The organism is Sulfitobacter sp. PS-8MA, assembly GCF_040933935.1.
In the GTDB taxonomy this organism is placed as follows: domain Bacteria; phylum Pseudomonadota; class Alphaproteobacteria; order Rhodobacterales; family Rhodobacteraceae; genus Sulfitobacter.
The window spans coordinates 976,003-1,201,677 of sequence record NZ_JBFQYJ010000006.1 but is presented as its reverse complement, the minus strand read 5'-3'; the positions used below and the strand labels follow the sequence as shown (position 1 = coordinate 1,201,677).

The 225,675-nt window shown below is 62.7% G+C and carries 208 protein-coding genes, 3 tRNA genes, 1 other RNA gene and 5 pseudogenes (2 of these 217 cut by a window edge); 107 read left to right on the top strand and 110 right to left on the bottom strand.

Annotated elements, in window-relative coordinates:
• The 9 genes from AB4M76_RS09815 to AB4M76_RS09775 form a co-directional block, all read right to left on the bottom strand.
• Nucleotides 1-931, bottom strand: partial view of a class I SAM-dependent methyltransferase gene (locus tag AB4M76_RS09815; RefSeq protein WP_368441648.1) — the 5' portion only. The gene continues 281 nt to the left of window position 1, outside the view; the window shows 931 of its 1,212 coding nt (coding positions 1-931); the start codon lies at nt 929-931; the stop codon falls past the left edge of the window.
• Between the two features lie 72 nt (nt 932-1,003).
• Nucleotides 1,004-2,422, bottom strand: a complete 1,419-nt coding sequence (locus tag AB4M76_RS09810; RefSeq protein WP_368441647.1) for a deoxyribodipyrimidine photo-lyase — start codon at nt 2,420-2,422, stop codon at nt 1,004-1,006.
• 60 nt (nt 2,423-2,482) lie between these two features.
• A complete protein-coding gene (locus AB4M76_RS09805; protein ID WP_368441646.1) occupies nt 2,483-3,706 on the bottom strand; it encodes an aminotransferase class V-fold PLP-dependent enzyme in 1,224 nt (407 codons plus the stop codon).
• A 98-nt stretch (nt 3,707-3,804) separates the two neighbouring features.
• Entirely contained in the window at nt 3,805-5,442 is a 1,638-nt protein-coding gene (locus AB4M76_RS09800; protein ID WP_368441645.1) for a BCCT family transporter, read from the bottom strand.
• 188 nt (nt 5,443-5,630) lie between these two features.
• Nucleotides 5,631-6,056 carry an HIT family protein gene (locus AB4M76_RS09795; RefSeq protein WP_368441644.1) on the bottom strand — a complete coding sequence of 142 codons (426 nt, stop codon included), beginning with the start codon at nt 6,054-6,056 and terminating at the stop codon, nt 5,631-5,633.
• A 66-nt stretch (nt 6,057-6,122) separates the two neighbouring features.
• Nucleotides 6,123-7,109 (bottom strand): acryloyl-CoA reductase, encoded by a 987-nt coding sequence (gene acuI / locus AB4M76_RS09790; protein ID WP_368441643.1) that lies wholly within the window; start codon nt 7,107-7,109, stop codon nt 6,123-6,125.
• 34 nt (nt 7,110-7,143) lie between these two features.
• The gene (locus tag AB4M76_RS09785) at nt 7,144-8,247 is read right to left on the bottom strand and encodes a dimethylsulfoniopropionate demethylase (RefSeq protein ID WP_368441642.1); all 1,104 of its coding nucleotides are present in this window, start codon (nt 8,245-8,247) and stop codon (nt 7,144-7,146) included.
• Nucleotides 8,248-8,417: 170 nt separating this feature from the next.
• Entirely contained in the window at nt 8,418-9,053 is a 636-nt protein-coding gene (locus AB4M76_RS09780) for a DUF1326 domain-containing protein (RefSeq protein WP_368441641.1), read from the bottom strand.
• 1 nt (nt 9,054) lies between these two features.
• The gene (locus AB4M76_RS09775) at nt 9,055-9,843 is read right to left on the bottom strand and encodes a DUF2182 domain-containing protein (protein ID WP_368441640.1); all 789 of its coding nucleotides are present in this window, start codon (nt 9,841-9,843) and stop codon (nt 9,055-9,057) included.
• Between the two features lie 76 nt (nt 9,844-9,919).
• On the opposite strand from AB4M76_RS09775, the gene AB4M76_RS09770 reads away from it, so the two are divergent.
• Nucleotides 9,920-10,648 (top strand): FadR/GntR family transcriptional regulator, encoded by a 729-nt coding sequence (locus AB4M76_RS09770; RefSeq protein WP_368441639.1) that lies wholly within the window; start codon nt 9,920-9,922, stop codon nt 10,646-10,648.
• Between the two features lie 117 nt (nt 10,649-10,765).
• On the opposite strand, the gene ssrA is transcribed toward AB4M76_RS09770, so the two are convergent.
• The 4 genes from ssrA to AB4M76_RS09750 form a co-directional block, all read right to left on the bottom strand.
• Nucleotides 10,766-11,117, bottom strand: a transfer-messenger RNA (tmRNA) gene (gene ssrA / locus AB4M76_RS09765).
• 149 nt (nt 11,118-11,266) lie between these two features.
• Nucleotides 11,267-12,580 (bottom strand): HlyD family type I secretion periplasmic adaptor subunit, encoded by a 1,314-nt coding sequence (locus AB4M76_RS09760; RefSeq protein ID WP_368441638.1) that lies wholly within the window; start codon nt 12,578-12,580, stop codon nt 11,267-11,269.
• On the bottom strand, nt 12,580-14,121 hold the full coding sequence (locus AB4M76_RS09755) for an ATP-binding cassette domain-containing protein (protein ID WP_368441637.1): 1,542 nt from the start codon (nt 14,119-14,121) through the stop codon (nt 12,580-12,582). Before AB4M76_RS09755 ends, AB4M76_RS09760 begins: the two co-directional genes overlap by 1 nt.
• Nucleotides 14,122-14,459: 338 nt before the next feature.
• Nucleotides 14,460-15,113: a TIGR02466 family protein gene (locus AB4M76_RS09750; protein ID WP_368441636.1), complete on the bottom strand. Its 654-nt coding sequence runs from the start codon at nt 15,111-15,113 to the stop codon at nt 14,460-14,462.
• A gap of 523 nt (nt 15,114-15,636) precedes the next feature.
• Here AB4M76_RS09750 and AB4M76_RS09745 point away from each other — a divergent pair.
• Both AB4M76_RS09745 and AB4M76_RS09740 read left to right on the top strand, forming a co-directional pair.
• Nucleotides 15,637-16,464, top strand: a complete 828-nt coding sequence (locus AB4M76_RS09745; RefSeq protein ID WP_368441634.1) for a hypothetical protein — start codon at nt 15,637-15,639, stop codon at nt 16,462-16,464.
• A gap of 13 nt (nt 16,465-16,477) precedes the next feature.
• The gene (locus AB4M76_RS09740; RefSeq protein WP_368441633.1) at nt 16,478-17,185 is read left to right on the top strand and encodes a hypothetical protein; all 708 of its coding nucleotides are present in this window, start codon (nt 16,478-16,480) and stop codon (nt 17,183-17,185) included.
• Between the two features lie 86 nt (nt 17,186-17,271).
• Here AB4M76_RS09740 and AB4M76_RS09735 read toward each other — a convergent pair whose 3' ends face one another.
• Nucleotides 17,272-18,666: a hypothetical protein gene (locus AB4M76_RS09735; protein WP_368441632.1), complete on the bottom strand. Its 1,395-nt coding sequence runs from the start codon at nt 18,664-18,666 to the stop codon at nt 17,272-17,274.
• Nucleotides 18,667-19,476: 810 nt separating this feature from the next.
• On the opposite strand from AB4M76_RS09735, the gene chrA reads away from it, so the two are divergent.
• From chrA to AB4M76_RS09705, 6 genes are all read left to right on the top strand, one after another.
• Nucleotides 19,477-20,727 (top strand): chromate efflux transporter, encoded by a 1,251-nt coding sequence (chrA, locus tag AB4M76_RS09730; protein WP_368441631.1) that lies wholly within the window; start codon nt 19,477-19,479, stop codon nt 20,725-20,727.
• Nucleotides 20,728-20,798: 71 nt separating this feature from the next.
• The gene (locus AB4M76_RS09725) at nt 20,799-21,278 is read left to right on the top strand and encodes an SspB family protein (RefSeq protein ID WP_368441629.1); all 480 of its coding nucleotides are present in this window, start codon (nt 20,799-20,801) and stop codon (nt 21,276-21,278) included.
• A 92-nt stretch (nt 21,279-21,370) separates the two neighbouring features.
• A complete protein-coding gene (gene fumC, locus AB4M76_RS09720) occupies nt 21,371-22,762 on the top strand; it encodes a class II fumarate hydratase (RefSeq protein ID WP_368441628.1) in 1,392 nt (463 codons plus the stop codon).
• Complete coding sequence (locus AB4M76_RS09715; protein WP_368441626.1) at nt 22,759-22,935, top strand: DUF4169 family protein; 177 nt, start codon at nt 22,759-22,761, stop codon at nt 22,933-22,935. Before fumC ends, AB4M76_RS09715 begins: the two co-directional genes overlap by 4 nt.
• A complete protein-coding gene (locus tag AB4M76_RS09710; protein ID WP_368441625.1) occupies nt 22,932-23,159 on the top strand; it encodes a ribbon-helix-helix domain-containing protein in 228 nt (75 codons plus the stop codon). Before AB4M76_RS09715 ends, AB4M76_RS09710 begins: the two co-directional genes overlap by 4 nt.
• Nucleotides 23,160-23,174: 15 nt before the next feature.
• Complete coding sequence (locus tag AB4M76_RS09705; protein ID WP_174858446.1) at nt 23,175-23,402, top strand: N-(5'-phosphoribosyl)anthranilate isomerase; 228 nt, start codon at nt 23,175-23,177, stop codon at nt 23,400-23,402.
• 48 nt (nt 23,403-23,450) lie between these two features.
• Here the strand turns inward: AB4M76_RS09705 and AB4M76_RS09700 are convergent, their stop codons facing one another.
• The 4 genes and pseudogenes from AB4M76_RS09700 to AB4M76_RS09685 all read right to left on the bottom strand — a co-directional run bounded on the left by AB4M76_RS09700 (nt 23,451) and on the right by AB4M76_RS09685 (nt 27,810).
• A complete protein-coding gene (locus AB4M76_RS09700) occupies nt 23,451-24,344 on the bottom strand; it encodes a fructose bisphosphate aldolase (protein ID WP_368441624.1) in 894 nt (297 codons plus the stop codon).
• Between the two features lie 69 nt (nt 24,345-24,413).
• A pseudogene (locus tag AB4M76_RS09695) lies at nt 24,414-25,765 on the bottom strand (cytochrome P450).
• The gene (locus AB4M76_RS09690; protein ID WP_368441623.1) at nt 25,762-26,997 is read right to left on the bottom strand and encodes a hypothetical protein; all 1,236 of its coding nucleotides are present in this window, start codon (nt 26,995-26,997) and stop codon (nt 25,762-25,764) included. Before AB4M76_RS09690 ends, AB4M76_RS09695 begins: the two are co-directional and overlap by 4 nt.
• A 60-nt stretch (nt 26,998-27,057) precedes the next feature.
• Complete coding sequence (locus AB4M76_RS09685) at nt 27,058-27,810, bottom strand: cytochrome c biogenesis CcdA family protein (protein WP_368441622.1); 753 nt, start codon at nt 27,808-27,810, stop codon at nt 27,058-27,060.
• Between the two features lie 91 nt (nt 27,811-27,901).
• Here AB4M76_RS09685 and AB4M76_RS09680 point away from each other — a divergent pair, with 91 nt between their 5' ends.
• Nucleotides 27,902-28,129 (top strand): sulfurtransferase TusA family protein, encoded by a 228-nt coding sequence (locus AB4M76_RS09680; protein WP_368441621.1) that lies wholly within the window; start codon nt 27,902-27,904, stop codon nt 28,127-28,129.
• A 95-nt stretch (nt 28,130-28,224) separates the two neighbouring features.
• On the opposite strand, the gene AB4M76_RS09675 is transcribed toward AB4M76_RS09680, so the two are convergent.
• Complete coding sequence (locus tag AB4M76_RS09675; RefSeq protein ID WP_368441620.1) at nt 28,225-31,302, bottom strand: Rne/Rng family ribonuclease; 3,078 nt, start codon at nt 31,300-31,302, stop codon at nt 28,225-28,227.
• Nucleotides 31,303-31,850: 548 nt separating this feature from the next.
• Between AB4M76_RS09675 and AB4M76_RS09670 the strand changes: the two genes are divergently transcribed.
• Nucleotides 31,851-32,141, top strand: a complete 291-nt coding sequence (locus tag AB4M76_RS09670) for a hypothetical protein (RefSeq protein ID WP_368441619.1) — start codon at nt 31,851-31,853, stop codon at nt 32,139-32,141.
• A 21-nt stretch (nt 32,142-32,162) separates the two neighbouring features.
• On the opposite strand, the gene AB4M76_RS09665 is transcribed toward AB4M76_RS09670, so the two are convergent.
• Genes AB4M76_RS09665 through purC form a run of 5 tightly spaced genes read right to left on the bottom strand, consistent with a single transcriptional unit; the run spans nt 32,163 to nt 37,007 of the window.
• A complete protein-coding gene (locus tag AB4M76_RS09665; protein WP_368441617.1) occupies nt 32,163-33,497 on the bottom strand; it encodes a sigma-54-dependent transcriptional regulator in 1,335 nt (444 codons plus the stop codon).
• Nucleotides 33,498-33,501: 4 nt separating this feature from the next.
• On the bottom strand, nt 33,502-35,262 hold the full coding sequence (locus AB4M76_RS09660; protein WP_368441616.1) for an ATP-binding protein: 1,761 nt from the start codon (nt 35,260-35,262) through the stop codon (nt 33,502-33,504).
• Between the two features lie 36 nt (nt 35,263-35,298).
• Entirely contained in the window at nt 35,299-35,967 is a 669-nt protein-coding gene (gene purQ, locus AB4M76_RS09655) for a phosphoribosylformylglycinamidine synthase subunit PurQ (protein ID WP_368441615.1), read from the bottom strand.
• Nucleotides 35,967-36,197 (bottom strand): phosphoribosylformylglycinamidine synthase subunit PurS, encoded by a 231-nt coding sequence (purS, locus tag AB4M76_RS09650; RefSeq protein ID WP_368441614.1) that lies wholly within the window; start codon nt 36,195-36,197, stop codon nt 35,967-35,969. The genes purQ and purS overlap by 1 nt, the downstream gene beginning before the upstream one ends.
• A gap of 48 nt (nt 36,198-36,245) precedes the next feature.
• Nucleotides 36,246-37,007 carry a phosphoribosylaminoimidazolesuccinocarboxamide synthase gene (purC, locus tag AB4M76_RS09645; RefSeq protein ID WP_368441613.1) on the bottom strand — a complete coding sequence of 254 codons (762 nt, stop codon included), beginning with the start codon at nt 37,005-37,007 and terminating at the stop codon, nt 36,246-36,248.
• 165 nt (nt 37,008-37,172) lie between these two features.
• On the opposite strand from purC, the gene AB4M76_RS09640 reads away from it, so the two are divergent.
• Both AB4M76_RS09640 and bmt read left to right on the top strand, forming a co-directional pair.
• Entirely contained in the window at nt 37,173-37,490 is a 318-nt protein-coding gene (locus AB4M76_RS09640; protein ID WP_368441612.1) for a DUF1476 domain-containing protein, read from the top strand.
• A 289-nt stretch (nt 37,491-37,779) separates the two neighbouring features.
• Complete coding sequence (gene bmt, locus AB4M76_RS09635) at nt 37,780-38,793, top strand: betaine--homocysteine S-methyltransferase (RefSeq protein ID WP_368441611.1); 1,014 nt, start codon at nt 37,780-37,782, stop codon at nt 38,791-38,793.
• Nucleotide 38,794: 1 nt separating this feature from the next.
• Here bmt and AB4M76_RS09630 read toward each other — a convergent pair whose 3' ends face one another.
• Entirely contained in the window at nt 38,795-39,871 is a 1,077-nt protein-coding gene (locus tag AB4M76_RS09630) for a PA0069 family radical SAM protein (RefSeq protein ID WP_368441610.1), read from the bottom strand.
• A 201-nt stretch (nt 39,872-40,072) separates the two neighbouring features.
• On the opposite strand from AB4M76_RS09630, the gene AB4M76_RS09625 reads away from it, so the two are divergent.
• Complete coding sequence (locus AB4M76_RS09625) at nt 40,073-40,774, top strand: corrinoid protein (protein ID WP_368441609.1); 702 nt, start codon at nt 40,073-40,075, stop codon at nt 40,772-40,774.
• A 77-nt stretch (nt 40,775-40,851) separates the two neighbouring features.
• A complete protein-coding gene (locus AB4M76_RS09620) occupies nt 40,852-41,496 on the top strand; it encodes a DUF1638 domain-containing protein (RefSeq protein WP_368441608.1) in 645 nt (214 codons plus the stop codon).
• 4 nt (nt 41,497-41,500) lie between these two features.
• On the opposite strand, the gene AB4M76_RS09615 is transcribed toward AB4M76_RS09620, so the two are convergent.
• A complete protein-coding gene (locus AB4M76_RS09615) occupies nt 41,501-41,911 on the bottom strand; it encodes a SufE family protein (RefSeq protein WP_368441607.1) in 411 nt (136 codons plus the stop codon).
• Between the two features lie 125 nt (nt 41,912-42,036).
• Between AB4M76_RS09615 and AB4M76_RS09610 the strand changes: the two genes are divergently transcribed.
• A complete protein-coding gene (locus tag AB4M76_RS09610; protein ID WP_368441606.1) occupies nt 42,037-42,552 on the top strand; it encodes a hypothetical protein in 516 nt (171 codons plus the stop codon).
• A 57-nt stretch (nt 42,553-42,609) separates the two neighbouring features.
• On the opposite strand, the gene rnd is transcribed toward AB4M76_RS09610, so the two are convergent.
• The 3 genes from rnd to purM form a co-directional block, all read right to left on the bottom strand.
• Nucleotides 42,610-43,767, bottom strand: coding sequence for a ribonuclease D (gene rnd, locus AB4M76_RS09605; protein WP_368441605.1), 1,158 nt, complete (start codon nt 43,765-43,767; stop codon nt 42,610-42,612).
• 81 nt (nt 43,768-43,848) lie between these two features.
• Nucleotides 43,849-44,445 carry a phosphoribosylglycinamide formyltransferase gene (gene purN / locus AB4M76_RS09600; protein ID WP_368441604.1) on the bottom strand — a complete coding sequence of 199 codons (597 nt, stop codon included), beginning with the start codon at nt 44,443-44,445 and terminating at the stop codon, nt 43,849-43,851.
• The gene (gene purM, locus AB4M76_RS09595; RefSeq protein WP_368441603.1) at nt 44,442-45,488 is read right to left on the bottom strand and encodes a phosphoribosylformylglycinamidine cyclo-ligase; all 1,047 of its coding nucleotides are present in this window, start codon (nt 45,486-45,488) and stop codon (nt 44,442-44,444) included. Before purM ends, purN begins: the two co-directional genes overlap by 4 nt.
• 127 nt (nt 45,489-45,615) lie before the next feature.
• Here purM and AB4M76_RS09590 point away from each other — a divergent pair.
• Nucleotides 45,616-45,692, top strand: a tRNA-Ile gene (locus tag AB4M76_RS09590).
• 90 nt (nt 45,693-45,782) lie between these two features.
• Here AB4M76_RS09590 and AB4M76_RS09585 read toward each other — a convergent pair.
• The 3 genes from AB4M76_RS09585 to AB4M76_RS09575 form a co-directional block, all read right to left on the bottom strand.
• The gene (locus AB4M76_RS09585) at nt 45,783-47,195 is read right to left on the bottom strand and encodes a mechanosensitive ion channel domain-containing protein (RefSeq protein ID WP_368441602.1); all 1,413 of its coding nucleotides are present in this window, start codon (nt 47,193-47,195) and stop codon (nt 45,783-45,785) included.
• Nucleotides 47,196-47,288: 93 nt separating this feature from the next.
• Nucleotides 47,289-48,131 (bottom strand): extensin family protein, encoded by an 843-nt coding sequence (locus AB4M76_RS09580; protein WP_368441601.1) that lies wholly within the window; start codon nt 48,129-48,131, stop codon nt 47,289-47,291.
• Nucleotides 48,128-49,099: a L,D-transpeptidase family protein gene (locus AB4M76_RS09575; protein ID WP_368441600.1), complete on the bottom strand. Its 972-nt coding sequence runs from the start codon at nt 49,097-49,099 to the stop codon at nt 48,128-48,130. Before AB4M76_RS09575 ends, AB4M76_RS09580 begins: the two co-directional genes overlap by 4 nt.
• A gap of 154 nt (nt 49,100-49,253) precedes the next feature.
• Between AB4M76_RS09575 and AB4M76_RS09570 the strand changes: the two genes are divergently transcribed.
• The 10 genes from AB4M76_RS09570 to eda all read left to right on the top strand — a co-directional run bounded on the left by AB4M76_RS09570 (nt 49,254) and on the right by eda (nt 61,153).
• Nucleotides 49,254-50,285: a LacI family DNA-binding transcriptional regulator gene (locus AB4M76_RS09570; protein WP_368441599.1), complete on the top strand. Its 1,032-nt coding sequence runs from the start codon at nt 49,254-49,256 to the stop codon at nt 50,283-50,285.
• A 114-nt stretch (nt 50,286-50,399) separates the two neighbouring features.
• Nucleotides 50,400-51,710, top strand: a complete 1,311-nt coding sequence (locus tag AB4M76_RS09565; protein WP_368441598.1) for a sugar ABC transporter substrate-binding protein — start codon at nt 50,400-50,402, stop codon at nt 51,708-51,710.
• A gap of 115 nt (nt 51,711-51,825) precedes the next feature.
• Entirely contained in the window at nt 51,826-52,692 is an 867-nt protein-coding gene (locus tag AB4M76_RS09560) for a carbohydrate ABC transporter permease (RefSeq protein WP_368441597.1), read from the top strand.
• 10 nt (nt 52,693-52,702) lie between these two features.
• Complete coding sequence (locus AB4M76_RS09555) at nt 52,703-53,533, top strand: carbohydrate ABC transporter permease (RefSeq protein WP_368441596.1); 831 nt, start codon at nt 52,703-52,705, stop codon at nt 53,531-53,533.
• 13 nt (nt 53,534-53,546) lie between these two features.
• Nucleotides 53,547-54,551 carry an ABC transporter ATP-binding protein gene (locus AB4M76_RS09550; protein ID WP_368441595.1) on the top strand — a complete coding sequence of 335 codons (1,005 nt, stop codon included), beginning with the start codon at nt 53,547-53,549 and terminating at the stop codon, nt 54,549-54,551.
• A gap of 38 nt (nt 54,552-54,589) precedes the next feature.
• A complete protein-coding gene (locus AB4M76_RS09545; protein ID WP_368441594.1) occupies nt 54,590-56,050 on the top strand; it encodes a mannitol dehydrogenase family protein in 1,461 nt (486 codons plus the stop codon).
• Nucleotide 56,051: 1 nt separating this feature from the next.
• Nucleotides 56,052-56,978 carry a carbohydrate kinase gene (locus AB4M76_RS09540; protein ID WP_368441593.1) on the top strand — a complete coding sequence of 309 codons (927 nt, stop codon included), beginning with the start codon at nt 56,052-56,054 and terminating at the stop codon, nt 56,976-56,978.
• Nucleotides 56,979-57,140: 162 nt separating this feature from the next.
• Nucleotides 57,141-58,592 carry a glucose-6-phosphate dehydrogenase gene (zwf, locus tag AB4M76_RS09535; protein WP_368441592.1) on the top strand — a complete coding sequence of 484 codons (1,452 nt, stop codon included), beginning with the start codon at nt 57,141-57,143 and terminating at the stop codon, nt 58,590-58,592.
• 79 nt (nt 58,593-58,671) lie between these two features.
• Nucleotides 58,672-60,483 carry a phosphogluconate dehydratase gene (edd, locus tag AB4M76_RS09530; protein WP_368441591.1) on the top strand — a complete coding sequence of 604 codons (1,812 nt, stop codon included), beginning with the start codon at nt 58,672-58,674 and terminating at the stop codon, nt 60,481-60,483.
• A 4-nt stretch (nt 60,484-60,487) separates the two neighbouring features.
• Nucleotides 60,488-61,153 (top strand): bifunctional 4-hydroxy-2-oxoglutarate aldolase/2-dehydro-3-deoxy-phosphogluconate aldolase, encoded by a 666-nt coding sequence (gene eda / locus AB4M76_RS09525; RefSeq protein WP_368441590.1) that lies wholly within the window; start codon nt 60,488-60,490, stop codon nt 61,151-61,153.
• A gap of 108 nt (nt 61,154-61,261) precedes the next feature.
• Here the strand turns inward: eda and AB4M76_RS09520 are convergent, their stop codons facing one another.
• Entirely contained in the window at nt 61,262-61,711 is a 450-nt protein-coding gene (locus AB4M76_RS09520; protein WP_368441589.1) for a DUF4442 domain-containing protein, read from the bottom strand.
• A 69-nt stretch (nt 61,712-61,780) separates the two neighbouring features.
• Nucleotides 61,781-63,103, bottom strand: a complete 1,323-nt coding sequence (locus AB4M76_RS09515; RefSeq protein WP_368441588.1) for an ATP-binding protein — start codon at nt 63,101-63,103, stop codon at nt 61,781-61,783.
• Nucleotides 63,104-63,147: 44 nt separating this feature from the next.
• On the opposite strand from AB4M76_RS09515, the gene AB4M76_RS09510 reads away from it, so the two are divergent.
• Nucleotides 63,148-64,062, top strand: a complete 915-nt coding sequence (locus AB4M76_RS09510) for an MBL fold metallo-hydrolase (protein ID WP_368441587.1) — start codon at nt 63,148-63,150, stop codon at nt 64,060-64,062.
• A 355-nt stretch (nt 64,063-64,417) separates the two neighbouring features.
• On the top strand, nt 64,418-64,840 hold the full coding sequence (locus AB4M76_RS09505; RefSeq protein ID WP_368441586.1) for a DUF4112 domain-containing protein: 423 nt from the start codon (nt 64,418-64,420) through the stop codon (nt 64,838-64,840).
• A 68-nt stretch (nt 64,841-64,908) separates the two neighbouring features.
• Here AB4M76_RS09505 and ndk read toward each other — a convergent pair whose 3' ends face one another.
• Nucleotides 64,909-65,331 carry a nucleoside-diphosphate kinase gene (gene ndk / locus AB4M76_RS09500; RefSeq protein ID WP_067266630.1) on the bottom strand — a complete coding sequence of 141 codons (423 nt, stop codon included), beginning with the start codon at nt 65,329-65,331 and terminating at the stop codon, nt 64,909-64,911.
• A gap of 106 nt (nt 65,332-65,437) precedes the next feature.
• Between ndk and AB4M76_RS09495 the strand changes: the two genes are divergently transcribed.
• The 4 genes from AB4M76_RS09495 (at nt 65,438) to AB4M76_RS09480 (ending at nt 69,259) form a co-directional block, all read left to right on the top strand.
• Nucleotides 65,438-67,300, top strand: coding sequence for an ABC-F family ATP-binding cassette domain-containing protein (locus tag AB4M76_RS09495; protein ID WP_368441585.1), 1,863 nt, complete (start codon nt 65,438-65,440; stop codon nt 67,298-67,300).
• A 94-nt stretch (nt 67,301-67,394) separates the two neighbouring features.
• Complete coding sequence (locus AB4M76_RS09490) at nt 67,395-68,033, top strand: MarC family protein (protein ID WP_368441584.1); 639 nt, start codon at nt 67,395-67,397, stop codon at nt 68,031-68,033.
• Nucleotides 68,034-68,081: 48 nt separating this feature from the next.
• Nucleotides 68,082-68,663: a TIGR02281 family clan AA aspartic protease gene (locus AB4M76_RS09485; protein WP_368441583.1), complete on the top strand. Its 582-nt coding sequence runs from the start codon at nt 68,082-68,084 to the stop codon at nt 68,661-68,663.
• A gap of 125 nt (nt 68,664-68,788) precedes the next feature.
• Nucleotides 68,789-69,259, top strand: coding sequence for a hypothetical protein (locus AB4M76_RS09480; protein ID WP_368441581.1), 471 nt, complete (start codon nt 68,789-68,791; stop codon nt 69,257-69,259).
• Nucleotides 69,260-69,305: 46 nt separating this feature from the next.
• Here AB4M76_RS09480 and AB4M76_RS09475 read toward each other — a convergent pair whose 3' ends face one another.
• Entirely contained in the window at nt 69,306-69,764 is a 459-nt protein-coding gene (locus tag AB4M76_RS09475) for a DNA polymerase III subunit chi (RefSeq protein ID WP_368442415.1), read from the bottom strand.
• Nucleotides 69,765-69,771: 7 nt separating this feature from the next.
• The gene (locus AB4M76_RS09470) at nt 69,772-71,244 is read right to left on the bottom strand and encodes a leucyl aminopeptidase (protein WP_368441579.1); all 1,473 of its coding nucleotides are present in this window, start codon (nt 71,242-71,244) and stop codon (nt 69,772-69,774) included.
• Nucleotides 71,245-71,395: 151 nt separating this feature from the next.
• Between AB4M76_RS09470 and lptF the strand changes: the two genes are divergently transcribed.
• Genes lptF through AB4M76_RS09435 form a run of 7 tightly spaced genes read left to right on the top strand, consistent with a single transcriptional unit; the run spans nt 71,396 to nt 79,374 of the window.
• Nucleotides 71,396-72,505, top strand: a complete 1,110-nt coding sequence (gene lptF, locus AB4M76_RS09465) for an LPS export ABC transporter permease LptF (RefSeq protein ID WP_368441578.1) — start codon at nt 71,396-71,398, stop codon at nt 72,503-72,505.
• Entirely contained in the window at nt 72,502-73,599 is a 1,098-nt protein-coding gene (gene lptG, locus AB4M76_RS09460; RefSeq protein WP_368441577.1) for an LPS export ABC transporter permease LptG, read from the top strand. The genes lptF and lptG overlap by 4 nt, the downstream gene beginning before the upstream one ends.
• Before the next feature lies 1 nt (nt 73,600).
• Nucleotides 73,601-75,754, top strand: coding sequence for an LPS-assembly protein LptD (locus AB4M76_RS09455; RefSeq protein WP_368441576.1), 2,154 nt, complete (start codon nt 73,601-73,603; stop codon nt 75,752-75,754).
• Nucleotides 75,742-76,980: a peptidyl-prolyl cis-trans isomerase gene (locus tag AB4M76_RS09450; RefSeq protein WP_368441575.1), complete on the top strand. Its 1,239-nt coding sequence runs from the start codon at nt 75,742-75,744 to the stop codon at nt 76,978-76,980. Before AB4M76_RS09455 ends, AB4M76_RS09450 begins: the two co-directional genes overlap by 13 nt.
• Nucleotides 76,977-77,951, top strand: coding sequence for a 4-hydroxythreonine-4-phosphate dehydrogenase PdxA (pdxA, locus tag AB4M76_RS09445; protein WP_368441574.1), 975 nt, complete (start codon nt 76,977-76,979; stop codon nt 77,949-77,951). Before AB4M76_RS09450 ends, pdxA begins: the two co-directional genes overlap by 4 nt.
• The gene (gene rsmA / locus AB4M76_RS09440; RefSeq protein ID WP_368441573.1) at nt 77,948-78,790 is read left to right on the top strand and encodes a 16S rRNA (adenine(1518)-N(6)/adenine(1519)-N(6))-dimethyltransferase RsmA; all 843 of its coding nucleotides are present in this window, start codon (nt 77,948-77,950) and stop codon (nt 78,788-78,790) included. Before pdxA ends, rsmA begins: the two co-directional genes overlap by 4 nt.
• A 2-nt stretch (nt 78,791-78,792) precedes the next feature.
• Entirely contained in the window at nt 78,793-79,374 is a 582-nt protein-coding gene (locus tag AB4M76_RS09435) for a hypothetical protein (RefSeq protein ID WP_368441572.1), read from the top strand.
• A gap of 58 nt (nt 79,375-79,432) precedes the next feature.
• Here AB4M76_RS09435 and AB4M76_RS09430 read toward each other — a convergent pair whose 3' ends face one another.
• From AB4M76_RS09430 to prfA, 3 genes are all read right to left on the bottom strand, one after another.
• Nucleotides 79,433-80,026: a DUF4167 domain-containing protein gene (locus AB4M76_RS09430; RefSeq protein WP_368441571.1), complete on the bottom strand. Its 594-nt coding sequence runs from the start codon at nt 80,024-80,026 to the stop codon at nt 79,433-79,435.
• 209 nt (nt 80,027-80,235) lie between these two features.
• The gene (prmC, locus tag AB4M76_RS09425) at nt 80,236-81,078 is read right to left on the bottom strand and encodes a peptide chain release factor N(5)-glutamine methyltransferase (protein WP_368441570.1); all 843 of its coding nucleotides are present in this window, start codon (nt 81,076-81,078) and stop codon (nt 80,236-80,238) included.
• Nucleotides 81,075-82,130, bottom strand: a complete 1,056-nt coding sequence (prfA, locus tag AB4M76_RS09420) for a peptide chain release factor 1 (protein ID WP_368441569.1) — start codon at nt 82,128-82,130, stop codon at nt 81,075-81,077. The genes prmC and prfA overlap by 4 nt, the downstream gene beginning before the upstream one ends.
• Nucleotides 82,131-82,190: 60 nt before the next feature.
• Between prfA and AB4M76_RS09415 the strand changes: the two genes are divergently transcribed.
• Complete coding sequence (locus tag AB4M76_RS09415; RefSeq protein WP_368442414.1) at nt 82,191-82,490, top strand: hypothetical protein; 300 nt, start codon at nt 82,191-82,193, stop codon at nt 82,488-82,490.
• Here AB4M76_RS09415 and AB4M76_RS09410 read toward each other — a convergent pair.
• From AB4M76_RS09410 to AB4M76_RS09395, 4 genes are read right to left on the bottom strand one after another with little or no spacing between them, the layout of a single operon-like run.
• A complete protein-coding gene (locus tag AB4M76_RS09410; RefSeq protein ID WP_368441568.1) occupies nt 82,425-82,844 on the bottom strand; it encodes a DUF1499 domain-containing protein in 420 nt (139 codons plus the stop codon). The genes AB4M76_RS09415 and AB4M76_RS09410 overlap by 66 nt on opposite strands.
• Nucleotides 82,845-82,863: 19 nt before the next feature.
• Nucleotides 82,864-83,811, bottom strand: a complete 948-nt coding sequence (speB, locus tag AB4M76_RS09405; RefSeq protein ID WP_368441567.1) for an agmatinase — start codon at nt 83,809-83,811, stop codon at nt 82,864-82,866.
• Nucleotides 83,808-84,773 carry an agmatinase gene (speB, locus tag AB4M76_RS09400; protein WP_368441566.1) on the bottom strand — a complete coding sequence of 322 codons (966 nt, stop codon included), beginning with the start codon at nt 84,771-84,773 and terminating at the stop codon, nt 83,808-83,810. Before speB (AB4M76_RS09400) ends, speB (AB4M76_RS09405) begins: the two co-directional genes overlap by 4 nt.
• A complete protein-coding gene (locus AB4M76_RS09395; protein ID WP_368441565.1) occupies nt 84,773-85,942 on the bottom strand; it encodes a M20 aminoacylase family protein in 1,170 nt (389 codons plus the stop codon). Before AB4M76_RS09395 ends, speB (AB4M76_RS09400) begins: the two co-directional genes overlap by 1 nt.
• Nucleotides 85,943-86,006: 64 nt before the next feature.
• Here AB4M76_RS09395 and mazG point away from each other — a divergent pair, with 64 nt between their 5' ends.
• From mazG to AB4M76_RS09375, 4 genes are all read left to right on the top strand, one after another.
• Entirely contained in the window at nt 86,007-86,831 is an 825-nt protein-coding gene (gene mazG, locus AB4M76_RS09390; RefSeq protein WP_368441564.1) for a nucleoside triphosphate pyrophosphohydrolase, read from the top strand.
• A gap of 78 nt (nt 86,832-86,909) precedes the next feature.
• A complete protein-coding gene (locus AB4M76_RS09385; protein ID WP_368441563.1) occupies nt 86,910-87,851 on the top strand; it encodes a nucleoside hydrolase in 942 nt (313 codons plus the stop codon).
• Complete coding sequence (locus AB4M76_RS09380; protein ID WP_368441562.1) at nt 87,848-88,297, top strand: GNAT family N-acetyltransferase; 450 nt, start codon at nt 87,848-87,850, stop codon at nt 88,295-88,297. Before AB4M76_RS09385 ends, AB4M76_RS09380 begins: the two co-directional genes overlap by 4 nt.
• Nucleotides 88,291-89,706, top strand: a complete 1,416-nt coding sequence (locus AB4M76_RS09375; protein ID WP_368442413.1) for a YdiU family protein — start codon at nt 88,291-88,293, stop codon at nt 89,704-89,706. Before AB4M76_RS09380 ends, AB4M76_RS09375 begins: the two co-directional genes overlap by 7 nt.
• On the opposite strand, the gene AB4M76_RS09370 is transcribed toward AB4M76_RS09375, so the two are convergent.
• Nucleotides 89,707-90,597, bottom strand: a complete 891-nt coding sequence (locus AB4M76_RS09370; RefSeq protein ID WP_368441561.1) for a DMT family transporter — start codon at nt 90,595-90,597, stop codon at nt 89,707-89,709. It lies immediately after the preceding gene.
• 94 nt (nt 90,598-90,691) lie between these two features.
• Nucleotides 90,692-91,996 (bottom strand): DEAD/DEAH box helicase, encoded by a 1,305-nt coding sequence (locus AB4M76_RS09365; protein ID WP_368441560.1) that lies wholly within the window; start codon nt 91,994-91,996, stop codon nt 90,692-90,694.
• Between the two features lie 344 nt (nt 91,997-92,340).
• Between AB4M76_RS09365 and AB4M76_RS09360 the strand changes: the two genes are divergently transcribed.
• Complete coding sequence (locus tag AB4M76_RS09360; RefSeq protein ID WP_368441559.1) at nt 92,341-92,760, top strand: Fur family transcriptional regulator; 420 nt, start codon at nt 92,341-92,343, stop codon at nt 92,758-92,760.
• Between the two features lie 8 nt (nt 92,761-92,768).
• Nucleotides 92,769-93,467, top strand: a complete 699-nt coding sequence (locus tag AB4M76_RS09355) for an NYN domain-containing protein (RefSeq protein WP_368442412.1) — start codon at nt 92,769-92,771, stop codon at nt 93,465-93,467.
• Between the two features lie 8 nt (nt 93,468-93,475).
• Here the strand turns inward: AB4M76_RS09355 and AB4M76_RS09350 are convergent, their stop codons facing one another.
• On the bottom strand, nt 93,476-94,537 hold the full coding sequence (locus AB4M76_RS09350; protein ID WP_368441558.1) for an AbrB family transcriptional regulator: 1,062 nt from the start codon (nt 94,535-94,537) through the stop codon (nt 93,476-93,478).
• 129 nt (nt 94,538-94,666) lie between these two features.
• Here AB4M76_RS09350 and AB4M76_RS09345 point away from each other — a divergent pair, with 129 nt between their 5' ends.
• From AB4M76_RS09345 to AB4M76_RS09335, 3 genes are read left to right on the top strand one after another with little or no spacing between them, the layout of a single operon-like run.
• The gene (locus tag AB4M76_RS09345) at nt 94,667-95,569 is read left to right on the top strand and encodes a DMT family transporter (RefSeq protein WP_368441557.1); all 903 of its coding nucleotides are present in this window, start codon (nt 94,667-94,669) and stop codon (nt 95,567-95,569) included.
• A 33-nt stretch (nt 95,570-95,602) separates the two neighbouring features.
• A complete protein-coding gene (eno, locus tag AB4M76_RS09340) occupies nt 95,603-96,880 on the top strand; it encodes a phosphopyruvate hydratase (RefSeq protein WP_368441556.1) in 1,278 nt (425 codons plus the stop codon).
• Nucleotides 96,880-97,419: a GNAT family N-acetyltransferase gene (locus AB4M76_RS09335; protein WP_368441555.1), complete on the top strand. Its 540-nt coding sequence runs from the start codon at nt 96,880-96,882 to the stop codon at nt 97,417-97,419. Before eno ends, AB4M76_RS09335 begins: the two co-directional genes overlap by 1 nt.
• A 50-nt stretch (nt 97,420-97,469) precedes the next feature.
• Here the strand turns inward: AB4M76_RS09335 and AB4M76_RS09330 are convergent, their stop codons facing one another.
• A complete protein-coding gene (locus AB4M76_RS09330; RefSeq protein WP_368441553.1) occupies nt 97,470-97,709 on the bottom strand; it encodes a hypothetical protein in 240 nt (79 codons plus the stop codon).
• A gap of 156 nt (nt 97,710-97,865) precedes the next feature.
• Between AB4M76_RS09330 and AB4M76_RS09325 the strand changes: the two genes are divergently transcribed.
• On the top strand, nt 97,866-98,225 hold the full coding sequence (locus tag AB4M76_RS09325) for a hypothetical protein (RefSeq protein ID WP_368441551.1): 360 nt from the start codon (nt 97,866-97,868) through the stop codon (nt 98,223-98,225).
• A gap of 309 nt (nt 98,226-98,534) precedes the next feature.
• Here AB4M76_RS09325 and AB4M76_RS09320 read toward each other — a convergent pair whose 3' ends face one another.
• The gene (locus tag AB4M76_RS09320; protein ID WP_368441550.1) at nt 98,535-99,662 is read right to left on the bottom strand and encodes an anhydro-N-acetylmuramic acid kinase; all 1,128 of its coding nucleotides are present in this window, start codon (nt 99,660-99,662) and stop codon (nt 98,535-98,537) included.
• A 66-nt stretch (nt 99,663-99,728) separates the two neighbouring features.
• On the opposite strand from AB4M76_RS09320, the gene tyrS reads away from it, so the two are divergent.
• The 4 genes from tyrS to AB4M76_RS09300 all read left to right on the top strand — a co-directional run bounded on the left by tyrS (nt 99,729) and on the right by AB4M76_RS09300 (nt 103,311).
• Entirely contained in the window at nt 99,729-100,979 is a 1,251-nt protein-coding gene (gene tyrS / locus AB4M76_RS09315; protein WP_368441549.1) for a tyrosine--tRNA ligase, read from the top strand.
• A gap of 78 nt (nt 100,980-101,057) precedes the next feature.
• Entirely contained in the window at nt 101,058-101,876 is an 819-nt protein-coding gene (locus AB4M76_RS09310) for a GNAT family N-acetyltransferase (RefSeq protein WP_368441548.1), read from the top strand.
• 68 nt (nt 101,877-101,944) lie between these two features.
• The gene (locus AB4M76_RS09305; protein WP_368441547.1) at nt 101,945-102,700 is read left to right on the top strand and encodes a 3-hydroxyacyl-CoA dehydrogenase; all 756 of its coding nucleotides are present in this window, start codon (nt 101,945-101,947) and stop codon (nt 102,698-102,700) included.
• Complete coding sequence (locus AB4M76_RS09300; RefSeq protein WP_368441546.1) at nt 102,700-103,311, top strand: hypothetical protein; 612 nt, start codon at nt 102,700-102,702, stop codon at nt 103,309-103,311. Before AB4M76_RS09305 ends, AB4M76_RS09300 begins: the two co-directional genes overlap by 1 nt.
• Here AB4M76_RS09300 and AB4M76_RS09295 read toward each other — a convergent pair.
• The 3 genes from AB4M76_RS09295 to AB4M76_RS09285 are packed head-to-tail and all read right to left on the bottom strand — an operon-like array spanning nt 103,308 to nt 106,400.
• Nucleotides 103,308-105,119, bottom strand: a complete 1,812-nt coding sequence (locus AB4M76_RS09295) for an ABC-F family ATP-binding cassette domain-containing protein (protein ID WP_368441545.1) — start codon at nt 105,117-105,119, stop codon at nt 103,308-103,310. The two genes, AB4M76_RS09300 and AB4M76_RS09295, sit on opposite strands and share 4 nt — an antisense overlap.
• Before the next feature lie 31 nt (nt 105,120-105,150).
• Nucleotides 105,151-105,894 carry a GNAT family N-acetyltransferase gene (locus AB4M76_RS09290; protein WP_368441544.1) on the bottom strand — a complete coding sequence of 248 codons (744 nt, stop codon included), beginning with the start codon at nt 105,892-105,894 and terminating at the stop codon, nt 105,151-105,153.
• 41 nt (nt 105,895-105,935) lie between these two features.
• Complete coding sequence (locus tag AB4M76_RS09285; protein WP_368441543.1) at nt 105,936-106,400, bottom strand: outer membrane protein assembly factor BamE; 465 nt, start codon at nt 106,398-106,400, stop codon at nt 105,936-105,938.
• Between the two features lie 90 nt (nt 106,401-106,490).
• Between AB4M76_RS09285 and AB4M76_RS09280 the strand changes: the two genes are divergently transcribed.
• The 8 genes from AB4M76_RS09280 to AB4M76_RS09245 all read left to right on the top strand — a co-directional run bounded on the left by AB4M76_RS09280 (nt 106,491) and on the right by AB4M76_RS09245 (nt 112,306).
• Nucleotides 106,491-107,042, top strand: coding sequence for a DUF177 domain-containing protein (locus AB4M76_RS09280; protein WP_368441542.1), 552 nt, complete (start codon nt 106,491-106,493; stop codon nt 107,040-107,042).
• Between the two features lie 201 nt (nt 107,043-107,243).
• Entirely contained in the window at nt 107,244-107,450 is a 207-nt protein-coding gene (rpmF, locus tag AB4M76_RS09275; protein ID WP_174858529.1) for a 50S ribosomal protein L32, read from the top strand.
• Nucleotides 107,451-107,500: 50 nt separating this feature from the next.
• A complete protein-coding gene (plsX, locus tag AB4M76_RS09270; protein WP_368441541.1) occupies nt 107,501-108,577 on the top strand; it encodes a phosphate acyltransferase PlsX in 1,077 nt (358 codons plus the stop codon).
• Complete coding sequence (locus AB4M76_RS09265) at nt 108,574-109,545, top strand: beta-ketoacyl-ACP synthase III (RefSeq protein WP_368441540.1); 972 nt, start codon at nt 108,574-108,576, stop codon at nt 109,543-109,545. The genes plsX and AB4M76_RS09265 overlap by 4 nt, the downstream gene beginning before the upstream one ends.
• Nucleotides 109,546-109,654: 109 nt before the next feature.
• On the top strand, nt 109,655-109,957 hold the full coding sequence (ihfA, locus tag AB4M76_RS09260) for an integration host factor subunit alpha (RefSeq protein ID WP_368441539.1): 303 nt from the start codon (nt 109,655-109,657) through the stop codon (nt 109,955-109,957).
• A gap of 3 nt (nt 109,958-109,960) precedes the next feature.
• Nucleotides 109,961-111,010, top strand: a complete 1,050-nt coding sequence (locus AB4M76_RS09255) for a MerR family transcriptional regulator (protein ID WP_368441538.1) — start codon at nt 109,961-109,963, stop codon at nt 111,008-111,010.
• Nucleotides 111,011-111,077: 67 nt separating this feature from the next.
• Nucleotides 111,078-111,154: transfer RNA gene (locus tag AB4M76_RS09250), tRNA-Pro, on the top strand.
• Between the two features lie 75 nt (nt 111,155-111,229).
• Nucleotides 111,230-112,306, top strand: coding sequence for a 2'-deoxycytidine 5'-triphosphate deaminase (locus AB4M76_RS09245; protein ID WP_368442411.1), 1,077 nt, complete (start codon nt 111,230-111,232; stop codon nt 112,304-112,306).
• Between the two features lie 163 nt (nt 112,307-112,469).
• Here the strand turns inward: AB4M76_RS09245 and scpB are convergent, their stop codons facing one another.
• From scpB to AB4M76_RS09210, 7 genes are all read right to left on the bottom strand, one after another.
• Nucleotides 112,470-113,126 (bottom strand): SMC-Scp complex subunit ScpB, encoded by a 657-nt coding sequence (gene scpB / locus AB4M76_RS09240; RefSeq protein ID WP_368441537.1) that lies wholly within the window; start codon nt 113,124-113,126, stop codon nt 112,470-112,472.
• Nucleotides 113,127-113,129: 3 nt separating this feature from the next.
• Complete coding sequence (locus AB4M76_RS09235) at nt 113,130-113,927, bottom strand: ScpA family protein (RefSeq protein ID WP_368441536.1); 798 nt, start codon at nt 113,925-113,927, stop codon at nt 113,130-113,132.
• On the bottom strand, nt 113,920-114,927 hold the full coding sequence (locus AB4M76_RS09230; protein WP_368441534.1) for a glycoside hydrolase family 3 N-terminal domain-containing protein: 1,008 nt from the start codon (nt 114,925-114,927) through the stop codon (nt 113,920-113,922). Before AB4M76_RS09230 ends, AB4M76_RS09235 begins: the two co-directional genes overlap by 8 nt.
• Nucleotides 114,927-115,925, bottom strand: coding sequence for an SPOR domain-containing protein (locus AB4M76_RS09225; RefSeq protein ID WP_368441533.1), 999 nt, complete (start codon nt 115,923-115,925; stop codon nt 114,927-114,929). The genes AB4M76_RS09230 and AB4M76_RS09225 overlap by 1 nt, the downstream gene beginning before the upstream one ends.
• A gap of 78 nt (nt 115,926-116,003) precedes the next feature.
• Nucleotides 116,004-117,749 (bottom strand): arginine--tRNA ligase, encoded by a 1,746-nt coding sequence (gene argS, locus AB4M76_RS09220; protein WP_368441532.1) that lies wholly within the window; start codon nt 117,747-117,749, stop codon nt 116,004-116,006.
• Between the two features lie 105 nt (nt 117,750-117,854).
• The gene (locus tag AB4M76_RS09215) at nt 117,855-118,478 is read right to left on the bottom strand and encodes a hypothetical protein (RefSeq protein WP_368441531.1); all 624 of its coding nucleotides are present in this window, start codon (nt 118,476-118,478) and stop codon (nt 117,855-117,857) included.
• 60 nt (nt 118,479-118,538) lie between these two features.
• The gene (locus tag AB4M76_RS09210) at nt 118,539-119,696 is read right to left on the bottom strand and encodes a deoxyguanosinetriphosphate triphosphohydrolase (protein ID WP_368441529.1); all 1,158 of its coding nucleotides are present in this window, start codon (nt 119,694-119,696) and stop codon (nt 118,539-118,541) included.
• 96 nt (nt 119,697-119,792) lie between these two features.
• Between AB4M76_RS09210 and AB4M76_RS09205 the strand changes: the two genes are divergently transcribed.
• A complete protein-coding gene (locus AB4M76_RS09205; protein WP_368441528.1) occupies nt 119,793-120,116 on the top strand; it encodes a HesB/IscA family protein in 324 nt (107 codons plus the stop codon).
• Nucleotides 120,117-120,130: 14 nt separating this feature from the next.
• On the opposite strand, the gene AB4M76_RS09200 is transcribed toward AB4M76_RS09205, so the two are convergent.
• Nucleotides 120,131-121,189 carry a hypothetical protein gene (locus tag AB4M76_RS09200; protein ID WP_368441527.1) on the bottom strand — a complete coding sequence of 353 codons (1,059 nt, stop codon included), beginning with the start codon at nt 121,187-121,189 and terminating at the stop codon, nt 120,131-120,133.
• Between the two features lie 57 nt (nt 121,190-121,246).
• Complete coding sequence (locus AB4M76_RS09195; protein ID WP_368441526.1) at nt 121,247-121,477, bottom strand: hypothetical protein; 231 nt, start codon at nt 121,475-121,477, stop codon at nt 121,247-121,249.
• A 350-nt stretch (nt 121,478-121,827) separates the two neighbouring features.
• Here AB4M76_RS09195 and xth point away from each other — a divergent pair, with 350 nt between their 5' ends.
• Nucleotides 121,828-122,610, top strand: a complete 783-nt coding sequence (xth, locus tag AB4M76_RS09190) for an exodeoxyribonuclease III (protein ID WP_368441525.1) — start codon at nt 121,828-121,830, stop codon at nt 122,608-122,610.
• A gap of 59 nt (nt 122,611-122,669) precedes the next feature.
• On the opposite strand, the gene AB4M76_RS09185 is transcribed toward xth, so the two are convergent.
• Nucleotides 122,670-123,254: an HNH endonuclease gene (locus tag AB4M76_RS09185; RefSeq protein WP_368441524.1), complete on the bottom strand. Its 585-nt coding sequence runs from the start codon at nt 123,252-123,254 to the stop codon at nt 122,670-122,672.
• A gap of 146 nt (nt 123,255-123,400) precedes the next feature.
• On the opposite strand from AB4M76_RS09185, the gene AB4M76_RS09180 reads away from it, so the two are divergent.
• A complete protein-coding gene (locus AB4M76_RS09180; protein ID WP_368441523.1) occupies nt 123,401-123,844 on the top strand; it encodes a VOC family protein in 444 nt (147 codons plus the stop codon).
• On the opposite strand, the gene AB4M76_RS09175 is transcribed toward AB4M76_RS09180, so the two are convergent.
• Genes AB4M76_RS09175 through AB4M76_RS09165 form a run of 3 tightly spaced genes read right to left on the bottom strand, consistent with a single transcriptional unit; the run spans nt 123,841 to nt 125,878 of the window.
• The gene (locus AB4M76_RS09175; protein ID WP_368441522.1) at nt 123,841-124,506 is read right to left on the bottom strand and encodes an alpha/beta hydrolase; all 666 of its coding nucleotides are present in this window, start codon (nt 124,504-124,506) and stop codon (nt 123,841-123,843) included. The two genes, AB4M76_RS09180 and AB4M76_RS09175, sit on opposite strands and share 4 nt — an antisense overlap.
• Nucleotides 124,503-125,135: a DNA-3-methyladenine glycosylase gene (locus AB4M76_RS09170; protein ID WP_368441521.1), complete on the bottom strand. Its 633-nt coding sequence runs from the start codon at nt 125,133-125,135 to the stop codon at nt 124,503-124,505. Before AB4M76_RS09170 ends, AB4M76_RS09175 begins: the two co-directional genes overlap by 4 nt.
• The gene (locus AB4M76_RS09165; protein WP_368441520.1) at nt 125,132-125,878 is read right to left on the bottom strand and encodes a precorrin-6A/cobalt-precorrin-6A reductase; all 747 of its coding nucleotides are present in this window, start codon (nt 125,876-125,878) and stop codon (nt 125,132-125,134) included. Before AB4M76_RS09165 ends, AB4M76_RS09170 begins: the two co-directional genes overlap by 4 nt.
• A gap of 150 nt (nt 125,879-126,028) precedes the next feature.
• Between AB4M76_RS09165 and AB4M76_RS09160 the strand changes: the two genes are divergently transcribed.
• Nucleotides 126,029-127,240, top strand: a complete 1,212-nt coding sequence (locus AB4M76_RS09160; RefSeq protein ID WP_368441519.1) for an MFS transporter — start codon at nt 126,029-126,031, stop codon at nt 127,238-127,240.
• 26 nt (nt 127,241-127,266) lie between these two features.
• Here the strand turns inward: AB4M76_RS09160 and AB4M76_RS09155 are convergent, their stop codons facing one another.
• The 5 genes from AB4M76_RS09155 to AB4M76_RS09135 all read right to left on the bottom strand — a co-directional run bounded on the left by AB4M76_RS09155 (nt 127,267) and on the right by AB4M76_RS09135 (nt 132,609).
• On the bottom strand, nt 127,267-128,031 hold the full coding sequence (locus tag AB4M76_RS09155) for a squalene/phytoene synthase family protein (protein ID WP_368441518.1): 765 nt from the start codon (nt 128,029-128,031) through the stop codon (nt 127,267-127,269).
• On the bottom strand, nt 128,028-128,750 hold the full coding sequence (locus tag AB4M76_RS09150) for a methyltransferase domain-containing protein (RefSeq protein WP_368441517.1): 723 nt from the start codon (nt 128,748-128,750) through the stop codon (nt 128,028-128,030). The genes AB4M76_RS09155 and AB4M76_RS09150 overlap by 4 nt, the downstream gene beginning before the upstream one ends.
• Nucleotides 128,747-130,363: a citramalate synthase gene (gene cimA, locus AB4M76_RS09145; RefSeq protein ID WP_368441516.1), complete on the bottom strand. Its 1,617-nt coding sequence runs from the start codon at nt 130,361-130,363 to the stop codon at nt 128,747-128,749. The genes AB4M76_RS09150 and cimA overlap by 4 nt, the downstream gene beginning before the upstream one ends.
• Nucleotides 130,360-131,730 carry a cysteine--tRNA ligase gene (gene cysS, locus AB4M76_RS09140; protein ID WP_368441515.1) on the bottom strand — a complete coding sequence of 457 codons (1,371 nt, stop codon included), beginning with the start codon at nt 131,728-131,730 and terminating at the stop codon, nt 130,360-130,362. Before cysS ends, cimA begins: the two co-directional genes overlap by 4 nt.
• Before the next feature lie 279 nt (nt 131,731-132,009).
• On the bottom strand, nt 132,010-132,609 hold the full coding sequence (locus AB4M76_RS09135; protein WP_368441514.1) for an outer membrane protein: 600 nt from the start codon (nt 132,607-132,609) through the stop codon (nt 132,010-132,012).
• 392 nt (nt 132,610-133,001) lie between these two features.
• Between AB4M76_RS09135 and AB4M76_RS09130 the strand changes: the two genes are divergently transcribed.
• Both AB4M76_RS09130 and AB4M76_RS09125 read left to right on the top strand, forming a co-directional pair.
• On the top strand, nt 133,002-134,372 hold the full coding sequence (locus AB4M76_RS09130; protein ID WP_368441513.1) for a phospholipase D-like domain-containing protein: 1,371 nt from the start codon (nt 133,002-133,004) through the stop codon (nt 134,370-134,372).
• Nucleotides 134,369-135,079 carry an endonuclease/exonuclease/phosphatase family protein gene (locus AB4M76_RS09125; RefSeq protein ID WP_368441512.1) on the top strand — a complete coding sequence of 237 codons (711 nt, stop codon included), beginning with the start codon at nt 134,369-134,371 and terminating at the stop codon, nt 135,077-135,079. The genes AB4M76_RS09130 and AB4M76_RS09125 overlap by 4 nt, the downstream gene beginning before the upstream one ends.
• A 19-nt stretch (nt 135,080-135,098) precedes the next feature.
• Here AB4M76_RS09125 and AB4M76_RS09120 read toward each other — a convergent pair whose 3' ends face one another.
• The 9 genes from AB4M76_RS09120 to AB4M76_RS09080 form a co-directional block, all read right to left on the bottom strand.
• Nucleotides 135,099-135,353: a hypothetical protein gene (locus AB4M76_RS09120; protein WP_368441511.1), complete on the bottom strand. Its 255-nt coding sequence runs from the start codon at nt 135,351-135,353 to the stop codon at nt 135,099-135,101.
• A gap of 157 nt (nt 135,354-135,510) precedes the next feature.
• Nucleotides 135,511-136,668 carry an MFS transporter gene (locus AB4M76_RS09115; protein ID WP_368441510.1) on the bottom strand — a complete coding sequence of 386 codons (1,158 nt, stop codon included), beginning with the start codon at nt 136,666-136,668 and terminating at the stop codon, nt 135,511-135,513.
• Nucleotides 136,669-136,755: 87 nt separating this feature from the next.
• The gene (gene purU / locus AB4M76_RS09110) at nt 136,756-137,658 is read right to left on the bottom strand and encodes a formyltetrahydrofolate deformylase (protein WP_368442409.1); all 903 of its coding nucleotides are present in this window, start codon (nt 137,656-137,658) and stop codon (nt 136,756-136,758) included.
• On the bottom strand, nt 137,633-139,054 hold the full coding sequence (locus tag AB4M76_RS09105; protein WP_368441509.1) for an L-serine ammonia-lyase: 1,422 nt from the start codon (nt 139,052-139,054) through the stop codon (nt 137,633-137,635). The genes purU and AB4M76_RS09105 overlap by 26 nt, the downstream gene beginning before the upstream one ends.
• A 4-nt stretch (nt 139,055-139,058) precedes the next feature.
• A complete protein-coding gene (gene glyA / locus AB4M76_RS09100) occupies nt 139,059-140,333 on the bottom strand; it encodes a serine hydroxymethyltransferase (RefSeq protein WP_368441508.1) in 1,275 nt (424 codons plus the stop codon).
• A gap of 79 nt (nt 140,334-140,412) precedes the next feature.
• A complete protein-coding gene (locus AB4M76_RS09095) occupies nt 140,413-140,943 on the bottom strand; it encodes a sarcosine oxidase subunit gamma (RefSeq protein WP_368441507.1) in 531 nt (176 codons plus the stop codon).
• A gap of 13 nt (nt 140,944-140,956) precedes the next feature.
• Nucleotides 140,957-143,959 (bottom strand): sarcosine oxidase subunit alpha, encoded by a 3,003-nt coding sequence (locus tag AB4M76_RS09090; RefSeq protein ID WP_368441506.1) that lies wholly within the window; start codon nt 143,957-143,959, stop codon nt 140,957-140,959.
• Complete coding sequence (locus AB4M76_RS09085; protein ID WP_368441505.1) at nt 143,956-144,255, bottom strand: sarcosine oxidase subunit delta; 300 nt, start codon at nt 144,253-144,255, stop codon at nt 143,956-143,958. Before AB4M76_RS09085 ends, AB4M76_RS09090 begins: the two co-directional genes overlap by 4 nt.
• A gap of 12 nt (nt 144,256-144,267) precedes the next feature.
• Nucleotides 144,268-145,521: a sarcosine oxidase subunit beta family protein gene (locus AB4M76_RS09080; RefSeq protein ID WP_368441504.1), complete on the bottom strand. Its 1,254-nt coding sequence runs from the start codon at nt 145,519-145,521 to the stop codon at nt 144,268-144,270.
• 129 nt (nt 145,522-145,650) lie between these two features.
• Here AB4M76_RS09080 and AB4M76_RS09075 point away from each other — a divergent pair, with 129 nt between their 5' ends.
• Entirely contained in the window at nt 145,651-146,637 is a 987-nt protein-coding gene (locus AB4M76_RS09075; RefSeq protein WP_368441503.1) for a GlxA family transcriptional regulator, read from the top strand.
• 37 nt (nt 146,638-146,674) lie between these two features.
• Here the strand turns inward: AB4M76_RS09075 and AB4M76_RS09070 are convergent, their stop codons facing one another.
• The 6 genes from AB4M76_RS09070 to AB4M76_RS09045 all read right to left on the bottom strand — a co-directional run bounded on the left by AB4M76_RS09070 (nt 146,675) and on the right by AB4M76_RS09045 (nt 153,119).
• Entirely contained in the window at nt 146,675-148,249 is a 1,575-nt protein-coding gene (locus AB4M76_RS09070; protein ID WP_368441502.1) for a BCCT family transporter, read from the bottom strand.
• A 71-nt stretch (nt 148,250-148,320) separates the two neighbouring features.
• Nucleotides 148,321-149,442 carry an ABC transporter ATP-binding protein gene (locus tag AB4M76_RS09065; protein WP_368441501.1) on the bottom strand — a complete coding sequence of 374 codons (1,122 nt, stop codon included), beginning with the start codon at nt 149,440-149,442 and terminating at the stop codon, nt 148,321-148,323.
• Entirely contained in the window at nt 149,439-150,236 is a 798-nt protein-coding gene (locus AB4M76_RS09060) for an ABC transporter permease (protein WP_368441500.1), read from the bottom strand. Before AB4M76_RS09060 ends, AB4M76_RS09065 begins: the two co-directional genes overlap by 4 nt.
• Before the next feature lies 1 nt (nt 150,237).
• Entirely contained in the window at nt 150,238-151,083 is an 846-nt protein-coding gene (locus AB4M76_RS09055) for an ABC transporter permease (RefSeq protein ID WP_368441499.1), read from the bottom strand.
• 72 nt (nt 151,084-151,155) lie between these two features.
• A complete protein-coding gene (locus AB4M76_RS09050) occupies nt 151,156-152,274 on the bottom strand; it encodes a spermidine/putrescine ABC transporter substrate-binding protein (RefSeq protein ID WP_368441498.1) in 1,119 nt (372 codons plus the stop codon).
• 68 nt (nt 152,275-152,342) lie between these two features.
• Entirely contained in the window at nt 152,343-153,119 is a 777-nt protein-coding gene (locus AB4M76_RS09045; protein WP_368441497.1) for a creatininase, read from the bottom strand.
• 91 nt (nt 153,120-153,210) lie between these two features.
• Here AB4M76_RS09045 and AB4M76_RS09040 point away from each other — a divergent pair, with 91 nt between their 5' ends.
• The 3 genes and pseudogenes from AB4M76_RS09040 (at nt 153,211) to AB4M76_RS09030 (ending at nt 156,255) form a co-directional block, all read left to right on the top strand.
• Nucleotides 153,211-154,125: a LysR substrate-binding domain-containing protein gene (locus tag AB4M76_RS09040; RefSeq protein ID WP_368441496.1), complete on the top strand. Its 915-nt coding sequence runs from the start codon at nt 153,211-153,213 to the stop codon at nt 154,123-154,125.
• A 94-nt stretch (nt 154,126-154,219) separates the two neighbouring features.
• The gene (locus AB4M76_RS09035) at nt 154,220-155,434 is read left to right on the top strand and encodes a M24 family metallopeptidase (RefSeq protein WP_368441495.1); all 1,215 of its coding nucleotides are present in this window, start codon (nt 154,220-154,222) and stop codon (nt 155,432-155,434) included.
• Nucleotides 155,435-155,658: 224 nt separating this feature from the next.
• A pseudogene (locus AB4M76_RS09030) lies at nt 155,659-156,255 on the top strand (dimethylsulfonioproprionate lyase family protein).
• 123 nt (nt 156,256-156,378) lie between these two features.
• Here AB4M76_RS09030 and AB4M76_RS09025 read toward each other — a convergent pair.
• The 5 genes from AB4M76_RS09025 to pdxH form a co-directional block, all read right to left on the bottom strand.
• Nucleotides 156,379-160,035, bottom strand: coding sequence for a vitamin B12-dependent ribonucleotide reductase (locus tag AB4M76_RS09025; RefSeq protein ID WP_368441494.1), 3,657 nt, complete (start codon nt 160,033-160,035; stop codon nt 156,379-156,381).
• 686 nt (nt 160,036-160,721) lie between these two features.
• Nucleotides 160,722-160,798: transfer RNA gene (locus AB4M76_RS09020), tRNA-Pro, on the bottom strand.
• 91 nt (nt 160,799-160,889) lie between these two features.
• On the bottom strand, nt 160,890-161,321 hold the full coding sequence (locus tag AB4M76_RS09015) for a DUF192 domain-containing protein (RefSeq protein ID WP_368441493.1): 432 nt from the start codon (nt 161,319-161,321) through the stop codon (nt 160,890-160,892).
• 38 nt (nt 161,322-161,359) lie between these two features.
• Nucleotides 161,360-161,902 carry a cold shock domain-containing protein gene (locus AB4M76_RS09010; protein ID WP_368441491.1) on the bottom strand — a complete coding sequence of 181 codons (543 nt, stop codon included), beginning with the start codon at nt 161,900-161,902 and terminating at the stop codon, nt 161,360-161,362.
• Nucleotides 161,903-161,927: 25 nt separating this feature from the next.
• Entirely contained in the window at nt 161,928-162,533 is a 606-nt protein-coding gene (gene pdxH / locus AB4M76_RS09005; RefSeq protein WP_368441490.1) for a pyridoxamine 5'-phosphate oxidase, read from the bottom strand.
• A gap of 273 nt (nt 162,534-162,806) precedes the next feature.
• Here pdxH and fabI point away from each other — a divergent pair, with 273 nt between their 5' ends.
• From fabI to AB4M76_RS08975, 6 genes are read left to right on the top strand one after another with little or no spacing between them, the layout of a single operon-like run.
• On the top strand, nt 162,807-163,613 hold the full coding sequence (fabI, locus tag AB4M76_RS09000) for an enoyl-ACP reductase FabI (protein WP_368441489.1): 807 nt from the start codon (nt 162,807-162,809) through the stop codon (nt 163,611-163,613).
• A 56-nt stretch (nt 163,614-163,669) separates the two neighbouring features.
• Nucleotides 163,670-164,203, top strand: coding sequence for a xanthine phosphoribosyltransferase (gpt, locus tag AB4M76_RS08995; RefSeq protein WP_368441488.1), 534 nt, complete (start codon nt 163,670-163,672; stop codon nt 164,201-164,203).
• Nucleotides 164,204-164,251: 48 nt separating this feature from the next.
• Nucleotides 164,252-165,433 carry an aminotransferase gene (locus AB4M76_RS08990; RefSeq protein WP_368441487.1) on the top strand — a complete coding sequence of 394 codons (1,182 nt, stop codon included), beginning with the start codon at nt 164,252-164,254 and terminating at the stop codon, nt 165,431-165,433.
• A gap of 30 nt (nt 165,434-165,463) precedes the next feature.
• Nucleotides 165,464-167,308 (top strand): peptidyl-prolyl cis-trans isomerase, encoded by a 1,845-nt coding sequence (locus tag AB4M76_RS08985; protein ID WP_368441486.1) that lies wholly within the window; start codon nt 165,464-165,466, stop codon nt 167,306-167,308.
• Nucleotides 167,309-167,319: 11 nt separating this feature from the next.
• A complete protein-coding gene (gene trpE, locus AB4M76_RS08980) occupies nt 167,320-168,831 on the top strand; it encodes an anthranilate synthase component I (RefSeq protein WP_368441485.1) in 1,512 nt (503 codons plus the stop codon).
• 2 nt (nt 168,832-168,833) lie between these two features.
• Complete coding sequence (locus tag AB4M76_RS08975; RefSeq protein WP_368441484.1) at nt 168,834-169,874, top strand: succinylglutamate desuccinylase/aspartoacylase family protein; 1,041 nt, start codon at nt 168,834-168,836, stop codon at nt 169,872-169,874.
• Nucleotides 169,875-169,881: 7 nt separating this feature from the next.
• Here the strand turns inward: AB4M76_RS08975 and AB4M76_RS08970 are convergent, their stop codons facing one another.
• The gene (locus tag AB4M76_RS08970) at nt 169,882-171,543 is read right to left on the bottom strand and encodes a divergent polysaccharide deacetylase family protein (protein ID WP_368441483.1); all 1,662 of its coding nucleotides are present in this window, start codon (nt 171,541-171,543) and stop codon (nt 169,882-169,884) included.
• Between the two features lie 166 nt (nt 171,544-171,709).
• Between AB4M76_RS08970 and AB4M76_RS08965 the strand changes: the two genes are divergently transcribed.
• The 7 genes from AB4M76_RS08965 to lexA all read left to right on the top strand — a co-directional run bounded on the left by AB4M76_RS08965 (nt 171,710) and on the right by lexA (nt 177,185).
• A complete protein-coding gene (locus AB4M76_RS08965) occupies nt 171,710-172,291 on the top strand; it encodes an aminodeoxychorismate/anthranilate synthase component II (RefSeq protein ID WP_368441482.1) in 582 nt (193 codons plus the stop codon).
• Nucleotides 172,288-173,304 carry an anthranilate phosphoribosyltransferase gene (gene trpD, locus AB4M76_RS08960; protein ID WP_368441481.1) on the top strand — a complete coding sequence of 339 codons (1,017 nt, stop codon included), beginning with the start codon at nt 172,288-172,290 and terminating at the stop codon, nt 173,302-173,304. Before AB4M76_RS08965 ends, trpD begins: the two co-directional genes overlap by 4 nt.
• Entirely contained in the window at nt 173,301-173,960 is a 660-nt protein-coding gene (locus AB4M76_RS08955; protein WP_368441480.1) for a uracil-DNA glycosylase, read from the top strand. The genes trpD and AB4M76_RS08955 overlap by 4 nt, the downstream gene beginning before the upstream one ends.
• A 7-nt stretch (nt 173,961-173,967) precedes the next feature.
• Nucleotides 173,968-174,780 (top strand): indole-3-glycerol phosphate synthase TrpC, encoded by an 813-nt coding sequence (gene trpC, locus AB4M76_RS08950; protein WP_368441479.1) that lies wholly within the window; start codon nt 173,968-173,970, stop codon nt 174,778-174,780.
• Complete coding sequence (gene moaC / locus AB4M76_RS08945; protein ID WP_368441478.1) at nt 174,780-175,253, top strand: cyclic pyranopterin monophosphate synthase MoaC; 474 nt, start codon at nt 174,780-174,782, stop codon at nt 175,251-175,253. The genes trpC and moaC overlap by 1 nt, the downstream gene beginning before the upstream one ends.
• The gene (gene glp / locus AB4M76_RS08940; protein WP_368441477.1) at nt 175,250-176,422 is read left to right on the top strand and encodes a gephyrin-like molybdotransferase Glp; all 1,173 of its coding nucleotides are present in this window, start codon (nt 175,250-175,252) and stop codon (nt 176,420-176,422) included. The genes moaC and glp overlap by 4 nt, the downstream gene beginning before the upstream one ends.
• A 67-nt stretch (nt 176,423-176,489) precedes the next feature.
• On the top strand, nt 176,490-177,185 hold the full coding sequence (gene lexA, locus AB4M76_RS08935; RefSeq protein ID WP_368441476.1) for a transcriptional repressor LexA: 696 nt from the start codon (nt 176,490-176,492) through the stop codon (nt 177,183-177,185).
• Here the strand turns inward: lexA and AB4M76_RS08930 are convergent.
• Nucleotides 177,179-179,221, bottom strand: coding sequence for a ComEC/Rec2 family competence protein (locus AB4M76_RS08930; RefSeq protein WP_368441475.1), 2,043 nt, complete (start codon nt 179,219-179,221; stop codon nt 177,179-177,181). The genes lexA and AB4M76_RS08930 overlap by 7 nt on opposite strands.
• Before the next feature lie 114 nt (nt 179,222-179,335).
• On the opposite strand from AB4M76_RS08930, the gene gltX reads away from it, so the two are divergent.
• The 3 genes from gltX (at nt 179,336) to AB4M76_RS08915 (ending at nt 182,911) form a co-directional block, all read left to right on the top strand.
• Nucleotides 179,336-180,736, top strand: a complete 1,401-nt coding sequence (gene gltX / locus AB4M76_RS08925) for a glutamate--tRNA ligase (RefSeq protein ID WP_368441474.1) — start codon at nt 179,336-179,338, stop codon at nt 180,734-180,736.
• 117 nt (nt 180,737-180,853) lie between these two features.
• Nucleotides 180,854-182,149: a citrate synthase gene (locus AB4M76_RS08920; protein WP_368441473.1), complete on the top strand. Its 1,296-nt coding sequence runs from the start codon at nt 180,854-180,856 to the stop codon at nt 182,147-182,149.
• A gap of 462 nt (nt 182,150-182,611) precedes the next feature.
• Nucleotides 182,612-182,911 (top strand): hypothetical protein, encoded by a 300-nt coding sequence (locus AB4M76_RS08915; RefSeq protein WP_368441472.1) that lies wholly within the window; start codon nt 182,612-182,614, stop codon nt 182,909-182,911.
• A gap of 3 nt (nt 182,912-182,914) precedes the next feature.
• Here AB4M76_RS08915 and AB4M76_RS08910 read toward each other — a convergent pair whose 3' ends face one another.
• The 9 genes and pseudogenes from AB4M76_RS08910 to AB4M76_RS08870 all read right to left on the bottom strand — a co-directional run bounded on the left by AB4M76_RS08910 (nt 182,915) and on the right by AB4M76_RS08870 (nt 193,484).
• A complete protein-coding gene (locus AB4M76_RS08910) occupies nt 182,915-183,691 on the bottom strand; it encodes an enoyl-CoA hydratase-related protein (protein WP_368441471.1) in 777 nt (258 codons plus the stop codon).
• A 69-nt stretch (nt 183,692-183,760) separates the two neighbouring features.
• Nucleotides 183,761-184,213 (bottom strand): cytochrome c-type biogenesis protein CcmH, encoded by a 453-nt coding sequence (locus tag AB4M76_RS08905; RefSeq protein WP_368441470.1) that lies wholly within the window; start codon nt 184,211-184,213, stop codon nt 183,761-183,763.
• Entirely contained in the window at nt 184,210-186,174 is a 1,965-nt protein-coding gene (locus AB4M76_RS08900) for a heme lyase CcmF/NrfE family subunit (protein ID WP_368441469.1), read from the bottom strand. Before AB4M76_RS08900 ends, AB4M76_RS08905 begins: the two co-directional genes overlap by 4 nt.
• Nucleotides 186,175-186,234: 60 nt before the next feature.
• On the bottom strand, nt 186,235-186,825 hold the full coding sequence (locus AB4M76_RS08895; protein ID WP_368441468.1) for a holin family protein: 591 nt from the start codon (nt 186,823-186,825) through the stop codon (nt 186,235-186,237).
• On the bottom strand, nt 186,816-187,427 hold the full coding sequence (locus AB4M76_RS08890; protein ID WP_368441467.1) for a holin-associated N-acetylmuramidase: 612 nt from the start codon (nt 187,425-187,427) through the stop codon (nt 186,816-186,818). The genes AB4M76_RS08895 and AB4M76_RS08890 overlap by 10 nt, the downstream gene beginning before the upstream one ends.
• An 82-nt stretch (nt 187,428-187,509) precedes the next feature.
• Nucleotides 187,510-187,953, bottom strand: a complete 444-nt coding sequence (gene ccmE, locus AB4M76_RS08885; RefSeq protein WP_368441466.1) for a cytochrome c maturation protein CcmE — start codon at nt 187,951-187,953, stop codon at nt 187,510-187,512.
• Nucleotides 187,954-187,960: 7 nt separating this feature from the next.
• Nucleotides 187,961-188,989: an N-acetyl-gamma-glutamyl-phosphate reductase gene (gene argC / locus AB4M76_RS08880; protein WP_368441465.1), complete on the bottom strand. Its 1,029-nt coding sequence runs from the start codon at nt 188,987-188,989 to the stop codon at nt 187,961-187,963.
• A 36-nt stretch (nt 188,990-189,025) separates the two neighbouring features.
• Nucleotides 189,026-189,835, bottom strand: coding sequence for a glutamate racemase (gene murI, locus AB4M76_RS08875; RefSeq protein ID WP_368441463.1), 810 nt, complete (start codon nt 189,833-189,835; stop codon nt 189,026-189,028).
• 234 nt (nt 189,836-190,069) lie between these two features.
• Nucleotides 190,070-193,484: pseudogene (locus AB4M76_RS08870) on the bottom strand (indolepyruvate ferredoxin oxidoreductase family protein).
• Between the two features lie 168 nt (nt 193,485-193,652).
• Between AB4M76_RS08870 and AB4M76_RS08865 the strand changes: the two are divergent.
• Together AB4M76_RS08865 and purL are read left to right on the top strand one after the other, a co-directional pair.
• Nucleotides 193,653-194,566, top strand: a pseudogene (locus AB4M76_RS08865) (LysR family transcriptional regulator).
• Between the two features lie 286 nt (nt 194,567-194,852).
• Nucleotides 194,853-197,012, top strand: a complete 2,160-nt coding sequence (purL, locus tag AB4M76_RS08860; protein ID WP_368441462.1) for a phosphoribosylformylglycinamidine synthase subunit PurL — start codon at nt 194,853-194,855, stop codon at nt 197,010-197,012.
• Nucleotides 197,013-197,206: 194 nt separating this feature from the next.
• Here purL and AB4M76_RS08855 read toward each other — a convergent pair whose 3' ends face one another.
• Both AB4M76_RS08855 and AB4M76_RS08850 read right to left on the bottom strand, forming a co-directional pair.
• Nucleotides 197,207-198,466 (bottom strand): VWA domain-containing protein, encoded by a 1,260-nt coding sequence (locus AB4M76_RS08855; RefSeq protein WP_368441461.1) that lies wholly within the window; start codon nt 198,464-198,466, stop codon nt 197,207-197,209.
• Between the two features lie 60 nt (nt 198,467-198,526).
• Entirely contained in the window at nt 198,527-199,435 is a 909-nt protein-coding gene (locus AB4M76_RS08850; RefSeq protein WP_368441460.1) for an AAA family ATPase, read from the bottom strand.
• A gap of 183 nt (nt 199,436-199,618) precedes the next feature.
• Here AB4M76_RS08850 and AB4M76_RS08845 point away from each other — a divergent pair.
• The 10 genes and pseudogenes from AB4M76_RS08845 to AB4M76_RS08800 all read left to right on the top strand — a co-directional run bounded on the left by AB4M76_RS08845 (nt 199,619) and on the right by AB4M76_RS08800 (nt 210,555).
• Nucleotides 199,619-200,633: pseudogene (locus AB4M76_RS08845) on the top strand (glycosyltransferase family 2 protein).
• The gene (locus AB4M76_RS08840; protein ID WP_368441459.1) at nt 200,630-201,265 is read left to right on the top strand and encodes a sulfotransferase; all 636 of its coding nucleotides are present in this window, start codon (nt 200,630-200,632) and stop codon (nt 201,263-201,265) included. The pseudogene AB4M76_RS08845 and the gene AB4M76_RS08840 overlap by 4 nt, the downstream one beginning before the upstream one ends.
• The gene (locus AB4M76_RS08835; protein WP_368441457.1) at nt 201,265-203,619 is read left to right on the top strand and encodes a glycosyltransferase family 2 protein; all 2,355 of its coding nucleotides are present in this window, start codon (nt 201,265-201,267) and stop codon (nt 203,617-203,619) included. The genes AB4M76_RS08840 and AB4M76_RS08835 overlap by 1 nt, the downstream gene beginning before the upstream one ends.
• Nucleotides 203,620-203,622: 3 nt before the next feature.
• Entirely contained in the window at nt 203,623-204,318 is a 696-nt protein-coding gene (locus AB4M76_RS08830; RefSeq protein WP_368441456.1) for an FkbM family methyltransferase, read from the top strand.
• A 4-nt stretch (nt 204,319-204,322) separates the two neighbouring features.
• The gene (locus AB4M76_RS08825) at nt 204,323-205,378 is read left to right on the top strand and encodes a glycosyltransferase family 2 protein (RefSeq protein ID WP_368441454.1); all 1,056 of its coding nucleotides are present in this window, start codon (nt 204,323-204,325) and stop codon (nt 205,376-205,378) included.
• A gap of 150 nt (nt 205,379-205,528) precedes the next feature.
• Nucleotides 205,529-206,488 (top strand): phosphoadenosine phosphosulfate reductase, encoded by a 960-nt coding sequence (locus AB4M76_RS08820; protein WP_368441453.1) that lies wholly within the window; start codon nt 205,529-205,531, stop codon nt 206,486-206,488.
• 46 nt (nt 206,489-206,534) lie between these two features.
• Nucleotides 206,535-207,566: a dihydroorotase gene (gene pyrC, locus AB4M76_RS08815; protein WP_368441451.1), complete on the top strand. Its 1,032-nt coding sequence runs from the start codon at nt 206,535-206,537 to the stop codon at nt 207,564-207,566.
• A 55-nt stretch (nt 207,567-207,621) separates the two neighbouring features.
• Nucleotides 207,622-208,299: an orotate phosphoribosyltransferase gene (locus AB4M76_RS08810; protein WP_368441450.1), complete on the top strand. Its 678-nt coding sequence runs from the start codon at nt 207,622-207,624 to the stop codon at nt 208,297-208,299.
• A gap of 151 nt (nt 208,300-208,450) precedes the next feature.
• Nucleotides 208,451-209,947, top strand: a complete 1,497-nt coding sequence (locus tag AB4M76_RS08805) for a replicative DNA helicase (RefSeq protein WP_368441449.1) — start codon at nt 208,451-208,453, stop codon at nt 209,945-209,947.
• Between the two features lie 152 nt (nt 209,948-210,099).
• The gene (locus tag AB4M76_RS08800) at nt 210,100-210,555 is read left to right on the top strand and encodes a DsrE family protein (protein WP_368441448.1); all 456 of its coding nucleotides are present in this window, start codon (nt 210,100-210,102) and stop codon (nt 210,553-210,555) included.
• 57 nt (nt 210,556-210,612) lie between these two features.
• On the opposite strand, the gene AB4M76_RS08795 is transcribed toward AB4M76_RS08800, so the two are convergent.
• Nucleotides 210,613-211,338 (bottom strand): sterol desaturase family protein, encoded by a 726-nt coding sequence (locus AB4M76_RS08795; RefSeq protein WP_368441447.1) that lies wholly within the window; start codon nt 211,336-211,338, stop codon nt 210,613-210,615.
• Between the two features lie 122 nt (nt 211,339-211,460).
• Here AB4M76_RS08795 and alr point away from each other — a divergent pair, with 122 nt between their 5' ends.
• The 5 genes from alr to purF all read left to right on the top strand — a co-directional run bounded on the left by alr (nt 211,461) and on the right by purF (nt 217,418).
• Nucleotides 211,461-212,504: an alanine racemase gene (gene alr, locus AB4M76_RS08790; RefSeq protein WP_368441446.1), complete on the top strand. Its 1,044-nt coding sequence runs from the start codon at nt 211,461-211,463 to the stop codon at nt 212,502-212,504.
• Between the two features lie 254 nt (nt 212,505-212,758).
• The gene (locus tag AB4M76_RS08785) at nt 212,759-213,571 is read left to right on the top strand and encodes a DNA repair protein (protein ID WP_368441445.1); all 813 of its coding nucleotides are present in this window, start codon (nt 212,759-212,761) and stop codon (nt 213,569-213,571) included.
• A 109-nt stretch (nt 213,572-213,680) separates the two neighbouring features.
• Nucleotides 213,681-215,048, top strand: coding sequence for a DNA repair protein RadA (gene radA, locus AB4M76_RS08780; protein WP_368441444.1), 1,368 nt, complete (start codon nt 213,681-213,683; stop codon nt 215,046-215,048).
• 27 nt (nt 215,049-215,075) lie between these two features.
• Complete coding sequence (locus AB4M76_RS08775) at nt 215,076-215,630, top strand: CvpA family protein (protein ID WP_368441443.1); 555 nt, start codon at nt 215,076-215,078, stop codon at nt 215,628-215,630.
• Nucleotides 215,631-215,933: 303 nt separating this feature from the next.
• Nucleotides 215,934-217,418, top strand: a complete 1,485-nt coding sequence (gene purF, locus AB4M76_RS08770; protein ID WP_368442408.1) for an amidophosphoribosyltransferase — start codon at nt 215,934-215,936, stop codon at nt 217,416-217,418.
• A gap of 76 nt (nt 217,419-217,494) precedes the next feature.
• On the opposite strand, the gene AB4M76_RS08765 is transcribed toward purF, so the two are convergent.
• Complete coding sequence (locus AB4M76_RS08765; RefSeq protein WP_368441442.1) at nt 217,495-217,728, bottom strand: hypothetical protein; 234 nt, start codon at nt 217,726-217,728, stop codon at nt 217,495-217,497.
• A gap of 198 nt (nt 217,729-217,926) precedes the next feature.
• Here AB4M76_RS08765 and infC point away from each other — a divergent pair, with 198 nt between their 5' ends.
• On the top strand, nt 217,927-218,475 hold the full coding sequence (gene infC, locus AB4M76_RS08760) for a translation initiation factor IF-3 (RefSeq protein ID WP_368442407.1): 549 nt from the start codon (nt 217,927-217,929) through the stop codon (nt 218,473-218,475).
• Nucleotides 218,476-218,578: 103 nt separating this feature from the next.
• On the opposite strand, the gene AB4M76_RS08755 is transcribed toward infC, so the two are convergent.
• From AB4M76_RS08755 to AB4M76_RS08735, 5 genes are all read right to left on the bottom strand, one after another.
• A complete protein-coding gene (locus AB4M76_RS08755) occupies nt 218,579-220,738 on the bottom strand; it encodes an OmpA family protein (RefSeq protein WP_368441441.1) in 2,160 nt (719 codons plus the stop codon).
• 162 nt (nt 220,739-220,900) lie between these two features.
• Nucleotides 220,901-221,689: a xanthine dehydrogenase family protein subunit M gene (locus AB4M76_RS08750; protein ID WP_368441440.1), complete on the bottom strand. Its 789-nt coding sequence runs from the start codon at nt 221,687-221,689 to the stop codon at nt 220,901-220,903.
• A gap of 128 nt (nt 221,690-221,817) precedes the next feature.
• Nucleotides 221,818-224,193: a xanthine dehydrogenase family protein molybdopterin-binding subunit gene (locus AB4M76_RS08745; RefSeq protein WP_368441439.1), complete on the bottom strand. Its 2,376-nt coding sequence runs from the start codon at nt 224,191-224,193 to the stop codon at nt 221,818-221,820.
• 114 nt (nt 224,194-224,307) lie between these two features.
• Nucleotides 224,308-224,793: a (2Fe-2S)-binding protein gene (locus tag AB4M76_RS08740; protein ID WP_368441438.1), complete on the bottom strand. Its 486-nt coding sequence runs from the start codon at nt 224,791-224,793 to the stop codon at nt 224,308-224,310.
• Between the two features lie 86 nt (nt 224,794-224,879).
• A protein-coding gene (locus AB4M76_RS08735; RefSeq protein ID WP_368441437.1) for a molybdopterin-binding protein crosses the window boundary here: on the bottom strand, nt 224,880-225,675 show its 3' portion. Its footprint extends 206 nt past the window's final position; only the last 796 of its 1,002 coding nucleotides appear in the window; its start codon lies beyond the right edge, outside the window; its stop codon occupies nt 224,880-224,882.

Sequence of the window (225,675 nt, the reverse complement as noted above, 5' to 3'; positions counted from 1 at the left end):
ATTTCTGAATGAAATCCACGCCGCGTTTATAGACCTCCCAACGTCTGTCGGCCACGGTGATGATCTGCAATGTCGCGGCCCGGCCCGGTTTCAGCCGCTTGCGCAGCGTGTCGAAATAGACCGGCCAATATTGCTCGCCCACGGCCTCGAACATCTCGATGCTGGCGATGCCATCATAGCTGCCGGGCTCATCGCGGTAGTCTTGCAATTTGATCTCGACCATGCCCGAAAGCCCTGCATTTGCAATGCGTTCCCGCGCATAGTGAAACTGCGCCCGGCTGATGGTGAGCCCGGTGACCTTCAGCCCCCGCTCGGCCGCCGCATATTCGGCAAAACCGCCCCAGCCGCAGCCGATCTCAAGCACATGATCACCGGGACGGACCCCCATTTGATCGACCATGGACCGGTATTTCGCCCGCTGAGCCGCTTTCAGTGACATCTCGGCCCCCTCGTCGAACAGCGCCGAGGAATAGGTCATCGTGTCGTCCAGCCAAAGACCGTAGAAGTCATTGCCCAGATCGTAGTGCTGGCCGATGTTGCGCTTGGCCTGTTTGCGGTTGTTGCGTTGCAGCCAGAAGCGGAACTTCTCCAGACCGCGCAGCAGCCCTTGGCCGGGAAACCCGTCATAGACCATCTCATTGCCCGCATGGACCAGATCCATGAAAGCCTGAAGATCGGGCGTGGACCACCATTCATCCAGATAGGCATCGCAAAAGCCCAGATCGCCTTCGCGGATCAGCCGCGCGAAGAGGTCGGGGTTGTGAATGCGCAATTCCGCCATAGGTCCGGGCTTGGCCCCATCGGCACGAAACCGGCGGCCATCGGGAAGGATGAAATCCACCCGCCCATGCTGCATCTGCTGCGCGAGGGCGAAGACATGGGAAAAGTAACGTGGCAGATCTCTCTGCCCCTCGGTGGTCTTCAGATACATGCAGAGGCCCGTTCGATGGATGGCGCGTGAAAGAAGACTAACTCCCCCGCCCCATTTGACAAATGTTTATGGTTAACGATTGCGATAGGCGTCAAGCGCGCGTTCCCGGCCTTCGGAGAGATCGACGATCGGGTCGGGGTAATCGTCCTCGGGCGACATCTTCCAACGCCGGGGGATCGCGTCGAAATAGGTCAGCGCATCCTCGCTGGGGGCGGCCCGCCCTTCGGCGATCCAGCGGCGGGTGTAGGCGCGGTCCTTGTCAAAACGGTCGAGCTGGGTTTCGGGGTTGAACACCCGAAAGAAGGGCGAGGCATCCGGGCCAGAACCGGCGGCCCATTGCCAGCCCATCGCATTATTGGCCGGGTCCCAGTCGATCAGATGCTCTTCGAACCACTTCTGGCCAATCCGCCAATGGCACATCAGATGTTTGGTCAGATAGCTTGCCACGATCATCCGGCCCCGGTTGTGCATCCGCCCGGTGACCTGCAACTCGCGCATCGCGGCATCGACAAAGGGCACCCCGGTGCGCCCCTGTTTCCATGCCAGCACTTCGGCGCGGCGCTCGTCTTCGTTCCAGGGGAAGGCATCCCATTCCTCGCGCCAATTTTTGTCGACGATCCGCGGCGTGTGATACATCAGGTGATAGGCAAACTCGCGCCATGCCAATTCCTTGAGAAAGGTCTCGGCCCCGCGCTTGCCCTCCTGCATCGCCCGCTGCCCCGCGTGCCAACATTGCGCGGGGGTGATCTCGCCATAGGTCAGATGTTCCGACATGGCCGAGGTACCGTCTTCGCCGGGCCGGTCGCGGCTGTCGGCATAATCGTCGACGATATGCGCCATGAAAGCGCCCAGCCGCGCCTGCGCCGCCGCCGCGCCCACCCGGGCAAATGGCCGCACCACATCGCGCCCGCGCTGCATCTCGGCGTCCATCTGCCAATCGTCGAGCTGGTCACTCTCGGGCCAAGTCTGGGGCGCGGGCATGTCACTTGGGGTCGAGAGCGGCTCGGCCACATCGCGGCCGCGCACCGTTTTCCAATAGGGGGTGAAGACCTTGTAATAGCCGCCGGTCTTGCTCTCCACGGTCCAAGGCTCGAACATCAGGTGACCGGAGAAACTACACGCCTCGATAGCGTCGTCCTGCAGCGCTTCCTTGACCCGGCTGTCGCGGTCCTTGGCGGCGGGATCATAAAGCCGGCTCCAATAGACCGCCCCGGCGCCGGTCTTTTCAATCACCGCGCGCAGCTCTTTGAGGGCATCGCGCCCGCGGCGCAGGACCAACCGGCTGCCCTTCTCCTCCAGCGTTTCCGTCAGACAGGCCAGCGCCAGCCCCAAACGGAACTTCGGCGCCGCGCCCAGAGCCTCGGACTGATCGTCGTGAATGAACAGCGGAATGACCGGACGCCCGGTCTGACAGGCCGCGGTCAAGGCTGGATGGTCGCTCAGCCGCAGATCGCGGCGGAACCAGATGATAATCGGGGAAGTCTCGCTCACGGTCGGGTCAGGCTCCTATGCTGATCCCGAAACATAGCGCCCCCGCCTCCGCGTCAAGGCTTAGAGCAGATCATCCAGCGCGTTCAGCAGCTTATCCATCTCATCCTGCGTCGTGTAATGGGTGAAGCTGAGCCGCAGCACGCCCTTGTCCTGCGGCACATTCATCGCCTGCAAGGCCCGGCCCGCGTAGAAATCACCGCCCCCCGCCATGATGCCGCGCGCGGCCAAAGCCTGTGCCATCTCGGCCCCCGGCCGGTCCAGCGCCAGCGCCACTGTGGGTGCACGCCGAGCCGCATCTGTCGGCCCGATCACCCGCACCGAATTGCGCGCCGCCATGGCGTCGAGCAGCGGTTGCAGCAGCGCAGTCTCATGCGCGCGCATTGCGTCATGCACCGCCACCCCCCGCGCCGTGGCACCAGCATCGCCACCGATGTGATGCGCATGGAAGGCATCGACATAATCCGCCATCCCCGCGCTGGCGGCGACCTGCGCATGGTCCGGCCCGGCGGGCGTAAACCGTTTGTAAAGCACATCGCCATTGAAGTGATGCGCCTGATTGGGCAGCAGGTCTGCCAGCGCGCGGCGGATCACCATCAGCCCCTGATGCGGGCCAAAGGTCTTATAGGCCGAGAACAGGTAAATATCCGGCCCAAGCGCGCCCACATCGGCGAAACCATGCGGTGCGTAGGACACGCCGTCGACGCAGACAAAGGCCCCGGCGGCATGGGCCAGTGCCGTGATCTCGGTCACCGGGTTGATCTCGCCCACCACATTGGAGCAATGCGGGAAGCAGACCAGCCGCACTTTCTCATCCAGCAGGTTTTCGAGCGCCAAAGGATCCAGATGCCCGGTTTCCGGATCGACCTGCCATTCGCGGATCTCGATCCCCCGCTCGGCCAGGCGTCGCCAGGGGCCAGAGTTCGCCTCATGGTCCTGATTGGTCACCACAATCGCCTCACCCGGCTGCATCATCTGGCCAAAGGCCTGCGCCAATACATAGGTGTTCTGCGTGGTCGAGGGGCCAAAGCTCAGCTCATCGCTTTCCACCCCAAGGATCGCCGCCATGCGGCTGCGCGCCTCGTCCATCTCGGCCCCGCCGGCCTGACTTGCCGCATAGGCGCCATAGGGCTGCACCTTGCGTTGGCGGTAAAAGCGCTGCAACCGGTCAATGACCTGCTGGCAGGTGTAAGAGCCACCGGCGTTCTCGAAAAACGCCTGCCCCTCCAGGCTCGGCTCGGCGAAGGCGGGAAACTGGGCGCGGACCCATTCGGAATCAATATTCATGGCGGGAAGGTCCAATGCTCCGCCGCTAAGGTCAAGTGATGAAACGAAAACGGCGGCTCCGATGAGCCGCCGTTTCCCTTGTCAGACTGAAACGCGCCTTAGCGAATGTTGCGCTCGTCCTGTAGCCCGCGGAAGATGCAGTAGCACATGAAGAGCAAGAGCAGCGTGAAGAGCAAGCCGGTGGAGATGACCATCGACTGCAGCGCCGCGAGGCCACCGCCGATCAACAGCGCAATCGCCACGGCCCCTTCAAAGATGCACCAGAACACCCGCTGTGGCACCGGTGCGTCGACCTTGCCGCCTGCGGTGATCGTGTCGATGACCAGCGACCCCGAATCCGACGAGGTGACGAAGAACACCACCACCAGCACGATGCCGATGAAGGAGGTGATCGAGGCCAGCGGCAGTTGATCCAGCATCTTGAACAGCTGCAGCGGCAGACCCGCATCCTGCGCGCCGGTGTAGCCGTCGTTCAGCACCTGATGGATCGCCGTGCCGCCGAAGATCGACATCCAGAGCACGCAGACCATCGAGGGGATCAGCAGCACGCAGATCACGAACTCCCGCACCGTGCGGCCGCGGCTGACGCGGGCGATGAACATGCCCACGAAAGGTGACCAGCTGATCCACCATGCCCAGTAGAACGCCGTCCAGCCTTGCTTGAAGTTCACGTCCTCACGGCCAAAGGGATTGGCGAGCGCGGGCAGGTATTCGATATAGGCCACCAGCGAGTTCCAGAAGAACGTCAGCAGGAACACGGTCGGCCCCACGATCAGCGTGAACAGCGCCAGCAGTGCCGCCAGCCCCATGTTGATCTCGCTCAACACTTTCACCCCGCCATCAAGGCCGCGCAGAACCGACACCAGCGCCACGGCGGTGATCAGCGAGATCAGCACGATCTCGGAGGTCTGGCCGATCGGCACGCCAAAAAGCTCATTCAGACCGGCGTTCGCCTGCGTGGCCCCGAGACCCAGCGAGGTCGCCAGACCAAAGAGCGTGGCAAAAACCGCAATGGTATCGATGATATGCCCGGGCCAGCCCCAGACACGCTCCCCCAACACCGGGTAGAACGCCGAGCGGATCGTCAGCGGCAAACCTTTGTTATAGGTAAAAAGCGCCAGCGCCAGCGCTACCACGGCATAGATCGCCCAGGGGTGCAGACCCCAGTGGAAGATGGTCGCCGCCATGCCAAGCCGCAGCGATCCGGTCTCGTCGCCGGTGGCCGCGCCGAGCGGTGCCCAGTCTGTCCGCATGTTGTTTTCAGTGGTGATCTCTCCCATCGAGGTCGAGAAATGTGTCAGCGGCTCCGACACGCCGTAAAACATCAGCCCGATGCCCATGCCCGCGGCGAAAAGCATCGCGAACCAGCCCAGATAGGTGTAATCCGGCAGCGCCTCATTGCCGCCCAGGCGCACCTTGCCATAGGGCGTCACGATCAGCAGCAGCGAGAAGATCACCACCAGATCCGCCGCCCCGATCAAGAACCAGTCAAAGTTCTTGGTGGTAAAGTTGAACATGGCCGAGAAGATCTCGCCGGCCTGTTCCGGCAGCGCGATCGTGTAGAACACGAAGACCACCACGGCGATCCCTGAAATCAGGAAAACCGGGTTGTGAATGTCGAGCCCGAAGGGCCCGATCTGCCGTTCAATATTATCCTGACCGATCTCGTAATCGGTATCGATGACATCCGCCTTCCCTTCCGGTTCGGGGATGCCCTGCGTACCCGCATCGCTCATTTTCTGTTCCCTCTATGATGACGGATCGCCACGCGGCTGCGTGGCATCCGTTCTTATGGTCCATGGGCAACAGGATAGAGAGTTCAGCCTATGGGGCAAGCATTTGCTGCCAAGCCTTAGGAGAATCTTGGAAATTCGGCTTGCCTATTGGCGGGTCAGACGCGGGTCAGGCAAAGGTCAGACCGCGGTCACTCCGTGCCAAGCGCGGCCTTGATTGCATCGGCCTGCTCGCGGATGCGGTCCATGTCGCCCTGCACGCCGGGCGGGCGCAGCTGGTCGCCTTCCTTGCGCGGCAGGATGTGGAAATGCAGGTGAAACACCTCCTGCCCGCCTGCCGCTTCGCTGAACTGCTGCAAGGTGATCCCGTCGGCGCCAAAGGCCCGCAAACAGGCTTGCGAGACTTTCTGCACCGTCACCATACAGGCCGCGAGCTGCGAGGGGCTGGCGTCCAGCATGTTGCGGCAAGGGGTCTTGGGGATCACAAGGCAATGCCCCTCGGCGCGCGGCATGATGTCCATGAAGCAATAGGTCTCCTCGTCTTCATAGACCTTGAAGCTCGGGATCTCATCCCGCAGAATCTTGGCGAAAATATTGCTGTCGTCATAGCGGGCCATCATGCTCTCCTTTAGGCGCTGCGGGCGGTGGGCCTATTAACCACACCGCCCGCCCGGTCCGCAATATCAGGCGTTTACGTCAACGACCACACGGCCCTTGATCTGCCCGTTGAGGATATCGGCCCCGAGCTTCGGCAGATCGCTCAGCGTTGCCGGTTGCACCATCGCCTCCAGCTTATCCATCGGCAGATCCTTGGCAATCCGCTCCCAGGCGCGCAGACGGTTGTCATAGGGCTGCATGACCGAGTCGATCCCCAAGAGGTTCACGCCCCGCAGCAGGAAGGGGATCACGGTGGCCGGCAGCGCGGCCCCCCCGGCGAGGCCCACGGCGGCAACGCTCGCGCCATATTCCATCTGCCCCAGCACCCGCGCCAACATCGCGCCGCCCACGGCATCGACACAGCCGCCCCAGGTCTCGCCTTCCAGCGGACGTTTGACCGTCTCGTTGATCTCTTCCCGCGCCACGATCCGGCTCGCGCCCAAGTCCTTGAGATAGCTCTCCGTCTCAGGCCGCCCGGTGACCGCCGCGACCTCATGGCCGAGCTTGGCAAGGATTGCTGTGGCCACCGAGCCGACACCGCCGGCGGCGCCGGTCACCAGCACCGGACCCCGTTTGATCCCATGATCCTCCAGCGCCATCACGGCCAGCATCGCGGTGAAGCCCGCCGTTCCCACCGCCATCGCCTGCCGCGTGTCCAACCCCTCGGGCAGCGGCACCAGCCAGTCCGCCTTCACCCGCGCCTTTTGCGAATAACCGCCCCAATGCGCCTCGCCCACGCGCCAGCCGGTCAGCACAACCTTGTCGCCGGGATTGTAACGGTCGTCGTCGGACCGCTCCACCGTGCCGGCAAAGTCGATCCCCGGCACATGCGGGTAGTTCCGCACGAGACCGCCGCCCGGCCCGATGCAGAGCCCGTCCTTATAGTTCACCGTGGAGTATTCGACAGCGACGGTCACCTCGGCGTTGGGCAGATCATCTTCGCTGATCTGGGTCACCTCCGCCTTGGTCTTGCCCTCGTCATCCTTGTTTACCATCAATGCGTTAAACGCCATTCTTCATCTCCTATCCTAAGTTCATCCGAGCCGGTTACAGCCAGAACCCGTCTCGCACCAAAACGTCGAACCGCCCCTCTGGCGTCTCGACCTGCAACTCTGTCCCCGGCGCCCAATGTGTCATCCGCAGCATGCCGATGGCCACATTAACCTCGAAATCCGGCGACCAGACCGCCGAGGTCACCTGCCCCACCTGCTCTTCCCCCGCCAGCAGCGGCCACGCCCGATCGCAAAGCGGCACTTTGCCCCCGGTGATCTCCAATGGTCTGATCTGCTGGGTCGGCCTGCTTTTGCCCGCCCGCAACAGCGCGTCGCGCCCGATGCAGCCAATTGCGGTCTCAGGTCTGCACAGCGCCCCCAGCCCGCATTCATAGGGCGTGTTGTCGGCGGTCATGTCATTGCCATAGCTCAACAACCCCCCCTCGATCCGTTCAATTAGGTTCGGGCAACCGGCCCGCACGTCCAGATCCGCGCCCGCCTCAAACAAAGCATGCCACAGCGGCATGGCGCGGTCGGCGCCCTCGACATAGATCTCGAACCCGCCCTGTCTGGAATAGCCCGACCGCGAGATCACCATCTCGCGCCCCTGAAAATCGAACCGCCCAAAACGGAAGAACCGCAGGTCAGCGACCGCATCGCCAAAGACGCGTTTCATCAGCGCATCGGCCTTCGGCCCCTGCACCGCGGCAAGGTTCACATCCGGCTCACCGATCAGAACATCGAGTTGAAAGCCGTAGCCTATCCCCTTGACCCACAACAATAAGTCACTGTCGGCGATGGAGATGGACCAGTGATCTTCTTGTAATTTCAGCGCCAGAGGGTCGTTTAACATGCCCCCGGTCTCATCGGTGATCGGGACATAGACACATTGCCCCGGCTCCACCGCACTCAGATCGCGCGGGGTCAGCATTTGCATCAACCGCCCCGCGTCCGGCCCGCGCAGTTCCACTTGCCGCTCACAGGCCACGTCCCAGACCTGCACCGCGGATTTCAGGTGGTGGTAATCCGCCTCTGTGCTCTCGAAAATCGTGGGCAATAACATGCGGTTATAGACGGTATAGGCTTTCACCCCCGCCGCTTCGACGCCTTCGGAAAACGGCGTGCGTCTGATGCGGCGCGAGGGGGAAAGCTCTGCCATTACAGGGTCTCCGGCATGAAGGTCAGGTCCGTCACTTGCACCTCTTCTCGCGTGGCGAGGATCGGGCCGATGGGGCCGCCCCAATCCTCTGTTAACTTTGCTTCATCCATTGCTTCAAGTTTATGACGCAAATCACTGGAAACGCGTAGTATTCCTGCGCGCCCAAGGGATCACTTTGCCGCGCCGTGCCAATCAATCGCACAGACCTCGGCTGACTTGCCGCCGAAATCCCAGACACGGCCATAGTCCCGCACTTTGGATTTCACGCCCCGCGCGGCAGCGATATTCGGCCCCATCCAGTATTTGGAGTTGCTGATCATCACCGGCTGGTCCGGCTCTGCGCCCGCCAGCATTTCGATCTCGCCGTTGATCTTGCGGCCAATGTTAATAACCCGGCGATTGCCGTCGCGGATGATCTCGACCGGTGCGCGTTCGGCGCCCATGATCTCGCTCACCAGCATGGTGAAAAGCCCCGTCGTGCCGCCTGCGGCACCGGAGAAAATCTTCAACAGCCCGTCATAGGCGACTTCGGAGGCGCGCTCATCCACATAGGCGGCAACCTTCCAATTACCCTCGCCCATGCGTCCGGGGATATCAACCAGCAGACCAACATTCAGCCCGGCCAGATCCTCGCCCTCGAAATGGCCTTCGTCGATGACGATCCCCATCCATGCGTGGCAATGGCCTTCGGTTGGCAGATGCGCGCCGAGGCTGACCACACAGGGGCAGAAGACGTCGCAGGAGCAGTTCAGGATCAGCTCGCCCTTGATCGCCCAATCGGCCGGTGTCATCTCTCTGTTTGGCATATTAACCTCCTGTTATCATAGGCCAGCCCGCCACGACGCCTGCGCCGAGGATCAGGGTAAAGCCCATTGGTTTTGTTACGTAATGTCCGATTTGCGGCAGTTTCTCGACCACCATGAAAAGCGTCGCCAGCCCCATCCAGGCAAGGTTCATCACCCCGCCGGCAAAGCCCAGCAGCATGAAGCCCCAACAGCAGCCCGCGCAGAAGGCGCCGAGCCCCAGCCCCATGCGGAACCCGCCTACCGCGCCGGGGCGCCAATGGCCCAGGAAATACATCATCGGCGAATGGCAAACACCGTGGCAAACCTCCTTGGCGCGGGTGAATTGGAAGAGGCCCACGGCGAGCAGCAGCGCCGCCGCGGTCCAGCGCGATTTGGCGATGCCCAGCATGTCGATCACCCCCGCGTGCAGCAGCAAAAGTTGCACCCCGGCCGCACCGGCGGCAAAGGCCAGCCAGACCGCGAAATACCCCGCAAGCACCGCAAGCCACCCGGCCCGCGTGCCATTGGCCGAGGCCATAAGGTCTTCGTAGGCGCGCAGCGTCGGCACCATCGTGGGCACCATCATCGCGGCCATCATCGCACCCCACATGGCAAAGAGCGGCCAGAACCGCGCCATCGGCATATACATGTCCATGCCTGGATCCATCTGGCGCATCCGCTCGCCCATTGCGCCGGGGCGGCCCAGCAGGTCGACGTCCATCTGCATGGCCATGGAATACATCATCCACCAAGCGCCGAGCACGAGGGCAAAGAACCCCAGCCACATCGTGGATCGCACCATCCCTGCCATCTTGCCCTCCCCTGCAAGTTGTTGCGAAATTAATGTCAGACAATTAAGATGGTCGCAAACATTAAATGTAAGACATATGAAAATCGATCCGAAAAGCCCCGCCGACCTCTCGGCTCAAATTGCCGCCGCGATCCGCGATGCCATTGTCGAAGGTCGTCTGATCGTCGACCAGCGCCTGCCGTCAGAGGCGGAACTGGCCGAGCAGTTCGACGTCTCCCGCCCCACGGTGCGCGAGGCGCTCAAACGGCTCGCGGCGCAATCGCTGATCCGGACGCAGCGCGGGGCCACGGGCGGGGCGTTTGTCAATCGGTTGAGCTTTCCGGATGCCTACGCGCAGCAGATCACCACCTCGACCCTGCTTTTGTCGATGAATGCGGTGAGCTTCGAGACCGCCTGCGAGGCGCGCTATGCTTTGGAGCGCGCCTGCGGCGCGCTTTCTGCCGCACGCCGCAGTGCCGACCACCTTGCCACGATGCGCGCCGAGATCCACCGTCAAGGCCAGCCCGGTCTGACCGATGAGGCTTTCTGCGCCTCTGACGTGGCCTTTCACCGCGCGCTGGTCGATGGCGCGGGCAATCCGGTGTTGAGCTATCAGCTTGCCGGGGCGGTCGAAGCGATGCAGCCGCTAATGAATATGATCACCTTCACCGCCCGCGACCGCGCCCGCATCATCGCGTTGCACGAAGATATTGCCAATGCGATAGAGGCAGGTGACGGCGATGGGGTGACGGCGGGGCTTACTGCGCTAGAGGCAGAGACACAGGCGCTGGCTAAGGCGGTCTTTGAGGCCCGCGCTGCGAAGTAAGTTTGGCGTCTGGGCTAATTATTTTGGCCGAGGCGCTCTGCCGCGTGACTCCGGGAGCCGGTTCCAGCATGCGAGCGATACCAACCGAAAACGATACAAATTTTACATGGATGTGAAAGTGCAGGTTTCTGTTGCCAGGTACCTGCGAACCCCGCCTTAGGTCGCTAAACCGAAGGAGTTAGATTTCAGTCATTGAAACCGCTTACGCGGCCATCATAACTGGAGCACTATTGTCATTTGCAATTGTACATTTTGTACCGATAACGGTGGTAACTCACCGAGACAAAGCAACTTCTTTAGACGTCCGTCGACCCTAATTCAGCCCCTCAGTTCCCCCCAAATGAAGGGGATATTGGTGGAGCTGGGGGGAATCGCACCCCCGTCCGGCCCGCTTATTACAAGCGCCTTTATGTCCATAGTCCCGAAGGACATCCCATATATACAGCAAACACCCTGTTGTTTCAAGGGTCGTGCGTGATTTTCGAGGTCTCTTAGGTGGGTCTTTCGGGGAGTGGTGCGGACTGCGGGGATGAACTGGATGCCAATCGCCCTAACAGGGGACTTGGTCACCCCCCTACCCCGACCTGCCCCAAGCCAACGCGCCAGATCGGGGTGTGCCTAGACATCCCGGAAAGCGCGGTCAAAATAGACCAGTAGCGGCCGCAGGACGTAATTGATTGGGGTTCGGCTCTCTGTGGAGAGAAAGGCGTCGACGGGCATCCCGGGCAGCAGAACCTTCCCATCCAGCTTGGCGAGCTCTTCCTCCGGCAAGACCAGAATGATCTCGTAATAGGTCTTTCGGCTCGAGGGGTCTGTGAAGACATCCGCCGAGATCTGCTTGACCTCACCCAGCACCAGCGGGGTGTTTCGTCCGCTGAACGCCTTGAACTTCAGCGTGCCAGTTTGGCCCACATGCACCTGATCGATATCTGTATCGCGTATCTGAACCGCGACAAAGGTCGGCGCGGTGTCGGGCACGATCTTCATCAGCGTTTTCGCCGCGACCACGACAGAGCGCACCCCCTGCAGCTGGTTGTCGTGGATCCGGCCGGAAATCGGGGCGCGGATCTCAAGCCGGGACAATTTGTTAAGGAGGGTCGCGCGCTGCTCAAGCAGTTTCGTACGCTCCGGGCGGAGCTTGCTGAGTTCCGCCACGGCCAATTCGCTCGCCTTGGGCTTGATCGTATGACGTTTCAGGTTGATCTCAGAGATCTTGCCGCGCAGTTCCGCGACATGGGCCTTCAACCGGCCAATCTCTCCGCTCACCGTGACCCGCATTTTCTGGGTGTTGAACATCACGTCCTGTTTCAGCAATTGACGATCAGCGAGCGATTTCAGGCGGTCTAGCTCCGTGACGATAAAAGACATCTCGGTTTCCCGGCTCGCGATCTGCGCTGCCAGCCCGTCGATCTGCGATCGGACTTGGGTCACCTGCTCATCCAGCAGCCGGGATTCAGCGGCGAGCGAGGCGTAATGCGCGTCGAGCTGACGGCGCTGACGGTTCAACAAAGCCTCGATGGAAGGCCGCTCATGAGCCGCTTCGTCCAGCAGCGTATGTGTTGCCAATTCCCGACGGTCATCAAGGACCGCTTCGAGCCGCGCGATATTGGCGAGCACTTCAAACAGGTTATCCTCAACGACAGAGAGATCCGAGCGCATGTCCTTGTCTTCCAGCCGGACCAATATGTCGCCCGCTTTCACCTGATCCCCGTTGGTGTAGCGAATTTCTTCGACCACCCCGCCCACCGGGTGCTGCACGGTGGTCATCGTCTGCGATACTTTGATCGTCCCCTTGCCGATAACCGCGCCGGAAATTCTGGCATTGACCGCCCAAGCACTGGTGAGCGTGCCCAGCACCAAAAGCGCGCAGAGGCTCAGCAGAAGCGGGTAGCGCGCGCTCCAGGTGATGCGATGGGAGCCATCTTTTGCCATCAGGCGTTTCCTGCAAGGGCGGTTGTCTCACTCAGCACCGCAACTTTCGAAGGGGGTTTGGTGCTGGCCGGTTTTGCCCGGTTCAAGTTCTGCGCACGCACCCGCTTCGACTCGCCGAGCCGACCGTTCGCCAGATTGAAATGAAGGTAGTCGTATTCCAGATTGAGCGAATTGCGCGCCAATGCCAGAACCACGGTCCCCTGTTTCAGCAGCCCATCCATCAGCTTGTCCATCGTCTCGGGAAGACGCTCAAAGAGCATCCGATCCGGTTCATCGAGAACCAGCACCTTGGGTTCATGGTAAAGCGCCCGCGCCCAGGACAATTGTTGCCGCTGGCCTTGCGAGAGGGTCGATGCACAGGGGTCCAGCACGGTCTGATAGCCCTGCGGGAGCTGGCTGATCCAGCCATGCAGGCAAACCTTTCGCGCCGCCTTGGAGACTTTCTCGGGCGTGATCTCCGGGTCCAGTCTGGAGATGTTCTCGGCGATCGTGCCGGCGATAAACCGGGGGTTCTGAGGCACATAGCCAATCGCGGCCCCCAATTCGGCATCGGTCATACGCGCCACATTCGCACCATCAAGGGTTATCGTCCCCGAGGTGGTCCGCGCGATCCCGCAGATGGCTTTGGCCAATACCGACTTGCCCTGCCCGGAGGTGCCGCAAACCTGGGTCAGGCTTCCGGGGGCGAGCTGCATTGTGGCCTGCCGCACGACCATCGTCCCGTCCAGCGGTGACTTGACTGAAACGCCGCGCAGGGAAAGCCGAACCCGTTTGTTGGGCGGGGCTGTCAGGAATGGCTCGGATGTCGCCACATCCCATTTCGCGAGGATGTTCTTCAGGCGCCGCCAATTGCTGAGCGCCTCGAATATAGCCGGTACGGTGCTTGCAAATGTGTTCACCGGCACCAGGACGCGGGTCACCAGAAAGGCGCAGGCGACCATGGCACCCACCGTCAATTTACCCTCCAACACCAGATAGGCGCCGGACGCCAGGACGGCATAACGGGTCACCAACAATGTGGTCGAGGACAGTTGGTCAAACCATGCCACCCAGTCCCGCAGGGCAATCGCGGAATCCCGGCTGTCTTCGCGCGCCCGCATCCAACGGTCCTTATAGCCGGTGCTCATCCCCTGCCCGCGCACGGTTTCGCGGGATGCAATGACCATTTTCTTGAGCTCGCCAATGCGGTTTGAGCAGTCTTTATTGCGGTCCTGCCGCCCTCCGACAAAGCCTAGACGAATGGCAACGAGCGTAACCATCGCGATAAGCCCGGCGAGACAGACATAGCCCAATATGGGATGCAGCACGAAAACCACCGCCACGAACATCGGTGTCCAGATTAAATCCATGACGGAAATCAACCCGCCGGAATGGAAAAAGCCGCGTAAGACATCGGCTTCATCCAATCCGACAGCCGGTTTGGATTTCCCCTCCGGAAACATCGAGCCCTGCTCCGCCGCTCCCAATATCGTATGTTCCAGCCGTTCCTGGAATTGCGCAGCAAAACGCGCGATAATGCGCTTTCGTGCAAAGTCCAGCATTCCCAGGGTAATAATAAGCGCCGTTACCATAAGCAGCAGCGCGAATAGGGTTTCTTGTGAGCGCGAGGTTAATACCCGGTCGTAAATGAGAACAATGAAAAGCGGACCTGCGAGACGAAGCACATTTACAAAGAAGCTCAATGCGAATGAGACCCAAAGCAAAAAACTGCCTTTTCTCAGTGCGGCCCGTGCAGAATTTTCTAGCTTGCCGTTTGCCATAATGATATCTTCTTCCCAGTGCGCGGGCTTACGCCCACGCACCCCTCTGTGCGAAACAGGTTTCGCAGCCGTCGTTAATTTATTGTTGCTCTATCTTGCCGTTTGGCAGTGGTGATTTGTCAGGCTTTGACCTGGCTAAGATTAAAGCTAATGATAATCCGGTTCGCCGCGTCGCCGGTTTCCGTGGACATATTCGGATCGACCCCGTGATATAGCCAGCTTGGGAAGATCAGCATGCGTCCGGCTTGCGGCATGAACCGCACTTTGGTCCAATAATCGCGTTGCCGTTTCGCATTCGGTTTGTAGCGTGGCTGATTCATCAAATGCATCGTGCGTGGTTCGATGAATTCAATACGGCCGCAATTCTCCGGCGCTTGAATATAATAGACCCCGCTCCAGAGACAGCCCGGATGAACATGCGCCCGGTTTGCAGCCCCCGGGGCATTGATAATCGACCACATTGTGCCGATTTTCAGCTTTTGTTTGGGATCATAGCCCATCGCCTCCGACATGCGGGCGCTCGCCGTGTCGCAAAGGTTCACGATATCCGCATACTCAGGTCTTCTATGGAGGTCACTTTTGCTATGCCATCCGCCAAGTTCAGAGAAATTAGAGCGCGTAATTCCGGTCCGATCAATCTCTCGTTCGGCGTAGATCATCTTGCGGAGTTTGTCGTTGAGCTCTTCAGGTTCAGGCACGTCAATCTGGAAGATTGTGGTTGGGAAATACGTGCGCTTGGCGAATTTAATTTCGTCGACGTCGTCAAAAGCCATTGTCTAGTCCCCTTGAAGCCAAAATGAGATCGCCGCTTAAAAATAGCGGATTCGGCCAATCCGAAGTGCAGGCGACCTGCATAGGTGGTTGAAATGAAGCAGATAAATTAAGCTACCACGATGTTAACGCGACGTAAACTTTTTTGTGCTTGATGCACCGCCCTCGATGCTGTAACGGCGATTCTATCCCAAGAACTTTTTTCGGTATTTTTGGATTATTTGAGATATTGAAAAGTTTCATTAGGATAGCCTGCGGTGAATCCCTATTTCGGCCGCAAAATCGCCCCATTCCATGTGTCAATAAAAGAGCGTGAAACGGGTTAATTTCAGCGTTATCTCGCGCTTTGCAGCCTCTGCGATCTTTGAGTTCGTTTCTATGCGGGGGCGGTTGAGACAGGCGGATGACGATTCGACCGGCGGATTAACGCGGTTGAGTCGGCGGCTTGGGCGTAGCATCGCCGTCACCTCGGCCAGCCGCGATTGAAAAGCTGGAAATGAAAGAATTCTGTAGTATGCTAACCTGATGGATACTTTAAATTCTTTCGCACGCATCCTCGCGGTGAGCGGTGTTCTCGCTTTTCCATTCGGACAGACCGCTACAGCCGAGCCGCCCTATGATGATACGGTTGGCACGGTTTTCGACATTATCACGCGCAGCGATCCCACGACCTTTATCTGCCTGAAGGCGTCAGGCCGCGGTGAGCGGCAAATCTGGGACAAGCGGGTCGATGGGGAGCCCGTGGTGACGGCCTATCTTTTTCAGGCGCATTATTCCGATGGCACGAATATCGAGATCGCCATCAATCCCGAATTTGGGTCGCAAGAGGTCGCGCAGGCTCAGGCGCTTCGATTTGCCGAACCGCTGGGCCGTCTGCCGACAGTGTTGCGGGAGGGCATCGAGAAATTCAGCCTGCACAAGGGTGATCGCGGGTTTCACGCGGGCAGCGGACAGGTGGTTTTCTACGCCGGCACAGCCAGTGAGCGCGAAAGCTATGCCCATTTGGAAGAAAGCCTGTTTCATGAGGCGGTCCATGCCTCATTGGACGAAGAGCACCGTCTGGCCCCGGAGTGGATTAAGGCGCAAGAGGCTGATGGGAGGTTTCTCACCGGCTATGCGGAGCGCAGCCCCGACCGTGAAGATCTGGCAGAATCCGCGCTTTTCGCCTTTGCCATCATGCATTTTCCAGAACGTTTCCCGCCAGCGGATACTGACGATGTGCTCGCGACCATACCGCATCGGTATGCCTATATCCGGAAACATCTGTTCCCGACCGACAAGCCGCTGACCTGGCAGGTCGCCCCGCCGGCGGGTTGTTCTGATTGTGCCGCTGGTTCTTGCGTCGATGGCTAAGACCGGCGCCACGATGGCCGACTGGTTAGCGCATAACGGTCTGACGCCGGCGCTGTGTCTGTCGATCCTTCAGTCTCATCCGGATTTATCGGCGGCCACTGAAGTTGAGCGGGGGTTTGACCCGACAGACTATTCAGCGGAGGCGGTTTGGAAAATTTGCGCCACAGCAGCTGGCGCCAGACTGCCGGAGATTGAAGACGCCGTACTTACGGTCTTTAACAAGGCGCAGGTGAACTTCTCTCCTGATCGAGACCGTTACCCCCGTGCCTTTACTCTGCACGATAACGGGCGGGGGCTGCCCTATATCTCCTGTCCATGGCAAGGATGCCAAAACGATCTGTTGACGCTCGCGCATGAATTTGGCCATGCTCTGCAGATTGTAGCGAGCGAAGAGCGCGCGATGCCGCCGGTCCTGAGGGAAACCTGCGCAAGTCAATCCGAATTATGGCTTATCGCGGAACTCGGAAAGAGCGATCCCCGGCTTTCGCAGAAGCTGGCGAATGTATTTGAATCTCGGGCGCATTATACTTTTGTGGAGGATGCCCCCGCGCTACACGCCGCATTGGCGGATCCAGATCGGCCATACCAATATCAATGGAACTACCCGTTGGCGCAAAGCCTTGCATGGCGGTTTGAGCAAAAGCTTGAAGATGAAATGCTGGTGTCTGTCTTTCAAAGCCTTCGATCAATCGAAGAGCTGGCGGCCAAACTGAACCTCTGAGACTTGACCTGGTGAACAAGAAAAAGGCCGCGCCTCGAAAGGCGCGACCAACTATGCATTCAGCTTAGTGCAATACTAACTGAGGGTTATACGGCGCATTCATCTCCCTCATTGCCTTCATTTCCCTCGTCGCCTTCATCGCCTTCATTGCCTTCATCGCATTCGTCGCCTTCGTTACCCTCATTCCCTTCGTTGCCTTCATTTCCTTCGTTGCCTTCGTTGCCTTCGTTGCCTTCGTTGCCTTCGTTGCCTTCGTTGCCTTCATTTCCTTCGTTGCCTTCGTTGCCTTCGTTGCCTTCGTTGTGTTCGTTGCCTTCGTTGCCTTCGTTACCTTCGTTGCCTTCGTTGCCTTCGTTGCCTTCGTTGCCTTCATTTCCTTCGTTGTGTTCGTTGCCTTCGTTGCCTTCGTTGCCTTCGTTGCCTTCGTTGTGTTCGTTGCCTTCGTTGCCTTCGTTACCTTCGTTGCCTTCGTTGCCTTCGTTGCCTTCGTTGCCTTCGTTGCCTTCGTTGCCTTCGTTGCCTTCGTTGCCTTCGTTGCCTTCGTTGCCTTCGTTGCCTTCGTTGCCTTCGTTGCCTTCGTTGCCTTCGTTACCCTCGTTGCCTTCGTTGCCTTCGTTGCCTTCGTTGCCTTCGTTGCCTTCGTTGCCTTCGTTGCCTTCGTTGCCTTCGTTGCCTTCGTTGCCTTCGTTGCCTTCGTTACCCTCGTTGCCTTCGTTGCCTTCGTTGCCTTCGTTGCCTTCGTTGCCTTCGTTGCCTTCGTTGCCTTCGTTGCCTTCGTTGCCTTCGTTGCCTTCGTTGCCTTCGTTGCCTTCGTTGCCTTCGTTGCCCTCGTTGCCCTCGTTGCCTTCGTTGCCTTCGTTGCCTTCGTTGCCTTCGTTGCCTTCGTTGCCTTCGTTGCCTTCGTTGCCTTCGTTGCCTTCGTTACCCTCGTTGCCTTCGTTGCCTTCGTTGCCTTCGTTGCCTTCGTTGCCTTCGTTGCCTTCGTTGCCTTCGTTGCCCTCGTTGCCTTCGTTGCCTTCGTTGCCTTCGTTGCCTTCGTTGCCTTCGTTGCCTTCGTTGCCTTCGTTGCCTTCGTTCTCTTCGTTGCCTTCGTTACCCTCGTCGCCTTCGTCGCCTTCGTCGCATTCGTCGCCTTCGTTACCTTCGTTGCCCTCGTTGCCTTCGTTACCTTCGTTGCCTTCGTTGCCTTCGTTACCTTCGTTGCCTTCGTTGCCCTCGTTGCCCTCGTTGCCTTCGTTGCCCTCGTTGCCCTCGTTGCCCTCGTTGCCCTCGTTGCCTTCGTTACCTTCGTTGCCCTCGTTGCCCTCGTTGCCTTCGTTGCCTTCGTTGCCTTCGTTACCCTCGTTGCCTTCGTTGCCACCGCCAACTACTTTGTAAGCATTGATAAAGCTGATAGGCGCGAACAGAGCGTCTTGCTCCATTGCCTCGGCGATCATTGTGTCGAGTGTCGCTGCGATATCTGTATTGAACATGCTTTCCATGGTACTATCTCCGGAGATTAATTGATGAAGAGCACAGCATACGGCCGTTGCTCAGGATTTAGGTTTTCAGGAAAAATTCGGAGCGAACTCGATGCGGTTGCAAAAGCAAAAACCGGCAATTAAGAACGGACTAGCCGAACCTTATAGCAATCTATAATACTTGCTGGATACGCAGCCATGTGATGGGGCCTGCGCTGAATCAGATTTGGCATTTACATGCGCATAAAGATGCGGCAGCACTTATCCGATTCCATCTTTATATAAGCGCAGGTTTTCTTTTTTGTCAATTGTGGGGGCCGATCAGCGCGCTTTTCGTCAGGCTTTTGGCGGTTTATTATTTTATCTTTGCCTCAATTAACCTGCTGATAATATGCATGGATTGCGCGGGCGTCTTGGGCCGCAAATTAACTGCATTATTCGCGATGGCTCCTGATCCTGTTCCGGCGCAATCGGCAGCGGGCACGGAAAGAATGAACGGAAACCGAGGTTTCAGATGGGATGGCATCGCAGGAAATTGGCGCCGAAACGGGCGGGTCCATTCTGTTCCATATCTTGCCGTCCCGGCGTGGGAATTAACCAAGCTTCATTTGCGGCTTATCCACAGGTCAGTGGCTTTGCGATTGCCCCCCGGGGGTTTTGGCCCGAGGATCGCCGCCAGAAGCGAACGCGAAGGATGCCCATGTCTGCCCTGATAGAATTCCCCCCTGCACCCCGTCGGTGCAGGATCGCCCCTGCGGCACCTGCTGATGCGCCCGTGCGCCCCCACCCGGGCCCTTGCAATACCCATCGCGGGCCGGCGGAGCGGCCACTGTGATCCCCCCCTCATGGCCGGAAATGACCCGCGTCTTTGGCCGCATTGGCCTGATGTCCTTCGGTGGGCCCGCGGCACAGATCGCGGTCATGCACCGCGAGTTGGTCGAGCACCGCCCCTGGCTGACGGAGCAAACCTATCTGCGCGCCCTATCGCTTTGCATGCTGCTCCCCGGCCCCGAGGCGATGCAGCTTGCAACCTATGCCGGCTGGCGCCTGCGCGGGGTGGCTGGGGGGCTGCTTGGCGGGTTGCTCTTTGTCGTGCCGGGGGCGCTATTCATCGCGGTTCTGGCCCTGCTCTATGCCTGGTATGGACAGCTCCCCTTGGTTCAGACCGCCTTTCTCGGGATCAAGGCGGCGGTGATTGTCGTGGTCTTTCAGGCGCTTCTCAAGGTCTCCTCCAAGGCGTTACAGGGAGGGCTCGGTTGGACGCTCGCCCTTGCCTCCTTCATTGCGCTTTTCGTTCTCGGCCTGCCCTTCCCGCTGATCATCCTCACCGCCGGCGCAATCGGCATGGCGGCAGGCCTGCCCGGCTCCGCCGAGCCTGACAGCCCCCCGCCCCCCGCCGGCGCGCATAGTCTGCGCACGGTCTTGATCTGGGGCACGCTATGGGCCGCCCCGCTTCTTGCTGTGGCGCTGTTGGGCCATGATTTTCTGCTCGATCTGGGGCTGTTCTTTTCCAAGCTCGCTGTCGTCACCTTTGGCGGTGCCTATGCGGTGCTGGCCTATATGACGCAGACCGTGGTGCAGGATTTCGGCTGGATCGACACCGACCAGATGATCGACGCGCTTGGGCTGGCCGAAACGACGCCGGGGCCGCTGATCCTCGTGACGCAATTCGTCGCCACGCTGGCAGGTTTTGCCGAAACAGGGCCAACGGGGGCGATTGCGGCGGGGCTGCTGGCGCTTTGGGTCACTTTCACCCCCTGTTTCCTCTGGATCTTCCTCGCCGGCCCCTACCTCGAAGCGCTCTCGGCCCAGCCGCGCATCTCTGGCGCGCTGCGCGCCATTACTGCGGCTGTCGTCGGCGTTATCGCGAACCTCTCGGTCTGGTTTGCCCTGCATGTGCTCTTTGATCGGGTGGACGACAGCGCCATTCTGTCGCTGCCTGCCCCGGACCTGGCGAGCTACAATCTGACCGCCGCCATCCTGACCGTAGTCGCCGCGTTACTCATGCTGAAGCTGAGATTGGGTTTCGTAACGACCATGGCATTTTTGGCGCTGCTTGCCCTTGTCTTGGGCGCAATTTAGCGCCGCGCCCCCTTTTACTCCGCCGTGAATGTTCTATGCTGTTCTAGCCTTACCCCCGGACGGAGAGAAGAATGAGCCGCAGCATCGATTACGGCAACCTGATGCACGAAGCTATGCGGGGCCTGATCCGCAAGGTCTTGCAGGATGTGTCTGACAACGGGCTGCCGGGGAATCATCACTTCTTTATCACCTTCGACACCTCGCATCCGGACGCTGAACTGGCTGATTGGCTGTCTGACCGTTACCCGGGCGAAATGACGGTGGTGATGCAGCATTGGTATGACGGGCTTGAAGTCTCCGATGAGGGCTTTGCCATCACGCTGAACTTCGGGGACGCGCCCGAGCCGCTTTATATTCCTTATGACGCGATCCGTACCTTCGTGGACCCTTCGGTCGAGTTTGGCCTGCGCTTTGAGCAGCAGGAGAGCGAGGAAGACGCCGAAGAGGACGCGGACGCGCCGCTCGATCAGACCGAGCAAGAGGATCTGGAAGTGGCCGAAGAGCCTGCCAAGGACGCCGAGATCGTCTCGCTCGACTCCTTTCGCAAGTAACCACACCGCCGTTAGCGCCAACCCTGCATTGCGCAGCGGTCGCGGCGCGGGTACACCGCTGGGCAATAGTTAAGTCACAGCAGGAGCCGCAAATGGCCGATACCCGCACCGAAACCGACAGCTTTGGCCCGCTTGAGGTCCCATCCGACAAATACTGGGGCGCGCAGACGCAGCGGTCGATCATGAACTTCCCGATCGGCTGGGAAAAGCAGCCCATCGCCATTGTGCGGGCGCTTGGTGTGATCAAGAAAGCCTGTGCGCAGGCGAATGTGGCCCAGGGCTCGCTGGACGAGGAACGCGGCAAGGCCATCATTCAGGCTGCTGGCGAGGTCTTTGAGGGCAAGTTCGACGACAACTTCCCGCTCGTCGTCTGGCAGACCGGTTCCGGCACCCAGTCGAACATGAACGCCAATGAGGTCATCGCCAACCGCGCGATTGAGCTGATGGGCGGCACCATCGGCTCGAAAGACCCGGTGCACCCCAATGACCATTGCAACATGGGCCAGTCCTCAAACGACACTTTCCCCACCGCCATGCATATCGCCACTGCGATGACCGCGCGTGACGTGTTGCTGCCGGGGCTGGAAAAGCTGCACAGCGCGCTGCAAAAGAAGGTCGAGGAGTTCGACGGGATCATCAAGATCGGCCGCACCCATACGCAGGACGCGACGCCGCTGACGCTGTCTCAGGAGTTTTCTGGCTACACCCATCAGGTCGCCATGAGCATCGCCCGTGTGCGGGACGCGCTTGGCCGCATCTATGAGCTGGCCCAAGGCGGCACCGCCGTGGGCACGGGCCTGAACACCAAACAGGGCTGGGCCGAGACCGTGGCGCATAACATGGCAGAGATCACCGGCCTGCCCTTCGTCACCGCGCCGAATAAATTCGAAGCCCTCGCCGCCCATGACGCGATGGTCGAGATCTCTGGCGCGCTGAAGACCGTGTCGGCCTCGCTGTTCAAGATCGCCAATGACATCCGCCTGCTGGGCTCCGGCCCGCGCTGCGGTCTGGGCGAGCTGATCCTGCCCGAGAATGAGCCGGGCTCCTCGATCATGCCGGGCAAGGTGAACCCGACCCAATGTGAGGCGCTGACGCAGGTCTGTATCCACGTCATGGGCAACGACGCCGCCGTCGGTTTCGCCGGGTCCCAGGGCCATTTCGAGCTCAACGTCTATAAGCCGATGATGGCCTATAACGTTCTGCAATCCATGCAGCTTTTGGGCGACGCGGCCTCGGCCTTCACCGACAATCTGGTGGATGACCTCAAGGCCGATGCGGACCGGATCGAAAAGCTGATGCGCGAGTCGCTGATGCTGGTCACGGCCCTGGCGCCCGAGATCGGCTATGACAACGCCACCAAGGTCGCCAAGACCGCGCATAAGAACGGCACCACGCTGAAGGAAGAGGCGATTGCCCTTGGCTTTGTCGATGCCGAAACTTTCGAGCGTGTGGTGCGCCCTGAAAACATGATCGGCCCGAAATGAGCCAGCCCATCAACCTGAACAAGGCGAGAAAGGCACGCGGCCTTGCCGCGCGCCGGGTTCAGGCGGATGAGAATGCGCTGCGCTTTGGGCGCAGCAAGGCCGAGAAAGAGTCGGCGCGAAAAAGCGCCGCCCAGACCAAGGCGTCGCTCGACGCGCATAAACGCGAGACATGAGCGCGCGGCCCCGCAAACATTCGGTGACCCTTCGGGGCCACCGCACCTCAATCTCTCTCGAAGATGAGTTCTGGGATGAGTTCCGCGCCATTGCCGCCGCGCGGGGCATGCCGATCAATGCGCTGGTGGCGGAAATCGACGCCGAGCGCGGGCTTGATCTCGGTCTTGCCAGTGCCATCCGGCTCTTTGTGCTGCGCGCCTTAAAGGAACGTTTACCAAGTTGAGCCTAGGCTGCGGGCATGACCTATGCTTCGCCCCTATGCCCCGCGATCTGGCTAAACGACATCTTTTCGTCCCGCGCGGCGATCAAAGGACAGGTCATTCGACGCAAGGCGCGGGATATCGAAAGGTTCGTCGGCCGCAGCGCTTTCGAGGCTGAGCTCAAGCGCCGCGGCTATCAAGCGGTGGAAAACGCCGGACAGGTCATCATCTTTTGCAATCGAGAACCCATCCGGCGGATCGCATAGCCGTTTTCTTTAAAAGAAAACGGCCTCGGAATTTTCAAAAAATTCCGCTCAAGCGACCGAGGCTTGGTAAATCTTGCTGATATTCTGACCGAGCGCTTCGTTAAACTCCTGGTCAGACATCTTAACATTCAGCCCTTCGGTCAAGGCCCGCGAAAAGCTGGCGATCATCTTCGGGTTCTTGCTCAAAAGCTCACAGGCTTCAGCCGTCGAATAGCCGCCCGAAAGCGCCACCACGCGCAGCACATTGTCGTGATCGGCCAGCCCGTCATAAAGCCCTGCCTTGCTCGGCAGGGTCAGCTTCAGCATCACCATCTCGCCTTCGGGCAGCGCATCAAGGTTCTTTTGCAACTCGGCCAGCAGAATATCCTCGGCCTCCGCCTTGCTCTCGGAACGAATGTTCACCTCAGGCTCGATGATCGGCACCAGACCCGCGGCACAGACCTGACGGGCAAGCTCAAACTGCTGGGCCACCACGGCGGCGATGCCGTTCTCATTGGCCTCGTGAATGACCGAGCGTTCCTTGGTGCCAAAGATCCCGTGCTTCACCGCGCGTGCCAGCAGATCGTCGATCTCCATGATCGGCTTCAGCATCTGAACGCCGTTGCTGGTCTCTTCGAGACCCTTGTCGATCTTGAGGAAAGGCACGACACCCCGGTCTTCCCAGAGCAGCTGCGCCACCGGTTTGCCGTTGATCGTATCGTCCATGGTCCGCTCAAAAAGGATCGCGCCGATCACCTTGTCCGAGGTGAAGTCATCCGCCAGAATGATCCGTGCGCGCATGTCATGCACGGCTTTGAACATCTCTTCGTCACCGTTGTAATCGCCCGGCTCCACACCATAAAGGCTCAGCGCCTTGGGGGTGGATCCGCCCGATTGGTCAAGCGCCGCAATAAACCCTTTGCCGCTGCCCATCTGCTCAAGTTGCGCCTTATCGTAGCCCATGTGATCCACATCCTGTGTTTGATTCCGTTTCCAGCGTTTCTAATTCAAAGCCACAGACGATGATAGGAGCTAGCGCTTTGATAGCGCTAACCAAATGCCCTTATCTGACCGGACCGTCAGATGCGCCACCGGCACCGGCACCCGGTCTGGCTGTGCCGTCACTTGAAAGTCCCGCAGGATGCGCGAGAGGATCAGCGGCCCTTCCACCATGGCAAAACCCGCCCCAGTGCAAACCCGCGGCCCGGCAGAGAACGGGATATAGGCGTCGCGCTGACATGTCTTGCCATTCTCGCTCTGCCAGCGGGTCGGATCGAAACCATCGGGATTGTCCCAGAGCCGTTCATGTCGATGCAAATGCCAGGGGCTCAGCACCAACTGCGCCCCCGTTTTCACCGCGCGGTCGCGGAAGCTCTCTGGGCATCTGGTCTCGCGCACCATCATCGGGACGGGCGGGTAGAGCCGCAGCGCCTCGCGAAAGACATCGCGGCTAAGCTTGAGCTTCGACATCACCGCAAAATCGCAGCGGTCCAAGGTCTGCGCTTCGGCGCTGAGCCGTTCCTGCCACTCCGGATGCGTCGCCATCAGATAAAGCGCCCAGGCCAGGGCCGAGGCGCTGGTCTCATGGCCCGCGAGGAAGAAGATCGCCACCTGATCCACCATTTCCTCAGTGTCAAAAGTCTCCCCGGTGACCGGATCGACCTGGGTCATGATCTTGGTGGCCAGATCATCGGGCGCCTGCCCCGCCTTGATCTGCGCCATCCGGTCTCGGGTCAGCGCGGTGATCAAGGACCGGATGCGCGCCGCGCTTGCGCGGGTATCCCTGCGGAACAGACGCGGCATCCAGCGCGGCAGGGGCAGAAACGCCCCGAGGTTCAGGATCGGCTGGCTGCGCTGGTAGTTGCGGAATTCATCGAAAACCGCGCGGGCGACCTCATGCTCGATGGGCAATGAGAACAGGGTGCGAAAGATCACATCCGCAGCGGCGTGACTGGTTTCCGCTTCAATCTCAACGGTTTTGCCGACCTGCCCTTCGAGCCGCCGCGCCATTGCCTCGGCGGCCTCCCACATCGCGGGAAGGTCTCGCGCAGGCGGCCGCCCTCAAAGGCGGGGTCGATAATGCGGCGTTGCCGCTGCCAGGCCGCCCCGTTGGTCAGGAAAACGGAATTGCCCAGCAGCGGGCGCAGACCTTCGCTGATGCGGTCCGATTTGGGGAAATCGCCGGGCCGCTCTTTCAGCACCGTTTTGACCAAATCCGGCTGGTTCATCAGATAGCTGCGAAAGAAGGGCGTCTTGAACTCCGCCATCCAGGCCCGATAGAGCCGCGCCGGCTGCGCAGAAAGAATGTCCTGGCGAAACAGCTTTGCATAGCGCCAGAGCGACACGCGGTCCGGCCGTGCCGGGGGTTTGGGCGGCTGGCTCATGCGGCGACAGAGGTGAATTTGCTGATTGCATGGTCAATGCGGGATTTGGACGCCGGACGCCCCGCATAGCGCGCCGCCAAAGTCCGTGGCCCCGCGGTGATCTGGAAATAGTCATAGTCGCGCGGCCGGTCAAAGGCGCAGAGATACTGGAAATGCAGCCGGAAAAACCGCCAGCGCAGCGCTTTCCAACGCGCCGGGCTCAGGGTCTGAGTGAAAGCCGCCGAGAACACCAGCGGCCAGCGTTTGCCCTGCGGCGCCACCCCCGAGACCGCGACCGGATCGCAAAGCGCAAAGGCGCAGCCATCGCCCGGCGCGGTCACATCGACCCAGGCCAGTTCATCCCGCGCGGACAGATAGGCCAGATCGGCCCGCAAGCGATGGGCTTTGGGCAGGAAAGACAGCATCGGCACCACCTGCCCCAACGTCAAAAACCCCAAGGCCGGCCCGTTTTGGGGCACCCTGCCCGCGCGGATCAAATCTGCGAGCACCGACACCCCCAGATGCGCGCCCGAGGAATGGCCGACCACCAGCACCTCATCCAGATCCTCTGCCAGCGCCTCGGCAATATCATCGGCAAAGCGCGCCATCCGGGCCTCCAGCTCCGGCGTGTTCGCGCCGCGGGTGCGGGCTGCATAGGCGTAGTCATGCATCAGGTAATAGGCAAAGAGCTTGCCATCCTTCTTTTTGAACCAGCGCAACAGCCCCACCGCCAACGCCGCCCCGGCGAAAGCGAAAAGCACCTGTGCCGCCCAGTGCTCGCTCAGCAGCCCATGAAGCCGGTACACAACCGCACAGACGGCCAGCGCCAGCAGCGCCTGCATGAGCAACATCCCCACCGGGTAGAGCGCCGCAATCACCGGCCCCTTGCGCAGCCGCATCAGCCGCCAAAGCGCGCCGGAGCCGATATAGACCCATGCGGTGTACAGCAGTTGCCAATAGGTCGCGGGGATCGAACTGCGCATGCTTTGGCGCACGATATCTGACCACAGCAGCACATCGACCTGAGCGGTGACCGCCTGCCCGTCGATCTGCGCCCGGACGTTCCAGCCGTAGTTGCCCTTGCCCGCTTTCGGCTTCAAGGCGATCTCATAGCCCGAAATCTTTCCCTGCGCCGCGGCCTCCTTACGGTAGAGCTCGCGGTAGCGGCGCGGGTGAATAGGGTCATAGCCCGGAATATAGAACACCCGCCGCCTTTTGACCGCAGATGTCCGGCCGATCTGCCCTGTATTCATGCGCTTGCCCCAATTATCCTCGGGCACAGTCTAGCCGCAATTCAGGGCAAGATTAAGGCTTCATCCCACGAGGGAAAGCACCGGGAAGGTCTCAAGCAGCCAGAAGGAGAAGCTGGTAAAGGCCCCCGTCAACAGCGCCAGCCCGACGAGGACCAAGAGCCCGCCCATGATCCGCTCAATCAGCTTCATATGGGGTTTGATCCGGTTCATCACGGTCATCGCGCGGGTGATGAACAAGGCGGCCAGCAGGAAAGGAATGCCCAGCCCCGCGGCGTAAATCCCCAAGAGCAGGGTCCCGCGCGAGACCGAGGCTTCGCTGGCAGCCAGGGACAGGATGGCGCCCAGTTGCGGGCCAATGCAGGGGGTCCAGCCAAAGGCGAAAGCCAGCCCCAGCACATAGGCCCCAAAACTTGACCCGCCCTTGTCACCCGCGTCCAGCCGCGCTTCCTGATCAAGGAAGGGGATGCGGAAGAGACCGAGGAAATGCAGGCCAAAGATGATGATCACCACGCCGGAGATCTTGGCGAAAAGCACCTGATTCTGCAGAAAGAACATCCCGAAGGCCGAGGCGGTGAAGCCAAGCAAGACAAAGACCGTGCTAAGCCCCAGCACAAAGAACAAGGCCGCCACCACCGCCCGGCGCCGCGCCGCGCGCTGGCTCGACATATCATTGATCGAGACCCCTCCCATATAGGCCAGATAGGGCGGCACGATGGGCAACACGCAGGGCGACAGGAAGCTGAAGATCCCCGCGATCAAGGCGATGGTCATGGCCGGCAGAAGCCCGGCATCGAGAAGGCTAATATCAAACATAGCCTGTTCCTAGCTTGCCCGCGCGGCGGCGTCACCTGTCATATTGTCACAAGGTCGTGGACCTCCTGAAACAGTTGGATTAACTGAACCTATGAAGATTGAGAAACTTGACGCCACAGGGCTGCTCTGCCCCCTGCCCGTGTTGAAAGCACGCAAGAGATTGGCGGCGCTGGCGCCGGGCGATCAGTTGCACCTGCGCGCCGATGATCCTGCCGCCGTGGTCGATGTTCCGCATTTCTGCGCCGAGGCGGGCCATGTTCTGACGGACAGTCGAGCTGAGGCCGGCGCCGAACTCTACATCATTACCAAAGGCGGCTAGGCGCATCCTTTAGCGCCATCTCTGCAACGCGCCGGGCGGGCCAAAAGAAAACGGCGGGCTGCATAGCCCGCCGTTTGTCTTTCATGAGATCCCGTTTAGCCGCCCAGCGACCACCAGCCCCGGCGTTTGGGCTTGGGTTTCTCGGCAGGCTGCTGGTCCACCTGCTCGGCGGCCTGTTCCGGCACCGGCACGGCGGCGGGCTCCGGCGTGGCATCTGCTGCCGCGGCGTCTTCTGCCTCCGTCGCCGTTGTCGGCTCGGGCTTTGGCTCTTCGGTCGCGGGCGTTGCTGCCGGCTCGGCCTGTGGCTCTTCGGCTGCGGTCGCCGTTGCCGGCTCGGCCTTCGGCTCTTCAGCGGCGGGCGTTGCTGCCGGCTCCGGGGTTTCAACCTGCGGCGCGTCGCTCACCGTCTCTTGCGTCTCCTCCACAGCCGGCTCGACCGGCTTCGCCTTGACACGGCTGCGGCGTTTCGGCTTGGGCTTTGCTTCCTCTGCCGGGGCGGACTCGGGGGCGGTGGGTTCCTCCGCCGGCGCATCGGCGGCGGGTTTCTTGGCCCGGCTGGTCCGGCTGCGCTTTGCTTTCGGCTTGGGCTTTTCCTCCGCGGCCACTTCGGCGCTGGCCTGAGGGTCTTCCCCCTGCGCCGCAGCAATCGCTTCCGGCGCGGGTTCAGCCTCGGGGGCCACATCCGCCTTGGGCTTGCGCGAGCGGCTGCGGCTTTTGGGCTTGGGCTTCTCCTCGGCGTCGGGCGTCGCTTCCACCGTGGCCTCCCCCTCGGTCTGAGGGGCTTCCGCCGCTACCGGCTGGTTCTTCTCAGCTTGATCCGCCGGTGCTGCCTCCTGCTGCTGACCGTTGTTCTGGTCTTCTGCGCCATTCTGCTGGTCACCATTGCCATTGCGGCCGCGACCCCCGCGGCTGCGACGCCGACGGCGGCGGCGCTTGGATTTCCCTTCGCCCTCGCCCTCTTCACCGTTGCCATTGCCGTTCTGGGACGCGCTGGCGTCCTGAGCGGCGGGGGCTTCTGCGCTTTCGGCTTCCGCCGCGTTTTCATCTTCGTCGATCTGATCCATCAGCGAGGTATCGACCGAGACGACATGATCCGACGCAGGCGGCACGACGCGGGTGGCGGTCTTGAATTTCTCGATGTTAAAATCGGGGCTGACCAAGGAGGGATCGCCCTCAATCCGCACCGACAGACCATAGCGCATTTCGATATGCGCGATATGTTCCCGCTTCTGGTTCATCAGGAAATTGGCGATGCCCACAGGGGCACGCACCAGCACTTCGCGCGAGCGGCGGCGGGTGCCCTCCTCTTCGATCTGGCGGATGATCGACAGCGCAAGATTGTCGTCCGACCGCACCAGACCGGTGCCGTGGCAAGCATGGCAGGGCTGGGTCGTCGCCTCGATCATGCCGGGGCGCAGACGCTGGCGCGACATTTCCATCAGGCCAAAGCCCGAGATGCGGCCCACCTGAATGCGCGCGCGGTCGGTCTTGAGCTTTTCTTTCATCATCTTTTCGACGGCGGCGTTGTTCTTGCGCTCATCCATGTCGATGAAGTCGATGACGATCAGCCCCGCAAGGTCGCGCAGACGCAGCTGTCGCGCCACTTCGGCGGCGGCTTCGAGGTTGGTCTTGGTCGCGGTCTGCTCGATCGAACCTTCCTTGGTGGCCCGGCCCGAGTTCACGTCGATCGCCACCAGCGCTTCGGTCACCCCAATCACGATATAGCCGCCCGAGGGCAGTTGCACCGTCGGGTTGAACATGCCCGAGAGGTAGCTTTCCACCTGATAGCGGGCGAAAAGCGGCAGGGTTTCATTGTAGAGCTTCACGTTCTTGGCATGGGACGGCATGATCATCTTCATGAAGTCCTTGGCGATACGGTAGCCACGCTCGCCCTCGACGTGAATCTCGTCGATCTCGCGGTTGTAAAGGTCGCGGATCGAGCGTTTGATCAGGTCGCCTTCCTCGTAGATTTTGGCCGGCGCGATGGATTTCAACGTCAGCTCGCGGATCTGCTCCCAGAGGCGTTGGAGATATTCATAGTCGCGCTTGATCTCGGCCTTGGTGCGTTTGGCACCGGCGGTGCGCACGATCAGGCCCGCACCTTTCGGCACCTCGATCTCGGTGGCGATTTCCTTCAGCTTCTTCCGGTCGGCGGCATTGGTGATCTTGCGGCTGATGCCACCGCCCCGCGCGGTATTGGGCATGAGCACGCAGTAGCGGCCCGCGAGGCTGAGGTAGGTGGTCAGCGCGGCCCCCTTGTTGCCGCGCTCTTCCTTGACGACCTGCACCAGAAGGATCTGGCGGACCTTGATCACCTCCTGGATTTTATAGCGGCGCGGGCGTGGTTTGCGCAGGGGGCGAATGTCTTCGCTGTCGTCTTCGTCCGCGACGGATTCGATGGAATCATCCTTCGCCGCGGCATCACTGCCCGCGGTGTCGCTATCCGTGTCGTCGCCATTGGTGTCGTCGCCATTGGCGCTGTCACCCTTGGCGTCGTCACCATCGGTGTCGTCACCCTTTGCACCAGCGCCCTTGGTCGCCTCCGCAGCGTTCTCGCCGCCCTTCGGCGCCTCGGCATCGCTCTCTTCGGCCTTGGGCTCCGCAGCGGCGCTGGCCTCGGATGTATCCGCCTCATCGCCATCGGCCTCGGGCTCTTCCACCGGTGTCTCCGCGACCCGCTCCATGGGCGAACTGCCCTCTTCGCTGTCGAGGTCAACCGTTTCCATCCCGGCGATCTGGTCGCTGCTGTCTTCCGCGATCTCGGCGATGGCCACCGCGTCATCGCTCTTGGTCTCGGCGGCCTGGGTCTTGGAGCGGCTGCGCGAGCGGGAACGGGTGCGTTTGGGCTTCTCGTCCTCTTCATCCTTGGCGGCCTGCGCTTCGGCATAGGCGCGCTCTTCCTCCAGCAGCGCCTGACGGTCGGCCACGGGAATCTGATAGTAATCAGGGTGAATTTCCGAGAAAGCGAGGAAGCCATGGCGGTTGCCGCCATAGTCCACAAAGGCAGCCTGCAGCGACGGCTCGACCCGTGTCACCTTGGCGAGGTAGATATTGCCAGCTAGCTGGCGTTTGTTCTCAGATTCAAAATCGAACTCTTCGACTTTATTTCCATCCACGACCACGACGCGAGTTTCCTCGGCGTGGGTGGCATCGATAAGCATTTTCTTAGACATAGATCCATTATGCACAACACCCGCGCGCGGAAAGCCCCTGGCGGGGCATCGGGCTGAGAGTTGTGTCTTGTCAGGGCGATGGAGGACGCGGCTACAGCAGGGCCAGTTGCGGCCCCGGTCTGTCTGCTCTGAGCATCTGCGCGCGTCATCGCGGTTCTTCTCCGACGCAAGGCAGTCTGGCTGCTTGCATCCATTAAATGAGCTGCGCTTCGTCTGGGCTAACCCTCGCGAATATCAGCGGTTCTTCGGCCGTATCCGGCCCAATCGGTCTGCCTGCCCTTCGGGTCGAAGTGGCGCGGCAGCGAAACTGTCCAAGTTCCTACGCGCCTGTCGGGCAGCGCAGAACTTATCTGTCTAGTTAAGGGCTTTTAGGGGTGAAACACAATGGACAATCGAAAGCGCAACACTCAAATGCGCAATAGTTTGACCATGTTGACAAGGCGCCTGGCCTTAGAAACAGTCGTTCTGTCGCTGACCAGATGACCCGGCGGCAGATTAGATTTGCCTGACAAAGCGTCATGGCAGCCTGTTTTGAAGGACCCGAGCCCATGCCAATCTCTCCGCGCCCCGCGCTCCTTATCGCCCTTCTGGGGCTCGCCGCTTGCGATGAGATCGCGGTGGCGGATGACCCGGCGGCCCTGGCGGAGTTGCGCGGCCAGAAAAGCTGTGTGGCGGCGGTGGCCAAAACAAGCGGCATGTCTGGGGCGACCATCAACACCTCGCGTCCCGTGGTTGAACTTTACCGCCATATCGTCGATGTGCCGGGCGGCGGCAGCTGGGCCTGCATCACCGATGACAGCGGCAAAGCGATTGAGATCGTCGAGCAGCGCAGCGGTTAACCCCCGCGCTGCATTCGGCGGTCAGAGGTAATCCGACCGCTGCAAACCATATTTCGCCATCTTCTCGTTCAAGGTCCGGCGCGGCAGGCAAAGCTCATCCATCACGCTGGCGATAGAGCCTTTGTGGCGGCGCATGGTATTGTCGATCAGCATGCGTTCAAAGGCTTCGACATATTCTTTCAGCGGCTTGCCCTCGGTGGTCATCACCGGCTGCATCTCATCGTGATCGCTCATCAAAAGCGAGGCAATGGTGCCCGACCCGCGCCGCGATTGCAGCACGGCCCGTTCGGCCACATTGATCAACTGCCGTACGTTGCCGGGCCATGGCGCCTGCAGCAGCTGGGCCGCCTCCTGCGCCGAGACCTGCGGCGCTTCGCAGCCATATTCATCGGCAAACTGATCGCTAAGGCGGGTGAAGAGCGTCAGGATATCCTCGCCCCGCTGGCGCAGCGGCGGCACGGTGATCCGCAGCGCCGCGAGGCGGTAAAAGAGGTCTGAGCGCAGCGCATCTTCCGACGTGCGCCCGGCCTCTTGCAGGTTCGAGATCGCCACGATCCGGGTCTCTGCGGGGGTGCCTTGCTCGTTGATCGCACTGAGTAAACGCGCCTGAAGCTGTTCGGAGAGCGCCTCGATATCCTCAAGCACCAGCGTCCCGCCCCGGGCTTCCTCAATCGCCGGCAGCTGGGCATCCTCGGGCTGCATCGGGCCAAAGAGCCGTTTGGCCAACGCGTCCTCTTCCAAGGCGCCACAGGACACCAGCACGAATTTCTTACCCGCCCGGCTGCCCACGGCATGCAGCGCATGGGCCACCAGCGTCTTGCCGGTGCCGGTCTCACCGTCGATCAGCACATGGCCGTCGGCCTGGCCCAGATCCAGAATATCTTCGCGCAGCCGTTCCATCACCGGCGACTGGCCGATGAGCTTTTTCATCAGCTGCCCGCCGTCCGACAATTCGCGGCGCAGGGCGCGGTTGTCCATCACCAGACGGCGCGCGTTGGTGGCCTTCTTGGCCAGCTCGCTCATCCGGTCGGGGTTGAAGGGTTTTTCGAGGAAATCAAACGCCCCGACCCGCATCGCCTCTACCGCCATCGGCACATCGCCATGGCCGGTGATCATGATGACCGGCAGGGCCGAGTCGCTGCCCATCAGCTTTTTCAGAAACTGCATCCCGTCCATGCCCGGCATCTTGATGTCGGAAATGACGATGCCGGGGTAATCCGGCCCCAGGGTCTTCAGCGCATCTTCGGCGCTGCCAAAGGTCTCCGTGTCATAGCCCGACAGGGCGAGCCATTGGCTGATGGACTGCCGCATGTCCTGTTCGTCATCCACAATCGCGATTTTCATTGCCTGAGCCATGCGTTCACTCCGCCGCTTCGATCTTCGTTTCATCTGCCAATATAGGCAGTTGCATTTCAAATACAGCACCACCGTTCTGGCCGTTGCGCGCTGTCAGCCGTCCGCCGAGGTCGTTCACGATCCCCGAAGAAATGGCAAGACCCAGCCCGACACCGTCGCCGGGCTGTTTGGTCGTGTAGAAAGGTTCGAACAGCGCATCCAAATCCTCGATCCCCGGGCCATTGTCGCGCACGGTCAATGTCGCCGTCTCCCCCGCTGATAGTATAATGTCCACCTGCGGGTTTCGTTCCGATTTTGTCGCATCTAACGCATTTCGCAGAAGATTCACCAAGACCTGCTCGATCCGCATCCGGTCCCCCATGACCATCACAGGCGTGTCGGGCAGGATCCGGCTGATCTCAACCTGACGCTGGCGCAGCTGCGGTTCCATCATCGACAGGGCAGAGGCCAGCGCCGCGCCCATATCGACCGGGGAAAAGGCCTGCTGCCCCTTCCGGGCATAGGATTTCAGCTGCCGGGTGATCGCGCCCATCCGTTCGATCAGATCGTCGATCCGGCCAAAGGAAGACAGCGCCTCGTCCTGACGGTTGCGCTGCAACAGCAGGCGCGCCCCCGCCAGATAGGTCTTCATCGCGGCCAGCGGTTGGTTCAACTCATGGCTCACGGCCGCCGACATTTCCCCCAAGGCCGCGAGTTTCGAGGATTGCTCCAAGGTCTGTTCGGCCACCGCGAGGGTCTGCTGCACGCGTTTGCGCTCGGCAATCTCGCGCTGCAAGGCAAGGTTCAGCGCCCGCAGCTTGGCCGATTCCCTTTGGAAAATCGCCAGCCGCCCTGCCGTGCGCCGGCTGAGGAAATAGAATGCCAAGGCCAGGAGGATGGCAAAGCCCATGACCTCCAAAGCCAAGACACCATTCACTTTTTCGCGCACCGAGGCATAGGTGGTATAACTGCTCATCCGCCAGCCGCGGAACGGGATCCGGCTTTCGAGCCGCATCACTGCCTCGCCCTGTAGATAGGCGTCGGGCGGCAAGGCGGTCCAGTCGGTGGTGGCTTGAATGGCCCGCTCAATGGCGCTTTGGGGTGTGCGGTTGGACAGGGCTTCGGGCTCGGTCAGGCCGCGCCAGCGTGGCTCCGTCGCGAGGATGATCTCCCCGGTGCTGTCCATGACGATGACGGCGTCGGAAATCCCCGCCCAAGCCCGCTCGAACTTCTGCAGATCCACCTCGACGGCGATCACCCCAAGGGTCGTGCCGCCCGATTGAATCCGCCGGGAATAAAGAAAGCGGTAGCCCCCCTGCTCGCGTTCGATCGTGGTAAAGATCGTCGCGTTGGAGCGGATCGCATCCACGAAATAGGCTTCGGATTTATGCGCCGAGCCCAGCTTGTTGCGGTCCGTCGCCGCCACCGTGCGCCCGTCGATATCGTAAAGCATCAAAGAGGCGGCGCCGATCTCCTCCACAAAGGAGATCAGCCGCTGGGTCGACAGCGAATAATCCGCCGATTGCAGCGCGCCGATCAATGTGGGGTCGCGGGCAAGAAGTTGCGGCACGATGGCGTTCTGGCGCAATTCGGCCAGCAGGTTGCCGCTGTAGAGCGCGATGCGCAGTTCGGCGCGGTTGCGGGTGCTCTCGGTAAACCGGTCGGTCAGCAGCTTGTTGGTGATCGAGATCGTCACCACCGCCAAGACCATCAACAGCCCAATGGCAATCCGCACCCGCCAGGACACGGCCATGGTATTGCGAAGGGTTCGGGAGGCATCGGTCATCGGGTCAATCTAGGCCCTAAGGCCGATGCACTCAAGTCACACGGTTTCGAGCGCGCCGGTCAATGTGCGGAAGAGCGCCGCCCCATCCGTGCCGCCATGGGCCTGATCCGCCGCCCGCTCCGGGTGCGGCATCATGCCCAGCACGCGGCGGTTCTCTGACAGGATACCGGCAATATCGTCCTGCGCGCCATTGGGGTTCTCGGCATAGCTGAAGGCCACGAGGTCTTCGCCGCGCAGCCGCGCGATGGTCTCGGCATCGGCAAAATAATTGCCATCGTGGTGGGCAATCGGAATGTCGATCACCTGACCCGCCGCATAGCCGCTGGTATAATCGCTGGCCGTGGTCTCCACCTTCAGCCCGACGGTCTTGCAGATATACTTCAGCCCCGCGTTGCGCAGCAGCGCCCCCGGCAGCAGGCCGGTTTCGGTCAGGACCTGAAAGCCGTTGCAGATCCCCAGCACATAGCCGCCGCGCTCTGCATGGGCCGCCACGCTGCGACAGATCGGAGATTTCGCCGCGATGGCCCCGCAGCGCAGGTAATCGCCGTAGGAGAAGCCGCCCGGCACGCCGACGATGTCCACGCCCTGCGGCAGCTCACTGTCCTTGTGCCAGACCATCGACACTTTGGCGCCCGCTGCCTCAAAGGCGACGGCAAGGTCGCGGTCGCAATTGGACCCCGGAAAGACGACTACCGCTGCATGCATCAGCCCAGCTCCACCGTATAGGATTCGATCACCGTATTGGCCAAGAGCTTTTCGCACATCGCGGCCACATCGGCTTCAGAGGTGCCCTCGGCGAGGTCCAACTCGATCACCTTGCCCTGACGCACACCGTTCACCCCGTCAAAGCCCAAGGCTCCGAGCGCGTGGCGGACGGCTTCGCCCTGAGGGTCCAGCACCCCGTTCTTCAGCATCACATGCACCCGTGCTTTCATGGCGCGACACCCCTTTGTAACATCTGCAAATTGAACGGCGAAGCCGCGTTAGTTGATCAGCGTCGGCTTGGACACCGGCGCGTTGTTCTTGGGCATGACGCCCAGACGTTTGGCCACTTCGGTATAGGCATCGGTGAGCGAGCCCAGATCGCGGCGGAACACGTCCTTGTCGAGCTTCTGGCCGGTCTCGATGTCCCACAGGCGGCAGCTGTCGGGGCTGATCTCATCCGCCACGATCAGACGCTGGAAATCACCGTCATAAACGCGGCCAATCTCGATCTTGAAATCCACCAGCTTGATGCCGACGGCCATCATCACGCCCGACATGAAGTCATTGACCCGCAGCGCGAGGCTCAGGATATCGTCCATGTCCTGCTGGCTGGCCCAGCCAAAGGCGGCAATATGCTCTTCGGTGACCAGCGGATCGCCAAGTGCGTCGTCCTTGTAGGAATACTCAACAATCGGGCGCGGCAGCTGCGTGCCCTCTTCGATGCCGAGGCGCTTGGACATGGAACCGGCGGCATAGTTGCGCACGATCACTTCCAGCGGAATGATCTCGACCTGACGGACCAGTTGTTCGCGCATGTTCAGCCGTTTGATGAAATGCGTCGGCACGCCGATGTTGTTCAGCCCGGTCATAAAGAACTCGGACAGGCGGTTGTTCAACACGCCCTTGCCTTCGATCGTGGCTTTCTTCTCGGCGTTAAAGGCCGTTGCGTCGTCTTTGAAATATTGAACGATCGTACCGGGCTCGGGACCTTCATAGAGGATCTTTGCCTTGCCTTCGTAGATCTTGTTGCGCCGGGCCATGGGCATCCTTTCCAACAGGGGGCCGGGAACATCCCCGCCGCTTGCGCTTCTCTTAGTGCAACCACTCTGATGCTGCAAGCAGGGCGCATGCCTTTCGGCCCGCTCTTGTGCGAAGGTCAGCGCAGACGCATATTGAAGGGATCACAACAATCGCTGGAGCGTCCCATGAGTAGCTTTGATGACCGCCTGAACGCCTTTGAGAGCAAATTCGCCCATGACGCGGATATGCAGTTCCGCGCAGAGGCGCGGCGCAACAAATTGCTGGGTCTTTGGGCGGCGGAGCTTTTGGGGAAATCCGGCAGCGATGCAGAGGATTACGCCAAAGAGGTCGTGCGCTCGGACTTTGAAGAGGCGGGTGACGAAGATGTGTTCCGCAAGGTCTCGGGCGATCTCGGCGACAAGGCGGATGAGGCGACCATTCGCGCCAAGATGAAGGCCCTGTCGGCCGAAGCCAAAGCGCAGCTGATGCGCGAGATGGACTAACGTTAGAGCGCGACAGGCCGCGCGAACTTCGATAAATCGCACATAGAAACCCCGCCTTTCCCGCGTCGAAAGGCGGGGTTTTTGCCTTTACCCGCGCGAGGCTTAACCGTTTGGACGGGCCCCTTCCTCTAATCTTGTCGGACATAGCTGAGGGTAAGACTGGAACGGCCGAATGTAATCATCCCGCCCCTTCGGCGGTGCCTCATAATGAAGATGAATATAATGAGGTTGCCCCCATATTAGCATCATGACATCAGGCGAATCCAACTGACCCCCTAAGGAGCCTCCTATGAGCAACGCATTCACCGATCTTCTGGCAGAGAAAGGTACGTTGCTCGCCGACGGTGCGACAGGCACAAACCTGTTCAATATGGGGCTGATGTCGGGCGATGCGCCTGAACTGTGGAACACGGATGAGCCGCAAAAGATCACAAAGCTCTACCGTTTCGCCGTGGACTCCGGCAGCGATCTGTTCCTGACCAATTCTTTCGGCGCCAATGCCGCACGGCTCAAGCTGCATGATGCACAAGCCCGCGTGCATGAGCTGAGCCGCGTCTCTGCCGAGCTGGCGCGGGAAGTGGCGGATACCGCCGGGCGCAAGGTGCTGGTCGCAGGCTCCGTTGGCCCCACGGGCGAGATCATGGAGCCGGTCGGCACCCTCACCCATGCGCTCGCGGTCGAGATGTTCCACGAGACCGCCGATGGCCTCAAGGCCGGAGGGGCGGATATTGGCTGGCTTGAAACCATCTCGGCGCCCGAAGAATACCGCGCGGCGGCCGAAGGCTTTGCGCTGGCGGGGCTCGACTGGTGCGGCACGATGAGTTTCGACACCGCCGGGCGCACCATGATGGGGCTGACCTCGGAAGGCATGGTCGATCTGGTGCATGGGCTGGACAACCCGCCGCTGGCCTATGGCGCCAACTGCGGCACCGGCGCGTCGGACCTGCTGCGCACGGTGCTCGGTTTTGCCTCCAAGAATGGCACGCTGCCGATCATCTCCAAGGGCAATGCCGGCATTCCGAAATATGTCGAAGGTCACATCCATTATGACGGCACGCCCGAGTTGATGGCACGCTATGCCACCATGGCCCGCGATGCCGGGGCCAGCATCATCGGCGGCTGCTGCGGCACCCTGCCCGAGCACCTTGTCGCCATGCGCGCCGCGCTCGACAGCACCGAGAAAGGCCCGGCCCCGACCCTGGAGCAGATCGCCGAAGAGATCGGCCCCTTCTCCTCTGAAAGCGATGGCACCGATGGCAATGCCCCGACCCGGGGCCCGCGGCGCGGGCGGCGCCGGGGCTAAGTCAGAACAGGCTTAGCTGATCCGTCTCAACTTCAGGCGGGCGGAAAAGATCACAGCGCAGCGGCACCCCGCTGCGCGCCAACCCCAGACGTTTCACCGCCAGATCAAAGCGTTGCGCCACCATCTGCGCATAGGGCCCTTCGCCCCGCATCCGGCGGTGCCAGGCCGCGTCATATTCCTTGCCCCCATGCATATCACGCAGCCGCGCCATGATCCGCTCGGCCCGGTCGGGATAATGCGTGGCCAGCCAGTCCTGCACCAAGGGCGAGACCTCGCGCGGCAGGCGCAGCATGATCCAACTGGCATGACGCGCCCCGGCATCACGACCGGCGGTCAGGATCGCTTCCAATTCCGGATCGGTCAGCGCGGGGATCATCGGCGAGGCCATGATCCGCAGCGGGATGCCCGCCTCTGCCAAACGCCGGATCATTTGCAAGCGCCGCTGCGGCGCGGGGGCACGGGGCTCCATCAAACGGCTCAACCGCGCGTCCAACGTGGTGACGGAAACCCCCACCGCCGCCAAGCCGCGCGCGGCCATATCGCCCAGAATGTCGATGTCACGCTCGATCAGGCTGCCCTTGGTGACAATGGCGACCGGGTGATTGGCCTTGGACAGAACCTCAAGGCAACGGCGCATGATCTCATGGGTCTTTTCGATCGGTTGATAGGGATCGGTATTGGTGCCAATGGCGATGGGCGCCACCGCATAGCGTTTCGACCGCAACTCCCGCGCCAAAACCTCGGGCGCATCGGGGCGTGCGATCAGACGCGTTTCAAAGTCCAGACCCGGCGAAAGACCCAGATAGGCATGGCTGGGCCGGGCGAAACAATAGACGCAGCCATGTTCACAGCCCCGGTAGGGGTTGATCGACCGGTCGAACGGCAGATCGGGCGAGCGGTTATAGGTGATCACCCGGCGCGGCACCTCGATGCTGGTCTGCGTGCGCAGCACCGGCAACACGTCCTCGCGCGCCCAACCATCGTCTTCGGCGACGCGGCGATGCCGCTCAAACCGGCCCGCATCATTGCTGCCCGCCGCCCGGCCCAAGACACGGAATCGCTGATCCTCTCTATCCATGAAAGAACGCTAGAACATTGCGCGAACACGCGCAAGTATCACTGCCCAAACCCTTGTCCTCACACCGCAAAATAAGGTAGTTTCAGCCAAACACGTCGCGCAAGGCGTGGACCATGTCGCAAACCGTGGTCCCGCCCCATCCGTTCCGTGAGACAAGGGCGCAAGTGCCGAGCACCTGCACGCCCAGCAGAAGGAAATACCATGTCAGAAGAAGACGATATCATCCTCTCCGAGTTGGACGACGAAGAGCTTGTTCAGCAAATGTTCGACGACCTTTATGACGGTCTGAAAGAAGAGATCCAGGAAGGTGTGAACATCCTCCTGGAGCGCGGTTGGGAACCCTATGACATTCTGACCAAAGCGCTGGTTGGCGGCATGACGATTGTCGGTGCCGACTTCCGCGACGGCATTCTGTTCGTGCCCGAAGTGCTGCTGGCCGCCAATGCGATGAAAGGCGGCATGGCGATCCTGAAACCGCTTTTGGTGGAAACCGGTGCGCCGCGTGTGGGCAAGATGGTGATCGGCACGGTGAAAGGCGACATTCACGACATCGGCAAGAACCTCGTCGGCATGATGATGGAAGGCGCCGGGTTTGAGGTGGTCGATCTGGGCATCAACAACTCGGTCGAAGCCTATCTTGAGGCGATGGAATCGGAAGGCCCGGATATCCTCGGCATGTCCGCCCTGCTGACCACGACGATGCCCTATATGAAAGTCGTGATCGACACGCTGGTCGAACAGGGCATCCGCGATGACTATATCGTGCTCGTGGGCGGCGCGCCGCTGAACGAGGAGTTTGGCAAGGCCATCGGCGCCGATGCCTATTGCCGCGACGCCGCCGTGGCGGTGGAAACGGCGAAAGAATGGATGGGGCGCAAGCACAACTCCGCCGTCACCGCCTGAGCCCGCGGCCCTATGTGACTGTCCCCCTGTGACTGTCCCCGCCGGGCGCGGCGGGGACCGGATGCAAAGGTAAGGCCATGTCTGAAAGCGTAACCCCAGACGACCGGACCCTCACGGATGAAGGGCTGGCCCCTACCCGCGCGGGTCGGATTTTGCTGATCGCCTGCGGGGCTTTGGCGCGGGAAATCCTAGATCTGAAGAAAGCCAATGGCTGGACCCATTTGGATCTGACCTGTCTGCCCGCGAAATATCACCTTTACCCCGAAAAAATCACCGAGGCGGTGCGCGACACCATCGCGAAACATCGCGGCGATTATGAGGACTTCTTTGTCGTCTATGCGGATTGCGGCACCGGCGGCGGGCTGGAACAGGCCTGCAAGGAGATGGGCGTGCAGATGGTCGCGGGGCCGCATTGCTACAGTTTTTTTCAGGGCAACGAGAGCTTTGCCAAAACCGCGGAAGATGAGATCACGACCTTCTATCTCACCGATTTTCTGGTGCGGCAGTTCGAGGCTTTTATCATCAAACCCATGGGGCTGGACCGGCACCCCGAACTGCGCGACATGTATTTTGGCAATTATGAAAAACTGGTCTATCAGGCGCAGACAGATGATCCCGCGCTGACCGAGAAAGCGCGCGACTGCGCGCGTCGTCTGGGGCTCGCGTTTGAGCGTCGCTTCACCGGCTATGGCGATCTGGAAAGGACGCTGAAGACGCTCTGACCGCTTAGGCTTCCTGGGCGGCGGTTTCCCGAATGCGTTCGATCATCGCCCGCAAGCCGTTGGACCGCTGCGCCGAAAGATGGTCGTTCAACCCCAGCCGCGCCAGTTCCGCCTTGGCATCGACCCTGCCGACCTCCGCCGGGGTCAAGCCGTTGAATAGCCTGCGCAAAACCGCGATCAGCCCGGACACGATCATCGCGTCGCTGGCGCCGTCGAAATGAAGCCTGCCGTCGTCGAACTGGGCATGAAGCCAGACCTGACTGGCACAGCCCTCGACCTTTGTCGCGGGCACGCGCAGGGCTTCGGGCAGCGGGTCCATCGCTTTGCCAAGGTCGATCACATGGCGATAGCGGTCTTCCCACTCGTCCAAAAACTCGAAATCCTCGACCAGTTCTTCAAAGGCGGGCGTGGCCATGGGGGCTCTCTCTTTGGTCAATTGCTCTGGCTGACAGGTAGGATGCCGATGCGCAAAGGTCCACCCCCTTCCCATGGCTGGCGTGATGGGGTAGCAAAAGACAACTCGAATTAACGGCGGTTCTTATGCGCAAGACATTTATGGCTCTTTCAGCTTCGACCCTGCTGCTCTCCGCCTGCGGTTTCAGCGACAGCCGGGCGAACCCGATGAACTGGTTTGGCCCGTCGCGAACGGTCGCCATGGACGCTGAAACGCGCAGCAACCCTTTGATTCCCCAGCGGCGCGGTCTCTTCGCCCAGCGGCGTGCCGAGGTCTCTACCTATGCGGGACGGCCCATTGAGCAGATCACCGATCTCACGGTCGAACCGGTGCCGGGGGGCGCGATTGTGCGGGCCACCGGGCTGGCGGCGCGGCAGGGCATTTATTCGGTCCAGCTGACGCCCGCGAATAGTGATGAGCTGCCGGTGAATGGCGTGCTGACCTACCGGCTTGAAGGGGTCCGCCCCGACAGGGCGACACGGCAGGGCAGCCAGCCCACGCGCGAGGTCATCGCAGGCCGCCGCCTGACCGATCAAGACCTGCGCGGCGTGCGTGAAATTCAGGTCGAAGGCCAGACCAACGCATTGGTCTCCCGCCGCTGAGCGCCTTCGCGCGGGCCGGCGTGCCGGCCGACAGTGGGCGGCCCCCGGCGTCCAAGGTCAGACCCGAACCGTTTTGACGTCATTGCCGTCCGCCGCGAGCGCAATCTTGCCCTCGCAAAGCAGCAGCGCATCGGCGCCAAAGACCTCATGCCGCCATCCGCGCAGCGCCTGCACATCGCGCAGCCCCGCCGACAGCAGATCGAGGTCTGCGGCCGAAGCGATCAGCTTGGCGGCAACTCCGGCGCTTTCGGTCTTGGATTTCAACAACACCCGCAACAGATCGGCCAGCGCAGGGTTCACCTGTAGCTTGTCGCGCCGCAGATCAGGCTGCGGCATGTCGGCGGGTTTGCAGGCCACCCCCGCGGCCACCGCTTTCAGGATGCCTTCGGCGATCTCCCCCTTGCGGGCATCGCGCAGCAAAAGCCGGGCGCGGTTAAGCTCTTCGCCATTCGTCGGCTTGAGGCTCGCCAGTTCAACCAGCGCGTCGTCCTTATAGACCCGGTTGCGGGGGATATTGCGGCTGCGGGCATAGTCTTCGCGAAAGGCCGCCAGCTCGCGCACGATGGCCAGAAACTTGGGCGAGTTTGTCCGCGTTTTGACCCGTTTCCACGCATCCTGCGGCTCGGTCACATAGGTCTCGGGGCTGAGCAGGTTTTCCAACTCTTCCGCCACCCACCGCGCACGGCCGGTTTTCTCCAGCTTGGCGGCAAGGAATTCGTAAATCTGGCGCAGATGCGTGACATCCGCCAGCGCATAGGTTTTCTGCGCCTCGGTCAGCGGACGGCGCGACCAATCGGTAAAGCGGGAGGTCTTGTCCAGCGATTGATGCGCGATCTTGCGCACCAGCGTTTCATAACCCACCTGCTCGCCAAAGCCGCAAACCATGGCGGCGACCTGCGTATCGAACAGCGGCTCGGGAAAGACTTTGGCATCGACATAGAAGATCTCAAGGTCTTGCCGCGCGGCATGAAAGACCTTGACCACCGAAGTATCACGGAACAGATCGTAAAGCGGCTCAAGCGAAATGCCCTCGGCCAGAGGGTCAACCAGCACCGCATTGCTGTCATCCGTGCCCGGCATGGCCAATTGCACGAGGCACAGTTTGGAATAATAGGTCCGTTCGCGTAGGAACTCGGTGTCGACGGTCACATAGTCATGGCGGGCCGCTGCTTCGCAAAATTGGGCGAGGTCGGCTGTGGTGGTGATTGTTTTCATAAACGCTCTTTGACAGGTTAATACGCCCGGTCATCGGGCTTTGCCCTCAGAGGTACATCACGGGCCGCTGTTTGACCAGCGTCACCCCGTCAGCATCACCGGTTGCCGCTCGCCCGCCGCAAACCGGCGCAGCACGGCGGGGTAAAGCCGGTGCTCCTGCACCAAGACCCGCTCGGCCAGCGTCTCGGGCGTGTCGCCCGGCAGCACCGAGATGCGCGCCTGGCCAAGGATCGGCCCATCGTCGAGCGCGGCGGTCACCTCATGCACGGTGCAGCCGTGCTCGGTATCGCCGGCCTCCAACGCGCGGGCATGGGTGTGCAGCCCGCGGTATTTCGGCAGCAGCGACGGGTGGATATTGATCATCCGCCCGGCCCAGGCATCGGTGAAGCCTTCGGTCAGCTTGCGCATGAAACCGGCAAGACAAATGATGTCCGGCGCATGGGCCTCAAGCGCGGCACTCAGGGCCGCCTCGAAGGCCGGGCGGTCCTTGCCGTAGGGCCGGTGATCGACGACTTCGGTCGCGATCCCCTGCCCCTGTGCCCAGGCGATCCCGCCTGCATCTGCATTGTTCGACAGCACCAGACAGGGCCGCCCGGCGTGGTCCCCGGTCATATCTTCAACCAGCGCCCGCATGTTACTGCCGCCGCCCGAGACGAAAATCGCAATCCGCTTGGTCAAAGCAGCGCGCCTTTGTAAGAGACGCCTTCGCCTTCGGTGATGCGGCCGATTTCAATGGCGCTGTGGCCATCCTCGGCAAAGGCCGCCTTGGCAGCCTCCAACCTGTCGGCGGAAACCACCGCGACCATGCCGATCCCGGCGTTGAAGGTCTTGAGCATCTCGGCCTCGGCCATGCCACCCTGCTCGACCAGCCATTTGAAAACCGGCGGCAGCTCCCATGCGTTGAGGTCAATCTCGGCGCCCAGCCCTTCGGGCAGCACGCGCGGCAGATTCTCGGTCAAGCCACCGCCGGTGATATGCGCCAGCGCCGAGACCGCATCGGCGCGCAGGGCCGCGACAGCGCCTTTGACGTAAAGCCGCGTCGGCGTCAGCAGCGCGCTGCCCAGATCGCCCGCGCCCCAGGGGCAATCATCGCCCCAGCCGAGACCGCTGCGCTCGACGATCTTGCGGACCAAGCTATAGCCGTTGGAATGCACCCCGTCGCTGGGCAGGCCCAAGAGCACATCCCCCGCTTTCACATCGCGCGGCAGTTCGGTGCCGCGCTCCATCGCGCCGACCGAGAAGCCCGCGAGATCAAAATCGCCTGCGTGATACATGCCCGGCATCTCAGCGGTCTCACCCCCGATCAGGGCACAGCCGGAATCGGCACAGCCCTTGGCAATGCCTTCGATGATCCGCGCGGCACTGTCGAGTTCCAGTTTGCCGGTCGCGAAATAATCGAGGAAAAACAGCGGCTCAGCCCCCTGGCAGACGAGATCATTCACGCACATGGCGACCAGATCGATGCCAATGCTGTCGACATTGCCGGTATCAATGGCGATGCGCAGCTTAGTGCCCACACCGTCGGTCGCGGCGACCAGCACCGGGTCGGTGAAACCCGCGCCTTTCAGGTCGAACAGCGCGCCAAAGCCGCCGAGACCGGCCATAACGCCGGGCCGTGCGGTGGATTTCGCCGCAGGCTTGATCCGCTCAACAAGCGCGTTGCCTGCGTCAATATCCACGCCTGCTTCGGCATAGGTGATTCCGTTGTCGGATTTCGTCATGGTCATGGCCCCCGGCGCGCATTTTCCTTTGCGCGCGGAGTTAGAGTATTGCGCCGCACACTGCAATGATTTGGTGCAGCTAATGTCTTGACGCCCCGGCTGTGGCGTCATACCCAAACGCCATGGCGGGCCTGTAGCTCAATTGGTTAGAGCAGAGCGCTCATAACGCTTTGGTTGCGGGTTCAAGTCCTGCCGGGCCTACCATATTTTTCAGTCCCCGCGCTGGAACCGCCGATTTGCCCAAGATGGAACGCGTGGCATCTGGCGGGCCGGTGCCGAAGCTGCCTGCATCCATCAAGTATTGTGGCGCTCGGACCCGGCTGGGTCAGTCTCCCCCAGCAGATCAGTGTCACCCTCTTCGATGATGGGGGCGGTTTGTTGCTGAAGCTCTTCGGCCTCGCTGGCAAGGTCTGTGTCTGCCGAGGAGAACGCCGGCTCCGCGTTTGAGGGTGATGTGCTTTGTTGCTGGGCATCCTCGGCCCGGGACGGCTGAACCGGCTCTTCGGCCTCGACCAGTGGGATGCCCTCTGGGAAAATGACCTCGCGGGCTTCGTCGGGCATCGAGATGCCAGCGTCGGTCAGGGCGCGCTTGCTTTTCCGCAGCAGGGCCGATTTCAGTTTCAGGGGCGAATATTTCCACCCGTCGAACCAGTAATAGACCTTAATGTTCACGGTCGAGGCGCCGAGAGCGTCCACCAGAACCATGGGCGCGGGATCGGCGAATATCGCCTCATGTTCGGTCAAGACCTCTGTCAGCACCGTTTGGGTTTGAGCGACAGATGCATCATATCCGATCCCAACCAGAAAATCGCCCCGGCGCTTAGGGGCGGCTGTGAAATTCTCGATCACGGCTTTGAAAACCGTCGAGTTGGGGATCTGGATGTGATTGCCTTCGGCGGAAATCAGCACGGTGCTGCGGGTATCCATCGTTTGCACGATGCCCTCCCTGTCGCCCACGCGGATCAGATCACCGCGCGAAAACGGGCGGCGAATGCTCAGTAGAAGGCTGGCAAGAAAGTTCTCCGCGATGTCGCGGAATGCGAAACCGATGATGATCCCCAGCACCCCGGCCCCGCCGACGATGGACAGCGCCAATTGGGTCAGCCCGGCCACCTGCAAAACCAGATAGACGCCCAGAAGGAATACCGGGGCCGCGGTTGCCCGGGCGATGAAATCGCGCAGAAACGGCGAGTGGATACGGTCTTGCAACAGCCACCGCATCAGCCGCGAGATCAGCCTTGCCAGCCCCCATGCGATCGGCAGGATCAGCAGGGCCAAGAGAACCAGCGGCAGGGCGGTAAGCCCCTGTTCGGCCATCCGTCGGAGTTCAGCGCGCGCCGGGGCGAGGCTCCAGGACACGGTGTGGTAAACGCTGATATCATTGACCACGGCGACAACACCATCGGTGCGCGCCGCCAGATCGCGGGCCCATTTCTTTTGATCCTCGCTCGTGGCCGTGCCTTGTAGAAAAGCAACGCCGTCGCGAACCCTGACCGCTGGATCATCGAACCATCCGGTCGCTTCGAAAATGGCCTCTATGCGCCGCCCGATCCGCATGTCGCTCGCCGTTGGATCAACTTCGACGGTCTGTTCGGGGGCGGATATCTCGGGCTCGTCCGGTGGCGTCTGGGCCAAAAGCGCGGTGGCGAGGAAGAGGACGGCCAAGGCAGCCGCGAGGGGGCGAATGCAGGTCAAGATCCGAAACATCGTTCAAAAGCCGCCTTTCCTCTGGGCCATGGGGCGCGGTCGATCAGTTTCCAATTAGACCCCTGCCGCCCCATCTGCGAATGCAACACCCGGCTACTGGCAAAGGCGAAACCCGCCATTTCGGGCTTTGATATCCAAATGAAGATGATCCGCATGGGAGGGGTCTGTCCCGGGGCCCAAAACCGTGGTGAAATGCAGACAGGCCGTGGCCCGCACCGCATCCTGAAACGCTTCGGCCATCGTGCCATCCCGCTCGCGCGGTTGGACCGGGATCGGGTCGCCCGCCTCGAAATGGAAGGCCATTATATCCACGGCATTGCCGAAAGCATGTTCAGAAATCTTGCCGTCCTCGCGGGAATTGCGCCGACGGCATATGTAGGTGCTGCCCTGCTCGATGCTTACCAGCGCGCCGCGCTCCGGCAGTTGTTCGGCGGCAGAGCGCACATGATCTTCGGTCCAGCGCACCAGTGCCAAAGCCGTCTCGCAACGCATGAGGCCCGCAGGTTTGAGTTCGATCCCGCCCGGCAGACCGCGCAGTTGAATGGGGTTCTTGATGCCGCATTCCGGGTTCTCTGAATCAGCGATCGTCTCGGGGATATCAAAACTTGCCCCTGTCGCCCGCAACTCACCTTGGCAAGCTGCGAGAGCCTCGGCGTCCACCGCAAGCCGTTCTGGCGCGGGGGGTGCGCTCGCCTCCCTCTCGGGCACTGCGTCTGAGCCAGCGGCCTCGGGGTCGGGCTCTGAGGTTTCCGCAACCCCTTGCCCCGCCTCTGGCATGTCGCTTTTCTCCTCCGCTGCTCCCAAATCCGCAGGGCGCTGTTCGGGAAAGAGCGATGCCCCGGGCGGCGGTGTGTCGACGTCAGCCGGCGTCACCTCTTGCGCCGCGGCCCCGGTCGCCAAGAAAGCCATCAGTATCGGGGGGAGCAGATTGTTCATGACCTGCCTTCGACAAAGACGACCGGAACCTCCGGATCGACCATATGCGCCAATTCGCCCGCGTCCCAATTGGTAAGGCGGACACAGCCATGGCTGACGCTTTGGAACAGCGCGTCAGGGTCGGCAGTGCCATGAATGCCATAGGTCGGTTTGCTGAGGTCAATCCAGACGGAGCCCACGGGGCCGTTCGGGCCGGGCGGCAGCGTCAGGCGTTCATCATTGTCACCCTGCTGAAAGTTCTTGTCGGGCCTGTAGGTATAGGTCGGGTCGATCGCGACGGCGACGACCTCATGCTCTCCAGAGGGAGAGGGCAACTGATCCGATCCGACCGTTGCGGGATAGTTTGCGATCATGTCACCCGCCTCGTTAAAGACAGCGACGCGCCCGACGTCCTTGCGGACTTCGACCCGATGGGCCGGGGCGTCAAGCCGGTCACCGGGCGCGGCCACGGTGATCACCTCTCCGGCCGTAAAACCGGCTGCGGGGTTAAGCTCGCGCAGGAACCCTTCGTCCATGTGGAACTGTTCGGCCAGCCGCTCGGTCACCCGGGTAAAACCCAACCGCTCCAACTCGGCCAGTTCGGCGTAATCATCAGGCAGCGGGGCAGACAGGCCCGCGGTATCGGCTTTGGCGATCCGATATTCTTGCAGCACTGCGGGGCGCTCGGGGCCGCCAAGGGCCGCCCAGACGGCCTGATCCATCTGCCCGTCCTCCTGCAGCCCCTCCCGGGCCTCAAACGCACGAATGGCACTGCGCGACATCGGGCCGCGCCAGCCATCGATGACCCCCGGGCTGATGCCACTTTGATCAAGCAGAACCTGAACGACGGCGGCGATGGCGCTTTGACCCTCGGGCAGCGGGCCGCCCGCGTAGGTCGCGTTTTGGATTTCTTCGACTGTGGGCTGGGCGTGAGCCGCGGGGGCGAGGACGGCAGCCAGTGCAATGACCGTGGATCTAAAATGTTTCATAATCAACCAACTGCTTAAATCTGTTTCAGTTCCCCCGCATTCCGCCGATCTTAGGCGGAGCCCCTGCGCCAACGGGCTTGACCTCGCTTCAATTCCGAAAGATTGTAAAAATAGCAAATTTACGCGCGTAACAATCAAGACGGCAGGGCGCAGAATGGCACCACCAAAAATCCGCAATATGGAAGAGTTCGCGGCCATCAGCGGCATCTCCCGGCCCACGCTTTCGAAATATTTCAACAATCCCGACAGCGTGCGGAAATCAACACGGCTGCGGATTGAGGCCGCGCTGGAGAAGCATGACTACAGGCCGAACATCTATGCGATGAACCAGAACCGGCAGACGACCCGGAACATCGGGGTGCTTGTGCCCAATCTCGCCGATCCTTTCTTTAACGAGATCGGTCGCGCCGTGGAGGTCGCCTGTATCGAGGCAGGCTACAGCCCGATCCTGCTCAGTTCGCATGGCAAACCCGAGCTTGAGGCCGAAAATCTGGAATCGCTGCGCGCATTGAAACCCGCAGGCATTTTGCTCGCCCCCTTTGGCCGCGGGTCCGACCGCAAGGCCATCGACAAGATCGCCAAGGAAGTCCCGCTGGTGCTCTTTGACGCCAATATCAGCGAGACCGGCGCGGCCTTTGTCGGCACCGACAATCTGCAAAGCCTCGGGTTGATCGTCGAATATCTGTGCCGCAGCGGCGCGCCGCCCAGTTTCTTTGAAATGGAAACCCCTGCGAACCCGAATGCGATCAAACGCCGGCAGGCCTATCAGCGCAGTATGGAGGCGCATGGCTTTGCGCCGCATATCTTGCAGGTCAAAGGCAGCGGGTGGAATTTTGAGGAGATCGGCCAAGTCGAGGGCGGCGCGGTCCTGCGGCAAGGCGGCTTGCCGACCAACACGCTTCTGTGCAGCAACGACCGGCTGGCCATCGGCATGTTGTCGGCAGCCTATAAGCTGGGTCTCAAGGTGGGCCATGGCCCCGGGTGCGACCTCCGCATCGCAGGCCATGACGACCATCCGTTCTCGCGGTTCACCTGCCCTTCGCTGACGACAATCGCGCAGGATTACGCAGCCATCGCCGAGCGCGCTGCCACGTCGCTTTTTCGAATCATCGACACGAATGAGAGACCTGCAACGCGCGTCGAGACCCTTTTCGAAGGAAAACTGGTGCTGCGCGACTCCGCCTAACGGTCCGGTAGGGAAAGATAAAACCTATAAAGTTTTCGCGCGTAAATTTTAAATTGACTTCGCGTAGCCTTGGCGCCTAGGATTTTCCTACACTGGACGTTTAGGGAGGAACGAATGTCCCAGATCAGATCACTCTATGCCGCCACGGCAATTTCTGCCCTGTCTGCGGCTGGCGCTTTCGCTGAAACCACCGTCACCATTGCCACCGTCAACAACGGCGACATGATCCGCATGCAGGGTCTTGCTTCGGAGTTTGAGGCGGCGCATCCGGATATCGATCTCGAATGGGTCACGCTTGAGGAAAACGTCCTGCGCCAGCGCGTGACACAGGATGTTGCGGCCAAGGGCGGACAGTTCGACGTGATGACCATTGGCACCTATGAGGTTCCGATCTGGGGCGCACAGGGCTGGCTGGTGTCGCTCAACGACATGTCCGAGGAATGGGACGCCGACGACCTGCTGCCGGCTATCCGCGACGGGTTGACCGTGGATGGCGAACTCTATGCCGCCCCCTTCTACGGCGAAAGCTCGATGGTCATGTACCGCAAGGACCTGATGGAAAAGGCCGGTCTGGAAATGCCCGAAGCGCCGACCTGGGAATTCATCAAGGAAGCCGCCGCCGCGATGACCGACAAGGAAAACGAAATCTACGGCATCTGCCTGCGCGGCAAGGCCGGTTGGGGCGAGAACATGGCCTTCCTGACGGCCATGGCGAACTCCTTCGGCGCGCGCTGGTTCGACGAGAATTGGCAGCCGGAACTTGATGGCGAAGAATGGACCGAGGCGGTCACTTTCTACATGGACCTGATGCAGAACTACGGCCCCCCGGGCGCGTCGACCAACGGATTCAATGAGAACCTCTCGCTGTTCCAGCAGGGCAAATGCGGCATGTGGATCGACGCCACCGTGGCGGCCTCCTTCGTGACCAACCCCGACGATTCCACCGTGGCCGATCAGGTCGGCTTCGCACTGGCCCCCGACAATGGCCTCGGCCGTCGCGGCAACTGGCTCTGGGCCTGGTCGCTGGCCGTGCCTGCCGGCTCGGATGCGACCGAGGAAGCCAAGACCTTCATCGAATGGGCCACGTCGAAAGACTACACCGCGCTGGTTGCCGAGAAGGAAGGCTGGGCCAATGTCCCCCCGGGCACCCGCACCTCGCTTTACGAGAACCCCGACTATCAGGAAGCCGCCCCCTTCGCGGAGATGACGCTGGGCTCGATCAATGCCGCCGATCCAAAGAACCCTTCGGTCAAGCCCGTGCCCTATACCGGCGTGCAGTTCGTCGCGATCCCGGAGTTTGCGGGCATCGCCACGCAGGTCGGTCAGGAAATCTCGGCCGCCCTCGCCGGACAGCAATCGGTCGAAGAGGCGCTTGAGAAGGCCCAGGCGCTGACGCTCGACGAGATCGAAGCCGCCGGCTACTGAGGTGGCGCATGCCGGGCGGTGCAAAAGCATCGCCCGCAAGCCCCCTATCAATTTTCGCAGAACCACCGTTTGATCCAAAGGCAGCCCCCGGGGCCGTCAACAGGAGAGATCAGCCATGGCAACACAAAGCTCCCGATCCGCAGCCCGCCTGATGATGGCGCCCGCCGTGATCCTGCTGCTGGGATGGATGCTGGTCCCGCTGGTGATGACCCTGCTGTTCTCCTTCAAGAAATACCTGCCCCTGCGCGGCGGTGATCTGGGCTGGGTGGGGTTTGACAACTATTTGCGTTTCGTGACCTCCAGCGCCTTCTGGCCCTCGGTTTGGGCCACGCTGATCATCGTCGGCGGCGTCCTGATCATCACCGTGGTCCTGGGGGTGCTGCTGGCGATCTTGCTGAACCAACCGATGTGGGGTCAGGGCTTTGTCCGCATCCTCGTGATCTCGCCGTTTTTCGTGATGCCCACCGTCTCGGCGCTGGTCTGGAAAAACATGTTCATGGACCCGGTGAACGGCCTCTTCGCGCATCTGTGGAAATTCTTCGGCGCGGCACCCCTGGAGTGGCTGAGCCAAGCCTCGCTGCAATCCATCATCCTGATCGTTTCCTGGCAGTGGCTGCCCTTCGCCACGCTGATCCTGCTGACCGCGATCCAGTCGCTTGACCGCGAGCAGTTGGAGGCCGCCGAGATGGACGGCGCGACCCCGCTCCAGCGGTTCGGCTATGTCACCCTGCCGCATCTGGGCCGCGCCATCACCGTCGTTGTGTTGATCCAGACGATCTTCCTTCTGGGCATCTTCGCCGAGATCTTCGTGACCACCCAAGGTTCCTTCGGCACCCGCACGCTGACCTATCTGATCTACCAGCGGGTGTTGGAAAGCCAGAACGTCGGGCTCGGCTCCGCCGGCGGTGTTTACGCCATCATCCTCGCCAATATCATCGCCATCTTCCTGATGCGCATGGTTGGCAAGAACCTCGACAAGTGAGGAGACCAACATGGCCCGCGCCGTCACATCGCAACGCAAGATCATCAACACCGCCGCCGCATGGGCAGTGGGCCTGCTGATCTTCTTCCCAATCCTCTGGACGATCCTCACCAGCTTCAAGACCGAGGCCACGGCAATCGCCGACCCGCCGGTCTTCATCGGCTTCGACTGGACCTTGGCGAATTACGCCACGGTGCTGGAGCGGTCGGACTATGCGCGCTTTTTATGGAACTCCATCATCATCGCAGGCGGCTCGACCATTCTCGGCATTCTGGTCGCCGTCCCCGCCGCCTGGTCGATGGCCTTCGTGCCCTCGAAGCGGACCAAGGACATCCTGCTTTGGATGCTCTCGACCAAGATGCTGCCGGCGGTCGGGGTGCTCTATCCGATCTACCTCATTTTCATCAAACTGGGGCTGCTCGACAGCCGCACCGGTCTGGTGATCGTGTTGATGCTGATGAACCTGCCGATCATCGTCTGGATGCTCTACACCTACTTCCGCGAAATCCCCGGCGAAATTCTCGAAGCCGCGCGGATGGATGGGGCCAGCCTGAAGGAAGAGATCCTCTATGTGCTGACGCCGATGGCAGTGCCCGGGATCGCTTCGACCCTGCTTTTGAACTTCATCCTCGCATGGAACGAAGCCTTCTGGACGCTGAACCTGACGGCGGCCAAGGCTGCCCCGCTGACGGCCTTCATCGCCAGCTATTCCAGTCCTGAGGGGTTGTTCTACGCCAAGCTGAGCGCCGCCTCGACCATGGCCATCGTGCCGATCCTCATCCTCGGCTGGTTCAGCCAGAAACAACTTGTCAGCGGTCTGACCTTCGGCGCCGTCAAATAGGAGACATGGGAACATGGGACGTATCACATTGGACAAGGTCTCCAAGAGTTTCGGCGAGGTGGAGGTGATCCCGCCGCTGGACCTGACCATCGAAGACGGCGACTTCACGGTTTTCGTCGGCCCCTCGGGCTGCGGCAAGTCGACCCTGCTGCGGCTGATCGCGGGGCTGGAGGACACCACCAGCGGGCAGATCCGCATCGACAGCCAGGACGCCACCCATGTGCCCCCGGCGAAACGCGGTCTGGCGATGGTGTTCCAATCCTATGCGCTCTACCCGCATATGTCGGTGCGCCGGAACATCGCCTTTCCGATGAAAATGGCGGGCGTCTCCGAAGACGAACAGGCGCGCCGCATCGAGGGGGCTGCCAAGGCGCTGAACCTCACCGATTACCTCGACCGGCGCCCGGGGCAGCTTTCGGGCGGGCAGCGCCAGCGCGTGGCCATTGGCCGGGCCATCGTGCGCGAACCGGCGGCTTTTCTTTTTGACGAACCGCTGTCGAACCTCGACGCGGCGCTGCGTGTGGGCATGCGGCTGGAGATCAGCGAGCTGCACAAACGCCTGCGCACGACGATGATCTATGTGACCCATGATCAGGTCGAAGCGATGACCATGGCCGACAAGATCGTGGTGCTGAGGGCCGGGCATATCGAACAGGTCGGCAGCCCGCTGGAGCTTTACCGCAGACCGCGCAACACCTTCGTCGCGGGCTTTATCGGCTCGCCCAAGATGAACCTGATCGAGGGGCCCGAGGCCGCCAAACATGGCGCGCATAGCATCGGCATCCGGCCCGAACATATCGATGTGGTCGAAGGGGAAGGCACCTGGCAGGGCACCGTGGGCGTGGCCGAACATCTGGGCTCCGACACTTTCTTTCACGTCCATAACACCGGCCTCGCCGAGATCCTGACAGTGCGGGCCTTGGGGGAGGTCACGCTGAGCCATGGCGATAGGATCCACCTGTCGCCACGGGCCGAACAGATCCACAGGTTCGACGCGCAGGGTCTGCGGATCGAATGACGCGACATAGGACAACACCCTGGTTCGGGCGGGCTGACATGACGACAGATCTTTCGCTTTCCACGCTATCACAGCTTCCGAAACGCGTCTCGGTCCCTTCCTACGCTCGCGCCGACCTCACGCCGGGCATCCTGCACATCGGGATGGGGAACTTTCACCGGGCCCATCAGGCGGTCTATCTCGACCGGCTGTTTGAGCTCGGCGAGGATCACGACTGGGCCATCGTCGGGGCCGGCATCATGCCCTTCGACGCCGAGCGGCGCGCCCTGTTGCAGGCGCAGGACTGGCTGACCACCGTGGTCGAACTCAGCCCCGAGACCTATGCCGCGCGGGTGACGGGCGCGATGATCGACTTCTGCCCGATCGACGCCCGGGCGGTGATCCAGCGCATCGCCGACCCCGCGATCCGCATTGTCTCGCTGACCATCACCGAGGGTGGCTATTTCATCGACGCCGCCAACGGCGCCTTTGATGCCGCCCATCCCGACATCCGTCACGATGCCGCCACGCCCGAGGCACCCGTGACCGTCTTTGGCATTCTCTTGGCCGGACTGCGCCAGCGCCGCGAAAGCGGGCATCCCCCGCCCACCATTCTGTCTTGCGACAACATCCCCGAAAACGGCCATGTCACCCGCCAGGCGCTGGCCGGCCTGGCCGGGCTGGTTGCCGGGGATTTGCGGGACTGGATCGAGAAAGAGGTCGCTTTCCCCAATTCGATGGTCGACCGTATCACCCCCGCCACCTCGGCCAGCAAACGCGCCATGGTGGCCGAGACTTTCGGCATAAACGACGCCGCGCCGGTGGTCTGCGAGCCGTTCGCCCAATGGGTCATGGAAGACCATTTTCCCCTTGGCCGCCCGGCTTTGGAAAAGGTTGGGGTGGCCTTCGTCGACGATATCGCGGCCTATGAGAGAATGAAACTGCGCCTTCTCAACGCCAGCCATGCCGCGCTGTCCTATCCCGCCGCCCTGATGGGCCACGACTGCGTGCATGAGGCGGTGGCGGATCGGGAGATCTTTGATTGGATTGAGCAGCTGATGCGCAGTGAGGTGATCCCCCTGCTCGCGCCGATCCCCGGTGTGGACTATGACCACTACCTCGCGACCTGTCTTGATCGTTTCGCCAATCCGGAGGTGCGCGACACCATCGCGCGGCTCTGTCAGGACGGCTCGAACCGCCAGCCGAAATTCATCCTGCCCAGCATCGCGGATGCGCTGGCCCAAGGCCGCCCGCTCGATGGGCTGGCGCTCGAAGTGGCGCTCTGGTGCCGCTACTGCGCCGAGAGTGACGCGCTGGACGATCCGCGTGCCGAGCGGCTGCGCGCTGCGGCCCGGCGGTCACGGCAGGCTCCGGCCGCATTTCTCGCCCTGACGGAAGTCTTCGGCACCCTGGGCCAGCAGGCGCGATTTGCCCACGCCTTTGCCCGGCAGATCGACGCGGTCTGGGCCGGGGATGTCCGGTCAGCCCTGCGGCGTTTTCTGAACCAGAAGGCAGCGTGATATGATCCTCTGTTGTGGCGAAGCGCTGATCGACATGATCCCGACGACAACCGTCGACGGGCAGAACGCCTTTGTCCCCCATCCCGGCGGCGCGGTCTTCAACACCGCCATTGCGCTTGGCCGTTTGGGGGCCGAGGTCGGGCTGCTCACCGGACTGTCGACGGATATCTTCGGCGCGCAATTGGCCGAGGCGCTGGCGGCCAGCCATGTGGAGGCCGGTCTGGCGCTGCGCGCCGACCGCCCGACCACGCTGGCCTTCGTGCGACTGATCGACGGGCAAGCCCGCTACAGTTTCTACGATGAGAATTCCGCCGGACGCATGGTGACCGCCGCCGAGATGCCCGCCGTGCCAGCGCAGATCACGGCCCTCTTTTTCGGCGGCATCAGCCTTGCCTGTGAACCGGCGGCAGAGGCCTATGCCGATCTTCTGGCGCGCGAGGGCCAGTCCCGCGCGGTCATGCTCGACCCGAATATCCGCCCCGGTTTCATCGAGGACGCCGAGCGCTATCGCGCACGGCTCAACCGCATGCTGCAACAGGCGGATATCGTGAAAGTCTCCGACGAGGACCTTGCCTGGATTGTACCCGACACCGCATCTTTGGAAGAGAGGGTCGCGCATCTGCGCAAGCGCGGGCCCGCCGTGGTGATCGTGACCCGCGGTGGCGAAGGGGCAACTGGCTATCTGCAGGACGGCACCGCGGTGCATGTCCCCGCCGCGCACGCGAGGGTCGTCGATACTGTGGGGGCGGGCGACACGTTCAACGCGGGCGTTCTGGCAAGTCTGGCGGCGGCGGACCAATTGACCAAAGCCGCGCTGGCGGCGCTCTCGGCTAAGGACTTGGAGAAAGCCATGGCCCATGGCACAAAGGTCGCGGGGGTCACGGTTTCCCGCGCCGGGGCCGACCCTCCCTGGGCCTGCGACCTCTGATCATCCGCTCCGGCCAAACGCATCTATTCTCGGGACTAAAAATGTTAGCGCTATCATCTCCAGTACCCTTCCTGCCGAACCCGGAACCTCACGCAGGTAGATCTGTCACCCCGCCACTGACAGGCAGACGCGCAGGATGCGCCCGGCGGGCCGGTTGACGCCATGGTATCGCGTGTCATCCCCGTCGCCCCCTTCGATCTCGTCCTCTTTGGCGCCACGGGTGATCTTGCCCGGCGCAAGATCATCCCCGGGCTGTTTCACCGTTTCGCCGTGGGCCAGATGCCAGCCGATGCGCGCATCATCGGGGCGGCGCGCAGTGAGATGACCCATGATGCCTTCCTCAATCTGATCCGCGACAGCCTCGAAGAATTTGCCCCAAAGGCGGCAGCGCAACCGGATAAGATCGCCGCTTTCCTGCAAACCCTGCGCTATGTCTGCCTCGATGCCACGGGTAAGGCTGGCTGGGACGATTTGGGCCAGCATCTGCGCCCGGAGACGGTGCGCGCCTTCTATCTGTCGGTCTCGCCCCGCCTCTTTGGCGACATCGCGGACAACCTCAATACCCAAGGTCTCGCCACGCCGCAGGCCCGGATCGTCGTCGAAAAACCCTTCGGCCATGATCTCGCCTCGGCCAAGGCGCTGAACGCGGATCTGCGGCGTGTCTTCGACGAGGGGCAGATCTACCGGATCGACCATTATCTCGGCAAGGAAACGGTGCAGAACCTCATGGTGCTGCGCTTTGCCAATGCGCTTTGGGAGCCGCTTTGGAATGCCACCCATATCGACCATGTTCAGATCACCGTGGCCGAGAGCCTCGGCGTCGAAGGTCGGGGCGAGTATTACGACCGCTCCGGGGCCATGCGGGACATGGTGCAGAACCACCTGATGCAGCTGTTATGCCTCACGGCGATGGAGCCGCCGTCGCGGTTCAAACCCGATGCGGTGCGTGACGAGAAGCTGAAAGTGATCGAAGCCCTCGATCCCGTGCCACCCGACAACATCGCCCGCGGGCAGTACCGCGCGGTCAAGGGTGACGGCGGCTATCGCGATCACGCCGGTGATCCGCAAACCCGGACCGAGAGCTTCGTCGCGCTAAAGGTGAACATCAGCAACTGGCGGTGGGCCGGCACCCCCTTCTACCTGCGCACGGGCAAGAAACTGCGCGCCCGCAGCTCCGAGATCGCGATCACCTTTCGCGATCCCCCGCATATGATCTTCCCCAAGATGGCGGGCCGTCGCGGCAACGCGTTGATCATCCGGCTGCAACCGGATGAGGGCATCACCCTGCGCACCACGATCAAGGAGCCCGGCCCCGGTGGCATGCGGCTGGTCGAAGCCGCGCTCGACCTCACCTTTGCCGAGGCGCTTGGCCCCCATGCCGAGGCGCAGGATGCCTATGAACGGCTGGTGATGGATGTGATCCGTGGCGATCAGACCCTCTTCATGCGCGGTGACGAGGTCGAGGCCGCCTGGACCTGGGTCGACCCGATGATCAACGGCTGGGAGGAGAGCCGCGAAAGCCCCGCGCCCTATGACCCCGGCAGCGCCGGGCCGGAGGATGCGCTGATGCTGCTGCACCGCGATGGCCGCCGCTGGCGCGATCTGGCGCCATGAGAAGGAAAACAGCCGCAGCGCAGAATGCAATCTCGGCGCCCGCCCCTCTGGGCGCGGGCCGATGGAAAGGAGAGAGAAAATGACCCACATGAACGACACCGTGAGACGGGTGACCGACCGGGTGATTGCCCGCAGCGAAGCCAGCCGCAGCGCCTATCTGGCCCGGATGGAAAGCGCCCGGGCAAAAGGCCCCGCCCGCGCGCATCTGTCCTGTAGCGGGCAGGCCCATGCCTATGCCGCCTCCGGCCCCGACAAGGACCGGCTGGCCAGCGCCAGCGCCGGCAACCTCGGGATCGTCACCGCCTATAACGACATGCTTTCTGCGCATCAGCCCTTTGAGCGCTACCCCGAACTGATCCGCGAAGCCGCCCGCGAGATCGGCGGCACCGCACAGGTCGCGGGCGGCGTGCCGGCCATGTGCGACGGGGTCACGCAGGGCGAGGCCGGGATGGAACTGTCGCTCTTCTCGCGCGATGTGATCGCGCTGGCCGCCTCGGTGGCGCTGAGCCACAACACTTTCGACGCCGCAGTCTTTCTGGGCGTCTGCGACAAGATCGTGCCGGGGCTGGTGATCGCGGCGCAGGCCTTTGGCCATCTGCCGGCGGTTTTCATGCCTGCGGGGCCGATGGAAAGCGGCCTCTCCAACGATGAGAAAGCCAAGGTGCGCCAACAATTCGCCGCCGGAGAAGTGGGCCGCGAGGCGCTCATGGCCGCCGAGATGGCCGCCTATCACGGCCCGGGCACCTGCACCTTCTACGGCACCGCCAATACCAACCAGATGCTCATGGAATTTATGGGGCTGCACCTGCCCGGCGCCAGTTTCGTGCCGCCCAATACCGGCCTGCGCGACGCGCTGACCCGCGAGGGCGCCAGACGCGCGCTGCGCCTCAGCGCACTTGGCAATGACTACACGCCGGTCTGCGATATTCTGGACGAACGCGCCTTCGTCAACGGGATCGTCGGGCTCAACGCCACCGGCGGCTCCACCAATCTGCTGATCCACCTCATCGCCATGGCGCAGGCGGGCGGGATCATCCTCGACTGGGAGGACTTTTCCGAGTTGAGTGACATCACCCCCCTGATGGCGCGGGTCTATCCCAATGGTCTGGCCGATGTGAACCATTTCCACGCCGCGGGGGGGCTTGGCTATATGATCGGTGATCTGTTGCGCGCGGGCTTGCTGCACCCCGACACCAAGACCGTCGCGGGCCACGGGCTGGAGCATTACACCAAGGATCCGGTCTTTGCCGAGGGTGTATTGGATTGGCGCGACGGCGCGGGCGAAAGCCTCAACGACAAGATCCTGCGCCCCGCGAGCGACCCGTTCCAAAGCACCGGGGGCCTCAAACGCCTCTCAGGCTCGCTCGGGACCGGGGTGATCAAAGTCTCCGCCGTGGCCGAGGAGCATCGCAGCGTCGAAGCCCCGGTGCGGGTCTTTCATGATCAGGACGCGGTGAAAGCCGCCTTCAAGGCCGGGGAGCTGACCGGTGACCTGATCATCGTCGTTCGTTTTCAGGGGCCCAAGGCCAATGGCATGCCCGAGTTGCACAGTCTCACCCCGCTCCTGTCGATCCTGCAGGGGCGCGGCCAGAAGGTGGCGCTGGTCACCGATGGGCGCATGTCCGGCGCATCGGGCAAGGTGCCGGCCGCGATCCATGTCTGCCCCGAGGCCGTGGACGGCGGGCCGATCGCGCAGCTTCAGGATGGCGACATCCTGCGCCTCGACGCCAAGGACGGCAGGCTCGACATTCTGACGCCCGGGGTTCTGGAACGCCCCCTTGCGCGTGCCGACCTCACCGCCAACGCCGCTGGCACGGGCCGCGAGCTTTTTGCCACCTTCCGCGCAACGGTCGGCTCTGCCACCCATGGCGCAAGCATTTTCGGAGGATGAACCCATGAGCCTTTCCCCCAAAGACGCCAGCCGCCGCACCCGCGAGATATGCGGCTTGGCACCCATCATTCCGGTTCTGGTCATCGAAGACGCCACCACCGCCCGCCCATTGGCCGAAGCCTTGGTCGCCGGGGGGCTGCCCGCGCTCGAAGTCACGCTGCGCACCCCGGCGGCGCTGGACGCGATCCGCGCCATGCGCGAGGTCACAGGCGGGCATGTCGGGGCCGGCACCCTGATCACCCCGGAGGACGTGCGCGCCGCCAAATCTGCGGGCGCGACCTTCGGCGTCTCCCCCGGCGCGACCGACGACCTGCTGGCCGCCTGCGCAGCAGAGGGCCTGCCGCTTCTGCCCGGCGCCGCCACGGCCAGTGAGGCGATGCGCCTGTTGGCAGGGGGCTATGACATGTTGAAGTTCTTCCCTGCCGAAGCCTCTGGCGGCGCAGCGGCCCTTAAATTCATCGGCGCTCCCCTGCCCCAGATCGCCTTCTGCCCCACCGGCGGGATCGACTTGGAGAACGCCCCGGGCTATCTCGCGCTGCCCAATGTGCTTTGCGCCGGGGGCAGCTGGGTTGCGCCCAAGGCGCTTGTCAGCCGGCAGGATTGGGCCGGGATCGAGGCCCTCGCCCGGGAGGCCGCAGAACTGGGGGCCGCGCAGCGCCCTGTCGAATGAGGCAGAGATTTTCCGACAACCGCGACCGCATAAGGCATGAACACGCCCGCCTGAGACGTTCTAATTGCGGCCCCTCTCCTGCCGGGCTACGCGGACCGCCTCTGTCCTCTAGCGCTTTGCGCTGACATGCCAATTGACCGTCATCTCGACCACGGTGTCGCCCGCTTCATTCTGGATGTCGACCGTCACGTCAAAGGCCACTTTCCCTTCGTCCTGCAGGGCCGACAGCAGCTCGGCACCGGGGCGCGAGGTCTTGGCATGGGCGGTCAGCGTGCCTTCGGCGATCTTTTTGAAGGCGATCTGCCCCATGGCGGCAACCGGGCGCATGTCCATGATCACCGGCGCAATCGCGCCCGCCATGGCCGCCCCCGAGGCCGCCTCGCCCAAGGTGAACATCGCCCCCGCGTGCTGGCTGCCGATGTGGTTCGAGGTCTCATGCCGCTGCACCAATTCGGCGCTGGCGCTGCCGTCATCGATCTGGAGCAGTTTGACACCCACATGGGCGGCAAAGGGAACAGCCGTGTCGAGATGGGCTTTGATCATGTCATAGGGGGTCATCGGCGGGCTCCATGTTGGTTTGGCGCCACTCTGGCAAAGATGGGCCGGGCCAGCAATGCTACCGCCGGGTCACCGGGCGATCACGATATCCGCCCGCAGACCGCCAAGCCGCGCAGATTCGCCCAGACGCAGCACCCCGCCATGGGCGCGGGCGATGTCCGTGGCGATCGCAAGGCCAAGCCCAACGCCGCCACCCTTGTCCTGATTGCGGGCCGGGTCAAGCCGCGAGAAGGGCCGCGTCGCTTCCTCGCGCCGGTCCTCGGGAATGCCGGGCCCGTCGTCCTCCACCCGGATGCGCAGGGTGCGGTCGCTGAGCATGACCGAAACCTCGGCCCGCGCCCCGTAGCGCACGGCGTTTGAGATGAGATTGTCCACCGCCCGCCGCATCGCCACCCGGCGCAGCTTGACCATGCCCGCGCCCTCGCCCTCGGGCGGCAGTAGGGTCACGGCGCGGCCTGCCCGCTGCGCGTCCTCCACGATCTCGGCCACAAAGGCGCGCGGCTCCACCCTTTCGGGCTCACCCTCTGCCGCGCCTTTGGCGAAGTTGAGAAACTCATCCAGCATGCGCTGCATGTCATCCACATCCGCCATGAGGGGGGCGGCGTCGTCCTCATCCATCATCGACAGGCCCAATCGCATCCGGGTCAAGGGCGTGCGCAGGTCATGGCTCACGCCCGAGAGCATCAAGGTGCGCTGTTCGATCTGCCGCTCGATCCTTGCGCGCATGTCGACAAAGGCATTGCCCGCCGCGCGAATTTCGACCGCCCCTGCCGGGGTGTAGGGCTCATGCCGGCCCCGGCCAAAAGCCTCTGCCGCACGGGCGAGCCGTTTGATCGGGCGCAGCTGGTTGCGCAGGTAGATCGAGGCGATGATCGACATCACCACCCCGAAAAACACCATATGCACAAAAAGCTGATGCGGGTTGGAGGCCGATATCCGACGCCGGTCGAATTGGATGCGCAGCGGCCCATGCGGGCTTTCGACATAGAGAACGACGAAATCGTCATCCGCCAGATCGACCGCCTTGATCCCCTCCATATTGGCTCTCAAACGCGGAATCAGGACGCGGCCGGAATAGTCATACCACAGCATGCTGTCATGCTCGGGCAAGGGCCGGTTCGCGGGGGTGACGACCATATCAAGCGGCCCGGCGCGGGCCTGCACCGCCATCGGCACCGATTGCGCATCGGGCGCAGTGCCCACGGCGAGCATGATCAGTTCCAACTCCCGCAGCACCGTGTCGGTCATCTGATTGGTGACGCCTTCGAAATGTCGCTGGGCAAAGATCACCACCACGACCAATTGCAAAACCACCACCGGCAAGAGCAGGATCAGCGCGGCGCGTCCGTAGATGCCGCGCGGCACATATCGTTTGAGCCAGGCAAAATTCATGGCTAGACCTTAGCCAGCCCCCTGCCGCTGCGAAAGGTGAATCCATGCTGCCGCCCGATGACTTTGACCCCGAGATTGGCCCTGCCGAAACCTTGGAGCCCGGGCTGCGCCGCATCGTGGCGCCGAACCCGTCGCCGATGACCTATCGCGGCACCAATACCTATCTTCTGGGCGATACCGATGTGGCCGTGATCGACCCCGGCCCCGACAGCCCGGCCCATCTGGACGCGATCCTTGCGGCGATCGAGCCGGGCCAGCGGATCAGCCATATCATCGTCACCCATACCCATCTTGACCATTCCCCCCTCGCGCGGCCCTTGGCCGAGGCTTGCGGCGCGCCGGTCTATGCCTTTGGCGCTGCAGCTGCGGGGCGGTCGCCGATCATGCAGCGGCTGGCCGAAGCAGAGGTGATCGGCGGCGGCGAAGGGGTTGATCTCGGCTTCCAGCCGGATCGCCTGCTTGCCGATGGAGAGATGCTTATCGGCGAAGGCTGGCAGTTGGAAGCGCTGCACACCCCCGGCCATATCGGCAATCACCTCTGTCTTGCGATGGGCGATGTCTGTTTAACGGCGGATCACGTCATGGGCTGGGCCACCTCGCTGGTCTCGCCGCCCGATGGTGATTTGACCGATTTCATGGCGTCCTGCGAACGTCTGGCGGCGCGGGCGTGGCGGGTGTTCTACCCCGGCCACGGCGCCCCGGTGCATAATCCGGCTGAAAGGCTCACGTGGTTGATGGCCCACCGCCGGGCGCGCGAAGCCTCCATTCTGGAGGAGCTGCGCAAACAGGACGCAACCGCCGCCGAGCTTGCCGCGCTGATCTATGTGGATACGCCGCCGGCCCTGCTGGGGGCTGCGATGCGAAATGTGCTGGCGCATCTCGTTGATCTGACCGGACGGGGGCAGGTCAGCCCCTTGGGCGCCTTGCAGGCAACGGCCCGTTTTCGCCTCAACCCATAGGTGAGGCCGGGCCAGAACCGTCGCAAATTGGCAACGAAAGCCGTATTCTCGGCAGTATTTGGCCCTGTTTTGGACCTTTCCCCCGCCCAAGCTGGTTTCATGGGTGAAGCAACTCACCCACCGAGCAGCAAAGGAGCTACCCGATGGCCCAATATAGCAGAACGCAGCAGCCGCAAAAGCCCGCGCCCAAACCGCAGCCGACCTCGGCGCGCCCGCCGCAGAAACCCACGCCGATCTTCACCGATTACGCCAGTATTTGACCACACCCGTTAAGATGCCGGATGGGGCCGGCAGATGACGGAACCCAGAGCCACCGCGCTGCGTTTACGCTTCAGTGCAACAACGCAGGTATCCTATGGCTACGCAACCTCATGCCCATGACGCCGATCTCGCCCGGCTCCGCCGCTTGGCTGAAACGATGGACAGCGCCTATAAGCTGCCGGTGGTCGGTGTGCGGATGGGCTGGGACTCGATCCTCGGCCTTGTCCCCGTGGTTGGCGATACGCTGGCCCTACTGCCCTCGGCCTATATCATGAAGGAATCGTACCGCATGGGCGCGCCGAAAGGCGTCCTCGCCCGAATGGCGGTGAATGCCGGGATCGACTACGTCATCGGCTCGGTGCCGCTGGTCGGGGATCTCTTTGACATTGGCTGGAAGTCGAAGCTGCGCAATGTGGACCTTTTGGAAAAGCACCTGCAAAAGCAGGCCGCCAAGGCGCCGCGCGCCGGCGATGTTGAGGGGCGCATGTCCTCGCACCACCCGACATTGAACAACTGATCTACCGGGCGATAACGAAAAAGGGCTGCCCCAAGGCAGCCCTTTCGCATCTCTGATAAGCCGATGGCTTAGCCAACCAGTTCAAGACCGGAGAAGAAGTAAGCGATCTCGACCGCTGCGGTTTCCGGTGCGTCGGAACCGTGGACGGAGTTTTCGCCAACGCTTTCAGCGAATTCTGCGCGGATGGTGCCTTCGGCGGCGTCTGCCGGGTTGGTGGCGCCCATGACTTCGCGGTTTTTCGCGATGGCATTTTCGCCTTCCAGAACCTGAGCCACGATCGGCGCGGAAGCCATGAACTCGCAGAGTTCGTCATAGAAAGGACGCTCGGCGTGCACCTTGTAGAACTCGCCCGCCTGCGCCTTGGTCAGGTGGATGCGCTTTTGTGCGACAACGCGCAGGCCCGCGTCTTCGAATTTCTTGACGATGGCGCCGGTGAGGTTGCGGCGGGTTGCGTCGGGCTTGATGATCGAGAAGGTGCGTTCGAGGGCCATTGGCTGTACTCCATAGCGGGTGTTGATTTGCGCGCTCCCTAGCATGGGGTCTGACCCATGAAAAGCCGTGATTGACCTTCGCGCCCGCTTGCGCCAAACGGCTTTCATGTTACGCATTTCAGAAATCAACTACTCCGTCGAAGGCCGCCCCCTGTTCGAGGAAGCCTCCGCCGTGATCCCCGAGGGCCACAAGGTCGGCATCGTCGGGCGCAATGGCGCGGGCAAGACCACGCTGTTCAAAATCATCCGGGGCGAGCTGTCTCTCGACAGCGGCGACATCTCCCTGCCGTCCCGCGCCAAGATCGGCGGCGTGGCGCAGGAGGTGCCCTCGTCCGAGACGTCGCTCATCGACACGGTGCTCGAAGCCGATGTCGAACGCGCGCGGTTGATGAAGGAAAGCGAGACCGCCGAGGATCCCGCCCGCATCGCCGACATCCAGACCCGGCTGGCCGATATCGACGCATGGTCTGCCGAAGGCCGCGCAGCCTCGATCCTCAAGGGGCTGGGTTTTGACGACGAAGAACAGCAGATGCCCTGCTCTGCCTTCTCCGGCGGCTGGCGGATGCGCGTGGCGCTGGCGGCGGTGCTTTTCGCGCAGCCCGATCTGCTGCTTTTGGACGAGCCGACCAACTACCTCGACCTCGAAGGCGCGCTCTGGCTGGAAAGCTACCTCGCGAAATACCCCCATACCGTGCTGATCATCAGCCACGACCGCGGCCTTCTGAACCGCGCCGTCGGCGGCATCCTGCATCTCGAAGACCGCAAGCTGACCTATTACCAAGGCCCCTACGACCAATTCGCCCGCCAGCGCGCCGAGAAACGCGCGTTGCAGGCCGCGATGGCGAAGAAACAGCAGGCCCGGCGCGATCACATGCAGGCTTTCGTCGACCGTTTCAAAGCCAAGGCCAGCAAGGCGAAACAGGCACAGTCACGTCTGAAGATGATCGAGAAGATGGACATGATCACCGCGCCCGAGGATGTGGCGCGCAAGGTCTTCACCTTCCCGGAACCGGAAGAACTCTCGCCGCCGATCATCAATATCGAGAACGGTTCGGTTGGCTACAGCGACGATAACCCCGTGCTGACCCGGCTGAACCTGCGCATTGACCAAGACGACCGCATCGCGCTTCTGGGCAAGAACGGTCAGGGCAAGTCGACACTGGCCAAGCTGCTGTCGGACCGGCTGCCGCTGATGGCGGGCAGGCAGATCAATTCCAGCAAACTGCGGGTGGGTTTCTTTGCCCAGCATCAGGTGGACGAGTTGATCGTTGAAGAAACACCGCTCCAGCACATGATCGCGGCCCGCCCCGGCGTGCTGCAATCGAAACTGCGCGCCCAACTCGCGGGTTTCGGCCTTGGCCCCGAACAGGCCGAGACCGAGGTCGGGCGGCTCTCGGGCGGGCAAAAGGCGCGGCTTTCGCTGCTCTTGGCCACGCTGCACGCGCCGCATCTCTTGATCCTCGACGAGCCGACCAACCACCTCGACATCGAAAGCCGCGAGGCGCTGGTCGAGGCGCTGACGCGCTATTCGGGCGCGGTGATCCTTGTCAGCCATGACATGCACCTGCTGTCACTGGTGGCGGATCGGCTTTGGCTTGTGTCGAAGGGCACGGTCAAACCCTATGAGGAAGACCTTGAAGCCTATCGCAAGATGCTGCTGACACCGGAAAAGCCGGTCAGCAAGAACCCGGCGAAACCCAAGGAAGCGCCCAAACCCAAACGCGCCAGCCGCGATGAGGTGCTGGCGCTGCGCAGCGAGGTGCGCAAGGCCGAAGCGCGGATGGAAAAGATCAACGAGATGCGTGACAAACTGGCCAAGAAACTCGCCGATCCCGCGCTCTATGAGGACGCCAAAACCGGCGAGCTTGAGGTCTGGAACAAGAAATACGCCGAGGTGATGGAGGCGCTGCACCGTGCGGAGACGCTTTGGATGGGCGCGCAGGAAAAGCTGGAAAAGGCCACCGCCTGATCTGATAACACTCAGTTTATTGCTAAGCGGGGGTCGCCTATGGGGCGGCCCTCGTGCATTCTGGCAGGACCACGCCAAGCGCCAAGGAAGAAGAATGACCTTCGACACCGCCTATATGATCACCGCCCTTGTCACGATGTTCGTGGTGATCGACCCCATCGCCATCGCGCCGGTCTTCCTTGCGCTCACCCGCGGCATGAGCAAGGCGCAGCGCCGTCTGATCGCATGGCGGGCCGTGGGCGTCGCGGGGATCATCCTGCTGATCTTTGCCGCATTCGGCGAAGCGGTGCTGAACTTCATCGGCATCTCGATGCCCGCCTTCCGGGTGGCGGGGGGTATCCTGCTTTTCATCACCGCGCTCGACATGCTGTTCGACCGCCGCACCAAACGGCGTGAGGACCGCGCGGATGAGGATGACCACGACGACCCCTCGGTCTTTCCCATGGCCATTCCGCTGATCGCCGGCCCCGGCTCCATCGCCTCTGTGATCCTGCTGACGGGCGAAAAACCGGGCGGTGAAGGGTTGATCACGATCATCGTCATCAGCGCATTGACGCTGGTCGTCATGGCCCTGACCATGCAGGTCAGCAGCGCGCTGGAGCGGGCAATGGGCAAGACCGGGATCAATATCGTGACCCGCCTTCTGGGGATGCTGTTGGCGGCCCTTTCGGTGCAATTCGTGCTGGACGGGCTCGCCGCATTCGGCTTTGGCCCCGGCCCCATGCCCGGCTGACATTCGCCCCCCGCGTTCCTATATCTAGAATAGGCAAAGGGGGGCTCCATGGCTGATATCGACACCGCGCATCTGATTTATCTGGTCGTTCTGCTGACAATGCTGGCGGGCTGGTTCTTTCTGCAAAGCCGCCCGTCGATGAACAAGACCCTGCAACAGGCGGCGGTCTGGGGGCTGATCTTTACCGGCGCGGCCGCCGGGGTCGGGCTGTGGCAGGACATCACCCGCGACAGCGCGCGCCAGCAGCTGCGCATCGACGCGCAGGGCGAGATCATCCTGCCGCGTGACCGGAACGGGCATTACTATCTCACGGCCCAGGTGAACGACGCGCCGGTGCGTTTTGTGGTGGACACAGGCGCCACCGATATCGTGTTGACCAAGGCCGATGCCGCGCGGGTCGGGATCGACCCCGAAGGGCTGAATTACTTTGGCCGCGCCGGCACCGCCAATGGTGAGACCCGCACCGCCTTTGTGAAACTGGACAAGGTCGTCGTCGGGAATGCGGTGGATCGCAATGTCCCTGCGGTGGTGAATGACGGGGAAATGTCGCAGTCGCTTCTCGGCATGGGCTACCTGCAACGCTGGGGCCGGATCGAGATCAGCGGCGGGGAGCTTCGGCTCAGCCGCTAGAGGCCGGACGGCTGAGAAGGATTTTGCCGCGAAATGACGCCATATGCGCCGCGACTTCGACAGGGTTTCGCCCTCTTCTTCGCCTAGGTGGATGCGTCAATATCACCAATCATGGATAAATTATCGTGTTACTTCCAAGTCTTGCTGGTGGGCCCTCGCCTCAGTCACAGGCCCATAAGCCCGCAAAATCCGAAAATACCGAAGACCGTCAGACCTCTGCCCCCGCGGCAGAGAAAGACGCCGCAGACAAGCCGCAGCAGAAACAGACCACCGCCGCGCCTCAGGAGGCCAGCCCGGCGCAATCGGCCCAAGCGCCGCGCAAAGCCGAGGCGGTGCAGCCAGCGCCCGCGGCAGATGCCGTCGAGACCGCCCGCAAACCATCGGCAGCGGATGAGGAGGCCTTCGCGCGGGCGGCGGCGCAGCGCGGGGTCGACAGCGCCCGCACCCGTGCTTTGCTGGCAACGATCGATCCGGTCAATAATTCTGCGGTGCAGGCGGCAAAATCGTATGTCAGCCAAGCACCGCAGGACGGCACGGCTGAGAAGACCAGCAATCTGGCGCCTGCATCAAAGCCCGATCTGGACAAAGCGGCGTGATATCAGCGCAGCGGGCGGGGGTCATTTGGTCCCCGCTTCCAATGGCTTACGTCTCGGCCTTCTTCTCCCAGCGGCCACTTTCCTCTGACCAATATTGCGCCGAGGCCCCGTCGGATTTCAGCCGCTTCCACAGCCCCCGCGCCTGATCCAAGGCGACAGGGTCATGCCCGTCAAACAGCACACAGACCCGCTCAAGCGCCGCGACCTCCTTGGCCGTGACATCTGCGCCATGGACGGCCATCACACAATTGGGCGCATTGGCGGCATTCGCGTCCAGCGTCAGAAGCACCGGTTGATCCGCGTCCTGCGGCCCCCCCGCCATGCCATGCGGCAGGAAACTATCCTCGGAAAAGGTCCAGAGCGCCTGATCCAGCGCCTCCAGCCCCGCGCGGTCGGTGCCGCGCAGGGCCACGCGCCAGCCATTGGCGAGCGACTTCTCCAGCAGCATCGACAGCGTCTCGACCAGAGGTCGCTGGGTCAGGTGATAGAAGTAAGCCGCCCCCATCGCTGTCTTAACCATTCTCGAAACGGTCAGCGACAAGCCGGTTCAACGCCGCCACGCCCCAGCCTGTGGCCCCCTGCGGCGCCAGCATGGTTTCGGATTTCACCGAGGCGACCCCCGCAATATCGAGGTGAATCCAAGGTGTTTCGTCTTTGACAAAGCGTTTGAGGAACTGCGCCGCGGTGATGGAGCCCGCCGGGCGCCCGCCGACGTTCTTCATATCGGCGATGCGGCTTTTCAACTGATCGTCATAGCCCTGCCCCAGCGGCAAGCGCCAGGCGCCCTCATGCTCGCTTTCGGCAGCCTTGAGAAAGGCGTTGCAGAGCCCATCGTCATTGGAAAAGACCCCGGCATTCTCATGCCCCAAGCCGATGATCACCGCGCCGGTGAGGGTCGCAAGATCAATCATCGCGGCGGGTTTGAAACGCTCCTGCGCGTACCACATCACATCGCAAAGCACCAAACGCCCTTCGGCGTCGGTGTTGATGATCTCGACCGTGTCCCCCTTCATGGATTTGATCACGTCGCCGGGACGGATGGCACTGCCCGACGGCATGTTCTCAACAACCCCGACCAGCCCCACGACATTGGCTTTCGCCTGGCGCCGCGCGAGGGCCCGCATCACGCCCGAGACCACGCCCGCGCCGCCCATGTCCATGGTCATATCTTCCATGCCTGCGCCGGGTTTGAGGCTGATGCCGCCGGTGTCAAAGACCACACCCTTTCCGACCAGCGCCAATGGCGCGTCATCCTTCGCGCCGCCTTCCCACCGCATGACGACGACTTTGGACGGGCTGTCAGACCCCTGCCCGACCGACAAAAGCGTGCGCATGCCGAGGCTTGCAAGCTCTTCTTCATCCAGAACTTCAACTTTGAGCCCGAGGCTTTCCATCGCCACCAATTGCTCGGCAAAGCTGGTGGTGGTCAGCACATTGGCCGGCGCGTTGGTCAGATCGCGGGTCATGAAAGCGCCTTCGGCGACGGCGAGCAGGGGCGCTGCCGCCGCGCGCGCGTCATCGGGTTTGGCGCACATCACCGTGACACTGCCCCTGCGGGGTTTCGGCGCTGATTTGTGGTCTTGGAACGCATAGTCCCGCATCACCAGACCAAAGGCCAGATCGGCGACGCGGCTTGTCGCCGCGGTCAGCAGCAACAGATCACTGTCGCCGCGCAATTTGGCCAGAGCCGCGCCGGCTTTGCGCGCCTGTGGCAGATCCGCGCGGCGCGGCAGATGCACCACATCGACAGCCTCGGCCGCCATGCCCGTGGGATAGGTGAGGCTCAGGACCTCGCCGGGTTTCAGATTGGCGAAACGCGCACCCTCCACCAGCCGGGCCAGCGCCCCTTTGGTCAGCTTGTTGATCCGCCGTGCACCGACATCAAGCCGCCCCGAAGGCTCCAGAAACACCGCCAGTCGCCCCGCATGGCCTGCAATCTGGTCGATATCGGTCTCGGAAAAGGTGATCGGGGTCAGGTCAGTCATAACGCGCCTCATGGTTGCTTTTGCCCAGACCTAGCCTGCCCGGCGCAGCATGACCAGATAGCAGTTTTCCCGGCATTCAAATTGCATTAACATTCCCGCAAACGCCGTCAGAGCATCGTGGGGGATCGCAGTGGCACGAATTGATCGCTACATGCTATCGCAACTTTTGGTGATGTTCGGGTTCTTTTCTCTGGTCTTGGTCGCCCTGTTCTGGATCAACCGGGCCGTGGTCCTGTTCGATCGCCTGATCGGGGATGGGCAATCGGCCTTGGTCTTTCTCGAATTCACCGCCCTCGGCCTGCCCAAGCTCATCGTCACCGTCCTGCCGATCGCGACATTCTCGGCCTCGGTCTATGTCACCAACCGCATGTCGGGGGAATCTGAGCTGACGGTCTTGCAGGCCGCCGGGACAGGCCCGTGGCGGCTCGCCCGTCCGGTCTTTGTCTTCGGGCTTTGCGTGGCGGCGATGATGACGGTGCTGACCCATTTTCTGGTTCCCATGGCCGAAGGCCAGTTGAAACAGCGCGAGGCCGAAGTGTCGCGCAATCTGACCGCGCGGCTGCTCACCGCCGGCACCTTTTTGCACCCGACCGATGACGTGACATTCTACACCCGCGAGATCGACAGTGACGGGGTTCTGCGCGATGTCTTCCTGTCGGATCGACGCGACCGCGAAGAGGGCGTGATCTACACCGCCGCCGAAGCCTATCTGACCCGCAATGGCGATGCCACGACGCTGATCATGGTCAACGGCATGGCCCAGCGGCACGATACGGTCACCAAACGTCTGGCCACGGCCAAATTCCGCGATTTCTCCTTCGATATCTCCCCCCTGATGGGCGAAGGCAGCGCGGCCGCCCTCTCTCCGCGCAGCATGATCACCCCGGATCTGCTGTCGGATTGGGCCGCCATCGCCGCCCGTTCGGGCATCGCCGAAGGCGATGTGGCGGAAGAGCTGCACGCGCGTTTTGCCCAGCCTTTGTTTTGTCTGGTCGCCGCGATGATCGGCTTTGCGACGCTGATCCTTGGCGGTTTCTCGCGCTTTGGGGTCTGGCGCGAGGCGGTGATCGCTTTTGCCCTGCTCATCGCGATTGATGGCATGCGCGGCACTTTGGTGAATCAGGTGCGCGAAACGGCGTCGCTCTGGCCTTTGCTCTATCTGCCGGCCCTGATCGGCGCGGTCCTGAGCCTCGCCATGCTCTGGCAGGCCGCCCATCCCAGATGGACCCGCAGATTGACCAAGAAAGGATCGCGCGCATGATCCTGCATTTCTATTTCGCCCGCCGTTTCCTTGTCAGCTTTGTGGTCATCACCAGCGTGCTCGGCGCCTTGGTCTTGCTGGTGGACGGGGTGGATCAGGCGCGGCGGTTCGCGAATGACGATGTCGGCTGGGCGCAGGTGCTTGGCATGACCCTGCTCCACCTGCCGCAGACGTTGAACCTGATCCTGCCGCTGATCATGATCCTGGCCACCGTGGCCCTGTTTCTTGCGCTGGCGCGTTCTTCGGAACTGGTCGTGACACGCGCCGCCGGCCGTTCGGCCCTGAGGGCGCTCATCGCGCCGGTGATGGTGGCTTTGGCGATTGGCGTTCTGGCGGTGGCGGTGCTGAACCCGATTGTCGCCGCCACCAGCGAACGGGCCGAGCAGTTGACCCAGCGGTATCGTGCCGACGGGCGCTCTGCCCTGTCGGTGAGCGATGAGGGGCTTTGGCTGCGGCAGGGCAACGCAGAGGGCCAATCGGTGATCCGGGCCTGGCGCACCAACAGCGATGCCTCGGTGCTCTATAATGTCACGATCATCACCTATGAGCCGGACAAGGGCCCGACCCGGCGCATCGAAGCCGAGACCGCGCGGCTGCTGGACGGAGAATGGCGCCTGCGCGGCGCAAAGGTCTGGCCGCTGGCCGCCGGGGTCAATGCCGAGGGCGCGGCGGAGGAGCATGAAAGCCTGACGATCCCCTCCTCTTTGACGGTTGAGCGCATTCGCGAAAGCATCGGTCGCCCGGCCGCCGTGTCGATCTATGAATTGCCCAGTTTCATCCGGCAGCTTGAACAGGCCGGCTTCAGCACCCGGCAGCATGAAGTCTGGCTGCAAGCCGAACTGGCGCGGCCCTTCTTTTTGGTGGCCATGGTTCTGGTTGCGAGCGCTTTCACCATGCGCCATACCCGTTTTGGGGGAACCGGCGTGGCGGTTCTGGCTTCGATTTTGCTGGGGTTTGGTTTGTATTTCATTCGCAGTTTCGCACAGATTCTTGGCGAGAACGGGCAGATTCCGGTGATCCTCGCCGCTTGGGCGCCGCCGCTTGCGGCAATCTTCCTTGCCCTCGGTCTTTTGTTACATGCGGAGGATGGCTGAGATGCGCGCCGCTCTCTTTGGTCTTGCCCTGATCGTGGCCCCCGCCACCCTGTCTGCGCAAAGCCTGACCGCGCCCGACCGCCCGGCGGTTCTGGTGGCCGATCGGGTGTTCATCACCCGGGATCGGGTTTTGGTGGCGCAGGGCAATGTCGAAGCCTTTCAGGGCGAGACCCGCCTGCGCGCCTCGGCGATCCGCTATGATCAGGCCAAGGGTGCGCTGGTCATCGAAGGGCCGATCGTCTTGTCGGAAGGCGAGAACACCACGATCCTTGCGGATGCGGCAGAGCTCGATTCCGAGTTGCAATCGGGCCTGTTGAGCGGCGCGCGGATGATCCTTGAACAGCAGTTGCAGCTTGCAGCGGTGCAGATCAACCGGGTCGAGGGGCGCTATAGCCAGCTTTACAAAGCGGCGGTAACCTCTTGCAAAGTCTGCGAAGATGGCGAAGCGCCGCTCTGGCAGATCCGGGCCAAACGGGTGGTGCATGATGAACTGGCCCAGCAGCTTTATTTCGACGAAGCGCAGTTTCTGATCAAGACGGTGCCGATCTTTTACCTGCCGCGGTTGCGCCTGCCCGACCCGACGCTCGACCGCGCCACCGGGGTGCTGACGCCCACGGTGCGCTCCACCTCGCAACTGGGCGTGGGGCTGAAACTGCCCTATTTCATCAAGATGGGCGACCACCGGGATCTGACGCTGACCCCCTATCTGTCGAGCGAAACCCGCACGATGGAATTTCGCTACCGTCAGGCTTTTACCGCAGGGCGGATCGAGTTCAATGGCGCGATCACCCGGGACGAGCTGCAGCCAGACGACACGCGCGGCTATCTTTTCGGTGATGGCCGCTTTGATCTGCGCCGTGACTATAAGCTCTATTTCGGGATCGAGACCACCAGCGACCGCTCCTACCTGAGCGATTACGGCTATTCCGACGCCGACCGGCTGACCAGCGAGCTGACCGTCAGCCGCGCGCGGCGGGATGAATATACCCGCGCCAGCCTGCTGAACTACCAATCCCTGCGGGATGGTGACATCAACGACAATCTGCCGACCCTTGTGCTGGATGGCGAATATCAAAAGCGCTATTTCCCGGCCCGTTTCGGCGGCGAGCTGCGCCTCTCGCTGGAAGCGCATAGCCACCGCCGGGCGTCGGACCTCAGCACCGATGGCCCGGACCCCGACAGCATTGTCGACGGGCGCGATGTCTCGCGGCTGAACGGCGATATCGACTGGATGCGGCATCTGACCTTTGCCAATGGCATGGTGAGCGATCTGCAGCTTGGCACAAGTTTTGGCCTGTTCAACATCGCGCAGGATGCGAACTTCACCCCGCGCCATAGCGACATCGTCCCGAAAGTCGCGGCGGCGCTGCGCTACCCGATGCAGCGGCGCGAGACGGGCGGCGCGGTGCAGCAGCTTGAGCCGCTTGTGCAATTGGCCTGGACCGGGGGGGACCGCTTGGACATTCCGAATGAGGAAAGCACACTGGTCGAATACGACGAAGGCAACCTGCTCGCCCTCAGCCGTTTCCCTCGCCCCGACCGGCGCGAGCGCGGGGCGGTGGCGGCTTTTGGCGTGAACTGGGCGCGGATCGACCCCAATGGCTGGGATGCGAACCTGTCGGTGGGGCAAGTGATCCGCGACAAGACCGACGCCGATTTCTCCTTCAGCTCTGGCTTGGAAGGCACCCAGTCCGATTTCCTCGTCGCGGGTCAGCTGCGCAATGACAATGGGCTGGCGGTGATCGGGCGCGGGCTTGTCGATGATGATTTCCAAGTCGCCAAGGCCGAGCTGCGCGGGGTCTGGAACTATCAGCGCGGCCAGATTGCAGGCAGCTATATCTGGCTTAGCGCCGATCTGGATGAGGACCGCCAAGACAATGTCTCCGAGATCACCTTTGACGGCAGCTATGCGATCAACAGCCAATGGCAGGCCACCGCCGACTGGCGTTTTGACGTCGAAGACGAACGCGCCGCGAGAGCGGGATTGGGCCTGAGTTACAACAATGAATGTGTTCAGGTCGACGTTTCGGTCAACCGGCGCTATTCATCCTCTACAAGTGTTGAGCCCTCAACCGATTTCGGATTTAACATCGGTCTGCGGGGCTTTGCCGCCAACACCGGAACAGAAAGATACGTACGCTCATGTGGGAAGTAACGAAACAGAAATTCCGTGTCGTGATGCGGGGGGCCGCGGGTGTTGCCCTGGCCTTGATGATCGGACAGCCCGGCGCGGCGCAGAACCTCTTCGCCCCCGTGGTGCAGATCGACGGTGCGGTGATCACCGAATATGAGGTCCAGCAGCGCCAGCGTTTCTTGCAGTTGCTCGGCGCGCCGGGGACCGACCGTGAAAGCGTGATCGATGCGCTGATCGAAGACCGGCTGCGCGGGAAGATCTTGAAGCAGGCCGGGCTTGAAGTCACCCCCGAAGCCATTCGCGCCGGGATGAAGGATTTCGCCGCCCGCGCGGATCTGACCACCGATGAGTTTCTCCAGGCGCTTGGGCAGGCGCAGGTCTCCGAAGAGACCTTTCGCGATTTCATCCTGATCAGCTCGGCCTGGCGCGATCTGATCCGGGCGCGGTATAACAGCCGGGTCAATATCACCGATGCCGAGGTGGACCGCGCGCTTGGCAGCAGCCGGGGCAGCACCGGCCTGCGCGTGCTTCTGTCCGAGATCATCATCCCCGCGCCGCCAGCCAAGGCCGATCAGGTCAATGCGCTGGCCGCCGAGATTTCGCAGACCCGCAGCGCGGCGCAGTTTTCGGCCTATGCCCGCCAGTATTCCGCCACCGCCTCCCGCGATCGGGGTGGCAAGATGCCCTGGACCGAGCTCGAAAAGCTGCCGCCGTCGCTGCACCCGATCCTGCTTGATCTGGCCCCCGGTGAAGTGACAAAACCGCTGCCCATTCCCAATGCCGTCGCGCTGTTTCAGCTGCGCGGGATCGAAGAAACCGGCACCCCCAGCGTGACCTATTCCGAGATCGACTATGCCGCCTATTACATCCCCGGCGGGCGTTCCGAAGCCGCTTTGGCCCGGGCTGCGCAGCTGCGTGGGGAGGTCGATCAATGCGATGATCTTTACGGCACGGCGCAGGGCCAGCCTGCGAATGTGCTGGACCGAAATGCCAAGGCGCCAGCCGATATCCCGCAGGATGTCGCGCTGGAATTGGCCAAGCTTGATCCCGGCGAAGTCTCCACCGCGCTGACCCGGTCCAATGGGCAAACGCTGATGTTCTTGATGCTGTGCAACCGTGTCACCGCCGAGAACGCGGATGTGGATCGCGAGGCGGTCATCAGTTCGATCCGCCAGCGCAAGCTGCAAGGCTATGCCCAGCAGCTGGTCGATCAGGCCCGCGCCGACGCCCGCATCATCCGCCAATGAGCGGGCAAGCCCGGCCGGTGGTCATTTCCTGCGGCGAGCCTGCGGGGATCGGCCCCGAAATCGCCGCCCGCGCCTGGGCGGCGCTGGCCTCTGACATTCCGATGGTCTGGATCGGTGACCCGCGCCATCTGCCGAAAGACCTGCCGCATCGTTTGATCGAGAGCCCTGAGGCGGCCCGCGCCCCGAGCGCCGAGGCGCTGCCGGTTCTGCCGCATGAGTTTGGCAGCGCCGCCCTGCCCGGTGTCGCCCAGCCTAGGCACGCGCAGGCTGTCATCGATGTGATCGCACGGGCGGTTGATCTGGTGCAGCAAGGGGCCGCTTCGGCGCTCTGCACCGCGCCGATCCACAAGAAAGCGCTGCAAGATGGCGCGGGCTTTGCCTACCCCGGTCACACCGAATATCTGGCCGCGCTTGCGGGCGCGGATGACGTCGTGATGATGCTGGCGTCAGAGCAATTGCGCGTGGTGCCGGCGACCATTCACATCGCGCTTGACCGAGTGCCGCTGGCGCTGACCCCGGCAAGCCTGCGGCGCACCATTGAGATCACGGCGGCCAGCCTGCGGGAGCGCTTCGGCATTGCCCGCCCTCGGATCGCCGTGGCCGGGCTGAACCCCCATGCGGGCGAAGGTGGCAGCATGGGGCGGCAGGAGATCGACTGGATCGCGCCGCTGATCCTTGAGATGCAGGGCGAAGGCTATGCGCTGACCGGCCCCCTGCCGGCCGATACGATGTTCCACGCAGCCGCGCGGCAAAGCTATGACGCTGCGGTTGCGATGTACCACGATCAGGCGCTGATCCCGATCAAGACGCTGGATTTTGACCGGGGTGTGAACGTGACCCTAGGCCTGCCCTTCGTGCGCACCTCGCCCGACCATGGCACCGCCTTTGACATCGCAGGCCAAGGCCGCGCCAATCCGACCAGCATGATCGAAGCCATCAAACTCGCGTGGCGCATGGGGAGCACGACATGAGCGCGATCGACAATCTGCCACCGCTGCGCGAGGTCATCGCGACATATGAGCTGGCCGCGCGCAAATCGCTCGGTCAGAACTTTCTGCTCGATCTGAACCTCACCGCCAAGATTGCCCGTCAGGCCGGCGATATGGCCGATTGCGACGTGCTGGAGATCGGCCCCGGCCCCGGCGGGTTGACCCGCGGGCTGCTGTCCGAGGGCGCGCGCCATGTGCTGGCCATCGAAAAAGACCGCCGCTGCTTGCCCGCACTGGCCGAGATTGCCGACCACTATCCGGGGCGCCTGACCGTGATCGAAGGCGACGCGCTCCAGATCGACCCGCTGGCGCATCTGACCCCGCCGATCCGGGTGGCGGCCAACCTGCCCTATAATGTCGGCACCGAACTGCTGGTGCGCTGGCTGACCCCGCCGGAATGGCCGCCTTTCTGGCAAAGCCTGACGCTGATGTTCCAGCGCGAGGTGGCGGAACGGATCGTGGCCACCCCCGGCTCGAAAGCCTATGGGCGGCTCGCGGTCTTGGCGCAGTGGCGCAGCGATGCGCGGATCGTGCTGCAACTGCCGCCCGGCGCTTTCACCCCGCCGCCCAAGGTCTCCTCCAGCGTTGTGCATCTCACCGCCCTGCCGGAGCCGCGTTTCCCGGCCGATCCGGAGGTGCTGAGCCGTGTCGTCGCAATGGCCTTTAACCAACGCCGCAAGATGCTTCGTTCGGCGCTCAAAGGTGCTGCGCCGGATATCGAAGACCGGCTGCGGGCCGCGGGGCTCAGCCCCACCGACCGCGCCGAGCAGGTCCCGCTCGAAGGGTTCTGCGCACTGGCCCGCGAAATTGCCAAAGGGTAACCATGTTCCACCGTTTCTTCCTGCTCCTTGCCCTGCTCTTGGGCCTGACCGCCTGCACCCTGCCCAGAAACGGCCCGCCCCCGCCGGGCACAGAGCGGGAGATTGCCGCGCTGGCCCAGGCCATCGAAGGGCTGTCGCCTGCTGTCGATCCCGAAGAAGCCGCCCGGGCGGCGCGGATCGCCTATCGCCATACGCATGCGCTTGCCATCGCCTATGAGATCACCGACCCGCCGCTGATCCATAACGTCAAGGTCAACAGTGGTCGCAAACCGCGCGGGCTGTGCTGGCATTGGGCCGAGGATCTGGAAAAGCGCCTCAAGGCCGAGGGTTTCGCCACGCTCGACATGCACCGCGCCATTGCCAATGGCGACACGCGGCTGCTGATCGACCATTCCACCGCCATCATCTCTGCCGCCGGCGCGCCGATGCAGGCCGGGCTGGTTCTGGACCCGTGGCGCGGCAGTGGTGAACTCTTCTGGTCCCCGGTGCTGAGCGACCCACGCTACGACTGGGAGCCGCGCGAAGAGGTGCTGCGCCGCAATGGGCGGGTCAGATATGTTCAGGCCGGGATGGAAGACAGCTAGGCCCTGAGATGACCGCGCGTGCCAAAGAAAAAGCCCCGCAAACTGCGGGGCTTTCTTTTTATTCTGCGGCTTTGGCCGGGTCGCCGTTGCTGCCGTTGTCGTCAGGCTGCTGCCCCTCAGCCGGTTTCGGCTTGGGTTTGCGGCGCGGGGCGCGTTTGGGCTTGGGTTTGCTCTCAGGCGTCTCGACAAGGGTGCTTTGCTCATCGCCGTTCGTCACAGGGTCAGCCTGCGGCTGCGCGCCTTGCTCAGCGGCATCGCCCTGTGCGGGCTGTTCGCTCTGCTGCTGCTCGTTCTGCTGGGCTTCACGTTCCTGCCGCTCGGCGCGCTCGCGGTCGCGCTCGGCCTGACGCTCGCGGTTCTGGCGTTCCTGTTCTTCGCGGCGCTGTTCGGTCTCGCGCTGCGCTTCGCTCAGCAGACGCAGGTAATGCTCGGCGTGCTGCTGAAAGTTCTCTGCCGCGACACGGTCATTGCTCAGCTGCGCATCGCGGGCCAGTTGGTTGTATTTCTCGATAACCTGCTGCGGCGTGCCGCGCACCTTACCCTCGGGGCCGGAACTGTCGAACACGCGGTTCACGACGTTGCCGCCGCCACCACCATGCGAGGAGCGTTTGCGATTGTTCTTCGACCGGGAGCGTGATCTGGGAGAATTCATGGATTGATGTCAGCCTTGTGTGCTGTGTGTCGTTTACCGGGGGTGCAAAGCACGTCATCGTCCCGGCTTAAGCGATATGTTGGGCATAGTGCCGCGCGGGACCGCCCAAAGGCATCCACCGCTGCAACATCTCTGACTAACCATGCCAGCCGCGCTACGGCAAGAAGAAACTGCAATTTAGCCGGTTAAACCTGTGGATTTCCGCGTATTCATGCCGGTTTTCCGGCACAAACCACCCTTGGGCGGCCATCCAGATCCTGCGCCAAAGTGACCTGACCCCAGCCCGCGCGGGTGAAAATCTCTTGCACCGCCGCGCCCTGTTGCCAACCGATTTCGACCAGAACCCGGCCCTTGGGCGTGAGATACCCCTGCGCCTGTTCGGCGATAATGCGGTAGACGCTCAGCCCGTCCTGCCCGTCGGTCAGCGCCATTTCCGGCTCATGCTGGCGCAGTTCCGGCGCGATTTCTTCCATCTCCTCGGCCGCCAGATAGGGCGGATTGCTGACGATCAGATCGAAACGGTCCGTCACCGCGCTGAACCAATCCGATTGCCAGATATCGGCGCGGCTAGCGACACCATGCTGCACCGCATTGGCGCTGGCTTGCAGACAGGCGGCCTCAGACAGATCAACGCCCAGACCCGTGGCCTCTTCGCGCTCGGCCAAGAGCGTTACCAGAATGCAGCCCGACCCGGTGCCAAGGTCAAGCACCCGTTCAAACCGCGCCGCCAAGGCCAGATCGATCAGGGTTTCGGTCTCGGGCCGCGGGTCCAGCACATCGCGGGAGATGGCGAAATCACGCCCGTAAAACGCCCGACGCCCGACCAATTGCGACACCGGCACCCGCACCGCGCGCAGGGCGACAAGATGCTCGTAGCGCTCCGCGACCTCGGGGGCGATCTCTTCGGGGGCAATCAGGGTCACGCGGGTCGCGTCGACAGCCGCTGCATGGGCCAAGAGCAGCCGGGCATCGCGGGCGGGGTCAGGCACCCCGGCCGCGCGCAGCCGCCCGGCGGCGGCGGCCATGGCCTGTGCCGCGGTCTGCGGGCTCACCCTTCCATCTCCGCCAATTGGCGCGCCTGCGCATCGGCGGTGAGCGCGTCCACGATCTCATCCAGATCGCCCTGCATCACGGCCTCAAGCCGATAGAGCGTCAGGTTGATCCGGTGGTCGGTCAGGCGGCCTTGGGGGAAATTATAGGTGCGAATGCGCTCTGAACGGTCCCCCGATCCCACCTGCGCCGCGCGGTCGGCAGAGCGTTCGCTGTCCATCCGGCTGCGCTCCATGTCATAGAGCCGCGCTTTCAGCACCTGCATCGCCTTGTCGCGGTTGCGGTGCTGGGATTTCTCGGATGAGGTCACCACGATCCCGGTGGGGATATGGGTGATGCGCACGGCGGAATCGGTGGTGTTCACATGCTGCCCGCCGGCGCCAGAAGAGCGCATCGTGTCGATCCGCAGATCGTTGGGGTTGATGTCGATATCCACGTCTTCGGCTTCGGGCAGCACCGCCACCGTCGCCGCCGAGGTGTGGATCCGCCCGCCACTCTCGGTGCTGGGCACCCGCTGGACCCGGTGCACGCCGCTTTCAAACTTCAGCCGGGCAAAGACGTTCTGGCCGGTGATATGGGCCACGACTTCTTTCACGCCGCCAAGCTCGGTCATCTGGCTTTCGATCAGGTCAAAGCCCCAGCCCTGCGCCTCGGCATAGCGTTGATACATGCGCAGCAGATCGGCGGCGAAAAGCGCGGCCTCATCGCCGCCGGTGCCGGGGCGGATCTCCAGCATCGCCGCCTTGGCATCCGCCGCATCGCGGGGCAGCAAGGCCAGTTGCAAAGCGGCTTCGACCTTGGGCAGCTGCGCGCGCAGCCGCGGCAGTTCTTCGCGCGCGAGCTCCGCCATCTCGGGATCTTTCAGCATCTCCTCGGCGTCCTCAAGATCGCGCTGCAATTGCTGATAAAGCTCGATCTGATCGACCACGGGCTTGAGATCGCTGTATTCTTTGGCAAGCTTCGCAAAATCGGCCCCATCGGAGCCCGCAGACATGCTGGCCTCCAGAAACTGAAAGCGCTGCGTGATTTGTGCAAGACGGGGCATCGGGATCATAGGCTTCCTGTCGCCTATGCAAAGGCTTTGGTCAAGAGGCCGATTATGCTATCATGGGGCATGAAACAGGTGTTCCTCGCGCTCTTCCTGATGGTGGTGACGACCGGCGCCCCGGCCCGCGCCGATGTCAAAGCGCCGGGTGGCAAGACGATTGATTGCTACTGCACCGACCGCCGGGGCGATCGGGTGGAATTGGGCGAAATCATTTGTTTACAAGTGGATGGGCGGATGTTCATGGCGCAATGCCAAATGTCGCTCAATGTGCCGATGTGGCGCGAGGTTCAAAAGGGCTGCCTATCCTCCCGCCTCGACCTGCGCCCGCCAGCCAGCGACACGTTTGGCATTCACCCCCAGATCTGACCTGCCGAAACGGGAACGGCTATAAACCTCGACATAGGGCGGATTATCGCCGTAGAGGCCGAGGGTCGTGTAATCGGGATAGCCCATGAGCGCGCTGCGCGTGACATAGGTGATCTGCCCTTCGGCCAGTGATCCGGCGATCTGCTCGGTGCGCGGGGTCTGCCGGATCACCGCATCATAGCGGCTCAGCAGATTGTCCGCCGCAGGCGCGCGCCAGATCATCGAATTCTGGCCCCGCGTCTCGCCCATGGTCTCCCCCGGTGCCTTTTGATGCCAGCGCGCCAGATCCGTCGGTGCAAAGCGCAGATAGGCCAGAAGCGCCAGCAGCGCGATCACGATCAGCCAGAAGATCATGTTTCTCACCTTCCTTGGGTCATCGGTAAAGAACACCGGGCAGCACGCAGAGCAGTTCGAACAGGATGTTGGCCCCGGTCAGCGCGGTGGCGCCGCTCGTGTCATAGGGGGGCGACACCTCGACAAGGTCACCGCCGACGATATTGGCCCCCTTCAGGCTGCGGATCAGTTCGAGCGCTTGGGGCGTGGTCAGTCCACCGATCTCGGGCGTGCCGGTGCCGGGGGCGAAGGCGGGATCGAGACTGTCGATGTCAAAGGTCACATAGACCGGCAGCTCCCCGATATCGCGACGGATTTCGGCACCGAGTTCCGAAAGGCTGCGATGCCAAAGCTCATGGGCCGGGAACTGTTGAAAGCCCCATTGCGCGACCTCGCTAAATTCCTCCGCCGAATAGCCGGACCCGCGCAGGCCGATTTGATAGGTTTTATCGGGTCTTACGAGCCCTTCTTCATAGGCGCGGCGCAGGAAGGTGCCATGGGTCTCACGCTCGCCGAACATATCGTCGTTCACATCCGCATGGGCATCCACGTGGATCAGCGCCACCGGCCCATGGCGCCGGGCGATGGACCGCAGGATCGGCAGCGTCATCGAATGATCACCCCCGATCGCCAGCGGCATCGTATCGTAGTTTAAGATCGCGTCGTAACTCTCTGATATAATGCGCAAAGACTCTGACAGGGAGAATGTATTGATCGCCAGGTCACCGATGTCGGCGACCTGCAGCCCATCGAAGGGCGCCGCCCCGGTGGCGACATTATAGGGCCGGATCATCGCGCTTTGGCTGCGGACCTCCTTGGGGCCAAAGCGACAGCCCGAGCGCCAAGAGGTGCCAATATCCATCGGCACCCCAAGAACAACGACGTCCAGCCCTTTGAGATCATTGGCACTCGGCAGGCGCATGAATGTATTCGGGCCCGAGAACCGCGCCAGATCATTGCCGCTGATCGGCTGGTTCTTCGCGCTCATACCGTCCTCATTCGGTGGCCTAGGAGCGACAGGATCTCGGTTGCCACATGGGCGCCCGCGATGGCGGTGGCGCCTGTGGTGTCAAAGGGCGGCGACACTTCGACCACATCGCCGCCCATGATATTGATCCCGGCCAAATCGCGCAGCATGATCGAGGCCTGGGCCGAGGTCAGCCCGCCCCAGACCGGCGTGCCGGTGCCGGGGGCGAAGGCAGGGTCCAGCGCGTCGATGTCGAAGGTCAGATAGCAGGGACGATCGCCGAGGATTTCCTTGATCTGCGCCACAGTTGCCTGCGGCCCCTGTTCATGCACCCTGCGCGCGTCAATGATATTGACGCCCATCGTGTCTTCATTGGTGGTGCGGATGCCGACCTGCACACTGGTGGCGGGATCGACGATGCCGGATTTGACCGCCTTGTAGAACATCGTGCCATGATCAACCCGGTCCATGTCGTCATCCTGCCATGTATCCGTATGAGCATCGAACTGTAACAGGCTGATCGGGCCGTATTTTTCGGCATAGGCTTTGAGGATGGGGAAGGAGATGTAATGGTCCCCGCCCAGCACGACAGAGGCGGCCCCGGCATCTAGAATGGTCTTGATATGCGCGGTCAGCGCGCCGGGGAACTGCGCCACATGACCATAGTCAAAGGCCAGATCACCGTAATCCGCGATGGCAAATTCGCTCAGCACATCGAAATCCCAGCCGTAGGGCGCGTCAGGCGCTTGCAGCGCGCTGGCCTCGCGAATGGCGCGGGGGCCAAGGCGCGTGCCGGGACGGTTGGTCACCGCCTGGTCAAACGGCACGCCGGTCACGGCGATGTCCACACCGGTCAGGTCTTTGGTGTATTTGCGCCGCAGGAAAGACGTCGCCCCGCCAAAGGTGAGCTCATAGCTCGGGCCTTTCAGGTCTTCGCGGGTGAAGGCCATGTCGATCTGTTTGGCTGCGTCTTCAAGGGCCATTATTTGCCTCCTGCTGGCTGCGCCCGCTCGACGATGCGGGCGAAAAAGGATGCGCCCAGAGGAGCAATCTCGTCGTTGAAATCATACTCCGGGTGATGCAGCCCCGCGCCTTCGCCGGCGCCGAGGAACAGGTAGGATCCGGGGCGTTTTTCGAGCATATAGCTGAAATCTTCGGCCCCCATCTCGCGGCCGTAATCCGCATGGACCTGCGGCACCCCGACCACGTCCTGCGCGACCTTTACGGCGAACTCCGTCTTGGCGGCATCATTGATCGTGGGCGGGTAGCCTTCGTCATAGACCAGTTCGACCTCGACGTCATAGCTCGCCGCCTGCCCCTCGACGATCTGCTGCATCCGGCGTTTGACCATGGCGCGCACCTCTGGCGTGAAGCTGCGCACGGTGCCGTTGATATAGGCCGTCTCGGGGATCACGTTATCCGCCGAGCCGGTGTGGATCTGGGTGACCGAGACGACGAGGTCTTCGGTCGCCATATGGTTGCGGCTCACGATGGTCTGGATCGCCTGCGCCATGCCGCAGGCCGCCATGATCGGATCGCGGGTCTCATGCGGCAAGGCGCCATGGCCGCCTTTGCCCTTGATATGGATGTGAAAAGTATCCACCGCCGCCATGATCGGCCCCGGGGTGGTGAAAAACGCGCCTTCGTCAAAGCCCGGCGCATTGTGCAGCGCATAGACTTCGGCGATGTCGAACTGGTCCATGATGCCTTCCTCGACCATCACTTCGGCGCCGCCGCCGGTCTCTTCCGCGGGCTGGAAGATCAGCGCCACGCGCCCGGCGAAATTGCGGGTCTCCGCTAGGTAGCGCGCCGCGCCGAGCAGCATCGTGGTATGCCCGTCATGCCCGCAGGCGTGCATTTTGCCCATGCGGGTGCTGGCATAGTCCTTGCCGGTGGCCTCATGGATCGGCAGGGCATCCATATCGGCACGCAGCCCGATCGTCGGCCCGTCGCCTTGCCCTTCGATGATCGCCACGATGCCCGTCGTTGCAAAACCCTCGTGGATCTCATCCACGCCAAACTCGCGCAGCCGCTCGACAACGAAAGCCGCCGTCTCGTGGCATTCCACCCCCAGTTCAGGGATCGTATGCAGATGACGACGCCATTTGGTCATGTCATCGGCAAAGGCATTGATACGGTTAACCACGGGCATGGGCTGGACTCCTTGAGGCTGGTTTGCTCAGGGTGCATCTGACACCAGACATGCGGGGCCTGCAATGCCGGACAAAACGAAAGCTGATCTCATTCACGATTCCGATGCCGGGATCGAACGACTCTTGGAGATCATGCGCCGGTTGCGCGATCCTGAGACCGGCTGCCCTTGGGATATCGAGCAGGATTTCGACAGTATCGCGCCCTATACCATTGAAGAGGCTTACGAAGTCGCCGATGCCATCGCCCGGCGCGATTGGGCAGAGCTTGAAGGCGAGCTGGGCGATCTGCTGCTGCAATCGGTCTATCACACCGCGATGGGCGAAGAGGCCGGGCATTTCACCTTTCAATCGGTGGTGCGCAACATCAGTGACAAAATGGTGGCGCGGCACCCGCATGTCTTTGGCGATGAATCGCGCGACAAGAGCGCCGAACAGCAGACCAGGGATTGGGAGGCGATCAAGGCCGCCGAACGCGCCGGCAAGGCGCAGGGCGGCACGCTTGATGGGGTGGCCGTGGGTCTGCCGGCCCTGCTGCGCGCGCTGAAACTGCAAAAACGCGCGGCGCGGGTGGGGTTCGATTGGCCGGAAACGACAGAGGTGCTTGATAAGATCACCGAGGAAGCCGCTGAGCTGGTGGAGGCGAAAGACAACCTGGCCCCCGACAAGGTCGAGGAGGAATATGGCGATCTGCTCTTTGTCATGGCCAACCTTGGGCGCCATCTGGGGCTCGATCCCGAAGCCGCGCTGCGCCGCGCGAATGCCAAGTTCACCCGGCGTTTTGAGGGGATCGAAGCGCGTCTGGCCGCCGAGGGCAAGACCCCGCAGGACAGCGATCTGGCCGAGATGGACGCCCTATGGGATGCCGTCAAAGCGGCGGAACGCAGCTAATCAGCCGGCCCATCGCTGGACAATCAGCCCCCCCTCCGGCAAGGCTCTGGCGCAAGGAAATTCACGAAAGAACACCCCATGACCGCACGCAAGATCATTATCGACACAGACCCCGGCCAAGACGATGCCGTCGCGATCCTGCTGGCCCTTGCCAGCCCGGAGGAGATCGAGGTGCTGGGGATCACCTGCGTTGCGGGCAATGTGCCGCTGGATCTGACTTCGAAAAATGCGCGGATCGTCTGCGAATTGGCGGGGCGGCGCGAGATGAAGGTCTATGCGGGCTGCGACCGTCCGCTGGGGCGGGATCTGGTGACGGCGGAACATGTGCATGGCAAGACCGGCCTTGATGGTCCGAACCTGCCCGATCCGACGATGCCATTGGCCGAAGGTCATGCGGTTGATTTCATTATCGAACAGCTTCGCGCCCATCCTGCCGGCACTGTGACGCTTTGCCCCCTCGGGCCGCTGACCAATATCGCCACCGCGCTTCAAAAGGCGCCGGATATTGCGGAAAAGGTGCAAGAGATCGTGCTGATGGGCGGCGGCTATTTCGAAGGGGGCAACATCACCCCCACCGCCGAATTCAACATTTATGTCGACCCGGAAGCCGCTGATATCGTGTTTAAATCCGGTATTCCTATCGTGGTGATGCCGCTTGATGTGACTCATAAGGCGCTGGTCACGAAACCGCGCAATGACGCCTTCCGCGCGCTTGGCACGCCCGTCGGTGTCGCCGTGGCAGAGATGACCGATTTTTTCGAGCGTTTCGACAAGGAGAAATACGGCTCCGAAGGCGCGCCGCTGCATGACCCCTGCGTGACCGCCTATCTGATCAATCCCGACCTCTTTTCCGGACGCCACATCAATGTGGAGATCGAAACCCAGTCCGAGCTGACCATGGGCATGACCGTCGCGGATTGGTGGCGGGTGACCGAGCGGGAACCCAATGCGCTTTTCATTGGTGATCTGGATGCGGACGGTTTCTTTTCCCTGCTGACCGAAAGGCTGGCCCGCTTATGAGCGCACATCTGACCCTCGGCGCGCCCGAACATCTTGATAAACTGCTGGGGTTGGTCGCGGCCTTCCATGCCGAAGCAGGTATCGAGATGACCGACGAGCAGCGTCGGACGGGGCTTGCGCCCTTGCTCGAAGGCATTCCGCATGGGGCGGCCTATCTGATCGGCCCGCCGCGCGCGCCGATTGGCTATGTGGTGATCTGTTTCGGCTGGTCGGTCGAATTTGGCGGCTTAGATGCTATGATTGACGAGATCTATGTCCGCCCCGGTGTGCGCAAGCGCGGCATTGCGAGCGAGGCGATGATCGCCCTGCCCCGCGCCCTGGCCCAGGGCGGGCTGCGCGCGGTGCATCTTGAGGTCGACCGAACAAACACCGCCGCGCTCAAACTCTATCAGCGCGCGGGCTTTCGCAGCCGGGAGGATTACATGCTCATGTCGCGGAGATTGTAATGAAAATACCCTTCGACAACAGCTATGCCACGCTGCCTGACGCCTTTTACACGCGGCTTGATCCGACGCCGGTGAAAGACCCCAAGCTCTTGGCATGGAATGCGGATCTGGCAAAGCTGCTGGGCATCGAAGGGGAAGATCACAACGCGCTGGCGCAGGTTTTCGGCGGCAATCGCCTGCCCGAGGGCGCGGCCCCTCTGGCGCAGCTTTATGCCGGCCATCAGTTCGGCAACTACAACCCGCAACTGGGCGACGGGCGGGCCATTCTTTTGGGCGAGGTGATCGGCCAAGACGGTATCCGCCGCGACATCCAGCTCAAAGGCTCCGGCCCCACGCCCTATTCCCGCATGGGCGATGGCCGGGCCTGGCTTGGGCCGGTGCTGCGGGAATATGTCGTCAGCGAAGCAATGCATGCGCTCGGCGTGCCCACCACCCGCGCCCTTGCCGCTGTCAGCACCGGCGAGCCGGTGCTGCGCGAGACCGGTCCGCTGCCCGGCGGCATCATCACCCGCGTGGCGCAAAGCCATCTGCGTGTCGGCACCTTTCAGGTTTTCGCCCATCGCGGGCAGCCGGACCATCTCAAGACCCTCACCGACTACGCAATCGCGCGACACTACCCCGATGCAGATGGCCCGATGGGGCTTTTGCGCGCGGTCTGTGCGGCACAGGCAGAACTGGTGGCGCAGTGGATGTCCTTTGGCTTTATCCATGGCGTGATGAACACCGACAATTGCGCGATTTCCGGCGAGACGATCGACTATGGGCCCTGCGCCTTTATGGATGCCTTTCACCAAGGGCGGGTGTTCAGTTCGATCGACCGGCAGGGCCGCTATGCCTATGGCAACCAGCCCCAGATCGCGGTGTGGAACATGGCGCAGCTGGCGACCTCGCTCTTGCAGCAGATGGACGACAAGGAGACCGCTGTCGAAGAGGCCACCGAGATCGTTCACGTCATGCCCGATCTGCTGGAGGCCGCTTGGCTTCGACGCTTTGCGGCGAAGATCGGCATCTCTGCCCCGGAGGCTGCGGATGTGGCCCTGATCAATGACCTTTTGGCGCTGATGCAGACGGATGGGGCGGACTTTACCAATAGCTTTCGCGCGCTCGGCAAAGAAGACGCGCGCGACCAGTTTACCGACCGCGAGGCCTTTGACGCCTGGGCCACCGCTTGGCGGGCGCGGATTGAGGGGGAAGCAGATCCCTTTGCGACGATGCAACGGGCAAACCCCGCTGTCATTCCGCGCAATCACAGGATCGAGCAGATGATCGAAGCTGCTGTCGGCGGCGATATGGCGCCTTTCGAGCGGCTGATAACAGCGCTCGCCACGCCGTTCACGGAAACCGACCCGGAATTACAGCGCCCGCCGACGCAGGATGAGATCGTGCCGGCGACATTCTGCGGCACCTGATCAGAGCGGCATCCGCGGCCTGCGGTTGATCAGATAGATGCCCGCCGCCACCAGCACCAGCGCCGCCCAGACATTGGCGGCGATATCCTCTGACAAGATCAGCCAGCCCAGCAGGACGGAGGAGATCGGCGACAGGAAGCTGAAGGAGGCGACCGAGGAGGCCGGGTAGATCGTCAGAAGCCAGAACCATGCGAGGAATCCAAAGCTCGCCACGGCGATGATCTGATAGACCAGCGCGCCCAGATGGATGGGCTCGACCCCCCGGAACAGATCGCCGAACAGCGGGGCCAGCAGCAGCAGGATCGGGGCCGAGATCAGAAGCTGCATCATCAATTGCTGCGCGGGGGGCACTTTGGCGAGCGGTGTGATCCGCACGCAAAGCGCGATCCCCGCCCAGCAAAGCGCCGCGAGCAGGGCTAGAAGATCGCCGGTCCAGCTCGCCCCCTCTGCCCCGGAATCGCTCAAGGCAAGCCCGACACCGGCCATTGCCATGCCGAGGCCAAGCAGCCGCCGCCCGCTGAGGTTTTCGCCCGGCAGCCAGAGATGCGCCGCCAGCGCCAGCCAGACCGGCATGGAATAGAGCAGCACCGAGGCCCGGCTGACCGTGGTGAGATCCAGTGCGAGAAACAGGCAGATGAACTCCAGCGTAAAGAAAACCCCCGCTGCCACGCCGCCCCAAAGCGCGTCGCGCGGAAGCGACAGGCTGATCCCCCGCAGCCGCATCCAAAGCAACACCACCAGCACCGCGCCGGCCGAACGCAGCCCGGCCAGAAAGACGGGGTTAAAACCCCCGGTGGCGATTTTGATGACAACCTGGTTAAAGCCGAGGTTCAGCGCAAAGAGCACAAGGGCGATGGCGCCGAAAGTATCGATCTGAGATTTGCGTTCCATGGCGCTAGAAACGCCGCCCGCCGCAGATAAGTCAATGGCGCGCCGGGGTTTTTCCCGACGCGCCATCTTAATCGTTCAATCACGTGACCGCGGCCTAGGCCGCTTGCTGGCCGCCCGGCTTACCGCCGCCGCCGCGCCGCCGACGGCGACCGCCGCTCGGCTTGGCCGCACCTTCACCGCCGCCGCCACCGCCACCGGGACGCCCCCCGCCGCCGGACCGTCTGCGGCCCCGGCCACGGCCCTTGGGTTTGGCGGGCTCGTCGATCACCTCCCAGGGACGGCCCGAGGCCACCGGGATCGAAATGCCCATGGTCTTCTGGATTGCCTTCAATTCGCCCATCTCATCGGGGGCGCAAAAGGCTACGGCAGCGCCGTCCTTGCCCGCCCGCGCGGTCCGGCCAATGCGGTGGACATAGTTGTCCGGCACATTCGGCAGGTCGAAGTTATAGACGTGTTTCACATCCGGAATATCGAGGCCCCGCGCCGCCACATCGGTGGCCACCAGCACGGTGATCTCGCCATTCTTGAAGCCTGCAATCGCCCGGTCCCGCTGCCCCTGGCTTTTGTTGCCATGGATCGAAGCGGCGTCGAAACCGGCCTTGACCAGCGTCTTCATCAATTTTTCGGAGCCATGTTTCGTGCGGCCAAAGACCAAAGCCCGTTCGCCCTTATGTTTGGCCAGCAGTTCTTTCAGCAGCTCGGTCTTCTCGGCCTTGGCGATGAAATGCACCTCTTGCGTGACCTTATCCGCCGCCTTGCCCGGAGGCGAGACTTCGATACGGATCGGGCTGTTGAGATAGCTGTTGGCGATCTCATTCATCAGCTTGGGCATGGTCGCCGAGAACAGCATCGTCTGCCGCTCTTTCGGGATCAGGTTGGAAATTTTGCGCAGGTCATGGATGAAGCCCATGTCGAGCATCTGGTCGGCCTCATCCAGCACGAGGAAGGTCGTCGTGTCGAGCTTGACCGCGCGGCGGTCGAGCAGGTCAAGTAACCGGCCCGGCGTGGCGATCAGCAGATCGACACCCCGTTCCAGACGTTTGATCTGGGTGTTGATCGACTGGCCACCGACGACCATCGCCACTTTGATCGGGGTGCCTTCGGCATAGCCGCGCAGGTTCACCGCGATCTGCTGCGCCAGCTCGCGTGTCGGGGCCAAGACCAGCCCGCGCACGGAACGCGGCGCCGGGCGGCCTTCAAGCTCCATCATCTGCGCCAGCAGCGGCACACCAAAAGCGGCCGTCTTGCCGGTGCCGGTCTGGGCAAGGCCCATCACGTCGCGCCCGTTCAGGGCCTGCGGAATGGCTTGCCGCTGGATCGGGGTCGGGTCTTTCAGACCCATTTCATTCAACCGGGCCACCAGTTTCTTTGGCAGGCCCATCATGTCAAAATCGCTCATTCGTTCACTTTCCGGCCCGCGAAGACGCGCGCCATCCTTGGTCGCCGCGCCCGGCTCGGGCGCCACGGGGTCGCGCAAGCCAGATCGCGGGCGCGGGCCACATGCCCTACACCCGTCTGTCGCGCTTGGCCCCACGCGTGATTTTGGGAACATCGGCGGGCCTTGTCGTCAGCATCCGGCCCCGCTGGGGGATTGGCGCTGATACTGCTCACGCGGCAGAAGGCTTCGCTTGGACCCCAGATGGGCGTTTCGCGGGGGAAAGTCAACCACCGGGCGTCAATTGCTGTGGCACCCCGCTGCGCTACAATGCTAGGAACGGGGTCCGACGGACGAAGGGCAAGACAATGCGCAACCCGATCATCAAACGCTGCGAAGCCATGGGGCTGCGCATGACCGGTCAACGCCGGATCATTGCGCAGGTCATTCAAAACAGCGACGACCACCCCGATGCCGAAGAACTGCTGGCGCGGGCCACGGCGATCGATGACGGCATCTCCATCGCCACGGTCTACCGCACGGTGAAGCTTTTTGAAGAGGCGGGCATCCTCGACAAGCTGGAGTTCGGCGATGGCCGGGCCCGGTATGAGGACGCCGAGCGCGCCCATCACGACCATCTGATCGACATGAACTCGGGCGAAGTGATCGAATTTGTCGACGCCGAGATTGAGGAATTGCAGGAACGGATCGCGCGCAAGCTGGGTTATGAACTGCGGGGGCACCGGATGGAGCTCTATGGCGTGCCGTTGAAGAAGGACAAAACATGAGTGCCCAGATGCCTGACCGAGAGCGCCCGCTGCTGGCCGTGTTGATCGATGCCGACAATGTGCCAGCCAAACATGCGGCGGCGATCATGCGCGAGGTCACCACGATTGGCGAGCCTGCCCTGCGCCGGGTCTATGGCGATTGGTCGAACGATCACCTTAAAGGATGGAAAGCGCCGATCCGCGAATTGGGGCTGGTGGCGCATCAGGAGACCGCCAATACCAGAGGCAAGAACGCCAGCGATATCGGGTTGGTGATTCAGGCGATGGACATCCTGCACAGCCGCCGCTTTGACATCATCGTGATTGTCTCGTCGGACAGTGACTTCACCGCGCTGGTGAACCGTCTGCGCGAGGATGGGGTCACCGTCATCGGCATTGGCGAGAAAAAGACCCACGATTCGCTGCGCAACGTCTATAACCGCTTCATCCTGATCGAAAACCTCGACAGTGCGGAGCCTGACGCCCCCTCCCGCGCCAAAGCGAAAGTGGCCGACGCCCTGCCCCTGTTCAAATCGGCGATGGATAAGATCGACACCGAGGATGAATGGTACAACCTCGGGCAGATCGGCCAGACCATTCAAGCCGCGCATCCGGATTTCGACAGCCGGACCTATGGCCATGGCAAGTTGAGCGCGCTGGCCGCGGACCTGAAGGCGCTGGAGACGCGCAAGGACGGCAACCGTTTGATGGTGCGGCTCAAACCCTGACGGCGCGCCTATTCCGCCGGGCGCTTCTCACGCCGGGCGACCCGCGCCAGCATCGCGGGCAGCAGCACGCTCAGCACCACCAGCCGCATGATATGGCAGGCGGCGACAAAGCCCGGCACCACCGCCAGGACCGCGCCGAGGGCGATCATCGTCTCCAACCCGCCGGGCGCGAAGGCCACCAGGACATGGCCCAGAGGCATCCCAAGCGCCCAGGCCACCGGGACCGCGCCCAGACCGGCAAGGCCCACCGCCACCCCGGTGATCGCAAGCCCGGCCCCCAGCCCGCTCTTCAGCCGCGCCAGCGTCATGCCCGAGAACCGGCTGCCAATCAGACTGCCCAGCACCAGATAGGCGAAAATGGTCAGCCACTGCGGCAGCACCCCGGTCTCCAACCGCGTCAGATGGGCGATGGCGGAAACAACCATTGCCCCCATGAGCAGCGGCGCCGGAATGGAGAGACGTTTGAAGAGCAAGCCTACCAGCACCGCCGCGGCGACCAGCGCCACAATAGCAAGCGGCCCCACCCCGGCCCCCGCGGGCGTGATCTGACCTGTCATGTCGACCCCCATCAGCAGGGCCGCAAAGGGCACCACAATGGTCAATGCCAAGAGCCGCACCGACTGGGTGATCGAGATCCGCGCCACATCTGATCCGCCTTCGCTGGCCACGGCCATGACAAAGCTCAGATGCCCCGGCGCGGCGGCCAGCAGCGCCGAGCGGGCGTCAAAGCCAAAGAAGCGTGCCAGCATCCCGCGGCAGACCACCATGATCCCCCAGATCACCCCGGTCATAAAGACAAAGGCCAGCGGCCAGCGCACCATCGCATTCACCGCGTCATGGTTGAACCCGGCGCCCACGGCGAGGCCCAGCACGATGAAACAGGCATCCCGCAGCCGCGCATCGACCCCGGTTCGCAGCCCCGCAAGGCTCACGATGCTCACCGCGATCACCGGCCCCAGCAGCATGTAGACCGGCGCGTTCAGCCACCAGAACAGCAGCGCGCCCGCGCCCCCCACGGCAAGGGTCAAAGGCGTGTCACGCGGGCTGCGGGGAAAGCTGGGCCATCTCATGCCATAGGGCTAGCACCTGACTGCTACAGGCGCCAGAGATACACGCATGGCGCGCATCGCCCGCTCTTGCCCTTTCGTTGCAAAAGGTTCATGGCCGATGGGCAAGACCAAGGGCGAAAGGGCTGAAACATGGACAATCTGCGCGGCGCGATTCTGATGGTGCTAGCCATGGCCGGTTTCGCCATTGAAGATATGTTCATCAAACTGACCAGCGATGCGCTCCCCGTGGGGCAGATCATCGCGACCCTTGGCGCGGGCGGTGGCACGGTCTTTGCGATCATCCTGTTGCTTCAAGGGCGGCGGTTGTTCTCTGCCGATATGCTGACCGGGCCGATCCTCTTGCGGGCGGTGGGCGAAGTCCTTGGCACGCTTTGTTTCGTGACCGCCATCGTCCTGACCCCGCTTTCTTCGGCCTCTGCGATCCTTCAGGCCACCCCATTGGCGGTGACCCTTGGCGCCGCGCTGTTTCTGGCAGAGCCTGTCGGCTGGCGCCGGTGGAGCGCGATCATCGTGGGGTTCCTTGGGGTCCTGCTCATCATCCGCCCCGGGCTGGAAGGGTTCAACGCCCTGTCGCTCTTTGCTGTGGCCGGGGTCATCGGACTTGCGCTGCGCGATCTGGCCACCCGCAAGGTGCCGCCCAGCATCAGTTCGATGCAGCTCAGCTTTCTGGCCTTCATCGTTCTGGTCCCCGCGGGGCTGGTCCTGATGCTTGCCACTGGCGCGCCGGTGGCCACACCCGGCAAGGCCGAGATCCTCTATCTCAGCGGTGCGGTGGTGATCGGGGTGCTGGCCTATTACGCCATCGTCGCGGCAATGCGGGTTGGTGAGGTGAGCTTTGTCACCCCCTTTCGCTACATGCGGATGCTTTTCGCGCTGGTCGTGGGGATCATGGTCTTTGACGAATCCCCCGACACTTTGACCCTTGTGGGCGCCGCCATCATCATCGCATCGGGCGTCTATACCCTCTGGCGTGAACGCAAAATTCGCCCCCGGCCCCGCCGCGGTCTTTCCAAGCCCGGTCTGCCGGGGTAAACCGCCCCAAATCCGAAACTGAGGACATTGCCCATGAGCACGATCATCGACATCCACGCCCGCGAAATCCTCGACAGCCGGGGCAACCCGACGGTCGAAGTCGACGTTATCCTCGAAGACGGCACCATGGGCCGCGCGGCGGTGCCGTCGGGCGCGTCGACCGGGGCCTATGAGGCGAATGAGCGCCGCGATGGCGACAAATCGCGTTATTTGGGCAAAGGCGTGTTGGAAGCCTGCGCCGCGGTGAACGGTGAGATCGCCGAGGCGCTGGTCGGGATCGACGCGACCGAACAGGTCGAGATCGACGAGATGATGATCGAACTGGACGGGACCGAGAATAAATCCCGCCTTGGCGCAAATGCGATCCTGGGCGTCTCCATGGCCGCTGCCAAAGCCGCCGCCGACTACTGCACACAGCCGCTTTACCGCTATATCGGCGGCACCACCGCCCGCGTTCTGCCAGTGCCGATGATGAATATCATCAACGGCGGCGAACATGCGGACAACCCGATCGACATTCAGGAATTCATGATCATGCCGGTCGCTGCGGAGAATATCCGCGAAGCGGTGCGCATGGGGGCCGAGGTGTTCCACACGCTGAAGAAGGAGCTTTCCGAAGCCGGACTTTCGACCGGGATCGGCGATGAAGGCGGCTTTGCGCCCAATATCAACTCCAGCCGCGATGCACTTGATTTCATTCTGAAATCCATCGAAAAGGCAGGCTACAAGCCGGGCGAGGACATCTATCTCGCGCTGGACTGCGCCGCGACGGAATATTTCAAAGACGGCAAATATGTCCTGTCGGGCGAAGGCAAAACCCTGTCGAGCGCCGAGAATGCCGACTACCTTGCCGCCCTCGTGGGCGACTATCCGATCATCTCCATCGAAGACGGTATGGCCGAGGACGATTGGGAGGGCTGGAAGGCGCTGACCGATCTGCTGGGCGATAAGGTGCAACTGGTGGGCGACGATCTTTTCGTGACCAACCCTGCCCGTCTGGCCGATGGCATCCAGCGCGGCTGCGCGAATTCGATGCTGGTCAAGGTCAACCAGATCGGCACGCTTACCGAAACGCTCAAAGCCGTCGATATGGCGCATCGCGCGGGCTACACCAACGTCATGTCGCACCGCTCGGGCGAGACGGAGGATGCCACCATTGCGGATCTCGCTGTCGCCACCAACTGCGGCCAGATCAAGACCGGTTCGCTGGCACGTTCGGACCGGTTGGCGAAATACAACCAGTTAATCCGTATCGAGGAAATGCTGGGCGAGACCGCGCAATACGCGGGCCGCTCGATCCTGCGCGGCTAATGTCGCGGCTTACCATCAAACCCGTCACCAGCGCCGCAGACCTCGCGGCGGTGGTGGCGCTTTGCTGGGCCTACCGAGAGTTCCTGTTCAATTTCGCCCCGCCCGAGCGCAGGATTGTCGAGACCTTCTATCCGCAGGACAAATACGCGCGACTGATGGCGCGTCTGGCCGAAGAACACGCCCGCCCGCGCGGCATCATTCTGCTGGCCCTGCGCGATGGCTTGCCCGTCGGCTGCGGCATGTCCCATGCGCTGAGCGCGACCGAGAGCGAGATCAAACGGCTCTACGTCACCGACGCCGCCCGCGGCAGTGGCGCGGGCCGCGCGCTCTGCCAGACCCTTATCGATCAGGCGCGTTCCGATGGGTTTGAGAAAGTCTATCTCGACACCTCGATCGCCTTCGCCCCGGCCCGTGCGCTCTACCAGTCCCTTGGCTTTATTGAGCGCGGCCCCTATCAGCCAACACCCGATTTCGCGCGTGAGGCGATCTGCTTTTACGAAAAGTCGCTGACCGATACGGATGCTGCGGCGGGCCGCTAACCGAAAGGGCGATGTCACCACCGCCCCCTCTGCGCATCCTCATCACCCATTTAGCCCGAAAAGAGTTGGACGAACTGCCGCTTGGAATAGTTCAGCACCAAGGCTCCCTTGGCCGAAAGCCGCGGTCTAACCCGCAGGCGAATGACATCCTTGTCAGTGGGCAGCGCTTTGTTAAGCCGCACGACGGTGTCGACTTTGCCATTTGGGCCGGGGTCGACCCCTTCGATCATGCCGATCAAGACGCGATCTCGGCTCCAGACGGGCACGCCAATCAGCGCCGTGATGTTCATTTGCGTCTGCGTTGCCCCATTGCCGCTCTCGCCCAACGTGCTGCGCGTCGTCACTTTGGGGGGAACGGTGCCCGGTTGCGCACCCTGGTTGCCCCCGGTGCCTCCGCCGTTACCAGCACCCGTCCCGGTGCCCCCGCCGTTACCAGCGCCAGCCCCGTGGCCCCCGCCAACGCCGACACCCACGCCAGCACCGATCCCGTTATCACCGCCAACATTGGCACCGACGCCCGCGCCGACACCATTGTCGCCGCCAACGCTGGCACCAGCGCCCGCGCCGACACCATTGTCACCGCCAACACTGGCACCGACGCCTGCGCCGACACCATTGTCTCCGCCGACGCTTGCACCAGCGCCCGCGCCGACACCATTGTCACCGCCGACGCTCGCACCAGCGCCCGCACCGACACCATTGTCACCACCGACACTGGCGCCGACGCCCGCATTCACCCCGTTGTCTCCGCCGATGCCGACACCTACGCCGACCCCGATATCAGCCTGCGCTGTCGGAGCGATTAAAAACGCCACCGCAGTGGCGGCTAAAGAATGTTTGAAAGTTGCACTAATAAAATACGTCATTTGTTTCCTCCATTAGGATGCTGCAATGCAGCCGACCCCATCGGGATCGGCGCTATGCACGCTTTGCCCCCGTAGGAAAACGACGCGTGAACAGGCGCTAATGTTTCATTTTATTTCGGAAACAGACCGTTTCACGCAACATTGATAAAAATATGCCGAAGATCGCAAATTGATGCCCTCTTTTCGGCAAGTCTTGCTCTTAGACCCCCCGCAGCGGCACCCTTTGGTCCCAATCGGCTGGATGCTGAGTCAGACCCGGCTGACGGTTCCCCCGCCCACGGCAGCCCGCACGCCGGTTGTGCCGGGGCAGGATGTCGGCAGGCCGCGCGCGACCCGCACCGCGAGATAGGCAAAGGCCTGGGCTTCCAGCATATCGCCATCGAGCCCGATCTCTTCGACCGGCGCGACGGGGCAATCGAGGCTGACATCCAGCATGCGCATCAACACGGGGTTATGCCGCCCCCCGCCGGTGACGAAAACGCATTCAGGGGGGGCCGGACAATGCTGCATGCCTTCGGCCACCCCGGCGGCGCACATGGCGGTCAGCGTGGCGCAGGCGTCAGCGTCCGAGAGCTCGCCCACCAAGGCGATCATGTCGGCAAAATCGTTTCGGTCGAGCGATTTCGGGGGCATCCGGGCGAAATAGGGTTCCGCGAGGAAGAGCTCCAACGCACCCTGCTCGACCCGCCCCCGCGCGGCGAGCTTGCCGCCCGCGTCAAAGTCCTGTCCCAGACGGGCCTGCATCAGATCATTGATCGGCGCGTTGGCAGGGCCGGTATCAAAGGCGAGCAACGCGCCTTCGGCCTCTGGCCTATCAATGCGCGGATCGACCCAGGTCAGGTTCCCCACGCCGCCGAGGTTCAGAAAAGCCACCGGCCCCTTCCGCCCCGCATAGCGTGCGCAGGCATGGTGGAAGAACGGCGCCAGCGGCGCGCCTTCGCCGCCCAACTCGACATCGGCGCTGCGGAAATCCCAGACCACCGGCAGGCCAATCTCGCGCGCCAGCAGCGCCCCGTCGCCGACCTGCAACGTGCCTTGCAAACGCGGCGCATGGGCCAGAGTCTGGCCATGGAAACCGACCAGGTCGACCGAAGCCTCCTCTTGCAAGACCTCGCGCAAGAGCGCCAGATGCGCGGCCTCCACCGCTTCGCGCGCCGCCTCGACCTCGGCCCCCTGCCAGCGCCCGAACCCACCTGCGATCACCGCCCGTTCTGCGCTGGTGTAGCTGCGGTAGGCGCTTTTCCCGAAACCGGTGATGTCATGCCCGTCGCTGTGCAGGATGGCCGCATCCACCCCGTCCAGAGAGGTGCCTGACATCATCCCAAGAGCCGTCACCACCCCGGTTCCGCTCCATTGCCTGTGCATGGCCTTATTCATGGCCTTTTCCTTTGTCGCTTCTGCGCATATAGATTGCCCCGCAATACAGTTTTGAGGCAAGTCACCATGACATACCATCCCAAATCGGAGTTCATCCACACGATGATGCAGCGCGGCTTCCTGGCCGATTGCACCGATTATCAGGGGTTGGACGAAGCCCTGCTGAAAGGCGCGGTGCCGGCCTATGTGGGCTATGACGCGACCGCCAAATCGCTGCATGTGGGCCATCTGGTCAACATCATGATGCTACGCTGGCTGCAGAAATGCGGCGGCAAGCCGATCACCCTGATGGGCGGTGGGACGACCAAAGTGGGCGATCCCTCTTTCCGGTCGGACGAGCGCCCGTTGCTGACGCCCGCGGCGATCAACGACAATATCGAAGGCATCCGTCAGGTCTTTGCCCGCTACCTTGATTACGGTGACGGGCCAAGCGATGCCCTGATGCTGAACAATGCCGAATGGCTCGACGGGCTGAACTATCTTGAGTTCCTGCGCGACATCGGGCGGCATTTCTCGATCAACCGGATGCTGAGCTTTGAGAGCGTGAAATCACGGCTCGACCGCGAACAGTCGCTGTCTTTCCTAGAGTTCAACTACATGATTTTGCAGGCCTATGACTTCATGGAACTGCACCGCCGCTATGGCTGTCTCTTGCAGATGGGCGGGTCGGATCAATGGGGTAATATCGTCAACGGCATCGACCTGACGCGCCGGGTGATCGACGGCGAGGTCTACGGTCTCACCTCGCCCCTGCTGACCACCAGCGATGGCAAGAAGATGGGCAAATCGGCGGGCGGCGCGGTCTGGCTGAATGGCGATATGCTTTCGCCCTACGAATTCTGGCAGTTCTGGCGCAATTGCACCGATGCCGATGTCGGGCGTTTCCTGAAACTTTACACCGAATTGCCGGTGGAGGAATGCGACCGTCTGGGCGCGCTGGCCGGCTCCGAGATCAATGAGGCCAAGGTGCGGCTTGCCAATGAGGTGACGGGGCTGCTCCACGGGGAGGAGGCCGCGCGCAATGCCGAAGCCACCGCACGCGAAGTCTTTGAAAAGGGCGGTGTGGGCGAGGATCTGCCGACCCTGACCCTTTCGGCGGCCGATGTGGGCGATGGGATTTCCATCGTGCAGCTGATCGTGAAATCGGGCCTTGCCGGATCGGGCAAAGAGGCGAAACGTCTGATTGCCGAGAATGGCGCGCGGATCGACGATCAACCTTTGACGGATGCCGGGATGATGCTCGACGCGACAGCGCTGGCCTCTCCGATCAAGCTCAGCGCGGGCAAGAAGCGGCATTCGCTGGTGCAGCTTGGCTAGAGTTGTCGGCAGGGGCAATCTTGCCCCTGTTTGACCGGTTTTAACGGCGGCTTAATCCTATTCGGTCTCAATGACCCTATGATTGACGCCACCGCCCCCACGGCCGGCAGCTTGCTGCAGGATGTCGCTTTTGCCACGGCTCTCCGGGCCTGTGGGCAAAGGCCGTTGCGGCTCCCGGGCGGGTTGATCCTCTTGCAGCGGCGGATCTTGGGGCTGCGCGTTGCGATGTTGCCCCGCGCCCGCCCTCCGCCTGATCTATGGGCGCAGCTGCGCGCGGTCGGGCTGCATCGCGTGCCGCTTATCCTCTCGCCGCCCGATCCCTGCGCCCTGCCCCCGGCCCTGCGGCTGCGCGCGCCGCAGACCTGTGCGGTCTTGGATCTGACCCCGTCGCCAGACGCGCGCCGCGCGGCCCTGCATGGCAAATGGCGCAACCAGCTTCGCCGCGCCGAGCGGGCGGGTCTGCGCGTGACCCATGCGCCTTTGCCGCCGGACCCGAATCATCCGCTTCTCTTGGCCGAGGCCGCACAGGCCCGCGCGCGCCGCTACGCCTCATGGCCGCCGCGTCTTACGGCGGCTTTCGCCCGCGTCGCCCCCGGACAGACCCGTCTTTTCACCGCATGGCAGGGGCGCAGACCCGTCGCGCATATGCTCTTTCTCTGCTATGGCCGGGGCGCGACCTATCATATCGGGCATAGTTGCCGGGACGGGAAAGCCTGTCATGCCCATAACCTTTTGCTCTGGCGCGGGGCAAATTGGCTGGCCGAGAGGGGGCACTGCCAGCTTGACCTCGGCCCCTTGCACCCGCGCACGCCCGGGCTCAGCCGGTTCAAGCTGCGCAGCGGGGCGCAGCCGCGGGCCACGGGCGGCAGTTGGCTCTATTGGCGACCTTTGGGCTAGCCGCGCTTGCACCGCCCCGCGCTTCGTGTTGAACTGAACAAGTGTTCATATTCGGGGGGAGCCAGCGCATGAAACTCGACACCACAGCCGCCATTGTCACCGGCGGCGCATCGGGCTTAGGAGAGGCCACAGCACGTCATTTCGCCGCAGAGGGCGCGCAGGTGACCCTGCTTGACCGAGATGCCGAGAGGGGCGAAGCGGTGGCCAGGGAGATCGGCGGCCATTTCATCGCGACAGATGTCACGGATGAGGGTTCGGTTCAGGCGGCGGTCGATTTCGCGGTCGAGAGAATGGGGCGCATTACCGCGGCGGTGAACTGTGCCGGCATCGCACTTGGGATCAAGACCACGGGGCGCGACGGCCCCCACCCGCTCGACGCGTTCCAGCGCACGGTGGACATCAACCTTGTCGGCAGTTTCAATGTGGCGCGTCTGGCCGCCGTGGCGATGGCGCGCAATGACGCGGAGCCCGACGGCGCGCGCGGGGTGATCATCAACACCGCCTCCATCGCGGCCTTCGACGGGCAAAAGGGTCAGGCGGCCTATGCGGCCTCCAAAGGGGGCATTGTCGGCATGACCCTGCCCATGGCCCGCGATCTGGCCAAAGACGGCATCCGCGTGATGACCATCGCGCCGGGCATTTTCAAAACTCCGATGCTGGCCGGGCTGCCCGACGAAGTGCAGGCCGAGCTTGCCAAAGATGTGCCGAACCCGGCCCGTTTGGGCGAGCCGTCGGAATATGGGCGGCTGGCCGGCTTCATTGTTGAGATGGGCTATCTGAATGGCGAGGTGATCCGCCTCGACGGGGCGCTCAGGATGCGCTGATGCCCCTGCAAAACCGTGTGCAGCCCGACGGAGAGATTATCGCGCATCCGGCGCGGGGAGGCTTTATGGGCAACCGCGGCATTTTGCATGATGCGCATGGGCTGCACCCCAAACGCCGCTGGGCGCATCAGAACTGGGTCTGCTGTCGGCTGAGGTTCAAAGGCAGGCGGCGCCAACTGATGGCGCCGCGCCACTATACCGAATTGTTCTTTCTGGACGAGGCGGTGGCCTTTGCCGCCGGGCACCGCCCCTGTGCAGAATGCCGGAACGCAGATTACCAAAGGTTCCGCGCCTGTTGCGATATCCCCGGCCCCGCCGCCGATTTGGATCGTCAGTTGCACGCGGAGCGCGCGGTGCCTCGGGTTTATCAACAACGCCGCCATAAAGACGTCGCGGCAGGCGCTCTGCCGGAGGGCAGTTTCATCCTGGACGGAAACGGCACAGCGGGCGTCCTCGCCGCAGGGGCGTTTCACCCCTATGAACCGGCAGGCTATGCCGCCCCGCAGCCCCGGCCTCGGGGCCATGTCACCCTGCTCACGCCGCCCTGCATCGTCGCGGCGTTCGGCGCCGGCTACCGGCCGCAGATCGCCCTAGACACAGCAGGCGCCTAGCCCTCGGCCTTTTCCTCCAACGTCATCCATTCTTCTTCGGCGTTTGACAGTTTTTCATGCCGCTGAACCAATGCATCGGTCGCCTTTTGGAACTTCACCGGCTCGCGGGTGAAAAGCTCCGCATCGCTGAGCAATTCTTCGAGCTTGGCGATCTCGGCCTCCAACCGCGCAATCTCCGCGGGCAGCGCTTCCAGCCGGTGTTTCTCTGTGAAACTCAGCCCGCCGGAACTCTGTTTCTTTTCCGGTCTCGCATCCGCTTTCGACGGCTTCGCCTTCACCACGCTTTCGGCGAAATCATCCTGCCCGCGCTGCGCAATGTAATCGCTCCAGCCCCCGGCATAGACCGTGGCGCGCCCGTCGCCTTCCATGGCGATGGTGGTCGCGGCGACGCGGTCGAGAAAGTCGCGGTCGTGGCTCACCAGCAGCACCGTGCCATCGTAATTGCCCAGAAGCTCCTGCATCAGGTCGAGCGTTTCGACATCGAGATCGTTGGTCGGCTCGTCCAGCACCAGAAGGTTGGAGGAACGCGCCATGATCTTGGCCAGCAAAAGCCGCGCCTTCTCCCCGCCCGAGAGCGAGCGCACTGGCGCGCGGGCTTGGGCTTCGTCGAAGAGAAACTCTTTCAGGTAGCCCACCACATGTTTCGGCTGGCCGCGCACCAGCACCTGATCGGCCTTGCCCGAGACCCGCATTTCCGGATCACCGGTCAGACTGTCCCAGAGCGTCATGTCGCCATCCAGTTGCGCCCGCGCCTGATCAAACAGCGCAAGCTCCAGATTGGTGCCGAGCTTGATCTCGCCCTGATCCGGTTCTTCCTTACCGATCAGCATGTTGAGCAGCGTGGTCTTGCCCACCCCATTCGGCCCGACCAGCGCGATGCGGTCACCGCGTTGCACGGTGATCGAGAAATCGCGGAGGATCTGTTTGTCGCCGAATTTCTTGGCCACGCCGGTCGCTTCGATCACCTTACGGCCAGACTTTGGCCCGGCCTCCAGTGCCATGGCGGCGGTGCCTTGCCGTTTGATCTGGGCCGAGCGTTCGGCGCGCAGTTCCTGCAACGCGCGCACACGGCCCTGGTTGCGCTTGCGCCGGGCCGAAATCCCCTCAACCGCCCAACGCGCTTCCGCCTTGATCTTGCGGTTGAGCTTGTGGCGCTGCATGTCTTCTTCTTCCCAGATCTGATCGCGCCAGGCTTCAAAACCCTCAAAACCGATCTCCTGACGGCGCACAGCGCCCCGGTCGATCCAGAGGGTGGCGCGGGTCAGGTTGCGCAGGAAGGCGCGGTCGTGGCTGATGATGACAAAGGCGGTGCGGGTGCTTTTCAGCTCCGCTTCGAGCCATGCAATCGCTTCGATATCAAGGTGGTTGGTCGGCTCGTCGAGCAGCATCAGCTCCGGCTCTTCGGCCATCAGTCGCGCCAGCGCGGCGCGGCGGCGTTCCCCGCCCGAGGCGGTGGCGACCGGGCGGGCGGGATCGAACTTGAGCCCCTCGCCGGCCCGTTCGACCTTATACATCTCGCCCGGGTCCAGCCCATGGGCCGCGAAATCGCCCAGGGTCTCGAAGCCCGACAGATCGGGCTCCTGTTCCATATAGCCGACCGAGACGCCCGGCCCGGTGACGACAGCGCCGCTGTCGGCTTCGACCAGCCCGGCCATGACCTTCATCAGCGTGGATTTCCCGGAGCCGTTGCGCCCGACCAAAGCCAGCCGGTCGCCGGTCTGAACCACCAGCGAAAGGTCGTGAAAAACAGGATCGCCGCCAAAGGTCAGCGAAATATCGGTGAGTTGTAAAAGGGGTGCGCGTGCCATAGCTGCCAGCTATCCCCCGGCGCGCACAAGGTCAATGTCCCGCGGCGGCTTTCGGGGCTGCCAAGGCCCGCAGCAGCCGTTTGCGCCCCGGCGGGATGGCGGCGATCTCAAGCCCGGTAAAGACATGCAGCGTGTTCATGGCGCGGTCGACCACCGCATGGTCGCTCACCCAGCCCCCCATCGCCAGATAGCTGCGCAGCAAGGGGGGCAGCTGGTGCAGCCCCGCGCGGATATCCGCAGCGTCGATGCTGTCGAAACGGATCACCTCGGCCGCTTTGACGCCAGGCCGCCACGGCGCCCGGGCAAGATGGCGGCTGTTGAGCAGGGCAAAGGCGTCGCGGTAGCGCCCGCTCTCCACCCCGTCGAAAGACGTGCAGCCAAAGAGCAGCGCCGCGCCCTGGGCGTCGACCTGCCCCGCCAGCCAACCCCATGCGAGGCGCAGGATATCGGGGTCCTGCCATTCGGGATGCACGCAAAAGCGCCCCAGTTCCAGCATCGGGCCTTCGACCTGTCGCAGGGCGGTCAGGTCATAGACCTGCGCCGAATAGCTGTGCTGCAATGTGTCGCCTGTGAAGGCCGTCAGGCGAAAGCAACAGACCGCCGCTGCGCTGTCGCGCTCTTCGATCAGGACATGGCGCGCGGCTTGGTCAAAGGCGTCGCACTCTTGCAAGGAGGGATTGCGAAAACAGATGGCCCGCAGCGCCCGTACGCGGGACAGATCCGCGGGGGACTGGGCCTCTCGGGCGGTAAAGCGGCCCGGCGGGGCATGAAGCATCGCGCCACTCACCCCGGTTGCCCGGTCAGGGCCGCCACCGCTTAGCTGCCAAAGGCTGTCGGGCTGAACCGACCAAGGTTGCCCAAGAGCTGACGCAGCAGGGAATTATCCCGAACCGGCGAAGAGGTCACCCGGCGCGCCAGCGGCACGACGCGCCCGTCCTCAAGCCCGAAACGTTCGACATTCTGCACCAGGCCCGCATCGCTAAAGCTGATCGCAACAACCTCGCGCTCGACCTCTTCGGGTGCGAGGAAGCCAAGCGCCCGTTTGCGCATCTTCACATAGTAGAAACTGTCGTCATTCAGCACGCCGCCCGCCGTGGGATGGCCGATTTTTGCGGTCACGCTTTCCTTGGTGTCACGGCCCACCACCACTTGCTCCAACTGATCGGCAGGCGGCACATAGCCGTGGTTCTCATACTGTGGCGCACAGGCACCCAGCACGAGCAGCAGGCTCAGACATCCGGCCCGTAGAATGGGGGTGCCGGTCTGTTTCGTGATGCGCATTTGGTCTGCCCTCTTGCCCTGACGGATTATGGCTTTTATCTCGCATACACCAAGGCACCCTAAGTGTTCAAGAAACGAAAGTCGGTTCTCATGTCGCGCACCCCCCCTTCTGCCACCGCCCTGCGGGTCTCTGACCTGTCCCAGACAGAGGCCAATAGTTTTGCCCTGCGCCCCGAGGCGGATGTGCTTGCCAGCATTGCTGAAGAGCTGGACCTCTCGGCCCTGCGCAAGCTCAGCTTTGCCGGGGAGATCACCCCGCTGGGCAAGGAGGATTGGCAGTTGAACGGCAAATTGGGCGCGACCGTGGTGCAGCCCTGTGTTGTCACCCTGGAGCCGGTCACCACGCGCATCGACGTGCCGGTGACGCGCCATTTTGTCCGCGACTTTCAAGTGCCGGACGAAGAAGAGATCGAAATGCCCGAGGATGACAGCAGTGAGCCGCTGGGCCAATGGATCGACCCCGCGCAGGTGATGATCGAGGCGTTGGCGCTTGAGGTGCCTGAATACCCGCGCAAGGGCGATGCCGAACTGGGCTCCATGGTGCTGACCGAGCCGGGCCAGAAACCAATGACCGACGAAGAGGCACGCCCCTTTGCAGGGCTGGGGGCGCTGCGGGATGCGCTCAAGAACGACGAAAGCTAGGCAGACGCGCGGAAAACCGCAGAAATAGAGGCTTGCATCGGGGGGCATTCGCGTTATTTTGCCGCCCTCACCCGAATTAAGGTTGGACATTGCGCGGCTGCGGCCCTAAAGCGTCGTCACGCCCGAAACGGGGTCCGAATTGAAACACGGTTGCGGCATGTCCTGTGCAGGTCAGCAACCCCGAAGGCAAAGGCACCAGACATGGCTGTCCAACAGAATAAAGTATCCAAATCGCGCCGCAACAACCGCCGTGCGCATGATTCGCTCACAGCGGCGAACCCGAACGAATGTTCGAACTGTGGTGAGCTGAAGCGCCCGCACCACATCTGCGCGGCTTGCGGTCACTATGACGATGCAGAAATCGTCGCCCTGACCGAAGAAGTAGACCTGGAAGACGACGCAGCTTAAGCTGGCGTCATTTCCCAAGTTTTTCTAAGGCAAGTGAGGCATTCGCACCGATGACGGCCCAGCCCGATCACCCCGACGCGAAAGCCGGTCACACCCTGATATCGGTTGATGCGATGGGCGGTGACGAAGGCCCGGCAGCGGTTGTTGCCGGGTGTGCGCTTTCTGCGCAGGCGAACCCTGACATTGGTTTCATCCTGCACGGCCCGCAAGAGCAACTGACCCCGCTGATCGCCAAACACAGCGCGCTGGCGGGGCGTTGCGAGATCCATCACACCACCGATGTGGTCACGATGGACGACAAGCCCAGCCAGGTGGTGCGCACGGGCAAGAACACCTCCATGTGGTCCGCGATCGAATCTGTCCGCAGTGGCGAAGCTGCCGTGGCGGTTTCCTGCGGCAATACCGGCGCGCTCATGGCGATGTCGACGATCCGGCTGCGCAAGCTGCCGGGCGTCAACCGGCCCGCGATTGCGGTGCTCTACCCCTCTTCAAACCCGCAGGGGTTCAATGTGATGCTCGACGTGGGCGCGGATATTCGCGCCGATGCCGAAGATCTCTTGCGCTATGCGCTGATGGGGACATCCTATGCCCGCAACGGCATGGATCTGGAGTGCCCCCGCGTCGGTCTTTTGAATGTCGGCACCGAAGAGCATAAGGGCCGGACCGAGCTGAAAGAGGCCTATGACCTGATTCGCGCCCAGAGCGATGCCGCCGGCTTTGAATTCGTCGGTTTCGTCGAAGGCGGCGATATTTCCGGCAATCGCGCAGATGTGATCGTGACTGACGGCTTTACCGGCAATGTCGCGATCAAGACCGGCGAAGGCACCGCCAGCATGATCGGCAACCGCCTCCGTGAGGCGTTCAAATATTCGCCTCTGTCACGTCTGGCCTCGCTCTTGGCCTATACCTCGTTGCGCCGGCTGAGCAAGAAGATTGATCCGCGCCGGGTCAATGGCGGCGTCTTTTTGGGCTTGAATGGCACAGTGGTTAAGTCGCATGGTTCGGCTGACGCTACGGGCATCTCTGCTGCGATCAAACTTGCGGCGCAGTTGTCCGAGAATAAATTCAATGACAAGCTGGCCGCCCGCGTCGCCGCGACGCTGCCAGCCGAGGAGTCCCCGACATGAGCCTGCGCGCCGTTGTCACTGGCTGTGGCCATTACCTGCCCTCCCGTGTCGTCGAGAATGCCGAGTTCGAAGCCACGCTCGACACCAATGACGAATGGATTCGCTCGCGCTCGGGCATCGAGCGCCGCCATTTTGCCGCCGAGGGCGAGACGACATCCTCCATGGCCAGCGCCGCCGCGCGCAAGGCGCTGGAAGACGCGGGCTGCGCGGTCGGGGATGTCGATGCGATCATCGTCGCGACCTCCACGCCTGACCTCACCTTCCCGTCCTCCGCCACCATGGTGCAGGCCGAGCTTGGCATGACCAAAGGCTTTGCCTTTGACGTGCAGGCGGTCTGCGCGGGTTTTGTCTATGCGCTCGCCAATGCCAATGCGCTGATCGTCTCGGGCCAGGCCCGCCGCGTGCTGGTGATCGGGGCCGAGACCTTTAGCCGGATCATGGATTGGACCGACCGCTCCACCTGCGTGCTCTTTGGCGATGGCGCGGGCGCGCTGCTTCTGGAAGCGCAGGAGGGCGAAGGCCGCCCGCAGGACCGCGGCATTCTGGCCACTGATCTCAACTCCGACGGGCGCTTTCGCGATCTGCTCTATGTCGATGGCGGCGTCTCGACCGGGTCCACGGGCTATCTGCGCATGCAGGGCAATCAGGTGTTCCGCCATGCGGTTGAAAAGCTCGCCGCCACCGCCAATACCGCGATGGAACGCGCCGGCGTCTCGGCCGATGAGGTCGATTGGATCGTCCCGCATCAGGCCAATATCCGCATCATTCAAGGCACCGCCAAAAAGCTGAACCTGCCGATGGAGCAGGTTGTGGTGACGGTCCAGGACCACGGCAATACCTCTGCCGCCTCGATCCCGCTGGCGCTCTCGGTGGGCCGTGAGCGCGGTCAGATCAAGCAGGGCGATCTGGTGGTGACCGAGGCCATTGGCGGCGGTCTGGCATGGGGCGCGGTGGTCCTGCGCTGGTAAGCCACTGACGCGGCGTGGAAATTTACCGCCGAATTGCCTCCATTCCGGCCAATGATGTTGACTCTAAAAAATCCTGCAGCATATGCTAACCCAAAGCATGGGGGATAATATGCCGAATAAAACATTGACGCGCATGGATCTTAGCGAAGCGGTGTTCCGCGAAGTCGGCCTCTCGCGCAACGAAAGTGCCCAGCTTGTGGAAGCGGTGTTGGAGCATATGTCAGACGCGCTGGTGAACGGCGAGCAGGTGAAAATCTCGTCCTTCGGCACCTTTTCGGTGCGGGACAAGACCGCCCGCGTGGGCCGCAATCCCAAGACTGGCGAAGAGGTTCCGATCAACCCGCGTCGCGTGCTGACCTTCCGCCCGTCGCATCTGATGAAAGACCGCGTCGCCGAAGGCAACAAGTCCTGATCCATGGTCAAATCGCCGGACGCTTTCCGCACCATTTCTGAAGTCGCCGACTGGCTTGGCATTCAAGCCCATGTGCTGCGGTTCTGGGAAAGCAAATTTACCCAAGTGAAACCGATCAAACGGGCCGGCGGGCGGCGCTATTACCGCCCTGCCGACATGCTGCTTTTGGGCGGGATCAAGAAGCTCTTGCACGATGATGGGCTGACCATCAAAGGCGTGCAAAAGATCCTGCGCGAAGAGGGGATGACCTATGTCTCAAACCTGTCTGCGCCACTGGACGAGCTGCCAGAGGCCGAGGATGACGCGAAATTCGTCACCGCCCTGCCGGTCGAACGCGAGCGCGGCGTGGTGCTGAAATTCGGCGCGACCGCCGGCGAGAGTGAGCAGGCGCTGCCAATGACCCGCACCGCCACCCCGGATTTCGAGCGCGCGCCCCCGGCGCCGCTGGTCCAGGATGCCCCGCCCGCCATGGCCGCCGCCGAAAGAGCGCCTGAGGCGACAACCGAACCGGAACTGACGCCCGCGGCGGAGGAGGCCCCCAGCTATTCCCCCGAGCCGCCGGCGGACGATCACCCCCGCGCGACACCTGACCCGCTGGGGCCTTCGAACAGTGAGACCGAGGACGCACCGCGTCTGGAGCCGACGGCACCCGAAGGGGAAGACGCCCCAACGCCGCCTGAACCGGCAGCATCGGACGCGCCCGATGCGGCGGAGACCTCTGCCCTGCCCGGCTTTATCCAGCGCCCCATGGGCGAAGCTGCGCCCTCTTCCGACAGTGACGACGCGGCTGAAGAAAGCCCCGCGCCAGCGCAAACGCCGGATGAGCCTGAGGATCACACCCTGCAGGATGAGCCCCTGAAGCCCGCGATAATCGACCTGCCCGCCTTTACCGCCGAAGCGGATTTCCCCGCCTATCCCGGGCTGCTGACCCGCATTGGCCGGGTGCACCGTTTGCCGCGCGACGTGCAGCCGGATGTGGCCAGCCTGCTGCTGCATCTTGCCGATATGCGCGGCCAGATGGACGCGAACAGCGACAGAAGCAGTAATTTCTGATCTCAATGAAAAACCCGGCAATTCCCTCTTGCACCGCCTGCGAGATCGGGTATGAAGCCCAAGTAGTCGGGCTATGGCGCAGCCTGGTAGCGCGTCCGTCTGGGGGACGGAAGGTCGCAGGTTCGAGTCCTGCTAGCCCGACCAACCGACTACATCAAACCGCCCGTGCCTGTCAGGCGCGGGCGTTTGTCATTTGAAAGGCCCGCGATGCCCCATGCTATGAACGGCGTGCTTCCCAATCAGCAAATTGCAGCCATGGTCGAAAGCGGCGCGATCCGCGCCGAGCCGGGCGTGACCGAAGCACAGATCCAGCCTGCGAGCCTTGATCTTCGGCTGGGCACCGTGGCCTACCGCGTCCGCGCGTCCTTTCTGGCCGGGCATGGGGCCAAGGTCTCGGACAGGCTCGCGGAGTTTGAGATGCACCGGGTTGATCTGAGCGATGGGGCGGTGCTGGAAAAGGGCTGCGTCTATGTCGTGCCCTTGATGGAGGAACTGGCGCTCTCGGAAGGTGTCTCGGCTGTCGCCAATGCCAAAAGCTCCACCGGGCGGCTTGATCTCTTGACCCGGACCATCACCGATGGCGGCACGGAGTTTGACCGGATCGCACCGGGCTACCATGGGCCGCTTTATGCGGAAATCTGCCCCCGCTCCTTCTCGGTTCTCGTGCGCCCGGGCATGCGGCTAAACCAAATCCGCTTCGGCCATGGCGATGCGACGCTGGATGACGATGCGCTGCGCCGGCTGCATGCCGAGACAGCGCTGGTCGACGGTACCGCGGTGATCGACGAGGGCTTGGGCTTTTCCGTCGACCTCAAACTGCCGGGCACCAGCCTTGTCGGCTACCGCGCCAAACCGCATACCGGGGTGATTGACCTCGACCGGATCGGTCACTACGACCCGGCAGCCTATTGGGAGGAAGTGCACAGCACCAATGGTCAGATCATTCTCGACCCCGGTGCTTTCTACATTCTGGTCAGCCGCGAAGCGGTGACGATCCCGCCCGCCTATGCCGCTGAAATGGCACCCTATCTGGCGATGGTCGGGGAATTCCGCGTGCATTACGCCGGTTTCTTTGACCCCGGTTTCGGCCATGCCGAGGCCGGCGGCGCTGGCTCCCGCGGCGTGCTTGAGGTGCGCTGTCACGAGGCGCCCTTTGTGCTTGAGCATGGTCAGGTCGTGGGCCGCTTGGTCTATGAGCATATGGCCCAGATCCCCAGCCAGCTTTACGGGGCCGATATTGCCTCGAACTATCAGGGCCAAGGTCTCAAACTGTCGAAACATTTCAAAGCGGTTTGAAGAGGTCGCAGCGGGGCCATCAGACTCGCGTCAAACGCCGCGGCAGCTGACCCCGCTGTCGTGCTTTCCGGCCTGCCCCGCAGTGACGCCGCGGGACAGAAGCCTGCGCAGCAGCATTCTCACCGCCGTGATATCGGGGCGGTGCGGCGCTCGCCAGCAGGGCTCAATCTTCGAACAACTCGCTCTGCCCCTCGGTCGCCTCCGGCTCATCCTCGCCATCGCCAACCCTTGGGGCCAATCCCGGCGGTGGCCGGTTTTCCAGCAGGCCGGCAGAGCGCAGCTCTTTCAGCCCCGGCAGATCGCGCGCGCTTTCCAGCCCGAAGTGATCGAGGAACTCTTGGGTGACCACAAAGGTCACCGGGCGCCCCGGTGTCATCTTGCGGCGGCCGAACCTGATCCACTCCATCTCAAGCAGTTGATCCACCGTCCCGCGTGAGACGGAGACGCCGCGGATTTCCTCGATCTCGGCCCGGGTCACGGGCTGATGATAGGCAATAATCGCGAGGGTCTCGATCGCCGCACGGCTGAGCTTGCGGGTCTCAACGGTTTCCTTGTGCATCAAGAACCCAAGGTCCGGCGCGGTGCGAAAGGCATAGGCATCGCCGACTTTCATCACCTGCACGCCGCGGCCGTGATAGCGGTGCCGCAGAAAGGCCATCGCCTCGCCCACGTCCGACCCGCGCGGCAGCCGGTCTTCCAGTTCACGCAGGGTGATCGGCTCGGAACTGGCGAAAAGCACAGCTTCGATCATCCGTTCCTGTTCGGCCAAGGACGGCGCATCAAACAGTTTTTTCTCTTTTTGTTCGGTATCTTCCGACACGCATCAATCCTTTTTGCGCAGTTGGATCGGGGCGAAAATCTCTTTCTGGCGGATTTCCAGATGCCCCTCTTTGACCAATTCGAGCGAGGCCGCAAAGGTCGCCGCCGTGGCAGACCGCCGCCGCTTCGGATCGCTTTCCCAGCCGTCGGGCAGGTAGCTGGTCAGATCGCCCCAATCGCCGGCATAGCCGATCAGCCCGCGCATCCGCTCCAGCGCCTCTTCCATGGTAAAGACCGCATCGCGGTCCATCACGAAGGGGCGGAACTCATCGCGGGTGCGGGTGCGGGCGTAGCCCTGCATCAGGTCCAGCAAGGTTGCGGTATAGGTCACCTTTTTGACGCGGGTGATTTCATGGGTCTGGCCCCGGGCAAAGAAATCCCGGCCCAGTTGGTCGCGCCCCATCAGCCTCGCAGCGGCATCGCGCATGGCTTGCAACCGTTCCAGCTGGAACGCCAGATGCGCGGCCATTTCTTCGCCCGAGGGGCCCTCTTCGGTGGGATCGGGGGGCAGCAGCAGGCGTGACTTCAGGAAGGCCAACCAAGCCGCCATGACCAGATAATCCGCCGCCAGCTCCAGCCGCAGCGCCTTGGCGCGTTCGACGAAGTCGAGGTACTGCCGGGCCAGTTGCAACACGGAAATTTTGCGCAGATCGACCTTTTGCGTCCGGCTGAGCGACAGCAACAGATCGAGCGGCCCCTCATAGCCTTCGACATCGATGATGAAAGCCTCGGCCGCCAGCCGGCCGGCCACGCTGCCTGCGGCGACCCCGTTGCTGTCTTGTAGAATATCGGTGTCAGCCATGTAACGCTCCGCCCAGAAGCGCCTGAAACTGGGCGTTAAGGGCGTCGATGTCAATCTCATCGGGCTGGCGCCGCGCCGCCATGGCCCGGGTTGCGCGGATTTGCGCCGCGGGGGTCATCTCTCCGGCGGCCCCGGCCACCGCGCGGCGTTCTTCCAGCGAGCCGTTGCAGAACAGCGCGACGTCGCAGCCCGCTGCAATCGCCGCGCGGGCGCTCTCGGCGGGGGCAAGGGGCAGAGCCTTCATCGAGATATCGTCGGTCATCACCAGATTATCGAAACCGATGTCTTCGCGGATCAGGCGCATCACCTCCGGCGACAATGTCGCGGGCGCCTCTGCCAGCCCTTCATAGACCAGATGCGCGGTCATCCCCATCGGCAGGTCCGCCAAAGCCCGAAACGGCGCGAAATCGACGGCCTCAAGCGCGGCACGCGGGGCCGTGACCCTGGGCAGATCATGGTGGCTGTCGCGCGTCGCCCGGCCATGACCGGGCATATGTTTCATCACCGGCAGCACGCCCCCGCGCAGCAGCCCTTCGGCGGCGGCGCGGCCAATCCGGGTCACCTCTTCGGCGGTCTCGGCGTAGCAGCGGTTGCGCAGAAAAGGGTGGGTCTGCGGCGTGGCGATGTCCAAGAGCGGCGCGCAATTGCTGTCGATCCCGACCGCATGCAGCTCATGGGCGATCATCCGGTACATCAGGTAGAAGACTTCCGTCGCCCGCATGCCGACGCGTTTGGCCAGATCGAGCGGCGGCTCCCAGTCGCGCCAATGCGGGGCCGACATGCGCTGCACGCGCCCGCCCTCCTGGTCGATCGTGATCACCGCGTGATGCCCCGCCGCCTCGCGCAGCTCGTCACAGAGCGCCCGGAGTTGGTCGGGGGTGTCGATATTGCGGCCAAAGAGGATGAAGCCAAAGGGCCGGGTGTCGCGAAAAAAGGCTTTCTCCTCGGCGCTGAGCCGATGGCCCGTGGCGTCGAGGATGGTGGCCCCAAAGGGGCGCATCAGCGCATCACCACCGGGATGCAATCCGCATTCTCTGCCACCAGGGCCGAGCAGAAGCGGCGGGCATCGGCGATGTCCTGAAAGCCCAAGGCCCGCAGGCGGTAGAACACACGTCCGCCGCTGGTGGCTTTTTGAACAACGCGGTCCTTGCCTTGCAGATAGGGGCCAAAGCGGCCTTGCAGCCGGTCCCATTGTTCGCGGGCGACCTCGGGGCTGTCAAAGGCGCCGAGCTGCGCCAAGCGGGTGCCGGCGGGTAGTGTTGTGGGGTCAACGTCGCTGACGCTGGCTTTGACAGGCGTGGCCTGCAATGCGGCTTGCGTCACCACCGCCCCGCCCGCCGGGCGGTTGCGGGGGCGCAGGGAGTTGCGCACGCCGGGCGCGTTCAGCACGGCTTTGACGATCTTGGGCTTCACGCCGGTATCGGCCATGGCCAAAGCCACTGCGGCATCGACGGAATTGTCGGTCAGTTCGGCATCGGCGGTGCCAGAAAGCGGGGCCACGCCATTGGTCAACTGCGCCACCAGGTCCTGAACATTGCCGGTCCGAATGGCCTCGGAGGCGTCGATCAGCGGCGCGTCTTCTGCGCCCGCGTCCTGGCTCTTCGCCGCCGCCATGGCCACTTGAACCGGTTGATCCTCGGCCTGAAGCTCCATCGGCGTGGGTGCGAGGCGAAGCTGATCGGCGGGGCGGCCGGCGCTGCCTTCGGCGGCGACGACATTGACGGAAAGCCCCTGATGGCGGGCCAGTTCACCGCCCGGCTCTTCGGGGCGGACGCGCATTTCACCCTGCACGGCACGCACCACGGGAATGCCGGTCACATCGCGCACAAGCAGTTTGTACCCCCAGACACCGATCCCCGCGACAAGCGCCAGCGACACCGCCGCACCCGCGATATTGGTGAGCGCTGTCAATGCCTTAGGCCCGGTTTCTACTGCGTATTCCTGCGTGGAATCGGGCGCGTAGCCCGTCATCGTCGGGGAAGACGTGAAATCTGCCATCTCTGCCTCTTTGCCCGACGTGATACATCGCCACGCGGGTCTGTCTTGGGGTTGCCTGTTTTCGGCGCGCTGGTGCGGTTATCGCATCTCTTGCGCCGGTGTGACGCCGAGAATACCAAGACCCGCCGCGATTACAATCGCAACGGCACGCGACAGCGCAATTTTTGCCTGCGACGTGGCAGCGTCCCCTTCTTGCAACGCGCGCAAACCGTCCTCGGACCGACCCAGATGGTAAAGACTGTGGAAATCCGACGCGAGTTCATAGAGGTAAAAGGCCACCCGGTGCGGCTCATTGCTGCGCGCGGCGGTTTCGACCAGACGCGGCCATTCCGCGACCTTGCGCAGCAAGGCGATCTCGGCCTCATGGTCGAGTTTGGTGAGGTCAGCCTCCAACAGCGTCGCATCCGCCACCTCGATGCCCGCCTCTTCGGCCTTGCGCAGGATCGAGGCAACGCGCGCATGGGCGTATTGGACGTAGAAGACCGGGTTTTCGCGGCTTTGCTCCAGCACCTTGTCGAAGTCGAAGTCGAGCATCGCGTCGTTCTTGCGCGTCAGCATGACAAAACGCGTCACATCCGGGCCCACCTGATCGACGACATCGCGCAGGGTCACGAACGTCCCTGCCCGTTTGGACATCTTGAAGGGCTCGCCGTTCTTGAAGAGCTTCACGAGCTGCGTCAGCTTGATGTCGAGCGGCACATGGCCGTCGCTGAGCGCCGAAACCGCCGCCTTCATGCGTTTGACATAGCCCCCATGATCCGCGCCGAAAACGTCGATCAACATGTCGAAGTCGCGGCTGATCTTGTCGTAGTGATAGGCGATGTCGGGGGCGAAATAGGTCCAGGAGCCGTCGGATTTCTTGACCGGGCGATCGACGTCATCGCCATGTTCGGTGGACTTGAACAGGGTCTGTTCGCGCGGCTCCCAATCTTCGGGTTTCTTGCCCTTCGGCGGCTCCAGCACCCCTTCGTAGATCAGGCCTTTGGCTTCGAGCGAGGCAATCGCCGCTTCGATCTGGCCGGTGCCATAGAGCGATTTCTCGCTGTAGAAGACATCCATCTCGACGCCCAGTGCCGCAAGGTCGTCGCGGATCAGGTTCATCATCGCGTCGGTGGCAAACTCGCGAATATGGTCGAGCCATTCACTCTCGGGTTGGTCGACCAGCTTGTCGCCATACATTTTGGCCAGCGCTTCGCCCAGCGGGATCAGATAGTCGCCGGGGTAGGTGCCATCGGGGAAAGCGACCTCTTTGCCATTGGCTTCGAGGTAGCGCAGATAGACCGACCGCGCCAGCACATCGACCTGTGCGCCGCCATCGTTGATGTAATATTCCCGCGTGACGTCATAGCCCGCGAAATCGAGCAGGCTGGCCAGCGCATCGCCAAAGACCGCGCCCCTCGTGTGGCCCACATGCAGCGGGCCGGTGGGGTTGGCCGAGACATATTCCACGTTCACCCGCTGCCCCGCACCAAGGATCGCGCGGCCAAAATCGGTCCCCTGCGACAGCACCTGCCGGGCCACATTCTGCCAGACCGAGGGCGCCAGCCGCAGGTTCAAAAACCCCGGCCCGGCAACCTCGGCAGAGGTGATGCGCGGATCTTGCAACAGCTGTGCGGCCAGCGCCTCGGCAATGTCGCGGGGCTTCATGCCCGCGGGTTTTGCCAGCACCATCGCGGCGTTGGTGGCCATATCCCCATGCGCGGGGTCGCGCGGCGGCTCGGCGGTGATCGGATCGAAGTTCAACGTCGACGGCAGAGCATCCTGCGCGATCATGTTTTCGAGCGTGGTGATGATCAGATGGCGAATTTCGGCAAATAGGTTCATGTCGGGTATCCTTGTTCCCCGTCCGTTTATCATCTGCGGGGATGCAGTCAATCAAGCGGCGCCGGGGCGGGTGAAACAGCTGTTCGCGCGGCAGGCGGCGCGGGCCTAGTCCAGATCGATCCGCCCACTTCGGAGCCGCCGCCCTGCGGTGGCGCCGAGGAAAAGCGCCGTTTCCACCGCCAGTTCGGCCTGCCCCTCAGGCACGGTCACGGTGTAAAAGCGCATGCCGCGCGGGGCAAAGACCTGCGCCAGTGCCTCATTGGCCGCGGCAACGGCGGCGATCATGCCATGGGCGTTCAGCGCCAGCGGCTGCTGCGGGCGCTCAAGCAGGGTGACAACCGCCCCCTGCCCTGCGGCCAAACCGCGCCCCAGGGCCCGCATCAGCGCTGACAGCCCGCGGATCTGCCCGTCAATGCCGCCGTTGTCTGTATCCGCCGGCTCAAGCGGTGTCAGGTTCAGCACCATATGCAAAGGTGTATCGCCCCATGTCTGGCGCAGCGGCTCCAGCCGCGCGACCGGGCCGCCGACCAGCGCCAGACCTTCGATCTTGTCGGGTGCGGTGCCCACGACCTTCGCCAGTCCCACCGGGTCCCGGTCCATCGCGATCACCCCGGCCCCCAGCCCCGCCGCCCGCTGTGCCAGCGCCGGCCCCGGCGTTTGGCAGGCGCCGAGGACCGCAAAGGTCGCGTCTTGGGCAAGGCTATCGGCTCGAACCGGGGTCTGTATCATGGGTCACCTATTGATCGCCTCAGGGATAGCATGCCCCCCAGACCGGCGAAAGACATGCATCTAGCGGAAATCCCGCAGGTCGCTGCCAAAGAGCCGCGCATGTTCCTGAAGCGCGAAACGGTCGGTCATCCCGGCGATGTAATCCGACACCATCCGCGCCAGTGTCACCTCATCCTGCGCCGCCGCCACCGCATCGGCCCAGTGGCGCGGCAAGAGGTCGGGCTGCGACAGGAACAGCGGGAAGAGGTCTTCGACCACTTTGGTCACCTTCTCGCGCTGCGCCATTACCGAAGGGGCGCGGTACATGCGGGTAAAGAGAAATTCGCGGATCTGGCGCAGGTCGCGCCAGACCGGATCGGAAAAGCGGATCACCGGCTGGCCCAGATGGCGAATGTCATCCGGCCTGCGCGCCCCGGAGGCTTTCAGCAGGGCCGCCGAGGTTTCGATCACATCGCTCACCATCACGCCAAAAACCCGCCGCAGCGCCTCATGCCGTCTGCGGTAGGAATCGGTCTCGGGATAGAGGCGGTCCACCTCGGCATAGGCCGGGCCGACCATCGGCAGTTCGGCGATCTCGGCCTCGGTGAAGAGCCCCGCGCGCAGCCCGTCGTGCAGATCGTGGTTGTTATAGGCGATGTCATCCGACAGCGCCGCCACCTGCGCCTCGGCGCTGGCATGGGTGTGCAGTTCCAGATCATGCCGTGCGTTATACTCCGCCAGCGCATGGGGCAGATCACCCGTCACCGGGCCGTTGTGTTTGGCGATGCCTTCCAACGTGTCCCAGGTGAGGTTCAGCCCGTTGAACTCGGCGTAATGGCGCTCCAGCGCGGTGACGATCTTGATCGCCTGTGCGTTGTGGTCAAAGCCGCCATAGGGCTGCATCAGCGCGTGCAGCGCGTCCTCCCCGGTGTGGCCAAAGGGGGTGTGGCCCAGATCATGGGCCAGCGCCACGGCCTCGGTCAGCTCGCCATTGAGGCGCAGCGCCCCGGCGATGGTCCGGGCCACCTGTGCCACCTCGATGGAATGGGTCAGACGGGTGCGGAAATAATCACCCTCATGTTCCACAAAGACCTGCGTCTTGTGTTTCAACCGCCGAAAGGCGGAGGCGTGAATGATACGGTCCCGGTCCCGCTGAAAGCAGGAGCGGAAGGTGCTTTCCTCCTCGGGCACCAGCCGTCCCCTGGCGGTGTCCGGATCGGAGGCGAAATCTGCGCGCATTGCGGCTGGTCCTCTTTGCGGTCCTTGTGACCTGTCCTTACGCTTTCTATATGTTAGGTGAAGCCAGAAGAAAACCGATGCATCGGAGCCTTGCAGATGAACCTGCCCCCCAAAGTCACCCCCCGCGCCTTTGAACGCCTTGCCGAGATCGGGGCCGCGGACCAAGGCAAAGCCCTGCGCGTCGCTGTCGAAGGCGGCGGATGTTCGGGGTTTCAGTATGAGATCGCGCTGGATGAACCCGCCGAAGATGATCTGATCCTCGAAGGATCGGGCCAGAAGGTAGTGGTCGACAGTGTCTCTTTGCCGTTTCTGGCCGATGCGGTGATCGATTTTACCGAAGAGCTGATCGGCGCACGGTTTACCATTGAAAACCCCAATGCCACGGCCGCCTGCGGCTGCGGGACGTCCTTTTCCATGTGACCCGCCGGGGGCGCCTATTGGACGGTGACCCGGGCGAACCCTTCGAAAAATTCCCCAAAACGCGGGCTTGAGCGTTCGGCCGCCGCCAGAACCGCATGGCTGTCCGCACCCAGATAGGGCAGCACCTCAGCACGCATCCGGCCCCAATCAGCGCTGCGCGCGTTGCCCATATCGCGCAGGCAGACCGCCAGGGACCGCAGCGCGCCGCCGGCACCGGGGTTGCGGTGAAAGCGCAGCGCTCCTGTCGGCACCCGCTGCTGCGGCAGCGCCCGCCCCGCGATCCGTGTGGCCCATCCTGTAACCAGCCATTCGTGGAAATCATCGTCCTGCGATGCATCACCACCGGCTTCGATCAGACAGGCGCCATGCGCTTTGGCAACTGCCGCCTCCCAGAGCGGGCTGGGTGTGGCCTTTGCAAAGCGCAGCGCGGCACAGACTTCGGCCAAGAGGTCCATGTCCTGGTCCAGAAAGGCCAAGAGCCCGGTATATTCCAGACTGACCAGAGCCGCCGCAGGGAGATCGGGAGCCTGACGGCCATAGTCAGACAGGTAATAGACGATATGCGTCAACTCATAGGCGGCTTTGCGGTTGGGCAGCGCGAAAGTGCCGCTGCGCCCGATAAAGCGCCGCAGCCGCATGCCGAGCGCGCCCTGATCGACGCGCGGCCCGACACCCCGGCGCCGCAACAGGCGCCGCGCTTCGGCGCGCTGCAAATCCGACAGTTCCGCCTGCAGCAATCCGGCCCGGTCAACCTGCGCACAGAGCTTTGCCGCTTGGGTTTGCGGCAGGCCCAGATCCTCCAGATCGAGCGCGATTGACAGGATGAACCGGTAATACTGCGGATAGTCCCGCAGGGTTGCGCAGGCGTCCGCATGAAACCCGACGAGAGGCGCCAGCGCCGCTGTGTCCAGTTCAGCCCCCAAAGAGGCCAGCGCCCCCAGAAGCTCGGCATTCTCCTTGAGCCAAAAGACATCCCCCAGGGGCCGCCGCCGGGTTGCAACCGCCTCGATCAGCCGCGCGTGGCTGCTGTCATCCCTTTCATCCGCAGGTCTGAGTCGCACGACATTGGTCATCACAAGCCTCCGATATCGAAAGCGGATCGCCATGCGACCCGCTCTCTGGTTCCTGATTTACGCCAAACCGGTGGTGAAAAGGCCGACACCGCCGCCGCAGGCCATGCGCGCCTCCCAGCGTTGAAGCCCGGTGGTGAAGAGCGCCACCCCATCGCCCAGCAGCATCTCGCTGCCCGGGCGGCACAGCCCGGTGGTGAACATTTCCACACCAGCGCCATGATCCATGGTTCCGGCGCTTGGCAGATGCATGCTATGGCGGGCGGAAGTCTGTACTGCACGTTGGGTCATAGGGGTCTCCTCCAAATCTCATTTTGCAATCTAAAGATGTAGTGCATCCATTGATGCAGCCTCAGCGTGTTGCGCCAAGATTTTTTTGCCACCGATATTGTCTTGCTGGATTTGTCCACATTAGCGTCGTCCTAGAGGTCGCGGCCCTCCCCCAGAACATAGAGGTGCCCCCGCCCAGAAAAACAGTTATCCACAGGGGTAGGTCAGGACAATCCAAGCGTCCCAGCCCTGATTGTTCCCGTTGAGCGCGAATATGACGCACCGAATCACCCTGAAGGAGAGGCCGCTTCCGCCCTTGCCCCATGCCGTCGTTTGCGCGATAGCGGTCAGGTAGCAGGACGGAGGCGAAGATGAAGATCGCGAGTTTCAACATCAACGGGATCAAAGCACGCGCCACGGCTTTGCCGGAGTGGCTGGACGAAGCGCAGCCTGACGTCGTTGTCTTGCAGGAGATCAAATCGGTCGATGACGCCTTCCCCCGCGAGATGCTCGAAGAGCGGGGCTATAACGTCGAAACCCATGGCCAGAAATCCTTTAACGGTGTCGCGATCCTGTCCAAACTGCCGCTGGAGGATGTCACCCGTGGCCTGCCGGGGGATGACGCCGACGATCAGGCGCGCTGGATCGAAGCCACCGTGGTGGGCGAGGACATGGCGCTGCGGATCTGCGGGCTCTACCTGCCCAATGGCAACCCGGTGCCGGGGCCGAAATATGACTACAAGCTTTCCTGGATGGCGCGGCTTCAGGCCCGTGCCGAGAGGCTTTTGGCCGAAGAGACACCTTTTCTCATGGCCGGGGATTACAACATCATTCCCCAGGCCGAAGATGCCGCCAAACCCGAGAGCTGGCGCGAGGACGCGTTGTTCCGGCCGGAATCGCGGGCGGCATGGCGGCGGTTGGTGAACCTCGGGCTCACCGATGCCTTCCGCGCACGGACCCAGGGGCCGGGGCATTATTCATTCTGGGATTATCAGGCCGGGGCCTGGAACCGCAACAATGGCATTCGGATTGACCATTTCCTGCTCTCGCCGGCCTGTGCGGACCGGCTGCGCGATTGTCAGATCGACCGCGATGTGCGCGGGCGGGACAAACCCTCGGACCATGTGCCGATCTGGGTCGAATTAGATATCTGACGCAGGCGGGCTTGCGGCCCCCCGGCCCCTCCGAACGCCTTTCCGCCCAAGAAAATGGGTCAGGCTTCGAGCTCGGCATCCCAATAGAGGAAGTCCATCCAGCTTTCATGCAGATGGCCGGGCGGGAATTTGCGGCCCATGTTGCGCAACTCTTCCGCCCCCGGCTGGCGCGGCGGTTTGCGCAAGGAAAGCCCGGTCCGGTGCAGCGGGCGCGAGCCCTTGCGCAGGTTGCAGGGGCTACAGGCCGCCACGACATTTTGCCAGCTGGTCACGCCGCCGGCGGCGCGTGGCACCACATGGTCAAAGGTCAGATCCCCCCGCGCGCCGCAGTATTGGCAGCGAAATTCATCCCTCAGAAATAAATTAAAGCGCGTGAAGGCCACGCGCTTTTGAGGTTTGACATAGTCCTTCAGGACGACAACGGAGGGGATTTTGATCACCGTCGAGGGGCTGCGCACCACATCGTCATATTCCGCCACGATCTCGACCCGGTCGAGCCATTTGGCCTTGATGGCCTCCTGCCAGGGCCAGAGCGACAAAGGGTAGTAGGATAAGGGCCGATAATCCGCGTTGAGCACCAGCGCGGGGCGGTGTCTCAACGCCGCCGGCTGGCGGGTAAATTCGGTCCTGAAATCGCCGTCCATCTGGTCGCGTCCTCTGCCCGTTTACTTTACTATATAACGCCTATGCGCTCTGGCAAGATAAAGCTGATCCTTCGGGATCCCCGCCATTTTGCAGGTGAAATACGACAGGGAGGTGACAGATCGGCAGAGTTTGCTACCCTTGCCGCATGACTGATGACCCTTTACCGGACGCCCCCGCCCCGCGCGCCCTGCTGGAAGCGGCGCTATATGTTGATGACCTCGACAAGGCGCGGCAGTTCTACCGCGAAGAGCTGGGCTTGCAGCTGTTTCAAGAAGTGCCGGGGCGGCATATGTTCTTTGCGCTTGGCCCCTCGGTCTTGCTGATCTTCAACCCCACCGCCACGGCGCAGCCGCCGGGCAACCCCAAGATGCCGGTGCCACCGCATGGGGCGCAAGGCCCGGGGCATGTGTGTTTTGCGATGGATCGCGCGGAGATCGCCCGGATGGAGACCCGGCTGCGCGCCGCTGGCGTTACGATCGACACGCAGTTCGATTGGCCAAACGGGGCGCGCTCGCTTTATGTGCGCGACCCGGCTGGCAATTCGGTCGAATTCGCCGAACCTTGGCTCTGGGATGAGTTGAAGGGTTAAAGCCCCAGTTTGTCGCGCATGAAGGCCAGCGCCACGCTCAGCCCATCGGGCGCGATGCCATGGCCGGTGCCTTTCATGACATGGGCATAGACGTCCTGCCAGCCAGCCTCTTGCAGCGCTTCGGCGGCCTGCGGCAGGGACTGCGGCGGCACCACATCATCGGCGTCGCCATGAACCAGCAGCACCGGCGGCTTGACCCGCGCCTCTTCGGCCAGCGCTTCGGGGTTGAGCAGACGGCCCGAGAAGGCGACGATACCCGCCACCGCATCCTCGCGGCGCGGGGCCACATGCAGCGCCATCATCGTGCCTTGGGAAAAGCCGAAGAGCACGACCTGTTCGGGCAGCACGTCTTCATCCACCATCAGCGCATCGAGGAAGGCGTCGAGGTCTTCGATCGCGCTCATCATGCCGCGCATCGATTCCTCTTCGGATGAGCCGTCGATCCAGGGGATCGGGAACCATTGGAACCCCATGGGCGCCCCGGCGCAGGCTTCGGGCGCGTCGGGAGCCACGAAAAGCGTGTCGGGCAGATGCTCGCCCAGCGGATCGGCCAGCCCCAGCAGGTCCGCCCCATTGGCCCCATAGCCATGCAGGAACACCACCACCGACCGTGTGGTGCCAGAGACCGGCGCGCGGCGCTCGGCGTTCAAAACCCGTGTCATGACAATCCTTCCTTTTGTTTCAACACCCGGTAGTAGGCAAAGAGCAGCCGGGCCGCAACCGAGCGCCAGGGTGACCATGCGGCGGCCAGGGTGGCGAGCTCTTTCGGCGTCGGGCGTGCCGGCAGGTCAAAGAGCGCGCGGGCCGCTTCTTGCAAGGCCAGATCGCCTGCCGGGAAGATGTCGCGGCGGCCAAGGCAAAACATGACATAGACCTGCGCGGTCCAGGGGCCGATGCCAGGCATCAGCGTCAAAGCGGCGGAGGCCTCGGCGTCTGACAATCGGGTGAGCGCGTCGAAATCAAACTCCCGCTCGGCCAAGGCCAGCACATAGCGCGCTTTGGGACGGCTAAGCCCCGCCGCGCGCAGCCCCGCCTCTCTGGCGGCGACGACCTCAGCCGGATCAGTCAGCCCTGCCGCCAGCAGCCGCGCATGGATCGCTCTGGCCGAAGCCACACTGACCTGCTGGCTCACGATAATGTCGAGCAGCCCGGCAAACCCCGGCGCGCGCAGACGCAGCGGCAGCGGGCCGGTCTGGTCGAGCGCGGCGGCAAAGCGAGGCTCGATTGCGGCCAGCCACCGCGCCCCTTCGGCCACATCGGCGTCACAGGTGATCGGGGGATGGGCGGTCATAGCTGCGCCACCCAGTCGATCATGGCGTCAAGGGTCTCCACACGCGGCGCATCTGCGGGCCGCGCCGGCCGGTCGATCAGAATGATCGGCAGCCCAAGCGCCACTGCGGCGTCGACCTTGGGCCGGCTGGCCCTGCCTCCCAGATTGCGACAGATCAGCAGATCGACGGAAAGGGCGCGGAACAGGGCTATCTCTGCCTCGGTGACAAAAGGCGGATCGCCAAACACCAGATCGACGAAATCATAGGGCGCAGGCCGCTCATGGCGGTGGGTCTGACGCAGCATCAGGCGGCTGCCTTGAAATGGCAGGAAGTCCGGCAGGCTGGCCCATCCGGTGGCGGCAAACACCCGGGCGCCCATGGGAATGGCACGCGCGGCCTCTGCCACGCCCGGGGCGGCTGTGATCGAAGGGGCGTTTAGGGGCCATGCGGGGCGCTCAAAGCGCATATAGGGCAGGCCCAGTGCCGTGGCGGCAGCAAAGCCCGCCCGGCTCAGTGCCGCATCAAAGCTATGGCTCAGGTCGAGCACCGCGTCATAGGCCGCCATATCCCGCCGCAGGGCCGCGCTGTCCTTTGGGTCGCGCAATTGGACCGGCACCGGCATCGGGGCCGGGCTGCGCGGCGGTTCGGTCATCCATGTCGTGACCCGGTGGCCTGCTCCCGAAAGACGCTCGGCCAGGTCACGCGCCTCGGCACTGCCAGCGAGGAGCAAAAGGTTCAGGGGAAAGGCGCGGCTTGTGGTCATCAGCGCGATCTTCTGCGAGCTTCCCCCGGGGCGCAAGCGCCAACCGGCCCCGCCCGCGTCGCTTTCCTCACCGGCTTGCAAAAACAGTTGCCGCACTTGCCCTTATCTGCGCGCAGGGCTACGCCTTGGCGGCAAGTGAGGAATAGTGACATGATCGACGACAGACGTGCGCGCCGCAATGTGGCGGTGCTGGTGGCAGCGCAGGCTTTCCTTGGGGCGCAGATGCCGATGATTTTTCTGGTCGGCGGTCTGGCCGGCCAATCACTGGCCACCAATGTCTGTCTTGCGACCTTGCCGATCTCGATGATCGTTCTGGGCTCCATGCTCTCGGCCACGCCAGTCTCGGCGATCATGCAACGCTTTGGCCGGCGTGCAGGGTTCTTTCTTGGCGCATTGGGCGGTGCGGCGGGCGCGGCGCTCGCGGCCTACGGCCTCTACCTCGCCTCCTTTCCGGTCTTCCTCGCCGGTTCTTTGCTGACGGGTGTCTATATGTCAGCGCAAGGGTTCTACCGTTTTGCCGCCGCCGACACGGCCTCTGACGCCTTCCGGCCCAAGGCGATTTCCTATGTCATGGGCGGCGGTCTGGTCTCGGCGGTTCTGGGGCCGCAGCTGGCCAATGCCACCTCTGAGAGCTTTGTCGTGCCGTTTCTGGGCACCTATATCGCCGTGGTGCTGGTGAATGTGATCGGCGCGCTCTTGTTTCTTTTCCTCGACATTCCCAAGCCGCCCCTGCCCGCGCATGACGCGCCCCGGGGCCGTAGCCGCTGGGAGTTGCTGACCACGCCGCGTATCGCCGTGGCGGTGATCTGTGCCATGGTGTCCTATGCGCTGATGAACCTCGTGATGACCTCCACCCCGCTGGCGGTGGTGGGCTGTGGCTATAGCCAGGACAACGCGGGCTATGTGGTGACCGGCCATGTGCTGGCGATGTTCGCGCCGTCTTTCTTTACCGGCCATCTGATCTCGCGCTTTGGCGTGGAGCGGATCATGGGGCTGGGCATTGCGATCCTCGCGGCGGCTGGTCTGGTGGCTTTGCAGGGGGTCGAATTGGGCAATTTCTTTGTTGCCCTGATCCTGCTCGGGCTGGGCTGGAACTTTGGCTTCATCGGCGCCACCACGATGCTTGCCGGCGCGCATGAGCCGCATGAGCGGGGCCGGATGCAGGGGTTGAACGATCTGCTGGTCTTTGGCGGGGTGACCGTGGCCTCGCTGGCCTCGGGCGGGCTGATGAACTGCTCGGGGGGCACCGCGCAAGAAGGCTGGGCGGCGGTGAACCTTGCCATGGTGCCTTTCCTGATCCTTGCCGGTGGTTCGCTGATCTGGCTGGTGATGCGCAAGCGGCGTGAGGCGCGGCTGACCTGAGGCCCGGCTACTGACTTAAGGACCAACTACCAGCGCGAGACCAGCGCCCGCAGCGCGAAATGGCGGCGCGGGTCGGGCAAAGCGGCTTCGGACACTTTCCCCGGATGGGCGATGGCGGCCTTCAGCACCGGACCGGCATGGGCCGCAGGCAAGAGCGCCGCCTGCGCCTCGCTCGGGATGTTCCCCCGATTGGCGCGGGCCGCCCTGAGCCGCGCAAGCGCGCCTTGCGCCAAGGTCGAGACAGCTTTCGATGTGCCGTCGAGCAAGGGCACCCGGCCCGCTTCCTCCAGCGTGGGGATCGCACAGAGCCATGCGGCAATGCCGGTCGCATAGGCCGCGTTGCGCACGGTGGTTTCATCCTCCGCGCCCAAACGGCGCGCGGCGACCCACATCAGGTGACCGGCGGTCTGGTCGATGTAGCGCTCGAAATGCGCCTCGTCCTCAAAAGGGTCTTTGTAGATATCCCAACGGCGGGCGGCGACGAGCTCATCGAGCAGCCGCGCGTCATCGGGCGTGATCGCGCGGGCCAGCGGCGTGGTGACCTCATGGCGGCGCACCGGCTTGCCCTCGGCGATCTCCTCAAGCGCATCGCGCCACCATTGCAAGCGCATCTCGGCGATCATCGTTTCCTGCGTGACCCAAGGCGCGCGGGCGACTTCGACGTTGAAGGCATAGAGCGGGAAGAGCAGCTTACGGGTTTCCAAGGGAGCCGCCATGGCGGCGCGAAACCGCCAGGGGTCGGCGCGTTCGACCATGGCGGCGCAGGCGGTGAGGTCGGCGTCGAAACTCATAGGGGGCGGGCCACGGTCAGCAGATAGCCAAATTCATCCCGATGCGCGCGCCAGCCGGCGATTTCCGCTTCGGCCTCGTCCAAGACCTGGGTCAGTTCCGCATCCGCGCCGGGGCGCAGTTTTTCGATCCGCGCCTCCAACGGGGTATAATAGTTCTCCCAGGCTTCGTCTGAGAGAAGCCGGGTGGCGATCACCTCATAGCCCGCGGCCTTCACCCGCGCAGCAATCCCCGCCCCATCGCTGATCGCGGGGTATTCCGCCCAGAAGGCGCGGGCCTCGTCAGAGGGGCTATCGGTCAGCCAGCAGGGTTCGGAAAAGGCCACGACACCGCCCTCGCGCAGCGATTTGCGCCACCGGGTCAGCGCCTCGGTCACGCCGAGGAAATAGACCGCCCCGGCGCACCAGATCAGATCGTAGTGATTGGCGATCCGGGCCATATCGGCGCGCAGCAGGGTGACATTGGCGTCGGCCACAAAGCGGCCCCGCGCGGCGTCCACGAAATGCGCGGTCTTGTCCAGCGCAGTCACATGGCCCTGCGGCACTGCCGCGCGCAAAGCGCCGATGTCGCTGCCGGGGCCGCAGGCCACATCGGCAATCTCGGCCCGGGCGGGCAGATCGACCTGATCAAGCGCCCATGTCACATCCGCAGGCTCCCCCGGCCCTTCCCGCGGCAGATCGCGGTGGAGCGTGAAAAAGGCGGTCATATCGTCGTCGGTCATTCAGCGCGGTCCCGGATCAGTTTCCAACGAATGGCATCAAGCAGCGCCTCAAAGGAGGCATCGAGTATGTTGGCGCTGACGCCCACGGTGGACCAGCGCCGCCCCTGCCCGTCTTCGCTGTCGATGATGACACGGGTGGTGGCTTCGGTGCCGCCTTGGGTGATGCGCACTTTGAAGTCAACCAATCGCATGTCGTCGAGCAGGCTGCTGTATTTGCCGAGGTCCTTCGCCAAGGCTTTCGACAGCGCGTTGACCGGGCCACGGTCCGCGCCGTCTTCGTCGAGCGATTCCGAGACCGAGAGGCGTTTTTCGCCATCGACCTCGACCACCACGACCGCTTCCGACAGGCTGACCATCCGGCCTTCAGCATTGCGCCGACGCTCAACCGTGACGCGGTAGCGTTCGACGTCAAAAAGCTGCGGAAGCTGGCCCATGACGTCGCGGGCGATCAACTCGAAACTCGCCTGCGCCGTGTCATAGGCATAGCCCTGCGCCTCGCGCTCTTTCACCACGTCTAGGATGCGGCCCAAGGCCGGGTCGCCCTTTGCGACCGCCAGCCCGGCATCGCTCAGCCGTTTGCGCAGATTGGATTGTCCGGCCTGGTTCGACATCGGGATGATGCGGGTATTGCCGACCAGCGCCGGGTCGATATGCTCATAGGTGCTGGGGTCCTTGGCGATGGCGGAGGCATGCAGCCCCGCCTTATGCGCAAAGGCCGAAGAGCCGACGAAACCCGCCTGTTTCATTGGCACACGGTTGAGGATCTCATCGAGCATCCGGCTGGTGCGGGTCAGCCCGCGCAGCGCGTCATGGGTGACGCCGATCTCATAGCGGCTGGCATAGGGCTCTTTCAGCAGCAGGATCGGGATCAGCGTGGTGAGATTGGCATTGCCGCAGCGCTCGCCCAGCCCATTGAGCGTGCCTTGGATCTGCCGCGCGCCCGCGTCAACAGCGGCCAGCGTGCAGGCGACGGCGTTTTCGGTGTCGTCATGGGTATGGATGCCCAGACGGTCGCCGGGGATGCCGGCGGCGATGACATCGCGGGTGATCTGGGCAATCTCGGCGGGCAGCGTGCCGCCATTGGTGTCGCAGAGCACGATCCAACGCGCGCCCGCGTCATAGGCGGCGCGGATGGCGGTGAGGGCATAGTCCGGGTTGGCCTTATAGCCGTCAAAGAAATGCTCGGCGTCAAACAATGCCTCGCGGCCTTGGGCAACCAGATGGGCGACGGATTTGGCGATATTGTCGGTATTGTCGTCCAGCGTGATGCCAAGCGCGGTTTTGACGTGGAAATCGTGGGTCTTGCCGACGATACAGACCGACCGCGTCCCTGCGTTCAGCACGGCGGCCAGCACGTCGTCGTTTTCAGCCGACATGCCCGCCCGTTTGGTCATGCCAAAGGCGGTGAGCCGCGCCTCAGTCGGCGGGGCTGCGTCGAAAAACGCACTGTCGGTGGGGTTGGCGCCGGGCCAGCCGCCTTCGATGTAATCCACCCCAAGCGCGTCCAGCGCGCTGGCGATCTGGCGTTTCTCGTCGGTGGAGAACTGCACCCCTTGGGTCTGCTGCCCGTCGCGGAGTGTGGTGTCATAGAGGGTGAGACGTTCGCGGGTCACAACAACCCCTCCAGCTGGGTCCGGTCAAAGCCCGGCGGTGGGGTCAGCTTCACCCCGTCCTTGCTCATCTGCACCTCGACCCCCGCCGAGGTCAGCGCCTTTTTGATCCGGTCGACCTCGGCGAAATCCTTGGTTTCCATCGCGGTGGCGCGGGCGTCGCTGAGAAAGGCCTCGACATCCGTGAGGTCCAGCGCCTGAACCGCCGCCCATTCGGGGATCAGTTCATCCATCAGCCCCAGCAGCGACAGCGCCCCACGCAGCCGCGCCGTATCGCCCTCGCCCGCCAGCCGGTGGCATTCGGTCAGCGCGCCGTGGGTGTTGAGATCATCGGCCAGAAGCGCCAGCAGTTCCGGGCTCGGCGTCGCGGCCTCAGCCTCCGCCGCCTGAAGATACCATTTGCGCAGGGTCTTCTCGGCCTCCTCACGTTTCTTCTCGGTCCAGTCCATCGGCTTGCGATAATGGGTCGAGAGCATCACGAAACGGATCACCTCGCCCGGCACGCCCTGGTCGAGCAGGTCGCGCACGGTAAAGAAATTGCCCAGGCTCTTGGACATCTTCTTGCCCTCCACCTGCAACATCTCATTGTGCAGCCAGTAGTTCGCAAAACCGTGGCCCGCGCATTTCGACTGGGCGATCTCATTCTCATGATGCGGGAATTGCAGGTCGATGCCACCGCCATGGATGTCGAAACGCTCGCCCAGAAGATCATGCGCCATGGCGGAACATTCGATATGCCAGCCCGGGCGGCCCTGCCCCCAGGGCGACTCCCAGCCCGGCGTGCCCTGATCCGACGGCTTCCAGAGCACGAAATCCATCGGGTCTTCTTTGTAAGGCGCCACCTCGACCCGCGCGCCGGCGATCATATCGTCGACCGAGCGTCCCGAGAGCGCGCCATATTCGGCATATTTGCGCACCCGGAACAGCACATGGCCCTCGGCCTCATAGGCATAGCCATCGTCGATCAGCCCCCGGATCATCGCGACCATCTGCGGCACATATTGCGTGGCGCGGGGCATGTGATCGGGCTCCAGCGCGCCGACGGCGGCCATGTCGTCCAGATACCACTGGGTTGTCTCGGCGGTGATCTCACCAATGCTGCGCCCGCTTTCGGCGGCGCGGGCGTTGATCTTGTCATCGACATCGGTGAAGTTGCGCACATAGGTCACCTGCTCCGGCCCATAGACATGGCGCAGCAGCCGGTAGAGCACATCGAAGACGATCACAGGCCGCGCATTGCCCAAATGCGCGCGGTCATAGACCGTGGGGCCACAGACATACATCCGCACATCACGCACATCGATCGGCGTGAAATCCTCTTTCTTCCGGGTGGCGGTGTTGTGCAGCTTGATCGTCAGGTCACGGGTCATGGGCAGGCGTCCTTGCGCGGGTGTGACGCGGGCTTGGCATAGTTTTGTCAGAATGGGAATGACGTGAACAGCGGCCCGCGAGAATGTCTCAGCGGGTAATGCAGCAAATAATGAGTGTTGCGGTGTTCATATGGGGGTTGTAGCAAGCCCGCCGCCCTGCGCCAAGCCCCGCGTTTCACGAACTTTCAGGGCAATGGGCTCGGAGTGCGGGCAAGAAAAAGGGCCGGCTCCTGTCGAAGCCGACCCCATAGACCACGCGGGAATGCCCGCGTCGCCTTTTTAGAAGCGCATGGAACCGCGCAGCGAGATGGTGGTCGCGTCCAGATCGTTACCGGATGTGCCGCCAACATCGTCGAACTTGTGCTGAAGCACTTCGCCACCGATGGTGTACTGATCGGTCACTTTATAAGTCACACCCAGACCGGCGAAGGGGCCGGTTTCATCGCCAACATTGGTGTCCGCACGGGCCGCACCGGCTGTTGCATAGACCAGCGTGTTGCCGAAGTCGTAACCGGCTTTCAGCTTGGCACGTGCGACGGAATCGACATTTGCACCGCTGGTGCCGAGGTCGATGTCGGTCTTGTCATAGTCGAGTTCACCACCCAGTACGAATGTACCGAAGTCGTAGTCGTAACCGGCGTGCACACCGTAGGAAGTGTCGTCACCGTCCAGCAGACCGGAATCGCTGTCCACATCGGTGTTGCCAACCTGCAAACCGCCGTAGAACCCTGTCCAGTCGCTACCAGTCGCAACAGGTGTGGGCGCGGGGGTGTAGACAGGTGCTTCCACAGGCGCGGTTTCCAAAGAACCGGCTGTAGCGACACCGGCCAGGCCGGATGCGATCAGGGCAAGGCTGGAGATTGTTGTAATGCGTTTCATGTTCTGCTCCTTAGTTACAGGTGATTGCCTACGCTCACTGGCGCAGGATCACTCACGCAACGTCCCATATAGGTCTGGGTTTCAGGAATTTCACATCACGGAAATGCGATCAGCGCTTTGTCGCACATTTGCAACAGGTCGATCGGCCAAGGGGCGCTTGGCGAGCGGCGGGCCGCGATAAACTGCTTGCAGGGCGGCGGGTTTTACGCTCAGGATTTCGCCTTCATTGTGATTCCGAACAGTCGGTTTTCCCTGCACATCGGTTTTTCACGCATCCGCGTCGGATGATTGTCGGTCACCCGCGGGCCACGTTCCCATCGGTCATGTGCTTGCCTTATCGCGCAAAGCGTTATCTGCTTGATGTGGCAGACTTAAGGAGCAGACACCGGCATATGTCCTGGATCATGACCCATCTCGAAATCGTCGTAATCGTCCTGTTGACGCTCCTTGCGGCGGTCGTGATTTTGCAACAACGGCGCACCCCCCAGTCGACAGCGGCCTGGCTGCTCGCGATCATCGTGCTGCCTTGGGTCGCGGTGCCTTTGTTTCTGGGGCTGGGGTTTCGCAAACAGTCGACACGTTATTCCCCTGTGCATTTCCTGAAAGGCGACACCGGCGGCCCGCCCCCGCGCCCGGTGCATACGCTGGATGCGACGATGCAGCATTTCGGCCTGCCCGCCGCCGCGCCGGGTCAGAACCTGCGGCTGCTGGGCGATCCGGTCGCGGCCTATGAGGCGGTCATGGCGCTGGTGCGCGGGGCTGAAAAACGGCTGGATGTGCTCTTCTATATCGTGAGCAATGACGCCACCGGGGTCGCCTTTGTCGATGCGCTGACCGAACGGGCCAAGGCGGGGGTGAAGGTGCGCCTGCTGATGGACCGGCTCGGCACCTTTCGCGGTCCGGCTGCCGCGCTGCGCCGGCTGCAGGCGGCGGGGGGCGATGTGCGCTTTTATTCGCCGCTGTTGCAAGTGCCGGGCTCGGGCCATCTGAACCTGCGCAACCACCGCAAGATGATCATCGCCGATGATGCGCGTGTATTTTCCGGCGGCATGAACATCGGCGCGCATTATCTTGGCGCCAAGGCGCTTGAGGACGGATGGGCCGATCTTGCCTTTCTGCTTGAGGGCCGCGCGGTGCAGAGTTTCGGGGATGTCTTTCGCTCCGACTGGGAGGTGGCCAGCGGCGAGCAGTTGGAACCGACGCCGATGGTGCCCGCGCATACCGGCGGCAATGCCACGGTGCAGCTGGTGCCCTCCGGGCCCGACATTGCCGAAGACCCCCTGCATGATGGTTTGATCCGGGCGCTCCACCTCGCGGAATCGCGGATCTGGTTGGTCACCCCCTATTTCGTGCCGACCGAGGCGCTTGGCGCCGCGCTTACCATCGCGGCGCGGCGCGGGGTCGATGTGCGCGTGCTGGTGCCGGACCGGTCGAACCAGCGGCTCGCCGATTTCGCCCGCGGCGCCTATCTGCGCGATCTCCAGGAGGCGGGCGGCCATGCGCTCTATTATCAGCCGGGTATGATCCATGCCAAAGCCGGGGTCATCGACAACATGGGCTTTGTCGGCACCGCAAATTTCGACGTGCGCAGCATGTTGCTGAATTTCGAGGTGACGCTGTTGATCTATGACGCGGGCACGGTGGGCAGCCTTTGTGATTGGTTCGAACATCTGTCAGAACATTGCGCCATGGAGAAACCCCCAACAGGCCTGTTCCGCAAAGTGGCCGAAGGTCTGTTCCGCCTAGGAGCGCCCATCCTATGATCCCGCCCGTCGCCCCCCAGACCCTCCGCATCGTGAGCTATAACATCCGCAAGGCCATGGGCACCGACCGGCGCCGCGATCCCGAGCGGATCATGCGGATCATTCGCAGCCTGCATGCCGATGTGGTGATCCTGCAAGAAGCCGACCGCCGCCGCGCGCCGCGCCCTTCTGCCCTGCCGCTGGAGGAGGTGGAGAAGGCCACCGGCCTGCGCCCCGTGCCGACCCCGAGCGAAGTCAGCATCGGCTGGCATGGCAATGCTATTCTGGTCCGCCCCTCCACGCGCGTCGACCATGTCGCGCATCTGACCCTGCCGGGGGTCGAGCCGCGCGGGGCGATGGTGGCTGATCTGCATCTTGGCGGCAGGCCGCTGCGCGTCATTGCCTCGCACCTGGGGCTGCTGCGCCCCTCGCGCAAAGAGCAGCTGAGCGCCATGATCGCCCATCTCGATGCCTGCGCCGCCTGCCCCACCTTGATCGCCGGTGACCTGAACGAATGGTCGCAAAAGGTCGGCTTGGGCCGTCTGGCCAAACGCTTTACCATCCACGCGCCGGGCAAGAGCTATCATGCAAGGCTGCCGGTGGCCTTTCTCGATCGGATGGCATTGGATCAACATCTGGAAGTGCGCCAAGGTGGCGTGGTTGAGACCGCACAGACCCGGCAGGCCTCGGATCATCTGCCGATCTGGCTGGATGTGGCGCATCGTTAGAGCGCGCTAGGCGCGCGCGTCAGCTCTTGCTCTGGTCGGGGTCCGATTTTGCTTCGGGATCGTTGTAATCATTGGGGTCAAAGTCACCGGGATCAAAGGCCTCTTCATCCTCGGCGATGCCCGACACATGCGTGGTCCCGGTTTCCTCGTCATAGACCAGCCCATAGGTCGCTTTGCCCTCAGATTTATAGCGCCGGTACTCGTGAATGCCTGCGTAGACAAAGACGATCGTGATGGGCAGCAGAATCAAAGCGGCGATCAATTGGGGTTGCATGTAGGCTCCTTGGCTTCGGAATGGCGTTGGTACAAAGGCAGCCTCACTGGAAAGACGCATCGCCCTTTGGTGCCAAACGCTCTGCTATCAGATGGGTCCCTGAGCGAAAGCTTCAACCTTTGGCCGACAGCAGATCCGACAGATGCGCGCCCTGCGCCTAGCTGAGAGAGCGCCGTACGGCCATCGTCGCTTCGGTAAAAGCAAGCAGCGCGATCAGGATCAACAGCGGCCGCGATCCGATCTCGACGATCATCCATCCTGCGATCAGCGGGAAGCCGAAAATGCCGATAAAATACGTCAGCGCAAAGAGTTGCAGGGTCTGCGCATTGAGCTCTTCACGGGCGTCATTCGCCGCCACGGTGACAAGGATCGGATAGGACACCCCGTAGCCAATGCCGAACAGCACAGCCACCATCAGATAAAGCGGCACGCTGGTGCTGCTAAAGATAAACAAAACCACGCTCACCCCCATGGCACATAGCAAGACAGCGATCGTGCGATAGGGGTTATCGCCGCCCTTGAAACGCGCCAAGATCAGCCGGAAGAAGACGACCGTCGCCGTATAGACCAGAAAGAAATTGGCATAGTTCAGCCCGCGCGCATCTGCGAAAACGGTCTGGAAGTTGATCATCCCGGCAAAAACGCTTGCCCCCAGACAGATCATCGCAATCGGCAGCAAGGAGCGCGATTTGATCACCCCCGCCAAGGCTTGACGGGTGATGCGCGACGGCGCTTCCGGGCGCGGGCTGATGGCATGGGCCTTGATCGGATGGTCCAGCAGATAGAACAGGACCGCGCTGATGATGCAAAGCGCAGCGGTCAGGTGAAAGGCGAAACGCACCGAATAGCCCGCCCCTTCCAAGACCGATGCCAGAACCGGCGAGAGCCCAAAGCCGGCCATGTTGAATGCCGACAAAAGCGTGAAATAGCGCACCCGGTCGGCCATTGTGACAAGCCGCGACAGGACAATCGGGCCGAGCGAATAGGTCAGCCCCCAGCCAAACCCCATCAGCAGGCTGGCGAGGACCAGTCCGATCCCCACCCGGTCTATCAAGCCAAAAAGAAACAGCGACAGCGAGATCGCAAGGCAGGCGCCGCTCAAGGTGCGCAGGCGGCCAAAGAGATCGGACAGATGGCCGGAGAAATAGACCGTCACAAGGGTCGCAATCGTGGTCGCGAACAACATGCTCCCGACCACTTTTTCATTGGCGCCGAAACTGTCGAAAAGCCGTGGCAGCAGGAAGGTCAGACCATAGGCACCTGCCTGAAGAAAAATCGCGATCAAATACAACGCAAAGAGCAATGGTCGGGTCATGGGAAACCTTAAAATACCCAGTCTATCGGCAGGCCCCGCTGGGAAAAGCCTTATCTGCGCGACCGTCACATCGCGCAGGTTGCGTGGCTATGAAAACACCACCGTTCGTTGCCCATTCAGCATGACCCGCCCTTCGAGGTGCAATTTGACCGCCCGCGCCAGAACACGCGATTCAATATCGCGGCCAACGGCGACCAGATCATCGGGCGTCATCGAATGCACCACCCGCTCAGCCTCCTGTTCGATGATCGGCCCTTCGTCGAGGTCCGCCGTGACGTAATGCGCCGTGGCGCCGACCATTTTCACCCCGCGCTCATGGGCTTGATGATAGGGTTTGGCGCCTTTGAAACTGGGCAAGAAGGAATGGTGGATGTTGATCACCCGCCCGGAAAGCCTGCGCGACAGATCGTCAGACAGCACCTGCATATAGCGCGCCAGCACGACAAGATCGACATTGCTCTCTTCGACAAGCTGCATGAGCGCCGCTTCGGCTTCGGCCTTGCTGTCCCGGCTGACAGGGATATGGTAAAAGGGCAGCCCCTCTTGCGCCGCCACCCGCGCGGCGTCGGCGTGGTTTGATACCACGCCCACAACCTCGGCGTTCAGCCAGCCGACGCGGACCTGATAGAGCAGATGCAGCAGCGCGTGGTCAAAACGCGACACCATGATCAGCACCCGAGGTTTGCGCGCCGCATCGGTGAGGTTCATCTGCATGTCAAAGCGGCTGACCACCGGGGCGAGCGCGGCCTCGATCTTGGCGGCACTTGTCCCCTCGGCCCCGATAAAGGCGAGACGCAGGAAGAAGCGGCCGCTCGGGCGGTCCCAGAACTGCGCCGTTTCGACAAGGTTTGCGCCCTGCCCGGCCAGCACATTGGTCACGGCCGCCACGATCCCCGGCTCGGCCTTGCAGGTCAGGGTCAGGATGAAACGCCGCGCGGTTTGCGCGTCGCCGGTGGCTGGTTGTTCAGCATTCGGGCAGGTTAACGGCAAGGCCTCCAAGGCTCGTCTCCTTATATTTCGTGTTCATGTCTTCGCCGGTCTGGCGCATGGTTTCGATGCAATTGTCGAGCGGCATGAAATGGGTCCCGTCGCCGCGCAGGGCGAGGCTGGCCGCGCTCACCGCTTTGATGGCCCCGAGCCCGTTGCGTTCGATACAGGGCACTTGCACCAGCCCCGCAACCGGATCGCAGGTCATGCCAAGATGATGTTCCAGCGCGATTTCTGCCGCGTTTTCGATCTGCGCATTGCTGCCGCCCAGAGCCGCACAGAGCCCACCGGCGGCCATGGCAGCGGCGCTGCCGACCTCGGCCTGACAGCCAGATTCCGCGCCCGAGATCGAAGCGCGGTGTTTGATCAGACCGCCAATCGCGGCGGCGGTCAGCATCATGGTCTCCAGCCCCGCGTCACTCGCGCCAAGACAATGATCGCGGTAGTAGCGCGCCACGGCAGGCATCACCCCCGCCGCGCCGTTGGTGGGCGAAGTCACGACACGCCCGCCCGCCGCGTTTTCTTCGTTCACCGCCATGGCATAGACCGACAGCCAGTCGCTCGACGCATGGGGTTGGCGCTGGTTGCTGCCGCGTTCGGCCAGCAGCTGCTGATGGATCGCTTTGGCCCGCCGTTTGACACGCAATCCCCCCGGCAGGGTGCCATCCAGGGCCAACCCCCGGTCGATACAGGCGTTCATCACGTCACAGACAGATTTGATCTGCGCCGACAATTCGCGCGGTTGAATGGATTGATGCGCACATTCATTGGCCCGCTTCATCTCGGCGATGGTCTTGCCTGAGCACTTGCCCATCTCCAGCATCTCCGCCGCAGAGCCAAAGGGATAAGGGTAGCCGCGCCCGGCCTGTTCGGCCTTCAGCGTCTGTGTTTTCGCTTCGGCCTCGGCCTTGAGTTCCGCCTCCGTCACGACAAACCCGCCCCCGACCGAATAATAGGTCTGGGTGAGATAGGGATTGCCGCGCTCATCAAAGGCTCGCAGCACCAGCCCGTTCGCATGGCCCGGCAAAGGGGGGCCATAGTCAAAGACCAGATCGCTCTCGGGATCAAAGTCCAAGCCCCCCAGCCCCGGCGGGCTGATGCGTCTGGTGGCGCGCACCTCGGCCTCCAACTCTTCGGCGGCGTCCGGGTCAAGGGTTTGCGGCAGATAGCCCAGCAACCCAAGGATCACCGCGCGGTCGGTCGCATGGCCCTTGCCAGTAAAGGCCAGTGAGCCATGCAGCGACGCCCCGAGGCGGGTCAGACGGCCCGCGCCGGGGATCTTTTCCGCCGCGCCGCGCAGATCGTCCAGAAAACGCGCCGCGGCGGTCATCGGCCCCATCGTATGCGACGATGAAGGGCCAATGCCGACTTTGAAAATATCGAAAACCGACAGGAACATCTGCCTAGACGCCCTCGGCGTAGATCGGATGCGCGGCACAAAGCGCCTGCACCTCTTTCAGAACGGCGGCTTCCACCTCGGCATCGCCTTCGGGGCTGTCTGCCAGCGCGTCGATCACCCGCAGCACCAAGTCACCGACCTTACGGAACTCGGCCTCTCCAAAGCCCCGCGTGGTGCCGGCAGAGGTGCCAAGCCGCACGCCCGAGGTCACGAAAGGCTTTTCCGGGTCAAAGGGGATCGCGTTTTTGTTGCAGGTCAGCCCGGCCCGCTCCAGCGCGATTTCGGCGGTTTTGCCGGTGACCCCTTTGGGGCGCAGATCGACCAGCACCATGTGGCAATCCGTGCCACCAGAGACCACCCCAAGCCCCCCCGCGACCAGCACCTCGGACAGCGCGCGCGCATTGGCGATCACCTCCTGCGCGTATTGTTTGAACGACGGGGCGAGCGCTTCGCCAAAGGCCACCGCCTTGGCCGCGATCACATGCATCAGCGGCCCGCCCTGATTGCCGGGGAAAACGGCGGAATTGAACTTTTTGGCCAGGGTTTCGTCATTGGTCAGAATGATTCCGCCGCGTGGACCGCGCAGGGTCTTATGCGTGGTTGAGGTCACCACATGCGCATGCGGCACCGGGTCCGGATAGTGACCGGCAGCGATCAGCCCCGCGTAATGCGCCATGTCGACCATCAGATAGGCGCCCACCTCATCCGCGATGGCGCGGAAGGCGGCGAAATCCATATGCCGGGGATAGGCCGATGCCCCGGCGATAATGAGCTTTGGCTTGGTCTCCTGCGCGACTTTGCGCACATTGTCCATGTCGATCAGGTGATCGTCCTTGGACACTTCGTAGCTGACCACATCGAACCATTTGCCCGACATGGTGACCGGCGAGCCGTGGGTCAGATGGCCGCCATGGGCCAGATCCAACCCCATGATTCGGTCGCCCGGTTGCAGCAAGGCCAGAAACACCGCCTGATTGGCCTGCGCCCCGGAATGGGGCTGCACATTGGCAAAGCCCGCGCCGAAAAGCTCCTTCACTCGGTCGATGGCGATCTGTTCGACCGTATCCACATGTTCGCAACCGCCGTAATAGCGCCGCCCCGGATAGCCTTCGGCGTATTTATTGGTCAGCACCGATCCCTGGGCGCGCAGAACATCGCGGCTGACGATGTTTTCCGACGCGATCAGTTCGATCTGGCTTTGCTGCCGGTCAAGCTCGTGGCGGACCGCATCGGCCACGGCGGTGTCGGTGATCTGGTTTTTATCGACGGTCATAAGCATGACAGATATCCTTTTAAACACTCGGGAAGAGCGCGCTCCCGTCACAGGGGCGCGGCATTGTCGGGGAAGTGGCAGAGCCTTAGTGGCCGGCGGCAAACTCGCGCATTGCGATCTCAAGGATGCCCTGCACATGCGGCATGTAGGAGCGCCAGACTTCGAGGCGGAAAGCCTCCTCCGCGTCCCGGATCAGCACGACCTGCGCATAGTCGAAAACGCTGCGTTTGGCCCCGCCAATCGGCAGGCGCGACAGGTCAATGGGGCAGCCCACAGACAGCAGCTCGGCGGCGGCGGGCCCCTTGATGCTCAAGCTCAGCTCCCGGTCCGAGATCACCACAAGACTGTGCGGCGTCGCGGGGCGCAGCGCGTCAAAGGCCGCGACAATCGCCTGCTGGTCGCTTTCCGCGGCATGGAGCAACCATTCATCCGGCCCGAGGCAATAGGCAGCGCGGTCGCCTTGTTGCGCCCCCTCCCCGATCTTGGCGGGAAGGCTGAGCCCAAAGGCAGAGGCGGCGGCGGCGCGGTCCTTGGGGTCGATGCGCAGGTTGAACCGGGCCACAGGCGGGAGCGGTGTGACACTGACCGCATCGAAAGAATTAACAGGTGCATTCATGATCTCGTCCTCCTTATTCGACCTTCAGGCGGTCGCCCGCGGGGTCGTAGAACATGGTTGAGGTGACTTTCGCCGTGACCGTGCTGTTGGCCTCTGTCGGGATGTGCAGCGTCTGATCCATCCGGTCGAAGCCGCCTTCGACCACCGCCATGGCGATCGACCGGCCAAGCGCTTCGGACCAATAGGAAGAGGTCACATGGCCGATCATCTTCATCGGTTTGGGCTGGTTCGGATCGTCGACGATCTGCGCCCCTTCGGTCAGCACCGTTTTCGGGTCATCGGTCAAGAGGCCCACCAATTGCTTGCGCCCCGGTGCCACGATATCGGGCCGCTCAAGCGAGCGTTTGCCCACGAAATCCGGCTTTTTCTTGCCAATCGCCCAGCCGATCCCCGCATCCAGCGGCGTGACCGTGCCATCGGTGTCTTGCCCAACGATGATGAACCCCTTTTCGGCCCGCAGAACATGCATCGTTTCCGTGCCATAGGGGCAGATGCCGTATTGCTGACCGGCCGCCCAGAGCTTTTCCCACAGCGCCTTGCCATGGCGCGCGGGCACGTTGATCTCAAAGCCCAGCTCGCCGGTAAAGCTGATCCGGAAGAGCCGCGCCGGGAAGCCGCCGACAGAGCATTCGACCACCGACATATGCGGCAGTGCCTCGGCAGAGATATCGGCCCCCTCGACGAAGGGCGCCAGCAGCTTGCGCGCATTGGGGCCATTGAGTGCGATGGTTGCCCATTCCTCGGTTGTCGAGGTCAGCCAGACCTTGAGGTCGGGCCATTCGGTCTGCAGGTAATCCTCCATCATATTGAGCACCCGCGCCGCACCGCCGGTGGTGGTGGTGACATGGAACAGATCGTCGCGCATCCGGCCAATCACGCCATCGTCGCGAATGAACCCGTCCTCGCCCAAAAGCAGACCATAGCGCGCCCGACCGACAGCCAGTTTCGTCCAAGGGTTGGTGTACATCCGGTTCATGAATTCGGTCGCATCGGGGCCGGAGACCTCGATCTTGCCGAGGGTGGAGGCATCGAAAATACCGACATTCTCACGGGTTGCCCGGCACTCGCGCGCGACGGCCCTATGCATGTCCTCCCCCGCCTGGGGGAAATACCAGGCCCGCCGCCACAGCGCCACCGGCTCAAAGGCCGCGCCCTGTTCTTCGGCCCAGCTGTCAATCGGCGTGCGCCGGGTCACTTCGAAATGCTTGCCCTTGTGATAGCCCGCGAAAGTGCCGAAAGTCGTCGGCGTATAGGGCGGTCGGAAGGTGGTCAGCCCGACCTGCGGGGCCTCTTTGCCAAGCGCGTCGGAGGCGATGGTCAGCCCGTTCATATTCGACAATTTGCCCTGATCGGTGGCCATGCCATTGGTGGTGTAGCGTTTGACATGTTCGATCGATTTCATGCCCTCGCGCACCGCAAGGCGAATGTCCTTGGCCGTCACGTCGTTCTGAAAATCGACAAAGGCTTTCGCCTTGCCCGCGCTGCGGTCGGTCGGCAGTTCCTTTTGCGTGATCCCCGTCCCGGCCCGGTCGCCGGTCACCGCATAGGTGGCCGTGCCGGTCATATGGCCCAGCGATTTCACCGCGTCGCTGCCGGCTTTCGCCCCATCTTCGAGCGCGGCGGCAATGCCCCAAAGGCCGCGTCCGGCGCCGGCGATATGCACGTCTTCGGTCTTATGCCCCGGCAGATAGACTTTCGCCTCGGGGTCCCAATGCAGGGAGCCTTTGGTGTGCGAAAAGAGATGCAGCGAGGGGGTCCAGCCGCCGCAGACCAACACCGCGTCGCAGGGCAGCATCGTTGCGGGGCCGACGTTCCCGTGCCGCACCGGGTTGACGCGCAGTGCCTTGACGCGCAGGCGCCCTTTCGTGCCGGTGGCGGTATGCCCAACCAGCGTGTCGATCCCGCGTTTCATGGCCTGCTGCACCAGAGCGGCAGAGACTTCGGCCCTTGTGTCGACGATGGCCACGAGTTTGGCCCCGGCATCCGCCATGTCAAAGGCACTGTACCACGCGCTGTCATGGCTGGTCAGAACGACGGGCTTCTGGCCCACCAGAACGCCAAAACGGTTCAGGAAAGTCTGCGCTGCGCCAGCCATCATGATGCCGGGCGTGTCATTGCCGTGAAAGACCATGGGCCGCTCAATCGCCCCCTGCACCAGGACGACCTCCTGCGCCCGGACCCGCCACATCCGCTCACGCGGCGCACCATCGGGCACATCGCCCAGATGATCGGTCAGCTTTTGCACCAGACCGATCATGTTCTGGTGGTAGTAGCCCATCGCGGTGGTACGGGTCATCCGTGTCACATTGGGCAGGCCGTCAAGCTCGGCCAGCGCCGTTTCCAACCAATCCCAGGCGTCTTTTCCGTCGATGTTGATCGAGGGCTCCGACAAGAGCGTGCCGCCCATCTCGGCGTGTTCATCCACCAGCACGACCTTGGACCCTGCCCGCCCCGCCGACAAAGCCGCCGCGATGCCCGAGGGGCCCGCGCCCACCACCAAGACGTCACAATGCAGATAGCGGCTGGCATAGCTGTCGGGGTCGACCTCGCTCGGGGCCTTGCCGAGACCGGCCGCCTTGCGAATGAAAGGCTCATAAACCGAGTCCCAGAAACTGCGCGGCCACATGAAGGTCTTGTAATAGAATCCGGCTGAAAACAGCATGTAGAGACGGTCATTGATCGCGCCGAGGTCAAAGGCCAGCGTCGGCCATTTATTCTGGCTCTCGGTTTTCAGGCCAGGATAGATCTCCTGCATCGTGGCGCGGGTGTTGGGCTCGAACCGGCCTTTGCCCCGGGTGGTGCCGATCAGCGCATTGGGTTCTTCCGACCCTGCCGTGACCACGCCGCGCGGGCGGTGATATTTGAAACTGCGCCCCATCAGATGCACGCCATTGGCGAGCAAAGCGGAGGCGACGGTATCCCCTTCAAATCCCTCGAATGTTTCCCCTTCGAAGGTGAAGGATATGGGCTTTGAGCGGTTGACCCGGCCTTTGCCCGTTACGCGGAACTTTGTCATTCTGCTGCCTCCAGCTGTGTCATATCCGGTCGGGCTTCGCCCGCTCTATAGGTGGTCAGGAACCGGTCGCTCACCGTGTCGCGCAGGGCGTTGAAAAACCGCCCGCAGCCGTTGATGTGACGCCAGCGCTCGGCATGGAGCCCTTTGACATTGGTGCGGATAAAGAGAAAATCGCGCCATTCTTCATCGCTGAGTTTCGAGGGATCTTCGGGCCGCACGATATGCGCCTCGCCAGCATAGGCGAATTCAAGTTCCGGCAGCGTATCGTCGCAATAGGGGCAATGGATCAAAAGCATGTCAGGGTCTCCTCAGTGCGCGACAGCCGCCGCGGCGGCCTCGTCGATCAGACGGCCGGTGGTGAAACGTTCGAGTGTGAAAGGCGCGTTGATCGGGTGCGGCTCGTCCTTGGCGACAGTATAGGCCAGCGTATGCGCGGCCCCCGGGGTCGCCTTGAAACCGCCCGTGCCCCAACCGCAATTGACGTAGAGCCCCTTGACCGGGGTCTTGCCCAGAATGGCCGAGCGGTCCGGTGTCACGTCCACGATCCCGCCCCATTTGCGCAGCATGCGCATGCGGTTGAATATCGGAAATACCTCGCAAATCGCAGAGACCGTATGTTCAATGAGCGGCAGCCCACCGCGCTGCGAATAGCTGGTGTATTGATCCGTGCCAGAGCCGATCACCAACTCGCCCTTGTCGGACTGGCTGATATAGGCGTGCACGGTGTTGGACATGACCACGCAGGGAAAGACGGGCTTTACCGGCTCCGACACCAGTGCTTGCAGCGGGTAGCTTTCCAGCGGCATGCGCACGCCCGCGCTGTCCATCACCACCGAGGTATGGCCCGCCGCAGAGACCGCGATCTTCTTGGCCTTGATGAAACCCTTGGCCGTGTCGACCCCCTCAACCGAACCATCCGGCGCACGGCGGATCGCAATCACCGGGCAGTTCTGGATGATATCGACACCGCGTTTCGCCGCCGCCCGGGCATAGCCCCAGGCCACCGCGTCATGCCGTGCGGTGCCGGCGCGTTTTTGCAAGGCGGCCCCCATCACCGGATAGCGCGCATCGGGCGAGATATTGAGCGGCGGGCAGAACGCCTTGGCCTGCTCGGGGGTCAGCCATTGATTGTCGACACCGTTCAGACGGTTGGCATGAATATGGCGCTGAAAGCTCTGCACATCATGCACATTATGCGCCAGCATCATCACGCCGCGCTTGGAATACATGACGTTATAGTTCAGCTCCGTCGACAGGTTTTCCCAAAGATCGAGCGCGTGATCATAGAGCTTGGCGCTTTCATCATAGAGGTAATTCGAGCGGATGATCGTGGTATTGCGCCCGGTATTGCCGCCGCCGAGCCAGCCCTTTTCAATGACCGCGACATTGGTGATGCCATGCTCTTTGGCCAGATAATAGGCCGCGCCCAGCCCATGGCCGCCGGCACCAACGATGATAACGTCATATTCGTCCTTGGGCTGTTTGTCGGGCCATTGCTCGGGCCAGTTCTTATGGCCGGTAAGCGCGTTTTTCAGCAGCGACATCGCAGAGAAATGGGTCATTTGCAGAACCTCGAATGAAGAAGGGAGCCGTTGCAATTGAGCTTGGCGCCATGATCGGATTTCTCCTTGTATCTTTGCGCCAAAACCATGGTATAATCGCGCCAGATACCGCTTTTGGAAAATCGTCAAATGTCCCCCAAACCTGCGCTCAGGGTCGGCTTTATTCTGGCCCGTCAATTCACGCTGTCGGCCTTTGCAAATTTCGTCGATGTGCTGCGGCTCGCGGCGGATGAAGGCGACAGATCGCGCCCGATCCGCTGCTCCTGGCGCGTGGTTTCGGCGACCATGGACCCCACCGTGTCAAGCTGCGGGATTCCGGTGCAGCCCGATGAACGTCTGGGCGATCCCCGCGCCTTTGACTACATCGTCGTTGTCGGCGGTCTGATTCCGGCGATGCAGGACCTCAACCCGGTCTATATCGACTATCTAAAACGCTGCGCGCAGGCAGATGTGCCGATCATCGGCGTCTGCACCGGCGCGTTTATCCTGCACCGGGCGGGATTGATGGAGGGCTATCGCTGCTGCGTTAGCTGGTTTCATCACGATGATTTTCTGGAGCAGTTCGAGGGGCTTATCCCTGTCTCGGACCAGATTTTCGTGGTCGACCGAGACCGGATGACCTGCTCGGGCGGCGCCAGCTCGGCGCATCTGGCGGCTTTCCTTGTGGACCGTCATATCGGACAGGCCGCCGCACGCAAAAGCCTGAACATCATGATCATCGACGAGGCGCAAACCCCCGAAAACCCGCAACCGGGTCTGCCTTTGGAATATAACACCTCGGACAAATTGGTGCGCAAGGCGCTGCATCTGATCCGTCAGAATGTCGCCACCCCGTTGACGGTTGGCCAGCTTGCGCTGCGGTTGAAAGTGAGCCGGCGGCGTCTGGAACGTCATTTTGAAGAGGCGCTGCAACTGTCGCCAGCCGAAGCGGGCATTTCGGTGCGGCTTAATCTGGCGCGCCATCTTTTACGAGGGACAAACCGGACGGTGACCGACATCGCGGCGGCGACCGGGTTTTGTGATGCTTCGCATTTCGGAAAGGTGTTTCGCGGTCGCGAAGGCTCTCCGCCAGAGGCGTGGCGGCAGAAAACCGGCCTTCTCGGTACGGAGCTTTAGATCGGCGGCGGTGACACCCTCCGCCGATCCAGATTGGCTAGATTGCCGAAGACGCCCGGGGCAGTCCGGCTTTGGAATGTTCCCGGGTCAGGCAGCGCAGAATGGCGATACACATCAGCACCATGATGACCGAGAAGGGCAAGGCCGCGATGATGGCGGCGGTTTGCAAGGTGCTCAGCGCCGCGCTGCCCCCCGCCACCAGCAGAACGGCGGCCACCACGCCTTCGAATGTCCCCCAGATGATCCGGTGACGGAACAGCGGGTTTTCATTGCCCTCGCTGAGAATCGTTGCAACGACCAACGTGCCGGAATCCGATGAGGTGACGAAATAGGTGGTCACGAGGATTGTGCCGATCACGCCCGCGACGACACCGATCGCGCCCACATCCATCGCTTCGAAAGTCGCGAAAAGCGCCATCGAGATATTGGCATTCACCGCCTCGGTGACCCCGCCCGGTCCGAAAAGCTCGGCCCAGAGCGCCGTGCCGCCATAGGCCACGATCCAGACAAAGGACAGCAGCGAAGAGACACCCACCACGCCAAGGATGAATTCGCGCACCGTTCGGCCCCGCGACACCCGGGCCACGAAGACGCCGACGAAAGGCGCCCAAGAGATCCACCAGCCCCAATAGAATGTGGTCCACCAGCCCTGCCACATTGCTTGCCAACTGGTGGCATCGGCGGGGACCGGCTCGACAAAGACGTTAAACCGGAAGAGGTTCATCAGATAGGACAGCGTGGCCTCGCCGAGGCTGACGAGCAGATATCTTGTCGGGCCCCATGCGAAAAAGAAAACCAACAGCAGGATGGTCAGCCACATATTGACCTGAGACAGCCATTTGATGCCGCGATTCAGCCCCGACAGCACCGAACAGAGTGCCACGCCGGTGATCACGGCAATCAGAATAAGCTGCACCGCCTCGGTGATCGGCACCTCCCAGATATGGTTCAGCCCCGCGTTGATCTGCGTCACCCCAAGGCCAAGCGAGGTCGCAATGCCAAAGATCGTGGCGAAGACGGCGATTACATCGATCACCACCCCAAGCCAGCCTTCGACACGATTCCCGAAAAGCGGATAGAGCGTATAGCGAATGCCGAGCGGTTTCTTCAGACGGTAGCTGACCAGACAGAGCGCGAGGGCGACGATACAGTAGATCGCCCAGGCATTCAGACCCCAGTGAAAGAAACTGACCTGAAGCGCCATATTCGCGGCAGCACCCGTGCCTGCCCCTTCGGCAAATGGCGTCCCGCCGCTGTGGTGAAATACCGGCTCTGCAATAGACCAAAAGATGATCCCAATCCCTTGCCCCGCAGCATAGAGCATCGCGAACCAGGTGAAATAGCTGTATTTGGGGCGCTCATTCTCATCCCCCAATCTGAGCGCGCCATATTTGCTGATGGCAATGCCCAGCAGAAAGAGCAGAAAGACGCAGGACAGCAGCACATACCACCAGTTGAAATAAAAGGTGACGAAGGTCCGGGCGCTGTCGATCCATGCGGCGGAATCCGTTGGAAAGGCGAGCACCAAAAAGACAAACAGCAAGATGACCCCCGCCGAAATCAACGACGAATACGGGTTCGCCCCCCTGAATACTCCCGATCGAATAATCACAATTTTCCTCCCTGTGATCGAAAAAACGAAAAGCGGCTCCCCCCGCTCACCGTCTTGCGCGTTTTGTCAGGTCACTTATTTTCACCCGGTAGAATATGGCAGTGGTCCGCCGCCCAATGGACAACGAGTTTCGCCCCGGCATGGCGGTTCAACAGCGCCATTTCGTCATGCGATTTCTGGACTTTGAGCTCTTGGCCGGTGTCCGTTTCCAGAAAGACCATCGCGGTGCCGCCAATGAATTCTTCGCCCGCAATGGTCGCGGCAATCCCGTTTTGTCCCGCGTCGGGCCGGCTGAGCTGCATGTTTTCCGCGCTCACGATAAAGGTAACCGCCTGCCCCTTGGCCGCGTCCGGCAGTTCCGTTCTGGGCAGAATGGTCTCGCCGCCATCGAAGGTCACCCGCCAGCCATCGGCCCCTGCCGGGCCGGCGACGGTCCCATCAAAGATATTGGCGGAGCCCAGAAACTCTGCCACAAAACGGTTGTAAGGCGCGCGGTAGATTTCTTCCGGGGTGCCGATCTGCTCAATCTGCCCACGGCTCATGATCACCACCCGATCCGCCATCGAGAAGGCTTCGGACATCGAGTGGGTCACATAGACAAAGGTAATGCCGAGGTCTTTTTGAAGGTTGGACAGAACCGCCTGCATCCGCACTTTCAAATGCGCGTCCAAGGCCGACAAAGGTTCGTCGAGCAACAGGATTTTAGGCTCGGTCACCAGAGCGCGGGCCAAGGCCACGCGTTGCTTTTGCCCGCCCGACAGCTGGTTGATATTGCGGCCTGCAAATTCGGTGATCTGCATCTTGTCCAGCCATTTTTCGGCCCGCCGCCGCCGTTCTTCTTTGCCGACACCGCGCATCTTGAGCGCAAATTCCACGTTTTCCTGCACTGTCAGAAAGGGGAACAAGGCCAGCGATTGCCAGACCATCGGCGTGTCGCGGTCCCATGTGGCTTTGCCGTTCACCCTCTCCCCGTCGAGGTAGATCGCACCTTCGCTGGGGTCCTCCAGCCCGGCCAACATGCGCAGCGTCGTCGTCTTGCCGCAGCCGGACGAGCCCATGATCGCCAGAAACTCACCCCGGCCAATCTCGAAATCGGCCTTTTTGACAGCCACGAAACTCCCGAACCGCTTTACCACACTGTCGAACCGAACGATCGCTTCAGACTGAGCTTCCATCTGTGTATCCACTTTCATTTCTTTTGGTCCTCAGGGCTGCGCAGCAAAAGCTGGGCCAGAATGATCAGGGTCATGGAACTGAGGAACGCGAGAGACCCGATGGCATTGATCCGCGGGCTGACCTGCCCCTGCAAAAAGCCAAGGATCTTGACCGGCAAAGTCTCATTCAGGCCCGAGACGAACCAAGCGACCGCAAATTCATCGAAAGACACCGCCATGGTAATAAAGAGCGCCGCGAAAATGGCCGGTTTGGCAAAGGGAATGATGACATGCCGCAGGGTCTGCCATTGGTTGCCGCCCATATTCCACGAAGCCGCTTCAAGATCGGGGTCCATTTGCGACAGGCGAAGACGGATAATCGCCATCGCAAAAGGCGCGCACATCACCCCATGCGCGATAATCACCGAAATCGTCGTGCCAGACAGGCTGATGCGGCTCAGGAAGGCCAGCATCGCAAGCCCCATGATCACCACCGGAATGGTGGGCGGCAGCAAGGCCAGCGCGACATAGATTGATTTGCCGGTGAAATTATACCGAAAATCCGTATAGGCGCCGCCAAAGCCCAAGAGCGTGGCAATCACCGCCACCGTCAGACCGACAATCAGCGTGTTGCCAAACCCCTGCCAGACCAGCGGGTCCTCCCAGATGGCGCGATACCAATCGGTCGAGAATGTCCCAAGCGGCAGAGAGGGAAATCGGTCGGAATTGAGCGAAAAGACGAAGCTGCCCGCGATGGGCGCGAAAATGAACAGCAGGCACAGGACGATATGCAGCTTTAACAGAAGGTTGATAATCCGGTTTTCATTACCCATATTACGCGCCCCGCTCTTTGTAAGCATATGTGATCGCGGCAAAAGCAGTCGTCAGAAGCGTGGCAATCATCATAATCGCCACCACCGCCGCGCGGGGCCATTGCTGACCGGATTTGGTGAAATCGGTGATCATGATCGACAGGGTCGGCGGGTTGCCTCCGCCGAGGTAAAGCGGGCTGACGAAATCACCGAAACTGAGGATAAAGGCAAAGAGCGCCGCAATGACCAGCCCGACCTTGGCAGAGGGCGCGATCACCGCAAAGACCGTCCGCAGCCGCCCGCAGCGCAGATTATGCGCCGCTTCGATCAGGTCGCGGTTGACGAAATTCAGGCTGAAGGTCTGCAAAAGAATGACCAGGGGCAGCGTGAGAGTGACCATGCCCACGATTACCCCGAAAGCGTTGTTCAACATCGGGAATGGCCCAAGCCCGAGATAGGAAAATGCAGCGTTCAGAATGCCCGCGTCAGACAGAAACACCTGCAAGGAATAGACCCGCACGAGGTAGCTGGTGAAAAACGGGATGATGAGAATAAAGATCATCCAGCGTTTCGCCTTCTCGCTCATCTTGAATGAAATCGCATAGGAGGCGGGAAACGCAATGGCGCTGGTTATCGCCGCCGCCGCCGTCGCAAGGATAAAGGTGCGCAGATAGGCGTCCCAGAACACGCCCCGCGACAGCACCCTTTCCCAGTTTCCGAAATTGACATCCGGGGTCATCTGGAAGTTCCGCACCGTCCAGAAGCTGATCGCGACCAGAAAAAGAAGCGGGAAAAGGAAGAACGTGAGCTGCCATAGCAGCAGCGGCAATGACAAGATCAGTGAGAAGAAGGTCGGTCGCTTGGTCATATCATATCCCATCGTCCTGCATGCGCGACGATGAGGAGCGCAGTCTGTCCAGACCCCTCACCGCTTTGCCCATCAGGCGCTTTTGTAGTCCGACCAGAAGTCGTTCCACTCTTCCAAGCTTTGCTGAATCGGAAGCTGGCGGTACTGGATGAGCCCCTCGCGGATCATATCCATGGCGTTGCGCTCGCCCAGAACCATGTTCTGCCGCTGCGCTTCGACCGGATTGGTCGCATTCAAAACCTCCCAGCCCTTCTTTGACGGGATCATCGCGGGATAGGCCGCCATATCAGCCGATTTCGCCTGCCCCTCGGGCGAAGTAATCCATTGGATCCACTTTTTGGCCATCTCTTGATTGCGAGAGCCTTTGCCGATTGAGAAACTTTCAGTCCACTGCAGGCCGCCCTGCTCGGGGATCACGCTGCGCACCGGGCTGCCGTTTTTCTCCAGCGTGCCCGTGATCCAATCGCCGATCCCGGCAAAGGCCAGCATCTGCCCATTGTCGAGCGAAGAGAATGTGCCGCCATAATCAAAGAACCCGCCCGCCTGACGGCGCAATGTCATCGTATGTTCCTGCACTTTCTTCCAAGCCGCCTGATCGATATCATAGGGCGACGGGTTGCCGACATGCAGGCTGGTCTGGCCGAGGTTGGGCAGATGCCAGTCGAAATGGCCAAGCTTGCCGGTCAGGCGCTCATCGGCAAAGAGGTCATAGGTTGAGGCCTCCTTTTCCGAAAAAGTATCCGTGTTATAGGCCACGCCGAGAAAGCCAAAACGCGTGATGACGGAATAGAGCCTATCGTCCTGCCAATGGCCGGGGAACTTCTGAAACTCGGGGAAAAAGTCGTCAAACGGGTAGTCAGCCGGATCAAGCTCTTCGATATAGCCTGCCGCGTTCAACTGCTGCACATATTCGCCATCGGAAAGGATGATATCAAAGGTGCCGCGCGGCGATTGTGCAATAAGCCCCAGCATATTGTCACCGCCGGTATAATACTTCGGCACGAATTTGACGTTATTGGCTTCTTCGAACTCCCCGACGATATCCGGCTCTGCATGGCCATACCAGGCCAGCATCGAAAGCTCCGTGGTCTGCGCCGCCGCGCGAATGGATAGAAAGGGCGTGGCCAATGCGGCCCCCCCGGTCATTTTTAACAAGCTCCGCCGATTGGGTCTGATAAGTCTGTTAGACATTAGATTTCTCCTTGTTGGGTCGTTTGTTATTTTCCCTGCGTGATTGATCCGCAGGTTGGGCCAAAAGTTCAGGAAAATTCTTTTTTCAGGGCCTCGACGATCCCTTTGGTGCAGACCTCCAGCAAAAGGTCGCCCTTTTCCGCCGTGGCCTCTTTGGGGGATGACAATGTGCCGCTCGCCGGGGTCCATTCCGGCTTGGCCGGGTAGACGTCATAGGGCGGAAAGGTCGCGGGCGCATGTTCCACCGCGTCTTGCAAAGATACCAGATCGGGATAGAGGCGCAGCATGAGCGAGGTCTCCAACACGCCGCCATGTTCGATGTCCCAGCCGTGAAACCCATTGGGGTAGAGTTTTTCGATCGAGGCTTGATCGACGAAATCCCAATAGGACAGCACGACGAATTTCACGTCATGAATATCCGCCCAGCCGAGTTCGCGCAGGGCAAGGTCAATCGCTTCGGTGATGAACCATGAATTCTCGAAGTGACCGTTCACGATGCACAGGTTGCGCGCACCGTGGCGCACGAATTCCTTGACCACGTCTTTGAGCGCATTGACGAGGCTTGCCCCGTCCAGACTGGTGGTGCCCGGGAAGAAATTGCCGCCGCCGGATTTCTGATGCGATTTATAGCCATAGGTGAAGGGCGGCGCCACCAGCCCGCCAATCTGCTCGGCCGCGCGCCGGGCAAATTCCGTGGGCAAGAGCACATCGACATGCATCGGCATATGGTGGCCGTGCTGCTCCATCGAGCCGAGCGGAATCAGAATGGGAACGTCGCCGCCTTTCACCTGCTCTTGATAGTCTGGCCAAGCCATTTCGGCTGCGAAAACGGTAGAACGCGGCATAGATCCCCCTGCATCTCACGGTACCGAAAGCCTAAGACAGCTTGCGAACTGTAAAAAATTCATAGTAGCAATGATTGAATAAGGATATTTTATGATGCGTAAATTCACCAACCTACAGACCGACCTGCTGCGCACCTTCGTGACAGTGGTCGACCTGCGGAACTACACCGAGACAGGCAATGTCCTTGGCCGGACCCAGCCCGCGATCTCCTTGCAAGTTAAACGGTTGGAAGAGATCGCAGGGGTTAAATTGCTGCGACATGAGGGCAAGAAGGTCGAGCTCACGCCGAATGGCCAGGCCCTGCTGGGCTATGCCCGGGAGATTCTGCGGTTGAACGATCGCGCCGTCGCCAATCTCCAGCAGGCGGCCTTTTACGGCACGCTGAGAGTCGGGCTGCCGGTGGATTATTCGATCGAGTATTTCCAGAGCATCATCGCGGAATTCTCCCACAACAACCCGGATGTCACGCTGGATATCCGCTGCGACCGCAGCGTTGATCTGCTCTCGGCACTGCATGTCGATGACCTCGATCTGACCATCGCGCTCACCGATACGATGTCGGCGCCCCATGTCTCGGTCTATTGGTCAGAGCGTCCGGTCTGGGCCTGTAGCCGCGACTATAAGATCGACCCGACGCAGCCGCTAAAACTCATCGCCCACCCCAACGGCTGCTTCTACCGCCGCCGGATGATCGAGGCCCTCGACACCGAAGGCCGCGATTGGCGTGTGTCTTTCGAGAGCCTCGGCATTTCAGCGCTGCAAAAGGCGGTTCTGGACGGGATGGGCGTGACGGCTCTGACCCGCAAGACCATGCAGCCCGGCATGCGCATTCTCACCCAGAGCGACGGGTTTCCGAACCTTTCCAGAATCCATGTTGGCCTGTTTTACAAACATATCAAAATGTCAGACGCGGCGCTGAAACTGATCGAGAAGATCACCGAAGACATCTCGACCTTCCGCATCCCGACCCGGACGCGGGCGGAAACCCTGAAAGAACGTCATTAACGATCCTTATGGTTAAATCATTTCAATTGATTTTTCTCTGGGTGCAGCCTGCTGCTAGTCAAACTCATAGAAAAGTTAGCAGAGAGGATTTCCTATGTTGGATGACATGCTTCACGTCATGGAGTGGCACAATGGCGAGAAAGAGTTTTCGCCGTTTTCGGACAGTGAGATGGCCCGCCGGCAAAACGAATTGCGCGAATGGATGGGCAAGAATGACGTCGATGCGGCGCTGTTCACCTCCTACCATTGCATCAATTATTACAGCGGCTGGCTGTACTGCTATTTCGGCCGGAAATACGGCATGGTCATCGACCAGAAAAACGCGACGACGATCTCTGCCGGCATCGACGGCGGCCAGCCCTTCCGCCGCAGCTTTGGCAATAACATCACCTACACCGACTGGCGGCGCGACAATTTCTACCGCGCGATCCAGCAGCTGACCAAAGGCGCGCGCCGGGTCGGGATCGAATATGACCACGTCTCGCTGGAATACCGCCAGATGATCCAGGATGCCCTGCCCGGCGTGGAACTGGTGGATGTCGGCCAGCCTGCGATGTGGATGCGGACGATCAAATCGGACGAAGAAATCAAGCTCATCAAGGAAGGCGCACGGGTCGCCGACGTCGGGGGCGCCGCGGTGACGGGGGCTGTAAAGGCCGGCGTGCCCGAGCATGAGGTCGCCATCGCCGGCACCAATGCGATGATCCGCGAGATCGCCAATTCTTTCCCCTTTGTCGAACTGATGGACACATGGACTTGGTTCCAGTCGGGCATCAATACCGACGGGGCGCATAACCCGGTCACCAACAAGAAAGTGCAATCTGGCGAGATTCTGAGCCTGAACACTTTCCCGATGATCTTTGGCTATTACACCGCGCTGGAACGCACGCTGTTCTGCGATCACGTGGATGACGCCAGCCTCGATATCTGGGAAAAGAACGTCAAAGTCCATGAGCGCGGGCTGGAGCTGCTCAAACCGGGCGCGCGTTGCATGGATATCGCGATTGAGCTCAATGAGATGTACCGCGAATGGGATCTGCTCAAATATCGCTCCTTTGGCTATGGCCATAGCTTTGGCGTGCTGAGCCACTACTACGGGCGTGAAGCCGGCGTCGAGCTGCGCGAGGACATCGAGACGGAGCTGAAGCCCGGCATGGTGGTCTCGATGGAGCCCATGGTGATGATCCCCGAAGGACAGCCCGGCGCGGGCGGCTACCGGGAGCACGACATTCTTGTGATCGGCGAAGACAAGGTGGAGAACATCACCGGCTTCCCCTTCGGCCCGGAACATAACATCATCAAGAATTGAGACCCGCGATCTTGATCGCCCGCAACCTCGCTATGATCACTGTCATATTGGCACTGGTCATAGCGATCACCGCTATCGCCCCGGGGGCACAGCGATATGGTCATAGCCTCGTGCTGCGCGGCGCTGGTCTTGCCGTCCCCCTTGGATCATACAGGCGGGCAAAGCCCAACCAAGCATCGGTCAACGCCACGGCCTGCGCCCACTACCCCTGTTGAAAGCGACATATGGCCAGCAGAGATCCCAGGCTCGAAGCTTTCTTGAGTGCCGCGAAAGAGGCATATCTACAGCGCGCCGATGATCCACGCATGCAGGCTTCGCTCCACAAAGCCTTCGCTGCGCTGGACGCCGTCAACCCAGAGGGGGGCGCCGCCGGTCGGCAGTTGCCGGTGTGCGGATTTCTCCGGAATGTCGGTGCCGATACCCTGAACGCGCCCGATGTGGTCAGGCTTATGGAAGCCTTCTTTGCCCTCGAACCCGCACTTGCATGGATGCGCCGCGCGGGCGATCTCACAGGGGCGAGCGAGAATTTTACACAGAACCACGCCAATGCTGTCATCTTCGGCTAGAATGGTCTCGAACCGCGCGACGACGTGACCTTGGGCATCTCACTTGTCGGCCCTGACACCCGCTACCCGGACCACCGCCATAGGCCCGAAGAAACCTATCTGGTGATGAGCCCCGGCGCGTTTCGCCAGGGGCATCACCCATGGGTCCGGCTTGCGGCAGGTCAGTTGTTTTACAACCCTCCGAACATCTTACATTCCATGCGCACCTTTGACCTTCCCCTATTGGCCTTTTGGGTGCTGTGGCACGGAGCATAAGTGAGCTTCCCCTAACACATCCTTACCCGTCGGGCGAAGGCGCGCAGGCCCTTCACTGATAAGAGCTACAGCGGGGCGGGGCGTCACGCCCGCCCCGCTGCATGTCAGGCCAATCGCCCTTGATCAGCTACAGCCGCTTGTGCCGCCGCAGGTGTTGCATTTCATGCATGTTCCATTGCGCACCAATGTGTAATTGCCACATTCGCCACAGGCTTCCCCCTCATAGCCCTGCATCTTGGCTTTCGCCCGCGCGTCGATCCCGACCGCCCCTGCGGAGGCCGGCGCTGTCGCGCTGACGGCCACGGCCAGGTTACTTGCGCCGGTCATCTGCGGCGCGAGGGGTTGCATAGCCGCGCTGTCATCGACGCCCTGCCCGCCTTGCAGAACCACCAGTTCTTGCGGCAGACGGTTGCGCAGATAGCCTGAGGAGCTGATCTGCTTCAGCACTTCGAGCGACTTATTCGCCGCCGTCTCGCTCAGCTCAGCGACATTCGAAAGGTTCTCTTCCTCGCCCCGGCCCAGATCATCGAATGTCGCGCCCTCGGGCTTCACATGCGCCAGATCGGTGCGGTCGAGGTAGCTGACCGCCAGTTCGCGGAACACATAGTCGAGGATCGAAGTCGCCTGTTTGATGCTGTCATTGCCCTGCACCATGCCCGCCGGTTCGAATTTGGTGAAGGTGAAGGCATCGACGAATTCCTCCAGCGGCACGCCATATTGCAGGCCGACCGAAACCGCGATGGCGAAGTTATTCATCATCGCCCGGAAACCCGCACCTTCCTTATGCATGTCGATGAAGATCTCGCCCAGCTTGCCGTCTTCATATTCGCCGGTGCGCAGATAGACCTTGTGGCCGCCGACATTCGCCTTCTGGGTATAGCCCTTGCGGCGCTGCGGCATCTTCTCGCGGTGCGACTTGATGATCTCTTTAACGATCACCTTCTCGACAATCTTCTCGGCCAGCACGGCGGCCTTCTCATGGGTGTTGCCGCTTTCCAGCGTCTCGGCGGCGTCTTCGTCGTCCTCGACCAGCGCCGCGGCGAGAGGTTGGCTCAGTTTTGACCCGTCGCGGTAGAGCGCATTGGCCTTGATCCCCAAGGACCAGCTCAGCTCGTAAGCCTTCTGACAATCCTCGATGGTCGCATCATTCGGCATGTTGATCGTCTTGGAGATCGCGCCCGAGATGAAGCTCTGCGCCGCCGCCATCATGTGGATGTGGCTGTTGACCGAGAGGTAGCGCTTGCCCTTCTTGCCGCAGGGGTTGGCGCAGTCGAAGATGCCGTAATGCTCTTCGCGCAGATGCGGCGCGCCTTCCAGCGTCATGGTGCCACAGACGTGGTCATTGGCCGCTTCGATATCCGCCTTGCTGAAGCCAAGGGAGCGGAGCAGATCGAAGGTCGGGTCGTTCAGCTTTTCGGTCGGGATGCCCAGCACCTGCGTGCAGAAAGCCTCGCCCAGCGTCCATTGGTTGAAGACAAACCGGATATCAAACGCCTGTTTCAGCGCGGCGTCGATCTTGGCCAGTTCATTGGCGCCGAAACCGTGGCCCGCCAGCGTGGTGTGGTTGATCGCAGGCGCATTGCCGATGGTGCCATGGCCCACGGCGTAGCTCACGATCTCTTCGATCTGGGCCGAGCCGTAGCCAAGTTTTTCCAAAGCCGCCGGCACCGACTGGTTGATGATCTTGAAGTAGCCACCCCCGGCGAGCTTCTTGAACTTCACCAGTGCGAAGTCGGGCTCGATCCCGGTGGTGTCGCAGTCCATCACCAGACCGATGGTCCCGGTGGGCGCGATGACCGAGGTCTGCGCGTTGCGGTAGCCATGGGCCTCGCCCAGTTTCAGCGCCTCGTCCCAGCAGGATTTGGCGATGTCGACCAGCCCCGCCTGCGGGCAGTTGGCGTGATCCAGCGGCACCGGCTTGACCGAGAGCTGCTCATAGCCGTCCGCCTTGCCATAGGCGGCGGTGCGGTGGTTGCGGATGACGCGCAGCATGTGTTCGGCGTTCTTGGCATAGCCCGGAAAGGCGCCCAATTCGCCCGCCATCTCGGCGGAGGTCGCATAGGCCACACCGGTCATGATCGCGGTCAGGGCACCGCCAAGTGCGCGGCCTTCGTCGCTGTCATAGGAATAGCCCATGTTCATCAAGAGCCCGCCGATATTGGCATAGCCCAGCCCCAACGTGCGGAAGTCATAAGACCGCTGCGCGATTTCCTTCGAGGGGAACTGCGCCATCATCACGCTGATCTCAAGCGTCACGGTCCAGAGACGGCTGGCGTGCATGTAGTCCTCGACCTGAAACACCCCGTCCTTGAGGAAGGTCAGCAGGTTCATCGAAGCCAGATTGCAGGCCGTGTCGTCGAGGAACATGTACTCCGAACAGGGGTTCGAGCCGCGGATCGCGCCATCTTCGGGGCAGGTGTGCCAGTCGTTGACGGTGTCGTGATACTGGATGCCCGGATCGGCGCAGGCCCATGCGGCGTGGCCGACCTGATCCCAAAGGTCACGGGCGCGGATCGTCTTGGTCACCCGGTTCTCGGTGCGGCTGATCAGTTCCCAATCTGCGTCCTTCTCAACGGCCTTGAGGAAGGCGTTGGTGACGCGGATCGAGTTGTTGGAGTTCTGGCCGGAGACCGAGTTATAAGCCTCGCTGTCCCAGTCAGTGTCATAGGTCGGGAATTCGATGCCGGTGTGGCCCTGTTTGGCATAGTCCAGCACGCGTTTGACGTAGGTCTCGGGGATCGCGACCTTCTTGGCTTCGCGGATCGCCTGTTTCAGCGCGTTGTTCTTGGCCGGATCGTAGGCGTCTTCCGCCACCCCGTCCCATGCCTTGATCGCGTCGAACAGCAGGTTCAGCTTCTGCTCATGCATCTTGGAGCCGGCGACGATCGACGCCACCTTCTGCTCTTCGAGCACCTTCCAGTTGATGAAATCCTCGATATCGGGGTGATCGGCGTCGACGATCACCATCTTGGCCGCGCGGCGGGTGGTGCCGCCGGATTTGATGGCGCCGGCTGCACGATCGCCGATCTTGAGAAAACCCATCAAACCCGACGACTTGCCGCCGCCCGACAGCTTCTCGCCCTCTCCGCGGAGCGATGAAAAGTTGGTGCCCGTGCCCGAGCCGTATTTGAACAGGCGCGCCTCGCGCACCCAGAGGTCCATGATGCCGCCGTCGCCCACCAGATCGTCGCCGACGGACTGGATGAAGCAGGCATGCGGCTGCGGATGTTCATAGGAGGATTTCGACCGGGTCAGTTTGCCGGTCTTGTAGTCGACGTAATAGTGCCCCTGCGCCGGGCCGTCGATGCCATAAGCCCAATGCAACCCGGTGTTGAACCACTGTGGGCTGTTTGGCGCGGCACGCTGGCTGGCCAGCATGTGGCGCATCTCGTCGTAATAGGCGCGGGCATCTTCCTCGGTCGAGAAATAGCCGCCCTTCCAGCCCCAATAGGCCCAAGCGCCCGCGAGACGGTCGAAAACCTGTTTGGAGGAGGTCTCGCCGCCCATCTCGGCCCCCTCGGCGGGGACCGAGCGCCAGAGGAACTCCGGCACATCCTTTTCCTTGACCTTGCGGGTCTCGCTGGGCACGCCGGCCTTGCGGAAGTACTTCTGCGCGATCACATCGCTGGCGACCTGGCTCCAGGCTTTCGGCACTTCGACATTGTCGAGTTTGAACACCACCGAGCCATCGGGGTTGCGAATCTCAGAGACCGTGGTGACAAAATCCAAATCCGCATAGGCATCCTGCCCGACCGTCGTGAATTTCCGTTCAATTTTCATTGTCGCTGCCCCGTTTCCAGCATTTCCAACCGCCAAGCCGATCTGCCTATTGCAGAGCGTCTCTCTCTACTCTTCATGGGCCGCAGAACGCTGTCCGGCGCAGGCGTGAAATCCGACGACGGCTGCCTAAGTTAGACAGTATGATCCTGTACCCTTTGCCGGAAAGTGCGACCCTGGTCTGCCACTACATATTGTAGATACCCCTCTCGGCCCCCACAAACTGGCGTATGTCGCCCTAATTGGTCAACGGTTTTTTTGTAAAGTTATGCCTATCTTCCGGTTGACCGCAGCGCGTCGTTACCGGCCGGCAGGCGGGGCGTGATTCAGCCACCGGATATCCCCAGAGTTACCCGCAGCCCAGCGTTCGGTCTGCGGGGCAAATAATCTAATGGAGGGGCCAGCTTAGCGCAGCAGACGGGCGCGCGCCGCCGATCCATCCACAGGAACGCGAGGCTCTGGCGGCAGCGCGTTGCTTCTTTGCGACGGATTTTAAGAAATCTGGGCGGCAGGCGGCGTATCCCTGCCAAAGAGGTGAAACGCGGAAGAATCGTCACGGTTCGACAAGCCACGGCGCTTGGGTAAAAACCAAAAGCAGTAGCGCCTCGGCAGCGATCAGACCAACATCTAGGGGAGAAAAGCCTAACCCGCCCGCCGACCGGCGAAATATCTATGCAGCTTTAAAGAAGTGGTCGGAGCGAGAGGATTCGAACCTCCGACCCCCTGTACCCAAAACAGGTGCGCTACCAGGCTGCGCCACGCTCCGACTGAGGCTTCTTTAGACATATGACAGAGGATTGAAAAGCCCCGATTGCCCTAAAGATGCGGCAATATTTGATTTCGTTGAAAATCCCCGGTCAGCAGGGCCAAGCCGGGTCGTTCTCGGCGAAAGCCGCATGGCGCAACTGGGTGCCTTCGGTGATCCCCATGCGCCGCGACAGCCCGCCATTGATCTCCAACACCGCCAGCAGATCGTCGCCGCCGGGAATCGGGGTCTCGTCCAGTGGTTTGGCGGAATGATGGATGCGCTGCACCACGCCCTGCGCGTCAATGAAAAGCAGATCGAGGGGAATCAACGTGTTGCGCATCCAAAAGCTCAGCGGTTGCGGCGTGTCGTAGATAAACAACATGCCCGCGCTGAGCGGCAGCTGTTCGCGGTGCATCAGCCCCTGCGCCCGCTCGGCGGGGTCATCGGCCACTTCGACAGAAAACCGCGCCGTGCCCCAATCACCGCGCAGGCTGACGGAGGTGTCGCGGCAGGCCCCGGCGACGGCGTTGGTGGCGGTCATCACGACCGCCAGTACTGCCCCACCGATTGCGGCGGCGCTTACTCCTCGCCTACGACGGCTTCCCATGCCCGAACCTCCGCTGCCAAATAGCCCCGCTCGCCGTTCACCACCCGCATGGCCAAGGCTTCGCCCGATTGCGGATCCGCCAGACCGGATTGGCGCAACACATCAATATGAAGAAACACATCCTCATAGCAGCCAAAAACATTGGCAAAGCCGAAGCCTTTGGTCTTGTCGAACCATTTCACCCGCGCGGGCTTTAGGTCGGTCTGCGACAGCGTATCGGCATCGAACCCCGCGCGCTCGATCACCACGGGCGGCAGATTGGCTGGCGGCGTGATCGACAAAAGCTGCGCCACCTGCGCGCCCCGGTCGGTCTGCTGGACCTTGATCTCGACCCGCGCGCCATCGGCCACTGAACTCTGCCCGAAACTGCGCAGCACATTGACGTGCAACAAGATATCCGGCCCGCCGTTGTCCGCCACGACAAAGCCGAACCCTTTGGCGGGATCGAACCATTTCACCAGCCCCTGCACTGTCTCGGCTGGCGCCCCCGTCACCGTGTCCTGCTTTTCAAACACCGTCGCAATCTCTCATTTTTCCACCCTATGGGTTCAACCGTGTGACTTGCCAAGGTTCCGCCGGATCAGAGCGTCGCCATTGGAAACGGTCATGCAGGCGAAATTCTCCGTCCGCCCAGAATTCGATTTCAAGCGGGGTGATCCGGTAGCCGCCCCAGAATGGCGGGCGCTTCGGGTTCACCCCATGCTGTGCGGTCACCTTGGCCACCTCCGCCATCAACGCCCCGCGCCCCGACAGCGGCTGTGACTGGCGCGAGGCCCAGGCCCCCAGCCGGCTTTTCAGCGAGCGGGAGGCGAAATATTCATCGGCTTTCGGCCCATCTTCGCGGGCGATCAGCCCCCGCACCCGGATCTGCCGCCGCAGGGATTTCCAATGCATGACAAAGGCCGCCTTCCCCGCCGCGTCCAACTCCTGCGCCTTGGCGCTTTCGTAATTGGTGTAGAAGACAAAAGCCGCGGGCTCTATTTCCTTGAGCAGCACCATGCGCGCATTGGGCAACCCCGTGGCATCCACGGTGCTGAGCGCGATGGCATTGGGATCATTCGGCTCAGACGCCTCGGCCTCGCGCAGCCAGCTTTGCGCGATGACAAAGGGGTCGTCTCCTTTAAATATGCCGCTGCGCGCTTCCATCCTGCGTCCTTCCTAAACCCTGGGCCCGCCTTTCGGCGCTGCCTCTCACCCGCGCCTTCTCACATCGAAATGTGGAAGAATTTAGGTAAGTCTGTTGTTTTTACTATCATTATCCCCGCGTCAGTCAAAGCACAACTGCGCCTCTACCGCTGCGCGAACCCGCGCCGTGCGATTTGTCCGGATCGGTCCGGCAATGCCCCCTCCAGCCTTGCCGCTCTGCGCGCAATCGCCTAAACCATGCCCAACAAAACAGAACATGGACAAGGCGCCGGTATGGGAAACGAATTGATGAAGGGCAAACGCGGGCTGATCATGGGCCTTGCGAATGACAAATCCATCGCATGGGGCGTGGCCAAAGCGCTGGCCGATGCGGGCGCTGAACTGGCGTTTTCCTATCAGGGCGAAGCGCTGAAGAAACGTGTGGGGCCGCTGGCCGAACAGCTGGGCAGCGATCTGGTGCTGCCCTGCGACGTGGGCGATGAGACTTCGATCGACGCGCTCTTCGACGGGCTGAGAGACCGTTGGGACGGGCTCGACTTTATCGTCCATGCCATTGGCTTTTCCGACAAGGGCGAGCTACGCGGGCGCTATGTCGACACCAGCCGCGGCAATTTCGCCATGTCGATGGATATCTCCGTCTATTCCTTCACCGCCGTGATGCAGCGCGCGGAAAAGATGATGTCGCCCGGTGCCAGCGCCTTGACGCTCACCTACTACGGGGCGGAAAAAGTCATGCCGCATTACAATGTGATGGGCGTGGCCAAAGCGGCGCTGGAGGCTTCGGTCAAATACCTCGCCGAAGACCTCGGCAAAGACGGCATCCGCGTCAATGCGATCTCGGCCGGGCCGATCAAGACGCTGGCCGCCTCCGGCATCGGCGATTTCCGCTACATCATGAAGTGGAACGAGTATAATTCGCCCCTGCGCCGCAATGTCACCACCGAGGATGTGGGCAAGGCCGCGCTCTTCCTGCTGTCTGATCTCGGCAGCGGCACCACGGGCGAGAACCTGCATGTGGACGCGGGCTATCACGTGGTCGGCATGAAGGCGGTTGACGCGCCGGACATGTCCAAGGAATAACGCGCCTCACTCCCACCCGGCGCGGGTCCCCGCGCCGCTTGCTGCAAAGGAACATCATGAGCACCCCCAAAGACGCCTCGCGCCTGCCCCACGAGAAAGGCTTTCACATCTCTTGGGATCAAATCCACCGCGACAGCCGCGCGCTGGCCTGGCGGCTCGATGGGCTTGGCCCGGACAATGGGGCCTGGCGGGCGGTGGTGGCGATCACCCGTGGCGGGATGGCACCGGCGATGATCGTCGCGCGGGAGCTCGACATTCGCACCGTCGATACGATCTCGGTCATGTCCTACCATTCGGGCGGGGGTGCCGCCGACCAACGCCGCGACGCCAAGGTGCTGAAATCACCGGATGCCGAGATCATGGGCGATGGCACCGGCATCCTGATCGTCGATGATCTGGTCGACAGCGGCAAGACCATCGAACTGGTGCGCGAGCTTTACCCCAACGCCCATTTCGCCACCGTCTATGCCAAGCCCGAAGGCGAGCCGCAGGTCGATACTTTCATCACCGGCGTCAGCCAGGACACATGGATTTTCTTCCCCTGGGACATGGCGCTGCAATATGTCGAGCCCTATCGCGGCAAAGACTGACAAGCGCTCCGCCGCGCCCTATTTTCCTCTCTGATCCGGACAGCCCCTATGACGCTCACGCGCACCGCCACCACATTCTTCCCCCCGGTGATGGAGGCGCGGCGCTGGCTTGACGGCACCGCCTTCTCGGCGGCGCGTCCGCTGATCAACGTCAGCCAGGCCGCCCCGGTCGATCCGCCCCCCGAAGCGCTGCGCCGGGCGATGGCCGAGGTGATGCTGAACAATGATGAGGCGCATCTTTATGGTCCGGTGCTGGGTCTGCCGGAATTGCGGGCCGAACTGGCGCGGCAAACGGCTGAGAAATATGCCGGGGTGGTGACAGACGAACAGGTCTGCATCACCTCGGGCTGCAACCAGGCCTTCGCCGCCGCCATCGCCACGCTTTGCGGCGAAGGGGATGAGGTGATTCTGCCGACCCCTTGGTATTTCAACCACAAGATGTGGCTCGACATGAACGGCGTTGCGGCCCTCCCCCTGCCCGTCGAATCCGACATGTTGCCGGACCCGGCCCGCGCCGAGGCGCTGATCACCCCGCGCACCCGCGCCATCACGCTGATCACGCCGAACAACCCCACCGGCGTCGAATATCCCGCCGCCTTGGTGCAAGAATTCTTTGACCTCGCCCGGCGCCACGGCATCGCGCTGATCCTCGATGAGACCTACCGCGATTTTCACAGCCGCCCCGGCCCGCCGCATGGGCTGTTCAGCGATCCCGATTGGCACGACACGCTGATCCATCTCTATTCCTTCTCCAAAGCCTACCGTCTGACCGGCCACCGCGTTGGCGCGATGATTGCCAGCAAAGCGCGGCTGGCGGAGGTGGAGAAATTTCTCGACACCGTGGCGATCTGCCCTGCGCAGATCGGCCAGCATGGCGCGCTCTGGGGGATGCAGCACCTCGGGCCTTGGCTGGCGGGCGAACGCGAAGAGATCCTTGCCCGCCGCGCGGTGATCTCTGACCTGATGCCAAGGCTCGAACCGCTGGGCTGGGAACTGCTCGGGCTGGGCGGTTATTTCGCCTATATGCGCCACCCGTTTGACATCTCATCCGCCGATCTCGCCCCACAATTGGTGCGCGATGCGGGCGTGCTGTCCCTGCCCGGCACGATGTTCACGCCCGAGGGGGACGACAGCGGCGCGGCGCAGTTGCGGATCGCCTTTGCCAACCTTGATGCCGACGGTCTGACCACCCTTTTCGACAGGCTTGCAGCCCTGCCACACAGCGCATAGACAGGTCCGAAATTAACGAGGGACCCTGTCATGGCCAAAAAAGGCTTCAGCTTTTCGAAAACCGCCGTTTGGGCCTTGATGGGTCTTTTGATCTTGGGCCTTGGCGGCTTTGGCGCGATCAACCTCAGCGGCAATCTGCGCAGCATCGGCAGCGTCGGGGACAAGTCGATCTCGGTCGATCAATACGCCCGTCAGTTGCAGCAGGAAATCCGCGCCATTGAGGCGCAGACGGGCGAAAGCCTGCCCTTTGCCCGCGCCCAGGAAATGGGGCTCGACCGCGCCGTCTTGCAGCGCCTTGTCCGCAACCGCGCGCTCGACAATGAGGCCGATGAGATGGGCATCTCGATCGGCGACGCGACCCTGCGCGACGAAGTCGTCGCGATTTCGGCCTTCCAGGGCATTGACGGCAAGTTCGACCGCGAAGGCTACCGTTTCGCCCTCCAGCAAAGCGGCATGAGCGAGGCGGAGTTTGAAACCTCCCTGCGCGAAGAGGCCGCCCGCGGCCTGCTGCAACGCGCCGTTCTGGGCGGCGTGTCGATGCCCGACACCTATGCCCGCACCCTGGTCGATTACGTCAGCGAAGCGCGCAGCTTTACCTGGGCGCGGCTCGACGCCAATGACCTTGACGCCCCCCTGCCCGCGCCGACCGAGGAAGAGCTGAAAGCCTATTACGAGGCCAACCAAGACGACTTTATGTTGCCCGCGAGCAAGAGCATCACCTACGCCTGGCTCTCGCCCGAAGACCTGCTGGACGAGGTCGAGGTGCCAGAGGAAGAACTGCGCGCCGAATATGAGGCCCGCAGCGATGAATATAACCAACCCGAGCGCCGTCTGGTCGAACGTCTGGTTTTTGCCAATGAGGAAGCCGCCGATCAGGCCGCTGCCGCGCTCGAAGTCGAGGGCACGACCTTTGAGGCGCTGGTCGAAGACCGCGGTCTGGCGTTGCAGGACGTCGACATGGGCGATGTGGCGAAATCCGATCTTGATGCGGCTGGCGATGCGGTCTTTGCGGCTGAGACCGGCGATATCGTGGGCCCCCTGCCCACGTCTCTCGGGCCTGCGCTTTTCCGGGTGAACGCCGTGCTGCCTGCGCAGAATGTGCCCTTCGAAGAGGCCCGTGACGTGCTCGAAGAAACCCTCGCCATCTCCCGCGCCACCCGCGCCGTGGAAGCCCGCGCGCAGGAAATCGACGACCGGCTTGCCGGGGGCGCGACATTGGAGAACCTCGCCGAGGAAACCAAGATGCGCCTTGGCACCATTGACTGGACCGAAGACAGCAGCGAGGGCATCGCGGCCTATGGCGCTTTCCGTCAGGCCGCCGCCGCGCTGAGCGAGAATGACTTCCCGCAGATCGACCAGCTTGAAGATGGCGGCATCTTTGCCCTCCGTCTGGATGAGACCAAACCCGAACGCCCGAACCCCTTTGACGCGGCCCGGGCCGAGGTCGAGACCGCATGGCGCAACGCGCAGATCGTGGAACGTTTGACCGAACAAGCCGAGACGCTGACCGCCGATCTGGCCGAAGACGGTGGCTTTGAAGCCGCGGGCCTTGAGCCGCAGATCGGCGAGAACATGACCCGCGGGGCCTATGTCGACGGCACCCCCGAAGGCTTCATGGATCAGGTCTTTGACCTCGAAGAAGGCGGCGTCGCCGTGCTGCCGGCCGAGGATCACGTCGTCGTGCTGCGCCTCGACAGCATCACCCCTGCGGGTGAGAGCGATGAGACCGAAGCCCTGATGGCGCGGCTGTCCGAGCAGTTGGACCAAGCGCTGGCCGAAGACCTTTTCAACATCTACAGCGAGGCGGTCATGCGCCGTACCGCGCCGCAGATCGACCAACGTGCGGTGCAAGCCGTGCATGTGAACTTCCCCTGATAGGCACGCCCATGGCTCTGACACCGGATTTCGACAGCTTCGCCCGCGCCTATGACGCGGGTGAGAACCAGATCGTCTACACAAGGCTCGCCGCCGATCTCGACACGCCGGTGTCGCTCATGCTGAAACTGACGGGCGATGGCGAAAACGCCTTCGTGCTGGAATCGGTGACCGGCGGCGATGTGCGGGGGCGCTATTCGATCATCGGGATGAAACCCGATCTGATCTGGCGTTGCCGTGGCGAGACTGCCGCCCTTAACCGCGCGGCCCGCTATGATGCCGATGCCTTTGAGGAAATGCCGGGCAACCCGCTCGACTGTCTGCGCGCGGTCATCGCGGAATCGCGCATCACCCTGCCCGATGACCTGCCCCAGGCCGCTGCCGGTCTTTTTGGCTATCTGGGCTATGACATGATCCGGCTGGTCGAACATCTGCCCGATGTGAACCCCGATCCGCTGGGCCTGCCCGATGCGCTGATGCTGCGCCCCTCGGTCGTGGCGGTGCTGGACGGGGTGAAGGGCGAGGTGACCATCGTCTCGCCGGCTTGGGTGTCTGACGGGCAATCCGCCCGCGCCGCCTATGCGCAGGCGGCGGAGCGGGTGATGGACGCGGTGCGCGATCTGGAACGCGCCATGCCGCAGACCTCGCGCGAGATGGGTCAGGCCGCCGACCTGCCAGAGCCGGTGAGCAATTTCACCCGCGACGGCTATAAGGCGGCGGTCGAAAAGGCGCGGGACTATATCGTGGCGGGCGACATCTTTCAGGTGGTGCCAAGCCAACGCTGGGCCCAGGGGTTCACGCAACCGCCCTTCGCGCTCTACCGCAGCCTGCGGCGCACCAATCCGTCGCCCTTCATGTTCTACTTCAATTTTGGCGGCTTTCATGTGGTGGGGGCGTCCCCCGAAATCCTCGTGCGGGTCTTCGGCAATGAGGTCACCATCCGCCCCATCGCAGGCACCCGCAAACGCGGCGCCACGCCAGAGGAAGACCGCGCGCTTGAGGCCGATCTGCTGAGCGATCCGAAGGAACTGGCCGAACATCTCATGCTGCTTGATCTCGGTCGCAATGACGTGAGCCGGGTGGCCAAGATCGGCACCGTGCGCCCGACCGAGGAGTTCATCGTCGAACGCTACAGCCATGTCATGCACATCGTGTCGAATGTGGTGGGCGAGTTGAAAGAGGGCTGCGATGCGCTCGACGCCTTCTTTGCGGGCATGCCTGCGGGCACGGTCTCCGGCGCGCCAAAGGTCCGCGCGATGGAGATCATCGACGAGCTGGAGCCGGAAAAACGCGGCGTCTATGGCGGCGGCGTGGGCTATTTCAGCGCCGGCGGCGATATGGACATGTGCATCGCCCTGCGCACCGCCGTCGTGAAGGATGAAACGCTCTATATCCAAGCCGGCGGCGGCGTGGTCTATGACAGCGATCCCGAGGCCGAATTCATGGAGACCGTGCATAAATCCGGCGCAATCCGGCGCGCGGCGGCGGATGCGGCACGTTTTGGCGGCAAAGGAAACAGCTAAGCATGCCCCCCCGCGCCCCCTTTCAGATCGCGGGGCATTCCGTCGCCCCCGGCAGCAGCCTTGCCGTCGATCTGCCGGTCTCGATCCTGCCCGATCACACGCCGGTGCATCTGTCGCTTGAGATTTTCCACGGCAAACGCGCCGGTCCGACGATGTTCGTCTCGGCCGCCGTGCATGGCGATGAGGTCATCGGGGTTGAGATCCTGCGCCGTCTGCTCCGCGCCCCGCAACTCAGCGCCCTGCGCGGCACGTTGATCGTCGTGCCGGTGGTGAACTCCTTCGGTTTCCTCAACCGCTCGCGCTACCTGCCTGACCGGCGCGATCTGAACCGCTGTTTCCCCGGCTCACCCTCTGGCAGTCTTGGCGCCCGGCTGGCGCATATCTTTTTGCATGAGGTCGTGCAGCGCTGTGATTTTGGGATCGATCTGCATTCCGCCGCAATTCACCGCACCAACCTGCCGCAGGTGCGGGTTTCGCCCGCCGATAAGACCACCCAGAAAATGGCCCTCGATTTCGGCGCCCCGGTGGTGCTGACCTCGCCGCTGCGCGATGGCTCGCTGCGGGCGGTGGCCGCCCGCGAAGGCACCCCGATCCTGCTTTACGAGGCCGGCGAAGGGCTGCGGTTTGACGAGATGGCGGTGCGCGCGGGGCTCGCGGGTATCCTGCGCGTCATGCGCGGGCAAGACATGCTGCCCGCCAAAGGCATCGCCCGCGCCCGCTCTGCTCCCTATATCTGCACCGCCTCCCATTGGCTTCGCGCCCCGGCGGGCGGGCTGTTGCGGACCTTCCGAGCCGAGGGGGAGACGGTGGCCGAAGGGGATCTGCTGGCGATCGTCTCCGACCCCTTTGGCAAGGAAGAGGCAGAGCTTGTCGCCGATGCGCCGGGCATCTTGATCGGGCGCGCCATGTTGCCGGTGGTGAACGAAGGCGACGCGGTCTTTCACCTTGCCAAGCTCGGCCCCCGCGCGGCGGAGGCCACGGTGGATGAATTGGTCAGCCAGTTGGAAGAAGACCCGCTTTTTGACGAAGACGAGATCATCTGAGCCGGGCTTACTCCTCGCGCAGCAAGACCTCTGAGACCGGCACCAAAGCCACATCGCTGGCCCGGTCCTGCAGCCCCCAGAGCAGCAGCGCCGAGACCGTATCGGGGCGCAAACGCCCCAGCATAATCACCGCGCCCTCCTGCCCGGCCTTGAACGCCGCCTGATCCAGGAAACGCCGGATCACCCGGGCGGTCTGGCCCTTGCTGTCGAAATCGCGAAACACCGGATCGGCTGGCACACCCGCCTTGCGGGCCAGTTTGGGCATGGTGTTCAGCCCCTTGTCCTGCGTCACCAACCCATGGCCGGAGAGTTTCAGGATATCGGTCACCTGATCGGCCAGCGCGCGGCTGCCCTGAAACCCGGCGCCGGGGCCTTCTAACACGCCGACGACGCCCTCGATCCGGTCCAATGTCGCGGCGAAAGTGGTTTCCGCGTCGCTGGGCTGTGCCCCCTGCGGCAGGTCCACCATGGCCAAGACCTCGAAGCCCGCGTCGCGATAGGTCGCGATACGTTCCGCCACATCGGGCAGGCTGCTGTCGACGGCAAAGCTCAGCGGATAGGGAAAGCTGCGCAGCGCCGCGAGCCCGGCATCTCCGGTGATCACGGTGCTGCCGTCATCAATCAGAACCACGCTCATCAGTGGTTTGCCCTCAGGCACATCGACCGACACGCGGTTGGTAAGGATCGGGCGGCTGTCCGGCGGGCCCTCGGGCAGAGCACCCTCCGCCGCCTCGATCTCACCCTGCGCGTCGGGCGCGTCGGCCTCGGGCCGGTTGATCACCACAGCCCCGCCGCGATCTGTCAGAGGGGACGCGGGCGTGCCGATCATCGGGCGCGGCGCGGGATCTTCGTCCGCTGCCGCTTCGTCTGCGTCAGCTTCTTCGATGATCTGCGCTGCGGGCGGACGCCGCGCGGCTTCGGGGGCCTGCGCCGGATCAGGTGCGTCCGCGTCATTTTGCGTCTCGGGTGCGGGCTCCGGGGCGACTTCGGTCACCCGCCCGCTCGGAGCTTCGGCAGGATCGGCGGTGCTGTCTTCGACCGGCGCCTCCACTGCTTCGGCTTCAGGCTGTTCGACCGCAACCTCTTCCACGGCGGCGGGGTCGGCTGCGCGTTCCTGCGCGGGCAAGGTGATCGCTTCGTCTTCCGACAGCTCAGGCGCCGCCAGCCCGGCAGGCGCATCGAAGGCCCCCTCGATCCCGGCGATTTCTGGCGCCGGGGGCTGCGCAGGCTCGGTGCTGATCGACAGCTCTTCGGCAAGTTGCGGCGTGGTGGGGGCCGAGGATTGCGGATTGGGCAGAACCGGCTCCTCCCCCCCGGGCTGGGCGGGGCTATCGCCTGCGGGATCGGCAGGGGTGTTCAGCCCTTCGGCATCGCCGGTCTCGGGCAGGCCCGCGGGCGCCTGGGCGTCGGCGTCAAGCGCGGCAAGGTCGTCTTGCACCGGCGCATCGGCGCGCGGCACGGCACGGTTCGAGGCCGGCGGTGTTTCGGGCAGACGGTCTTGCTCGGCCACATCGCTCAGCCGGATCCGCGCCGGCGCAGGGCCCGCGCCCGGCGCGGCATCCCCCACCTGTGGCGGCAGCGGCAGCGGCATTATCAGCGACAGCGCAGTCACCACGCCGATGCTCGCGACCCCGCCCCAAATCAGCCCGCTCAGAAATCCGCGTGCCATGTTCCCTACTCCTGCTGCCTGCACCCGGCCCCGAAGCCGTGGCGTTTCCCTCAATTGCCTTGGCCCGCACTCTTGACGATAGGGTCCAAGCCTGAACATGTATGCCCAAACCTATACCGCGCTCCGGCGTGGTTTCTCCAGACCTAATCCAAGAAATGGCTGCCCCTTGCTGCTGCTTATCGATAACTACGACAGCTTTACCTATAACCTCGTGCACTACCTCGGCAGCCTTGGCGCGGATGTGCAGGTGCACCGCAATGACGCGCTGAGCGTGGCCGATGCCATGGCGATGAACCCGGCGGGGATCCTGCTGTCGCCCGGCCCCTGCGACCCGGATCAGGCGGGGATTTGCCTGGAGCTTACCCATGCCGCCGCCGAAGCGCGGTTGCCGCTGCTTGGCGTCTGTCTGGGGCATCAGACCCTGGGGCAGGCCTTTGGCGGCAAGGTCGTGCGCGCGGATGACATCGTGCATGGCAAATTGGGACAGATGCAGCATGGGGGGCGCGGTGTCTTTGCCGGCCTGCCCTCGCCCTTTGGCGCCACGCGCTATCACTCGCTGGTGGTGGAACGCGAAAGCCTGCCCGACTGTCTTGAGATCACGGCGGAATTGGAGGACGGCACGATCATGGGGCTGCAACACCGCGAGCTGCCGCTGCACGGTGTGCAGTTTCACCCTGAATCGATCCGCTCCGAGCATGGCCACGCCCTGCTGCAAAACTTCCTGAACGAAATGAAGGTCCCGGCATGAGTAGCGCATTGAAACCCTTGCTGGATGCCGCCGCCAACGGGCCGCTGACCTCCGAACAGGCGATCGAAGCCTTTGAAATCCTCTTCGATGGCGAAGCCACCCCGAGCCAGATCGGCGGCTTTCTCATGGCGCTGCGCACGCGGGGCGAGACGGTGACGGAATATGCCGCCGCCGCCCAAGTGATGCGCAGCAAATGCAACCCGGTTCACGCCCCCGCCGGCGCGGTCGACATCGTCGGCACGGGCGGAGATGGCAAAGGCACGCTGAATATCTCCACCGCCGCCGCCTTTGTCGTCGCGGGCGCCGGGACGGTGGTGGCGAAACATGGCAACCGGAACCTCAGCTCGAAATCCGGCGCTTCGGACGCGCTGACCCAATTGGGGATCAATGTCATGGTCGGGCCACAGGTGGTCGAGCGTGAACTGCAAGAGGCCGGCATCGGCTTCATGATGGCGCCCATGCATCATCCCGCCGTGGCCCATGTGATGCCCACGCGGTCCGAGCTTGGCACAAGGACGATCTTCAACATCCTCGGCCCGCTGACCAATCCCGCCGGCGTGACGCGGCAACTGACCGGCGCCTATTCCCGCGATCTGATCGAGCCGATGGCGCTGACGCTGAAGAAACTGGGCTCCGAGAAAGCCTGGCTTGTGCATGGCTCTGACGGCACCGATGAGCTGACCATCACCGGCGTGAGCTGGGTTGCCGCGCTGGAGGATGGCGTGGTGCAGATGCGCGAGCTGCATCCCGAGGATGCGGGCCTCCCGGTGCATCCCTTCGAGGCCATCGCCGGTGGCGCGCCCGAAGAAAACAGCAAACATTTCGCGGCCCTACTGGACGGTGCGCCGTCTGGCTACCGCGATGCGGTGCTGCTCAACGCAGCCGCGGCCTTGGTTGTGGCTGATGCGGCAGACGACCTGAAGACAGGCGTCGAGATGGCGCGCGAGAGCATCGACAGCGGCGCCGCACGGGATCGGATCGAAAAGGTCGCGCGGATCAGCCACGCCAAATGAGGGCCGCCCTGCGACCCGCCCTTGGCGCATGGGGCGCCCTGCCGTTCTTTGCGCAAGACTGGCCGCGCATCGCTGAGGCCTTGGCGGAAGAGCCGCGTGACATCCTGCCGCCTGCGCCGCAGATATTCGCAGCGCTTGAGCGCACCCCGCCGGAAAAGGTCAGCGTCGTGATCCTCGGCCAGGACCCCTACCCAACCCCCGGCCATGCCCATGGCTTCGCCTTTTCCGCCGCCCCGGAAACCCGCCCGCTGCCCCGATCTTTGGCGAATATTTACAAAGAGTTGCAGGCCGATCTGGGGGATTACCCCGAGACCGCCGATCTGCGGTTCTGGGCCGACCAAGGGGTGCTGCTGCTGAACAATGTGCTCACCGTGCCCGCGGGGCAAGCCAATGGCCATGCAAAACTGGGGTGGCAAAATCTGACCCGCGACGTGCTGGCGCGCCTGTCTGACAGACCCCGCGCCTATCTGCTTTGGGGCGCGCAGGCGCAGAAAACAGCCCGCGCGGTCGACCCGGTATCCAACCTCAAGATCGAGACCCCGCACCCCTCGCCGCTCTCGGCGCATCGCGGGTTCTTTGGCTCACGCCCCTTTTCGCGTGTTAATGATTGGTTGCAGCGTCACGGCAAGCCCGCCATACAATGGGCAAAGCCGTGAGGATGCCATGACCGCCACAATTCTGGAACAAATCAAGACCTACAAATTGGAAGAGATCGCCACTGCCAAGGCCGAAAGACCCTTGGCCGAGGTCGAATCCGCGGCGCGGGCAGCCCCGCCGGTGCGTCCCTTTGCGCAGCGTCTTCACGAGGCGTCGCGGGAAGGATATGGGCTGATCGCCGAGATCAAAAAAGCCAGCCCGTCCAAAGGGTTGATCCGTGAGGATTTTGAACCGGCAGCGCTTGCCCAGGCCTATGCCGCTGGGGGCGCCACCTGCCTTTCTGTCCTCACCGACACGCCAAGCTTCCAGGGTGCGAAAGAGTTCCTGGTCGACGCCCGCGCGGCCTGCGATCTTCCCGTTCTGCGCAAGGATTTCCTCTACGACCCCTATCAAGTCGCCGAGGCGCGCGCCCTGGGCGCGGATTGCATCTTGATCATTATGGCCTCGGTTTCGGATGCCCAGGCCGCCGAGCTCGAAGAGGCCGCCCATGCCTGGAACATGGATGCGCTGATTGAGGTGCATGATGCCGCAGAATTGTCCCGCGCCGAGAAGCTGACCAGCCGGATGATCGGCATTAATAACCGCAATCTCAATACCTTCGAGACCTCTCTTGATGTAACGCGCCAACTGTCCGAAGCGGTCCCGCCCGACCGGATGCTGGTCTGCGAATCCGGGCTCTACACGCCTTCGGACCTTGCCGATATGGCGATCTATGGCGCGCGTTGTTTCCTGATCGGGGAAAGCCTGATGCGCCAGCAGGACGTCGAACAGGCCACCCGCGATCTGCTGGCCAACCCGTTGACGCCCGGAGGCATGTGATGGCCCTGACCCATTTCAACGCCCAAGGCGACGCCCATATGGTCGACGTGTCGGAAAAACCCGTCACTTCCCGTATCGCCACCGCCGAGAGCCACATCAAGATGGCGCCGGAAACGCTTGATATTATTACCGAAGGTCGGGCGAAGAAAGGGGATGTTCTGGGCGTTGCCCGGCTTGCCGGGATCATGGCGGCAAAACGCACCGCCGATTTGATCCCCTTGTGTCACCCATTGCCCATCACCAAAGTGAACGTTGATCTGGTTCCTGATGCCACTCTTCCGGGGGTGCGGATCACCGCGACCGTCAAGACCACCGGCCAAACCGGCGTTGAGATGGAAGCCCTCACAGCCGCGAGCGTGGCTGCCCTGACGGTCTACGACATGGCCAAGGCGGTGGACAAGGAGATGGAAATCGGCGGCACCCGTGTGCTCCTTAAAGATGGTGGCAAATCAGGTCGTTACGAGGCCCTATGATCAGCGTTGAAGAGGCGCTGAGCGCCGTTCTTGAACTCGTCTCCCCGCTCCCACATGAAGATGTGCCGCTGCGCGCCGCGCATGGGCGGGTGCTTGCCAAGACCGTAAGCGCAAGGCGCACACAGCCCCCCTTCGCCGCCTCCTCAATGGATGGCTACGCGTTGCGGCGGGCCGAGGTGGAACCCGATGCGATGTTCAAGGTCGTCGGCGAATCCGCGGCCGGAAATGGGTTCTCAGGCAGTTCGCGCGCAGGCCAGGCCGTTCGGATTTTCACTGGTGCCCCGGTCCCCGATGGGGCCGACTTTGTCGTTATACAAGAAGACGTTACGCGGCGCGGCGACCTTATCACGCTGGGCCATAAGATCGATTCCAAAGACAATATTCGCCCGGCTGGCGGGGATTTTAAGGAAGGCGATCAACTGTCCGCCCCCCGGTGGCTGCGGCCCGCCGATATCGCGCTGCTGGCCGCGATGAACCACGCGACTGTCGTGGTGACCCGCAAGCCCGTCGTTGCGATCCTCGCCACCGGGGATGAGCTTGTTCAACCGGGCGAGAGCCCCGGTCCTGACCAGATCATCGCGTCCAACAGCTATGGTTTGGCGGCGATGTTTGAAAATGCGGGCGCGGAAGCGCGCATTCTACCCATTGCGCGCGATACCGAAGCCTCCCTGAAACAGGCCTTTGCCTTGGCCAAGGGCGCCGATTTGATCGTGACCATCGGCGGCGCTTCGGTGGGCGATCATGACCTGGTGGCCCCGGTCGCGGCCGAGCTCGGGTTGGAGCAATCTTTCTACAAAGTCGCCATGCGCCCCGGAAAGCCTTTGATGGCGGGGAGATTGGGCTCTTCGGCGATGATCGGACTGCCCGGAAATCCAGTATCTGCAATGGTTTGCGGCACGGTCTTCGTGTTGCCGATGCTGCGCAGGCTCTTGGGCCTGAACAGCGTGCATGACCAGAGTTTCGAAGCGCCGCTCGGGCGGGATCTCGGCCCGAATGGCCCCCGCGCCCATTACATGCGTGCAACCCTGCGCGAGGGCAAAGTTTTCCCCGACGACCGTCAGGATTCGTCGCTATTGTCCGTGCTGTCGACCGCCGATGCCCTTATGGTTCGCCCGCCCCATGATCCCCCCCGCAAAGCGGGTGAAATCCAGCGCTGTTTCCCGCTTTAAGTGTTGGCTATTGACACAAAAGGAGAACGTCAGTAGAACAAAAGGCAGGAAATTGCAGGGGGCGCAGATGCTGACCAAGAAACAGCTCGATTTGTTGGCTTTTATTCATAAGAGAGTGCAACGTGACGGCGTCCCGCCCAGTTTCGATGAAATGAAATCGGCTTTGGATCTGCGGTCCAAATCCGGCATCCACCGGCTGATCACGGCCTTGGAAGAGCGCGGGTTTATCCGGCGTTTGGCGCATCGGGCCCGCGCGATCGAAGTGGTCAAACTGCCGGAAAGCCTTGGCGGGGCGCCGGGTTTTGCGCCGCGGGTGATTGACGGTGATCGCCCTGACAGCGCGCCGCCTGCGACTGCGCTGAATGTTTCCAGCCAGCATGCTTTTGATGTTCCGGTGATGGGCCGTATTGCGGCCGGTGTTCCGATCGAAGCCATCTCGCAAATCTCCCATAATGTGGCTGTGCCGGGCGGAATGATTGCCGGCCAGGGGGAGCATTACGCGCTTGAGGTTCAGGGCGACTCGATGATCGAAGCGGGCATCAACAATGGTGATATCGTCGTGATCCGCGAGACATCTGTGGCCGATAATGGGGATATCGTCGTCGCGCTGGTCGAAGATCTGGAAGCGACGTTGAAGCGGTTTCGGCGGCAGGGGTCATCGGTCGCTTTGGAGGCCGCCAACCCCGCCTATGAGACACGCGTATTGCCCTCGGATAAGGTCAAAGTGCAGGGCCGTCTGGTTGGGCTGATTAGAACTTACTGACTTGCGCGGCCTCTCTTGCGCTGACGGTTCCACAATCGGTTCCCGACCAGTTCCCGTGCGGTGACGACGTCCCAGCCTTGGGCGCTTCTATGTAAGGCCACCGATCCCGTGATCCGCAAGCGCGGCGGGTCATAGAGGGTACAATCTGTGGGCCCAGCCGGGGGCAGAGGAACTGAGGCCACCACCACCTCTCCGCTCTGGCACCCTGAGAATTGAGCTACGGCGGTTTTTCCTGACAGATGGGTGACGGGCAGGTCCTCCTTTGCATGCGTCCAGCGCGCGGCGGCTTGAGGTTGATCCGCGCCATCCCCATCGTTTTCCAGCCAGTTACGGGCGATGAACCCGGCTCCTTTCGATTTGCTGAGCGCCCGCCCCTGCGGCGTCATCACACCCACCAATGTGCCGCTGTCGGCAATCAGGACTTCGGGCCGGTGGCTGTCCTGCCACAGTACCATCGCGGCGAGCATTAGGGGCAGCCCGCTCCATCGCAGACGCCCCCGCCAGAGGACCAGCAGCAAGAACCCGAGGGTGAGCAGAGGCAAGACCCAGCCATTCGGGCTCGGCACATGGCCGCGTGCGCCCGGCAGCACGGCGACCACTTCCGCGACGCCGAGTATCCAGCGCAACCCCAGTCCCATCGCCCAAAGCCCGATATGCTCCAACCCCAAAGGCGCGAGAAGCACGGCAACCACCGCGGCGGGGATCACCAGAATGCCCATGAGGGGGACTGACAAGAGATTTGCCGCCAGCCCATAATGCGCGATGGTATTGAAATGCGCGGCAGAGATCGGCGCTGTGGCCGCGCCGGCGATGGCGGAGGAAATCACGACCGCGGCCAGCGGGCGCAGGCGGCGCGGGATCAGATCCGCCTCGGCCGCGCGGATCCAGCCAAAGACGGCGACCAAACCCGTTGTCGCCGCAAAGGACATCTGAAACCCCGGCCCCAAAAGCGCCTCGGGCCGGAGCGCCAGCACTATGGTCGCCGCCACCGCCACGGCGCGAAGGGATATTGCACGGCGTCCGATCATCAGGGCGCATAGGGCCACGGCCACCATGATATAGGCGCGTTCGGTGGCGACATTCCCCCCCGAGAGGGCGAGATATCCTGTCGCGGCCAACAAAGCCGAGGCCGCCGCGATGCTACGGCTGGGCAGATGCGTGGCGGTGTAGGGATGCAGGGCCAGCAGCAGCCGGATCGCGGCAAAGACCACACCGCTTAACAAGCCCATGTGCAGGCCGGAAATGGCCAGCAGATGCGCGAGATTGCTGTGCCGCAGATCACGCAGGGCATCTTGGGAGATGGCGCTGCGGTCCCCAGTTGTGATGGCCGCGGCGAAACCGCCGATGTCCCCGGGCAGCGTATCCCGAACCCGCTTGGAAGCGGCCATGCGCAGGCGAAACAGCAGCAATTCTGCCCCCCGCTCCGGCGCCGCTTCGGCCCCCATCAAGGGCGCATGGGTATAGCCCACGGCCCCCAGCTGCGCGAACCAAGCATGGCGTTGGAAGTCGAAACCACCGGGCTCGACCGGGCCACTGGGGGGCAACAGATGGGCCGTGGTCATCACGCGGAAACCCGGCTTTGGGTCGATCCCGTCGATCTTTCCATGCAGTGACAGCCGCACCCGGTCCGGGGTTCGCGCAGGGGGGACGCGGTCCAGCCGAACGCGGTCGAGCGTGACCCGCGGCGCGTCAGATTGGCTCCGGTCCAGCGCAACGATGCGCCCCTCTACCGGGCCGTAATAGCGCCATGCAAGGACCGGGCCTGCGACAGACTGCGACCGCGCGGCGGCCAGCAGCACCCCGGTCAGAACCAGCGCTGCGGCAAGCGCGAGCGGGGCCACGGCTTCCGGCAGCCGCAGGCTTGCCAGCAACAGCCCCGCGCCCCCAGCAGCCACCATGGCGAGCACCGCGAGCGACGGTTCTTCCAGCAAGCCGAAATACCAGCCGATCCCGCTCGCGAGACAGACCGGCACCCAATGAAAGAGATGCCCGCGTTGGCGCAGCATCATGTCGCGTATCTGGTTCAAGAGCCCCATGCTTGCCCCCGCGGATCGCACTGGGTAGACAGGCGCAAACGTTAGGGTGCCTGTGGTTAGCAAATGGTAAACACCACCCTGCCCCAATCATATTTCTGACCGAAAGGCCCTGCCATGAACGCCCCCGTCGTGACCCGTTTCGCCCCTTCGCCCACCGGGTTTTTGCACATTGGCGGGGCGCGCACTGCCCTGTTCAACTGGCTTTACGCGCGCGGGCGCGGCGGCCAATTCCTGCTGCGCATCGAAGACACAGACCGCGCGCGTTCAACCCCCGAGGCGACAGAGGCGATTCTGAAAGGCATGGCCTGGCTCGGCCTTGATCACGATGGCGAGATCGTTAGCCAGTTCGAGAATGCCCCGCGTCACGCCGCCGTGGCGCATGAATTGCTGGCGGCCGGCAAAGCCTATAAGTGTTTTGCGACGCAAGAAGAAATCACCGCCTTCCGTGATACTGCCAAGGCCGAGGGCCGCAGCACGCTCTACCGCTCTCCTTGGCGCGATGCGGATCCAGACACCCACCCCGACGCCCCCTATGTGCTGCGCATCAAGGCGCCGCTCGACGGCACCACGGTGATCCGCGATCAGGTGCAGGGCGATGTCACCATTCGCAACGACCAGTTGGATGATATGGTCCTGCTGCGCTCGGACGGCACGCCGGTCTATATGCTCGCCGTTGTGGTGGACGACCATGACATGGGGGTGACCCATGTGATACGGGGCGACGATCACCTGAACAACGCCGCGCGGCAGATGATGATCTATGAGGCGATGGGCTGGGACGTGCCGGTCTGGGCCCATATCCCGCTGATCCACGGGGCGGACGGCAAGAAACTGTCGAAACGTCACGGTGCCTTGGGGGCGCAGGAATATCAGGTCATGGGCTTCCCGGCGGCGGGCATGCGCAACTACCTCGCGCGCTTGGGCTGGAGCCATGGCGATGACGAGTTTTTTACCGACGCTCAGGCGAAAGAGTGGTTTGACCTTGCGGGCATCCGCAAAAGCCCGGCGCAGTTTGATCTCAAGAAGCTGGAAAATCTTTGCGGTCAACATATTGCGCGGGCCGATGATGCCGCGCTGCGGCGCGAGATTGAGGCGTTTCTGGATGCCGCCGGCCAAGCTGCCCTGACGGAAGCCCAGGCTCAGGATCTGGAACGGGCGATGTATTGCCTGAAGGATCGCGCGAAGACATTCCCCGAACTCCTTGATAAGGCAGCCTTTGTCCTGACAGACCGCCCGATCGAGCCAGATGAGAAAGCCGCGAAAAACCTCGATTCGGTATCCCGTGGCATACTGTCGGAATTGACGCCGCATTTGCAAAATGCTAGCTGGGACAAGGAAACGCTGGAGGAGGTGCTGAACGGCTTTGCAGCTGCGAAAGACACCAAGTTCGGCAAGCTGGCGGGCCCGCTTCGGGCGGCACTTGCTGGCAGGGCAGTCACCCCATCGGTTTTTGACATGATGTTGGTGCTGGGGCGCGATGAAACCCTTGCCCGACTGACAGACGCCGCCGCTTGAAGTTTGGTTAACCACTTCTCAATGCGGCACGATATAACTGACCGGGACGGCCCTCTTCGCGGGGCCTAGCCCAGACGGCGGGGCGCACCTCGCAGGCAACATTCGGGAAGGGACTTCATGACCAATAAAAACAAAACCGCAACGCTGACGATCGATGACAATAGCTTCGATCTGCCGATCCACAGCCCGACCGATGGGCCCGATGTTGTCGACATTCGCAAGCTCTATGCGCAGGCGGGCGTCTTTACCTATGACCCCGGCTTCACCTCCACGGCGGCCTGCGACAGCACCATCACCTTTATCGATGGCGATAAGGGCGTTCTGCTGCACCGGGGCTATCCGATCGAGCAACTGGCCAGCAAATCGCACTATCTCGAAGTGTGCTACCTGCTGCTTTATGGTGAGCTGCCCTCCCCCAAAGCGCTTGAGGATTTCGAGCGTCTGGTGACCAACCACACCATGCTGCATGAGCAGATGATGTATTTCTTCCGTGGCTTCCGCCGCGATGCGCATCCGATGGCCGTGATGGTCGGCGTGGTTGGCGCGATGTCGGCCTTCTATCATGACAGCACCGACATCACCGACGAACACCAGCGCGAAGTCGCCTCGATCCGCCTGATCGCCAAGATGCCGACGATTGCCGCGATGGCCTATAAATACACCATCGGCCAACCCTTCGTGTATCCGCGCAATGATCTCGACTATGCCTCGAACTTCCTGCGCATGTGTTTCGCGGTTCCGGCTGAGGAATATGAGGTCAACCCGATCCTGAGCCGCGCGATGGACCGGATTTTCACCCTGCATGCCGATCACGAACAAAACGCCTCGACCTCCACCGTGCGGCTGGCGTCTTCCTCGGGCGCGAACCCCTTTGCCTGTATCGCCGCCGGCATTGCCTGCCTCTGGGGTCCGGCGCATGGCGGGGCGAACCAAGCCTGCCTCGAAATGCTCAAGGAAATTGGCACGCCTGACCGTATTCCCGAGTTCATCGCCCGCGCCAAGGACAAGGATGATCCTTTCCGTCTGATGGGCTTTGGCCATCGGGTTTACAAGAACCACGACCCCCGTGCGACCGTGATGAAAGAGAGCGCGGATGAGGTGCTGGAGCTTTTGGGGGTCGAGGACAATCCGATCCTGCAGGTGGCCAAAGAGCTTGAAAAACAGGCGCTCGAAGATCCGTATTTCGCGGAGAAGAAGCTGTTCCCGAATGTGGACTTCTATTCGGGCATCATTCTTGAAGCGATGGGTTTCCCCACCTCGATGTTCACCCCCATCTTTGCACTGGCCCGCACCGTCGGCTGGATTTCGCAGTGGAAAGAGCAGATCAGCGATCCGCAACTGAAAATCGGCCGCCCGCGTCAGCTGTATCTGGGCGAAGATACCCGCGACTATGTGGATATCGAAAACCGCTAAACCGGACCTACGCAGAACAATCAAACGCCCCGTCAATCGGGGCGTTTCGCGTTTGAGCGGCTGGAGTAAGCGGAGCTTCTGAACCGTTGTTGCGGCACAGGCGACAATCCGATGCCCGCCCATCCGTCGCGCGAATCGCGGCAGCCCGAGCCCGACAGCAAAGCGTTACGCAATCCCGGCAGAAAAGCGCGAATGTTTCCAAGTGTTTTGCCAGTTTCGAAACACCGCGCTTCAGAGTAAGGCTAAATTTAGGCATTGTTTCGGGCAGGCCCACAATGCCCCGCGAGCGCTTGACCCGATTCACCTCCCCCCGTTACCGTTAAGCTTAACGCCTCATCCCGGGGCCGTATTGTTGCGATGCTGGCGGGAATTCCCGCGACCAAGTCATGGCATCATCCGGCTTTCGGAGGCAATGAATCCGCAGGGCAAAGCACGCGCCGCCCGGACAGCAAGGAATGCGTAATGGCCGTATTGGACCGGACAAAAGGGCTTCGCTGGGACTGTGCGATCGGCTTGACGCAGCCTGTCTCTGGAGATGCCTCGGTCCCGCATGGGGCGCTGGTGCCGGACACGCGGCATGACTGCGATCAGATCGCGGTGGTCTATGACAAAGGGCAAAGCCCGCCTGAAATCACCATCCGGCGCGTGTCGGGGTCGGTGCATACCGTCTTGGCCGATGGCATTGCCGTCGCGGTGGTGGCGCGGGCCAACGGCCCGGCGCCTTCGGTTCAGGATGTTCTGCTGGTCGAGCGCAGTTGCTAGGCGTCAGCGGCCTTCGAAGTTTGGCGCCCGCTTTTCAGTGAACGCCTGTACCCCCTCCTTGAAATCATCCGACCTGCCGCAGCGCCCCTGCGCTTCGGCCTCAAGGGCCAGCTGATCCTCGACACCGTGCTCCCAAGTCGCGCGGATCGCCCGTTTGGCTTCGGCATAGGCTGCTGTCGGCCCCGCCGCCAATTGCGCGGCCTTGGCCCGCCAATGGGCATCAAACTCCGCGTCGGGCACCGCTTGCCAGATCATGCCCCAGGCGTCGGCCTGCTGCGCGGTAATCTTATCTGCAAAAAGCGCGGCTCCCATCGCCTTCGCCATGCCCATCTGACGCGGCAGGACATAGGTGCCGCCGGCGTCGGGGATCAATCCGATTCGGGTGAAAGCCTGCATGAAATAGGCGCTTTCGCTGGCGAAAACCACATCGGCCGCCAGGGCCAGATTGGCGCCCGCGCCCGCCGCGGGGCCGTTCACTGCGGCAATGGTCGGCACCGGGCAATTGACGATGGCGCGCAGCAGCGGCGCATATTCCTCGCGCAGGGTCTGCTCCAGATCGACGGCAGCGCCCCCGGCCCGATCCCCCAGATCCTGACCCGAGCAGAACGCCCGCCCGGCCCCGGTCAGCACCACCACGCGGCCCTCGCGCCCCCCTTCGGTGACGGCCTGGGTCAACTCTGCCCGCATCTGCGTGGTCAGCGCGTTCATCTTGTCGGCGCGGTTGAGGGTAATCAAAGCGATGCCATCGGACAGCGCATAGGTGATCGTTTCATAGCTCATTCGGATACCTCGATAATTGCTTGGCCGCAGCATAGCAAAGCCCCCCGGCGCGGCCAGTGGAACTGCGCGTCAGCGGTCGAGAATATCGCGCAGCCGGGCTTCTTCCTCGGGGCTGAGGGGCGCCTCTGCCGTCGTCTTACCGCCCGCGCGGCCCCGCAGATAGAGGAATCCCAGCCCCCCAGCGAGCAGCAGCATCAGCGGCCCCGCCCCCCAAAGCAGCCAATTCGCCCCGGTGACACGAGGGTTCAGCAGCACATATTCACCGTAACGCCCGACGATGAAGTCAACCGCCTCATCATCGCTGTCGCCCGCCACCAAACGCTCGCGCAGCAAAAGCCGCAGATCCCGCGCAAGGCTCGCGTTGCTTTCGTCAATGCTCTCATTGCGACAGACGAGGCAGCGCAGACCTTGGCTCAGCTCCCGCGCGCGGGATTCCAAGACCGGATCGTCCAGCACCTCATCGGGCTGCACCGCCCAAAGCGGGCTGGCCATAAGGGTCAGGATGAGCAGCAGGCGTTTCATTCAGCAGGCACCCCTTTGGGCTGTTTGCGCGCCCCCGCCGCGACACGGAAACGCCGGTCACTGAGGCTCAGAACCCCGCCAAGCGCCATCAGCGCGCAGCCGATCCAGATCCAATTGGTCATCGGTTTGATATAGGTGCGCACGGCCCAACCGCCGCCGTCCTGCGCGTCACCGATCACCACATAGACGTCCCGCGCAAGGTTATAGTCAATCGCTGCTTCGGTGGTGGGCATCTGCGCCACCGGGTAAAAGCGTTTCTCGGGCCGCAGGGTAGCGATTGTCTTGCCGTCTTGCGCCAGCACCAGCTCGGCCATCGTCGTGAGGTAGTTCGGCCCCTGCTCCTCGCGCACGTCCTTCAGGGTCAGCGTGTAGCTGCCCACGTCAAAGGGCTCATCAATCTGGGCCACGCGGATATCGTCCACCGCCCAGGCCATCAATCCGGCGATCCCGGCCATGGTCACCCCAAGACCGCCATGCGCCGTTGCCTTGCCCCAGTCGGCCCGCGGCAGCCGCCGCAAGCGGCGCAGCTTGCCCGGCCCGCGGCCCAGCCGCTGCATCAGATCGACGAGCGTGCCCATCACCAGCCAGGCGCCGAGGAACATCCCGACCGGACCCAAAAGCCCGCGCCCGCTTTGCATGGCAAAGGCCAAGCCCCCGAGCGCCAGCGCCAGAACAAAGGCATAGCGCAGCGGGTAAAGTGCGCGCATGATCTTGGCCCGTTTCCACGGCATCGCACTGCCGATGGGCAGGATCAGGCCGAGCGCTACCATGAAAGGGGTAAAGGCCGCGTTAAAGAACGGCGGGCCGACGCTCAGTTTGCGGTCAAGGAACATCTCGGCCACCAGCGGCCACATGGTGCCGACGAAGACCACGAAACAGGCCACCGCCAGCAACAGATTATTCACCACCAGCGCGGTCTCACGGCTCAGCAGGCCAAAGACGCCTTTGGCCTCCAGCACACTGGCCCGCATCGAATAAAGCACCAGCGCCCCGCCGGTGAAGAACCCGAGGATGGCGAGGATGAAGACCCCGCGCTCCGGGTCATTGGCAAAGGCGTGAACCGAGGTCAGCAAGCCGGAGCGCACGATAAATGTCCCGATCAGCGAAAAGCCAAACGCCAAGATCGCGAGGAGGATTGTCCAGCTTTTCAGGCTCTCGCGTTTCTCCACCACAATCGCCGAATGCAAGAGCGCCGCCGCCAAGAGCCAGGGCATGAAGGAGGCGTTTTCAACCGGGTCCCAGAACCAGAACCCGCCCCAGCCAAGCTCGTAATAGGCCCACCAGGACCCAAGCGCGATGCCGATGGTCAGAAACACCCAGGCCGCCAATGTCCATGGGCGCACCCAACGTCCCCAGGCCGCATCGACACGCCCCTCGATCAGCGCGGCCACGGCAAAGCTGAACGCCATGCTCAGCCCCACATAGCCGAGGTACAGAAACGGCGGATGAAAGGCCAAGCCGGGGTCCTGCAACAGCGGGTTCAGGTCTTGCCCGTCAAACGGCGGCGTGCCCATGCGCAGGAAGGGGTTCGAGGTGAACAGGATAAAGGCCAGAAAGGCCACCCCGATCGCCGCCTGCACCGATAGCACCCGCGCCCGCAGACGCGGCGGCAAATTGCCGCCAAACCATGCCGCCATCGCACCAAAAAGCGCCACGATCAGCACCCACAGCAGCATCGAGCCTTCGTGGTTGCCCCATGTGCCACTGATTTTATAGAGCATTGGCTTGGCCGAATGGCTGTTTGCCACCACCAGCCGCAGGCTGAAATCGGATGTGATAAAGGCCCACATCAAGGCGCCAAAGGACAGCGCGATCAGCGCAAACTGCGCCCCCGCCGCGGGTTCTGCCACCGCCATCCAACTGGCGCGGCCGCGCCATGCGCCCCACATCGGCACCACCATCTGTACCAACGCCACGCCAAAAGCGAGCACCAGCGCGAAATGTCCAAGTTCTGTAATCATGCGCCGAACTATAGGGGGACAGCGCCCCCTAAGCCATGGCAAATCATACCCGGCGGTCGGTCAATCCGTCGCAGCCAGCGCGCGGCTGCGGCGCCATGCATCGAGCGCCGGGTTCTCCGACGGTTCCAGCGCCGCCAGTGTCAGACGGCTGTCCGCTCCGGTCTCTGCCACCTTCGGCGTGTCGGCCCGCAACTCCCGTAGCGTCTCGATATTGCTGACGACCTGCGGCACGCGGGTGATCGTGCCCACAATCGCCTGTTGAAACGCCTGTGATTTGGCCTGCTGCCGGGCGCCAAAATAGAAGGACACGATCACCCCCAGAAGCCACCATAGCGGTTCAGGCACCAGCGCGATCCCCTGCATACGTTCCGCAAACCACAAGGGATCAACCATGGCGGTGACGAACAGCCCCAGGGTGCCAAGCGCCAGCATCGGGCGCGGCAGGCGGTTCACCCCGTCCATAAAGCGGTCAAAGCCGCCTTGCCGCGCGACTGCGAATTCGGCCCCATATTGCGCCATGGCCTGGCCCTGGGCGCGATGCGCCCGCTGTGCTCCGGCTTCGGCGTTCTCGCGGAACACTTCGACGGTGTCGCGCACAAGGTTGCGCTCGCCACCAAAGACCAATGTGAAAAGGCGGTCGATCAACCCCATGTTGCCACCCTCCGTGCGAATGCTGCCTCGGTCATATGGTACTGCGGCGCGATGAATTCCTCGGCCCGGCGAATCCAGCCGCCTTTGCCGCCCGCCCGGTTGCGCGCGTATTTTCGGCTTGCAGGGCGCCGGTCGGCCAGACGGAAATAGTAATTGCGCCGCGCAATACCGTAGGCATCAACCAGATGATCGGGGGCGGCGCGCAGCGCGGCATCTGCCGCACGGATCGTCTGCGGCCCGATGGAGCCGTCGACTGCGATCGCATGGCCCATCTCGCGCAGCAGGTTTTGCAGGATTTTCACCGCATTGCTTCCGGCATTCACATACATGTCAAAGACGCTGGGCTGAAGCGGCGCCGGCAGTTCCGTGATCAGCGGCGCCTCGAAATAATGTCTGATAAAGATATCCACCGCCTGCGGTTGGCTGAGGCTGCGCACGTCAGAGATATCGACCCGCCCGTCCCCGGTCAGGTCCAACCCCAGCCGCCGCATTGTGGGGAGGGTGACGCCGAAATTCGTCGGGCCGCCCGGATCATCCGGGTCGTTCACAAACCCGCCTTCGCGGGCGACAATCGCCTGGGCGATCTCTTTGACTGTCGGCATATCCGGCCCTCCTGTTCTGGGTGAGAACAGGCTGGGCCGGAGGGGTTAACGCGCGGTCAGCGCACCGCGCGCAATGCTCCGTTCAGCTTTCGGGCTCGCGGTAGACACCTTGATCCTTCAGCGCATCCGTCACTTCCTTGGGCATGTAGGTCTCATCATGTTTCGCAAGGATTTCAGAGGCTTCAAAGACACCGCTCACGTAGCGCCCGGTGCCAACCATGCCTTGGTTCTCTTCAAAGAGATCCGGCAGCACACCGGTAAAGACCACCGGGACAGAGGCGCCCCCGTCGGTCACGGAGAAGCGGATCGACTCGCCCTGCCCGCGTTTGAGCGAGCCTTCTTCGACCAGCCCGCCAATGCGGAACACCTCGGTCGGTCCGGGCGGCTCGGCGATCACCTGACTTGGCGCGCGGAAATAGTTGATGCCATCGCGCAGCGCATAGCCGATCAGGGCTGTCGACAGCACCAGCGCCACCGCAGCGACCACGATGATCTGGATGCGACGTTGTTTCTTTAGGCTTTTCATAGCGCCCTCATGGGAACAGCGGAGCCATCATCAGCCCCTCGGTTTCATCCAGCCCCAGCATCAGATTGGCATTTTGCAACGCCTGCCCGCTGGAGCCTTTGGTCAGGTTATCAAGTGCAGCCACCACCGTGGCACGGCCGGTCTGCCGGTCGGCCACCACGCCGATATGGCAGAAGTTCGAGCCCCGCACATGCCTTGTGCTGGGCGCTTCGCCCAAAGGCAGCACCTCAATAAAGGGTTCACCCGCATAGGCGTTTTTCAAAGCATCATGAATGGCTTGCGCGTCGCCCTTAACGTAGCAGGTCGCCAGAATACCCCGGTTCGCGGGCACCAGATGCGGGGTGAATTGCACCGTCACAGGCCGCCCTGCGATGGCCGAAAACTCTTGATCGAATTCGCCCAGATGCCGATGCGTGCTGCCAAGCGCATAGGCGTGATAGCCCTCGCTCAATTCCGCATGCAGCAGATTCTCTTTCAGCGAACGCCCCGCGCCGGAAACGGCGCATTTCAGATCGAGGATGATGTCGTCAAGGTCGATCACCCCCGCCGCAATCAGCGGACGCAGAGCAAACTGCCCGGTCGCCGCATTGCAGCCTGTCCCCGCCACCAGTCGGGCTGCGGCGATCTCTTTGCGGTAGAATTCGGTCAGCCCGTAAACCGCCTCTTTCTGCTGCTCAAGGGCGGCATGATCATTGCCATACCATTCGGCATAGGCCGCCGGGTCGCGCAGGCGGAAATCGGCGGAAAGATCCACGATCTTGAGGTCCGCAGGCAGGCCCGCAATGACCTCCTGCGAGGTCTTATGGGGCAGCGCGCAGAAACACAGATCAATCTGCGAAAAGTCAATCTCATCAATGGTGACCAGCGCGGGCAGATCGAGGTGCCGCAGATGCGGAAAGACATCGGCCAGGCGCTGGCCCGCCTTAGAGTTGGCGCCCAAAGCCTTGATCTGCATAGAGGAATGGCCGGCGATCAACCGGATAAGCTCTGCTCCGGTATAGCCGGAAGCGCCGAGAATTGCGATGTTCTGGGTCATGGTTTGCCCCTTGTTCAGACGGTCTTTAATGCAGGTTCACGCGGCAGTGAATGTGATCTGTCGTCGCAGGAACTGCGTCGCGCGGTCGCTCACCCGAGCCGGATCGCCGGTGGTCAGGAACGCTGCCGCGCCGCTGCCGGTCATATCCGGGTGACGCTCAAGGTAATCGGCCAGCGAATCCGCCACCAATTCGGCTTGTGAGAAGACCTGCACCTGCGAACCAAGGGCTGCTTGAAAGGCCTCCTGCAGCAGCGGGTAATGGGTGCAGCCCAGAATCGCGGCATCGGGGGTCGGCATCTTGCGCTTCAGCGCGTCGACATGGCTGCGCACCAGCGCTTCGGCAAGGATCATATCGCCGTCTTCGATGGCATCCACCACCCCGCCGCAGGCCTGCGCCTCCACATCGACGCCAATCGCGCGGAACGACAGTTCGCGCTGGAATGCGCGGCTCGACACGGTGGCGGGCGTGGCGAAGAGCGCGACATGGTTCACGGCAACTTCGCGCGGCGGAGAGTTATCGCCCCATTGCCGTTCGGTCATCGCCTCGATCAGCGGCACAAAGACGCCCAGCACGCGCTTCTCCCGCGGCACCCAAGCCTCTTGCATCCGCCGCAGCGCCGCCGCCGAGGCCGTGTTGCAGGCAAGCACGACCAGATCACAGCCGGCGTCGAAGAGCCGCTGAACCGAGGCGCAGGTCAGCTCATAGATATCATCCGGCTTGCGCACGCCATAAGGCGCATGGGCGCTGTCTGCGAGATAGACGAAATCCACGTCGGGAAGACGTTCTTGCACCTTGGCCCAGACGGTCAACCCGCCGAGACCGGAATCGAAAATACCAACTGCCATGGTCTGTTGTCACCTAAACTGGGGGCCGGACCTGCCCGGCTTCAGGAGACTCATAGGAGGCTTTGGCGGGGAAATCCATGGGTGGGTTGCGCTGCCGTGATGCGCAGGGCAGCGCCGGACCGGGGGCCGCGCTTGTGCGCGCTGGCAAATGCTCCGAGCAGAAGCAAAAGCGCCAGACCGGGGGACGGTCTGGCGCGGTCTTGAGAGCGGGCTGTCCCGCGACGGGGCCGCGGTTTACTCCGCCGCCCTCGCCGTGACCGTGCCACCCGCCCGGATCACCGCCAGCAATTCTTCGCGGCGTTTTGAGGCTTTCAATTCAGCCGCCTGTTTCACCGGACCGAAGCCGCGGATCTGCAAGGGCAGTTCCGCCAGCGCCACGATGGCCTCGCGTGTCTGATCGGTCAGTTTCGGCAGCACCTCGGCCATATCGGCCTCATACTGTTTGATCAGCGCCCGCTCCATCTTGCGCTCGGCGGTATAGCCAAAGGGGTCAAAGGGCGTGCCGCGCAGCCCCTTGCACTTGGCCATCATCCTCAGCGGCCCTTCGAGCCACTGGCCGAACTCGCGTTTCTGCGGACGGCCATTCGGCCCCATCTTGGACAGGAGCGGCGGCGCCATGTGGAAGGTCATTTTAAAGTCGCCGTCAAACTCGGCCCGCGCCTTGTCGCGGCTGGTGATGAGCAGACGCGCGACCTCGTATTCGTCCTTGTAGCTCAAGAGCTTGTGATAGCCCAAAGCCACCGCCGCCTTGACCTCACGATCCTCGATCGCGTCCAGCATCTTGGTGTAACGCTTGGCCAATCCGCTGCCCTGATAGGCGGTCAGGTGGTCCTTGCGGAAGGCGATCTTCTCGTCGAGAGACTTGGGCAATTCCACCACTTTCGGCTGGCTGACCGCTTTCGCGTCCTCGGGGTAGAGCACCGCCCAACGGCCAATCTCAAAGGCGCGCATGTTGCGCTCGACCGCCGCCCCATTCATCGGATCGCTTCATGCAGGCTCTCCAAAGTCAAGGGCAGCAAGCCACGCTGCCAGGCCGCGCCAAAGATCATCATGTTGGAGAAGATCGAGTCGCCCAAAGCCGCCTTGGCCAGATCAGAGGCGTCGAACATCGCCACATCGTCTTTCAACCGCGCTTCCAGCGCCAGCGACAGCCGGTCGTAGGGCATCTGGAATTCGGTATCGCGGGTGAAATCACCGGTGATAATCTGATGCGAGTTCACCACCGCCCCGGTGCGGCCGGCGCGGGTCAGCCCCAGCGTCTTATGCCCCGCCGAGACCACCAGATCGCCGCCAATCAGCGCATGCGCCTCGCCGGTGGCCACGCGGATCGCGCTGATGTCCTCAGGCCGTTCGGCCAAGCGGCAGTGGATATGCACCGCGCCGCCTTTTTGCGCGAGGCCGGCCATCTCCATCATGCCAGCACCCTTGCCGTCGAGCTGTGCCGCCTGGGCCAGCAGCGCGCCGATGGTGACCACGCCGGTGCCGCCGACGCCGGTGATGACGACGTTATGGGTGCCGTTGATTGTTGGCAGTTCGGGCATCGGCAGGTCGGGAATGGTCAGTTCGGTCGTCGGGTCCTTGCGCACCTTCGCGCCTTCCAATGTCAGGAAGGAGGGGCAGAAACCGTCGAGGCAGGAGAAATCCTTGTTGCACTGCGACTGGTCAATGGCGCGTTTGCGGCCCAACTCGGTCTCGTTCGGCACCACGGCCACGCAGTTCGATTGCACGCCGCAGTCGCCGCAGCCCTCGCAGACGTCTTCATTGATGAACACGCGCTTGTCGGGGTCCGGGAACAGCCCGCGCTTGCGGCGGCGGCGTTTCTCGGCGGCGCAGGTCTGGATGTAGACGATGGCGCTGACGCCCTCATGCGCGCGGTAGGCTTTTTGCACATTGGGCATCTCGGCCCGCTCATGCACCTCTACGCCCTTGAACCGCGTAAGGTCCACGTCTTCCTTCTCGTCATAGACCACAGCGATATGCTTCACGCCCATCGCCTTCAACTCCTCGACAATGCGGTAGGCGTCCAGATCGCCTTCATTGTGCTGACCGCCGGTCATGGCAACCGCATCATTGTAAAGGATCTTATAGGTGATGTTCGTCCCCGCCGCGATGGCAGCGCGGATCGCCAACACGCCGGAGTGGTTATAGGTGCCGTCGCCGAGGTTCTGGAACACATGTTTCGTGTTGGAGAAAGGCGCCTCCCCGATCCAGTTCGCGCCCTCACCGCCCATATGGGTAAAGCCGGTGGTCTCGCGGTCCATCCACTGCACCATATAGTGACAGCCGATCCCCGCATAGGCGCGCGAGCCTTCGGGCACTTTGGTCGAGGAGTTATGCGGGCAGCCCGCGCAGTAGTAAGGCAGACGCGCGGCGATATCTTCGGCATTGTCCGAGCGCCGCGCCTCGTTCAGCGCCTCCAGCCCGGCACGGATGCCATCGGTCTCGCGCCCCTCTTCCAACAGGATACCGCCGATCTTTTCGGCAATCAGGATCGGGTCAAGCGCGCCGCGTGTCGGGAAGAGCTCTTCGCCATGTTCCATCCCCGCGCCGCCCTTGTGCCAGCCATAGACGCGGCGGTGGGTGTCGTTAAAGAGCGCCTCCTTGATCTGAATCTCGATCAGTTTGCGTTTCTCTTCGACCACCACGATCAGATCGAGCCCCTCGGCCCATTCATGAAACCCCTGCATGTCGAGCGGGAAGGTCTGGCCGATCTTATAGGTGGTGATGCCGAGGCGTTCGGCTTCGTTCTCGTCAATGTTCAACAGGCTCAGCGCATGGACGAGATCGAGCCAGTTCTTGCCCGCGGCCGCAAAGCCGATCTTGGCGCCGCGCTTGCCCCAGACGCGTTTGTCCATCTTGTTGGCATGGGAAAACGCCTCCGCCGCGAAACGCTTGTAATCGATCATCCGCGCTTCCTGCAGATGCGGCGTGTCGTTCAAACGGATGCTCAGCCCGCCCTCGGGCATGTCGAAGTCGGGCGTGATCAGCTTCATCCGGTTCGGATCGCCATTCACCACGCTGGTGGCCTCGACCGTGTCCTTCATCGTCTTCAGGCCGACCCAGAGACCCGAAAAACGGCTCAGCGCCCAGCCATAGATGCCGTAGTCGAGAATTTCCTGCACACCGGCGGGCGACACCACGGGCATATAGGCATCCACCATCGCCCATTCCGATTGGTGCAGCACGGTGGAGGATTCGCCGGTGTGGTCATCGCCCATCGCCATCAGCACACCGCCATGGGGCGAGGGTGCCGGCCATATTGGCGTGGCGCATCACGTCGCCGGTGCGGTCCACCCCCGGCCCCTTGCCGTACCAAAGGCCGTAGACACCGTCATATTTCCCCTCCCCGCGCAGTTCCGCTTGCTGGCTGCCCCAGAGCATCGTCGCGGCGAGGTCTTCGTTCAGCCCCGGCTCAAAACGCACGTTATGTTCGGCCAATTTCTTTTCGGCCCGCTGCATCTGCAAATCAACCCCGCCCAGCGGGCTGCCGCGATAGCCGGTGACATAGCCGGCGGTGTTCAGCCCCGCCACCCTGTCGCGGGCGGACTGCATCATCATGAGCCGCACCAGCGCCTGTGTGGCCGTTCAGCAGCACCGGGCTTTTCTCAAGGTCAAAACGGTCGTTCAGTGAAATCTTCTGCGTTGTCATGGCGGGCCTCCCTAGCACGTCAGTCTTGCGTCATTTGCCCCTATATAGGTCACAATTGCTGACCTGTATAGCAGGTTTTCCGCTGCGGCATCTGGTGATGCGAAGCTTTGTGCTGTTTTCTCCCTGCTATTAAGATAGGAGAAAGGCTGGGCAAGGAAAGTACGGGCCATGGATTGGGACAAACTGAGAATTTTTCACGCGGTCGCGGACGCGGGGTCGCTGACCCATGCGGGGGACAAACTGAATCTGTCGCAATCCGCCGTCAGCCGACAGATTCGCGGGCTTGAGGAGCAGTTGAACACCAACCTGTTCCACCGCCATGCCCGCGGGCTGATCCTGACCGAACAGGGCGAGCTGTTGTTTGACGCCACCTCTGCCATGGCCAAACGGCTCGACGCCGCGCCGCCGCGCGCATCCGCGACAGCGAAGAAGAGGTCTTTGGCGAATTGCGTGTCACCACCACAACAGGTTTCGGCACGCTCTGGCTGGCCCCGCGCCTGCCCAAGCTCTATGAGCAATATCCCGATCTCAAAGTCGATCTCATGCTCGAAGAACGCGTGCTCGACCTGCCCATGCGCGAGGCGGATGTCGCGATCCGCATGAAAGAGCCGAGCCAGGCCGATCTGATCCGCAAGCGCCTGATGTCCGTGCGCATGGGGCTTTACGCCAGTCCGGAATACCTCAAGACCCATGGCACACCAAAGCGGCTGGAAGATATGGCCGATCACCGTTTGATCTGCCAGAACACAGACAGCGACCAAGTCGGCGCCGGCCTGCAACTGGTCAAGGAACTGATGATGTTCGACCTGCGCTCGCTCTTGACGGTCAACAACTACTTTGGCGTCTTGCAGGGCGTGGTGCACCACCTCGGTCTTGGGGTGCTGCCAAACTACCTGATTCAGGATTTCCCCGACATCGTGCAGGTGATGCCCGACATCGAATCCGCCGATGTGCCCGTCTATCTCGCCTATCCGGAAGAGCTACGGCAGTCCAAACGTGTGGCCGCCTTTAAAGATTTCGTTCAAAAAGAGATCATTACCTACCGCAAACAGTGGCGTGAACGCACCGAGGGCGAGGGCTAGGCGCGCCCCTCCCGCCGAAGCCATGCAATAGGCGCATAGCGGCCATGATGACTTGCGATGTTAAATAGCCTTGATCTGTGCAGCCCTGCCTCTTATTTCCTCGGTATGAAGATTGACAGCCCGAGGGCGTGTCGCTTCATACCTCCCTGTTGGACTTGGCCGAGCTTTTAGCTCGGCCTTTTTTTTGGCCGATCACAGGCTTTCCTGCCGCGACCGCGCATACCCCCTTCCCCCCCCGGCACTCCCGCTTGTATGAGGGCGCAAACGCGCTAGCCGGGGAATTTCCATGCAAGATCCAGCCATCACGCCCGACCTCATCGCCAGCCACGGGTTCACGCCCGAGGAATATGCCGAGGTCGTCAACATCCTCGGGCGCGAGCCGAACTATACCGAGATGGGCATTTTCTCGGCCATGTGGAACGAGCATTGTTCCTATAAGTCCTCCAAAAAATGGCTGCGCACCCTGCCCACCGACGGCCCCCAGGTGATCTGCGGCCCCGGCGAAAACGCGGGCGTGGTCGATATTGGCGATGGCCAGGCGCTGGTCTTCAAGATGGAAAGCCACAACCACCCCTCCTATATCGAACCCTACCAAGGCGCCGCGACCGGCGTCGGCGGCATTCTGCGCGATGTCTTCACCATGGGCGCGCGGCCCATCGCGGCGATGAACGCGCTCAGCTTTGGCCGCCCCGAACACCCCAAGACGCGCCAGCTTGTGCATGGTGTGGTCGAAGGCATCGGCGGCTATGGCAATTGTTTCGGCGTGCCGACCGTCGGCGGCGAAGTGCGCTTTGACGCGGCCTATGATGGCAACTGTCTGGTCAACGCCTTCGCGGCGGGCCTCGCGGATGCGGATAAGATCTTCTACTCCGCCGCCTCTGGTGTCGGCATGCCCGTCGTCTACCTCGGCGCCAAAACCGGCCGCGATGGCGTCGGCGGCGCGACCATGGCCAGCGCCGAGTTCGACGACACCATCGAAGAGAAACGCCCCACGGTCCAGGTCGGCGACCCTTTCACCGAAAAACGTCTGATGGAAGCCACGCTCGAGCTGATGGCCACCGGCGCCGTGATCTCGATCCAGGACATGGGTGCTGCGGGCCTGACCTGCTCGGCGGTGGAAATGGGCGACAAGGGCGGCCTCGGCGTGCGCCTCGACCTCGAAAAAGTGCCCACGCGCGAGCCGCATATGACCGCCTATGAGATGATGCTCAGCGAGAGCCAGGAGCGCATGCTCATGGTGCTACGCCCCGAGCTTGAGGCCGAAGCCAAGGCCGTCTTCGACAAATGGGACCTCGATTTCGCCATTGTGGGCGAGACCCTGCCCGAAGACCGTTTCCTGATCTGCCTCGACGGCGAGGTGAAAGCCGATCTGCCGCTGTCGAAACTCGCCTCCACCGCGCCGGAATACGACCGCCCCTGGGTCGAAACCCCTGCCGCCGCCGCCCTCGCCGATGCGCCGACCATTGACCCGATCGACGGTCTGCGCGCCCTCATCGGCTCCGTGAACCACAGTTCCAAAGCCTGGATCTATGAACAATATGACACGATGGTCATGGGCGACACCGTCCGCCTGCCCGGCCTCGGCGCGGGCATCGTGCGGGTGCATGGCACCGAGAAGGCGCTGGCCTTCACCTCGGACGTGACCCCGCGCTACGTCAAGGCGAACCCCGTGGAGGGCGGCAAACAGGCCGTGGCCGAAGCCTTCCGCAACCTCTGCGCCGTGGGCGCCAAACCGCTGGCCACCACCGACAATCTCAACTTCGGCAACCCCGAAAAGCCCGAAATCATGGGCCAGCTGGTGGGGGCCATCAAAGGCATCGGCGAGGCCGTGGGCGCGCTCGACATGCCGATCGTCTCGGGCAATGTCTCGCTCTATAACGAGACCGATGGCAAAGCCATCCTGCCCACTCCCACCATCGGCGCCGTCGGGCTGATCGAACAGATCGACGGGATCATCCACAACCGTCTGCGCGAGGGGCATGTCGCCCTGCTCGTGGGTGCGCCCGGGAGCCACCTCGGCCAATCCGCGCTGCTGGCCGAAGCCTTCGCCCGCCATGAAGGCGATGCGCCTGCGGTCGATCTCGCGACCGAACGCCGCCACGGTGAATTTATCCGCGCCCAGGCTGCCCAAATCTCCGCCTGTACCGACCTCAGCGACGGCGGTCTCGCCCTGGCCGCCTTTGAGTTGGCCGAAACCGCCGGCGTCGGCGTCGAGATCGAAAACGACGACACAGCCACCCTCTTTGGCGAGGATCAGGCCCGCTACCTCGTGGCCTGCACCGCGGAAGCCGCCGAGACCCTGATCGCCGCAGGCAAAGAGGCCGGCGTGCCGGTCAGCCAAGTCGGCGCCTTCGGCGGCGACAAGGTCAGCTTCGGCAGCGCCTCCGCCCGGCTTGCCGATCTGCGCGCCAGCTACCGCAGCAGCTTCGCGCATACCTTCGCCTGAGAAACTCTGGTTTCGGAGCCGCCCTTGCCTGGGACCAAACGGTCGCGCGCAGGGCGGCGGGGCAAGCTAAATCGCCGAGGGGCCCCTTCAGGGGATGCGGCTATTTCGCTTGCGCCGACGACAGGCGGGTGACAGGCCGGGACCGGGCAAGGGTGGTTCCGAAACCTTCTGGTTTTGGAGAGACCCGCAGCCGCCTACCCCTCATCCGCCATCCCCGCCATCATCCGCGCCTTCTCCCCCAGATCGTCGGGCCTTGAGAGCGCCTCGGCCAGTGCCTCCAGCGATGCGATGGAATGTCCGGCCCGAAAACTGTCGACATAGGGCATCATCGCCCGAATGCCCGCCGCCTTGGGCGCAAAACCGTCCCATCTGAGCAGCGGGTTGAGCCAGATCACCCGCCGCGCGCTCAACTGTAGCCGCTGCATCTGCCGGGCCAATTCCGCGGGATCGTCCCGGTCCAGCCCGTCGGTGATCAACAAGACGACCGCCCCCGTCCCCATGACCCGTCGCGACCAATCGCGGTTGAACGCCGCCAGCGCCGCGCCGATCCGCGTGCCGCCCTCCCAATCCTGCGCCTGCGCCCCGGCCGCGGCAAGGGCGGCATCTACGTCGCGCGTGGCCAGATGGCGGGTGATATTGGTCAGCCGTGTGCCAAAGGTAAAGCCATGCACCTGCGCCCAGCCCGCGCCTTTACGGTTGGCGACGGCATGTAGGAAATGCAGGATCACGCGGCTGTATTGACTCATCGAGCCGGAAATATCGCAAAGCACGACGAGGTTGGGATACCGCTCACGCGGCTTTATCCGGTAAAGCCGCTCCATCTCGCCGCCCCGCCTCAGCGCGGCTTTCATGGAGCGCGGCACGTCGATCCGCCCGACGGGCGAAGCGATGCCACGGCGGCTCGGCATCGGCGGCACGGGCAGTTCGAGACGCGCCAACATCCGCTTCGCCTCGGCCATTTCCGCAAGGCTCATCTGTTCGAAATCAAGACTGCGAAGCCGTTCTCGGGCCGACATGGTCAGGCTCGCATCAACCTCGACGAGGCTCTCTTCGCTCTCCTCTGGCGTCTCCGGCTGGGGCGCTTCGGCCCCATCCAGCAAAGCCTCGGCAGCGCGTTTCTCTGCCGGGGCGGCCGGACGGTCCTCTTGCACGCCCCGGATCGCGGGCAGCATGGCGGCCATCATATGTTCCAGATAGCGCGGATCGCGCCAATAGAGCCGGAAGATTTGCGCGAAAACAGGCGATTGTTCCGGGCGGCTGACGAAACAGGCATGCAGCGTCCAGTAGAAATCGCGGCGGCTGGTAAAGCCGACCGCCGCCACTGCCTGCACCGCCTCGACCACCCGGCCCGGACCGATCGACAGCCCGGCCCGGCGCAGGGCGCGGGCGAAATGGGTGATATTACCGGCGAGCTTTGGCGCATCGGGGAGGTTAAGGGGAAGTTCTTCAGCCATAGCCGACTGAATGGCGACGCTGCCGCCACGCCTCCAAAGTCCTTTTGACCAAAAAGAGGGTCATGCGGGGGGCAGTGCCGCGCGGGCCTGCTCAAGGATGCGGGCGGCTTCGGAGCTTTGCAGCTTGGCGATGTCGTCCTGATATTTCAGCACCGCGCCGAGGGTGTCGGCGATGACGTCGGGGCTGAGGGTCGTCACATCAAGCGCAAGCAGGCATTTGGCCCAGTCAATCGTCTCGGCCACCCCGGGTTTCTTGAACAGATCCTCGGTGCGCAGCTGTTGGACGAAGGCCACGACTTCCCGGCTGAGCGTGCCCGCGGCCTCCGGCGCGCGGGCCGAGAGGATCGCCATCTCGCGCGCCGCATCCGGGTAATCGACCCAGTGATAGAGGCAGCGGCGCTTAAGCGCGTCATGGACCTCGCGCGTGCGGTTCGAGGTGAGGATCACAATCGGCGGCTCCGGCGCGCGGATGGTGCCGAGTTCGGGGATCGTCACCTGAAAATCGCTCAGTGCTTCGAGCAGGAAGGCCTCGAAAGGCGCGTCGGTGCGGTCCAACTCGTCAATCAGCAGCACCGGCGGGCCGGCAGGGTCCGGCCGCAGCGCCTCAAGCAGCGGGCGCTCGATCAGGAAGTCGTCGCTGAACAGCTCCTGCGTGAGCGCTTTGCGGTCCGCGCCACCCCCGGCTTCGGCGGTGCGAATGGCGACCATCTGAGCGGCGAAGTTCCATTCGTAAACGGCGCTGGCGGCATCAAGCCCCTCATAGCATTGCAGCCGGATCAACCGGCGGCCGAGCCCCGCGGCCAGTGCCTTGGCGATCTCGGTCTTGCCGACGCCGGCCTCGCCTTCGAGAAACAGGGGCCGACCGAGTTTCAGGCTCAGGAACAAGACCACCCCGAGCGCGCGGTCGCAGACATAGCCCTGAGCCTCTAGCAGTTCTTGCACTGCCGCGATGGTATCTGTGTTTTTCATCGGTCCAGTGGTGCATTCCCACCCGGCGCCGTCAAGGGGGTTGCCAGGCGCGGCCAATTGACCTGAATTGGGCCCGATGCCATAGTCTTAACCAATAATTGACGGTCATCGGCGACAACAGCCGGGACCACGAGGGCAGATATGGGCAGAGCATTATCTCCAGCAAAGGGGGCGCGGGGGGACCTGCGCATCACCGCGGTGACCTGCGTCAAGAACGAAGGGCCGTTCTTGCTGGAATGGATCGCCTTTAACCGCGTCATCGGGGTGCGGGATTTTCTGTTCTACTCCAATGATTGCAGCGACGGGACCGATCATCTGCTGGACCGTCTTCAGGACCACGGCATCGTCACCCACCTGCCCGACCCGGCCAGCAACCGGAACTATCAGATGCAGGCGCTCAAGGATGCGCGCCGTCACGCGGTGGTGCAAAAGGCCGATTGGGCCTGGATCGCCGATGTGGATGAGTTTTTGAACATCCATGTGGGCGACCATAGCATTCCGGCCTTGATCGCGGCCTGCGGCAATCCGCAGGCCATCTCGGTGAATTTTCAGTTCCAATGGCGCTGTGCACGATTTTGTCGACGCGCCGATCATTGCGCAATTTCCCTATAGCCATAACCCTGACATCTGGGCCGCAGAGACGGCGATTGAGGTCAAAACCCTTGTCCGGCAGGATTTTCCGCTCGGCTACTTCGGCGCGCATCGTCCCTTCCATGACGAAAGCAAGGACCAGCCGCAGTGGACCGATGGATCGGGGCGGCCGGTGCCTCTGCCCTTTCGCAGCGCCGCGAACAAACGCCGCATCCGTGCCTTTCCGGCCCGGGGCGCGCGGCGCTATGCCACGCTGAACCACTATGCCCTGCGCGCGCTCGACAGCTATCTGGTGAAAAACGACCGCGGCGATGTGAACCGCGCGCATCGCGCTTTCGATGACAGCTATTGGCAGGATCGCAATGATGCCGCCTGGCGCGATGACAGTATCCTGCGCTATCTGCCGGCGGTGAAAGCGGAAATGGCGCGGCTCTCTGCCCTGCCCGGGGTGGCGGCTCTGCACGCGCAGGCGGTCAGCGCCCACCGCGCGAAATGCGATGCCTTGCGGGCCGACCCGGCCTACCGCGCGCTGCGAGAGCAGCTTCTCGCCACACCGCCCTATTGCGCCGCCGAAGCCGCCTTGCGGCGGGAGATCGGGCTTACATGAGTGGCCCATGTATCATCAACCTTGGCCTGCCCAAGACCGGCACCACCACGCTCACGGACGCGCTGCGCCATGTGGGGTTGCATGTGGCGGATTGGCAGATACGCAAAGGCCAGAGCCAGCGGAGAGATATTATCGGAGAGCATCTGGGGCGGATCATCTACGCCGATTACTTTGCCAGCGGTGATCCTTTGGCGCGGCTTGGTGAGTTTGACGTGATCAACGAGATGAGCGCTGTGCGCCATGACCGCAGCGTCTGGCCGCAGACCGATTTCGGCGTGCTTTGCGCCATTCAAGCGCATCATCCGCGGGTGAAATTCCTGCTGTCGCACCGCGACCCGGCCAAGACCGCCAATAGCATGATGCGCTGGAACAATCTGGGCAAACGCCGCCTGCCCGCAGCCGATGTGCCGGGGCTGCCGCGTGGCTTTGGTCGGAGCGAGGCAGAGCTTGCACGCTGGATCGAAGCGCATTTCGCCTTTTGCCGCAAAGTCTTTCAGGGTTGCGAGAATTTCATGGAATTTGACATCGAAGACCCCGATGCGCAGGGCCGGATCGCCGCCTATCTTGAGATCGACCTGCCGTGGTGGGGCCAGAGCAACTGCGGCAAAGCGCCCTCGGCGGAGGCCGGGTGATGCGGCTGACCCTGCTGATCGGCCCGTCGGAGAAAGGCGCGGCACGGCTGCGCAACATCCTGCAGCAGCGCCGGGATGCCCTGCTGAAACAGGGCATCCTCGCGCCCGGCTGGAACCATGTGCGGCTTTATGCGGCCTGCGCGGACCCCGATGCGGTGGGTCTGCTGCGCTATCGTCGGGGGCTGGACAGCCCATTGATTGGCGAGATGCTGCGCGATGAATTTGCGGCGCTGATCCCGCGGGATCTGAGCGAGACCACCGCTGAGCATGTGGTGCTCAGCGCGGCTCAATTCGGCAATCTGCTCCCCCGGGCCGAGGAGATCAAACGGCTGCGGGCGCTGCTGGCCCCGCATTTCGATCACATCCAGATCGTGGCGCATATTGACGAACAGGCACGGCTGCTGGCGGCGCAGTATGATTTCGCGGTGACAGAAGGCCGCCGCAGCGCGTTGGAACAGGAACTGGACTTGGCCGGGGCGGCGGATTGGTGGCAAGCGGCGCAGGCGGGGGTGGAGCCGGACCCTGATTTCGGGCTCTTTCCAGAGGTCGAAAACCCGCCCTTCTGGTTGGATTTCAAAGCCCTGCACCAGCACTGGGCGCAGGTTTTCGGGGCCGAGAATGTGACCTTCAGGCCGCTCGACCTCGCCCATCTGACCTCGGTGAATGGCGCGTCAGAGATCGAGGATATGTTGGGGCTTCAGGCGCCGCTGGGCGCTGTCAAACCCGGACGTCTGATCGCGCCCCTGCCCGCACCTTGGTTGGCCAGAATGCGGCAGTTCAACGCGGTCTTGATCCGCTATCTCAAGGTGAAAGACATCTCCTGCCCGCGCAGCACATGGAGCCCGATGCTGCAGGCCTTGCAGATCGACGGCAGCCCCACGCAGCCCGGCAGCCTTGCGCCCGTGTCAGCGCATTTTGCCGCTGACAATCAGGCGCTTGTCAGCAAGTTTCCAGCCTTGCAGGATGCGCTTGCGCCCGATGCCCCCCTGCCCCGTTGGAGCGAGCCGGACCCCGGCTTCGGCTTTCGCGCCACGCAGTATCTCACCGCCTTTGCCCCCCGTATCCGCGCCACTTCCACCCCGCTGAGCCAGAAACGCGCGGAGGCCGCGGAACTGACACGCTCTGCCGCAAAGTTCGAAGCGATGCTCGCCATGCCGCAAACGCCCGGGGCGGAGCAGGCCGACAGCGCGCGGCTGCTCAGCCGGATCAAGGTGAACCATGAGACGATCCTGCGCGGCCCCTTCAGGCCACAGAACGCCGCTGCTCCTGCGGGCGAGGATCAGCCTGCGCCGCCCTTTACCGCCGTCCCCCGGCGCCGGCTTGCGCGCGGCAACAGCGGCAATGTCATCGTCGCCTGTATGAAGAACGAAGCGCCCTATATTCTGGAATGGCTCGCCTATCACCGCAGCATCGGCTTTGACAATTTCCTGATCTACACCAATGGCTGCACCGATGGGACCGATATCCTGCTGGCGCATTTGCAAGCTCTGGGGGTTGTTGAGCACCGCGATAACGACGATTGGAAAGGCAATTCGCCGCAACAGCACGCGCTGAACCGATCCCTGAAAGAACCGCTGATCCAAAATGCCGACTGGATCGCGCATATCGATGTGGATGAATTTGTGAACATTCGCACCGGCAATGGCACGCTCGCCGATTTCTTTGCCGCCGTGCCTGATGCCACGAATGTCGCGATGACATGGCGGCTGTTTGGCAACAACGATGTGACGCGGCTCACAGACGCGCCGGTCATCGCGCAATTCGATCACGCCGCCCCCAGCTTTTGCCCCAAGCCTCATACCGTATGGGGCTATAAAACCCTGTTTCGCAACATCGGTGCTTACGGCAAGATTTCCTGCCACCGGCCCAACAAGCTGGATGCGGCGGCGGCGGCAAGCGTCAAATGGGTCAACGGGTCGGGCCACGACATGACCCAAGATGCGCTGCACAATGGCTGGCGCTCGTCCAAGAGCAATATTGGCTACGATCTCTTGCAATTGAACCACTACGCGCTGCGCTCGGCCGATTCATTCCTGATCAAACGCCAGCGCGGCCGCGCCTTACACGTGGACCGCTCGATCGGGCTGAACTACTGGATCCGAATGGATTGGAACGATCACCGGGATCTCTCGATCCAGCGCAACCTGCCGCGGCTGCAGGCCGAGATGGACAGGTTGCTGGCAGATGACCGCACGCGCCGCTTGCATAGGGCCGGTCTGGCATGGCACTGCGCCAAGGCAAATGAGCTGCATAAAACACCTGAGTTCAGCACGCTTTACCGCCAGGCGATGGCGACGAGGCTGACCGCAAGCGAACGGGTGGCCTATGCGCTGGCCCTTGATATGGAAAGCTGAACGATGCGCGATTACCCCCCGACCGTGGATGAAAAATTCGTCCGTTCGCGCGGTATGAAATTCCCCGACGATCCCAGCTTTCTGCGGGGCCGTCTGCGCAGAATGCTGCGCCGGAACAATTATGAAGCCAAAGAGACCCAGGCCGCGCTGCGGGTGGTGCGCGCGGGGGACCGGGTGATCGAATTGGGCGCGGGCCTGGGCTATATGTCCACGCTGGTGGCCTGCAAACGCAATGTCGCCTCGGTCCATTCCTTCGAGGCCAATCCCAACCTCATTCCCTATATCCGCCGGGTCCATGCCGCCAATGGGCTGGACAACGCCGAGGTCACCAACGCGATCTTGGGCGCGCAGCCGGGCCGCGCTGACTTCCACGTCCGCGCCGATATTCTGTCGTCTTCCATGACCCGTTTTGAGGGCGAAGACCCGCCCCAGACCCATCAGATTGATGTGCTCGCAGCGGATGCGGTTTTTGCCGATCTGAAGCCCAATGTTCTGATCTGCGATATCGAGGGCGCCGAGGTCGATCTGATCCCCGCCCTTGATCTGACCGGCTTGCGCGCTGCGGTCATTGAGCTGCACCCGCAATGGATCGGCCCTGAGGGGGTGAACAAGATCTTTGCCGCCTTCATGGCCGCTGGCCTTGCCTATTACCACCGCGGCTCGCAGAACAAGGTCGTCAGCTTCCGGCGGGAGTGGTAGCGGCGTGCCCCATCTTGCGATCCTCTGTGTCCGCAATGAAGCGGCCTTTCTCTTGGAATGGCTCGCCCATCACCGGGCGATCGGCTTTGACCATTTTCTGGTGTTTTCCAACGATTGCGAGGATGGCACCGACAGGATGCTCGACCGGTTGCAGGCCCTGGGCGGCCTCACTCATATCCGCAATACGGGCCCCTATGACCAAGGCGGGATCCAGTTTACCGCGCTCAAAGCCGCCGCCAAAATGGAGGCGGTGCAACGGGCCGGCTGGATTCTACCGCTCGATGTGGATGAGTTCGTCAACATCCATTGCGGCGATCACAGCCTCACCGCGCTTCACGATGCCCTGCCCGAGGCCACGGCGATCACCTTGACATGGCGGCTTTTCGGCAATGCCGATCAGGTCCGCTATGAGGACCGTCCGGTGACCGAGGTTTTCACCCGCGCGGCCCCCGCAGTGATGCATTGGCCTTGGCGCGCGGCGATGTTCAAGACCCTCTACCGCAACGATGGCACCTATGCCAAACCCGGCGTCCACCGCCCCCGCGACCCTGACCCCACACGGCTGGAGGATGCCCGCTGGTTCGACAGCCACGGGCGGGCCTTGGCGGCGCAGTTCAAGACCCGGCGCATCTTCTCCAACTTCGGCCGCGAGAACTATGGGCTGGCGCAGATCAATCACTACCCGCTGGGCGCGATGGAGACCTATGTGCTCAAGGCAGACCGGGGCCGCGCGGTCCATAGTGCGGATATGCTGGGGCTGGACTATTGGGTCGAGCGCAATTTCAATACCGACAGCGATACGACAATCTCTGCCACGGCCGAAAGCCGCGGGGCCGCGCTGGCCGACCTGAAGGCCGATCCCGAACTGGCCGCGCTTCATGCGAAAGCCGTCACCTGGCGGCGCAACCGCTTTGACGCCCTGATGCAACGCGAACCCTTCCGCGCCCTTTTTGGCCGGCTCCTGATGACCCCGCCCAGCCGCCCCGTGACGCAAAAGGCCGCGCGCTTCATGATCCGTCACGCCAATCTGGCCCGGCAATCGGTGGCGCAAAACACCTAGAACATCAGGCGTCGCCGCCGACTTTCGCCACAGTCTGCGTCACATTCTCTTCAATTTCACACGGATTTTCCGTATTTCTGCCCTATTATCCCGCTAGACCAAGCAAAACCGGCGGGGCCTCCTCCGTCATAGCATAGTCGAGGATGCCAGATGCCGCGCGAGACACCGACGATCGAAAGCTCATTGTCCGACCTGCCCAAGCGCGAATGGCTGCGCGCGGTCGAGGCCGTGGCCGAAGAAGACGGGTATTTCCAATCGCTGGGGCAAAGCCATTTCTCTGCGTTCATCGAACGCGAAACCACCCTGCTCGTCACTTTCGAGACCTATCAGGGCATGCATGCGCTGTCAGACCGGGCGCAGCCCCTGGGTTGGGACATGGTGCGCAACCACGATTGGTCGCATCTGTGCCTTGCCAGCGATGGCGACACCTGGTTCCGCGCCGAAGAGGTCTATGCCTATTTCGACCGGCTGATCGACGATGGGTTCTTCGATGAATTCGATGAGGTGCTGTTCTACGGCGCCGGCCCCTGCGCCTATGCCGCCGCCGCTTTCTCCGTCGCCGCCCCCGGTGCTGCGGTGACGCTCATCCAACCGCAGGCCACGCTTGATCCGCGCATCACCGAATGGGACGACCGTTTCACCGACATGCGGATTCACGATTTCACCTCCCGCTATGGCTATGCCCCCGACATGCTCGATGCCGCCGCGCGGGTCTTCGTCCTCTATGATCCGCAAGAGACGCTCGACGCCATGCATGCCGCGCTCTTCACCCGGCCCAATGTGTTGAAACTGCGCATGCCCCGCATGGGCGATGCCCTGCAAACCGATCTCTTGGAGCTTGACCAGCTCGACCCGCTCTTGCAGGCCGCCGCGGATGGCACATTGGACGCGGCCCGTTTTGCCACGCTCTACCGCGCCCGCCGCGACTACCTGCCCTATCTGCGCAATCTGGCCCAGGCGCTGAGCAGCAATGGCCGCGAACGGCTGCTTGAGGCGCTCTGCGCCAATGTCACCGCGCGGATGAACGCGCCCCGTTTCGCGCGCCGCCTGGAACGCATCCGTGCCCGCCGCGCCGCCCGCGCCGAAACCTCCCGCAGCGCCACAGGCTAGGTTTTCAATCTGGCGCGCCGCGCCGCGCTGTGCTAGCCCCGCGCCCATGACACAAAGCCTCACGATCCGCCGTCCTGACGACTGGCACCTGCACCTGCGCGACGGCGATATGCTGCGCGCGGTGCTGCCGCACAGCGCCCGCGATTTCGCCCGCGCCATCATCATGCCCAACCTCGTGCCCCCCGTGGTCACCGGTGCCCAGGCCGCCGCCTACCGCGACCGGATCATCGCCGCCCTGCCCGAGGGCGCGGATTTCACCCCGCTGATGACCCTTTACCTGACCGAGGACACCGACCCCGAGGATGTCGCCCGCGCCCATGCCGAGGGGTTGATCCAGGCGGTCAAACTCTACCCCGCCGGCGCCACCACCAATTCCGCCAGCGGCGTGTCGAACTTCGACAAGGTCGCGCCGGTGCTCGACCGCATGGCCGAGATCGGCCTGCCGCTCTGCACCCATGGCGAGGTCACCGACAGCGCGGTCGACATCTTCGACCGCGAAGCCGTCTTCATCGACCGCGTGCTCGACCCGATCCGCCGCGCCCATCCCGCGCTGCGCGTGATCATGGAGCATATCACCACCGCCGACGCCGCCGACTACGTCCGCAGCAGCGACAGCGGCCTCGCCGCCACGATCACCACGCATCACCTCGTGATCAACCGCAATCACATCCTCGCAGGTGGCATCCGCCCGCATTACTACTGCCTGCCGGTCGCCAAACGCGAGACCCACCGGCTTGCCCTGCGCGCCGCCGCCACCTCCGGCGATCCGCGCTTCTTCCTTGGCACCGACAGCGCCCCCCATACCGATGGCGCCAAGCTGCAACCCTGCGGCTGCGCCGGCTGTTTCACCGCGCCCAACACGCTCTCGATCCTCGCCCATGTCTTTGAAGAAGACGGCGCACTCGACAAGCTCGAAGCCTTCGCCTCGCTCAACGGCCCCGCCTTCTACGGCCTGCCGCCCAATGAGACGCGCATCACCCTGCGCCGCGAAACGCCAAACCATCCCAGCAGCATCGACACGCCCGACGGCCCGGTCACGGTCTTCGATCCCGGTTTCGATCTGCACTGGACCGCCTGATCTTCATCCTTTCTTAAATACCGATCCGACCTCTCCCCAGCCAAGGACGCCTGCCATGATCCCCACCAGCCACCCCAGCCCCGAAGAAATGGCCCGCCTCACCGCGCGCATGTTGCTGGAGATCGGCGCGGTGCATTTCAATGCGGATGAGCCTTTCACGCTGGCCTCCGGCCTGCCTTCCCCGACCTATATCGACTGCCGCAAGCTGATCTCCCACCCGCGCATCCGCGCCACGCTGATGGATTTCCTCACCGTCACCGTGATGCGCAACGCGGGCTTCGAGGCGTTCGACAATATCGCCGGCGGCGAGACGGCGGGCATCCCCTTTGCCGCCATGGTGGCGGAGCGTATGGCCCTGCCGATGACCTATGTGCGCAAGAAGCCCAAAGGCTACGGCCGCAACGCCCGCATCGAGGGTGAGATGACCGAGGGCCAGCGCGTGCTGCTGGTCGAAGACCTGACCACCGACGGCGGCTCGAAGCTGAGCTTCGTCGATGCGATTCGAGAAACCGGCGCCAGCTGCGCCCATACGGCGGTGATCTTCCACTACGGTATCTTCCCGCAGACCGAAAAGACCCTTGGCGACCATGGCGTTACCCTCCACGCGCTCTGCACATGGTGGGATGTCCTGGCCGAAGCGCGCGCGCAAAATGCCTTTGACGCGGCCACGCTGAGCGAGGTCGAAGCCTTTCTCAACGCCCCACGAGAGTGGCAAGAATCCCGCAATAAGTAAGCCTTTTTGCGCCAGATGTTGACGTGAGCGCCCACCACAAGCCAAGATGTGGTGGGCGCAACCGTGTCATCACATATCCACAGAAAGATACAATTTGCGCCGCTTTGCCCCACTGGCTATGACGGCCATCTGGGTAGAAATGGGTGAGGTCATGAACGAGATTACATCGCTGAACGCGAACCAATTGGCTGTGCAGGCACCCGAGACGATGCCGCATTCGATCGAGGCCGAACAGCAGTTGCTGGGCGCGATCCTGACCAACAATGACGTCTATGACCGCGTCGCTTCGGTGATTGGTCCGAAGCATTTCTACGAGCCGGTCCACGCGCGTATTTTCGACATTGCCGCCCAGCGGATTGCCAAGAACAACCTCGCCTCGCCGGTCACGCTCAAAGCCTTCATGGAAGACGACGAGGGGCTGAAGGAACTCGGCGGCCCGGCCTATCTCGCCCGTCTTGCGGGCGCCGCGATCAGCGCCTTTGCGGTGCGCGACTATGCGCAGATGATCTATGACCTCGCCGTGCGCCGCGATCTGATCCAACTGGGGCGCGATATTGCCTCCAAGGCCGCGCAGGTCGATGTTGCCTCCGAGCCGCGCGAGCAGATCGTCGAGGCCGAGCAGGAGCTTTACAAGCTGGCCGAGCAGGGCCAAGTCGAAAGCGGGTTTCAGAGCTTTTTGAAAGCCGTCACCGATGCGGTCAATGTGGCCAATGCCGCCTACCAGCGGGATGGGGGGCTCTCCGGTGTCTCCACCGGGCTGATCGACATGGACAAGAAACTGGGCGGGTTGCACCGCTCTGACCTTCTGATCCTCGCCGGACGCCCCTCGATGGGGAAAACCTCGCTCGCGACCAACATCGCCTTCAACGTGGCCAAAGCCTATAAGCGCGGGGTCAAGCCCGACGGCACCGAAGGCGCGATTGATGGCGGCGTGGTGGGTTTCTACAGCCTTGAGATGAGCGCCGAACAGCTTGCCGCGCGGATCCTGTCGGAAGCCGCCGAAATCCCCAGCCAGCAGATCCGTTCCGGTGACATGACCGAGGCCGAGTTCCGCCGCTTCGTCGATGCCGCCAAGGCGCTGGAAGCCTGCCCGCTCTTTATCGACGACACCCCGGCCCTGCCGATCAGCCAATTGGCCGCCCGGGCGCGCCGCTTGAAGCGGACCCATGGGCTTGATGTGTTGATCATCGACTACTTGCAGTTGGTCCGCGGCACCGGGAAATCTGAAAACCGGGTCAACGAAATCTCCGAGATCACCATGGGCCTCAAAGCCATTGCCAAGGAACTCGACATTCCGGTGATCGCCCTGTCGCAGCTCTCGCGTCAGGTGGAAAGCCGCGAGGATAAGCGTCCGCAGCTGTCGGACCTGCGTGAATCGGGCTCGATCGAACAGGACGCCGATGTGGTGATGTTCGTGTACCGCGAGGAATATTATAAGGAACGCGAGAAACCCGGCGACCACGAGCTTGATAAAATGGCCGCCTGGCAGGAAGAGATGGAACGGCTGCACGGCCGCGCCGAGGTGGTGATCGGCAAGCAGCGTCACGGCCCGATCGGCACGGTGGACCTCAGCTTTGAAGGTAAATTCACCCGCTTTGGCAACCTCGTGCAGCCCTGGCAGCAGGGTGGCGACGAACAGGAGTTCTGATCCTCCCCCGGCCTGCCCTCTCGGGTCTCGCGATCCACGCATAAATTCGCATCTGTGAATAAAACGCTTGGATCGCGCCTCCGCCTTGATACTCTGACAAGGCCAGCCGGGCGCATCGCGCCCGCGTCTGCAACCAACTTGGGAGGAACCAAATGATCAATATCATCCGCGCGATTTGCCTATTGCTGGCCAGCAGCCTCGCCTTTGCCGTTCAGGCCGAAGAGACAGAGCGCTATGGCAAGCAGAAGGTGGTCTATCATATCAACTATGAAGGCGGCGACGGGTCCAAGAAACACCTTGGCGCCATGCGCAATATCCAAAACCATATCAACGCCGTGGGCGCCGAGAATATCGACGTCAAAGTCGTGCTGCACGGCAATGGCCTGAGCCTGCTGGCGGATGCCAAGGGTGACGACAAGATGCAGACCTCCGTGTCATCCCTGAAGGGGCAGAACGTGAGCTTCCAAGTCTGCAACAACACGCTGAAGGGCCGCAAGATCAGCTACGAAGACGACCTTTATGACGTCTGGGAGGAAGACATCGTTCCCTCCGGCGTGGCCGAACTCTCGCGGCTGCAGCAGATGGGCTATACCTATATCAAACCCTGACCCGCAGCGCCCGGGGCTGTCCCCGGGCGATCGGCTGGCGTTTTGGCATATGCCGCGTCAGCTCCGCGCCGCACGGGCGATTTCGGCGGCACTCAGCCCGTATTTCGTCGCGAACTTGCGCCGGGCAGCCAGCAGCCGCGGGTCGTCGGGCTGAAGACCCAAGGTGCGGATAAAGGCGATGCGCTGCTGCTGTTTCAGTGCTTCCGTGTCGATATCGGTCCCCATTGCCCGGTCAATGATCTGCCCGCCGGGGCTGACGTGGAACCACTTGTTGAAATCGCGAAAATGATGCTGGTTGTGCAGCCGCGTCACATGGCGCTCCAGCGCGGTTTTGGGCAGGCTCAGATGGGCTGTCATATGAAACCATTCGTAGCTGAGAAAGGTCAGCACCCCGCCAACCGGCACGATGGCCGTGGCGATCCAAAGCGCGGCCTCTGCCCCCAGAAGCGCCATAAGCCCCCAGACCAGCAGGAAATTCCCCAAGAGCATCGGCAGCGCCACCCAGACCGGGACAAAGAAGAGCCCGTGGTTGGTGGGGAAATCATGATGCCCGTAATGCGCGCGGTAGAGTAGGTCAAAAGCCCATTGCCGCTGCGGCGGGCGCAGGTGAAAGACATAGCGGTGCAGGTTATATTCGTTCAGCATCTGCGCCAGTATCCCCAGCGGCACCAGCGCCCAGGTCCAGCCCGGCGCCTGCCAGAGCATCGCCGCAGCCCCCGCCCCACAGGCCAGCGCCATCAGCGCCACCCCGGCATGGCCAAACATGATCTTGATCCGCGTCACCCCAAGGCCCCTCCCGGCTAGGTTCTTGAACTGTATCAAAACTGGGACGCTCCTGTCGCGCTTGACGTGACGTTGACCGGCGCCTCTTGACCTTCTGGAGCGGGCCGCCCAAACCCCTCGCCATGAGCACCGCGACCCTGACAATTGACCTCACCGCCCTCGCCGACAACTGGCGCGCGCTAGATCGAAAAACCCAATGCGTCACCGGCGCTGTGGTAAAGGCTGACGGCTACGGGCTGGGCGCGGCTCAGGTCGGCAAGACGCTGGCCAAAGCCGGGGCGCGGAAATTCTTCGTCGCCCTGGCGAAAGAGGGGCTGGCCCTGCGCGAGGCGCTTGGCCCCGGCCCGGAGATCAACGTGTTCGCAGGCCATATGGCGGGCGATGCCGAGGTGATCCGGGGGGCGGAACTGACCCCCATGATCAACTCCACCGATCAACTCCTGCGCCACATGGAAGCCCTGCCCGGCCATCCCTTTGGCATTCAGTTGGACAGCGGCATGAACCGGCTGGGGATGGAGCCTGCCGAATGGGCGGCGCTGCGCGATATCGCCCTGGCGCAGCGGCCCCGGCTTGTGATGTCGCATCTCGCCTGTTCGGATGAGCCGGATCACCCGACCAATGCCGCCCAGTTGCAGTGTTTTCAGGACATGACCCAGGGCATCGACGCGCCGCGCTCGCTTTCGGCCACCGGGGGGATTCTCTTGGGCCCGGATTATCATTTCGATGTGACACGCCCCGGCATAGGTCTTTATGGCGGGCGGCCATTTGTCGATGCGCGCCCGGTGGTCACGCTGGACATTCCGGTGATCCAGACCCGCGAGCTGACGCCCGGCGAATCCGTTGGCTATGGCGACAGTTGGACTGCCAAGGCGCCGACTGTGGTGGCCACCGTTTCCGGCGGCTATGCCGACGGGCTGCTGCGGGCGATGGGCAAGGCGCCGGGCCGCGCGGGTTTCGAGCATGAGGGCGAACATCTGCCGATCTTGGGGCGGGTGTCGATGGATCTTATCACCGTCGATGTCACCGCCCTCGGCGAGGTGCCGGAGAGCCTGCGGCTGATCGGCGAGGCGCAAGGTGTCGATGATCTGGCCGATTGGGCCGAGACCATCGGTTATGAGATTCTGACATCGCTCAGCGCCCGCTATGCCCGGTACTATTTGGGGTAAACACCGCCGCCTTTTCGCGCATAGGCAGATAAGCTGCGGCGGTTCAACCCCGCCGTTGCCAGTATTGCGCGAATACTTACCGATCACGACAGAGTGTTAAGCGAAAGAAAGTCTTTTTACTTCGGGCACTTACGCAGCCGACCCCATTTTAGGCAGCGAATTTTCGCGCATTTGTGTTAGGATAGCTGGGAACAAAGCGAGTCAAAGGGGGTTTTCTCGGCAGAAACTCGCTTATCCTCCAGGGGGGAGAATGAATGACCCAGCTTCGTGATTTTACCTATATCGTACAATATCTTTTTCAGCGACTTGCACTGGCCTTATTTCTCTTATCGGCGCTCGCCTTGGGCTTCGCGAGCCTGATGGCGGCCTTTGGTCTGTGGAATTGGATCAGCCTGCCGCTTGAATATGGCGGCGCGCCGGTTGAGAACGCGGGCATGTACGCCCAGCTTGCGCTGACCGCTCTGGCGATTGGGCTTTGCTTTTTCCTGCCCACCAACCGCCGCGTCATGCAGTTGGAAAATTCGCACCGCCAGTTTGCGGTCGGGATGCAGGATGTGGCGCGGGCCTATGCCACCGTTCATGCGGCGGACCGGGCCGAGAATTTCCAACTCAGTTCCGAGTTCGACTCGGTGCGCGAACGTCTTGCCTATCTGCGTGACCACCCGGATCTGAGCACGCTTGAGCCCGCGGTGCTTGAGATGGCCGCTCAGATGAGCCATGTCGCCCGGGATCTGGCGGAAGTCTATTCGGATGACAAAATCGCCCGCGCCCGCAGCTTTCTGAAGCAGCGTCAGGAAGAGGTGGAACTGTTCAACGGCCGTCTCGACCAGGCCAAGGCGATCTCGACCGAGATGAAACAGTGGCTGCATGAAGTCGAACTGGAAGAAAGCGTTGCTGTGGCCCAGCTAGAGCGGCTGCGGGATGAGATGCAAGAGATCATGCCAGAACTGGGTCTTGAGCGTGTCGTTCCTGCAGAGGAGCAAGCCCCGGCGGCAGCGCCCTTCAAGGCCGATCCGACCACGCTTGATAATATCGTGATCGATCTGCCCCCGAAAGCCGCCGAATAATCCGCGCGGCTTCAGTCCGGCCCGTCGGCGTTCCACCCCCTGGAACCAAAGCGTCGACGGCCGGGCGTTTTCTCTTTGACGACGCCCCGGCCCTGCGCGACAAGGACCAATGGCAAAATCCTCCTCCAGTTTCTCCTGCACCGAGTGTGGTGCAAAACATTCCAAATGGTCCGGGCGCTGTGACGCCTGCGGCGCTTGGAATTCCATTGTCGAAGACAAGGGCATCTCATCCGGCCCGCCAAGCAAATCCCTGGGCGCGCGGCGGGGCTCTGCCGTTGAACTGACCGATCTCGCAACCCAGGAAACCCCGCCCCCCCGTGCGCATTCCGGCATCGCCGAGCTAGACCGCGTTCTGGGCGGCGGGCTGGTGCCCTCGTCGGCCATTCTGGTGGGCGGCGATCCGGGCATCGGGAAATCGACACTGCTGTTGCAGGCCGCGGCACATTTCGCGCAGTCCGGCCTGAAAACCATCTATGTCAGCGGCGAAGAAGCCAGCGCACAGGTGCGGATGCGCGCGCAGCGGCTCGGGCTGTCCGAAGCGCCGGTGAAACTTGCGGCGGAAACCAACCTGCGCGACATTCTGACCACGCTCGAAGCCGAACGCCCGCAACTGGCCATTATAGACTCGATCCAGACCATGTGGGCCGACAATGTCGAAAGCGCCCCCGGTTCGGTCAGCCAGGTCCGCGCGGCGGCCCATGAGTTGACCAGTTTCGCCAAACGGCGCGGTGTGGCGGTGATCCTCGTCGGCCATGTCACCAAAGAAGGCCAGATCGCCGGGCCGCGGGTGGTTGAGCATATGGTCGACACGGTGCTCTATTTCGAAGGCGAGCGCGGCCATCAGTTCCGCATCCTGCGCGCGGTCAAGAACCGCTTTGGCCCGGCGGATGAGATTGGCGTTTTCGAGATGACCGGCGGCGGTCTGGCCGAAGTGATCAACCCCTCGGCGCTGTTCCTCTCGGAACGCGGCCAGCCCTCGCCCGGCTCGGTGGTCTTTGCCGGCATCGAAGGCACCCGGCCCGTGCTGGTTGAACTGCAAGCGCTGGTGGCTCCTTCCCCGCATTCGCAGGCCCGCCGCACCGTGGTGGGCTGGGATTCAGGGCGGCTGGCGATGATTCTGGCGGTGCTAGAGGCCCGCTGCGGCATCCCTTTCGCCGGGCTTGATGTCTATCTCAACGTGGCCGGCGGCATGAAGATTTCCGAACCGGCGGCCGATCTGGCGGTGGCCGCCGCCATTCTGTCCGCCCGCGAAGATGCCGCCCTGCCCGCCGAAACCGTGGTTTTCGGGGAAATCAGCCTTTCCGGTGCGCTGCGTCCTGCCAGTCAGACCGAAAACAGGTTGAAAGAGGCACAGAAACTTGGTTTTACGAGCGCTATTGCACCGCGTGGCGGCAAAGCCGTGGGTGCGACCGGAATTGCGCTGAATACCATGAGCGATCTGACCGGTTTTGTTGGAGAAATTTTCGGGGCGGGCTGACCTCCCCCATAAAAGGGCAAGACGCGCATGGACGGTTTTACCATTGTTGACGGGATAGTGGCGGTGGTCATCGTGCTTTCGGCGCTGCTGGCCTATGGCCGCGGGCTGGTGCGCGAGTTGATGGCCATCGTGGGCTGGATCGCGGCGGCTGTGCTCGCCTTTCTTTTCGCCCCACAGGTTGAGCCTTTGGTGCGGGAACTGCCCTATGTGGGTGAGTTCCTGGCCGATAGCTGCGAATTGTCGGTGATTGGCGCCTTCGCGCTGGTCTTTGCCGCGGCCTTGATCATCGTGTCGCTTTTCACGCCGCTCTTCTCCTCGCTGGTGCATCGTTCGATGCTGGGCGGTGTCGATCAGGGCTTGGGCTTTATCTTCGGCGTGGTGCGCGGCGTGGTGCTCGTGGCGATCGCCTTCTTCGTCTATGACACTGTGATTACGGGCGAGCGTGCGGCGACCGTTGACAACAGCCGTTCCGCCGCTGTCTTCTCGCAGTTCACCGGCCAGATCGACGACCAGGACCCGCAAGAGGCGCTTGGCTGGATCACCAACCGCTATGAAGCGCTGGTCGGGAAATGCAGCGCCTGAGCGCGTTCATCAGTCCTTAACATTCTGCATTTAATCAGGCGTCCGGGGTTTCCGGGCGCCTCCGTCGTTCTATAGACCAGAACCCCCCCGGTTTCCTGAGCAAAGCCGCCCGCCGTAGCCCATGTTTCACCCTGCGCGAGGCGGCGCGCCGGCGCGAGCAAACGGCGGTTCAGCCCCATGGGCCGCCCGCAGTATTCAGCCCGAACGCGACCCAGCGTCACATCCGGGGTGACAGGAGCGTGCGAAGCCCCTACATAGGCAGCGATCTCACACGGAACCGGAGTCGCCCCGTTGTCCAAAATCATGCCACCCGCACATCCTTTCGACACATCCTATCTTCGCGACAGCGATGATGGGGACAAACTAAAGGAGGAATGCGGCGTTTTCGGTGTCGTCGGCCTTGCCGATGCTGCTCATTTCGTAGCCCTCGGGCTGCACGCGCTCCAACACCGGGGGCAAGAAGCCGGTGGAATCGTAAGCTATGATCCCACTGCCGGTTTTCAGTCCGCCCGTCGCTTTGGCTATGTGCGGGACAATTTCACCTCGCAGGATGTGATGGAAACCCTGCCCGGCGAAGTCGCCATCGGCCATGTGCGCTATTCCACCTCCGGTGACCGAGGCCCGACCGCGATCCGCGACGTGCAGCCCTTCTTTGGCGAATTTGCCATGGGGGGCGCCGCGATTGCGCACAACGGCAATATCACCAATGCCAATGCCCTGCGCCGCGAGTTGATCGAGCATGGCTCGATCTTCCAGTCGTCGTCGGACAGCGAATGTATCATCCATCTGATGGCCCGTTCCTTGCAGCGCAACATCCCCGAGCGGATGGAAGACGCGCTGCGTCGGGTCGAAGGGGCCTTTTCTGTCGTGGCCATGACCCGCACCAAACTGATCGGTGTGCGGGACCCGCTGGGCGTCCGCCCGCTGGTGCTGGGCCGTGTCGGGGATGGCTGGGCGCTGAGTTCAGAAACCTGCGCGCTCGATATCATCGGGGCGGAGTTCGTCCGCGAGATCGAGCCCGGCGAGATGGTGGTGATCACGGAAAAAGGCGTCGAAAGCCACTTCCCCTTCCGCCGTGTCGCTTCGCGCTTCTGCATCTTTGAACATGTCTATTTCAGCCGCCCCGACAGTATCCTGGGCGGCCGCTCGGTCTATGAAACCCGCGAGAACATCGGCCGGGAACTGGCCAAGGAAAGCCCGGTCGAGGCCGATCTGGTTTGCCCCGTCCCCGACAGCGGCACCCCCGCGGCGATCGGCTACAGTCTGGAATCCGGCATCCCCTATGCTCTGGGCATTATCCGCAACCAATATATGGGCCGGACTTTCATCGAGCCCACCGAGCAGATCCGCAATATGGGCGTGCGGCTCAAGCTCAACGTCAACCGGGCGTTGATCAAGGGCAAACGCGTGATCCTAGTGGACGACTCGGTGGTGCGCGGCACGACCTCGCGCAAGATCAAGGAGATGATCCTGGATGCCGGCGCCGCCGAGGTGCATTTCCGCATCGCCTCCCCGCCCACGGCTTGGCCCTGCTTTTACGGCGTCGACACGCCGCAGCGCGAGAAACTATTGGCGGCCACCATGTCGGAAGAGGAAATGCGCGCGCATCTGCAGGTCGACAGCCTGAAGTTCATCACGCTGGATGGTCTCTACCGCGCCGTGGGCGAGACGGAAGGCCGCAAGGCCGACTGCCCGCAATATTGTGACGCCTGTTTCTCTGGCGAATATCCGGTCACGCCCGCCGATCAGATCAAAGAAGGGTTTCAGATGAAACCCGCTGCCGAGTAAGCGCAGCTCAGATAACAAAAGGCCGCGTCCCTCGACGCGGCCTTTTGCTTTGACGGCGCTGAAAAATCCCCCGCCCTTATTCGGACACTTCCTGCGCCGCGTCATTGGCACTCTGGGTGGCCTCATCAACCACGTCGGACACCGCCTCACCGGCCTGCTCTGCGGCCTCTGTCACCTCATCGACGACCGCTGGCGCATTGATCGCGTCGGACGCCTCTGTGGCCACTTCCTGCGGTCCCTTGCCGGTGAAAAGCATATAGCCGCCAAGCGCGATCACCGCGGCGACAAGCAACCAGACCAAATTCTTCATGTTATTCCCCTATTCACATGGCCACGCGGCGCAAGATTACCCGCGTGACTGTTGCTTCGTCAATTACGCCACAAACGCCGAACGGCAAGGGTAAAACCGCGCAAACCCCACCGAGAGCGTGATTTTGCGGCTTGAAGAACCATGCGCCCGGGTTTACCTTGCAAACTCGGAATAGGTAACAATTAAAGGACCATCACCATCGCTCGCAGACCTCATAACGCGCCGCCGCAACGCGACACCGGCCCGCGCGTCAACGACAAGATCCGCTCTAACGAAATCCGCCTGATCGGTGCGGACGGTGAGAACGTCGGCGTTGTGACCCCGTCGCGCGCCATGGAAATGGCCGAAGAAGCCGGGCTCGACTTGGTCGAAATCTCGCCGAATGCCAATCCGCCGGTCTGTAAGATCATGGATTTTGGCAAGTTCAAATATGAACAGCAAAAGCGTGAGAGCGAAGCTCGCAAGAAGCAGAAGATCATCGAGATCAAAGAGGTCAAGTTCCGCCCGAATACGGACAAGGCCGATTACGATGTGAAAATGCGCAACGTCTTCAAGTTTCTTGATGGCGGCGACAAGGTGAAGGTTACCCTGCGTTTCCGGGGCCGCGAGATGGCCCACCAGAACCTTGGTCGTGAGCTGCTGGAGCGGGTGGCGGAAGACACCAAAGAAATCGGTCGGGTTGAGAACTTCCCCAAGATGGAAGGCCGCCAGATGGTTATGGTTATCGGGCCCCTGCCCCAGAAATAATTGTGCGTGGAACTGGGCTGGTCAGCGCGGCTGACAGCTCGCCACACATAAGAACGCCCCCGGAAATTTCCGGGGGCGTTTTACTTTCATAGATGCCGGTTGCTTACCGAAGCAGCCCGGTGATGTTGCGCACCACGGCCCGGCGGTTTGCCGGCTCGGGGCCATTTGTCGGCACGCGCAGCTGGCTTTCACCATAGCCTTGGGTGACAAGGTTCTCTGGCGGCACGTCGAAATACTCGGTCAGGGCCAAGGCGACCGTCTCTGCCCGGCGGTCCGAGAGCGCGAGGTTATAGCTCGCATCGCCCACGGCATCCGTATGCCCTTCAACCAGAATAACCGTGCGCGGGTCTTTCTGGATCATATCGCGCAATGTGACGCCAATATTGGCCAACGCTTTTGCTTGGGCGGGCTGGATGGCAGCCGATCCGGTTGGGAAGCGGACGGCATCAAGCTCCAGCTGCGGCGCAAGCGAGCGCACCTCAGGGATTTCACGCACCTGACGCAGCGAGAAGGTCCGGCCTTGGTCAGCCAGTTGCTGCGCCTGCAAAGCCCGGCGCAGCGCCTCTTCGTCCTGCGTGCTGGCGGTCACGGTGCGCTGGTTTTCCTGAACCCGCGGCAGTTCCGAAACATTCACCTCCCGCTCTTCCACGAGGTCATCCACCAGGACATATTCGCGGCCTTGCGCATCAAAGTTCGTCCGACGCAGGACCGAGCCGTCGCGGGCGCGGATGGTCTCAATCCGGCTGCCGTCGGCCTTGGTCACGATCGTACGGGTGGAGCCGTCGTCGAAGGTCTGCGTTTGCACCTGATCGCCAGGGCGGCGGATCAGCGCGTTGTCGTCTTTCAACACCCGCAGCTCGCCATCCGGATCCTGCACGACCACGCGGTCGCCCGAACGGCTCACGATCTTCTCACCGTTGTTCAGCACGGAGCCCACGGCGACGGCACCCAGACCCAAGAGCAGGGCTTTTTCAAAGTCCGACAGGCCGCTGTCGCTGTCCTGCGCCTCAGGCGCGGCATCGCTGGCGGCGGTGACCTTGGTGTCAAAGTCCTCGCTCGAACTGCGCACGTCCTCTTCGGTCACCTCTTCTGTCACCACTTCAGCGTCAGCACTGCTGTCCTGCGCGGCAGCAGCAGCGGCGGCGGCGGCGGCTTCACGCTCGGCCCGACGCTGGGCGCGGCGCTCTTCGCGGCGTTGTTCACGACGCTCTTCACGGGCTCTGCGCTGTTCATCTGTCAAAGCCGCTTCGGCTTCCGCATCGGCTTCGCCGTCCGCCACGGTGGCCGTGTTCTCCACAGGCGCAGCCTCGGCCTCGGCAGCGGTTTCCGCGTCTGTTTCGGTGCCGGTCTCATTCAGCGGAGTCGCCTCTTCGTCCTGAGACATCTCGGCGTCATTCTGCGCCTCACCGGTGGCAGCAGCCGCGTCGGTCTGATCCGCGGCGTCGCTTGCTGACCCATCTGTGGTCACCGGCTCATCGGCCGTGTTCTCACCGCTGGTTTCGACTTCCTCAACGGTCTCGTCAGGTGCATCCGTGCGGGCCTCTGCATCCGCCTCGGCAGTGGCTTCCGCCTCAGCAGTTCCGGCATCTTCGGCTTGAGCATCGGCTTCTACATCAGCGGCTGCATCGTCGGTCTCCATCGAAGCATCGGCTTCTGTCGCAACGTCTACTTCGGCAGCGGTCGCATCTTCGCCCTCGGTCGCAGCAGTGGCCTCAGTTTCAGCTTCCGCATCGGCAGTCGCAGCCTCCTCGGCCTCGGTCGAAACAGTGGCCTCGGTATCGGCTTCCACATCGGCAGTGACTGCATCTTCGCCCTCAGCTGCAGCAGCGGCCTCTGCATCAGCCTCCGCCTCAGCAGCTTCCTCTACCGCCTGCCCGGCGTCCTCGGCGGCATCACCGGCTTCTTCCGCCGCCTCAGCAGCTTCATCCGTCGCCTCATCGACCGTATCTGTCACAGCACCCGTCGCGTCCTCTGCCGCGTCAGCCGCCTCATCGACCAAGTCGTTCGCGCCTTCTTCAGCGTCCGCTTCGGGGTCAGAGGTCTCAGCCTCGGCATCGGCTTCTGCATCCGCGCTCAGCTCAGCGGCGATCCGAAGCTCTTCTGCCGACTCTACGGTCTGATCCTCAAAAGCGCAGGGAAATTCACTTGCCTCACCAACAGGACCGCATGCAGGCACGTCTTGCTGCTGTGCAAAAGCGCCATGCGGAAAGGCGAGCGCAAGGCTCAACCCAAGGGAAGTTGTTGATTTAAGTAGCGTTTTCATTCTTACGTCCTCATCATTACGGGAACGCCGTTCGGGCAGCGCTTGTCTCCTAACGCATAATGAGCAGGGAGGTTCCGCTATCCAATATCACAGCCAAACGCCATAAAAACACCGCGCTCCAGCAAGGAGCGCGGTCTGCGTGCAACCAGCTGTTATCGCCTATCAAGCGATCGATTGGACCGCGCGGCGGGTCATCACCCCGCAAAGATGCGCGCGATAGGCGCCGCTGCCGTGAAGATCGCTGATCATATCGCCGTCCTCCAGCGTCAGACCGTCGAGAGCACTGGCCGTGAAACTGTCGCCAAGCGCCGCCTCGGCCTCGCGCCAGCGGAACACCCCCTCGTTCGAGGCGCCGGTGATCGCCACCCGAACCGCACCGTCAAACCGCGCAACGAAGGCCGCCACGAGGGGAAACCGCGAGGCCGGCTGGATAAATTTCTCATAATGCGCCGCCTGCGGCACAGGAAAGCGCACCCCGGTCACGATCTCGCCCTCCTCCAAAGCGGTGGTGAACATCCCCTCGAAATAGTCATCCGCTGCAATCTCGCGCCGATCGGTCTCCACCGTCGCGCCGCTTGCCAGCACCGCCGCCGGATAGCAGGCAGATGGGTCGTTATTGGCCAGTGAGCCGCCGATCGTGCCGCGGTTGCGCACCGCCGGGTCCCCGATCCGCGCCGCCAGACTGGCGAGCGCAGGGTATCTCTCCCGGGCCTCGCGCATGACGGTCGCATGGGTCGTCCCGCCCCCGATCCAGAGCGCCCCATCGCGCATTTCAACGCCTTTCATCTCCTCGATCCCGGCGAGGGAAACAAGCACCGAGGGCATCGCCAGCCGCGCCTTCAGCGTCGGGATCAAAGTCTGCCCGCCGCTCAACGCCTGCGCTTCCTCCTGTCCCAAAGCGGTCACCGCATCCGCCACGCTGCCCGGACGCTCTATCTCAAAATCATACATCTCTCATCCTTCCCATCTCATCCTTGCCGCGGGGCCGCGATCCGCGCGTCGCCCCTCTCTTTCCGGCTGAAATTACTGTGCGGGGACCGGGGGTGCAGACCCCCCGGTCGCGCCAACAGGCGCCCCCCTCACCCATTCATCGCTTCCCAGACCCGCGCCGGACTGACCGGCATATCGATATGGCCCACGTCCTTCCCGCCCGAGCGCATCGCGTCGAGCACCGCATTGACCACAGCAGGCGGCGAGCCAATGGCCCCCGCCTCGCCGCAGCCCTTTACCCCCAAGGGGTTATGGGTGCAGGGCGTCTGGCAGGAATGGTCCACGTCATAGAAAGGCAGATCACTGGCGCGGGGCATAGCGTAATCCATGTAAGACGCGCTGAGCAGCTGGCCGTCCTCATCATAGGCACAGTTTTCCAGCAGCGCCTGCCCGATCCCCTGCGCCAGCCCGCCATGCACCTGTCCGGTCACGATCATCGGGTTCACCACATTGCCGAAATCATCCGCCGCGGTGAACCGCTCAACGGTGACATGGCCGGTTTCGGGGTCAAGCTCCACCTCGCAGGCATAGGCGCCCGCCGGATAGGTAAAATTCGCCGGGTCGTAAAAGGCGGTCTCCTCCAGCCCCGGCTCGATCTCTTCCAGCGGGTAGTTATGCGGCACATAGGCGGCGAGCGTGACATCGCCCCAGGCCACAGATTTGTCGGTGCCCGCCACGCTGAACGCCCCGTCCTTCAACTCGATATCGCCTTCCGAGGCTTCGAGCAGATGGCTCGCGATCTTCTTGGCCTTGGCGATGATCTTTTCCGTCGCGCGCACCATCGCGCTGCCGCCCACGGCGAGCGAGCGCGACCCGTAGGTGCCCATGCCCATCGGCACTTTGGACGTATCGCCATGGACGATCTCGACCATATTCTCGTCGATGCCGATCATATCGGCGACCACCTGCGCGAATGAGGTCTCATGCCCCTGCCCGTGGCTGTGGCTGCCGGTCATCACCACCAGCCCGCCGGTGGCGTTGACCCGCACGGTGGCGCTCTCGTAAAGCCCCGCCCGCGCGCCAAGCTGCCCGACAAGGTTCGAGGGCGCGATGCCGCAGGCCTCGATATAGCAGTTCACCCCAAAGCCGCGCAGCTTGCCCTTGGCCTCGCTTTCCTTGCGCCGCGCTTCAAAACCCGCGTGGTCGGCAATTTCCTCTAGCTTGTCCATCGTGGCGTTATAGTCGCCGGTGTCATATTCCACCGCCACCGGCGTGGCATAGGGAAACTCGGTCACGAAGTTCTGCCGGCGCAGCTTGATCGGGTCGACCTGCAACTCATGCGCGGCCTTGTCGATCAAACGCTCCAACTGATAGGTCGCCTCGGGCCGTCCGGCCCCGCGATAGGCATCTACTGGCACGGTATTGGTAAAGACCGCCTTAACGTTCACATAGATCAGCGGCGTTTTGTAGTTCCCCGCCATCAACGTGCCATGCAGCCAAGTCGGCACCGAGGGCGCGAAGGTCGACAGATAGGCCCCCATATTGGCGTAGGTATCGGTGCGCAGGGCGGTGAAATTATGCTCCGCATCCAGCGCCAATTCGATCTTGGTCACATGGTCGCGGCCATGGGCGTCGGACATGAAGGCTTCCGAGCGGCTCGATGTCCATTTCACCGGACGCCCCACTGCCTTGGCAGCGTAGGTGCAAAAGGCTTCTTCCTGATAGTGAAAGATCTTGGTGCCGAAACCGCCGCCGACATCGGGGGCCACCACGCGCAGCTTATGCTCGGGGATGCCCAGCACGAAGGCGCCCATCAGCAGGCGGATCACATGCGGGTTCTGGCTGGTGGTGTAGAGCGTATGTTCGCCATCCGCCCGGTCATAGTCGCCGATGGCGACGCGCGGCTCCATCGGATTGGCGACAAGACGGTTGTTGACCAGTTCCAACGTGGTGACATGCGCGGCCTCGTCAAAAGCCTTGTTCACCGCCTCCTTGTTTTCCTCAACAAAACCCCAGTCATAGCAAAGGTTGCTGGTCAGATCGTCATGCACCTTGGGCGCATCGTCTTTCACCGCGTCCTTCATGTTCACCACGGCGGGCAACTCGTCGATATCGACGACAATCGCCTCCGCGGCGTCGCGCGCCTGCGCCAAGGTCTCGGCCACGACGGCGGCGATCGGCTCGCCCACATGGCGGACCTTTTCATGGGCCAGCACGGGGTGTTTCGGTTCCTGCATCGGTTGGCCGTGTTTGTCGGTCACCTGCCAGCCGCAAGGCATCCCGCCGATCTCGGCGAAATCCGCGCCGGTGAAAATCTTCAGCACGCCGGGCATGTCTTCGGCGGCTGAGGTATCGACCCCGGTGAGCCGCCCATGGGCCACGTCCGAGCGCAGGAAAAACACATGGGTCTGGCGGCGCAGGTTGATGTCATCGGTATAGCGGCCCGAGCCGGTCAGAAAGCGCACGTCTTCCCGTCGCTTGCTGCTGGCCCCAATTCCGCTGGTCGGTTCAAAATCCTTTGGCATATTATCCTCCCCTTTGGTGGCGGTGCGATGCACCTGATCCGTCACGCGGCGTCCGGGTCTGGCGATCCTCCCTCCGCCTTCACCGGCCTGCTCGGCGTGACACCGTTTTCGGCGTTACTCTGCCGCCAGCGCGCTCACATCCTGACCGCTGGCCGCCATGATCGCCTTGACGATATTGTGGTAGCCCGTGCAGCGGCAGATGTTGCCGTCAAGGTAATGGCGCACCTCGGCCTCGCTGGGTTTCGGATTGTCCTTGAGCAGGGCGGCCGCCGACATCACCATGCCCGGCGTGCAAAAGCCGCATTGCAGCCCGTGGTGATCCTGAAACGCCTGCTGGATCGTGTTGAGCGTGCCGTCGGGCGCCGCCTGCCCTTCGATGGTGTCGACCTCGGCGCCATCGGCCTCGATCGCGAACATGGTGCAGGCTTTGACCGCATTGCCGTTCACATGCACCACACAGGCGCCGCATTGGCTGGTGTCGCAGCCCACATGGGTGCCGGTCAGTTCCAGATCATCGCGCAGAAATTGCACCAGCAGCGTGCGGCCCTCGACCTCGCCCGACGCGGCTTTGCCGTTCACGGTCATCTTGACCTGTGTCATCTTTATCCTCCCCTTTTGTACGCTTGTTAAGGGCAGTTAAGCACGACAGGCCTATGTTGAGAACAGGTTTTTTGCGCGGCTTTCGATCAGCGCCCGCCGGCCCCTCTGCGCGGGTTGCGTGGTTGCGGGCGTGTGAGGATTTCCTTGAGCAGCCCGCCCACGCCCATCGCGGCGATGTCTTGGCTGGTCACCCGGAGGCCGCAGATCACCCGCGACAGCACCCAGTCGGCTCCGTTGAGCGCCGGCGAGCGGGCGCAGCCCGGCAGGCCGATCACCGGGCGCGCGTTGCGCTGGCCAAGAAACAGCAGGTTGCCGGGGTCGACCGGCATGCCGAAACGCTCGACCTCCCCGCCCGCTTGGCGCAGGGCCGTGGGGGCGACGTCGTCAAGGTCTGACGTGGCCGAGGCGGTGAGGATCAGGATCAGATCGCTCGTGGCTTTGGCGATGGCCTCGGTCAGGGGGCCGGTCTGATGCGGCACGTTGACAACTTGCGATAGGCTGACGCCGAGCGCGTCCAACCGGCCTTCGATGGCAGCGCGCCCCTTCTCGCCCGCGCCGCCTTTGACCTCGGTCACGATGAGGGTTGCATCGCGCAGCTGCGGCGCTTGCAGAGACAGCGCGTGGTGGCCTGCTGCCGCAGAGGCGGCGCTCAGTGCCGCTTCTGGCACCGCGTAGGAAATGATCTTGATCGTCGCGACCATGCCCCCCGCCGCCATCTGCTGAAAGGGCGGCACGGTGGCGAGCGTGATCATCGGATGCACCGCGTTCACCGCCTCCAGCGCAGCGCGGTCCATCACGACGACACCCGGCCCTTCAGCGATCAGATTGACCCGGCCGGTAAAGGCATGGGACAGGCGCAGGCCCGGCCCGCAGAGCGTTTCG

Coding starts and splice junctions, on each gene's coding strand:
- AB4M76_RS09805 (WP_368441646.1), bottom strand. CDS start 3,706: ATGAATATTGATTCCGAATGGGTCCGCGCCCAGTTTCCCGCCTTCGCC.
- AB4M76_RS09800 (WP_368441645.1), bottom strand. CDS start 5,442: ATGAGCGATGCGGGTACGCAGGGCATCCCCGAACCGGAAGGGAAGGCG.
- AB4M76_RS09795 (WP_368441644.1), bottom strand. CDS start 6,056: ATGGCCCGCTATGACGACAGCAATATTTTCGCCAAGATTCTGCGGGAT.
- acuI (WP_368441643.1), bottom strand. CDS start 7,109: ATGGCGTTTAACGCATTGATGGTAAACAAGGATGACGAGGGCAAGACC.
- AB4M76_RS09785 (WP_368441642.1), bottom strand. CDS start 8,247: ATGGCAGAGCTTTCCCCCTCGCGCCGCATCAGACGCACGCCGTTTTCC.
- AB4M76_RS09780 (WP_368441641.1), bottom strand. CDS start 9,053: ATGCCAAACAGAGAGATGACACCGGCCGATTGGGCGATCAAGGGCGAG.
- AB4M76_RS09775 (WP_368441640.1), bottom strand. CDS start 9,843: ATGGCAGGGATGGTGCGATCCACGATGTGGCTGGGGTTCTTTGCCCTC.
- AB4M76_RS09770 (WP_368441639.1), top strand. CDS start 9,920: ATGAAAATCGATCCGAAAAGCCCCGCCGACCTCTCGGCTCAAATTGCC.
- AB4M76_RS09760 (WP_368441638.1), bottom strand. CDS start 12,580: ATGGCAAAAGATGGCTCCCATCGCATCACCTGGAGCGCGCGCTACCCG.
- AB4M76_RS09755 (WP_368441637.1), bottom strand. CDS start 14,121: ATGCTGGACTTTGCACGAAAGCGCATTATCGCGCGTTTTGCTGCGCAA.
- AB4M76_RS09750 (WP_368441636.1), bottom strand. CDS start 15,113: ATGGCTTTTGACGACGTCGACGAAATTAAATTCGCCAAGCGCACGTAT.
- AB4M76_RS09745 (WP_368441634.1), top strand. CDS start 15,637: ATGGATACTTTAAATTCTTTCGCACGCATCCTCGCGGTGAGCGGTGTT.
- AB4M76_RS09740 (WP_368441633.1), top strand. CDS start 16,478: ATGGCCGACTGGTTAGCGCATAACGGTCTGACGCCGGCGCTGTGTCTG.
- AB4M76_RS09735 (WP_368441632.1), bottom strand. CDS start 18,666: ATGGAAAGCATGTTCAATACAGATATCGCAGCGACACTCGACACAATG.
- AB4M76_RS09725 (WP_368441629.1), top strand. CDS start 20,799: ATGAGCCGCAGCATCGATTACGGCAACCTGATGCACGAAGCTATGCGG.
- fumC (WP_368441628.1), top strand. CDS start 21,371: ATGGCCGATACCCGCACCGAAACCGACAGCTTTGGCCCGCTTGAGGTC.
- AB4M76_RS09715 (WP_368441626.1), top strand. CDS start 22,759: ATGAGCCAGCCCATCAACCTGAACAAGGCGAGAAAGGCACGCGGCCTT.
- AB4M76_RS09710 (WP_368441625.1), top strand. CDS start 22,932: ATGAGCGCGCGGCCCCGCAAACATTCGGTGACCCTTCGGGGCCACCGC.
- AB4M76_RS09705 (WP_174858446.1), top strand. CDS start 23,175: ATGACCTATGCTTCGCCCCTATGCCCCGCGATCTGGCTAAACGACATC.
- AB4M76_RS09700 (WP_368441624.1), bottom strand. CDS start 24,344: ATGGGCTACGATAAGGCGCAACTTGAGCAGATGGGCAGCGGCAAAGGG.
- AB4M76_RS09690 (WP_368441623.1), bottom strand. CDS start 26,997: ATGAATACAGGGCAGATCGGCCGGACATCTGCGGTCAAAAGGCGGCGG.
- AB4M76_RS09685 (WP_368441622.1), bottom strand. CDS start 27,810: ATGTTTGATATTAGCCTTCTCGATGCCGGGCTTCTGCCGGCCATGACC.
- AB4M76_RS09680 (WP_368441621.1), top strand. CDS start 27,902: ATGAAGATTGAGAAACTTGACGCCACAGGGCTGCTCTGCCCCCTGCCC.
- AB4M76_RS09675 (WP_368441620.1), bottom strand. CDS start 31,302: ATGTCTAAGAAAATGCTTATCGATGCCACCCACGCCGAGGAAACTCGC.
- AB4M76_RS09670 (WP_368441619.1), top strand. CDS start 31,851: ATGCCAATCTCTCCGCGCCCCGCGCTCCTTATCGCCCTTCTGGGGCTC.
- AB4M76_RS09665 (WP_368441617.1), bottom strand. CDS start 33,497: ATGGCTCAGGCAATGAAAATCGCGATTGTGGATGACGAACAGGACATG.
- AB4M76_RS09660 (WP_368441616.1), bottom strand. CDS start 35,262: ATGACCGATGCCTCCCGAACCCTTCGCAATACCATGGCCGTGTCCTGG.
- purQ (WP_368441615.1), bottom strand. CDS start 35,967: ATGCATGCAGCGGTAGTCGTCTTTCCGGGGTCCAATTGCGACCGCGAC.
- purS (WP_368441614.1), bottom strand. CDS start 36,197: ATGAAAGCACGGGTGCATGTGATGCTGAAGAACGGGGTGCTGGACCCT.
- purC (WP_368441613.1), bottom strand. CDS start 37,007: ATGGCCCGGCGCAACAAGATCTACGAAGGCAAGGCAAAGATCCTCTAT.
- AB4M76_RS09640 (WP_368441612.1), top strand. CDS start 37,173: ATGAGTAGCTTTGATGACCGCCTGAACGCCTTTGAGAGCAAATTCGCC.
- bmt (WP_368441611.1), top strand. CDS start 37,780: ATGAGCAACGCATTCACCGATCTTCTGGCAGAGAAAGGTACGTTGCTC.
- AB4M76_RS09630 (WP_368441610.1), bottom strand. CDS start 39,871: ATGGATAGAGAGGATCAGCGATTCCGTGTCTTGGGCCGGGCGGCGGGC.
- AB4M76_RS09625 (WP_368441609.1), top strand. CDS start 40,073: ATGTCAGAAGAAGACGATATCATCCTCTCCGAGTTGGACGACGAAGAG.
- AB4M76_RS09620 (WP_368441608.1), top strand. CDS start 40,852: ATGTCTGAAAGCGTAACCCCAGACGACCGGACCCTCACGGATGAAGGG.
- AB4M76_RS09615 (WP_368441607.1), bottom strand. CDS start 41,911: ATGGCCACGCCCGCCTTTGAAGAACTGGTCGAGGATTTCGAGTTTTTG.
- AB4M76_RS09610 (WP_368441606.1), top strand. CDS start 42,037: ATGCGCAAGACATTTATGGCTCTTTCAGCTTCGACCCTGCTGCTCTCC.
- rnd (WP_368441605.1), bottom strand. CDS start 43,767: ATGAAAACAATCACCACCACAGCCGACCTCGCCCAATTTTGCGAAGCA.
- purM (WP_368441603.1), bottom strand. CDS start 45,488: ATGACGAAATCCGACAACGGAATCACCTATGCCGAAGCAGGCGTGGAT.
- AB4M76_RS09585 (WP_368441602.1), bottom strand. CDS start 47,195: ATGTTTCGGATCTTGACCTGCATTCGCCCCCTCGCGGCTGCCTTGGCC.
- AB4M76_RS09580 (WP_368441601.1), bottom strand. CDS start 48,131: ATGAACAATCTGCTCCCCCCGATACTGATGGCTTTCTTGGCGACCGGG.
- AB4M76_RS09575 (WP_368441600.1), bottom strand. CDS start 49,099: ATGAAACATTTTAGATCCACGGTCATTGCACTGGCTGCCGTCCTCGCC.
- AB4M76_RS09570 (WP_368441599.1), top strand. CDS start 49,254: ATGGCACCACCAAAAATCCGCAATATGGAAGAGTTCGCGGCCATCAGC.
- AB4M76_RS09565 (WP_368441598.1), top strand. CDS start 50,400: ATGTCCCAGATCAGATCACTCTATGCCGCCACGGCAATTTCTGCCCTG.
- AB4M76_RS09560 (WP_368441597.1), top strand. CDS start 51,826: ATGGCAACACAAAGCTCCCGATCCGCAGCCCGCCTGATGATGGCGCCC.
- AB4M76_RS09555 (WP_368441596.1), top strand. CDS start 52,703: ATGGCCCGCGCCGTCACATCGCAACGCAAGATCATCAACACCGCCGCC.
- AB4M76_RS09550 (WP_368441595.1), top strand. CDS start 53,547: ATGGGACGTATCACATTGGACAAGGTCTCCAAGAGTTTCGGCGAGGTG.
- AB4M76_RS09545 (WP_368441594.1), top strand. CDS start 54,590: ATGACGACAGATCTTTCGCTTTCCACGCTATCACAGCTTCCGAAACGC.
- AB4M76_RS09540 (WP_368441593.1), top strand. CDS start 56,052: ATGATCCTCTGTTGTGGCGAAGCGCTGATCGACATGATCCCGACGACA.
- zwf (WP_368441592.1), top strand. CDS start 57,141: ATGGTATCGCGTGTCATCCCCGTCGCCCCCTTCGATCTCGTCCTCTTT.
- edd (WP_368441591.1), top strand. CDS start 58,672: ATGACCCACATGAACGACACCGTGAGACGGGTGACCGACCGGGTGATT.
- eda (WP_368441590.1), top strand. CDS start 60,488: ATGAGCCTTTCCCCCAAAGACGCCAGCCGCCGCACCCGCGAGATATGC.
- AB4M76_RS09520 (WP_368441589.1), bottom strand. CDS start 61,711: ATGACCCCCTATGACATGATCAAAGCCCATCTCGACACGGCTGTTCCC.
- AB4M76_RS09515 (WP_368441588.1), bottom strand. CDS start 63,103: ATGAATTTTGCCTGGCTCAAACGATATGTGCCGCGCGGCATCTACGGA.
- AB4M76_RS09510 (WP_368441587.1), top strand. CDS start 63,148: ATGCTGCCGCCCGATGACTTTGACCCCGAGATTGGCCCTGCCGAAACC.
- AB4M76_RS09505 (WP_368441586.1), top strand. CDS start 64,418: ATGGCTACGCAACCTCATGCCCATGACGCCGATCTCGCCCGGCTCCGC.
- ndk (WP_067266630.1), bottom strand. CDS start 65,331: ATGGCCCTCGAACGCACCTTCTCGATCATCAAGCCCGACGCAACCCGC.
- AB4M76_RS09495 (WP_368441585.1), top strand. CDS start 65,438: ATGTTACGCATTTCAGAAATCAACTACTCCGTCGAAGGCCGCCCCCTG.
- AB4M76_RS09490 (WP_368441584.1), top strand. CDS start 67,395: ATGACCTTCGACACCGCCTATATGATCACCGCCCTTGTCACGATGTTC.
- AB4M76_RS09485 (WP_368441583.1), top strand. CDS start 68,082: ATGGCTGATATCGACACCGCGCATCTGATTTATCTGGTCGTTCTGCTG.
- AB4M76_RS09475 (WP_368442415.1), bottom strand. CDS start 69,764: ATGGGGGCGGCTTACTTCTATCACCTGACCCAGCGACCTCTGGTCGAG.
- AB4M76_RS09470 (WP_368441579.1), bottom strand. CDS start 71,244: ATGACTGACCTGACCCCGATCACCTTTTCCGAGACCGATATCGACCAG.
- lptF (WP_368441578.1), top strand. CDS start 71,396: ATGCTATCGCAACTTTTGGTGATGTTCGGGTTCTTTTCTCTGGTCTTG.
- lptG (WP_368441577.1), top strand. CDS start 72,502: ATGATCCTGCATTTCTATTTCGCCCGCCGTTTCCTTGTCAGCTTTGTG.
- AB4M76_RS09455 (WP_368441576.1), top strand. CDS start 73,601: ATGCGCGCCGCTCTCTTTGGTCTTGCCCTGATCGTGGCCCCCGCCACC.
- AB4M76_RS09450 (WP_368441575.1), top strand. CDS start 75,742: ATGTGGGAAGTAACGAAACAGAAATTCCGTGTCGTGATGCGGGGGGCC.
- pdxA (WP_368441574.1), top strand. CDS start 76,977: ATGAGCGGGCAAGCCCGGCCGGTGGTCATTTCCTGCGGCGAGCCTGCG.
- rsmA (WP_368441573.1), top strand. CDS start 77,948: ATGAGCGCGATCGACAATCTGCCACCGCTGCGCGAGGTCATCGCGACA.
- AB4M76_RS09435 (WP_368441572.1), top strand. CDS start 78,793: ATGTTCCACCGTTTCTTCCTGCTCCTTGCCCTGCTCTTGGGCCTGACC.
- AB4M76_RS09430 (WP_368441571.1), bottom strand. CDS start 80,026: ATGAATTCTCCCAGATCACGCTCCCGGTCGAAGAACAATCGCAAACGC.
- prfA (WP_368441569.1), bottom strand. CDS start 82,130: ATGATCCCGATGCCCCGTCTTGCACAAATCACGCAGCGCTTTCAGTTT.
- AB4M76_RS09415 (WP_368442414.1), top strand. CDS start 82,191: ATGAAACAGGTGTTCCTCGCGCTCTTCCTGATGGTGGTGACGACCGGC.
- AB4M76_RS09410 (WP_368441568.1), bottom strand. CDS start 82,844: ATGATCTTCTGGCTGATCGTGATCGCGCTGCTGGCGCTTCTGGCCTAT.
- speB (WP_368441567.1), bottom strand. CDS start 83,811: ATGAGCGCGAAGAACCAGCCGATCAGCGGCAATGATCTGGCGCGGTTC.
- speB (WP_368441566.1), bottom strand. CDS start 84,773: ATGGCCCTTGAAGACGCAGCCAAACAGATCGACATGGCCTTCACCCGC.
- AB4M76_RS09395 (WP_368441565.1), bottom strand. CDS start 85,942: ATGCCCGTGGTTAACCGTATCAATGCCTTTGCCGATGACATGACCAAA.
- mazG (WP_368441564.1), top strand. CDS start 86,007: ATGCCGGACAAAACGAAAGCTGATCTCATTCACGATTCCGATGCCGGG.
- AB4M76_RS09385 (WP_368441563.1), top strand. CDS start 86,910: ATGACCGCACGCAAGATCATTATCGACACAGACCCCGGCCAAGACGAT.
- AB4M76_RS09380 (WP_368441562.1), top strand. CDS start 87,848: ATGAGCGCACATCTGACCCTCGGCGCGCCCGAACATCTTGATAAACTG.
- AB4M76_RS09370 (WP_368441561.1), bottom strand. CDS start 90,597: ATGGAACGCAAATCTCAGATCGATACTTTCGGCGCCATCGCCCTTGTG.
- AB4M76_RS09365 (WP_368441560.1), bottom strand. CDS start 91,996: ATGAGCGATTTTGACATGATGGGCCTGCCAAAGAAACTGGTGGCCCGG.
- AB4M76_RS09360 (WP_368441559.1), top strand. CDS start 92,341: ATGCGCAACCCGATCATCAAACGCTGCGAAGCCATGGGGCTGCGCATG.
- AB4M76_RS09355 (WP_368442412.1), top strand. CDS start 92,769: ATGCCTGACCGAGAGCGCCCGCTGCTGGCCGTGTTGATCGATGCCGAC.
- AB4M76_RS09350 (WP_368441558.1), bottom strand. CDS start 94,537: ATGAGATGGCCCAGCTTTCCCCGCAGCCCGCGTGACACGCCTTTGACC.
- AB4M76_RS09345 (WP_368441557.1), top strand. CDS start 94,667: ATGGACAATCTGCGCGGCGCGATTCTGATGGTGCTAGCCATGGCCGGT.
- eno (WP_368441556.1), top strand. CDS start 95,603: ATGAGCACGATCATCGACATCCACGCCCGCGAAATCCTCGACAGCCGG.
- AB4M76_RS09335 (WP_368441555.1), top strand. CDS start 96,880: ATGTCGCGGCTTACCATCAAACCCGTCACCAGCGCCGCAGACCTCGCG.
- AB4M76_RS09330 (WP_368441553.1), bottom strand. CDS start 97,709: ATGAACATCACGGCGCTGATTGGCGTGCCCGTCTGGAGCCGAGATCGC.
- AB4M76_RS09320 (WP_368441550.1), bottom strand. CDS start 99,662: ATGAATAAGGCCATGCACAGGCAATGGAGCGGAACCGGGGTGGTGACG.
- tyrS (WP_368441549.1), top strand. CDS start 99,729: ATGACATACCATCCCAAATCGGAGTTCATCCACACGATGATGCAGCGC.
- AB4M76_RS09310 (WP_368441548.1), top strand. CDS start 101,058: ATGATTGACGCCACCGCCCCCACGGCCGGCAGCTTGCTGCAGGATGTC.
- AB4M76_RS09305 (WP_368441547.1), top strand. CDS start 101,945: ATGAAACTCGACACCACAGCCGCCATTGTCACCGGCGGCGCATCGGGC.
- AB4M76_RS09300 (WP_368441546.1), top strand. CDS start 102,700: ATGCCCCTGCAAAACCGTGTGCAGCCCGACGGAGAGATTATCGCGCAT.
- AB4M76_RS09295 (WP_368441545.1), bottom strand. CDS start 105,119: ATGGCACGCGCACCCCTTTTACAACTCACCGATATTTCGCTGACCTTT.
- AB4M76_RS09290 (WP_368441544.1), bottom strand. CDS start 105,894: ATGCTTCATGCCCCGCCGGGCCGCTTTACCGCCCGAGAGGCCCAGTCC.
- AB4M76_RS09285 (WP_368441543.1), bottom strand. CDS start 106,400: ATGCGCATCACGAAACAGACCGGCACCCCCATTCTACGGGCCGGATGT.
- AB4M76_RS09280 (WP_368441542.1), top strand. CDS start 106,491: ATGTCGCGCACCCCCCCTTCTGCCACCGCCCTGCGGGTCTCTGACCTG.
- rpmF (WP_174858529.1), top strand. CDS start 107,244: ATGGCTGTCCAACAGAATAAAGTATCCAAATCGCGCCGCAACAACCGC.
- plsX (WP_368441541.1), top strand. CDS start 107,501: ATGACGGCCCAGCCCGATCACCCCGACGCGAAAGCCGGTCACACCCTG.
- AB4M76_RS09265 (WP_368441540.1), top strand. CDS start 108,574: ATGAGCCTGCGCGCCGTTGTCACTGGCTGTGGCCATTACCTGCCCTCC.
- ihfA (WP_368441539.1), top strand. CDS start 109,655: ATGCCGAATAAAACATTGACGCGCATGGATCTTAGCGAAGCGGTGTTC.
- AB4M76_RS09255 (WP_368441538.1), top strand. CDS start 109,961: ATGGTCAAATCGCCGGACGCTTTCCGCACCATTTCTGAAGTCGCCGAC.
- AB4M76_RS09245 (WP_368442411.1), top strand. CDS start 111,230: ATGAACGGCGTGCTTCCCAATCAGCAAATTGCAGCCATGGTCGAAAGC.
- AB4M76_RS09235 (WP_368441536.1), bottom strand. CDS start 113,927: ATGGCTGACACCGATATTCTACAAGACAGCAACGGGGTCGCCGCAGGC.
- AB4M76_RS09230 (WP_368441534.1), bottom strand. CDS start 114,927: ATGCGCCCCTTTGGGGCCACCATCCTCGACGCCACGGGCCATCGGCTC.
- AB4M76_RS09225 (WP_368441533.1), bottom strand. CDS start 115,925: ATGGCAGATTTCACGTCTTCCCCGACGATGACGGGCTACGCGCCCGAT.
- argS (WP_368441532.1), bottom strand. CDS start 117,749: ATGAACCTATTTGCCGAAATTCGCCATCTGATCATCACCACGCTCGAA.
- AB4M76_RS09215 (WP_368441531.1), bottom strand. CDS start 118,478: ATGATACAGACCCCGGTTCGAGCCGATAGCCTTGCCCAAGACGCGACC.
- AB4M76_RS09210 (WP_368441529.1), bottom strand. CDS start 119,696: ATGCGCGCAGATTTCGCCTCCGATCCGGACACCGCCAGGGGACGGCTG.
- AB4M76_RS09205 (WP_368441528.1), top strand. CDS start 119,793: ATGAACCTGCCCCCCAAAGTCACCCCCCGCGCCTTTGAACGCCTTGCC.
- AB4M76_RS09200 (WP_368441527.1), bottom strand. CDS start 121,189: ATGACCAATGTCGTGCGACTCAGACCTGCGGATGAAAGGGATGACAGC.
- AB4M76_RS09195 (WP_368441526.1), bottom strand. CDS start 121,477: ATGACCCAACGTGCAGTACAGACTTCCGCCCGCCATAGCATGCATCTG.
- xth (WP_368441525.1), top strand. CDS start 121,828: ATGAAGATCGCGAGTTTCAACATCAACGGGATCAAAGCACGCGCCACG.
- AB4M76_RS09185 (WP_368441524.1), bottom strand. CDS start 123,254: ATGGACGGCGATTTCAGGACCGAATTTACCCGCCAGCCGGCGGCGTTG.
- AB4M76_RS09180 (WP_368441523.1), top strand. CDS start 123,401: ATGACTGATGACCCTTTACCGGACGCCCCCGCCCCGCGCGCCCTGCTG.
- AB4M76_RS09175 (WP_368441522.1), bottom strand. CDS start 124,506: ATGACACGGGTTTTGAACGCCGAGCGCCGCGCGCCGGTCTCTGGCACC.
- AB4M76_RS09170 (WP_368441521.1), bottom strand. CDS start 125,135: ATGACCGCCCATCCCCCGATCACCTGTGACGCCGATGTGGCCGAAGGG.
- AB4M76_RS09165 (WP_368441520.1), bottom strand. CDS start 125,878: ATGACCACAAGCCGCGCCTTTCCCCTGAACCTTTTGCTCCTCGCTGGC.
- AB4M76_RS09160 (WP_368441519.1), top strand. CDS start 126,029: ATGATCGACGACAGACGTGCGCGCCGCAATGTGGCGGTGCTGGTGGCA.
- AB4M76_RS09155 (WP_368441518.1), bottom strand. CDS start 128,031: ATGAGTTTCGACGCCGACCTCACCGCCTGCGCCGCCATGGTCGAACGC.
- AB4M76_RS09150 (WP_368441517.1), bottom strand. CDS start 128,750: ATGACCGACGACGATATGACCGCCTTTTTCACGCTCCACCGCGATCTG.
- cysS (WP_368441515.1), bottom strand. CDS start 131,730: ATGACCCGTGACCTGACGATCAAGCTGCACAACACCGCCACCCGGAAG.
- AB4M76_RS09135 (WP_368441514.1), bottom strand. CDS start 132,609: ATGAAACGCATTACAACAATCTCCAGCCTTGCCCTGATCGCATCCGGC.
- AB4M76_RS09130 (WP_368441513.1), top strand. CDS start 133,002: ATGTCCTGGATCATGACCCATCTCGAAATCGTCGTAATCGTCCTGTTG.
- AB4M76_RS09125 (WP_368441512.1), top strand. CDS start 134,369: ATGATCCCGCCCGTCGCCCCCCAGACCCTCCGCATCGTGAGCTATAAC.
- AB4M76_RS09120 (WP_368441511.1), bottom strand. CDS start 135,353: ATGCAACCCCAATTGATCGCCGCTTTGATTCTGCTGCCCATCACGATC.
- AB4M76_RS09115 (WP_368441510.1), bottom strand. CDS start 136,668: ATGACCCGACCATTGCTCTTTGCGTTGTATTTGATCGCGATTTTTCTT.
- AB4M76_RS09105 (WP_368441509.1), bottom strand. CDS start 139,054: ATGTTCCTGTCGGTTTTCGATATTTTCAAAGTCGGCATTGGCCCTTCA.
- glyA (WP_368441508.1), bottom strand. CDS start 140,333: ATGCTTATGACCGTCGATAAAAACCAGATCACCGACACCGCCGTGGCC.
- AB4M76_RS09095 (WP_368441507.1), bottom strand. CDS start 140,943: ATGAATGCACCTGTTAATTCTTTCGATGCGGTCAGTGTCACACCGCTC.
- AB4M76_RS09090 (WP_368441506.1), bottom strand. CDS start 143,959: ATGACAAAGTTCCGCGTAACGGGCAAAGGCCGGGTCAACCGCTCAAAG.
- AB4M76_RS09085 (WP_368441505.1), bottom strand. CDS start 144,255: ATGCTTTTGATCCATTGCCCCTATTGCGACGATACGCTGCCGGAACTT.
- AB4M76_RS09080 (WP_368441504.1), bottom strand. CDS start 145,521: ATGACCCATTTCTCTGCGATGTCGCTGCTGAAAAACGCGCTTACCGGC.
- AB4M76_RS09075 (WP_368441503.1), top strand. CDS start 145,651: ATGTCCCCCAAACCTGCGCTCAGGGTCGGCTTTATTCTGGCCCGTCAA.
- AB4M76_RS09065 (WP_368441501.1), bottom strand. CDS start 149,442: ATGAAAGTGGATACACAGATGGAAGCTCAGTCTGAAGCGATCGTTCGG.
- AB4M76_RS09060 (WP_368441500.1), bottom strand. CDS start 150,236: ATGGGTAATGAAAACCGGATTATCAACCTTCTGTTAAAGCTGCATATC.
- AB4M76_RS09055 (WP_368441499.1), bottom strand. CDS start 151,083: ATGACCAAGCGACCGACCTTCTTCTCACTGATCTTGTCATTGCCGCTG.
- AB4M76_RS09050 (WP_368441498.1), bottom strand. CDS start 152,274: ATGTCTAACAGACTTATCAGACCCAATCGGCGGAGCTTGTTAAAAATG.
- AB4M76_RS09045 (WP_368441497.1), bottom strand. CDS start 153,119: ATGCCGCGTTCTACCGTTTTCGCAGCCGAAATGGCTTGGCCAGACTAT.
- AB4M76_RS09040 (WP_368441496.1), top strand. CDS start 153,211: ATGATGCGTAAATTCACCAACCTACAGACCGACCTGCTGCGCACCTTC.
- AB4M76_RS09035 (WP_368441495.1), top strand. CDS start 154,220: ATGTTGGATGACATGCTTCACGTCATGGAGTGGCACAATGGCGAGAAA.
- AB4M76_RS09025 (WP_368441494.1), bottom strand. CDS start 160,035: ATGAAAATTGAACGGAAATTCACGACGGTCGGGCAGGATGCCTATGCG.
- AB4M76_RS09015 (WP_368441493.1), bottom strand. CDS start 161,321: ATGACCGCCACCAACGCCGTCGCCGGGGCCTGCCGCGACACCTCCGTC.
- pdxH (WP_368441490.1), bottom strand. CDS start 162,533: ATGGAAGCGCGCAGCGGCATATTTAAAGGAGACGACCCCTTTGTCATC.
- fabI (WP_368441489.1), top strand. CDS start 162,807: ATGGGAAACGAATTGATGAAGGGCAAACGCGGGCTGATCATGGGCCTT.
- gpt (WP_368441488.1), top strand. CDS start 163,670: ATGAGCACCCCCAAAGACGCCTCGCGCCTGCCCCACGAGAAAGGCTTT.
- AB4M76_RS08990 (WP_368441487.1), top strand. CDS start 164,252: ATGACGCTCACGCGCACCGCCACCACATTCTTCCCCCCGGTGATGGAG.
- AB4M76_RS08985 (WP_368441486.1), top strand. CDS start 165,464: ATGGCCAAAAAAGGCTTCAGCTTTTCGAAAACCGCCGTTTGGGCCTTG.
- trpE (WP_368441485.1), top strand. CDS start 167,320: ATGGCTCTGACACCGGATTTCGACAGCTTCGCCCGCGCCTATGACGCG.
- AB4M76_RS08975 (WP_368441484.1), top strand. CDS start 168,834: ATGCCCCCCCGCGCCCCCTTTCAGATCGCGGGGCATTCCGTCGCCCCC.
- AB4M76_RS08970 (WP_368441483.1), bottom strand. CDS start 171,543: ATGGCACGCGGATTTCTGAGCGGGCTGATTTGGGGCGGGGTCGCGAGC.
- trpD (WP_368441481.1), top strand. CDS start 172,288: ATGAGTAGCGCATTGAAACCCTTGCTGGATGCCGCCGCCAACGGGCCG.
- AB4M76_RS08955 (WP_368441480.1), top strand. CDS start 173,301: ATGAGGGCCGCCCTGCGACCCGCCCTTGGCGCATGGGGCGCCCTGCCG.
- trpC (WP_368441479.1), top strand. CDS start 173,968: ATGACCGCCACAATTCTGGAACAAATCAAGACCTACAAATTGGAAGAG.
- moaC (WP_368441478.1), top strand. CDS start 174,780: ATGGCCCTGACCCATTTCAACGCCCAAGGCGACGCCCATATGGTCGAC.
- glp (WP_368441477.1), top strand. CDS start 175,250: ATGATCAGCGTTGAAGAGGCGCTGAGCGCCGTTCTTGAACTCGTCTCC.
- lexA (WP_368441476.1), top strand. CDS start 176,490: ATGCTGACCAAGAAACAGCTCGATTTGTTGGCTTTTATTCATAAGAGA.
- AB4M76_RS08930 (WP_368441475.1), bottom strand. CDS start 179,221: ATGGGGCTCTTGAACCAGATACGCGACATGATGCTGCGCCAACGCGGG.
- gltX (WP_368441474.1), top strand. CDS start 179,336: ATGAACGCCCCCGTCGTGACCCGTTTCGCCCCTTCGCCCACCGGGTTT.
- AB4M76_RS08920 (WP_368441473.1), top strand. CDS start 180,854: ATGACCAATAAAAACAAAACCGCAACGCTGACGATCGATGACAATAGC.
- AB4M76_RS08915 (WP_368441472.1), top strand. CDS start 182,612: ATGGCCGTATTGGACCGGACAAAAGGGCTTCGCTGGGACTGTGCGATC.
- AB4M76_RS08910 (WP_368441471.1), bottom strand. CDS start 183,691: ATGAGCTATGAAACGATCACCTATGCGCTGTCCGATGGCATCGCTTTG.
- AB4M76_RS08905 (WP_368441470.1), bottom strand. CDS start 184,213: ATGAAACGCCTGCTGCTCATCCTGACCCTTATGGCCAGCCCGCTTTGG.
- AB4M76_RS08900 (WP_368441469.1), bottom strand. CDS start 186,174: ATGATTACAGAACTTGGACATTTCGCGCTGGTGCTCGCTTTTGGCGTG.
- AB4M76_RS08895 (WP_368441468.1), bottom strand. CDS start 186,825: ATGGGGTTGATCGACCGCCTTTTCACATTGGTCTTTGGTGGCGAGCGC.
- AB4M76_RS08890 (WP_368441467.1), bottom strand. CDS start 187,427: ATGCCGACAGTCAAAGAGATCGCCCAGGCGATTGTCGCCCGCGAAGGC.
- ccmE (WP_368441466.1), bottom strand. CDS start 187,953: ATGAAAAGCCTAAAGAAACAACGTCGCATCCAGATCATCGTGGTCGCT.
- argC (WP_368441465.1), bottom strand. CDS start 188,989: ATGACCCAGAACATCGCAATTCTCGGCGCTTCCGGCTATACCGGAGCA.
- murI (WP_368441463.1), bottom strand. CDS start 189,835: ATGGCAGTTGGTATTTTCGATTCCGGTCTCGGCGGGTTGACCGTCTGG.
- purL (WP_368441462.1), top strand. CDS start 194,853: ATGCAAGATCCAGCCATCACGCCCGACCTCATCGCCAGCCACGGGTTC.
- AB4M76_RS08855 (WP_368441461.1), bottom strand. CDS start 198,466: ATGGCTGAAGAACTTCCCCTTAACCTCCCCGATGCGCCAAAGCTCGCC.
- AB4M76_RS08850 (WP_368441460.1), bottom strand. CDS start 199,435: ATGAAAAACACAGATACCATCGCGGCAGTGCAAGAACTGCTAGAGGCT.
- AB4M76_RS08840 (WP_368441459.1), top strand. CDS start 200,630: ATGAGTGGCCCATGTATCATCAACCTTGGCCTGCCCAAGACCGGCACC.
- AB4M76_RS08835 (WP_368441457.1), top strand. CDS start 201,265: ATGCGGCTGACCCTGCTGATCGGCCCGTCGGAGAAAGGCGCGGCACGG.
- AB4M76_RS08830 (WP_368441456.1), top strand. CDS start 203,623: ATGCGCGATTACCCCCCGACCGTGGATGAAAAATTCGTCCGTTCGCGC.
- AB4M76_RS08820 (WP_368441453.1), top strand. CDS start 205,529: ATGCCGCGCGAGACACCGACGATCGAAAGCTCATTGTCCGACCTGCCC.
- pyrC (WP_368441451.1), top strand. CDS start 206,535: ATGACACAAAGCCTCACGATCCGCCGTCCTGACGACTGGCACCTGCAC.
- AB4M76_RS08810 (WP_368441450.1), top strand. CDS start 207,622: ATGATCCCCACCAGCCACCCCAGCCCCGAAGAAATGGCCCGCCTCACC.
- AB4M76_RS08805 (WP_368441449.1), top strand. CDS start 208,451: ATGAACGAGATTACATCGCTGAACGCGAACCAATTGGCTGTGCAGGCA.
- AB4M76_RS08800 (WP_368441448.1), top strand. CDS start 210,100: ATGATCAATATCATCCGCGCGATTTGCCTATTGCTGGCCAGCAGCCTC.
- alr (WP_368441446.1), top strand. CDS start 211,461: ATGAGCACCGCGACCCTGACAATTGACCTCACCGCCCTCGCCGACAAC.
- AB4M76_RS08785 (WP_368441445.1), top strand. CDS start 212,759: ATGACCCAGCTTCGTGATTTTACCTATATCGTACAATATCTTTTTCAG.
- radA (WP_368441444.1), top strand. CDS start 213,681: ATGGCAAAATCCTCCTCCAGTTTCTCCTGCACCGAGTGTGGTGCAAAA.
- AB4M76_RS08775 (WP_368441443.1), top strand. CDS start 215,076: ATGGACGGTTTTACCATTGTTGACGGGATAGTGGCGGTGGTCATCGTG.
- purF (WP_368442408.1), top strand. CDS start 215,934: ATGCCACCCGCACATCCTTTCGACACATCCTATCTTCGCGACAGCGAT.
- AB4M76_RS08765 (WP_368441442.1), bottom strand. CDS start 217,728: ATGAAGAATTTGGTCTGGTTGCTTGTCGCCGCGGTGATCGCGCTTGGC.
- AB4M76_RS08755 (WP_368441441.1), bottom strand. CDS start 220,738: ATGAAAACGCTACTTAAATCAACAACTTCCCTTGGGTTGAGCCTTGCG.
- AB4M76_RS08750 (WP_368441440.1), bottom strand. CDS start 221,689: ATGTATGATTTTGAGATAGAGCGTCCGGGCAGCGTGGCGGATGCGGTG.
- AB4M76_RS08745 (WP_368441439.1), bottom strand. CDS start 224,193: ATGCCAAAGGATTTTGAACCGACCAGCGGAATTGGGGCCAGCAGCAAG.
- AB4M76_RS08740 (WP_368441438.1), bottom strand. CDS start 224,793: ATGACACAGGTCAAGATGACCGTGAACGGCAAAGCCGCGTCGGGCGAG.